The 230,686-nt window shown below is 56.3% G+C and carries 190 protein-coding genes, 4 tRNA genes and 1 pseudogene (2 of these 195 only partly in view); 137 read left to right on the top strand and 58 right to left on the bottom strand.

All coding sequences use genetic code 11. From position 1 onward, the window contains the following. The 8 genes and pseudogenes from CE168_RS01465 to CE168_RS01430 all read left to right on the top strand — a co-directional run. A protein-coding gene (locus tag CE168_RS01465; protein WP_033501370.1) for a methionine ABC transporter permease crosses the window boundary here: on the top strand, positions 1-164 show its end. It extends 496 nt beyond the left edge of the window; 164 of the gene's 660 nt are visible here — the last part of the coding sequence; the start codon falls outside the window, past its left edge; it ends in the stop codon at positions 162-164. 62 nt (positions 165-226) lie between these two features. Beyond that, positions 227-1,405 carry a pyridoxal phosphate-dependent aminotransferase gene (locus CE168_RS01460; protein WP_099570830.1) on the top strand — a complete coding sequence of 393 codons (1,179 nt, stop codon included), beginning with the start codon at positions 227-229 and terminating at the stop codon, positions 1,403-1,405. Between the two features lie 225 nt (positions 1,406-1,630). After that, positions 1,631-2,205: pseudogene (locus tag CE168_RS01455) on the top strand (PLP-dependent transferase); the annotation flags it as partial. 187 nt (positions 2,206-2,392) lie between these two features. Next, complete coding sequence (locus CE168_RS01450; protein ID WP_099570829.1) at positions 2,393-2,653, top strand: mycoredoxin; 261 nt, start codon at positions 2,393-2,395, stop codon at positions 2,651-2,653. Positions 2,654-2,908: 255 nt separating this feature from the next. After that, positions 2,909-3,808, top strand: a complete 900-nt coding sequence (locus CE168_RS01445; protein WP_099570828.1) for an SPFH domain-containing protein — start codon at positions 2,909-2,911, stop codon at positions 3,806-3,808. A 317-nt stretch (positions 3,809-4,125) separates the two neighbouring features. Next, positions 4,126-4,860 carry an ABC transporter ATP-binding protein gene (locus CE168_RS01440; RefSeq protein WP_180753651.1) on the top strand — a complete coding sequence of 245 codons (735 nt, stop codon included), beginning with the start codon at positions 4,126-4,128 and terminating at the stop codon, positions 4,858-4,860. Between the two features lie 23 nt (positions 4,861-4,883). Further along, positions 4,884-6,020 carry a COG1361 S-layer family protein gene (locus CE168_RS01435; RefSeq protein ID WP_099570827.1) on the top strand — a complete coding sequence of 379 codons (1,137 nt, stop codon included), beginning with the start codon at positions 4,884-4,886 and terminating at the stop codon, positions 6,018-6,020. 2 nt (positions 6,021-6,022) lie between these two features. Further along, positions 6,023-7,495, top strand: coding sequence for an ABC transporter permease (locus CE168_RS01430; RefSeq protein ID WP_099570826.1), 1,473 nt, complete (start codon positions 6,023-6,025; stop codon positions 7,493-7,495). A gap of 88 nt (positions 7,496-7,583) precedes the next feature. On the opposite strand, the gene CE168_RS01425 is transcribed toward CE168_RS01430, so the two are convergent. Continuing rightward, the gene (locus CE168_RS01425) at positions 7,584-9,500 is read right to left on the bottom strand and encodes a 1-deoxy-D-xylulose-5-phosphate synthase (RefSeq protein ID WP_099570825.1); all 1,917 of its coding nucleotides are present in this window, start codon (positions 9,498-9,500) and stop codon (positions 7,584-7,586) included. A 171-nt stretch (positions 9,501-9,671) separates the two neighbouring features. Between CE168_RS01425 and CE168_RS01420 the strand changes: the two genes are divergently transcribed. From CE168_RS01420 to uriT, 11 genes are all read left to right on the top strand, one after another. Then, positions 9,672-10,661 carry a zinc-binding dehydrogenase gene (locus CE168_RS01420; protein ID WP_099570824.1) on the top strand — a complete coding sequence of 330 codons (990 nt, stop codon included), beginning with the start codon at positions 9,672-9,674 and terminating at the stop codon, positions 10,659-10,661. Between the two features lie 63 nt (positions 10,662-10,724). Next, positions 10,725-11,222: a 5-(carboxyamino)imidazole ribonucleotide mutase gene (purE, locus tag CE168_RS01415; protein ID WP_003836415.1), complete on the top strand. Its 498-nt coding sequence runs from the start codon at positions 10,725-10,727 to the stop codon at positions 11,220-11,222. Beyond that, a complete protein-coding gene (gene purK, locus CE168_RS01410) occupies positions 11,206-12,375 on the top strand; it encodes a 5-(carboxyamino)imidazole ribonucleotide synthase (RefSeq protein WP_099570823.1) in 1,170 nt (389 codons plus the stop codon). Before purE ends, purK begins: the two co-directional genes overlap by 17 nt. Positions 12,376-12,455: 80 nt before the next feature. Next, the gene (locus CE168_RS01405; protein ID WP_180753649.1) at positions 12,456-12,854 is read left to right on the top strand and encodes a Fur family transcriptional regulator; all 399 of its coding nucleotides are present in this window, start codon (positions 12,456-12,458) and stop codon (positions 12,852-12,854) included. A 323-nt stretch (positions 12,855-13,177) separates the two neighbouring features. After that, complete coding sequence (locus CE168_RS01400) at positions 13,178-15,253, top strand: LTA synthase family protein (RefSeq protein WP_099571159.1); 2,076 nt, start codon at positions 13,178-13,180, stop codon at positions 15,251-15,253. A gap of 85 nt (positions 15,254-15,338) precedes the next feature. Then, positions 15,339-16,436, top strand: a complete 1,098-nt coding sequence (locus CE168_RS01395) for a PfkB family carbohydrate kinase (RefSeq protein WP_099570822.1) — start codon at positions 15,339-15,341, stop codon at positions 16,434-16,436. Positions 16,437-16,629: 193 nt separating this feature from the next. After that, entirely contained in the window at positions 16,630-17,625 is a 996-nt protein-coding gene (locus CE168_RS01390) for a carbohydrate kinase family protein (RefSeq protein ID WP_099570821.1), read from the top strand. A 53-nt stretch (positions 17,626-17,678) separates the two neighbouring features. Beyond that, on the top strand, positions 17,679-18,374 hold the full coding sequence (locus CE168_RS01385) for a phosphoribosylanthranilate isomerase (RefSeq protein WP_099570820.1): 696 nt from the start codon (positions 17,679-17,681) through the stop codon (positions 18,372-18,374). 3 nt (positions 18,375-18,377) lie between these two features. Beyond that, entirely contained in the window at positions 18,378-19,541 is a 1,164-nt protein-coding gene (locus CE168_RS01380; RefSeq protein WP_099570819.1) for an iron-containing alcohol dehydrogenase, read from the top strand. A gap of 115 nt (positions 19,542-19,656) precedes the next feature. After that, complete coding sequence (uriH, locus tag CE168_RS01375; protein WP_099570818.1) at positions 19,657-20,598, top strand: uridine-preferring nucleoside hydrolase UriH; 942 nt, start codon at positions 19,657-19,659, stop codon at positions 20,596-20,598. A gap of 32 nt (positions 20,599-20,630) precedes the next feature. Then, a complete protein-coding gene (gene uriT, locus CE168_RS01370) occupies positions 20,631-22,046 on the top strand; it encodes a uridine transporter UriT (protein WP_099570817.1) in 1,416 nt (471 codons plus the stop codon). A gap of 156 nt (positions 22,047-22,202) precedes the next feature. Here uriT and purD read toward each other — a convergent pair whose 3' ends face one another. The 3 genes from purD to purF all read right to left on the bottom strand — a co-directional run bounded on the left by purD (position 22,203) and on the right by purF (position 26,132). Continuing rightward, a complete protein-coding gene (gene purD, locus CE168_RS01365; protein ID WP_099570816.1) occupies positions 22,203-23,465 on the bottom strand; it encodes a phosphoribosylamine--glycine ligase in 1,263 nt (420 codons plus the stop codon). 99 nt (positions 23,466-23,564) lie between these two features. Continuing rightward, on the bottom strand, positions 23,565-24,599 hold the full coding sequence (purM, locus tag CE168_RS01360) for a phosphoribosylformylglycinamidine cyclo-ligase (RefSeq protein ID WP_004219545.1): 1,035 nt from the start codon (positions 24,597-24,599) through the stop codon (positions 23,565-23,567). 18 nt (positions 24,600-24,617) lie between these two features. After that, positions 24,618-26,132 carry an amidophosphoribosyltransferase gene (gene purF, locus CE168_RS01355; protein WP_099570815.1) on the bottom strand — a complete coding sequence of 505 codons (1,515 nt, stop codon included), beginning with the start codon at positions 26,130-26,132 and terminating at the stop codon, positions 24,618-24,620. Positions 26,133-26,394: 262 nt separating this feature from the next. Between purF and CE168_RS01350 the strand changes: the two genes are divergently transcribed. Both CE168_RS01350 and CE168_RS01345 read left to right on the top strand, forming a co-directional pair. Further along, the gene (locus CE168_RS01350; RefSeq protein ID WP_099570814.1) at positions 26,395-28,029 is read left to right on the top strand and encodes a Y-family DNA polymerase; all 1,635 of its coding nucleotides are present in this window, start codon (positions 26,395-26,397) and stop codon (positions 28,027-28,029) included. Further along, positions 28,026-28,253, top strand: coding sequence for a hypothetical protein (locus CE168_RS01345; protein ID WP_099570813.1), 228 nt, complete (start codon positions 28,026-28,028; stop codon positions 28,251-28,253). The genes CE168_RS01350 and CE168_RS01345 overlap by 4 nt, the downstream gene beginning before the upstream one ends. A 120-nt stretch (positions 28,254-28,373) precedes the next feature. On the opposite strand, the gene CE168_RS01340 is transcribed toward CE168_RS01345, so the two are convergent. From CE168_RS01340 to purT, 3 genes are all read right to left on the bottom strand, one after another. Further along, on the bottom strand, positions 28,374-32,108 hold the full coding sequence (locus CE168_RS01340; protein ID WP_099570812.1) for a phosphoribosylformylglycinamidine synthase: 3,735 nt from the start codon (positions 32,106-32,108) through the stop codon (positions 28,374-28,376). Between the two features lie 108 nt (positions 32,109-32,216). Further along, on the bottom strand, positions 32,217-32,969 hold the full coding sequence (purC, locus tag CE168_RS01335) for a phosphoribosylaminoimidazolesuccinocarboxamide synthase (RefSeq protein ID WP_099570811.1): 753 nt from the start codon (positions 32,967-32,969) through the stop codon (positions 32,217-32,219). 169 nt (positions 32,970-33,138) lie between these two features. Beyond that, positions 33,139-34,392, bottom strand: a complete 1,254-nt coding sequence (purT, locus tag CE168_RS01330) for a formate-dependent phosphoribosylglycinamide formyltransferase (protein WP_099570810.1) — start codon at positions 34,390-34,392, stop codon at positions 33,139-33,141. A 26-nt stretch (positions 34,393-34,418) separates the two neighbouring features. Here purT and CE168_RS01325 point away from each other — a divergent pair, with 26 nt between their 5' ends. Beyond that, positions 34,419-35,597: a glycosyltransferase gene (locus tag CE168_RS01325; RefSeq protein WP_099570809.1), complete on the top strand. Its 1,179-nt coding sequence runs from the start codon at positions 34,419-34,421 to the stop codon at positions 35,595-35,597. A gap of 155 nt (positions 35,598-35,752) precedes the next feature. Here CE168_RS01325 and CE168_RS01320 read toward each other — a convergent pair whose 3' ends face one another. Continuing rightward, positions 35,753-36,778, bottom strand: coding sequence for a threonine aldolase family protein (locus CE168_RS01320; RefSeq protein ID WP_099570808.1), 1,026 nt, complete (start codon positions 36,776-36,778; stop codon positions 35,753-35,755). Positions 36,779-36,889: 111 nt separating this feature from the next. After that, positions 36,890-36,962, bottom strand: a tRNA-His gene (locus tag CE168_RS01315). Positions 36,963-37,239: 277 nt separating this feature from the next. Between CE168_RS01315 and CE168_RS01310 the strand changes: the two genes are divergently transcribed. From CE168_RS01310 to gmk, 11 genes are all read left to right on the top strand, one after another. Continuing rightward, positions 37,240-38,280: a bile acid:sodium symporter family protein gene (locus CE168_RS01310; protein WP_099570807.1), complete on the top strand. Its 1,041-nt coding sequence runs from the start codon at positions 37,240-37,242 to the stop codon at positions 38,278-38,280. Between the two features lie 744 nt (positions 38,281-39,024). Then, positions 39,025-39,396: a 30S ribosomal protein S12 gene (gene rpsL / locus CE168_RS01305; protein ID WP_003808601.1), complete on the top strand. Its 372-nt coding sequence runs from the start codon at positions 39,025-39,027 to the stop codon at positions 39,394-39,396. Between the two features lie 5 nt (positions 39,397-39,401). Next, positions 39,402-39,872 carry a 30S ribosomal protein S7 gene (gene rpsG, locus CE168_RS01300; protein ID WP_003836460.1) on the top strand — a complete coding sequence of 157 codons (471 nt, stop codon included), beginning with the start codon at positions 39,402-39,404 and terminating at the stop codon, positions 39,870-39,872. Between the two features lie 30 nt (positions 39,873-39,902). After that, the gene (fusA, locus tag CE168_RS01295; RefSeq protein ID WP_022244930.1) at positions 39,903-42,032 is read left to right on the top strand and encodes an elongation factor G; all 2,130 of its coding nucleotides are present in this window, start codon (positions 39,903-39,905) and stop codon (positions 42,030-42,032) included. Positions 42,033-42,201: 169 nt separating this feature from the next. Further along, positions 42,202-43,401, top strand: coding sequence for an elongation factor Tu (gene tuf / locus CE168_RS01290; protein ID WP_003836467.1), 1,200 nt, complete (start codon positions 42,202-42,204; stop codon positions 43,399-43,401). A gap of 180 nt (positions 43,402-43,581) precedes the next feature. After that, on the top strand, positions 43,582-44,145 hold the full coding sequence (gene efp, locus CE168_RS01285) for an elongation factor P (RefSeq protein WP_003836469.1): 564 nt from the start codon (positions 43,582-43,584) through the stop codon (positions 44,143-44,145). Between the two features lie 22 nt (positions 44,146-44,167). Further along, positions 44,168-44,611: a transcription antitermination factor NusB gene (gene nusB / locus CE168_RS01280; protein WP_099570806.1), complete on the top strand. Its 444-nt coding sequence runs from the start codon at positions 44,168-44,170 to the stop codon at positions 44,609-44,611. A gap of 114 nt (positions 44,612-44,725) precedes the next feature. Then, the gene (gene carA, locus CE168_RS01275) at positions 44,726-45,916 is read left to right on the top strand and encodes a glutamine-hydrolyzing carbamoyl-phosphate synthase small subunit (protein WP_374110559.1); all 1,191 of its coding nucleotides are present in this window, start codon (positions 44,726-44,728) and stop codon (positions 45,914-45,916) included. Beyond that, positions 45,909-49,289 carry a carbamoyl-phosphate synthase large subunit gene (gene carB / locus CE168_RS01270; RefSeq protein WP_099570804.1) on the top strand — a complete coding sequence of 1,127 codons (3,381 nt, stop codon included), beginning with the start codon at positions 45,909-45,911 and terminating at the stop codon, positions 49,287-49,289. The genes carA and carB overlap by 8 nt, the downstream gene beginning before the upstream one ends. After that, positions 49,289-50,233, top strand: coding sequence for an orotidine-5'-phosphate decarboxylase (gene pyrF / locus CE168_RS01265; protein ID WP_099570803.1), 945 nt, complete (start codon positions 49,289-49,291; stop codon positions 50,231-50,233). Before carB ends, pyrF begins: the two co-directional genes overlap by 1 nt. A gap of 74 nt (positions 50,234-50,307) precedes the next feature. After that, entirely contained in the window at positions 50,308-50,895 is a 588-nt protein-coding gene (gmk, locus tag CE168_RS01260) for a guanylate kinase (protein WP_099570802.1), read from the top strand. A gap of 133 nt (positions 50,896-51,028) precedes the next feature. Here the strand turns inward: gmk and ilvD are convergent, their stop codons facing one another. Next, positions 51,029-52,888 (bottom strand): dihydroxy-acid dehydratase, encoded by a 1,860-nt coding sequence (gene ilvD / locus CE168_RS01255; protein WP_099570801.1) that lies wholly within the window; start codon positions 52,886-52,888, stop codon positions 51,029-51,031. A 213-nt stretch (positions 52,889-53,101) separates the two neighbouring features. Here ilvD and rpoZ point away from each other — a divergent pair, with 213 nt between their 5' ends. The 5 genes from rpoZ to fmt all read left to right on the top strand — a co-directional run bounded on the left by rpoZ (position 53,102) and on the right by fmt (position 58,889). Beyond that, positions 53,102-53,386, top strand: a complete 285-nt coding sequence (gene rpoZ / locus CE168_RS01250) for a DNA-directed RNA polymerase subunit omega (RefSeq protein ID WP_003836480.1) — start codon at positions 53,102-53,104, stop codon at positions 53,384-53,386. A 176-nt stretch (positions 53,387-53,562) separates the two neighbouring features. Continuing rightward, on the top strand, positions 53,563-54,777 hold the full coding sequence (gene metK / locus CE168_RS01245; RefSeq protein WP_099570800.1) for a methionine adenosyltransferase: 1,215 nt from the start codon (positions 53,563-53,565) through the stop codon (positions 54,775-54,777). Positions 54,778-54,791: 14 nt separating this feature from the next. Then, the gene (locus CE168_RS01240; RefSeq protein ID WP_099570799.1) at positions 54,792-57,023 is read left to right on the top strand and encodes a primosomal protein N'; all 2,232 of its coding nucleotides are present in this window, start codon (positions 54,792-54,794) and stop codon (positions 57,021-57,023) included. Positions 57,024-57,099: 76 nt separating this feature from the next. Beyond that, positions 57,100-57,810, top strand: a complete 711-nt coding sequence (locus tag CE168_RS01235; RefSeq protein ID WP_099570798.1) for an HAD family hydrolase — start codon at positions 57,100-57,102, stop codon at positions 57,808-57,810. Positions 57,811-57,926: 116 nt separating this feature from the next. Next, positions 57,927-58,889, top strand: a complete 963-nt coding sequence (gene fmt, locus CE168_RS01230) for a methionyl-tRNA formyltransferase (RefSeq protein WP_099570797.1) — start codon at positions 57,927-57,929, stop codon at positions 58,887-58,889. A gap of 124 nt (positions 58,890-59,013) precedes the next feature. On the opposite strand, the gene serB is transcribed toward fmt, so the two are convergent. After that, positions 59,014-59,688 carry a phosphoserine phosphatase SerB gene (serB, locus tag CE168_RS01225; protein WP_099570796.1) on the bottom strand — a complete coding sequence of 225 codons (675 nt, stop codon included), beginning with the start codon at positions 59,686-59,688 and terminating at the stop codon, positions 59,014-59,016. Between the two features lie 119 nt (positions 59,689-59,807). On the opposite strand from serB, the gene arc reads away from it, so the two are divergent. The 5 genes from arc (at position 59,808) to pafA (ending at position 65,685) form a co-directional block, all read left to right on the top strand. Continuing rightward, complete coding sequence (arc, locus tag CE168_RS01220; protein ID WP_099570795.1) at positions 59,808-61,352, top strand: proteasome ATPase; 1,545 nt, start codon at positions 59,808-59,810, stop codon at positions 61,350-61,352. Positions 61,353-61,395: 43 nt separating this feature from the next. Then, positions 61,396-62,979 carry a depupylase/deamidase Dop gene (gene dop, locus CE168_RS01215; RefSeq protein ID WP_180753648.1) on the top strand — a complete coding sequence of 528 codons (1,584 nt, stop codon included), beginning with the start codon at positions 61,396-61,398 and terminating at the stop codon, positions 62,977-62,979. 132 nt (positions 62,980-63,111) lie between these two features. After that, a complete protein-coding gene (locus tag CE168_RS01210; RefSeq protein WP_099570793.1) occupies positions 63,112-63,942 on the top strand; it encodes an inositol monophosphatase family protein in 831 nt (276 codons plus the stop codon). A gap of 85 nt (positions 63,943-64,027) precedes the next feature. Continuing rightward, positions 64,028-64,219, top strand: coding sequence for a ubiquitin-like protein Pup (locus CE168_RS01205; RefSeq protein ID WP_099570792.1), 192 nt, complete (start codon positions 64,028-64,030; stop codon positions 64,217-64,219). Next, complete coding sequence (gene pafA, locus CE168_RS01200) at positions 64,219-65,685, top strand: Pup--protein ligase (RefSeq protein WP_099570791.1); 1,467 nt, start codon at positions 64,219-64,221, stop codon at positions 65,683-65,685. The genes CE168_RS01205 and pafA overlap by 1 nt, the downstream gene beginning before the upstream one ends. 130 nt (positions 65,686-65,815) lie before the next feature. Here the strand turns inward: pafA and CE168_RS01195 are convergent, their stop codons facing one another. The 14 genes from CE168_RS01195 to CE168_RS01130 form a co-directional block, all read right to left on the bottom strand. Continuing rightward, on the bottom strand, positions 65,816-66,616 hold the full coding sequence (locus CE168_RS01195; RefSeq protein WP_099570790.1) for a dioxygenase: 801 nt from the start codon (positions 66,614-66,616) through the stop codon (positions 65,816-65,818). Beyond that, a complete protein-coding gene (locus CE168_RS01190; protein WP_099570789.1) occupies positions 66,613-66,972 on the bottom strand; it encodes a MarR family transcriptional regulator in 360 nt (119 codons plus the stop codon). Before CE168_RS01190 ends, CE168_RS01195 begins: the two co-directional genes overlap by 4 nt. 146 nt (positions 66,973-67,118) lie before the next feature. Then, positions 67,119-67,400 (bottom strand): HU family DNA-binding protein, encoded by a 282-nt coding sequence (locus CE168_RS01185; RefSeq protein WP_003808664.1) that lies wholly within the window; start codon positions 67,398-67,400, stop codon positions 67,119-67,121. 154 nt (positions 67,401-67,554) lie between these two features. After that, complete coding sequence (locus CE168_RS01180) at positions 67,555-70,050, bottom strand: lysylphosphatidylglycerol synthase transmembrane domain-containing protein (RefSeq protein ID WP_236824281.1); 2,496 nt, start codon at positions 70,048-70,050, stop codon at positions 67,555-67,557. Between the two features lie 85 nt (positions 70,051-70,135). Then, on the bottom strand, positions 70,136-71,578 hold the full coding sequence (purB, locus tag CE168_RS01175; RefSeq protein ID WP_099570787.1) for an adenylosuccinate lyase: 1,443 nt from the start codon (positions 71,576-71,578) through the stop codon (positions 70,136-70,138). A gap of 113 nt (positions 71,579-71,691) precedes the next feature. Then, entirely contained in the window at positions 71,692-73,173 is a 1,482-nt protein-coding gene (locus tag CE168_RS01170; RefSeq protein ID WP_180753647.1) for an esterase/lipase family protein, read from the bottom strand. After that, positions 73,170-73,493, bottom strand: a complete 324-nt coding sequence (locus tag CE168_RS01165; RefSeq protein ID WP_099570785.1) for a hypothetical protein — start codon at positions 73,491-73,493, stop codon at positions 73,170-73,172. Before CE168_RS01165 ends, CE168_RS01170 begins: the two co-directional genes overlap by 4 nt. 157 nt (positions 73,494-73,650) lie before the next feature. Then, a complete protein-coding gene (locus CE168_RS01160; RefSeq protein WP_099570784.1) occupies positions 73,651-74,244 on the bottom strand; it encodes a DUF6466 family protein in 594 nt (197 codons plus the stop codon). After that, a complete protein-coding gene (locus CE168_RS01155) occupies positions 74,214-75,233 on the bottom strand; it encodes a VWA domain-containing protein (RefSeq protein ID WP_099570783.1) in 1,020 nt (339 codons plus the stop codon). Before CE168_RS01155 ends, CE168_RS01160 begins: the two co-directional genes overlap by 31 nt. Beyond that, the gene (locus tag CE168_RS01150) at positions 75,230-76,297 is read right to left on the bottom strand and encodes a VWA domain-containing protein (RefSeq protein ID WP_099570782.1); all 1,068 of its coding nucleotides are present in this window, start codon (positions 76,295-76,297) and stop codon (positions 75,230-75,232) included. Before CE168_RS01150 ends, CE168_RS01155 begins: the two co-directional genes overlap by 4 nt. Beyond that, on the bottom strand, positions 76,298-76,822 hold the full coding sequence (locus tag CE168_RS01145; protein ID WP_099570781.1) for a hypothetical protein: 525 nt from the start codon (positions 76,820-76,822) through the stop codon (positions 76,298-76,300). Continuing rightward, entirely contained in the window at positions 76,819-77,772 is a 954-nt protein-coding gene (locus CE168_RS01140) for a DUF58 domain-containing protein (RefSeq protein WP_099570780.1), read from the bottom strand. Before CE168_RS01140 ends, CE168_RS01145 begins: the two co-directional genes overlap by 4 nt. After that, complete coding sequence (locus CE168_RS01135; RefSeq protein ID WP_099570779.1) at positions 77,769-78,836, bottom strand: AAA family ATPase; 1,068 nt, start codon at positions 78,834-78,836, stop codon at positions 77,769-77,771. The genes CE168_RS01140 and CE168_RS01135 overlap by 4 nt, the downstream gene beginning before the upstream one ends. Before the next feature lie 18 nt (positions 78,837-78,854). Continuing rightward, the gene (locus CE168_RS01130) at positions 78,855-79,565 is read right to left on the bottom strand and encodes a uracil-DNA glycosylase (protein ID WP_099570778.1); all 711 of its coding nucleotides are present in this window, start codon (positions 79,563-79,565) and stop codon (positions 78,855-78,857) included. A gap of 167 nt (positions 79,566-79,732) precedes the next feature. Here CE168_RS01130 and CE168_RS01125 point away from each other — a divergent pair, with 167 nt between their 5' ends. Both CE168_RS01125 and groL read left to right on the top strand, forming a co-directional pair. Further along, positions 79,733-80,434 carry a LytR C-terminal domain-containing protein gene (locus CE168_RS01125; protein ID WP_099570777.1) on the top strand — a complete coding sequence of 234 codons (702 nt, stop codon included), beginning with the start codon at positions 79,733-79,735 and terminating at the stop codon, positions 80,432-80,434. 272 nt (positions 80,435-80,706) lie between these two features. Further along, the gene (gene groL, locus CE168_RS01120; protein WP_099570776.1) at positions 80,707-82,323 is read left to right on the top strand and encodes a chaperonin GroEL; all 1,617 of its coding nucleotides are present in this window, start codon (positions 80,707-80,709) and stop codon (positions 82,321-82,323) included. Between the two features lie 129 nt (positions 82,324-82,452). Here the strand turns inward: groL and CE168_RS01115 are convergent, their stop codons facing one another. After that, positions 82,453-82,743, bottom strand: a complete 291-nt coding sequence (locus tag CE168_RS01115; RefSeq protein ID WP_003836531.1) for a WXG100 family type VII secretion target — start codon at positions 82,741-82,743, stop codon at positions 82,453-82,455. An 83-nt stretch (positions 82,744-82,826) separates the two neighbouring features. Between CE168_RS01115 and CE168_RS01110 the strand changes: the two genes are divergently transcribed. The 5 genes from CE168_RS01110 to CE168_RS01090 all read left to right on the top strand — a co-directional run bounded on the left by CE168_RS01110 (position 82,827) and on the right by CE168_RS01090 (position 87,971). Continuing rightward, positions 82,827-83,720, top strand: coding sequence for a TPM domain-containing protein (locus tag CE168_RS01110; RefSeq protein ID WP_099570775.1), 894 nt, complete (start codon positions 82,827-82,829; stop codon positions 83,718-83,720). Between the two features lie 3 nt (positions 83,721-83,723). Continuing rightward, positions 83,724-84,455, top strand: coding sequence for a response regulator transcription factor (locus tag CE168_RS01105; protein WP_003836535.1), 732 nt, complete (start codon positions 83,724-83,726; stop codon positions 84,453-84,455). A 12-nt stretch (positions 84,456-84,467) separates the two neighbouring features. After that, the gene (locus CE168_RS01100) at positions 84,468-86,297 is read left to right on the top strand and encodes a HAMP domain-containing sensor histidine kinase (protein WP_099570774.1); all 1,830 of its coding nucleotides are present in this window, start codon (positions 84,468-84,470) and stop codon (positions 86,295-86,297) included. Between the two features lie 156 nt (positions 86,298-86,453). Next, positions 86,454-86,843 carry a cold-shock protein gene (locus tag CE168_RS01095; RefSeq protein ID WP_003836539.1) on the top strand — a complete coding sequence of 130 codons (390 nt, stop codon included), beginning with the start codon at positions 86,454-86,456 and terminating at the stop codon, positions 86,841-86,843. Positions 86,844-86,846: 3 nt separating this feature from the next. Next, positions 86,847-87,971 carry a DUF3027 domain-containing protein gene (locus CE168_RS01090; protein ID WP_099570773.1) on the top strand — a complete coding sequence of 375 codons (1,125 nt, stop codon included), beginning with the start codon at positions 86,847-86,849 and terminating at the stop codon, positions 87,969-87,971. An 86-nt stretch (positions 87,972-88,057) separates the two neighbouring features. Here the strand turns inward: CE168_RS01090 and CE168_RS01085 are convergent, their stop codons facing one another. Then, positions 88,058-89,074 carry a universal stress protein gene (locus CE168_RS01085; RefSeq protein ID WP_099570772.1) on the bottom strand — a complete coding sequence of 339 codons (1,017 nt, stop codon included), beginning with the start codon at positions 89,072-89,074 and terminating at the stop codon, positions 88,058-88,060. A gap of 140 nt (positions 89,075-89,214) precedes the next feature. Here CE168_RS01085 and CE168_RS01080 point away from each other — a divergent pair, with 140 nt between their 5' ends. After that, entirely contained in the window at positions 89,215-91,806 is a 2,592-nt protein-coding gene (locus CE168_RS01080; protein ID WP_099570771.1) for an ATP-dependent Clp protease ATP-binding subunit, read from the top strand. Between the two features lie 113 nt (positions 91,807-91,919). Here the strand turns inward: CE168_RS01080 and CE168_RS01075 are convergent, their stop codons facing one another. After that, positions 91,920-93,245 carry an amidohydrolase family protein gene (locus CE168_RS01075; protein ID WP_099570770.1) on the bottom strand — a complete coding sequence of 442 codons (1,326 nt, stop codon included), beginning with the start codon at positions 93,243-93,245 and terminating at the stop codon, positions 91,920-91,922. Between the two features lie 183 nt (positions 93,246-93,428). Between CE168_RS01075 and CE168_RS01070 the strand changes: the two genes are divergently transcribed. The 3 genes from CE168_RS01070 (at position 93,429) to CE168_RS01060 (ending at position 97,396) form a co-directional block, all read left to right on the top strand. Continuing rightward, the gene (locus CE168_RS01070) at positions 93,429-94,967 is read left to right on the top strand and encodes a PucR family transcriptional regulator (RefSeq protein WP_099570769.1); all 1,539 of its coding nucleotides are present in this window, start codon (positions 93,429-93,431) and stop codon (positions 94,965-94,967) included. A gap of 163 nt (positions 94,968-95,130) precedes the next feature. Then, the gene (locus CE168_RS01065) at positions 95,131-96,489 is read left to right on the top strand and encodes an MFS transporter (RefSeq protein ID WP_099571158.1); all 1,359 of its coding nucleotides are present in this window, start codon (positions 95,131-95,133) and stop codon (positions 96,487-96,489) included. A gap of 148 nt (positions 96,490-96,637) precedes the next feature. Continuing rightward, the gene (locus CE168_RS01060) at positions 96,638-97,396 is read left to right on the top strand and encodes a creatininase (protein ID WP_099570768.1); all 759 of its coding nucleotides are present in this window, start codon (positions 96,638-96,640) and stop codon (positions 97,394-97,396) included. 173 nt (positions 97,397-97,569) lie between these two features. Here the strand turns inward: CE168_RS01060 and CE168_RS01055 are convergent, their stop codons facing one another. Further along, a complete protein-coding gene (locus CE168_RS01055) occupies positions 97,570-99,006 on the bottom strand; it encodes a DUF349 domain-containing protein (RefSeq protein WP_099570767.1) in 1,437 nt (478 codons plus the stop codon). Positions 99,007-99,122: 116 nt separating this feature from the next. Between CE168_RS01055 and hisS the strand changes: the two genes are divergently transcribed. The 10 genes from hisS to CE168_RS01010 all read left to right on the top strand — a co-directional run bounded on the left by hisS (position 99,123) and on the right by CE168_RS01010 (position 109,949). After that, positions 99,123-100,514, top strand: coding sequence for a histidine--tRNA ligase (gene hisS / locus CE168_RS01050; protein ID WP_099570766.1), 1,392 nt, complete (start codon positions 99,123-99,125; stop codon positions 100,512-100,514). A 42-nt stretch (positions 100,515-100,556) separates the two neighbouring features. After that, entirely contained in the window at positions 100,557-102,356 is a 1,800-nt protein-coding gene (gene aspS / locus CE168_RS01045) for an aspartate--tRNA ligase (RefSeq protein WP_033501290.1), read from the top strand. Positions 102,357-102,514: 158 nt separating this feature from the next. Then, positions 102,515-104,068: an ABC transporter substrate-binding protein/permease gene (locus tag CE168_RS01040; RefSeq protein WP_099570765.1), complete on the top strand. Its 1,554-nt coding sequence runs from the start codon at positions 102,515-102,517 to the stop codon at positions 104,066-104,068. Next, the gene (locus CE168_RS01035) at positions 104,065-104,829 is read left to right on the top strand and encodes an amino acid ABC transporter ATP-binding protein (RefSeq protein ID WP_099570764.1); all 765 of its coding nucleotides are present in this window, start codon (positions 104,065-104,067) and stop codon (positions 104,827-104,829) included. Before CE168_RS01040 ends, CE168_RS01035 begins: the two co-directional genes overlap by 4 nt. Before the next feature lie 171 nt (positions 104,830-105,000). Next, entirely contained in the window at positions 105,001-105,135 is a 135-nt protein-coding gene (locus tag CE168_RS09220; protein WP_260805305.1) for a hypothetical protein, read from the top strand. Positions 105,136-105,314: 179 nt separating this feature from the next. Then, positions 105,315-106,073 carry an amino acid ABC transporter ATP-binding protein gene (locus CE168_RS01030; RefSeq protein ID WP_180753680.1) on the top strand — a complete coding sequence of 253 codons (759 nt, stop codon included), beginning with the start codon at positions 105,315-105,317 and terminating at the stop codon, positions 106,071-106,073. A 39-nt stretch (positions 106,074-106,112) separates the two neighbouring features. Continuing rightward, positions 106,113-106,952 carry a glutamate ABC transporter substrate-binding protein gene (locus CE168_RS01025; protein WP_180753418.1) on the top strand — a complete coding sequence of 280 codons (840 nt, stop codon included), beginning with the start codon at positions 106,113-106,115 and terminating at the stop codon, positions 106,950-106,952. Next, positions 106,952-107,629 carry an amino acid ABC transporter permease gene (locus CE168_RS01020; RefSeq protein ID WP_099570762.1) on the top strand — a complete coding sequence of 226 codons (678 nt, stop codon included), beginning with the start codon at positions 106,952-106,954 and terminating at the stop codon, positions 107,627-107,629. The genes CE168_RS01025 and CE168_RS01020 overlap by 1 nt, the downstream gene beginning before the upstream one ends. 6 nt (positions 107,630-107,635) lie before the next feature. Next, the gene (locus tag CE168_RS01015) at positions 107,636-108,778 is read left to right on the top strand and encodes an amino acid ABC transporter permease (RefSeq protein WP_099570761.1); all 1,143 of its coding nucleotides are present in this window, start codon (positions 107,636-107,638) and stop codon (positions 108,776-108,778) included. Between the two features lie 220 nt (positions 108,779-108,998). Further along, the gene (locus CE168_RS01010; protein ID WP_410050783.1) at positions 108,999-109,949 is read left to right on the top strand and encodes a PPK2 family polyphosphate kinase; all 951 of its coding nucleotides are present in this window, start codon (positions 108,999-109,001) and stop codon (positions 109,947-109,949) included. Here the strand turns inward: CE168_RS01010 and CE168_RS01005 are convergent. Next, a complete protein-coding gene (locus CE168_RS01005) occupies positions 109,931-112,489 on the bottom strand; it encodes a DEAD/DEAH box helicase (RefSeq protein ID WP_099570759.1) in 2,559 nt (852 codons plus the stop codon). The genes CE168_RS01010 and CE168_RS01005 overlap by 19 nt on opposite strands. Before the next feature lie 83 nt (positions 112,490-112,572). Here CE168_RS01005 and CE168_RS01000 point away from each other — a divergent pair, with 83 nt between their 5' ends. The 9 genes from CE168_RS01000 to nhaA all read left to right on the top strand — a co-directional run bounded on the left by CE168_RS01000 (position 112,573) and on the right by nhaA (position 122,355). After that, positions 112,573-113,967: a replication-associated recombination protein A gene (locus CE168_RS01000; protein WP_099570758.1), complete on the top strand. Its 1,395-nt coding sequence runs from the start codon at positions 112,573-112,575 to the stop codon at positions 113,965-113,967. A 222-nt stretch (positions 113,968-114,189) separates the two neighbouring features. Further along, positions 114,190-115,629: an MFS transporter gene (locus tag CE168_RS00995; protein WP_099570757.1), complete on the top strand. Its 1,440-nt coding sequence runs from the start codon at positions 114,190-114,192 to the stop codon at positions 115,627-115,629. 98 nt (positions 115,630-115,727) lie between these two features. Then, positions 115,728-117,386: a peptide ABC transporter substrate-binding protein gene (locus tag CE168_RS00990; protein WP_099570756.1), complete on the top strand. Its 1,659-nt coding sequence runs from the start codon at positions 115,728-115,730 to the stop codon at positions 117,384-117,386. Between the two features lie 130 nt (positions 117,387-117,516). Beyond that, a complete protein-coding gene (locus CE168_RS00985; protein ID WP_022244890.1) occupies positions 117,517-118,137 on the top strand; it encodes an ATP-dependent Clp protease proteolytic subunit in 621 nt (206 codons plus the stop codon). 2 nt (positions 118,138-118,139) lie between these two features. After that, a complete protein-coding gene (locus CE168_RS00980; RefSeq protein WP_099570755.1) occupies positions 118,140-118,841 on the top strand; it encodes an ATP-dependent Clp protease proteolytic subunit in 702 nt (233 codons plus the stop codon). Positions 118,842-118,986: 145 nt separating this feature from the next. Next, a complete protein-coding gene (gene clpX / locus CE168_RS00975) occupies positions 118,987-120,300 on the top strand; it encodes an ATP-dependent Clp protease ATP-binding subunit ClpX (protein ID WP_099570754.1) in 1,314 nt (437 codons plus the stop codon). 135 nt (positions 120,301-120,435) lie between these two features. Continuing rightward, positions 120,436-120,509, top strand: a tRNA-Arg gene (locus CE168_RS00970). A gap of 44 nt (positions 120,510-120,553) precedes the next feature. After that, a tRNA-Arg gene (locus tag CE168_RS00965) sits at positions 120,554-120,627 on the top strand. A gap of 357 nt (positions 120,628-120,984) precedes the next feature. Then, a complete protein-coding gene (gene nhaA, locus CE168_RS00960) occupies positions 120,985-122,355 on the top strand; it encodes a Na+/H+ antiporter NhaA (RefSeq protein ID WP_099570753.1) in 1,371 nt (456 codons plus the stop codon). A gap of 120 nt (positions 122,356-122,475) precedes the next feature. On the opposite strand, the gene CE168_RS00955 is transcribed toward nhaA, so the two are convergent. From CE168_RS00955 to CE168_RS00925, 7 genes are all read right to left on the bottom strand, one after another. Then, a complete protein-coding gene (locus CE168_RS00955; RefSeq protein ID WP_099570752.1) occupies positions 122,476-123,147 on the bottom strand; it encodes an O-methyltransferase in 672 nt (223 codons plus the stop codon). A 4-nt stretch (positions 123,148-123,151) separates the two neighbouring features. Further along, positions 123,152-124,090: a succinate dehydrogenase/fumarate reductase iron-sulfur subunit gene (locus tag CE168_RS00950; protein ID WP_099570751.1), complete on the bottom strand. Its 939-nt coding sequence runs from the start codon at positions 124,088-124,090 to the stop codon at positions 123,152-123,154. 59 nt (positions 124,091-124,149) lie between these two features. Continuing rightward, positions 124,150-126,012, bottom strand: coding sequence for an FAD-binding protein (locus CE168_RS00945; protein WP_099570750.1), 1,863 nt, complete (start codon positions 126,010-126,012; stop codon positions 124,150-124,152). Positions 126,013-126,137: 125 nt separating this feature from the next. Further along, positions 126,138-127,505 carry a DNA-processing protein DprA gene (locus CE168_RS00940; protein ID WP_099570749.1) on the bottom strand — a complete coding sequence of 456 codons (1,368 nt, stop codon included), beginning with the start codon at positions 127,503-127,505 and terminating at the stop codon, positions 126,138-126,140. Next, positions 127,502-129,031 carry a YifB family Mg chelatase-like AAA ATPase gene (locus CE168_RS00935; protein ID WP_099570748.1) on the bottom strand — a complete coding sequence of 510 codons (1,530 nt, stop codon included), beginning with the start codon at positions 129,029-129,031 and terminating at the stop codon, positions 127,502-127,504. The genes CE168_RS00940 and CE168_RS00935 overlap by 4 nt, the downstream gene beginning before the upstream one ends. Continuing rightward, the gene (locus CE168_RS00930; RefSeq protein WP_099570747.1) at positions 129,031-129,483 is read right to left on the bottom strand and encodes a YraN family protein; all 453 of its coding nucleotides are present in this window, start codon (positions 129,481-129,483) and stop codon (positions 129,031-129,033) included. The genes CE168_RS00935 and CE168_RS00930 overlap by 1 nt, the downstream gene beginning before the upstream one ends. Positions 129,484-129,655: 172 nt before the next feature. Further along, entirely contained in the window at positions 129,656-130,531 is an 876-nt protein-coding gene (locus CE168_RS00925; RefSeq protein ID WP_099570746.1) for a pyridoxamine kinase, read from the bottom strand. Between the two features lie 330 nt (positions 130,532-130,861). Here CE168_RS00925 and CE168_RS00920 point away from each other — a divergent pair, with 330 nt between their 5' ends. The 7 genes from CE168_RS00920 (at position 130,862) to CE168_RS00890 (ending at position 140,168) form a co-directional block, all read left to right on the top strand. Beyond that, complete coding sequence (locus CE168_RS00920) at positions 130,862-132,175, top strand: O-acetylhomoserine aminocarboxypropyltransferase/cysteine synthase family protein (RefSeq protein WP_099570745.1); 1,314 nt, start codon at positions 130,862-130,864, stop codon at positions 132,173-132,175. Positions 132,176-132,434: 259 nt separating this feature from the next. After that, complete coding sequence (locus tag CE168_RS00915; protein WP_099570744.1) at positions 132,435-132,986, top strand: ECF transporter S component; 552 nt, start codon at positions 132,435-132,437, stop codon at positions 132,984-132,986. Positions 132,987-133,105: 119 nt separating this feature from the next. After that, positions 133,106-134,713 (top strand): ABC transporter ATP-binding protein, encoded by a 1,608-nt coding sequence (locus CE168_RS00910; RefSeq protein ID WP_099571156.1) that lies wholly within the window; start codon positions 133,106-133,108, stop codon positions 134,711-134,713. Beyond that, complete coding sequence (locus CE168_RS00905; RefSeq protein ID WP_099570743.1) at positions 134,713-135,531, top strand: energy-coupling factor transporter transmembrane component T family protein; 819 nt, start codon at positions 134,713-134,715, stop codon at positions 135,529-135,531. Before CE168_RS00910 ends, CE168_RS00905 begins: the two co-directional genes overlap by 1 nt. 9 nt (positions 135,532-135,540) lie before the next feature. Further along, positions 135,541-136,560: an Lrp/AsnC family transcriptional regulator gene (locus CE168_RS00900; protein WP_099570742.1), complete on the top strand. Its 1,020-nt coding sequence runs from the start codon at positions 135,541-135,543 to the stop codon at positions 136,558-136,560. Positions 136,561-136,692: 132 nt separating this feature from the next. Next, positions 136,693-137,484: an ABC transporter ATP-binding protein gene (locus tag CE168_RS00895; RefSeq protein ID WP_099570741.1), complete on the top strand. Its 792-nt coding sequence runs from the start codon at positions 136,693-136,695 to the stop codon at positions 137,482-137,484. 41 nt (positions 137,485-137,525) lie between these two features. Then, positions 137,526-140,168, top strand: coding sequence for an ABC transporter permease (locus CE168_RS00890; RefSeq protein ID WP_099570740.1), 2,643 nt, complete (start codon positions 137,526-137,528; stop codon positions 140,166-140,168). Positions 140,169-140,262: 94 nt separating this feature from the next. On the opposite strand, the gene CE168_RS00885 is transcribed toward CE168_RS00890, so the two are convergent. Together CE168_RS00885 and CE168_RS00880 are read right to left on the bottom strand one after the other, a co-directional pair. Further along, a complete protein-coding gene (locus tag CE168_RS00885; RefSeq protein ID WP_099570739.1) occupies positions 140,263-141,009 on the bottom strand; it encodes a response regulator in 747 nt (248 codons plus the stop codon). 76 nt (positions 141,010-141,085) lie between these two features. Continuing rightward, complete coding sequence (locus CE168_RS00880) at positions 141,086-143,695, bottom strand: sensor histidine kinase (RefSeq protein WP_180753646.1); 2,610 nt, start codon at positions 143,693-143,695, stop codon at positions 141,086-141,088. A 177-nt stretch (positions 143,696-143,872) separates the two neighbouring features. Here CE168_RS00880 and CE168_RS00875 point away from each other — a divergent pair, with 177 nt between their 5' ends. The 3 genes from CE168_RS00875 to ychF are packed head-to-tail and all read left to right on the top strand — an operon-like array spanning position 143,873 to position 147,176. Then, entirely contained in the window at positions 143,873-145,216 is a 1,344-nt protein-coding gene (locus tag CE168_RS00875) for an alpha/beta fold hydrolase (RefSeq protein WP_099570738.1), read from the top strand. Between the two features lie 44 nt (positions 145,217-145,260). Beyond that, on the top strand, positions 145,261-146,061 hold the full coding sequence (proC, locus tag CE168_RS00870; RefSeq protein ID WP_099570737.1) for a pyrroline-5-carboxylate reductase: 801 nt from the start codon (positions 145,261-145,263) through the stop codon (positions 146,059-146,061). Between the two features lie 17 nt (positions 146,062-146,078). Further along, positions 146,079-147,176 carry a redox-regulated ATPase YchF gene (gene ychF, locus CE168_RS00865; protein WP_003836618.1) on the top strand — a complete coding sequence of 366 codons (1,098 nt, stop codon included), beginning with the start codon at positions 146,079-146,081 and terminating at the stop codon, positions 147,174-147,176. 246 nt (positions 147,177-147,422) lie between these two features. Here ychF and CE168_RS00855 read toward each other — a convergent pair whose 3' ends face one another. Then, positions 147,423-147,788, bottom strand: coding sequence for a YccF domain-containing protein (locus CE168_RS00855; protein WP_099570736.1), 366 nt, complete (start codon positions 147,786-147,788; stop codon positions 147,423-147,425). A gap of 187 nt (positions 147,789-147,975) precedes the next feature. On the opposite strand from CE168_RS00855, the gene CE168_RS09285 reads away from it, so the two are divergent. From CE168_RS09285 to CE168_RS00825, 5 genes are all read left to right on the top strand, one after another. Next, entirely contained in the window at positions 147,976-148,161 is a 186-nt protein-coding gene (locus CE168_RS09285) for a hypothetical protein (RefSeq protein WP_033501981.1), read from the top strand. A gap of 230 nt (positions 148,162-148,391) precedes the next feature. After that, positions 148,392-150,443: an MDR family MFS transporter gene (locus CE168_RS00845; protein ID WP_099570735.1), complete on the top strand. Its 2,052-nt coding sequence runs from the start codon at positions 148,392-148,394 to the stop codon at positions 150,441-150,443. A gap of 142 nt (positions 150,444-150,585) precedes the next feature. Continuing rightward, positions 150,586-151,188: a hypothetical protein gene (locus CE168_RS09105; protein ID WP_236824306.1), complete on the top strand. Its 603-nt coding sequence runs from the start codon at positions 150,586-150,588 to the stop codon at positions 151,186-151,188. A gap of 63 nt (positions 151,189-151,251) precedes the next feature. After that, a complete protein-coding gene (locus tag CE168_RS00830) occupies positions 151,252-152,037 on the top strand; it encodes a hypothetical protein (protein ID WP_065439398.1) in 786 nt (261 codons plus the stop codon). 195 nt (positions 152,038-152,232) lie between these two features. Further along, positions 152,233-153,297 (top strand): YeiH family protein, encoded by a 1,065-nt coding sequence (locus tag CE168_RS00825; RefSeq protein WP_065439397.1) that lies wholly within the window; start codon positions 152,233-152,235, stop codon positions 153,295-153,297. A gap of 106 nt (positions 153,298-153,403) precedes the next feature. Here CE168_RS00825 and CE168_RS00820 read toward each other — a convergent pair whose 3' ends face one another. Then, on the bottom strand, positions 153,404-154,765 hold the full coding sequence (locus tag CE168_RS00820; RefSeq protein ID WP_099570734.1) for a Na+/H+ antiporter NhaC family protein: 1,362 nt from the start codon (positions 154,763-154,765) through the stop codon (positions 153,404-153,406). A 199-nt stretch (positions 154,766-154,964) separates the two neighbouring features. On the opposite strand from CE168_RS00820, the gene CE168_RS00815 reads away from it, so the two are divergent. The 9 genes from CE168_RS00815 (at position 154,965) to CE168_RS00775 (ending at position 164,664) form a co-directional block, all read left to right on the top strand. Beyond that, positions 154,965-155,882: a DUF362 domain-containing protein gene (locus CE168_RS00815; protein ID WP_099570733.1), complete on the top strand. Its 918-nt coding sequence runs from the start codon at positions 154,965-154,967 to the stop codon at positions 155,880-155,882. Between the two features lie 17 nt (positions 155,883-155,899). Continuing rightward, entirely contained in the window at positions 155,900-156,535 is a 636-nt protein-coding gene (locus CE168_RS00810) for a uridine kinase family protein (RefSeq protein ID WP_226556881.1), read from the top strand. 74 nt (positions 156,536-156,609) lie between these two features. After that, entirely contained in the window at positions 156,610-157,185 is a 576-nt protein-coding gene (locus CE168_RS00805) for an ECF transporter S component (RefSeq protein WP_236824277.1), read from the top strand. A 100-nt stretch (positions 157,186-157,285) separates the two neighbouring features. Continuing rightward, positions 157,286-158,122 (top strand): sulfite exporter TauE/SafE family protein, encoded by an 837-nt coding sequence (locus tag CE168_RS00800; protein ID WP_099570731.1) that lies wholly within the window; start codon positions 157,286-157,288, stop codon positions 158,120-158,122. A gap of 74 nt (positions 158,123-158,196) precedes the next feature. Then, positions 158,197-158,943, top strand: a complete 747-nt coding sequence (locus CE168_RS00795; RefSeq protein WP_099570730.1) for a helix-turn-helix domain-containing protein — start codon at positions 158,197-158,199, stop codon at positions 158,941-158,943. Between the two features lie 215 nt (positions 158,944-159,158). Continuing rightward, entirely contained in the window at positions 159,159-159,971 is an 813-nt protein-coding gene (locus CE168_RS00790; RefSeq protein ID WP_099570729.1) for a histidine phosphatase family protein, read from the top strand. A 160-nt stretch (positions 159,972-160,131) separates the two neighbouring features. Continuing rightward, complete coding sequence (locus CE168_RS00785; protein ID WP_099570728.1) at positions 160,132-161,421, top strand: uracil-xanthine permease family protein; 1,290 nt, start codon at positions 160,132-160,134, stop codon at positions 161,419-161,421. Positions 161,422-161,774: 353 nt separating this feature from the next. Then, positions 161,775-162,485: an SDR family NAD(P)-dependent oxidoreductase gene (locus CE168_RS00780; RefSeq protein WP_099570727.1), complete on the top strand. Its 711-nt coding sequence runs from the start codon at positions 161,775-161,777 to the stop codon at positions 162,483-162,485. 106 nt (positions 162,486-162,591) lie between these two features. Beyond that, on the top strand, positions 162,592-164,664 hold the full coding sequence (locus tag CE168_RS00775) for a DEAD/DEAH box helicase (protein ID WP_099570726.1): 2,073 nt from the start codon (positions 162,592-162,594) through the stop codon (positions 164,662-164,664). A 140-nt stretch (positions 164,665-164,804) separates the two neighbouring features. Here the strand turns inward: CE168_RS00775 and CE168_RS00770 are convergent, their stop codons facing one another. Both CE168_RS00770 and CE168_RS00765 read right to left on the bottom strand, forming a co-directional pair. After that, a complete protein-coding gene (locus CE168_RS00770) occupies positions 164,805-165,593 on the bottom strand; it encodes an ABC transporter permease (RefSeq protein WP_099570725.1) in 789 nt (262 codons plus the stop codon). Beyond that, a complete protein-coding gene (locus CE168_RS00765; protein ID WP_099570724.1) occupies positions 165,590-166,387 on the bottom strand; it encodes an ABC transporter ATP-binding protein in 798 nt (265 codons plus the stop codon). The genes CE168_RS00770 and CE168_RS00765 overlap by 4 nt, the downstream gene beginning before the upstream one ends. Before the next feature lie 284 nt (positions 166,388-166,671). Between CE168_RS00765 and CE168_RS00760 the strand changes: the two genes are divergently transcribed. The 3 genes from CE168_RS00760 (at position 166,672) to gndA (ending at position 172,318) form a co-directional block, all read left to right on the top strand. Then, positions 166,672-168,075: an alpha/beta hydrolase gene (locus CE168_RS00760; protein ID WP_099570723.1), complete on the top strand. Its 1,404-nt coding sequence runs from the start codon at positions 166,672-166,674 to the stop codon at positions 168,073-168,075. A gap of 109 nt (positions 168,076-168,184) precedes the next feature. Continuing rightward, the gene (locus CE168_RS00755) at positions 168,185-170,734 is read left to right on the top strand and encodes a bifunctional lysylphosphatidylglycerol flippase/synthetase MprF (RefSeq protein WP_099570722.1); all 2,550 of its coding nucleotides are present in this window, start codon (positions 168,185-168,187) and stop codon (positions 170,732-170,734) included. A 135-nt stretch (positions 170,735-170,869) separates the two neighbouring features. Further along, positions 170,870-172,318: an NADP-dependent phosphogluconate dehydrogenase gene (gene gndA / locus CE168_RS00750; protein ID WP_099570721.1), complete on the top strand. Its 1,449-nt coding sequence runs from the start codon at positions 170,870-170,872 to the stop codon at positions 172,316-172,318. Positions 172,319-172,451: 133 nt separating this feature from the next. Here gndA and CE168_RS00745 read toward each other — a convergent pair whose 3' ends face one another. After that, positions 172,452-173,246, bottom strand: a complete 795-nt coding sequence (locus CE168_RS00745) for an SDR family NAD(P)-dependent oxidoreductase (RefSeq protein ID WP_099570720.1) — start codon at positions 173,244-173,246, stop codon at positions 172,452-172,454. 102 nt (positions 173,247-173,348) lie between these two features. Here CE168_RS00745 and CE168_RS00740 point away from each other — a divergent pair, with 102 nt between their 5' ends. From CE168_RS00740 to dtd, 7 genes are all read left to right on the top strand, one after another. Then, entirely contained in the window at positions 173,349-173,549 is a 201-nt protein-coding gene (locus CE168_RS00740) for a hypothetical protein (RefSeq protein ID WP_143433376.1), read from the top strand. Positions 173,550-173,603: 54 nt separating this feature from the next. Beyond that, positions 173,604-174,791, top strand: coding sequence for a MalY/PatB family protein (locus CE168_RS00735; RefSeq protein ID WP_099570718.1), 1,188 nt, complete (start codon positions 173,604-173,606; stop codon positions 174,789-174,791). A gap of 127 nt (positions 174,792-174,918) precedes the next feature. Continuing rightward, entirely contained in the window at positions 174,919-176,490 is a 1,572-nt protein-coding gene (gene zwf / locus CE168_RS00730; RefSeq protein WP_442861938.1) for a glucose-6-phosphate dehydrogenase, read from the top strand. Next, the gene (locus tag CE168_RS00725; RefSeq protein ID WP_099571153.1) at positions 176,487-177,443 is read left to right on the top strand and encodes a glucose-6-phosphate dehydrogenase assembly protein OpcA; all 957 of its coding nucleotides are present in this window, start codon (positions 176,487-176,489) and stop codon (positions 177,441-177,443) included. The genes zwf and CE168_RS00725 overlap by 4 nt, the downstream gene beginning before the upstream one ends. Before the next feature lie 43 nt (positions 177,444-177,486). Beyond that, complete coding sequence (gene pgl, locus CE168_RS00720; RefSeq protein ID WP_099571152.1) at positions 177,487-178,278, top strand: 6-phosphogluconolactonase; 792 nt, start codon at positions 177,487-177,489, stop codon at positions 178,276-178,278. A 309-nt stretch (positions 178,279-178,587) separates the two neighbouring features. Beyond that, a complete protein-coding gene (locus tag CE168_RS00715; protein WP_236824276.1) occupies positions 178,588-178,848 on the top strand; it encodes a hypothetical protein in 261 nt (86 codons plus the stop codon). 120 nt (positions 178,849-178,968) lie between these two features. Further along, complete coding sequence (dtd, locus tag CE168_RS00710) at positions 178,969-179,439, top strand: D-aminoacyl-tRNA deacylase (protein WP_099570716.1); 471 nt, start codon at positions 178,969-178,971, stop codon at positions 179,437-179,439. A 101-nt stretch (positions 179,440-179,540) separates the two neighbouring features. On the opposite strand, the gene CE168_RS00705 is transcribed toward dtd, so the two are convergent. Further along, a complete protein-coding gene (locus CE168_RS00705; RefSeq protein ID WP_201797047.1) occupies positions 179,541-180,383 on the bottom strand; it encodes a DUF3737 family protein in 843 nt (280 codons plus the stop codon). A 259-nt stretch (positions 180,384-180,642) separates the two neighbouring features. On the opposite strand from CE168_RS00705, the gene CE168_RS00700 reads away from it, so the two are divergent. The 4 genes from CE168_RS00700 to CE168_RS00685 all read left to right on the top strand — a co-directional run bounded on the left by CE168_RS00700 (position 180,643) and on the right by CE168_RS00685 (position 184,595). After that, entirely contained in the window at positions 180,643-181,428 is a 786-nt protein-coding gene (locus tag CE168_RS00700) for an AzlC family ABC transporter permease (protein WP_099570714.1), read from the top strand. Further along, positions 181,425-181,760 carry a branched-chain amino acid transporter permease gene (locus tag CE168_RS00695; RefSeq protein WP_099570713.1) on the top strand — a complete coding sequence of 112 codons (336 nt, stop codon included), beginning with the start codon at positions 181,425-181,427 and terminating at the stop codon, positions 181,758-181,760. The genes CE168_RS00700 and CE168_RS00695 overlap by 4 nt, the downstream gene beginning before the upstream one ends. Positions 181,761-181,959: 199 nt before the next feature. Further along, complete coding sequence (locus CE168_RS00690; protein ID WP_099570712.1) at positions 181,960-184,368, top strand: carbon starvation CstA family protein; 2,409 nt, start codon at positions 181,960-181,962, stop codon at positions 184,366-184,368. A gap of 17 nt (positions 184,369-184,385) precedes the next feature. Beyond that, complete coding sequence (locus CE168_RS00685; RefSeq protein ID WP_099571151.1) at positions 184,386-184,595, top strand: YbdD/YjiX family protein; 210 nt, start codon at positions 184,386-184,388, stop codon at positions 184,593-184,595. A gap of 140 nt (positions 184,596-184,735) precedes the next feature. On the opposite strand, the gene CE168_RS00680 is transcribed toward CE168_RS00685, so the two are convergent. Continuing rightward, entirely contained in the window at positions 184,736-185,971 is a 1,236-nt protein-coding gene (locus CE168_RS00680; protein ID WP_236824274.1) for a glycoside hydrolase family 3 N-terminal domain-containing protein, read from the bottom strand. Positions 185,972-186,104: 133 nt separating this feature from the next. Between CE168_RS00680 and CE168_RS00675 the strand changes: the two genes are divergently transcribed. The 13 genes from CE168_RS00675 (at position 186,105) to CE168_RS00615 (ending at position 201,140) form a co-directional block, all read left to right on the top strand. Then, a complete protein-coding gene (locus tag CE168_RS00675; RefSeq protein WP_099570711.1) occupies positions 186,105-189,353 on the top strand; it encodes a UPF0182 family membrane protein in 3,249 nt (1,082 codons plus the stop codon). Between the two features lie 106 nt (positions 189,354-189,459). Beyond that, a complete protein-coding gene (locus CE168_RS00670) occupies positions 189,460-189,972 on the top strand; it encodes a GNAT family N-acetyltransferase (RefSeq protein ID WP_099571149.1) in 513 nt (170 codons plus the stop codon). 87 nt (positions 189,973-190,059) lie between these two features. Beyond that, the gene (gene pth, locus CE168_RS00665; RefSeq protein WP_099570710.1) at positions 190,060-190,659 is read left to right on the top strand and encodes an aminoacyl-tRNA hydrolase; all 600 of its coding nucleotides are present in this window, start codon (positions 190,060-190,062) and stop codon (positions 190,657-190,659) included. Continuing rightward, the gene (gene mfd / locus CE168_RS00660) at positions 190,649-194,197 is read left to right on the top strand and encodes a transcription-repair coupling factor (RefSeq protein WP_099570709.1); all 3,549 of its coding nucleotides are present in this window, start codon (positions 190,649-190,651) and stop codon (positions 194,195-194,197) included. The genes pth and mfd overlap by 11 nt, the downstream gene beginning before the upstream one ends. Before the next feature lie 137 nt (positions 194,198-194,334). Beyond that, positions 194,335-195,633: a phosphopyruvate hydratase gene (eno, locus tag CE168_RS00655; RefSeq protein WP_099570708.1), complete on the top strand. Its 1,299-nt coding sequence runs from the start codon at positions 194,335-194,337 to the stop codon at positions 195,631-195,633. A 78-nt stretch (positions 195,634-195,711) separates the two neighbouring features. Then, positions 195,712-196,269, top strand: a complete 558-nt coding sequence (locus tag CE168_RS00650; protein ID WP_099570707.1) for an FtsB family cell division protein — start codon at positions 195,712-195,714, stop codon at positions 196,267-196,269. Between the two features lie 8 nt (positions 196,270-196,277). Then, positions 196,278-196,844, top strand: coding sequence for a DUF501 domain-containing protein (locus CE168_RS00645; RefSeq protein WP_099570706.1), 567 nt, complete (start codon positions 196,278-196,280; stop codon positions 196,842-196,844). 27 nt (positions 196,845-196,871) lie between these two features. Further along, positions 196,872-197,867, top strand: coding sequence for a Ppx/GppA phosphatase family protein (locus CE168_RS00640; protein ID WP_065447412.1), 996 nt, complete (start codon positions 196,872-196,874; stop codon positions 197,865-197,867). A gap of 40 nt (positions 197,868-197,907) precedes the next feature. Beyond that, positions 197,908-197,987: transfer RNA gene (locus CE168_RS00635), tRNA-Leu, on the top strand. Between the two features lie 102 nt (positions 197,988-198,089). Continuing rightward, entirely contained in the window at positions 198,090-198,665 is a 576-nt protein-coding gene (locus tag CE168_RS00630; RefSeq protein WP_099570705.1) for a cadmium transporter, read from the top strand. Positions 198,666-198,698: 33 nt separating this feature from the next. After that, positions 198,699-200,159 carry an L-serine ammonia-lyase gene (locus CE168_RS00625; protein ID WP_099570704.1) on the top strand — a complete coding sequence of 487 codons (1,461 nt, stop codon included), beginning with the start codon at positions 198,699-198,701 and terminating at the stop codon, positions 200,157-200,159. A gap of 51 nt (positions 200,160-200,210) precedes the next feature. Then, positions 200,211-200,618 carry an FKBP-type peptidyl-prolyl cis-trans isomerase gene (locus CE168_RS00620; protein WP_065440040.1) on the top strand — a complete coding sequence of 136 codons (408 nt, stop codon included), beginning with the start codon at positions 200,211-200,213 and terminating at the stop codon, positions 200,616-200,618. A 42-nt stretch (positions 200,619-200,660) separates the two neighbouring features. Next, complete coding sequence (locus CE168_RS00615) at positions 200,661-201,140, top strand: GreA/GreB family elongation factor (RefSeq protein WP_003835271.1); 480 nt, start codon at positions 200,661-200,663, stop codon at positions 201,138-201,140. 133 nt (positions 201,141-201,273) lie between these two features. Here CE168_RS00615 and trhA read toward each other — a convergent pair whose 3' ends face one another. Further along, positions 201,274-202,161: a PAQR family membrane homeostasis protein TrhA gene (trhA, locus tag CE168_RS00610; RefSeq protein WP_099570703.1), complete on the bottom strand. Its 888-nt coding sequence runs from the start codon at positions 202,159-202,161 to the stop codon at positions 201,274-201,276. A gap of 143 nt (positions 202,162-202,304) precedes the next feature. Here trhA and CE168_RS00605 point away from each other — a divergent pair, with 143 nt between their 5' ends. Then, complete coding sequence (locus tag CE168_RS00605; protein WP_180753414.1) at positions 202,305-203,789, top strand: sensor histidine kinase; 1,485 nt, start codon at positions 202,305-202,307, stop codon at positions 203,787-203,789. 120 nt (positions 203,790-203,909) lie between these two features. Here the strand turns inward: CE168_RS00605 and CE168_RS00600 are convergent, their stop codons facing one another. The 4 genes from CE168_RS00600 to CE168_RS00580 form a co-directional block, all read right to left on the bottom strand. Further along, the gene (locus tag CE168_RS00600; protein WP_003835265.1) at positions 203,910-204,188 is read right to left on the bottom strand and encodes a WhiB family transcriptional regulator; all 279 of its coding nucleotides are present in this window, start codon (positions 204,186-204,188) and stop codon (positions 203,910-203,912) included. A gap of 109 nt (positions 204,189-204,297) precedes the next feature. Then, positions 204,298-206,076 (bottom strand): FtsK/SpoIIIE domain-containing protein, encoded by a 1,779-nt coding sequence (locus CE168_RS00595; RefSeq protein WP_099570701.1) that lies wholly within the window; start codon positions 206,074-206,076, stop codon positions 204,298-204,300. An 84-nt stretch (positions 206,077-206,160) separates the two neighbouring features. Then, on the bottom strand, positions 206,161-207,603 hold the full coding sequence (locus CE168_RS00590; RefSeq protein WP_180753645.1) for an LCP family protein: 1,443 nt from the start codon (positions 207,601-207,603) through the stop codon (positions 206,161-206,163). A 73-nt stretch (positions 207,604-207,676) separates the two neighbouring features. After that, the gene (locus CE168_RS00580) at positions 207,677-209,083 is read right to left on the bottom strand and encodes an LCP family protein (protein ID WP_180753644.1); all 1,407 of its coding nucleotides are present in this window, start codon (positions 209,081-209,083) and stop codon (positions 207,677-207,679) included. 263 nt (positions 209,084-209,346) lie between these two features. On the opposite strand from CE168_RS00580, the gene CE168_RS00575 reads away from it, so the two are divergent. Genes CE168_RS00575 through CE168_RS00565 form a run of 3 tightly spaced genes read left to right on the top strand, consistent with a single transcriptional unit; the run spans position 209,347 to position 214,310 of the window. Beyond that, a complete protein-coding gene (locus tag CE168_RS00575) occupies positions 209,347-209,646 on the top strand; it encodes a WhiB family transcriptional regulator (protein ID WP_099570697.1) in 300 nt (99 codons plus the stop codon). A 33-nt stretch (positions 209,647-209,679) separates the two neighbouring features. After that, a complete protein-coding gene (locus CE168_RS00570; protein ID WP_099571148.1) occupies positions 209,680-212,781 on the top strand; it encodes a glycosyltransferase family 2 protein in 3,102 nt (1,033 codons plus the stop codon). After that, positions 212,778-214,310, top strand: coding sequence for a DUF5719 family protein (locus CE168_RS00565; RefSeq protein ID WP_099570696.1), 1,533 nt, complete (start codon positions 212,778-212,780; stop codon positions 214,308-214,310). Before CE168_RS00570 ends, CE168_RS00565 begins: the two co-directional genes overlap by 4 nt. Here CE168_RS00565 and CE168_RS00560 read toward each other — a convergent pair whose 3' ends face one another. Continuing rightward, positions 214,311-214,739, bottom strand: coding sequence for a metallopeptidase family protein (locus tag CE168_RS00560; protein WP_099570695.1), 429 nt, complete (start codon positions 214,737-214,739; stop codon positions 214,311-214,313). It abuts the gene before it with no gap. Positions 214,740-214,815: 76 nt separating this feature from the next. Here CE168_RS00560 and CE168_RS00555 point away from each other — a divergent pair, with 76 nt between their 5' ends. Continuing rightward, positions 214,816-215,622 carry an HAD-IIB family hydrolase gene (locus tag CE168_RS00555; RefSeq protein WP_099570694.1) on the top strand — a complete coding sequence of 269 codons (807 nt, stop codon included), beginning with the start codon at positions 214,816-214,818 and terminating at the stop codon, positions 215,620-215,622. Positions 215,623-215,642: 20 nt separating this feature from the next. Beyond that, entirely contained in the window at positions 215,643-216,377 is a 735-nt protein-coding gene (locus CE168_RS00550; protein ID WP_099570693.1) for a ComF family protein, read from the top strand. Between the two features lie 13 nt (positions 216,378-216,390). On the opposite strand, the gene CE168_RS00545 is transcribed toward CE168_RS00550, so the two are convergent. The 3 genes from CE168_RS00545 to glgB are packed head-to-tail and all read right to left on the bottom strand — an operon-like array spanning position 216,391 to position 220,501. Further along, on the bottom strand, positions 216,391-217,467 hold the full coding sequence (locus CE168_RS00545; protein WP_099570692.1) for a sensor histidine kinase: 1,077 nt from the start codon (positions 217,465-217,467) through the stop codon (positions 216,391-216,393). A 34-nt stretch (positions 217,468-217,501) separates the two neighbouring features. Further along, positions 217,502-218,230 (bottom strand): response regulator transcription factor, encoded by a 729-nt coding sequence (locus tag CE168_RS00540; protein WP_099570691.1) that lies wholly within the window; start codon positions 218,228-218,230, stop codon positions 217,502-217,504. A 15-nt stretch (positions 218,231-218,245) separates the two neighbouring features. Continuing rightward, a complete protein-coding gene (gene glgB, locus CE168_RS00535; protein WP_099570690.1) occupies positions 218,246-220,501 on the bottom strand; it encodes a 1,4-alpha-glucan branching protein GlgB in 2,256 nt (751 codons plus the stop codon). 137 nt (positions 220,502-220,638) lie between these two features. On the opposite strand from glgB, the gene CE168_RS00530 reads away from it, so the two are divergent. Further along, positions 220,639-221,235, top strand: a complete 597-nt coding sequence (locus tag CE168_RS00530; protein WP_099570689.1) for a CarD family transcriptional regulator — start codon at positions 220,639-220,641, stop codon at positions 221,233-221,235. Between the two features lie 9 nt (positions 221,236-221,244). After that, the gene (ispF, locus tag CE168_RS00525) at positions 221,245-221,739 is read left to right on the top strand and encodes a 2-C-methyl-D-erythritol 2,4-cyclodiphosphate synthase (protein WP_099570688.1); all 495 of its coding nucleotides are present in this window, start codon (positions 221,245-221,247) and stop codon (positions 221,737-221,739) included. Between the two features lie 24 nt (positions 221,740-221,763). Here the strand turns inward: ispF and CE168_RS00520 are convergent, their stop codons facing one another. The 3 genes from CE168_RS00520 to CE168_RS00510 form a co-directional block, all read right to left on the bottom strand. Further along, positions 221,764-222,600, bottom strand: coding sequence for a metal ABC transporter permease (locus tag CE168_RS00520; RefSeq protein ID WP_099570687.1), 837 nt, complete (start codon positions 222,598-222,600; stop codon positions 221,764-221,766). 2 nt (positions 222,601-222,602) lie between these two features. Then, positions 222,603-223,496 carry an ABC transporter ATP-binding protein gene (locus tag CE168_RS00515; RefSeq protein WP_099570686.1) on the bottom strand — a complete coding sequence of 298 codons (894 nt, stop codon included), beginning with the start codon at positions 223,494-223,496 and terminating at the stop codon, positions 222,603-222,605. Between the two features lie 189 nt (positions 223,497-223,685). Next, a complete protein-coding gene (locus tag CE168_RS00510; RefSeq protein WP_099570685.1) occupies positions 223,686-224,771 on the bottom strand; it encodes a metal ABC transporter solute-binding protein, Zn/Mn family in 1,086 nt (361 codons plus the stop codon). 140 nt (positions 224,772-224,911) lie between these two features. On the opposite strand from CE168_RS00510, the gene CE168_RS00505 reads away from it, so the two are divergent. The 5 genes from CE168_RS00505 to CE168_RS00485 form a co-directional block, all read left to right on the top strand. Further along, complete coding sequence (locus CE168_RS00505) at positions 224,912-225,787, top strand: bifunctional methylenetetrahydrofolate dehydrogenase/methenyltetrahydrofolate cyclohydrolase (protein ID WP_099570684.1); 876 nt, start codon at positions 224,912-224,914, stop codon at positions 225,785-225,787. Between the two features lie 164 nt (positions 225,788-225,951). Then, positions 225,952-227,427 carry a 30S ribosomal protein S1 gene (gene rpsA, locus CE168_RS00500; RefSeq protein ID WP_003835223.1) on the top strand — a complete coding sequence of 492 codons (1,476 nt, stop codon included), beginning with the start codon at positions 225,952-225,954 and terminating at the stop codon, positions 227,425-227,427. 121 nt (positions 227,428-227,548) lie between these two features. Next, positions 227,549-228,181 carry a dephospho-CoA kinase gene (coaE, locus tag CE168_RS00495; RefSeq protein WP_236824297.1) on the top strand — a complete coding sequence of 211 codons (633 nt, stop codon included), beginning with the start codon at positions 227,549-227,551 and terminating at the stop codon, positions 228,179-228,181. 2 nt (positions 228,182-228,183) lie between these two features. After that, the gene (uvrB, locus tag CE168_RS00490; RefSeq protein WP_099571147.1) at positions 228,184-230,295 is read left to right on the top strand and encodes an excinuclease ABC subunit UvrB; all 2,112 of its coding nucleotides are present in this window, start codon (positions 228,184-228,186) and stop codon (positions 230,293-230,295) included. A 39-nt stretch (positions 230,296-230,334) separates the two neighbouring features. Further along, on the top strand, positions 230,335-230,686 hold the beginning of the coding sequence (locus CE168_RS00485) for a TerC family protein (protein ID WP_099570682.1). 632 nt of this gene lie beyond the right edge of the window; only the first 352 of its 984 coding nucleotides appear in the window; it begins with the start codon at positions 230,335-230,337; its stop codon lies off the right edge, out of view.

The following is a 230,686-nucleotide window of genomic DNA, read 5'->3' as shown; positions in this document are numbered from 1 at the left end:
TGGTCGGTACCATCGGAGCCGGCGGCATCGGCGATATGGCCATTCAATACGGCTATAACCGTTACGAAACCGGCGTGCTTGTTGTGATTGTTATTATTCTGATCGTCATTGTGCAGATCATTCAGTGGGTTGGCGATTGGTTCGCGCGCAAGGTGACGCACTGATGGTTGCGTATATGCGTGAATGCGCGCATATACAGTCGCGAGATGATAGGGAGGGTTGATTAATGACTTCGTATGTTTCTCCTGTCGCGTTCACTACGGTGGCGCAGTCGATTCCGCCGAATGTGTTCGCCGATATGGATCGCAAAGTGGCTGCCGCGGTTGCCGGTGAGGCTGATGTGATTGATTTGGCCAAAGGCAATCCAGACGCGTTTCCTGCTGATTTCATTCGAGAAGTAGCCAAAAAAGCGGTTGACGATCCGGCCAATGCCCGGTATTCGCCATTCGATGGCAAGCCTAGTTTTCTGCGGGCTGCCGAACAGTGGTATCGCAATACGTACGGTGTTGAGGTTGATTGGAAAACCCAGCTTTTTGCCGTGGAGGGCGCGGTCGATGGTTTGGCCGCGTTGTTCGCCGTGCTGGTTTCCCCAGGCGACGCTGTGGCGTATGCGGATCCATATTACCCTTCGTACCATTGCATGACGGTGATGAGCCGTGCCGAGGAGATACTGTTGCCATCGTTGCCGGAGCGTGGGTTCCTGCCGGATTTGGACGCGGTTCCTGCACAGGTGTGGGATCGTGTGAAAGTGCTGGTGCTCAACTATCCGAACAATCCGACGGGTGCGCAGGCTCCGCGCGAGTTTCTGCAGCGTGCCGTTGATTTGGCTCATGAGCATCATTTCGCGATCGTGCAGGATTTCGCATATGCGGGATTGGGCGTCGATGCGCAGCAGATCAGCATACTGTCACTGCCGGGTGCGTTCGATGTTGCGGTGGAAGTGTGTTCGCTGTCGAAAATGTATGCGATGGCCGGCTGGCGTGCCGGTTTCATCGCAGGCAACGACGACATCGTGTCTCATGTGAAGCAGTACCACTATCAGATGGGTTCCATGGTTACGTCCAGCATTCAAGACGCTGGCACTGCGGCGTTGCTGTCGGATCAGAGCTGTGTGGCCGAACTTGCGGAACGGTATGCGTCTCGTCGCGAAATCGTTGCAGGTGGATTGCGTGAAGCCGGTTTGGATGTGTTTGATTCAGACGGCGGCATCTACGCTTGGGTACACGCTCCTGAAGATCAGACGGGTGAACAGTTTGCCGACACGCTGTTGGAACGTGCGGCCGTCGCCGCGCTGCCGGGCACATGCTTCGGCAAAGTAGGCAAGGATTACGTACGATTCAGCCTGCTCAAATCTGAGGACCAGTTGCGTGAGGCTGTGCGCCGGGTGGCTGCTGTACTAGCGTAGTTTTTCCTGCGTAGCCTTATGCATGAACTGGCGATTGCGGTGCGATGCCTTGCATCTCCGCCGTTTGATAGCCGCTTACAAGAAAACGTTATGGCGATTCGCGCGTTCTATAACAAACGTTGATAAGGCGCGGCGCGCGTTGAAACGCAGGATGCGGTTTAGTGGGTACCAGTGACCGCGTGAATGGCATGCGGCAATGAGCCACAACCCGAGGGGGTGCGCACCATGACTAGATTCAACACTCAGCTTGTTCACGGACTGCCGGTCAACGACAATAACACCGGAGCTGTGAACCCGCCGACTACGAAGCGCTTGATGCCGCTGTTTCCGGGCACTCCGCCAAGGGACCCGCGCGTGGTTGTCCGGCGAAGGACGTGTATTTCGAAGTTCTTACCAATTCGTTGCTGCAGGTCAACAATGTGACGAAGATTGCCGAAATCGCTCATCGCTATGGTGCGATTTCCATTGTCGACAACACATTCGTTATCCCGTATCTGCAGCAGCCGCTTGACCAAGGTGCCGACATCGTCATCCATTCCGCTACCAAGTATCTGGCCGGCCATTCCGAAGTCAACGCCGGTCTTGTGGTGGTCAAGGGCGACGAGCTGGGCAAACGTGTCTACTTCGCACAGAATCGTTTGGGCGGCGTACTTGCGCCGAACGAATGCGATTCGGTGCGTCGTGGTATTCAGACGCTCGCTCTGCGCATGGACCGCCAGCAGGAGAATGCGTGTGCGATCTCCAGCTATCTGTTGCTGCATCCGCTGGTCAAATCCGTGCATTATCCGGGATTGCCGGGGCATGAGTATGAGATTTGGGCATTGTTCAGGAAGTTGCGGATGAGGTGACGGTAATGAAAGACGGCCATCTTGTCGAATATGGAGCTGTCGGTTCCGTGTTACGACACCCTAAAGATGCGTATACGAAGATGTTGCTTGAGGCATCGTCTAAATTTGATGTGATTAATGCATCGTAAGGAGTGATTTTATGACTGACAATGCGGCAATTGATTTCTATGGAGCCGACTGGTGCGGCGACTGCCATCGAGCCAAGGCAGCATTAGACCGTTTCGGGGTCGCCTACAGCCTTCATGATATCGAGCATGAGGATGGTGCTGCAGAGAAGGCCATTGCGATCAGCGGACAACAGCACATTCCCGTGATTCGGTTCGCTGCCGATGGCTCATGGCTGGTGGAGCCTTCGGCCACGCAGTTACAAGCCAAATGCAAGGAGCTCGGCCTGATCTGATTCAACATTGCGTATGCCATCTCACGAGCCGGACAAGGAGAATTGTCTCCTGTTCGGCTCGTAGACGTATGTGGGTCGGCTTCCGGACGGTCGATGTCCGGCTTCCGAATGGACTTTGCCCAACTCGCGGACATTGTCTGCACGTGATTGCATTCTTTGGTAAGTTTTTGCTTGGGTTTGGCAATGGTTGCAGAACCTACGGAAAGCCGTCAATCAACAGGCTTTCGAGAGAAAACCAAAGAAGGGAGTAATGTCATGCCGTTCCTTATTACACTCCTTGTCATTGCACTTATCGTCGCTTTCCTGTTCTTGTCCACGTTGTTTATCGTGCCGCAGCAGCAGGCCTACATCATCGAACGTTTCGGCAAGTTCAACAAGGTGCAGTTCGCCGGCATTCATATTCGAATCCCGTTCGTGGACCGCATCGCCATGAAAACCAACATGCGTGTCAACCAGCTCAACGTGCAGTTGGAAACCAAAACGCTCGACAACGTGTTCGTCACCGTGGTGGCCTCTACCCAGTTTCGTGTCGATCCCAGCAATGTGGCGACCGCATACTACGAGCTGCGCGACCCGGCCGGTCAGCTGCGTTCCTACATGGAGGATGCGCTTCGTTCCGCCATTCCTGCATTATCTTTGGACGATGCATTCTCCCGCAAGGACGATGTCGCTTTTGACGTGCAGAAGACCGTCGGCAATGAAATGTCCCGCTTCGGCTTCACGGTGGTCAAAACGCTGATCACGGCAATCGATCCGAGTCCACAGGTCAAGAATGCCATGGATTCCATCAACGCGGCACAGCGCGAAAAGGAAGCCACGCGTCAGCGTGCCGAAGCCCAGCGTATTCAGATCGAGACCCAGGCGGCCGCCGAGGCTGAGAAGACACGCCTCCAGGGTGAGGGTCAGGCTAATTATCGTCGTGAGATCGCCAACGGTATCGTCGACCAGATCAAGAGTCTGCAGGCTGTCGGTATGAATGTGAACGACGTGAACAATGTGGTGCTGTTCAACCAGTATCTCGATACCATGCGTAATCTTGCCTCGTCGCAGAACGCGAAGACGGTGGTGTTGCCTGCTTCGACGCCTGGTGGCTTCAATGAGATGCGCGACCAGATCACTCAGGCCATGATGTCCGCGGACGAAGCTGCGCAATAGTCGCGCAATAACCGCAACGTCATATTGAATGGCATTGGCACCAAGTGGGGGGCGTCCCGTAAAGGACGTCCCCACTTGCCGTGAGTTGTTGAGAGATGATATTCTCCATGCGTATGTCTTTGAGGACCAGAAGAACGCTTCGACGCACGTCATGACATGCTGACAAGACCTTCCTTTGTATTTGAACTTGGCTATCTCGAGGTTGAGCTTGGCTATCTCGGGGTGTTCCCCTAAGGGATGCGAAGAACGGGGAAACAGTATAAACTCGGTCACAAATCAAGCGCGTCAGACGCCGTATGGGGGAGGCAAAGAAGACTATGGCGAATATTGAAGGGCAAGAGTCGGTGATGGGAACGCGCAGACCCATCATCGAAGTGAAGAACCTGCGTAAGGAGTATCCGGTGCTCGACGAGACCGTCGTGGCATTGGAACGTATCAATCTCACCATTCCGCAAGGTCAGATCTGCTGTATCTATGGCGAATCCGGTTCCGGCAAATCCACTCTGCTCAACCAGCTTGCCGGCATGGAAAAACCAACCAAGGGCGGCGTGTGCATCAGGGGAGTGCCCATCTCCCGTCTAGACGAACGGCAGCTGGCGGAATTCAGACAGAAGCATCTCGGTTTCGTATTCCAGTCATACAATCTACTGCCCAATCTGACCGCCGTCGAAAACGTGGCAATGCCGTTGATGTTCCAAGGCATGCCAAAAAACAAACGCGAGACAATCGCCAAGAAAATGCTGAAACGAGTAGGGCTCGGCAAACGCATGAACCACTATCCGACGCAAATGTCAGGCGGTCAGCAGCAGCGCGTCGGCATTGCGCGAGCGTTCGCATCGCGGCCGCAAGTCGTATTCGCCGACGAACCGACCGGCAATCTCGATTCCAAAACCAAAAACGACGTGATGGACATGATCTGCACGTTCGCACGAGACCTGAACCAAACCATCGTGCTCGTCACGCACGATGACAATATGGCGCAATATGCCGATCGTATCGTAACGCTGCTTGACGGGCGCATCATCGATGACCGTCTGGTGAATAACGCATGACAGCAAGAAGAGAAGGGGAAACCATGAGCAATGGCAGCCATTCCGCAAAATTCATCAACATGGTCATCGCACTGGTGGCATCCGCCGTCATCGCGTTGACCTGCATCGTGCCGACGGCGCTCGCAGAAGACGGCGATGGCACGGACGCCGGCAACGGCGGTTCCACCGTGCAGCTGGCGGGTCCGGTGCCGAATATCATCATCACCAACTACACGTATGGCGACGGTTCCGTGGCGGTGGGCACGAATTTCGATCTTGGCTTCACTTTCCAGAATATGGGCAAGGTTGCGGTCAGCAATATGGTCGTGACTGTTGACGGCGGCGAGAATTTCGCCATTTCCGGCGGTACGAACACGTTCTATTACGAGTCGCTATGGGCGGGTTACTCGCTGACGCAGACCGTGCCCATGCAGGTGCTGTCGAGCGCGAAGAACGGCGCGCAGGGCATCGATATCAACTTCAAATACGAGTATGTCGATGGCGACACCCGCAACTCCAACACTTCGGATATTAAGATTTCCGTACCTGTTTCGCAGCCTGACCGCTTCGAACTGGGTGATCCCGTGCTTCCCGACACCGTCAATGCTGGTGAAGAATCCACTATTTCCATGGAATATGTGAACAAAGGCAAGGGGGATGTGTCCAACGTCGAAGCGTCCATCGAAGGTGACGGCATCACCGCCACGCAAGCCACGCAGTACATCGGCAATGTGGCATCCGGCGCTTCCGGCTCCATTGGATTCGCTTTCACCGCTGATGCGGCCGGCGAATATGATGCCAAACTGAAGGTGACATACGAGGATGCCAATGGCCAGCAGCAGAGCAAGGAATCGCCGGTGAAGATCACGGTGTCTGAGGCACCGGCCCCCGTCGATCCCGGTGCGGATGTTGACCCACAGACAAACCAGGGCATTCCGGCTTGGGTGTGGATTGTCGTTGCCGTGGCTGTCGTTGCTGTGATCGCCATTGTGGTCATAGTGGTTGTACGTCGCCGTAAGAAGGCGAAGAAGGCGGCCGAAGATGATGATTGGGATTGGGATCCCACCGATTCGCATGCCGGAACTGATACTGATGGCATTGCCGATACGGCTGGTACCACGGCAGGCGCTATTGATGCGCCGACCCAGGTGATTGATTCCGTGCCCTCCGTCAAGGAGTGAGCATGCGTTTTTCGGATATCGCACGTTCGTGCATGCAGAATCTGCTGCGTCGCAAATCGCGTACGGTTCTTACGGTGCTTGGCGTGATCGTCGGCTGCTGTTCAATCGTGCTCATGATTTCCATTGGACAAGGCATCAACGAACAGAACGAGCAGATGCTCAAAAACATGGGCAACCTGAATGACATCACCGTATACGCGGACGGCGGAAGTTCGCATTCCACGGCAACGTCATCCAGCGTGAGCGGTGCTGGCAGCGAACAGGCGAAACTCGACGATGACGCCGTGCAGAATTTTCGCAGCATTGCCGGTGTGGCTGGAGTGCTTCCGCAGAAAACGATGTCATACAGTGTGGATGCCACGCAAGGAGCTGGCTCCCGGTACGTGTCGCAATATGTCAACGTGGTGGGAGTCGATGCCACGCAATTGGAAGAATCCGGCTATAAATTGGCCAGCGGACGTCTTCCGATGCGTGCCGGCGAAGTGTTGGCGGGCAAATCCTTCGTGTATTCGTTCTACGACAAGTATGCGTCAGATCCGAGCAATCATCGTATAGAAGCGGGCGGTTATTACTGTGATGAGCATGGTTGCGCCCAATCCGAAGGCGAAGACCCGTTCTTCGATATGCTGAACTCCAAAATCACACTGATTACCGGAGCCAACTATCAAAGTCCCGACGACTACCGCAAGGTGGGCAGAGGATCCGTGGCGCCATCCGATTCCGGCAGTGGCGAGAGTCCCACCATTACCATGCCATACACTGTGGTGGGCGTCATTGATTCCTCCGCCAACAACTATGATGCGTTCACTTCCGGCATTGTGATGAGCATCGACGATATGAAAACGTTGAACGCCAAAATATCGGGGGATACCAAGACCAACATGTCAAGCAAGGTCGTTTACGATCAGGTATTGGTGCATACCCAAGACATCAAAGACGTTGCCGACGTTGAAGCGCAAATCAAGGGTGCAGGTTATCAGACTTCCTCGTTTGAGCAAACGCGTAAGGAAATCGAAAAGCAGTCGCGGGGCATCCAGCTGGCTTTGGGCGGCATCGGCGCGGTGTCGTTCTTCGTTGCCGCGATTGGCATTGCCAACACCATGATCATGTCGGTATCGGAACGTACTCGCGAAATCGGCATTATGAAGGCTCTCGGCTGTTATGTGCGCGATATTCGCATGATGTTCCTCTGCGAGGCTGGCGCGATCGGCCTAGTTGGCGGTGCGATCGCCTGCCTGATTTCCGCAATTGGCTCGATAGGCATCAATATGGCGTCTTTGGGTGGATTCAGTATTGAGAATATCGGCAAAGCGATTATGGGCGGCGACGATGTGAGCCGTATCTCAGTGATTCCATGGTGGCTTTTTGTGGTGGCCATGCTGTTTTCGATTGCCGTTGGCGTGGTCGCAGGTTTCGGCCCTGCCAATAAGGCTGTGAAGATTCCGGCTTTGGATGCCATCAAGAACGATCAGTGATTGCCGGCTGTGCAATGCTGATTGCTGATTGGCGGGAATGGTTCGTGGATGCAGCGGCCAGTCCCGCCAATTCGTTTATGCGTATCATTTATTCGTTAAGAACACCACGAATTCGAGAGACGATGGTTTCCGCAGTCAAGCCGTAACGTTCATTAAGCTCGTCCAGCGGCACTCGGTCGGTGAACTCCTTGGATGCGCCAAAATTCAGCACACGAACATGAGAAGCCTTGGCGTTGCTGGAATTCGCGTAGAATGCGGTGACCTTCTCACCCCATCCTCCTTCCAACTGGCCATCCTCCAACGTAACGACCAAACGATGCCCGTCGGCAAGCATCGTCAGCAATTCGGCATCCATCGCAGAATACTGCAATGCGTCAACCAGCGTCGCAGTGATCGCAGCATGCGTCCCATCATCTTCCGCAAGTGCCGACATGACTTCCGCAGCCAACGGCATAGTGTTGCCGAGTCCAAGAATCGCCACATCCCTGCCGGGCTGAACGATTTGATAGCGCGTGAATGGGCACTCTCCGGCGATATTGACGGCCGGATCATGCTCTTCGGCGCGTTGCAACGGATCGAACGCCATATCGGCGGCACGTTCGAGCGCAAGAATCTGCTCGCCGGGCATACGAATCGCCACCACACCATGCTCGGATGGGCCGGTAGCCCAGGCCAGCATGTCAAGCATCTGCTCGCCGCTCGCAGGAGCCAAACAGGTCACGTCGGGAACATTGGCGAACATCGTCATATCGAATGTGCCTGAATGCGTGTTATCCGCACCGGAAATTCCCGCACCGAAAATCAGCAGCGTAGCGGGAACGTGATTCAACGCCAGCTCTTGCTGCAACTGGTCGAACGTACGCTGGAAGAACGTGGCGGAAGTCGCAAGCACCGGGCGGCCGCCTGCTTTGGCGATACCCGCTGCAAATGCGGCCGCATGCTCTTCCGTAATGCCGGTATCAACGTAATGCGCGCTTGCACGCTCGCGAAAATCTCGTGTGATGCCGTTCGAACCGGGGGTTGCGGGGGAGATGACCACCAATCCCGGTTCGCTGCTGAAACGGCGTTCCAACGATGCCATGGCCATTTCGCCATAGTATTTGCGTGCGTCGAGCGGCTTGCCGAGCGAGGACTCCGGATCCTGCCAATGATTGGCTTCGCATTGGCCCGCATGAGGTTGAGGATTGGTCTGATTGCAGCCATCCGAACCATTGCCGGACTCCGTGTCATCGTCGAAGCCCAAACCTTTGGTGGTGTGAACATGCACTACGATCGGGTGGTCGATGCCTTTGACCTCGTTCAACACCTCCACCAGCGTGTCAACATCATTGCCCTGCTCCACATAGCGGTAATCCAAGCCGAATGCCTTGAACAGGTTCAGTTCCGCAGTACCATTTGACGCACGCAATTTGGCAAGCTGGCCGTACATGCCACCGAAATCCTCAGCGATCGACATTTCATTGTCGTTGACGATGATAATGAGATTGCCGCCCTGCTCAGCCGCGTTGTTCAGCCCCTCGAAAGCGATTGCTGAACTCAAGGAACCGTCTCCAATAATGGATACGACATTGCCGATAGCGCTTTCGTCTGTTGCAGCGCGTTGCATATCGCGGGTTTTGGCGAGACCGCACGCGAGTGAAATCGAAGTGCCGGTATGACCAAGCACAAACGAATCATGCTCGCTTTCCAACGGATTGGTGAAACCAGTCACCTCGCCGAATCGGGATTCGTCGAGATACGCTTCGGCACGTCCGGTAAGCATCTTGTGCACGTAGCTTTGGTGCGACACGTCGAAAATAAAACGGTCGTGAGGCGAGTTGAACACGCGGTGCAATGCCACGGTGAGTTCAACCACGCCAAGATTCGAGCCGATATGCCCACCATGCTTCCTGCCGTAATCAAGCAGCGTGGTGCGGATTTCAAAGCATAAGTCGCGTAATTGTTGGGCTGAAAGGGCATGTACGTCCGCAGGAGTGTGAATCGAACTCAAAATGCCAGCGGTCATCGTGTGCAATTACCCTTCCCTACAACCAGTGCAATCAACTGCGAAATCCTATCCCACTGTATGCCCCGATGAGGGTGTTTGCAGGCAAAGGAGTGCAAAGTCTTCTCAACTTGAGGCACAATAGAGGTGTTTGCAATCGTGAAAGGCCGTTATTCGCAAAGGAGCGCGAACATGAAAGCCGTATATGCTACCGGAACGAATTATGATGATCCGTTGTCTATGCTCGAAGTGGGCGATATGCCCAAACCCGAAACCAAGCCATTCTGGTCCACCATTCGTGTGAAATCAGCGAGCGTGAACCATCATGACGTGTGGAGTCTGCAAGGAGTGGGGCTTGCCGACGAGCAGACGCCGATGATCCTCGGCACCGATGCGGCAGGCGTGCTGCAAGAAGACATTCCCGTGCGTAAGGGGCTTAAGGCCGGCTCCGAAGTGGTGCTGTACACGTTCATCGGTACCGATGGGGCCGGAGTCATGCCGGGGGAGCGTCGTTCGATTCTTTCCGAACGGTACGCGGGAACCATGGCCGAATACACGCAGGTGCCCAGCGCCAACGTGTTTGCCAAGCCTGAGAATCTCAACTTCGATGAGACTGCAGCATTGGGCACCAGCTGGCTTACCGCATATTCTTTGCTGTTCACGTCGGCGAATGTGAAGCCGGGGGATACGGTGCTTGTTCAAGGTGCTGGCGGAGGTGTGTCAACCGCTGCGATCCAGCTTGCCCATGCGGCTGGATTGGAAGTGTTCGTTACCTCACGTAGCGAAGACAAGCGCAATCGTGCATTGGAAATCGGCGCCGACGCGGTGTTTGAATCGGGTGCACGACTGCCTCACAAGGTGGATGCCGTCATCGAATCCGTCGGAGCGTCCACTTGGAGCCATTCCGTCAAATCCGTGCGTCCGGGAGGCGCCATTGCCATCTGCGGCGCGACCACGGGCGATCAACCTGGCGCCGAACTTACGAGAATCTTCTTCCAAGATATTCGTGTGCAAGGCAACACCATGGGTTCTCGCGAGGATTTCGCACGCCTGTTGAAATTCGTGGAACATGCCGATCTGCACCCGGTTATCGACTCCGCATATGCGATCGATGATGCGCGACTTGCGTTTTCCAAGATCGTGAAAGGCGACGTTTTCGGGAAAATCATGTTGCACATCTAGCCGATTGCGTAAAGTAAGCGGTGTTCAAGAACATGTTCTTTTGGATTCTTTCGGAGGTCCTTAATGGCAGACAACAAGCCTGAAGTCGCAGTGATTATGGGGTCGGCGAGCGATTGGGAAACCATGAAGCACGCCTGCGAGATGCTTGACCAGTTCGAAGTGCCGTACATGAAACAGGTGATTTCCGCGCACCGCACCCCGGAATTGATGGGTGAGTTCGCGCATAATGCCCGTGCCAACGGTCTGAAGGTCATTATCGCCGGCGCTGGCGGCGCGGCACACCTGCCGGGCATGGTGGCGGCCCAGACCACCCTTCCGGTCATCGGCGTGCCGGTGCGTTCCCATGCGTTGTCCGGCTGGGATTCGCTGTTGTCCATCGTGCAGATGCCGGGCGGTATTCCGGTCGCCACCACTGCGGTCGGCAATTCCGGTGCCACGAACGCGGGCCTTTTGGCTGTGAGCATTCTGAGCACCACCGATGAGCGTCTGGCCAATGCCCTGCAGGAATACCGTGACTCGCTGAAGGAAAAGGTGGCTGAATCCAATGCCCAGCTTGTCTGAGGAAACCAACGGCCGTGTTGAAAGGCTGATGCCGGGCGCTACCATCGGCATTATCGGTGGTGGTCAGCTTGGTCGCATGATGGCGTTGTCTGCCCGCTATATGGGCTTCCGCATCGGAGTCCTCGACCCGACTCCGGACTGCCCGACCGCGCAGGTGGCTGATTTCCAGGTCACTGCCGAATATGACGACATCACCGCAATCCGCGAACTGGCCGAAAAATCCGATGTACTCACGTACGAGTTCGAAAACGTGAACGCCGACGCCATCGACAAAGTGCGTTCTTTGGCTGCTGCTCCGCAGGGCACGGATTTGCTGCGCGTCACGCAGGATCGCGTCAACGAGAAGCAATTCATCAACGACCATGGCACGCCGACCGCACCGTGGAAGGCCGTCAACAGTGTTGAGGAGCTTGACTCGGCACTCGATGAGATTCACTACCCGGCCGTGCTCAAAACCCGTTCCGGCGGTTATGATGGCCATGGCCAGACGGTACTGAAATCCGATGCCGATCTTGAAAAGGTGCGTGCCCGTGCCGATCGCGGCGGCGGATTCCCGCCAAGCATTCTCGAAGGCTTCGTCGACTTCGCATTCGAAGCAAGCATTCTCGTTGCGGGCAACGGCAAGGATTACGTGACCTTCCCGATCGTGCGCAACGAGCATCGCAACAATATTCTGCACATGACCATCGCTCCTGCCGAAGTCAGCGAAGCCGTGGCGAAGGAGGCGCACGAACTCGCGTTGCGACTGGCGCAGGGCTTCGAATTGGCGGGCATTCTCGCCATCGAACTGTTCGTCACCAAGGATGAGCGGGTCATCGTCAACGAGCTTGCGCCTCGCCCGCATAATTCCGGCCATTACACCATCGAGGCATGCTCGTTCGACCAGTTCGATGCGCATATTCGAGGCATCGCGGGTTGGCCGCTCGAACAGCCTGAACTGCTCAAGCCGGCCGTTATGGTCAATGTGCTCGGCCAGCATGTGGCACCGACCCGTGCGCTGATCGCCGAGCATCCGGAATGGAGCATGCACGACTATTGCAAGGCCGAAGTGCGCCATGACCGCAAGATGGGTCATATTACCGTGCTGACCAACGACACTAAGCAGACCGTGGCCGATCTTGAGCAGACCGGCTGCTGGGATGATTTGAAATAAAACCTAGACGGTAGGTTTCGCGCGCTGGCCTTTCCTTCAAGGATCGGCCGGCGCGCGAAGTCATCAAGGATGGACGTAGATTGGCAGACGGACGCGTGGAGCGCAATACCAAGCAAAAAGAACTGATTCATGATGCTCTGAAGGCGAGTGATGAATTCATTTCCGCACAGGATTTGCATCGCAAGCTGGAAGACGAAGGCGTGAAAGTGGGACTCGCCACCGTATATCGTCAGTTGAACGCGCTGGCCGAGGCTGGGGAGGCCGACACCGTGCGTTTGGAAGGTCAGCAGCTGTTCCGTCTGTGCGGCGATGATGGACATCACCATCATCTCGTATGCACGAACTGCGGCAAAACCGTGGAAATCGAATCACCATCCGAAACATGGCTACGTGGCATCAGTACAAAATATGGTTTTACCATCGAACGGCATACGCTGGAAGTATTCGGACTCTGCTCCGACTGTCAGCGGCAGGCATGAATCATAAAACATACGGTTTCAAGCGCAATGTCTATTCGAATGTCGTTTCTTTACGTTTATGGCTGAAATAGACAGGAAAAATCAAAAGAAACTGTGAATGTAATTTCGACAGTACGATTTTTGGCAGGATAGTAACGTGGCATAATCCAAGCAATATCTGAGAAAAGTTGATACTTGAGGATGATGCGGGCGGTACAGGCGTAAGTGATAGAGTCTTGGGCAGGGAAGGGCCGGCCAAAACTCTTTGACGTGCAGTCGCAAGAGAGCGTTGGTGTCGGCAAGAAGGTTAGAAGCGAACCAATGCGTTATGAGTGGAGAAACTTTTGACGAACGAATCCGTGAGCAACGAGACGATTGAGGAATTGCGTATTTCGACAGTGGATCCCAATGCTCCCAAAAAGGAGCGGAAGGAATTCCCCGGGTGGCTATACGGCGTGCTGTTCATAGTGTTTGATGCCATCGGCGTGGCCGCGCTGCAGATCGGCGTTAGCCAAGCCACCACACGCGTCAATCTATCGAACAACATGTGGCTGACCGGCTGGGGCTTCGTCACCAAAATGTTCACCAGCCTCAACTTCGTGGCAGTGCTCAACCTGATTCTGTGGGGCGTGCTCTATGTGATACTGCTCATGCTCATCAACCGTTTCTGGATTGCCACGCCGATATTTCTGGCCATGACATTCATCGTTGCGGTAATCGAACATTTCAAAGTATCCATACGATATGAGGCGATTCTGCCCAGCGACTTGAACTTCCTGAAAGCCGATACGGGTAATCTCATGAGCTTCATGCCGGCCGGAGCACATTGGACGATTTTGCTTGCGGTTGGAATTTTTGCCTGTTTTGTTGCGTTGTTCGTGTTTTTAAATCACCGCGATGGACGTCATGGCAAGCTGTTCCGTGGGGATGACAAGCAGTCGCGTTCGTTGAATGCGATTGTTCGACTGCTGCTGATCATCGTACCGGGAACGTTCTTCACACTGTATTCCATGCAGGTGAGCACCGTTGGATCTTGGGCGAAAACATTTGCGTCGGCAATGGGAGACAAGCCGTCCATGTGGGATTCCGTCTACGATGCGCAGCGCAATGGTTCGCTGGTCGCTTTCACCAGGCAGCTGAATCCGAAAGTTATGGTGAAACCGGACAACTATTCCGAAAAGGCCATGCAGGAAGTCGCGGCACGATATGAAAAAGCCGCGACGAAAATCAACGCGTCGCGTACCGAAAATATGACCGACAGCACGGTGATCTACGTGTTGTCTGAATCGTTCTCCGACCCGTCTCGTGTGCCGGGATTGAAGGTCAACAAGGATTCCATGCCTAACATCCGCTCCATCAAAGAAAACACGACTTCCGGTTTGATGCTTTCGTCCGGATACGGTGGAGGAACCGCCAATCTCGAATACATGGGATTGACGGGTTTGAGCATGTCGAACTTCGATTCGTCGCTTACCAGCCCGTATCAGCAACTCGTGCCGAACGAGCATTGGACGCCGACCATCAACCAGCTGTGGGGTGCGGCGAAGAATTCCATCGGACTTCATCCATACGAATCGTCCATGTATTCGCGCGCCACCAACTATAAGAAGTTCGGATTCTCGCATTTCTACACGTTGACCGGTCCAGACGTCATCTCGCATCAAGACAAGATCGACGATTCGCCGTATGTGTCGGATGAGGCCACGTATAAGAGCACTATTGAAGAGGTAGAGAAAACCGATGGCAACCAGTTCCTGCAGGTCATCACCATGCAGAACCACATGCCATACCATGATTGGTATAAGAATAACGATTTCAAGGCAGAATCCACTACGGGCACTCCTTTGGAGGACGATGAGAAGGAGTCCATCGAAACCTATCAGAAGGGTGCGGCTCTGACCGACGAGGCGACCGCCGACTTCCTTGACAAGCTCGACGCCATCGACAAGCCGATCACCGTGGTGTTCTACGGCGATCACCTGCCGGGCATTTATTCGTCCGCTTCCGAAGACGACAACAATTCGCTTGCCTTGCATCTGACGGATTATTTCATCTGGTCCAACAAGGCGTCCAGCTCGCAAGGCAACGAGATCGACAACGCCGACTATTCGTCGCCGAACTTCTTCGTGGCGCAGGCCGCCGAGCATATGAACGCCAAGGTGTCCCCGTATCTGGCGTTCCTCACGCAAATGCATGAGAAAATCTCCGCCATGGAGCCGCCAGTCGTCAATAATATCCAGGGATGGGACCGTATTCCTGAAGGGCAGAACATTTATCTTGATGCTGACGGCAATCCCATGGCTGAAAGCGATTTTGATACGGAAACCAAGCAGCTGCTGGCTGACTACCAGCTTATCCAATACGATATTACGACAGGAAAGAATTATCTGAAAGATACGGATTTCATGCAATTGCCGTGACCGGAACGACGCCCTTCCACATGGTCTCCTTGTGGGAGGGCGTTATGCTGGAATAAGAAATTCCGAAGCCAGGTGAGGAGACGAGATGACCGCAACTGACCGCGAGCAGCAGATTTTGGCGTGGATCAAACAGAATCCGCTGATTAGTCAGAATGAACTTGCGCAGTTGTGTGGCATCACCCGTTCAGGGGTGGCCGCACACATCTCCAACCTGATGAAAAAAGGGTACATCCAAGGCAAAGGGTATATCGTCACTCCGCCCAGCTATGTGGCTGTTGTTGGCGCCATCAATATAGACCATTACGGTGTCGCCACGCAGGATGTGGTTGGAGAAAGTTCCAACATGGGGCGCATTGTGTCATCCGTGGGTGGCATTGGTCACAATATCGCCTACAATCTGAACCGGCTTGGCGTGCCGAATTATTTGATTTCCGTCTATGGTGATGATGAGAACGGCGAACGCGTCAAGCGGGACGCGTATGCCAACGGCATTGACATCACGCATGCCAAGCAGATTTCCCATATGCCTACTTCCACCTTCTTGTCGGTTGTTTCCGCGCAGGGGCGTCAGATTGTGGGTCTTGATGATATGCAGATCAGTGCGGAAATCACCCCGGAATTTCTAGCGCAACGAGAGCAGACCATCGTCAATGCGGAAATGGTGGCGATTGATTCGAGCTTGCCGTCTGATGCCATCGCATGGGTTTGCGAAAAAACAAGTCGACCGATTTTCGTGTGCGTGGTTTCCGTTAATAAAGCGGCGCGAATCACGCCGGTGCTTGATCGCATCGACACTATGGTGCTTAATTCCACCGAAGCCAAATTCGTGTCGGGGATTGAGGTGCATGACGAGGCCAGTGCCAGAGATTGCGCCGAACATTTGCTGCGGTCCGGTGTGCGTAATGTGTTTCTTTTTGTGGATGATTCGGACATGCTGTACTGCTGCGAACATGAAAGCTTTTTCTGGTCTTTGCCGGGAAGGGCGGAGGAACGTCGATATACCAATGGTGGTGCGTCGGCGGCGTTGAGTGCGCTGGTGTGGGCGCGTCGTGAGCATAAAACACAGCAGGAATGCGCTAGATATGCGTCTGCGGCGGCTGCGATGAATATGTCTCAGGTGCAGTCGATTTGCGCTGATTTTTCTGAAGAAGCTGTGCGGCGCAAAGCTGATTTGCTGCAGTAACGCAGGTATGGCGGTCTTACATTTGTTTCTTTTGTAATCGCGAGACACGCGATTTTTCCATATGTTACATCGATGAAAAATAAGCAAAAGTTGACTGGCTTAAACTTTTGTTGTACTCTAAATTGAAGATAAAACGTTTCATCAAGGGTGTATCAAGGCAGATATATCCCCGAAAATGTAGGAGGCAATATCCATGGCGGATATGACTTCAGGAAATACTGTTCCTGACCGTTACGTTGTGGTCATCGGTGGCATGAACATGGACATCTGTGGTAGACCGACGAGCACCGTAGTGGACCGAGACTCGAATCCGGGCGTCGTCAGCATGTCCGCAGGTGGTGTCGGTCAGAACATCGCACAGAACATGGCTCATCTGGGCATGCCGACATACCTGATCACCGTCTATGGCGACGATGAAAACGGCAAGACCCTGGAACGTTCGTGCGCGGCCAATAATATCAATCTTGACTATGCCGCACAGCTGGAAGGACGCCGTTCTTCCACCTACATGTTCATCACCGACGATACCGGCGATCTGCTGGTGGCCGTCAACGACATGGAAATCTGCAAGGAAATCAATCCGGCATTCCTCGAATCTCGCCTCGACTTCATCAACGGTGCCGCCATCTGCCTGCTTGACGCCAATCTTGAACCGGAAACCATGGCATGGATTGGCGAACACGTCACCGCGCCACTGTTCGGAGATACCGTTTCCACAGTCAAGGCGCACCGTTTCGACACGATCCTCAACAAGATGACCGTGCTCAAGCCGAATGATTTGGAAGCATCCGTACTCACCGGCATCGGTATCGCCGACCAGTATTCGGCAGGCGCTGCAGCGAAGACCTTGCTTGACAGGGGCGCGAAGAACGTATTCATTTCATTGGGTGCCAACGGAATCCTGTGTGCGAGACACGAAAACGACGAATACAGCTTCAAGCATGTGCCGCCATACCGTACCGAAATCGCCACGGCAAATGGTGCCGGAGATGCCGGCATGGCAGCCATCACCTGGAGCTTCTTCGATAACCCCGATCGAGATCTTGAAGAAGTCGGCAAAATCGCGCAGGCAGCATCCAGCATTGCGCTCGAATGCACAAAAGCAGTGCCCGATATCACCGTGGAACGCATACGTAAGAAGATGTCCGGCGAGATCGAGCCGTTGCTCGACGAAGTGCGTACCGCCTGAATTTTGCTACATCACACGTCCATCAACCCATACAAACACAAGGAGAACCGACAATGGTAGTCAAGCAGATCTATTCTCTGATCGAATACGATGAGGCCGTCAAAACCATGGAGGCTGGTGCCGACAACATTGGACTGGTGCCGATGCAGAATGGTGGCGTTCCGGCACATCGCGTGCCAATCGAACGCGTGCACCGCATTTTCGACGAATGCAAGCGTCGTGGCGTCACCTCCGTGGCCATCATGCTGACCAACGATCCCGACGAGATGATCGAGCTTGCCAGAGAAGTGCAGCCTGACATTCTGCATATCGCAGGCGATGGGTACGCCGCAGATGAAGCATTTGCGGCCCGACTTAAGGAAGCCGTGCCGAACACCAAGCTCATGCAGGCCGTGCTTGTTGACGATGAATCCGCCGTCGACCGTGCCAAGAAGTACGCAAAATACTGCGATTTCATCCTCACGGACTCCGGTCTGGCCCCCGACACCGGCATTGGTGCCAGCGGTCTGACCCACGACTGGAGCATTGACGCCCGTATTGTGGCCGAATGCGGCAAGCCGGTCATCATGGCTGGCGGTCTTGGACCAGACAATGTTGCCGAAGCCATCGAACAGTGCAAGCCGTATGGCGTGGACTCCCTGACGAAGACCAGCATCAAATACGACGGCGGCTACATGGAGAAAGACATCGACAAGGTTCGTCAATTCTGCATCAATGCCGACGCTGCGGCCGCAAAGATCGGACAGTGACCGATGGTTATGGAAGTCAAACTGCTGCAACCCGTCAAAGTGGTCTGCACTGACGATTTAGGGGAGACTCTGGTCGATATCATGCAGACCGCGGGCTACTCTCGTCCGCTGATGGTCACGGATTCCTTCGTCGGAAGCATGCCACTGGTCGTTGCCGCACGTACCAAGCTTGAACAGGCCGGTGTCGATGTGGCGGTATTCGACCAGGTCAAGCCCGACCCGCTTTGCGAAACCGTGGAATCCGGCGTCGAAGCATTCGAAGCACACAAGGCTGACAGCATCATCGCCATCGGCGGTGGCAGTTCCATGGATGTTGCCCGAGGCATCAACATCGTGCGTGTCAACGGCGGATCCATCATTGAATACACCGATCCAGCCAAGCCGATCGCACCATGCAACGGTATGATCGCAGTTCCGACCACCGCCGGCACCGGCAGCGAAATGTCCAATGCGCTGGTAGTCACCGAAGGATCCACCGGTCGTAAACTCGCGGTGCTTGCCGATCCGGCAGTCAGCGAATATGCCGTGCTAAACGCGGATCTCATGCTGACGCTGCCCGCAAAAATGACCATCGCTTGCGGACTTGACGCATTCTGCCACGCCGCGGAAGGATACCTTTCCCGAATGGCAAGTCCGGTCACGGATGCCATCTGCGAAAAAGTGATGTTCCTGCTGTACAACTATCTACCGCGTGCTGTGGCAAACGGTCAGGATCGTGAAGCTAGGGAACGTGTGATGGTCGCATCGACGCTTGCAGGATGGATGCTGAACAATGCGGGAACCATTGCGGGGCATTCCATCGCACACGTGCTCGGAGCGAAATACCACATCGTGCACGGTGAAGCCGTTGGCTACGCGTTGCCGGCGGTTATGGAGTTCGTTGCTCCCGTACGTGCGCATAAGGTTCGTGAGATCGGTCAGATTCTAGGTGCGGTCTACCCGGAAAATGCGCCGGACGAGCAGGTTGCGATTATCGCAAGCAGAGCGTTCAAGGATTTCCGCGACCGCATGCTCGGTCTGCACCCTGTTGAGGATTACGGCATCAGCGTTGAAGAACTCGTTTCCAATGCGCAGGCCGTAGTTGACGAGCGTTTTGCAGGAAACACACCTCGTGACATCGATCTTCAGGCAGCCGAACAACTGCTCGAAGGTTTCGGAAGTCGCTGATATCAAAGGCCATTGCCGGCCTTGCAAAAAGTTGTGTGACCGATGAGCCGTAGTCAGTCAATCGTCGACCACCTCATTATCGGTTCAAAGTTGGAGTACATAAGGAGGAACCATAATGTCCAAGAAAATCATCCTTGATTGCGATCCGGGACATGATGACGCCGTTGCCATCCTGCTTGCCGTGGGCAATCCCAATATCGATCTGCTGGGCGTCACCACGGTAGGTGGCAATCAGAGCCTTGACAAGGTGACCTACAACGCCCGTGCAGTGTTGGAAAAGGCGCATGCCACCGACGTGTCGGTGCATGCCGGATGTGACCGTCCGTTGGTACGCAAGCAGGAAGTGGCAGCTTCCATTCACGGCGAAACCGGTCTTGACGGCGTTGAACTGCCTGAACCCAGCCGTCCGCTGGAAGCCGGCCATGCCGTCAACTGGATTATCGACACCATTATGAGCAACGAGCCAGGCACCATCACTCTGGTGCCGACCGGACCGCTGACCAACATTGCCATGGCCGCCCGCATGGAGCCGCGCATTGTTGAACGTGTCAAGGAAGTCGTGCTTATGGGCGGCGGATACCATGTGGGCAACTGGAGTGCCGTGGCTGAGTTCAACATCAAGGTCGATCCGGAAGCCGCTCACATCGTGTTCAATGAAGCCTGGCCGATCACCATGGTCGGATTGGATCTGACGCATCAGGCACTGTGCACGCCCGAAGTGCAGCAGCGTATCGAAGGCGTTGGCACTGATCTCGCCAAGTTCGTGTCTGGTCTGATGGACTTCTTCCGCAAGACCTATCAAGACAATCAAGATTTCATCGATCCTCCAGTCCATGATCCGTGCACGGTGGCATACCTCATTGATCCGAGCGTCATGACCACCCGTCGTTGCCCGGTTGATGTCGAAATCCATGGAGATCTCACACTCGGCATGACCGTCGCCGACCTGCGAGGTCCAGAGCCGAGCGCCGAAGAATGCCACACCCAGGTTGCAGTCAAGCTTGATTTCAACAAATTCTGGGATTTGGTAACCGACGCAATCAAGACCATCGGCTGAAAGAAGAGAAAGATAAGCAAAGGGGTGCTCTAATGACAGAGACCAAAAACAGCAAAATGCTCGATGAAGGCGGCAAGTCCGTCGTCGCATTGATGGCAGCACTGATGGCAGCTATCTTCGCGTTCCAGCTCAACGCGTCCATGCTTTCGCCTGCATTGACGACCATGCGTGTTGAACTCAACACCACCGATGCGCAGATTGGCTTGACCCAGACGGTGTTCTTTACCTCGTGCGCAGTGTTCTCGCTGTTCCTGCCGCGACTCGGCGATTTGATCGGTCGCAAGAAAGTGCTGCTCGGCATTCTTGTGCTTACCGCTTTGGGTTGCGTGGTTTCCGCGCTCGCGGTCAACGTGCCGATGCTGATGATCGGTCGTGTGATTCAGGGTGTTGCCGGTCCGATTGTGCCGATGACGCTGATCATGCTGCACGCCAAGGTTACTGAAGATAAGAAGTACGCCAAGCTCATGGCTATTCTGACTTCCGTTAATGGTGGCATCGGCGGTGTCGACGCTATTCTTGGCGGTTGGCTTGCTGGCACGTTCGGTTTCCGTTCCGTGTTCTGGGTCATGGTTGGCGTTGCGGTGCTTGCCATTGTGCTTGTGTTCGTGTATGCGGAAGAATCCACCGCTTCCGAGACTCCGAAGATGGATTGGGCTGGCGTGGTTTCCCTTGCCGCCGCATTCTTGGCCGCATATCTGGCCATCAACGAGATTCAGAAGCTGGGATCCGCCAATTGGGCGATGGTCGCTGTCGAAATCGTTATTGCAGCCGTGCTGTTCGTGGTGTTCTGGAATGTTGAGAAGCGTCAGAAGGCTCCGATGGTCACCACGCATTACCTCAAGCAGCGTCGTACTTGGGGTCTGCTGCTGACCACCCTGCTTACCATGACCGGCGTGTTCGCCATCATGAACGGTATCGTGCCTGCTCTCGCTCAGGATACCGAAGTCGGCGCCGGCATGAGCGCCAGCGTGGTATCGTTCGCCACCCTGACTCCGTATGCGTTGATCGGTCTCGCATTCGGTCCGGTCGCAGGCGTGCTCGCTTCGAAGTTCGGCTACCGTGCGGTGCTGCGTACTGGCTTGATCGTCTCTGTTGCGGGCGTGCTGTTCGGCATCTTCGTGTGCAACGTTCCGAGCATCTGGGCACTTGTGGTCATGTCTTTGGCTTTGGGCGTTTCCTACGCAGGTACTGCCAACATCATGCTGAACGGTCTGGGCATCGTGCTCTCTCCGGAAGACAATCCGGGCTATCTGCCTGGTCTGAACTCCGGTGCATTCAACTTGGGTGCCGGTCTGAGTTATGCAGTGCTGTACGCTGCTCAGAACGCGTTCACCGCATCCGGCGGTGCGACCAGCGGCTACATCGCAGCCATGGTTGGCGGTGTGGTTCTGCTCGGCCTCGCGTTCTGCGCATCCCTGCTCGTTCCGAAGCCGGGAGAGCAGAAGTAATCAATATAAGCTTGCTTGTGTTGTGTGATTAAAAAACGGCGGTTTTGCAGTCGGACTCCTCTCTGTCCGACCAACAAAACCGCCGTCCTTTTTATATATATGATTGCGATTGTATGGTTACAGAAATTTCTGATGGTATGCAATCGCTGGGTGCATTCAGCTGTTCAGTGCCTTGGCACCAATGTCGTGACGGTAGAACATGCCCTTGGTGTCGAGCTTGTCGATAATCGCATACACCTTGTCTTGAGCGGCCTTGATATCGGCGGCGGAAGTCTCCACCAGCAGCACACGACCGGAATTGGCGATCAGGCCTTCTTCGCTGCGAGCCACGCCAGCGTAATACACGTGGGAATCCTCATCGACTGGAATCTCAGGAATCGTAGCGCCCTTGATCACATTGACAGGATATCCGTCGGCGGCGAGCACCACACCAAGCGTGGCATTGTCGTTATCCCAAGTGAATTCCGGAGTCTCACCATTGAGCAGAGCACTGATGCCAGCGCCGAGATCAGACGTGAGCTTCGGCAGCACGACTTCCGTTTCCGGATCACCAAAACGAGCATTGAACTCGATGACCTTCGGACCGTCAGCGGTGGCAATCAAGCCAGCGTACAGAATGCCAGTAAACGGTGTTCCCTCATCAGCCATAGCCTGAACGGTCGGCTTCACAATGGTTTCAATAGCGGTATCAACCACATCCTGACCGATCTGCGGAACCGGGCTGTACGCACCCATGCCACCGGTGTTCGGACCCTTATCGCCATCATATGCGCGCTTATGATCCTGCGAAATCGGCATCGGCCAGAAATCAGTGCCGTTCACAAAGCTCATCAGAGAGAACTCCTGACCTTCCAGGAAGTCCTCGATAACGACCTTCGCGCCGGCGTTGCCGAAACGATGGTCGACGAAAATATCTTCAAGAGCGGCGATGGCGGTTTCCTCATCCATGGCAACGGTCACGCCCTTGCCGGCGGCCAAGCCGTCAGCCTTGATCACAATCGGAGCGCCATGCTCACGAACATAAGTCGTGGAACGCTCCAAATCGCTGAACGTTTGATACCTTGCGGTCGGAATGCTGTGACGTTCCATCAGCTGCTTGGCGAAATCCTTGGATCCCTCGATCTGTGCGGCGGCCTTGCTCGGACCGAACGCCTTGATGCCAGCCTGAGCGAAATCGTCAACGATGCCCTCGATAAGCGGCACTTCCGGACCGACGAACACCCAGTCATAGCCGTTGTTCTTTACGAAATCAATCAGTGCGGCATGATTGGACGGGCTGATTTGCGTGATGCGGATGCCGTCAAGCTCCATACCTGGATTGCCCGGAGCCACTGTGACCTCGCTGACGCTGCTGCCACGCATAAGCGCATGAGCGATGGCGTGCTCGCGTGCGCCGGAACCAATGACCAGAACCTTCATGTTTCCTCCTGTTATGTCCCTTTTGGGAAAATCCTATGTTCAGGAAAGTCTTTGGAAATAAAAGGGGGTGGCCGTTATGGCTCACCCCCATATATGTATTTACTGCAGTTCGACGTCGCTATTGGTCTTCTTGACGATATTGCCGAGCACATAACCGGCTTCGCCATTGGACTTGAGCAATTCCATGGTCTTATCAGCATCTTCGGCGTTGACTGCCAGCACCATGCCAATACCCATATTGAAGATGTTGAACATTTCCATATGATCGATTTCGCCGGCCTTCTCGAGCACATCGAAAATCGGCAGCACCGGCCAAGAGCCGAGATTGATGTGCGCAGCCAAGCCGTCCGGAATCATACGCGGAATGTTTTCGATGAAGCCGCCGCCGGTGATATGGGCGACGCCCTTGACCACGCCGGCCTTGAATAGCGGGGAAAGGGCCTTCACATAGATCTTCGTCGGGGTAAGGAGTACGTCGCCGAGCTTTTCGCCATCAAGTTCGTCAAGTACGGTGTCGACCGTGTAGCCGGCCTTCTCGAACAGGGCCTTGCGTACCAGAGAGAAGCCGTTGGAATGCACGCCGGTGGACGGCAGGCCAATGAGTACATCGCCTTCAGCGATGGTGGAGCCGTCCACGATTGCGGACTTCTCGGCAACGCCGACCGCGAAACCGGCCAGATCGTACTCGTCTTCGTCATACATGCCCGGCATTTCAGCGGTTTCGCCACCGATCAGACCGGAACCAGCCTGTACGCAGCCGTCGGCAACGCCAGCCACAACCTGCTCGAGCAGTGCTGGATCGTTCTTGCCACAGGCGATGTAATCCAGGAAGAACAACGGTTCCGCACCTTGAGCGGCAATATCGTTAACGCACATGGCTACACAGTCAATGCCGATGGTGTTGTGCTTGTTGGCCATTTTGGCAACGACCAGCTTGGTACCGACGCCATCGGTGCCGGAAATCAGTACCGGCTCCTTGTATCCGAGGGAAGCCAGATCGAACAGGCCGCCGAAGCCGCCAATACCGCCGACTACGCCCGGACGGTTGGTGCGAGCCACATGGGACTTGATGCGCTTGACGACTTCGTAACCGGCCTCAACGCTCACGCCGGCTTCTTCATATGCTTTTGGCATATCAAACCTTTCTAGGGTTCAGTGTTCTTCTTGGGGTGAAGTAGTGGTGTATTCGTTGCCTTCGTACTTGCTCTTGTACAGGGCGAATTCAGGCAGTCGGACGCGATCCTCCGGAGTCAACGACTTCAGGAAATCAGCTTCATAGTCATCCAAGGCGGTCGGATAATCGCCATTGAAATAGGCCACGCACAGACCGCCGTACGGTGCGTCTGCACCCAGGCCGATGGATTCGACCAATCCGTCGAGTGACAGGAACGCCAAGGAATCGGCACCGATGTATTCGCGGATTTCTTCAACGGACTTCTTCGCGGCGATGAGCTCCTTGGTGGTGGAGATGTCGATGCCATAGAAGCACGGGTACTTCAGCGGCGGCGAGCTGATACGCATGTGCACTTCGGCAGCACCGGCTTCCTTGAGTAGCTGCACAATACGCTTGGACGTGGTACCACGCACGATGGAATCGTCGATAACGATCACTCGCTTGCCCTTAACCACGCCACGCACGGCGGAAAGCTTCATACGCACACCCTGTTCGCGCAGCTCCTGCGTCGGCTGGATGAAGGTTCGAGCCACATACTGGTTCTTGATCAGGCCCATCTCGTTTGGCAGACCGGCTTCTTCCGCATAGCCGGAGGCCGCGGACAGCGAGGAATTCGGCACGCCAATGACCATATCGGCCTCAACCGGAGACTCTTGTGCTAGGCGGGCGCCCATGCGCTTACGGGCGGAATGCACGTTCACGCCGTAAATATCGGAATCAGGACGTGCGAAGTAGATGAATTCCATCGAGCAGATGGCCAACTGGGTCTGATTGGTGTACTGCACGATTTTATAGCCGTGATCGTCGATAACCACGATTTCACCCGGGCGAATATTGCGCACCAATTCAGCGCCAACAACATCGAGCGCGCAGGTTTCGGAAGCGAGTACATAAGCGCCGTTCTTCATCTTGCCGAGGGAAAGCGGGCGGAAACCATTCGGATCAAGTGCGCCGATCATGGCGTCTTCGGTCATGATCAGGTAGGCGAAACCGCCGTGCACGGTGTTGAGCGCTTCCTTGAGCTTGTCCATGAACGTGCGCTGGGTGGAGCGACGCAGCAGATGCATCAACACTTCGGTGTCGGAATTGGAGTGGAAAATCGCCCCTTCGTCTTCCAGCTTACGCCTCAAAGTCGGGCAATTCGTCAGATTGCCGTTATGGCACAGAGCCATATCGCCGTCATGGAAGCGGAAGATGAATGGCTGGATGTTGTCGGTGCCGCCTGAACCGGCAGTGGCGTAGCGCACGTGGCCGATCGCCCTGTCTCCCTTCAGGCGTTCGATTTCTCGCTCGTCGCTGAACACCTGGGTCAACAGACCCGTTCCGCGATGACCGATGAGATGACCGTTATCGTTCGAGACAATGCCGGCGCCTTCCTGACCACGATGCTGCAACGCGTGCAGACCGAAGTAGGTGAGTCGGGCGGCGTCCGAGTGACCCCAAACGCCAAAGATACCGCATTCCTCGTGGATGTCTTCGAGTTCAGCTGACAAGCCAAAGCTCCTTCCAAAACCATGGAGACAAGGGATTCGCTACCGTTCAACCCTACCAACCGGAGGCTACAATTGGCGGTTTTCGTGGAGTCCTTAGGGGCACTTGGCATGTCGGGTGTGTCGAACAATTGTTCGAACTCTCTGATATGCTGAATGCAGGAAAATACAGTGCGGTGCATCGGCGATGCTTTGTCGGTGCTTTGCGAGGCGAAGTGCTCGTTGACGTTTCAAGATGGAGCCAAATCATGGAAGGAGTCTGAAGATGGCCGAACGTACCTATATCGCTATCGATCTGAAATCCTTCTATGCGTCTTCGGAATGTGCGGAACTCGGATTCGACCCTCTATCCACGCATCTGGTAGTGGCCGACCAATCGCGCACCGACAAAACCATCTGTCTTGCCGTGTCGCCATCGCTCAAAGCATATGGACTGCCGGGGCGGGCGAGACTGTTCGAAGTCAAAGCGAAGCTTAAAGAAGTCAATGCTGCACGGCGGGCAGCGGCACCGGGCGGTGTGCTGAGAGGTGAATCGTATGATGCGAAAGCGCTCGCAGCTAATCCGAATCTGGCTGCCGGCGTGTATATAGCCAAGCCTCGAATGTCGCATTATCTCAACATCAGTGCGAAAATCTACAGCATATATTTAAGGTACGTATCCGAAGCTGACATTCATGTCTATTCGATAGATGAAGTATTCATGGATGTTACCGGGTATTTGCGGGCTTACGGCAAAAGCGCGCATGATATGGCCCGTGAAATGATCCAGCAGATTCTTCGGGAGACGGGCATCACCGCAACGGCCGGTATCGGTACGAATATGTATTTGGCGAAAGTGGCTATGGACGTGGTCGCCAAGCATATTCCCGCGGATAAGGATGGCGTGCGTATCGCGCAATTGGATGAGATGTCGTATCGTCGGCTGTTATGGGCGCACAGGCCGTTGACTGATTTCTGGCGTGTGGGACGAGGGTATGCGAAGAAGCTCGAAGCCCAAGGTCTAATGACAATGGGCGATATAGCCCGATGTTCCATAGGCCGTGCCGACGAGTATTACAACGAGGGCCTGCTGTACAAGATGTTCGGTGTGAACGCCGAGCTGCTTATCGACCATGCGTGGGGTTGGGAACCTTGCACGATCGCCGACATCAAAGCGTATAAGCCAGCTGGTCATAGTATGAGTTCGGGGCAGGTGCTTACGGGCGCGGTCGGTTTTGACTCGGCGCGGCTGATTGTGAGAGAAATGGCGGACACCTTGTCTTTGGACTTGGTTGCCAAAGGTGTGAAGGCCGGCCATATGGGGTTGGTGGTCGGTTACGATACCGCCAGTCTTGATCCAAAGCGGCTAGGGGAGTGTGGCACTCCGGAATTGAAGGCGATGGCTGAGCGAGCTATTGCCGAATATAGCGGTCCCGTAACTCTTGATAGGTATGGTCGGCGTGTGCCCAAGCCGGCTACAGGGTCGATTGGTCTGGGCGACCATACGTCATCCACCACGCGCATATGCGATGCGGTTGACGAATTGTTCTGCAGAATCGTCGATCATCGGCTGTTGGTACGTCGATTGAATGTGGTTGCTTCTGATTTGCAAACGGTCGAACAGCTGGCTGAGCGGAATGCTGCGGCGAATTACGTTCAGCCCGATCTGTTTTCGGATATGCAGGAAGTCTCAAATGGAAGCGATAACAACGATTGCAGTGATAACGTCGATAACAACGCGCGGTCTTCCTACGCTGACGATATGCGGGTTGTCGATGAGATTTCCGAACAGCATGTGCAGCAGACGATTCTTGACATCAAACGCAAGTTCGGCAAAAACGCCGTCATTAAAGGGATGGACATGTTCGCTGATGCCACAGGTCAACAGCGCAACCGGCAGATTGGAGGTCATGCAGCATGAGTTTGCAGCAAACCGACCGTTACGATGACATCATCAACTTGCCTCATCATCGCTCGTGCACGCGCCCGCACATGAGCATGCACAACCGTGCCGCGCAATTCATGCCTTTCGCCGCTCTCACCGGCTACGACGACATCATCAAACAAACCGCCACCCATTCGAACGAAGCAGTGGAACGCGCCAACACCCCCGTCAATCTCGACGAAGGCTACCTCTCCGCCTAACATGTGTCGGAGACCAGAAAAGAGGCTGTTTGGTTTGATTAGGGAGGAATCCCGATCAAACCAAACAGCCTCTGTATGTTCGAATCTACGTCAGAACGCTTTTATGGATGCGGTCGCGGATCAGGCGGTGAAGTATTCCACGCCGGCTGTGAACAGCGGCTGATCCTTTTCGCCCGGAACGTTCTTGAATGTGCCGTTGCTGTAGCGTTCCGAATGGCCCATCTTGCCGAACACGCGGCCGTCTGGGCTGGTGATGCCTTCAATGGCCAGCAGCGAACCGTTCGGGTTCACGTCCAGATCCATGCCAGGCACGCCGGCTTCGTCTACATACTGCGTGGCGATCTGGCCGTTGGTTTTGAGCTGCGCAAGCACGTCATCGGAAGCCACGAAACGGCCTTCACCATGGGAAATGGCGATGGTGTGCATGTCTCCAACGGAAGTCTTGGAAAGCCACGGAGACAGGTTCGACGCGACACGGGTGCGCACCAAGCGGCTCTGGTGGCGGCCGATGGTGTTGAACGTCAGCGTCGGGCATTCTGCAGTCATCGGCACGATATCGCCGTACGGCACCAAGCCGAGCTTGATCAGAGCCTGGAAACCATTGCAGATGCCGAGCATCAAGCCATCGCGGTTGTTCAACAGGTCACGCACCGCTTCGGTGACGGCAGGAGCGCGGAAGAACGCGGTGATGAACTTGGCGGAGCCATCAGGCTCGTCGCCGCCGGAGAAGCCGCCCGGAATCATAATGATCTGGCTCTTCTTGATCTCCTCAACCAGCGCTTGGGTGGATTCGGCAACGGCAGCCGGAGTGAGATTGTTCACGATCAACGTGCTCACATCGGCACCGGCACGCTCGAACGCGGCAGCGGAATCGTATTCGCAGTTGTTGCCAGGGAACACGGGGATGATCACATGCGGCTTGGCAATGCCGGTACCGGTGTAGACGGTCTTCTTCGGAGCGTCGAAGGAAACAGCCTCAACGGTCTTGCCCTTCTCATCGCCCTTGGAACGGTACGGGAACACTGACTCGATGCCACTCTCCCAGGCATCCTGCAATTCAGCCAAATCCAACGTCTCGCCAGCAGCAACGAAATCGTAAGCTTCGGTGGTCTTACCAATCTCACCGATCTCAACCAGATTCGACACTGACGGAAGCTTGGCGCCATCAGCCAATTCCACAATGAAGGAGCCGTAAGCAGGAGCAAACAGATCATCCACGGAAATCTTGGAATCAAGAGCCACGCCAATCTGGTTGCCGACGGTCATCTTGAACATAGCCTCGGCAGTAGCGCCATAACCCGGAGTGGACACGGCCAGAGCATCACCGAAATCAGTCAGCTCCTCAACCACAGAGAACGTCTCAAGCAGCGCATCCTTGTCAGGAGTCAAACCGTCAGCGAGATAACGCGGAGCGATACGAACCACACGATGGCCGGCACCCTTGAATTCCGGCGAAGTGGCACGCTTCATATTGCCCACGGCCACGGCGAAGGAAATCAGCGTCGGCGGCACATCAAGCTGCTCGAACGTGCCGGACATGGAATCCTTACCGCCGATCGCGCCGGCACCAAGATCAACCTGAGCCATCAGCGCGCCAAGCACGGCGGCCATCGGCTTGCCCCAACGGGTCGGCTCATCGCGAAGCTTCTCGAAATACTCCTGGAAGCTCAGGTACGCCTTCTCATGCTCGAAGCCGGCAGCAACCAGCTTCGACAGCGATTCAACCACAGACAGGTAAGCGCCGGTGAACTGGTTCTTCTCCATAATGAACGGGTTGAAGCCCCAAGCCATCGCGGACGCGGTAGTGGTTTCGCCGAACACCGGAAGCTTGGCAACCATGGCCATATTCGGGGTCAGCTGCTTCTTGCCGCCGAACGGCATGAGTACGGTACCTGCACCGATAGTGGAATCGAAACGCTCGGAAAGACCCTTATTGGAAGCCACGTTCAGATCGGTGAGCATGGCATGCATACGGTCAGACAGGGAACCGGAAACCCACGGAGTGGTGTAGGACTGCTGCGCTTCGACGTGGGCCACTTGATGCTTCGGGGCACCGTTGGAAGCGAGGAATTCACGAGACAGATCAACGATCGCGTCGCCGTTCCACACCATAGTCATGCGCGGATCTTCGGTTACGGTCGCGATGACTTCAGCCTCGAGATTCTCTTCCTTGGCGTAGCCGAGGAACTCGTCGACGTCTTCGGCTGCAACGTCCACGGCCATACGTTCCTGCGATTCGGAAATCGCAAGTTCCGTGCCGTCCAAGCCCTCGTACTTTTTCGAAACCTTGTTGAGATCGACATACAGGCCGTCAGCGAGCTCACCAACAGCAACGGAAACGCCGCCAGCACCGAAATCGTTGCAACGCTTGATCAAACGGCATGCGTCACCGCGACGGAACAGACGTTGCAACTTACGCTCGACAGGAGCGTTGCCCTTCTGCACTTCGGCACCGTCAAGCTCCAGAGACTCAACATTGTGAGCCTTGGACGAGCCGGTGGCACCACCAATGCCGTCACGTCCGGTACGGCCGCCGAGCAGAATGATCTTGTCGCCCGGAGCGGGGGTTTCGCGGCGCACATGATCTGCCGGAGTCGCGGCCACAACCGCACCGACCTCCATACGCTTGGCCACATAGCCCGGGTGATAGATCTCGTCGACCTGACCGGTGGCAAGACCAATCTGGTTGCCGTATGAAGAATAGCCGGCGGCTGCGGTAGTGACCAGCTTGCGCTGGGGGAGTTTGCCCTCGAGGGTTTCGGAAACAGGAACGGTCGGATCGGCGGCACCGGTCACACGCATGGCCTGATACACGTAGGAACGGCCGGAAAGCGGGTCGCGGATGCAGCCGCCGATGCAGGTTGCCGCACCGCCGAACGGTTCGATTTCCGTCGGATGGTTGTGGGTTTCGTTCTTGAACAGGAACAGCCAATCCTCATCATGGCCATTCACATCAACCTTTACCTTGACGGTGCAGGCGTTGATTTCTTCGGATTCATCAAGATTCTTCAGAATGCCGTTCTTCTTGAGCCACTTCGCGCCGATGGTGCCCATATCCATGAGGCATACAGGCTTTTCGTCGCGGCCAAGCTCGTGACGCATCTCAAGATACTTATTGAACGCGGCCTGCACGGTCGCGTCATCGATCTGCACATCATCAAGTTGTGTGCCGAACGTGGTGTGACGGCAATGATCGGACCAATACGTGTCGATCACCTTGATTTCCGTGATCGTCGGATCACGCTGTTCCTCGGTGAAGTAAGCACGGCAGAACTGCAGATCAGCCAAATCCATGGCCAGGCCACGATCGACGATGAACTGCTCGAGATCGGCGTCGCTCATGGTGCGGAAGCCTTCGATGACCTCCACCTTGCCCGGTACCGGCACCTGCGTTTTCAACGTGGTCTTGGTTTCCAGCGAAGCTTCGCGCGCCTCGACCGGGTTGATCACATAATGCTTGATGGCGGCGATATCGGCGTCGCTCAGCTCGCCTTCAAGCGCATACACTTTGGCGGAACGAACAGTCGGACGCTCTCCCTGGGAGATCAGCTGAATGCATTCGCTGGCGGAATCCGCACGCTGGTCGAACTGGCCGGGCAGATACTCCACAGCAAACACAATATCAGAACCGAAATCAGGCAAATCGGCGGAAACATTATCGACCTGCGGCTCACTGAACACGGTAGGGGTAGCCTGTGCGAACAGTTCCTCGCTAATGCCTTCCACGTCATAACGATTGACGAGACGCACATTCTTCAGCGATGCGATGCCAAGAATGGTCTTCAGCTCGTTGGTGAGCTGCCTGGCCTCGACATCAAAACCCTGCTTCTTTTCCACGTACACGCGAAAAACCATGGTTGACTCCTTGAAAGAGGGGCTTGGTGAGATTGATAAAAGTAAGATTTTCAAAAACGATGAAGCCCGCATCCGAGTTTGTACTGCAGATGCGGGCTATCGCAAGTATTATTCGGCTACTTCAATGCCTTCGGACTTGGCGAGTTCGGCCAAACGGCTTTCGATTTCTTCGTAGGCCGGGATGATGTCGCCCAGGTCGCGGCGGAACAGATCCTTGTCGAGATGCTCCACCTTGCCGGAATGATCACGCTGATCCCACAGACGGCAGGAATCCGGGGTAATCTCGTCGGCGAGCAGCAGAGTGCCGTCGGAAGTGCGACCCATTTCGATCTTGAAGTCCACAAGCTTGACATCGATCTTGGCAAAGATCTCGATCAGGGCCTCATTGATGCGGCGGGCGAGCGGAGCAATCTCAGCCAGATCCTCACGGGTGCACACGCCCAACGCAACCAGATCGTCATCGTTCACGAACGGATCGTGCAGATCGTCGTTCTTCAGGAAGTACTCCAGCACCGGCTCCTTGAGCTCGATGCCCTCTTCCACGCCCAAGCGAGAGCAGAAGTGTCCGGCGGCGGTGTTACGCAGCACGATCTCGAGCGGGAACATGGTGACCTTCTTGACCAGCTGGGAGGTTTCGCCCACGCGGGCCACCAGATGGCTGTCGATACCACGCTTCTTGAGCAGATCGAAGATCAGCGTGGTGATGAGGTTGTTCAGCCTGCCCTTGCCGGCGAAGTCTTCCTTCTTTTCGCCGTCACCTGCGGTAGCGGAGTTCTTGTATTCGACCCAGAGTACTTCCGGATCTTCAGTTGCGTACAGTTGCTTGGCTTTGCCCTCGTAGAGCTTTTCCAACTTCTCCATTACTCGCCTTTCCTGGTGTTTGGGAGGTAGATAGTTTGGTGAACTTGATGGTTAACAAGATACCAACGGGAGGCTACAATCGGCGCGTTCCCGGCCGAGTTGTGAAAGCCTCCCGTGCGACTTCCGTACAAAGATTCTATCGTGGAATCACATTGAGGTTGAAATAGGGTCAGATGACTGCAATATCAAGTGACCGTGCGACCTGTGCGGCTTTGTTGCGTGCGTCGCTTTCGTCGCTTCCAAGAGCCAAGGCGACTGCCATGCGGCGATGGCCGTGCACTTCCGGCTTGGCGAAGATACGCAGGTCGGTGCCCGGCTCAGCCAATGCCGCACCGACATTGCGGAATTCAGCCTCGCCGTCGCCTTCCACCACAATCGCATGGCTGGCTGCAACCGAACCTTCCGGAATCGACAGCGCGACATGATCTTGCGTGATCGGAAGTCCAAGAATCGCGCGCGCATGCAGGGCGAACTCGCTCAACCGTTGGGAAGCCATCGTCACCATGCCCGTGTCGTGCGGGCGCGGCGAAACCTCATTGAACAATACGGAACCGTCGGTCAATACAAACAATTCCACGCCGAATACACCCCAACCATGTTCGCCAGAAGCCTTGGCCTTGCCCACCAAGCCTTCCACCGCACGGCGTGCGATCTGCTGCGACTGCTCAAGCACTTGTGGAGTGGAGGAAGCAGGCTGCCAGGATTCGCGATAATCACCATTTTCCTGACGCTGTCCGATCGGAGCGCAGGTCACGATACCGGCGCTGGAGCTGACGGTCAGCACGGTCAGTTCGTAATCCAATGGAGCCAACGCTTCTACAATCACTCGGGAAACGTCACCCTCGTCGTGCGCGCGACGACCTTCCTGTGCCTCAACCCAAGCCGCGTCAATCGCATCGGCGGAACGAACCACGGACTGGCCATGACCGGAAGAACTCATAATCGGCTTGACCACGCACGGGTAGCCAACCGTTTCTGCCCCAGCGCGAAGCTCTTCCAGCGAGCCTGCGAAGCGGTACGGGGTGGTCGGCAAACCCAATTCCTCATGCGCGAGCACGCGCAAACGTTCGCGATCCATGCAAATGGATGCGATTTCGGCGCTAGGTACCACTTGGGCGCCACGTTCGGCCGCGGCGGCCAGTTCGCTGGTGGCGATCGCTTCAACTTCCGGAACAATGATGTCCGGCTTAATTTCGTCGAACAATGTTCGCAACTGTTCGGCATTGGCCATGTCGAGCACACGGTATTCGTGCGCCACCTGCTGTGCCGGAGCGCCTTCATAGGAATCGGCCGCACATACCCATGCGCCAAGTCTCATCAATTCAATGGTGACTTCCTTGCCTAGCTCGCCGGAGCCAAGAAATAGAACACGAGTCGGATGCTTACCAAGCGGAGTGCCCAAGGCATGATTCTCTTCAGTCATGTCTTCTATTGTGCCATCGGCGTAGGATGGAGTGCATGTCTGAGACGGAACAGGAAGAAACACAACGCCCCCTGACCATCGCCATGGTGGTCGACACGTCGGGAAACCGAGGCAATGGCACTTCGAATTCGGCATTGCAATGGGCGGAGGAATTGAAACGGCAAGGCCATACGGTCAGGCTCGTAGGCATTGGTGCGCCTGAATACCCGGCGCGAGTCAACCATGTGCCTCTGGTCAGTTGGGTGGCGAAGAAGCAGCAGATGCAGTTCGCCGAGCCGAGCGACACGCTGTTCAGAACCGCGTTTCAAGGAGTGGACGTGGTGCATATCTACACCCCGTTCCGTTTCGGCCAACATGCTTGCAAAGTCGCCAAACAGATGGGAATCGCGGTTACTGCGGGCTATCATGTGCAGCCGGAGAACATCACGTATTCGGCGGGCCCGCTGAAATATATTCCGGGTATCGACTCGTTTATCTACTGGCTGTTCAATCTGTGGCTGTATCGCAAAATCGACCATGTGCATGTGCCCACCGAACTTGGCGCAAGTCTGCTGCGCTCCCACGGATACAAAGCGAAACTGCATGTGATTTCCAACGGATACGAAGCGCGGTTCACTCCGAAAATGCAGCGTGATGCAGGGAAATCCGCGTCGGTTCCGTTCCGTATCGTCGCTTCTGGACGATTGACGAACGAGAAGAATCATGTTGCGTTGATTCAGGCGATCGCACGTTGCAGGCATGCGCAAGATATTGAATTGACGATTGCCGGCACTGGTCCTCTGAAAAGGAAGTTGCGGCGACTTGCGTCACGCTTGCTTTCCAGACCGGCGTCGATTGGATTCCATAAGAACACAGAAATGCCGGCTTTGCTGCGTTCCGGCGATCTGCTGGTGCATCCTTCGATCGCCGATCTTGAGTCGGTGAGCGTGATCGAGGGTATGGCTGCCGGCTTGGTCCCTGTGATCGCCTCATCGCCGTTGAGTGCGGCAGGCCAGTTTGCGTTGCGGGATGAGTCGCTGTTCCCCGTTGACGATGTGGAATCGTTGGCGAGACGTATCGATTGGTGGATCGACCACCCCGACGAATTGTCGAAATGGGGCGAAGTCTACGCCGAGCACACCAAGGAATATTATTCAGTGGAGGCGTCCGTGCATAAGTTCATTGCGATGGAACGCGAGGCGATTGCGGACAATATCAGTAAATGAAGTAATGCGTAATATGCGTAATACGCGGCGTAAATAAAACTACGTACGCGATTAATGGCTGTTGTGTAAACAAAAGAGGCGTGGGATGCAAGTCCTGCGCCTCTTATTGCTCGTTTTTTGAGAATTAGTCTATGCCTATTCTCGTCGGCGATGCTCTACAGCAGTGCGATCAGCTGCTCAACCTGCTCGTCGGTGGTGGCCCAGCTGGTGCAGATGCGCATCACCGTGTGCGTGTTGTCGGCCTTTTCCATGAAGCCGAGGTGTACGTTGCGCTGTAAACGTTCGGACGTCTCGTTGTCAAGCGTGATGAAGATCTGGTTGGTCGGCGCGTCAAAGGTGAGCGTATAGCCGCGTTCCACGAGCACTTTGCGAATGCGGTCGGCCGCGGCATTGGCATGACGTGCGATTCTGCAGTACAAGTTGTCGGTGAACAGCGTGTCGAATTGCACGCCCAGCAGCCAGCCCTTGGCGAGCAAAGCTCCATGCTGCTTGACAAGCGTCACGAAGTTCTTCGGCATGTTGCCATGCGTGAACACCACCGCTTCGCCGAACATGGCACCCACCTTGGTGCCACCGATGTAGAACACGTCCGCGATGCGTGCGATGTCTTCAAGCGTCACGTCGTTGCCGGTTGCGGTCAGCGCGTAGCCGAGTCGTGCGCCGTCGATGAACAATGGCATGTCGTACTTCGTGCAGATCTTGCGGATCGCCTCGAGTTCGGCGAGCGTGTAGAGCGTGCCATATTCGGTGGACTGTGAAATGTACACGCATCCGGGGAACACCATGTGCGTGTAGTTGCCGTCCGCGTAGAACGTGGCGCAGTACTCGTCGAGTTCGGTCGCATCGATTTTGCCGTCATGGTGGGGGAGCGTCAGCACCTTGTGTCCGGTGAATTCGATGGCGCCCGCCTCGTGCACGTTCACATGGCCGGTACTTGCCGCGACCACGCCGGCATACTGCGGTGTGATGGAGTCGATGATGGTCTGATTGGTCTGCGTGCCACCTACCAGGAAGAAGATCTGAGCGTCGGGGCAGGAACATGCCTCACGAATCTTGGTTTTCGCGCTTTCGCAGATGCTGTCATTGCCGTAACCCGGATATTGGTTCTGCGCGATCTGTTCGATGTGTTCGATGATTTCCGGTGTTGCCGTACAGGAATAGTCGTTTTCAAAAGACAGCATGATGCGCTCCTTGTATCTGACTTATGCTGATGACTTGCGATCGGCGGTTTGCTGTATTCAAGCCGTCTGGATAACAAAAAACCTCGGAATTTCTTCCGAGGTCTCTATCGGGGTGGCTAACGCGGCTCGAACGCGCGACCTTCTGAACCACAATCAGATGCTCTACCAACTGAGCTATAGCCACCATGTTCTCGCTTCATGTAGAAGCGCAACAGGTGAAAACTATACACGATTTTCCCGATATGTCTACATCGGCGTGTTGCGCGTGCCTGTCGTTGGCTTGCACTGCGGAACGTTCATTATGTGAACGGCATGCTACGCAAAGCAGAAACTCACGCGTACCTTGTAGTCGCTGCATGCGGGAGGGTGTGCGGTAACGGCGGTGCGAGCCGTCTCGGAGTATTTTCGGCGTATGTGGATCATCGGCCGAAAAGCTGTGAAGTGTGAAGGAAGAGATATTCATGCAGAAGGTCAAAGCGTTTGGTGATTGGCTTACCAAGTGGTTCACCGCGATTGTGATTGTGTGGGCCGTGTTTAACTATTTCGTGCCGCAGGCAAGCTTGTGGGGCAAGTCCTATACCGGTTATTTCCTGGGTATCGTGCTGTTCGGTATGGGTCTTACCTTGACCCTCGACGATTTCAAGCGCATTCTCACCCAGCCTCTGATGGTCATCGTCGGCACCGTGGCCCACTTCGTCATCATGCCGTTGGTGGCTGTGCTGCTGTGCTGGATTTTCCGTCTTGATGGTGCGCTCGCCGTCGGTGTGATTCTGGTCGGCTGCTGCCCGTCCGGAACCTCGTCCAACGTGATGAGCTATCTGAGCCGTGGCGATGTGGCGCTGGATGTGTCCATCGGCATTCTGTCCACGCTGTGCGCGCCGTTCATGATTCCGCTGTTGATGCAGTGGCTCGCTTCCCAGTATGTGTCGGTTCCGGTGGAATCCCTGTTCCTCAATGCGGTTAAGGTGGTGCTGTTCCCGATCGCTCTTGGCGTGATCTGCCATGCCGTTTTCGGCGAGAAGATCGAGAAGATCACGGTCGCTCTGCCGATCGTGTCCCAGGTGGCCATTCTGCTTATCATCGGCGTGGTTGTCGCGGCCAACGGTCCGAAGCTGTTCGTGGCTTCCTCGCTGCTTGCCATTCCGGTGGTCATTCTGCACAACCTGTGCGGATATGCGCTGGGCTTCGGCTTCTCCAAGCTCATGTACAAGGTGTATCCGAAGGGCTTCCGTTATGCGCAACAGAAGGCCATCACCTTCGAGGTCGGCATGCAGGATTCCGCGTTGGGGGCGACTTTGGCGCTGACGTCGTTCGCTTCCAATCCGTTGGCCGCGGTGCCGTCCACGTTCTTCAGCGTCTGGCACAACATTTCCGGCTCCGTGCTGTCCAGCTGGTGGCGTGAGCATGATGACAGACATCAGATCCATCCTGATTCCGACAATGGAGAGAAGGGCTCGGCTGCGAAGGCCCGCGAAGACGCCGTCGAAACAGCTAACAGCTGACATTCGTCAGTAGAGTTCGTCGTCATATTGCGCATTCCCTGAATCTTTCAAAACGATTCAGGGAATGTTTTGTTTTGAGTGGTGCAAACGTGTCATTGTGATGTTTTGTTGCTTTGTGCTGATGTAGGCAAAATGATTGAAATTATTGGGATTTAGGGGTGTTTTCGCCCGTGTTCTTTGTTCGTTTTGGGGTATACTGTAATTGAAGGCCGGAGTTGTGGATCAGTCGAGAATTCGTCAGGTCGCAACGAAGCGTCTATGGCCGCAAGGTTCATGCGCAACGCCTTTAAGATATAATTGAACAATAGCGATTCGAGACGGCGGTGATGAGGTAGTACGGCGTAGGCGCCGGGCCGCAAATGCAAAACAGACAACGAGACTGAAAAGTGCGCGTAAGGTAGCGCGTAGCAAAGAAGTGGGAATCTCCTTCCCGAGTGGGTGGCCCCGGATTCAAAAGGATTCGGGGCCACTCCTTTTGCGATTCGCGACACGGCATGTTGGAATGTCTTGGGAATCCGTATACTGATAATTCGTGTGTGCCAACGGCATGCCTTATGTGACAGGCGTGCGGGTTGGGATATCCCGGAACTCGATTGCATCACGCGCAGCAATGCGGCGGTGAGAGAGGGATGGGCCATCGGGCCGGTGGACTGTGGCTATCTTCATGATTCAGATGCGTGGAGTGTGGGTGCAGTGCGGCGGTCACACAAAAGCAAGAGAAACCACTGAATCGGAGAATTCAAGTTGCCTACTATTGAACAGCTCGTCCGTAAGGGACGTCAGGCAAAGCCGAAGAAGTCCAAGACTTTGGCACTGAAGGGAAGCCCGCTGCGCCGCGGCGTGTGCACCCGTGTTTACACCACCACCCCGAAGAAGCCGAACTCGGCACTGCGTAAGGTCGCTCGTGTGCGCCTGAGCTCCGGTGTGGAAGTCACCGCTTATATCCCGGGCGAAGGCCACAACCTGCAGGAGCACTCCATTGTGCTCGTGCGCGGCGGCCGTGTCAAGGATCTGCCGGGTGTTCGTTACCACATCGTTCGTGGCGCCCTCGATACCCAGGGTGTGAAGGATCGCAAGCAGGGTCGTTCCCTGTACGGAGCAAAGAAGGCGAAGTAAGAGATATGTCACGTAAAGGACCTTCCAAGAAGCATCAGCTGCTGCCGGATCCGATTTACGGTTCCACTGTTGTGGCACAGCTCATCAACAAGATTCTGCTCGACGGCAAGAAGTCGATCGCCGAAGACATCGTCTACTCCGCTCTCGATATGGTCAAGGAAAAGACCGATCAGGAGCCGGTGGCAGTGCTTAAGCGCGCTCTTGACAACATCCGTCCGTCCCTCGAGGTTCGCTCCCGCCGCGTCGGTGGCGCTACCTACCAGGTTCCGGTCGAAGTGAAGCCGGCTCGTGCGAACACCCTGTCCCTGCGCTGGCTGACCGACTTCTCCCGCGCCCGTCGTGAGAAGACCATGGCTGAGCGTCTGGCCAACGAAATCCTCGATGCCTCCAATGGCCTTGGTGCTTCTGTCAAGCGTCGCGAGGATACTCATAAGATGGCGGAGGCCAACAAGGCCTTCGCTCATTACCGCTGGTAATTAGTCGAGAACGAGAGTTAAGGAACACTCATGGCACTAGACGTGCTCAATGATCTCAACCAGATCCGTAACATCGGCATCATGGCTCACATCGATGCCGGTAAGACCACTACCACCGAACGTATCCTGTACTACACCGGCAAGAACTACAAGATCGGCGAGACCCATGACGGTGCCTCGACGATGGACTTCATGGCTCAGGAGCAGGAACGCGGCATCACTATCCAGTCCGCTGCAACCACTTGCTTCTGGAACCGTCAGACCCATGACGAGAAGCAGAAGTTCCAGATCAACATCATCGATACCCCGGGCCACGTGGACTTCACGGCCGAGGTGGAGCGCTCCCTGCGCGTGCTCGATGGTGCCGTTGCCGTGTTCGATGGCAAGGAAGGTGTGGAGCCGCAGTCCGAGACCGTTTGGCGTCAGGCTGACAAGTACGGCGTTCCGCGCATCTGCTTCATCAACAAGATGGATAAGCTCGGCGCTGACTTCTACTACTCCGTCGACACCATCAAAACCAAGCTTGGCGCGACCCCGCTTGTCGTGCAGCTGCCGATCGGCGCTGAGAACGACTTCGCCGGCGTCGTCGATCTGATTCGTATGAAGGCTTACGTCTGGAACGATGTTTCCGGCGATATGGGCGCTCACTACGACACCACCGACATCCCGGCCGACCTGCAGGACAAGGCTGAGCAGTATCGTGCAGAGCTGCTCGACCAGGTCGCAGAGTCCGACGAAGAGCTGCTTGAGAAGTACCTCGAGTCCGGCGAACTGACTGAGGACGAGATCCGTGGTGGCATCCGTAAGCTCACCATCAACCGTGAAGCCTACCCGGTGCTCTGTGGCTCCGCCTTCAAGGACAAGGGTGTTCAGCCGATGCTGGACGCCGTCGTCGACTACCTGCCGAGCCCGGAGGACGTTCCGTCCATCGTCGGTTTCGATCCGAAGGACGAATCCATCGAGATCGATCGCAAGCCGACCACCGATGATCCGTTCTCTGCTCTGGTCTTCAAGATCTCTACCCACCCGTTCTACGGCAAGCTCGTGTTCGTGCGCGTCTACTCCGGCGCCGTCGCTCCGGGCGACACCGTGCTTGACTCCACCAAGGGCAAGAAGGAACGCGTCGGCAAGATCTTCCAGATGCACGCCGACAAGGAGAACCCGGTCGATGCCGCCGAGGCCGGCAACATCTACACCTTTGTGGGCCTGAAGAACATCACCACTGGTGACACCCTGTGCGACGAAAAGGCTCCGATCTCCCTCGAATCCATGACCTTCCCGGATCCGGTGATCGAGGTGGCCGTGGAGCCGAAGACCAAGGCCGATCAGGAGAAGATGAGCATCGCTCTGGCGAAGCTGTCCGACGAAGATCCGACCTTCCAGGTGAAGACCGACGAAGAGTCCGGCCAGACCCTGATCTCCGGCATGGGCGAGCTGCAGCTCGACATCATCGTCGACCGTATGCGTCGTGAATTCAAGGTGGAGTGCAACGTGGGTAACCCGCAGGTTGCATACCGCGAGACGATCCGCAAGGCCGTCATGAACCAGGAATACACGCACAAGAAGCAGACCGGTGGTTCCGGCCAGTTCGCAAAGGTCTTGATGAACTTCGAGCCGCTCAACACCGAAGAGGGCGAGACCTACGAGTTCGTCAACGAGGTCACCGGCGGCCACATCACCAAGGAATTCATTCCTTCCATCGATGCTGGTGTGCAGGAAGCCATGGAATCCGGCGTGCTCGCCGGCTTCCCGGTGGTTGGCGTCAAGGCTACCGTCACCGACGGCCAGGTCCACGACGTCGATTCCTCCGAAATGGCCTTCAAGATCGCAGGTTCCATGTGCTTCAAGGAAGCTGCTCCGAAGGCCAAGCCGGTCATCCTCGAGCCGATCATGGCCGTGGAAGTGCGTACTCCGGAAGAGTACATGGGCGACGTGATGGGCGATATCAACGCCCGTCGTGGTTCCATCCAGTCCATGACCGACTCCACCGGTGTCAAGGTCATCGATGCCAAGGTTCCGCTGTCCGAGATGTTCGGCTACATCGGCGACCTTCGCTCCAAGACCCAGGGCCGCGCAATGTTCACCATGCAGATGGACTCCTACGCTGAGGTTCCGAAGAACGTCTCCGAGGAAATCATCAAGGCCCAGCGCGGCGAGTGACACGCGCTGCCGCTTAAGTGGAAACTGTCTCCAGTCAGCGCTAGTATTTTGTAGCGCTGACTGGGTTCGGGCTCCAAAGTGGCACAAACCCGTCAAACCCAGTAAAATGTAGCGAGTGCCTTGAAGCGAGTTCAAGGCTTACTACGAGACGTCCAGGAGGACAAAACACATGGCAAAGGAAAAGTACGAGCGTACTAAGCCGCACGTTAACATTGGTACCATTGGCCACGTCGATCACGGTAAGACTACCCTGACCGCAGCCATCTCCAAGGTCCTGCACGAAGAGTACCCGGACATCAACCCGGCTTACGACTTCAACCAGATCGACGCCGCTCCGGAAGAGCAGCAGCGTGGTATCACCATCAACATCGCCCACATCGAGTACCAGACCGCTGAGCGTCACTACGCTCACGTCGACTGCCCGGGCCACGCCGACTTCGTGAAGAACATGATCACCGGCGCTGCCCAGATGGATGGCGCTATCCTCGTTGTGGCTGCTACCGACGGCCCGATGGCTCAGACCCGCGAGCACGTGCTGCTCGCTCGTCAGGTGGGCGTGCCGCGTATCCTCGTCGCTCTGAACAAGTGCGATATGGTCGACGACGAAGAGCTCATCGAGCTCGTTGAGGAAGAGGTCCGTGACCTCCTCGACGAAAACGGCTTCGATCGCGATTGCCCGGTCATCCACACCTCCGCTTACGGCGCACTGCACGACGATGCTCCGGATCACGAGAAGTGGGTTGAGTCCGTCAAGGAACTCATGAAGGCTGTCGACGAGTACATCCCGACCCCGACTCACGATCTGGACAAGCCGTTCCTGATGCCGATCGAAGATGTGTTCACCATCTCCGGCCGTGGCACCGTGGTTACCGGCCGTGTCGAGCGTGGTAAGCTCCCGGTCAATTCCAACGTCGAGATCGTTGGTATCCGTCCGACCCAGACCACCACCGTCACCTCCATCGAGACCTTCCACAAGCAGATGGATGAGTGCGAGGCTGGCGACAACACCGGTCTGCTGCTCCGCGGCATCAACCGTGACCAGGTCGAGCGTGGCCAGGTTCTGGCTGCTCCGGGCTCCGTGACCCCGCACACCAAGTTCGAGGGCGAAGTCTACGTGCTGACCAAGGACGAAGGCGGTCGTCACTCGCCGTTCTTCTCCAACTACCGTCCGCAGTTCTACTTCCGTACCACCGACGTCACCGGCGTTATCACCCTGCCGGAAGGCGTTGAGATGGTGCAGCCGGGCGATCACGCTACCTTCGGCGTTGAGCTGATCCAGCCGATCGCTATGGAAGAGGGCCTGACCTTCGCAGTGCGCGAAGGCGGCCACACCGTCGGCTCGGGCCGTGTCACCAAGATCATCGAGTAGTTTCTGCTTGATGTCAAGACACGCTTGAACTAGCGTTTTAGGAAAACCTCCCAAGGCATTTTTGCCGAGGGAGGTTTTCCTATATATGGAAGGCTTACCGACAAAGTATGCACACCGTGGCATAATGAGCAAGGCTCTTTTTAAGCTTTCCCTGTTAGACGAAGAAATAGGTGAGTTAATTTGGCACAGACTACCAATGACATTAAGAACGGTTCCGTCCTGAACCTCGATGGCCAGCTGTGGGCCGTCATCAAGTTCCAGCACGTCAAGCCGGGCAAGGGCCCCGCTTTCGTGCGCACCACCATCAAGAACGTGCTCTCGGGCAAGATCGTCGACAAGACCTTCAATGCCGGCATGAAGATGGAATTCGAAACCGTCGACAACCGCAACCTCCAGTACTCCTACGAGGACGGCGACAATTTCGTGTTCATGGATATGACCACCTACGATCAGATCTACATTCCGAAGACCCTCGTCGGCGACCAGGCCAAGTTCCTGCTGGAAGGAACCGACTGCGTCGTGTCCTTCCACGATGGCACCCCGCTGTCCGTCGAACTGCCGGCTTCCGTGATCCTGACCGTCACCCATACCGAACCGGGTCTGCAGGGCAACCGCTCCAACGCTGGCACCAAGCCGGCCACTGTTGAGACCGGTGCCGAAATTCAGGTTCCGCTGTTCATCGGCGAAGGCGAGAAGGTCAAGGTGAACACCACCGACGGCTCCTACCTCGGCCGCGAGAACTGAGAGTAAGGACGAAAGAAGTTTCATGGCACGTTCCACCGCTCGTAAGAGGGCTCTGAATACGTTGTATGAAGCGGATGAGAAGGGACAGGACATCCTGTCCCTTCTTGCTGAGCGCATTGAGCAGCCCGGCGCCCAGACTCCGCTGCCTGAATACGCCATCGAAATCGTTCGTGGCGTTGCGGAACATATCGCAGCCATCGATTCCACGCTTGACGAGCATTCCACCGGTTGGAAGGTCAAGCGTATGGGCGTTGTCGATCGCAATATTCTGCGTATCGCGGCGTGGGAGATCATGTTCAATGATGATGTTCCCAATATGGTGGCCATCGACGAGGCGCTTGGCCTTGCCAAGACGCTGTGTGATGATGAATCACCGGCATTCATCCACGGTCTGCTCAGCGCTGTCAGCGCTGATGCGGATGCCGTTCAAGTGGATGGGCAACCGACCGAACCTTCAGCTGAGTAAAGCTGAAAGTTAAGCGATTCGGCCGGGTCGCGAGTCCTAACCGGCCGCTATCCTTGGTACGAATACCTTGACTATAAGGGGGTTTTGGTGAACCAGTATGATTCCGAAGCCGTGATGTTTGACCCTCAAGATGCCGTTCTCGTTCTCGAAGACGGACAGGTGTATGTGGGTGAGCCTTACGGCGCGATCGGCACGACCAGTGGGGAGATCGTTTTCGCAACCGGCATGACCGGTTATCAGGAGACGCTTACGGACCCCAGTTACGATCGTCAGATCGTGGTACAGACGTTCCCTCATATTGGGGACACGGGAATCAATGGGGAGGACCCGGAATCCTCGCGAATCTGGGTTGCCGGCTACGTCGTGCGCGATCCTAGCCCGAGCGTGAGCAATTGGCGCGCAACCGGCAGCCTTGATGACGATCTGGAAGCCAACAAGATTGTTGGCATCAGCCATATCGATACCCGTAAGCTGGTGCGTCACCTGCGTTCCGCCGGTGTGATGCGTGCTGCGATTTTCTCCGGTGACGCTTTGCTTGACGACAATGGCAAGCTGCGTACTATCGAATCTATGCTCGACGAGGTTAAATCCACTCCGCAGATGAAGGGGATGAGCCTCTACGACGAGGTCAGCACCAAGCAGGCCTACACCATCGAACCTTGCGGCGAATTCGAAGGCAAGGAGCCGCTGTACACCGTCGCCGCCGTCGATTTGGGCATCAAGGCCATGACTCCGCATCGCATGGCGGAGCGTGGTTGCCGTGTGCATGTGGTGCCATCCACCATCACGTTCGACGAGCTTGAAGCTCTTCATCCTGATGGTGTCTTCTTCTCCAATGGTCCGGGAGATCCGGAACAGGCCACCCCTGAAGTGGACCTGCTTCGTCAGGTGCTTGATGCAGGCCATCCGTTCTTCGGCATCTGCTTCGGCAACCAGCTGCTTGGCCGTGCGCTTGGCTTCGGTACGTACAAGCTGAAGTTCGGCCACCGTGGCATCAACCAGCCGGTCAAAGACATGACCACCGGCAAAATCGAAATCACCGCGCACAACCACGGTTTCGCCGTCGACGCGCCGATTGGTGAAACCGTTGACGCGCCGTTCGAAAACGGCAAGTACGGCAAGGTGTTCGTCAGCCACATCGATCTGAATGACAACGTGGTTGAAGGCCTGCAGTGTGTCGATATTCCGGCATTCTCCGTGCAGTACCATCCGGAAGCCGCAGCCGGCCCGCACGATGCCGCATATCTGTTCGATCGTTTCGTGGATCTCATGCGTTCCGCCAAGGAGGGAACCCGCAATGCCTAAGCGCACAGACATCAAGTCCGTGATGGTCATCGGCTCCGGTCCGATTGTGATCGGCCAGGCCGCAGAATTCGATTACTCGGGCACTCAGGCCTGCCGCGTGCTTCGTGATGAAGGCATCCGAGTCATTCTCGTCAACTCCAACCCGGCCACCATCATGACCGATCCGGAAATGGCGGATGCCACCTACATCGAGCCGATCTCCACGCCGATCCTCGAGCAAATCATCGCCAAGGAACGTCCTGACGCCCTGCTGCCGACCCTAGGTGGTCAGACTGCACTGAACGCAGCCATGGCACTGGGTGAGGCCGGTGTGCTCAAGAAGTACAACGTCGAGCTGATCGGTGCTTCCCTTGAAGCCATCGACCGTGGTGAGGACCGTGAGCTCTTCAAGAAGGTCGTTGAGGAGGCTGGCGCCGAATCCGCACGTTCCGACATCGCCCATTCCCTCGAAGAAGTCGATAAGATCGCTGAGAAGTTCGGCTATCCGCTGGTTGTGCGACCGAGCTTCACCATGGGTGGTCTTGGTTCCGGTATTGCGCACAACGAAGAGGAACTGCACCGCATCGCAGGCGCAGGCATCCATTATTCCCCGACCGACGAGGTGCTGATCGAAGAAGGCATCGAAGGCTGGAAGGAATACGAACTCGAGCTGATGCGCGACAAGAAAGACAACGTCGTGGTCGTCTGCCCGATTGAGAACGTGGATCCTGTCGGTGTGCACACCGGCGATTCCATTACCGTGGCGCCTGTGTTCACTCTGACTGATCGCGAATATCAGAAGCTTCGTGATATCGGCATCGCCATCATTCGCGGCGTGGGCGTCGATACTGGCGGTTGCAACATCCAGTTCGCCATCAACCCGAACACCGGACGCATCATCGTTATCGAAATGAACCCGCGTGTGTCCCGTTCCTCCGCTCTGGCATCCAAGGCAACCGGCTTCCCGATCGCGAAGATTGCCACCAAGCTGGCTCTTGGCTATACGCTCGACGAAATCCAGAACGATATCACGCAGTCCACTCCGGCCAGCTTCGAGCCGACTATCGACTACGTGGTCACCAAGGTCCCGCGTTTCGCCTTCGAGAAGTTCCCGGGTGCCGATCCGACACTGACCACCTCCATGAAGTCCGTGGGCGAGGCCATGGCTCTGGCAGGCAATTTCCAGGAATCCCTCGGCAAGGCCATGCGCTCCATCGACAAGCGCCACATGGGCTTTAACTGGGACGGCGACAAGCCCTCCGCACAGGAAGTCGATGAGCTGCTGGACGCCATCAAGGTGCCGACCGAACATCGTTATCTGCAAATCCAGCGCGCCCTGTGGGGAGGCGCCACCGAACAGCAGATCTTTGACGCCACCAAGATCGATCCGTGGTTCATTCGCCAGTTCGAACTCATCAATGAGACAGCTCTTGAAATCAAGGGAGCGGAGAAGCTTAGCCGCAAGCTGTTGAAGAAGGCGAAGCTGGCTGGTCTTTCCGATCTGCAGATCGCCCACCTGCGTCGCTTGGGAGACGAAGGTGAAAACGCGATCCGCGAGCTGCGCTGGTCGTATGATCTTCGCCCGGTCTTCAAGACGGTCGATACTTGTGCCGCCGAGTTTGACGCGGTGACTCCGTACTACTACTCCTGCTATGCGGACGAAAGCGAACTGCGCCCGCGTGAGCGCGAAGCCGTGATCATTCTCGGCTCCGGTCCGAACCGTATCGGTCAGGGCATCGAGTTCGACTACACCTGCGTGCATGCCGTGCAGGAACTGGGCAAGGACTATGACACCATCATGGTCAACTGCAACCCGGAAACCGTGTCGACCGATTACGACATGTCCGATCGCCTGTACTTCGAACCGCTCACCTTCGAAGACGTGCTCGAAATCTACGAGGCCGAAAAGAAGATGGGCCCAGTCAAGGGCGTTATCGTTCAGCTTGGTGGCCAGACTCCGTTGTCTCTGGCAGCTCGCCTGAAGGCTGCTGGCGTGCCGATTCTCGGCACCACGCCTGAATCCATCGATTTGGCTGAAAACCGTGAGCTCTTCGGCGAAGTGCTGAAGAAGGCCGAGATGAACGCGCCTCGCTACGGCACCGCTCTGAGCCTTGATGAAGCCCGTGAAGCGGCACACAACATCGGTTACCCGGTGCTGGTGCGCCCGAGCTACGTGCTTGGTGGTCGTGGCATGGAAATCGTATATGACGATGCCCAGTTGCGTAAGTACGTGGACCGCGCATTGAAGGAAGCCCAGGCCGATACCGTGGTTTCTGGCCGTCTGCCTTCTCCGCTGCTGATCGACAAGTTCCTGCAGGACGCCGTGGAAATCGACGTTGATGCCTTGTTCGACGGCGAGGAGCTGTATATCGGTGGCATTATGGAGCATGTCGAGGAAGCCGGTGTGCATTCCGGCGATGCCGCATGCACCTTGCCTCCGAGCACCCTTTCCGATGATCAGATTCGTCGTCTGCGCGAGGGCACCTATGCCATCGCCAAGGGCTGTGGCGTGCAAGGCCTGATCAACGTGCAGTACGCCTTCATGGCCAACACGCTGTACGTCATCGAGGCGAATCCGCGTGCCTCCCGTACCGTACCGTTCGCTTCCAAGGCGACCGGCGTGGCACTGGCCAAGGCAGCGGCCCGCATCATGGCTGGCGAAACCATTCAGCAGCAGCGTGACAACGACTTGCTGTTGCCTCACGGCGATGGTGGTGATATTCGCCGCGGTCAGCAGGTTGCCGTTAAGGAATCCGTGCTTCCGTTCAAGCGTTTCCGCACGCCGCTCGGCAAGACCGTCGACGTGTTGCTCGGACCGGAGATGCGTTCCACCGGCGAGGTCATGGGCTTTGACCGTGACTTCCCGCATGCGTTCGCCAAGAGCCAGCTGGCCGCTTATGACGGTGGCTTGCCGACAAGCGGCAACGTGTTCATTTCCGTGAACGACACCGACAAGCGTCAGCTACCGTTGTTCGCCGCACGCTTGGTGGAGCTTGGCTTCAACATTTGGGCCACCGAGGGTACCGCATCCGTGTTGCGCCGCTATGGCATCGACTCCAAGATCGTTGATAAGATCAGCGTTCGTATGGATTCCGATCCGGATGATCCAATCACCACCTACCATGCGGAAGGCAGCGTCGGCAAGAATGTCGTACAGCTGATCGAGGAAGGTGCCATCGATCTGATTCTCAACACACCGAACTCCCGTGGCTCCCGTTCCGACGGCTATGCCATCCGTTCGGCGGCCATTGCTGCGGATCTGCCTCAGTTCACCACCATGACGGAATTCTCCGCCGTGTTGATGGCCATCGAGGCTGTGCGCAATAATGATTATCAGATCATGAGCATTCAGGATCATTCCCAGCAGCTGTTCGAGTTGGAAAGCCGTGAGTAATGGTAAGTAGCCTCAGTAGTGAAGAGATGAGTGCCCAGCGTTCGGATTTCGGTCTGCGTCTGAGCAATTCCATGGCCAAATATGGTCCGCTGTGTGTGGGCATCGACCCGCATCGGCAACTCCTTACCGACTGGGGCTACAATGTGGATGCCTTAGGCGCGGAGCTCTACTCCATGCGTATGTTGCAGGCAGCCAATGGTAGAGCGGCGGCCGTCAAATTCCAGTTCTCCATGTTCGAGCGCTACGGTTCGAAAGGCATCGCGGCGCTCGAACGGGTACTGTATGCGGCCCGTCAGATGGGAATCATCACCATTGTCGACTGCCTGCACGGCGGTCTGCCGACCACAGTGTCCGCATTCGCCGACGCCTATTTCAAGCCGGGAGCTCCTCTGCTGGCCGATGCCATCACCTTGCTGCCGTACTACGGCGCACGTTCTTTGGGTGGCGTGATCAACGACGCGCTCAACAACGGTCGAGGCGTGTTCATCGCATCATTGACCTCGAATCAAGAGGGTGCCAGCCTACAGACAGCCATTCGTCAGGCGGGCGAATACAAGGGCAGAACCGTGGCCTACGGCATCGCCAGCACCGCGCAGAAATTCAACAAGGGCAATGACGGTATGGGTTCCGTTGGCTTGATCATCGGAGCCACCATCGGTCAGTGGATCAATGATTCCGGCATCGACCCAGCCAAGTTCACCGGCCCTATTCTGTCTCCGGGCTACGGATGGCAAGGTGCTGAAACCCGCGACCTTAAGACGGTATTCAAAGGTACTAAAGGCAATGTGCTTGTCACCGTATCTCGTTTTATCGCCACACATGGTCCGGATATTGCCTCTCTGAGCGCGGCCACGGAATCCGTGGCGCTCGATATTCGTCAGGCGCTTATCGAAGCGCAGAACGAAATCGATGATGAGGTTTTGGACGACGACGAAGAAGAGTGATCGCGCGTTCTCAAATCCGATGCTGAGATTCCATATTCCATGTTCTGTTGATTGTTATGAAGAATGAGGATGTAATGACTGATTCTCGTCATGGCCGTTTGATTGTACTTTGTGGCCCCGCCGGTGTTGGTAAAGGCACCGTTTTGGGACGCGTACGTGAGCAGCATCCGCAGATCTGGCTATCGGTATCTGCAACGACCCGTAAACCACGTCCAGGCGAGGTGGATGGCGTCAATTACTTCTTCATGACTGAACAGGAGTTTCTCGCCAAAGAAGATGCCGGTGAGTTTTTGGAAACCGCTGACGTCTTCGGTCTTGCTCACTACGGCACGCCCGTGAAACCAGTCGTGGAACATCTCGAACAGAATATTCCCGTCATTCTGGAAATCGACATCCAAGGTGCCCGTAGCGTCAAGCAGCGTGCGGGGGAGTTGGGTCTTGATGTGATGACCGTGTTCATTGCGCCGCCGTCGTTCGAGGAATTGAAACGCCGTCTTGTCGGGCGTGGTACTGAAACCCCGGAACAGCAGGCGAAACGTTTGGAAACCGCGAAAATCGAGCTTGCAGCTGAACCTGAATTTGACAAAGTCATCGTCAATAATGTTGTCGATGATGCTGCAAATGAACTGTGGAATCTTATTGCAACGGAATTCGATCTGTAATCGTAATAATTAAAAATTGCAACATGCGTTCGAATATATCGGGCGCATGTTTTTTTAAAAAAAAGAAAATGAGGATTGCGCAGTAAGTAAACTACGCAATCCTCATTATGTATTATTTGAGATTCACCGGAACTCAGGCGAGACCGGAAAGCTTGTCGATCAGCTCCGGATCGCGTGTGGCGCCCTTATCTGCGGAACGGGCGAAGGCCGCATAAGCCTTAAGCGCCTGGGAGACCTTGCGGTCGCGGTGCGCCACATAGCCGTCGCCAGCTTCGAGTTCGGCGCGGCGCTGGGCCAGCTCCTCATCGGTCAGCTCGACATTCACCGTACGGTTCGGGATATCGATATTGATGATGTCGCCGTTCTTGATCAGGGCAATCGGGCCCTTGTTCGCGGCCTCGGGAGCGATATGGCCGATGGCCAGACCGGAGGAACCGCCGGAGTAGCGGCCATCGGTCAGCATGGCGACCTGCTTGCCGATGCCCTTGCCCTTGACGAAGGAGGTCGGGTACAGCATCTCCTGCATGCCCGGTCCGCCCTTCGGGCCCTCGTAGCGGATGACCAGCGCCATGCCGGGCTTCAGAGTATCGTTGAGGATGACCTCGATGGCCTGCTCCTGGGATTCGACGACCAGTGCCGGTCCACGGAAGGTCCAAATCTCCTTCGGTACGCCGGCGGTCTTCACCACGCAGCCGTCAGGGGCGAGGTTGCCGCGCAGCACGGCCAGACCGCCTTCGGTGACAGCCGGATGGTCGATGTCATGGATCGCGCCGTTCACACGGTCGCGGTCGAGGGAATCGAACAGGGTGGTGTGCGTCCACGGATCCGGGGAGACAATGTGGCCCGGAGCGGCCAGATACATCTGCTTGGCTTCCTCGGTGCAGGTATCGCGCATGATGTCCCAGTCGTTGAGCTTGTCTTCCAGTGTCTTGTAATCGATGGAATGCACGTCGCGGTGCAGTTTGCCGGCGCGGTCGAGCTCGCCGAGAATGCCGGTGATGCCACCTGCGCGATGCACGTCGGAGATCTCCCACTCGCCGGACGGGGAGGCCTTGCAAATGCACGGCACGGTGTGGGAGATGCGCTCGATGTCGTCAAGCGTGAAGTCCACGTCGGCGGACTGTGCCATGGCGAGGATGTGCAGCACGGTGTTGGTGGAGCCGCCCATGGCCACATCCATGGTCATGGCGTTCTCGAACGCTTCCTTGGTAGCGATGGAACGCGGGAGCACGCTCTCGTCATCATCGTCGTAATACTGCTTGGCGATCTTGACGATCTGCTCGGCGGCGCGCTTGAACAAATCCTTGCGGTAGGAGTGCGAAGCCAGAATGGTGCCATTGCCTGGCAGGGCCAGGCCGATGGCCTCGGTCAGGCAGTTCATCGAATTCGCGGTGAACATGCCGGCGCAGGAACCACAGGTCGGGCAGACGGTCTTCTCGTAGGCGAGCAGATCCTCTTCATCCAGATTGTCGTCGGCGGAGGCATACATCACGTCGATCAGATCGGTGTTCTTCTTCACTGTGCCGTCAGGCAGCACGGTCGTACCGGCCTCCATCGGACCGCCGGAGACGAAGACGGTCGGGATGTTCAGACGCAGCGCGGCCATCAGCATGCCCGGTACGACCTTGTCGCAGTTCGGGATGCAGATCAGGGCGTCGGCGCAGTGCGCGTTGACCTGGTATTCGACGGTGTCGGCGATGATGTCACGGCTCGGCAGGGAGTACAGCATGCCGGTGTGGCCCATGGCGATGCCGTCGTCAACGGCCATCGTGTTGAACTCACGCGGGATGCCGCCGGCTTCTTTGATGGCCTCGGAGATCAATCGACCAACCTTGTTCAGGTGCACGTGGCCAGGCAGGAACTCATCGAAGGAATTGGCAATGGCGATAATCGGTTTGCCGAAATCCTTACCGTCCACGCCAGCGGCACGGTAGAGGGCGCGTGCGCCCGCGAATACTCGTCCATTCATCAGTTTTGCAGATCGCATTTCCATGTTCTCTATTGTGGTAGTTAAGTGGGACACGCGTTTTGTCAAGAGTCACTATGTGGAATTTCCAGAAGCGTTACATTCGCGAGCGTTGACGAAGATGCTTGCGTTTGCCGAAAACATGAGAGAAAGGGCTTGAATCAGGTCCAGTGGCGGCCCTATACTTGAGACTTTGAAAAAGAAGCTTTTGGCTTATCTGATGATTGGGAGATAATCAATATGGCATTCGGCACTCAGCCAACCCCGACCGGTCTTGCGGAACCGCCGATCGATGATTTGATGGAGCATGCTGACTCCAAGTACGCACTGGCTATTTTTGCAGCCAAGCGCGCCCGTCAGATCAATTCCTATTTCACCCAGCTTAACGAGGGCCTGCTGCAGAACGTCGGTCCGCTGGTGGAGTATCAGAATCAGGAGAAGCCGCTATCCATCGCCTTCCGTGAAATCAACGACGGTCTGCTTGAGGAGACCCTCGGCGAAGACGATCTGACCGAAGGCAACTGACGAGACGGCTCTTGAAACAAGAGCTAAATCTTGAATTTTCATTCGCCCCGATACCTGAGCGGTGCGCTTTGAATAGTCCACAATGAAACTATTGATTGCGTATGCGAAGGACGGGGCGTTTTTCGTAGCAATCAGAAGGGACGAACGTGTGGGGCGTTCGTGAAAGGAGCAGCCAGATGGCTGAATTGAAGTTGATTTCCGCTGAGTCGGTAACGGAGGGGCATCCGGACAAGGTCTGTGATCAGATTTCCGATGCGATTCTTGATGATATGCTTGCTCAGGATCCGCAGTCTCATGTCGCTGTGGAGACGTGCGCCACTGTCGGTCAGTTCTTCGTGTTCGGAGAGGTGACGAGTGATGGGTATTCTGACATTCAGAACATTGTGCGTTCTGTGGTGCGTAATATCGGCTATACCAGTTCCCGTGTCGGTCTTGATGCTGATTCTTGCGGTGTGACCGTGTCGTTGACCGAGCAGAGCTCCGAAATCAATCAGGGTGTGGCTCGTTTGAGTGGTGAGGCGGAATCGCAGGCATCTCGCGAGCAGCGTTACGAAGCACAAGGTGCCGGCGATCAGGGTGTGATGTTCGGCTATGCATGCGATGAGACCGATGCGTTGATGCCATTGCCGATTTACTTGGCGCATCGTTTGGCATATCGTCTTACGCAAGTGCGCAAAAATGGCGAAGTTCCTCATCTGCGTCCGGATGGCAAGACCCAGGTGACCATCGAATACGATGAGAACGATACTCCCGTTCGTCTCGACACGGTGTTGGTTTCCACTCAGCATGATCCTCAAATCGATCAGGCATGGCTTAAGGAGCAGCTGACGGAGCATGTGATTCGTCCGGTGCTCGACGATGTGCTTGCCGATCGTGTGGCGCATGATGAATATCGCGTGCTCGTTAATCCGACCGGTTCGTTTGTGCTTGGCGGTCCTGCCGCGGATGCCGGTTTGACCGGTCGCAAGATCATCGTCGACACGTATGGTGGTGCGGCGCATCATGGCGGCGGCGCGTTCTCCGGCAAGGATCCAAGCAAGGTGGATCGTTCCGCGGCCTATGCGGCACGTTGGGTGGCCAAGAACATTGTGGCCGCTGGCCTCGCGCATAAGGTTGAAGTGCAGGTGGCGTATGCCATTGGCGTGGCCGACCCGGTGTCCATCAATGTGGACACGTATGGCACTGAAATTGGTGTGACCCGCGAGCAGATTCAGCAGGCTGTGCGCAAGGTGTTTGACCTTCGACCGGCCGCCATTATCGACGAGCTCGACCTGAAGCGTCCGATCTATTCCAAGACCGCTGCTTACGGTCATTTCGGACGCAACGACGCTGATTTCACCTGGGAAGCCACCGATAAGGTCGACGAGCTGAAAGCCGCCATCAAGGGCTGAGTTACCCTTGAATCATGAGTACTGAGGATGCCGAACAGCTGGCGCTTGACGGGCTTGCCCCGCGCAAACGGCGCAAACGTGCGCCTGCGCCCAAAACGCCGGCTGCCGAGCATCCCATCGCCCAGGTGGTGCTGGACATTCAAGCCACCCATTTGGGGCAAACCTTCGACTATTACGTCGAGGAGAAATATTCCGAAGATGCACAACCTGGCGTAATGGTGCGCGTGCGTTTCGGAGGGCAACGGGTTAACGGCATTGTATGGAACAGAACTGACACCAGCGAAACCCCGGAATCGTCGTTGAGATTCATTGAACGAGTGGTCTCCGATCGTGTGCTGGTGCCTGCGTCCATGCGGAATGACGCTACGCTTATCGCGGATGCGTTCGGTGGAACACGAGCCAACATCCTACGTTTGTCGGTGCCTGCGCGCGTGGCGCGAGTCGAACAGGAGCAGCGCCTCGGCAATCGGACGAATATCGAAAAAAACAGGCGCAGGGAGTCGCTCGCCAAGGCCGAACGGGAATCATACGAACAACTGCAACGGCAATACGGCAATATCAATCTGCTTCATGAAGCATTGGAATCGCAACGTTTTCAATCGTTCGTGTTCGATCCGCTTCCAGGTGCCGATCATTGGCGGCAGTGTGCGGCATGGATGGTGGTTTCGGCGCTGTTGCAGGGTAAACCGGCAGTGCTGGTGCTGCCGACCATGCGTGAGATTGAGGATATGGCTGAGACCCTGCAGGCTATTGGTTTGCGCCTTTTCGCACCGATGCAATCCTCCAATGGAGCGTATGACGGCGATTTCGCCATTCTGAATGCGCAGATGGCGCCGGCGGAACGGTATCGTGCCTATCTGGCCATCTGCGAGGGGCAGGTTCGGTGCGTGATCGGCACGCGTGCGGCGATGTATGCTCCGGTGGACGGCAATGCGTTGTTCTTCATACTCGACGACGTGTGCTATCAGGATGCCGATGGCATGATGCCATACGCCAACGCTCGTGGAGTGCTGCGGTTGCGCGCGAAATCGCATAACGGTGTGTTCGTTGCGATGGCCAATGCGCGCAGTGTGCAAAGCCAGTGGGAGACCGATGCGGCGCACGTCAGAGCCACTCAGGTCAGCGGTTTCAGCACGCCTATTCATGCGTTTCCTGCGGTGACCAAGGAGGCAAGTCCGTGGATTCGTTGGCTCAACCGCGATGAACTGGCGAGACTTGCGGATGCAACCATTGGCGCGCGTGTGCCGCACACCGCGGTGCGAGTGTTGTCGAAGGCGTTGGAAAGCGGCCCGGTGTTGTTGAGTATTCCGCAAGACGGCATCAGCGAGGCATTGAGCTGTGCGAAATGTCACCGACAGGCGAGATGTTCGTATTGCACCGGGCCTTTGGAACGATTGTTGGACGGGTCCGTGCGATGCCGCTGGTGTGGCTCCGCCACAGTGCAATGGGCTTGCCCGGCATGCCAGGGCGAGCGCATGCGAGTGGTTCGTGTCGGGGCCGCGGGAACTGCACAGGAACTGAGCCGGCTGTTTCGTGGCGTTCCTATTGTGCTTTCAACGCCGAGCCAGCCGCGTGGCATTGTTCCCGATATTGGATTTACGCCGCAGCTGGTCATCGCCACTCCCGGTGCCGAACCCCGTGTGCGTGGGCGGAATCCTTCGGAGTGTGAATACCGTGCTGTGGCCATTCTTGACGCATGGACCAGCCTGTACGCGTTCGGTATCGACGCGGGCGTAGACACGTTAACGTCGTGGATGCGTGCGGTTTCGCTATGCGCGCCGCGAATCAGGGGAGGTCAGGCACTGCTGATCGGAGAAACCGATCCCACGCTTGCCCAATCGTTGATGCTTTGGAATTCAACGTTGTTGGCGCAAACCGAACTACAGGAACGTGAGCAGACGGCATTGCCCCCAGTGTTCGCCGCTGCCTGCGTGTGGGGCCGCCGTGACGCGGTGAAAGCCACGTTGGAGCGGATTGGTGCATTGGGCGGGGGAGATATGTCTACCATCGAAACCGCCGAAGGCGTACTGCCGTCCGTATTGGGGCCGGTGCCCATTCCGCAGCCGCGAACCATTGATTCACGTGAGTTGGAAGGTACTGCGGATCGTGTCAAGGCCGTGGTACGTGTGCCGCAAAGCCGACGTGGCGAATTGGCGTTGCGTTTGCGCTCCGCCAGTGCCCGCCATGTGGCCGCTCGTGAGCCCGGTGAGCTGCGTTTCCAGCTTGATCCGAAGGAGCGAATCTGACGCACGTCCTCTCGCCGTGAAAAACTAGATGGGTTGAAGTTCGGCATAAGGCCGTATGGCATGAATGGAGGATCATATGAAGGGCTGGCCAGGAGAGCCTGACATGGAGTACGACGTGCTCATGGCAGACGGCGAAGCCGCGGCGAATGCGGGCAAACCGATCACCGATGTGATTTTCGATTTCGGCAATGTGCTCATCTACTGGGATCCGGTTGCCGTGATGGCGCCACGGTATAGCGACGAGCTTGTTGAGCAGTTCCTTGACAACGATATTTCCGGCTTTTATGACATCAATGACGAGTTGGATTGTGGCATGTCGAACGATGATGGTGTCGCCTTGATGCGTGAACGTCACGGAGACAAGTGGGCCGACATGCTGCAGTACTATCTCGACAATTTCGTTGACTCGCTGACCGGCGTGGTGCCGGGCGCTCGCGTGCTCATCAATGATTTGAAAGCTGCCGGCGTGCGCGTATGGGGATTGAGCAACTGGCAGAAGGACCTGTTCCCGATCGCGCTTGAGAATTTCGATATTCTGCGCAGTCTTAACGATCGTGTGGTTTCGGGGTACATTTCCCTGCGCAAGCCCAACAAGGATATTTACGAGTTCGCGTTGCAGCAGTTCGGCATTGACGCTTCCGGCGCGGTATTCGTGGATGATAAGGCCATGAATATCGTAGGTGCGAACAATGCTGGCATTCGCGGCGTTCGATTCAAGGATTCGCGTGCATTGCGTGCGTTGCTCATCGATGCAGGTGTGAAGATTCCTGCAGTGCGCCAGGCATAGTGTTGGTGCGTCGCGTTCCCCTGTTGCACACGCTGCTGATATGTGTGCTGTTGATATGACGGAATGATTCCACGATGATAACGATGTGAATGAGGATTTGATAAGGAGGACTTTCTATGCTGAAAGTGCTGTTTGCCGGTACTCCGGATGTTGCTGTGCCGTCGTTGAAGATGCTGGCTGAAGACACCGAGCATTTTGAAGTGGTCGCCGTGCTCACCCGACCGGATGCGCCTACCGGTCGTGGACGCAAGTTGGTGCCGAATCCCGTGAAGCAGGCCGCTCTTGAACTTGGCCTGCCGGTGATCGAATCCGATCCGAGCGAGGAAACCTTCATTTCCGAACTGTCGGCCACCGGAGCTCAGGCTGCCGCAGTGGTGGCGTACGGCAAAATCCTGAAGCAGGATGTGCTCGACGCGTTGCCGATGGGCTGGTATAACCTGCATTTTTCGCTGCTTCCGCAGTGGCGTGGCGCGGCTCCTGTGCAGCGTTCCATTTGGGCCGGCGAAAAGGTGACTGGTGCCACGGTGTTCCGTATTGTGCGCGCCATGGATGCCGGTCCGATTCTGGCGCAATCCACCGTGGAAATTGGAGCGCACGAAACTGCCGGCGAGCTTCTGAACCGTCTTGCCGAAGATGGATCGCACCTGCTTGCCGCATCGTTGCAGGCCATGGCCGACGATCAGATCGCTCCGGTGGAGCAGTCTGCCGGCGCATATGAGGTGGCTCAGAAGATCACCGTTGAAGACGCGCATATTCGTTTCGACATTCCCGTGTTCGCGGTGGATCGTCAGATTCGGGCCTGCACACCCAATCCGGGCGCATGGTGCGAACTGCATGCCAACGCTGAAGCCGAACCGACCATACTGCACGTGCTTCGAGCGCAGAGCGCCGATATGGGCAATCCCAACACGCCCTCTTCGCTTGAGCCGGGGCGGATCGTGGCCGGAAAGAAGAACGTATGGGTGGGCACTTCCTCAGATCCTCTGGAATTGCTTGAGGTCAAAGCCCAAGGCAAAAAGGCCATGCGTGCCGCCGACTGGGCGAGAGGCGCTCATCTCGACGGCGCCTACTGCAAGTAGAGTCGGCAACAGGTAGGCCGTATAAAGTTGCCGTGTGAATCTCATGATTTCACACGGCAACTTTTGATATATCAAGCTTGTGATACTGCGGTTCGAATCATCAGAAGAGTTGAAGCTTGGCAAATCAACGAAGAAAATCAAGAATCCGCGTCAAATCGCGTTCGTTCACACGATGTGGAGCGTCCGCCTGAACCGCAGGCTTGGCGCAGAACGCCACACCGAGCCCGGCGGCATGAATCATCGGCAGATCATTGGCCCCATCACCAACCGCAACAGTCTGGTCCATACTGATGCCCATGTGTGAAGCCCAATCATACAGCGACTGCAACTTCACATCTTTCGTAACAATATCGCCAAGCACACGGCCGGTCAGACGGCCATCCGCGGCTTCCAAACGATTCGCAATCCAAAAATCAAGATGTGCGTCGGTGGCAAGACGATCCACGACTTCATGAAAACCGCCGGAAACCACGCCGACCTTCCAACCATGCGCATGCAAGGCATCAATCAAATCGAGCGCACCGTGGGTAAAATGCACACGACGATATACATCATCGAATACCGAAGTCGGCAAATCCCTCAGCAATGCGACGCGAGCCTGCAATGCCTCACGAAAATCAAGTTCGCCATTCATCGCGCGTGCGGTAATCGACGCAATCTGTTCGCCAATTCCAGCAGCGGCGCCCAACTCGTCGATGACTTCCTCGTCAATCAGTGTGGAATCCACATCCATGACCAGCAGACCCGGCTGAGAAAGGGTGGGCGTGGGTGCGATGTTCGGCGATTCTTGTTCAAGCATGGTTTTGATTGTCGGAAATCATGCGGACAATGAGTATTCTTAATGGGTGAATGTATGAGACGGTTGCATTCCGGTTTGGGTTTGTCGGAGTGTTCCCGCGTGTTGGAAGTGGGGTCTGCATGGATCGGCGTGACGATACGTTGGCATCATTGGGCGAGGCAAACGATCAGTTGATGGCCAAGAACCATGCGCTGGCCAAGGCATTGAACCGCGCCACTCAGGAGCTCACCAAAGCCAAAGCGCAACTGAACCAGTTGGCCGGTCCTCCCATGACCTTTGCCACCATGGTGCGCGTGTATTCCGCTCGAACGGACGAACAGGGTGTACAGCGTGCCAGCGCCGAAGTGATTTCCGGTACGCGACGCATGATTGTGCCGGTTGCGGCGAATGTGCAGGCGTCCAGGCTTGAGGCGGGACGTACCGTGCTGCTCAACGAAAACATGGTGGTGGTTTCGCAGGCTGACACCGACACGTTGGGTGCAGTGCGTACGGTGAAGCAGGTTATTGATGATGGACGATTACTGGTAGCCGACAATGGCGGTAATGTTGCATTGGTCCGCCGTTCGGGCACGTTGGCGAAGGCTGTGATCAATGTGGCCGATCGTGTTACGGTCGATTCGTCCATGCGATTCGCGTTTGCGCTGGTTCCCGCGCAGAATGACGCTGATCTGGTGCTTGAGGAAGTGCCGGATGTCACGTTTGCCGACATTGGCGGTTTGGACGAGCAGATCGAACGCATTCGCGATGCCGTGCAAATGCCGTTCCTGCATCGTGAACTGTTTGAACGGTATGATTTGAAGCCACCGAAAGGTGTGCTGCTGTATGGGCCTCCGGGCAATGGCAAAACCTTGATCGCCAAGGCCGTAGCCAATGCGCTTGCCGAAGGCGCGGCCGGCGGCAGGGGTGTGTTTCTGTCGGTGAAGGGGCCGGAACTGCTCAATAAGTTCGTGGGCGAGTCGGAACGGTTGATCCGCATGATTTTCAAGCGTGCGCGCGAACGTGCCGCGGAAGGCAAGCCGGTGATTGTGTTCATCGATGAGATGGATTCGTTGCTGCGCACGCGTGGATCTGGAGTGTCATCGGACGTGGAAACAACCATTGTTCCGCAATTTTTGGCCGAACTTGACGGTGTGGAAACGCTTGACAATGTTATGGTGATTGGCGCATCGAACCGTATCGACATGATTGATCCAGCCGTGCTTCGCCCTGGACGTTTGGACGTGAAGATTCGTGTGGAACGTCCGAAATTGGCACAGGCGGCGCAGATCATCCGCCATTATCTGACCGATGACCTGCCGCTGGCGCCGGGACTGGATGCGAAGGCCCTGATTGGCGTGCTGGTCAACGACATTTATGCCAACGACGAACATCGGCATCTGTGCGATGTGCGTGATGAGCATGGCCAATGGCATCCGGTATATCTGGCAGATGTGGTGTCTGGAGCGGTGTTGAAGAACATTGTGGATCGTGCCAAAACCCGCGCCGTGAAGATCTCCATTGAGGATGGCCAGCCCGCGGCGATCGGTGTCGACTTGCTGGCCAAAGCAGTCGACGAGGAATTCATGGAAACCCAAGATGCGGTGCTGGATGCCGATCCGGAGCAGTGGAGCCGCATCAACGGTTTGGATGCCGGGCATGTGACCAGCATCCGCCAGGTGGCGTAATGCCGTCGAACAATGTGAAAACAGACGAAAGGAAGTCATATCGATGAGCGTTCGTCGAATTATGGGCACGGAAACCGAATATGCGGTCTCGGCGCCGAAACTTGGGCATTACAATCCCGTGCAATTGTCGTTTGACGTGGTTGGGGCCGCGGCGAACGAACGAACTAAGCATATCCGCTGGGATTATCGGCAGGAAGACCCCATCAACGACGCGCGAGGCACCAGACTGGAACGCGCCGCGGCACATCCCGACCTGCTTACCGACGCGCCGCAACTCAACATCACCAACGTGATCGCAGCCAATGGCGGACGTGTGTATGTGGATCATGCGCATCCGGAATACTCGTCTCCCGAAACCAATGATCCTTTTGATGCCGTGCTCTATGACCATGCCGGAGACTGCATCATGCGCGTCTGCGCACGCAAAGCCAGCGAACAGACCGGCACCGCAATCGTGCTGCATCGCAATAACGTCGACGGCAAAGGCGCAAGCTGGGGCACTCACGAAAACTACATGATGCTGCGTTCGGTGCCATTCAACCAGGTTGCGAAACTCATGACGGCCCATTTTGTGGCGAGGCAGATCTTCACGGGATCAGGTCGCGTCGGCATTGGCGAGCGGAGCGAAACCACAGGCTACCAGCTCAGCCAACGTGCCGACTACTTCCATATGAAAGTCGGTTTGCAGACCACGTTCGACAGGCCGATCATCAACACGCGGGACGAATCGCATAGCACCGACGAATATCGCAGACTGCATGTGATTGTCGGCGACGCAAACCGTATGGATGTGCCGCAAGCGCTGAAGCTTGGCACCACCAGCATGCTGCTTTGGCTGCTTGAACATGCCGAAGAGGCGGGATTGAACATGGATGAGGCCTTGAAGCCGGTCACTCTTGCCGATCCGGTGCACGCCATGCATGAGGTGTCGCACGATCTTACATTGGGTGCCGCGTTGCCGCTGGAATACGGCGGCGAAACCACGGCATGGCAGATCGAAGTCACATTGCGTTCCCTGGTGTATGCCGCCTCGGCCGTGGTGTATGGGACCGATGCGTCTGGCGAACCGGCGTGGCCGGACCGCTCCACCCGCAACATCATGGTGATGTGGGGGCAGGCGCTCGCCGATGTGGCGGCCATTCGCCATGCCGACGATGATATGCGACTTGCGATGCGTGGGGAAGCTTCCCGTGTCGAATGGCTGTTGAAATGGCAGTTGTTGGAGAAGCTGCGGCGTAAGATCGGCTCTGGCTGGGATGATGCGCGCATCGCGGCCGTTGATTTGAAATGGGCTGCGATCGATCCCGTCGATTCGATTTTCGATCGGTTGCGTGACCAAACGGAACGTCTGGTCACGGACGAGCAGTTGGAACAGGCTTCGGTTGAAGCGCCATCGGCTACTCGTGCGTGGTTGCGTGCTGAGATTATTCGTCGCTTCCCCGAGCAGGTCGTGGCTGCGTCATGGTCTCATCTCACCGTGCGTCATCGAACGATTGGTGATAATACCGTGGAGAATCCGATGGTCTCATTGGATATGTCAGACCCTCTGAAATATAGCAAATCTCAATGTTCTGGCTATTGTGAACGTGTCCAAGATGCGGCATCGATTTTGGAAATGTTACGGTGAAATGCTATCTGTGCGGGTAACATTGCCATCAATTGGTCGCGAAGAACGACCATTGACAACAGGTAACATCATCCCGGTATTTTGAGGAGAGGACGTGCCGGGACTGTACAGAGGAAACGAAAAGGCATATCTATGGAACTGAGGCAAATCGCCCTCGAAGTCGCACGCATCCTGCAGGACGCAGGCAAGCATGCGTTGAGCGACCAGACGAATCCGCGCGACATGAGAAAACTGGAAGCGTCCGAAGACTGCTTCCACTTCACTTCAAACACCGACGAGCGCCTACAGCAGTTCATCAGCAACCGTCTGACCTATGTCGACGTGTTCGATGGCTTCTGGCAGCTGAGGCCGGAGCAGTGTTATCCCGGCCAACGATACTGGTGCGTGGGCGGCATCGACGGCGTGATCAATTTCGCACGCAACATGCCGGAATGGACCATCACCGTGACATTATTCGAATTCAACGACCGGTGCTCCGCACAGCCGATTCTTTCGGTCGTGCACGCTCCGGCGTTGGGATTGACGTATCTTGCGGTGCGTGGATCCGGCGCGATCCGTATTCGCAGGACCCCGCTGGGAGACAAACGCGAGAAAATCATTCCTTCAACCGCCTCATCCCTCGATGGTTCGGTGGTGAGTTTCGGCATGTCCCCGGTATCGTCCGAATCGCAGCGCGCGCTCGATGTGGTGGCGAAGATCGCCGGGCGTCCTGCCGATATTAAACGTGTCGGCCCGGCGTCCCTTGATTTGTGCAAGGTGGCCGACGGCACGTACGACGCGTATTTCGAACCGCACTTGCATGAGTGGGACGTGCCTGCCGTGTCCGCCGGTGCCATGGTGATTTGGGAGGCTCAAGGCCATCTGACCCAGTGGAACGGCGAAGGCGTTCACTGGCGTCAGGAGAACGATGTGGTGGCCACCAACGGCCTGATCACCAACGATCTGAGCCAGTATTTGGCATAGCGTTGCATGCTGCGCCACACCTGATATAAGGTGTGGCGCAGTGTTTTTTGTAGATTTGCAACCGGGGGTTACAGGGAGGAACGTCATGCCTCAGGAATTTGAACAGGCTCAATCCGCATCCGCAGGTCAAGAGGTGGGTGACATTGTCGAATCCGCCGGTGTGCAAGTCGACGAAACCACTGATGCGTTGGATGCCGTGCTTGACGATATCGAATCGGTGCTCGAGTCCAATGCCGAGGAATACGTCGGTAGTTTCGTGCAAAAAGGCGGCGAGTGATGCCACAGCTGCGAGACAGCGGCAATCATTCCTCGTCTCCGCTTGATGCGGGAACGTTGCGTGAGGTTCATTCTTTCGCTCGTATTTTCGGCATTGAAACCGAATATGGCGTCAGTGTGACTGGCGCGGATGCGCCATGCGACGCCAGCCAGACGGCAATGATGATGTTCCAGCCGATCGTTGCCTCCGCGCGATCGACCAATACGTATATTGAAAACGGTTCGCGACTGTATCTTGATGTCGGCTCGCATCCCGAATACGCCACGTCCGAGGCCTGCGATCCCATGGATGCTCTGGCTGTGGATGCGGCTGGCGAACTGGTGATGCGTGACCTTGCGCAGGATGCCCAGCAGAGGCTCCGTTCCACTCACGGGGCGCATGCCACAGTGCATGTGTTCAAAAACAACGTGGATTCCGCGGGGCATTCGTTCGGATGCCATGAAAACTACTTGGTACGACGTTTTGTACCGTTGGAAGTCATCGAACACGAATTGCTGCCGTTTCTTATCACGCGTCAGGTGTTCACTGGCGCAGGCAGGGTGACGGAATCGGGTTTCCAGATCACGCAGCGCGCCGATTTTCTGGATGAGGCCGTTTCGTCGGCCACCACAAGATCGCGTCCAATGGTCAACACCAGGGACGAACCGCACGCTGATCCCGACGCTTTCCGGAGACTACATGTGATCATCGGCGATTCAAATCGTTCCCAATGGGCCACGATGATGAAGCTTGCCACCACGCATCTGGTGTTGTGTGTCATTGAACAGGCGGGGCGTGAAGGGCATGAATCGGGATTCTCACGTTTCGCGTTCACGGATCCCGGCGCTGCCAATCGTGCAGTCAGCCATGATCTGAGCGGCGTGAATGCGTCGTTCGACATGGCCGACGGATCGACGTTGCAGGGTGGTGCCGTAGCCATGCAGGAACGTTATCTGCAGACTGTGGAACAGTTCGTGGATGAGCATCCGGAAGTGGCTTCGTCGTTGCCTCGCACCGATGTGCACGATGTGATTCGTCTGTGGCGCAATGCGTTGGAAACATTCCGTTCCGGCAATGTGGATGCCTTGAGCGGCAAGGTGGACTGGGTGTGCAAGCATCGCCTGTTCGAAGCGCTGCGTACCCGTTCCGGTGGGAAGGTTGCACAGTGTAAATTGGAGCAACTGGATTTGGATTATCATGACGTGGCCAACGGCACGTTGTATGACTCGTTGCTTCGTCGTGGGGCTTTGTGTTCATTGATTGGCGATCGGCAGGCTCAGAAGGCCCGCACCACGCCTCCGGCAGATACACGTGCCGCATTGCGTGGCAGGTTTGTCTGCGCGGCCAAGGCGTATGGCGCGCAGTATTCCTGCGATTGGACCAGGTTGTCGTTGCAGACGCCGCAGAAGATGGACATGGTCTTGCTCGATCCATTTCAATGTGAAGGGAACGAGGATTTCCAGGCCATGCTTGATGCTTTGGCATAGATGGTCTGCATGCATCTACGAGAGTGGGGCACGGTCGAGGTTTATGGACCGTGCCCCACTCTCGTATTCGTGTTCCGCTATTTCGTTACGTGATTCTAAAGCGGTTAGTGTCGTTTTAGACCGATTCAAGTCAGGCTTCACCGCGGTATTTCGCCATCATCTGCGATTGCAGCTGCTGCGCGCTTGGCGGCGTCCATGTAATGGCGTCCGCACCCGCTTCGATGGTAGCGAGAATGCGTTCTTCGGAACCGCCTCCTGATGCGAGAATCGGGATTTCCGGGTGATGCATGCGGATGCTTGCCACAACCTGAGCGGTGCGTGCGCCTGCCGCCACATTGATGATAGCCGCGCCGGCAAGGATCTTGCATTCGGTGATCTCATCGTCTTCTGTGACTGTGGCGATGACTGGAATGTCAACCATCAACATGGTGGTCTCGATGGTTTCCGCAGGAGCTGGCGCATTGATGACAACGCCTGCCGCGCCTTGCATTTCGGCTACCATAGCCAATTCGGCCACACGTGGACCTGTGGTGGTGCCACCGCCCACGCCCACGAACAACGGCATTTGGGCTACAGTGAGCAGCGCTTGTGTGATAACCGGCTCGCCGGTGAACGGGTAGACGGCGAGAATGGCGTTGGCATTGGTGTTGCGAATAATCACGGCATCGGTGGTATAGGCGAACGATTTGAGAGTATGGCCTTTGACTGTGATGCCGCCGCAATGCTGCGATATGACTTCGGGCACTCGCGCATTGGGGGAGGAGAGACGACCTTCGACGCGCGCGGTTCCATAACGGGTGCGTGACACGTGAGGCGTCACGGAATGCTGTTCCACGGCCACGGCCTCACTTGGAGCGAATAGGGATCGTTTGCCGATACGAATTGGTTTGGGGTCGTTTGCCTCGGGAGTGGCCTCCTGCTCGTCGCTCATTCCCGCACCTCCGTGTCTGTGTGATTCAGCATAAGAAATTCATGGATGGCTTTGCGTCGTTCCGCGTACTCTTCGTCGAGGAGTCTGGTGTCGGTGTTGTCGATGATACGCCGCAGAAGTTCGCTGAGAGTGGAAAGCTCCTCTTCGTTCAGACAGTCAAGCATATGCGCTGCCGTGCCTGATGATTTTGGAAGCTGCTGTAGTGGCGCCACGCCCCGACGGGCCGCTTCGACGTTGCGTACCCGTGTCGCGGCGCGAAGCACGCTCTGTGTGCGCGTCGCCTTGAGCTTAGTGTGCAGTATCAAGATGTTGAGTTCGTGCAGTTGGTTGATGACTTCTTTGCGTTGGTCGGTCATGAGATTCCCCATCTATATGGACACGATGTCTAATATGCATAGTCTAGCGCAGAATCAACCTGAGAAACGGTTGCATGCGGGAATCAGAAAAAACAGATGCCCCGACCATCGTGGTCGGGGCATCTGATCGTCCATCATCGCAATGATTACTTGGTGACAGCCTTCTTCAGCAGGGAACCGGCGGAAATGCGAACACCGTAGGTTGCCGGGATCTCGATGGTTTCGCCGGTGCGCGGGTTGCGTCCGGTGCGTGCGGCGCGCTTGACGCGCTCAGCGGAGAACAGGCCGGTCAGCTTCAGGCCTTCGCCGGACTGCATTGCCTCGACGAACACGTCCTGGAAAGCGTTCACAGCTGCCTCAGCCTGTGCCTTGGTCAGGTTAGACTTCTGAGCGATCTTCGAGACGAGATCAGACTTGTTGTATGCCATAAAGCATCCTTCTTGGATCAGGGGACATTCTGATTACGAACATCCACGTTCTTTATGATATTAGCGCACTATTATGAGGGAAACGGCATTTTATAAGGGCTTTGGGCGCTTTTTTTATAAATAGGGGGTAAACCGAAGCGTACGGGGGCGTTTGTCAGATCAAATTGTGCCTGTCGAGCCATTTCATAGCCAGCGCGCCGACCGGAATTCGCAGCCAGTAGAAGGCGATTCGGTAGACGAGAGTAGCGGACACGGCAATGGTGGAGGGAATGCCCACGGCGGTGAACGCCACCGACAGCGCGGCTTCCACGGCACCCAGACCACCAGGTGTGGGAACTGCGGACCCCAAAGTATTGGCAAGCAGGAAGATGAACGTGGTCTCTATGGGATTCGTGTGATACCCAAACGCCATCAACGCGGCCCAGAAGCCCAGTCCGGTCGCAAGGTTGAGCACCAAAGCGCCCGCTATGCCGAAAGCCAGTTCCTTCGGACGTGCGAGAACGTCGACTAGATTGCGTGCGTAGGCCTTTGCCATCGGAAGATATTTCTCGGTCACCAAATGACGTACCGGAGGAATCGCCATGGCCGCCGATACGACCAGCGCGACGAGGGCGATCACCATGATCAGCGTATTCGTCGGAATCATGCCGGACAAGGTATTGCGCCCCGTGAACAGGCCGATCATCAGCAGCAGCACGATGGTGGTGCCTCCCTGCACGGCCCAGACCGCGCTCATAACCGCCGTCGCAGCGGTGCTACGATAGCCGCTTTTACGTAGGAACTGAAGGTTGACGAACGCGGGACCGACACCGGCCGGCATGGAAACGGCGGTGAAGCCGGATGCCATTTGAGAGCAAAACAAGCCGATCGTATTGCGCTTGTCAGAATCCATGAACACACCCAAGGTGATGGCGGAACCTAGCCATGCGATAAAACCGAGAGCAACGCAAACCAAGGCCATAGCAAGATTCGCGTCTCTGACCGCTTTGATCATCTCGGCCGGCTGTATCTGTGTGAACACCACATATACGGCAACCACCAGCAAGGCGATGGCGAAGAAGGAACGGAAGCTGAATCGCGATAGCGTGACCTTTTCCATCGAATCCGCAACATCCTGCGGGGCGAGCGCGGAAATCCGTGTACGTAGATCGGAAAGCATCTTCTTATCCCAACCCGGCAGAGTGCGCGTCGCGGCGGGAACGGCGGCTTTTTGCACAAAAGGCGCCAGATTGATGAGCTGCTCATCGCCCCAGGTCCTGCGAGCGCAGGCGATCGCACGGTCGACGCCGTTCAATGTCGCAAGCAATACGAGAAGCTGTACTTTGTCAAGGGCGAAGTTTGGCGATGCGCTGCCGTAGTCGCCATTCTGCCATCCGGCAATTACCGGTTGATTGTTTTCCATGCGAGACAAGGTGTCGGGGGTGATGCGCCGATGTGTGAAACCATGGCGATGTGCTGCTGCGAGGTATTCCATGAATGTTTCCATGTCATGGTCGGACATGGTGTTTTGGTTGCATTCCAATGGCATGTGGTTGCGGTGGAATACCAGAATGGAGGATTCTCCATAGTCGGCCACGCCGTATACGCTCGGAGTTTTCAGGCCGGCGTTGGCTAGGCCGAGAATCATGGCGTAATGGTGGTGCGTGGCGTCGACGGAGGAACGGTCACGGCGCATGGAAACACCGGTCAGGCGAAGCCACTGCCACACCTGATTGAGGTAGCCGGCTGCATGTACCTGATTGTCGAGCACGGAAACGGTGTATTGCGTGCCTTCATAATCGACGACATCGTAAATACGGGAATTTTCGATTAAATCATCATCTAATGTGGCTTTCAATACTCCTGAATCGGCGTATGGGGCGACTCTGCGTGTAAGTAGTGATACGTCAATGCCGATGGAACGTAATGATTGCTCGATCTGTGTGCCCCAGGCGCCATTGTTCTGCGTGCCGATGGCGAAACGAATCAGCATGCCGATAACGCGGCCTATGGCATAGGATGTAATGGCGCCGGCCAGCGAATTCCATGAAAGCACAACCATCAGCATCGCCACGGCGTACAGTACGTTCCATCCCCATTTGGTGCATGAGCGGATACGACGTGGGCCTGAAACGGTGAGGAATGACGTCATGGCGGCGTAAAAATCGGGAAGCAGTCCGGTGCCTACGGATGTGCTGTTGGATTGTAGCGGAATGATCAGCATGGCATTGTTGGAATTGCTGATCAGTGCGGATACGCCCCATACTGCGAAGAATCCGAAGATGAGGGACATCACGGAAACCACGCTTTGCAGCCATTCTTTGGATGCGAGCAGCTGGATGAGCACGCTGACGGTGATGCATACGATGGCAAGTTGCTGCAGTAGGGAGGATGGCACATCCGTCAGCCAGCTGACCACGCGTCCTGCGGAGCGAACGTCGGATTCCACGCCGGATGCGGTGCCGTGCAGATACACGGAGAACAGTATTACGCCTATGCCGAGCACCAGTGCGAAGAACGCATGTGTTAAATCGGCGAAATCACGGCTGCGTTTCGGTGGCACATCGTCGATATGCGGTTTGGGCTTATTGGCTTCGGGGGAGTGAGACACTGTTGACTTGCTCCATACGTATGAGATTGGCTTCAGGTGGGTCATATTGCCCCACTGCATTCGATAATACGCCTTGAGGGTGGCTACGAAATACGTGGCCACCCTCAAGATGCATGGTTTTTAGTGTTTATTCGACAGTCGTGATTCAGCGGTCGAAATCCACCAGCTTGCCGGCGACACCGGTATATGTTGCCGGAGTCAGTGCCTTCAAGCGAGCCGCTGTGGCATCGTCGAACGCCTGCTGGTCGATGAACTGTTCGACGGCGTCCTTGGAGATTTCATGGCCGCGCATGAGTTCCTTGACCTTCTCGTACGGCTTGTCCATGCCTGGCAGACCTGCCAGTTCGCAGGCGCGCATGGCGGTCTGAATCGGCTCGCCAAGCACCTCCCAGTTGGAATCCAGCTCGGCTTCGATGACGATGTCGTTCGGATGAATGGAATTCAGGCCGCCCATCAGATTGTTGAGTGCCAGCACGGAATAGCCCAGTGCGGAACCGATATTGCGCTGTGTGGTGGAATCGGTCAGATCGCGCTGCCAGCGGGACTCGACGAGCGTTGCGGACAAGGTGTCAAGCAGCGAGCAGGAGATCTCCAGATTCGCCTCAGCGTTTTCGAAACGGATCGGATTGACCTTGTGCGGCATGGTAGAGGATCCGGTGGCGCCCTTGACGGGAACCTGGGCGAACACACCACGGGAGATGTACATCCATACATCCACACACAGGTTGTGCAGAATGCGGTTCGTATGGCTGATGGTACCGTACAGCTCGGCCTGCCAGTCGTGCGATTCGATCTGCGTGGTCAACGGATTCCAAGTCAGACCCATGCGGTTGGTGACGAACTCACGGGAGACGGCAACCCAATCCACGTCCGGGCATGCGGCCAAATGCGCGCCGAACGTGCCGGTAGCGCCATTGATCTTGCCGAGATATTCCTGAGCCTTGACCTTGTTCAGCTGGCGGTTCAGACGGTACACGTACACCGCAAGCTCCTTGCCCAGCGTGGTCGGGGTAGCCGGCTGGCCATGGGTCAGCGACAGCATGGCCTTGTCGCGGTATTCCTCGGCCTTCTGAGCCAGATGGTCGAGGATGGCCTGTGCACCCGGCAGCCACACGTTCTCGATGCCGTTCTTCACGCAGCGGGCAATGGACAGGTTGTTGATGTCTTCGGATGTGCAGGCGAAATGCACCAGGGTCTTGAGCCCGGTCAGCTGGGTTTCATGGCCGAGCACGTCGGCGGCCTTGTCAAGCTGATCGTCGATGTAATATTCCACGGCCTTCACGTCATGATGGGTTTTGGCCTCATGAGCAGCATGCTGAGCGATGCCTTCAGCGCCGAAATCCTCAGGAATGGAGCGCAGGAACGCCTGCTCCTCATCGGTAAGCGGCTTGACGCCCGGAACGATGGTCTGGTTTCCGTTGCCTTCAAAACCGTTGGCAAGCAAAATCATCCATTCGACTTCCACACGCATGCGCTCGCGGTTCAATGCCGGTTCGCTCAAATATTCGACAAGAGGAGCGGTCTGCCCATGGTAGCGGCCGTCAAGAGGGGTCAATGCGATTGCAGGGGAAATATCAGTAAGCTTCATAGGCAACAGCATACGTTCAGCCGTAAACGAGATTCGGATATCTGTCCGTTCGGTGGATGACGCCTATCCTGCGTTATCGGTTCCGTTCGGCTGCGGCTGACCGCTGTGTGCTTTCATTTGCTCATGCGTCCTTCGAAATACATGACCTCCTGCAGGTCGCCGTCGAGAATCTCATCGAAATGTCGTTCGTGGGTTTTCACGGCGGATGATCCCATATCGGTTGCGTTCTGGTATGCGGCTTGATGATATTTCAGCCAATGCGTGATCTCCTTGTTGTCGGGAGCATCTGTGACGGGAGTTCCCGCGAACGTTGATTCCGGATTGTTGTCGGACTTGCTTGCGGTGCCGCGTACGGTCAGCCAATGTTCGGAATTGGGGTTGGCCGCGCCGTCGAGGGCTGCCACAAGCTCGTCGTCCATTTCCACGCTGGTCACCCACGTTTTGTCTGGAATCGGATGGTTGGCGACGGGCGATCCGGCGGTGACCACATGTTTGATGTCATAATCGTCCTTCAGATCCGATGCGATGGTGGCGGCGACGATGCCGCCCTGCGAATGCCCGATCAGTGCGACCGGCTCATCGGATTTGATGCCGGCCTGCTTCAGGGCCTCCTGGACCATGCGTGCGCTGTCCGCCTCCATACGCTGCTTGCTGTGGGAGCTCATAAGCTCAACGTTCTGCGGCCATCCGAACGGGGAGTCCGGCTGGCCGTCGGTACCGGGAATGGTGACGAGCCATGAGTTGGTGCCATCGGTTCTGCGGTATTTGGAGATGGCGATGGTACCGTACTCAAGCCCGCTGTCGAGATCGGCTTTGCCGAGACGTTCCTCGCCGAGACGCCGAAGATCTTCCATCGCTTCGCTCACGCTATGCGATTCTCGAACCACTTCGGTTTTCGGCCGGACTCGGGTGACGGTGAGGTTGTTGCCCTGAATCAGGTTGTAGCCACGCGACGTTGCGTTGGAAATGGTGCCGGCCGCATGGTTGACTTCGTCGGTATGCAGCAGGCCTTTGACCTTGCCGTATCTGCTGAGCGCGGCGCCGGCCGCGCCCATAATGCCTTCCTGCGCCCAATCCAACGAATCCAACAGGTAGATGGGGTTGGATTTGCCTTCGTTGATGGAACCCATCACGTATCCCAAGGCGGACATGGCCGTGCCGATAAGTATCGACTCCTTCGGGAATGCTGTGATCGTCAATTGCAGAAGTTCGTTCAAGGCCTTTCTGCCGGCGTCATCGACATGGGAATACAGGGATTGCGCACGAATGATCAATGCCGATAATTCAGACAATCGTGCCGCCATCGCTCCCAGTGCGCTCGCGTGGCCGTCGCAACGTTCGATGAGTTGATCGTATGGCAATTCGATATGATCTGCGGCATTGCAGTAGGAGTTTGATCCGGATAGCAGGACGACGGCCGATGACGCATAGGGATAGGTGGAAAGCTGAAGCCTCAATGCCCGGAACGAGTCATGGGCGCGGTTTAGCTCGTCGGCCGCATGGCTGAGCGCTTTCGCGGCACGCAGATAGGCTTCGGTTTCCTCTGTGGAATATTTGCATCCGCCGCTGACTCTGGCGGTCACTTGCCAGCTCATACCGCACCTACCGACCATAGGATGCGTGAGGTGTCGTTGAGCGCGTCTCGCAGCGCCAAGGATTGCTTGCGTAACTCATCGAGCCGCGCGCGATATGATTCGGCGGCGATTCCCGCCCAATTGGGTAGTGAACTGGATGCGAGCGCGGCGTCGAGATCGTCGAGGCGCTGTGATGCGGAAGTGAGTTTGGCGTTGATCAGCGTTTGGGTGGCATGTATGCCGGTACGGCAATGGCAGGGCATGCCTGGCATCGAGGTCAGGGCGTTGATGGGGTCGTAGCCCAGTGAGGGGACAAACGGGTATGCGATTGAAGTGTTCATAGCTGTATTGGAACACGTCGGTCGGCTGTCGTGGTGTGGAGGGCGAGGCCTGTGGTCGGAGGATGGTCAAAAAAACAAGTTGCCGGCGTGTCGTCGTTGGAAAATCAACGAGAGCACGTCGGCATGCCTGTGGATAACTCTTTGAAAGAGACCCCCTTTACCAAGGTTTTGCAGGTGAGGACGTTCCGTCGGAATCCTGTTTGGCGGCAGAACCGGAATCATTGGAATCGGATTGGGTGGATTGCGCGTTCTGCGCCAGAAGCTCCTCGACTTTCTGACGCTGCTCGTCGGTCAATGTGCTTCCGTTGCCTTGATTGCCGTCGGTGACGGACTGTCCGCCTTCGATGGCGGTGTCGGTATCGGATTTTCCTGAATCCTGCATTGAATGGATCTTCTTGCGTATGGATTCGGTTAGTTTTGCCGAGATGGCGGCGTTATGTTCGATGGATGAACGCACATTCGGCAACAACAACACGCCTGCCGCTCCGGCTTCACGGAATTGGGCGTCGGTCTGCTGCTGTTGGGTCTGCAATTTGTCGAAATCGGCGTCCTGCTGCTGGCTGGCCTTGATATTCGCGTTCAGGCTGTTCGTGGCTTGATTGTAGTTGCTTACGGAAGCGAGATTCACTATGGCAAGCGCGCCCACGGCGATTGAAATGGCCGCGGTGACGGCGATGATGATGCGGACAGGCAAGGATGCGCGTGCTTTGACGGTCGTGTTCACAGCAGCCTCCTGGATTGCGTGATCCATGCTCCGGCTTCGAAAGCCAGGAGCAGCGCCACGGCAATGGCGAACGGCCAGACCACGGCGACGGTTCTCGTGCGTTGTTTGGCGGTTTGTGTGACGCGCCATTTGTCGGATGCCTCTTTGGAGGCTCCGTCGTTCATGGTTGTTGTCGCATTGAGTTGGATGGCGGTTCCGCTGAGTTCGTCGGCGATGGTGTTCATTTCGTCGGCGTTCATGCGCGATACGCCGGGTTCGCCGGTTTCCGGATCGGTGACCCACTGGCCGTCTCCTTCGTTCACGCCGTCGCCGGTCACGGGGATGTTACCCCCTTGTTCGCTGCCGACGGCAATGGTGAACGCGTCGGAAAGGTAGCGGCGTAACGATGAGAACGTACGACGTGTTTTCGAAGATGTCTGTTCGCCGTCCGAAATCAGGTACAGCACGATCGCATCATCCGGATGCTGCTCATGAATCGACTTGCATGTCAGCAGCAACTGGTCAATCGGCACATCCAAAGTCGAACCGGCCGAAACGGAAGTCGATTCCGGTGCGAGCGTATCCGCCCAATTGTCGATCGCTTTCGAATCGGGTGTCAATGGAACATCCAATGTCCCCGAAGCTCCAAATCGCAATGCCGCGAAACTGGAATTCGGGTACATGGCGGTGATGTCCTTCACGGCCTGCTTGGAAACATCCAGACGGCTGAGTTGCTCGGCGGAACCGTATTGCGCGTCCTTGACCGCCATGGAACCGGTCACGTCGACCGCCACCACCACATCGGTGGCGTTGATCGCGCGGCTATTCGTGGACGAGACGATGCTTGGGGTCAATGCCATAACGGCCACGAGCATGCAGGCAAGGGAACGTCTTGCGCAAGCCCAGACGGTTTCGTCGCTTTGTCCCCGTCTGCGGATATGCAGCACGATCTGCGCGACTGCGCAAGCCAGCATGGTCACGGCGATCGCCAAGCCGACGGGCCAACCCAAAGCGGGGGAGAGCGTCAGATGATTCATCGCTTCAACCTCCAAGCCAATATCAGCCAGAACACCATTACCACAGCCAGCGCCAATGTCCACCATCCGGGCGCGTCCGACATGGCGGCTCTGCTGCTTGACGCGCTTTCGTGGCTGCGGCGCGATTCGATTTGTCTGACCAGTTCGGCAACGGAAGCGCCGTTCGATTGCGTGAGAAACACACCGTCATGTGATTCGATTTCGGATCTGAACTGATTGGTGGTCTGCTCCGATTCGCTTTGCTGTGGTCCGGAGAAAAGCCCGTCAACCGTGATTTCCGCCTGTTTGGTCAGGTCGAGTGCTTCCTGAAGCGTGTATGTCGGATCTCCTGAAACGACATTATCGGTGGCGAGCACAATGGAAGCGGCACGTTGGCGGGACGAGGTGTCCGCATTGGCGCTGCCGTAGGCGAAGCCGGGCAGCATGGCCGCACAGCTCACTACGCCGTCGCCGATCAGGGAAGTGGCGTCCTTGCGATTCTGAGTGCCCTCCAGCCAGTCGGAAATCGCCTGATAGTCGCTGTCTTTCATCTTGTCGATATCATCTTGCGATTCAACGCCCTTCAGTATCGTGCTGGCCTTGTCGAGCTGCTCGGATACCAGCTCATAATCGTCGGTCAGCGGAAACACGGTACGTGACGTGGAATTGAAAATACTCAATCCGATGCGTTCGCCCTTGAAGCTATCAACCAATCTGCGGTAGGTGTCGATCACTTCTCGGTCGTAAGGCAACGTCGATCCAGACACGTCCAAGCACAGCACGATATCGCGGCTGCTTGCGCGTTCCTCTCCTTCGTCCACGGTGCTGGGGCGTGCCACCAGTGCTATCGTCAGTGCCAACGCGACCACCAGCAGAACAGCGGCCATGCGCGACAGCGTGCGCCACTGCCGGAACAGCTTCGACGCGGTTTCGGTGTTGAGATCGTCATCCAAGCTGAACGTTCGTGCGGCTCCAGTATCGGCATGTTTGCGTTTTGCGTCGACCAGCACCATGACGGCGACGACGGCCAATGCCACGATCAGTCCTGCGAAACCGGCCCACGGCCAGTGCCATGACAATTTCATTCATCGCCACCTTTCCACAAGATTGGCAACCCACTCTCCAGCTTGTTCGACAGTGGCCTCCCTGGCGGTGTGATTGCGTTCGGCGTCAGCGAATTCCGGAGGATACAACGCTTCGATGGTCTGCCTGAGCAAGGTGAGACCATGCTGATTGCCTGTCGTGCGTGGAGTCGCTTCAATGTCGGTGAGCGTTTGGCTGCGCACATCGCTGCCGGTGGCTGCGGATGCGAAATCCCTTGCGATGGCTGCAAGCAAAGCGAACGCGTTCTCCCTCGTAAGATCGCCCTTGGCGTGACGGGCAACCACATCATCGATGCGTTCGTGCCATACCGACGTGCCCGTGGCCGCATCATGACGTCCATGATTGGCTTTTTTCGTGGGCTTGCGGTTCGGACGCGACAGCCACACCACGAGAATGACGAGTGCCGCGGCAATGGCGAGGCACACTGCGATGACGATGCCCAGGCCCGTTTCGATATGAATCGGATCCATCGTGTCGAAACCGTTGTCGGACAAGGTGATGATCATGCCTTGCCTCCCAGGGTGAGTGCGGACGGGGCTTTCAGCTGATTGCGCGTGGAGCGGGCCAGGGAAACGGATACCATCCGAACGAATTCGCGGAACATGCGTTCGCTTGAATCGGCGCGGATCACGGTGGAACCGCAACGATTCAACTCATGCCGGACGGATGCGGACAGATATTCGCGGTGCGTGCGAACCTCCTGTGCTGTTTTGCCAGTGCGTAGGAACGCGGGGACGCGACGATCGCTGCCTGCGTCGAACACCGTGCGTGCGTGTGTGTCGTCGAATGGATTGATGGTGGCCACGTCAATAAGCACCATAGGGTGGGTTCTTGCGATCCTGCGGATGGATTCCATATGACGTTCCTCGAGTGCGTGCTCGTCGGTGGCGAGTATGACCAGCGCATCCCTGTCGCGAATGCGGCGGGCATACTCCAGCAGGGCGTCGATATTGCGGGGCTTGCTCCAATCACGTTGCAATGCATCGTCCAACGTATGCTCGAATTGCGCGAGTCCGCCATTAAAAGGCACGCGAGTGATCGAGCCTGCGTCGCCGAACACGATGGACACTTCGTCCCCTCGGCGCAGGCTGAGTGCGGCGAACATGCACAAGGCGTTGGCTGCGACTTGGTGCGCCTGCTCACCGGAAACGCAGGTACCGGTCATCTCCTGCCCGACATCGAGCAGAAGCCAGGCCCGCGAGGTGCATGGGCGTTCCCGCTGCACCACCATTGGGCGTCCGGCACGGGCACTGGTCTTCCAATCAATCCGTTTCGCCTCGTCTCCGGGTTCGTAGACACGGATGTCCATGACATCGTTGGCGCCGAAACGTTTGTCCGACGCATGCGCGCCCTCAAGAATGCCAAGCGCTTTACGGACGGTCGGCAGACTCAACGTGGTTCCGAGAGCCTCGATCTTGCTGCGGATCGGATCTTCGGAACGAATTGCGTCGATCATGGAACGGGAACCGCCTGAACGATGGAGTCCACCACCTGGTCGCTGGTGATGCCGTCGGCAAGAGCCTCAAACGTTAGCAGAATGCGATGGCGCAGCACCTCATGGGCGAAGGTTTTGACATCTTCCGGAATCACATAGTCGCGTCCCTGCATCAGTGCGTTGGCCTGTCCGATACGGATCAGCGCGATGGATGCGCGCGGCGAGGCTCCGAGACGTACCAGCGTGGACAGTCCTTGCACCGGCTTGGTGCCTGCCCCTCGTGATGTGGCCGCGATATCGACCGCATATTTCATGATCGCGTCGGAGACATGCACGCGGCGGGCGGCGGAGCGCAGAAATTCAACGTCGCTGATGGATACGACATCTCCGGTGAGCACTCGTGAATCGAAGGTGTCGGAACCGCGACGGGTAAGCATGGAGAGCATGCGCTGCTCTTCTTGGGCGGTCGGATAGGTCATGACCGCCTTCATCATGAAACGGTCCATCTGCGCTTCAGGAAGGTTGAACGTGCCTTCCTCCTCGATGGGGTTCTGCGTGGCGATGACCATGAAAGGCTTCGGCAGCGCAATGCGCTGGCCTCCGATGGTGGTGGCTCCTTCGGCCATGGCTTCAAGCATGGCCGACTGTGTTTTCGCGTTCGAACGGTTGATTTCGTCGAGCAGCACGAAATTGGCGTGGATGGGTCCGATCTGCGTGGAGAACTTCTGTGTGGCGAAATCGAAGACCTGGGTGCCCACCAGATCTGACGGCATCAGGTCTGGGGTGCACTGCACCCTTTTGAACGATCCGGACACAGAGGTCGCCAGCGTTTGCGCTGCCGTGGTCTTGGCCAGACCAGGAACGGATTCGATGAGAATGTGGCCGCCTGCCACCAGTGTGGTGATCAGCGATTCGCGAAGATTGTCCTGCCCCACCAAGGTCTGTGCGAAGCGTGCGCGGATTCGTGCGCCGATCTGCTTCGCGCGGTTGATGTCTTCCGCAGACAACGTGCTTGGTTTGCTGACGGCCGGCATGGGAATGGGGGCCGGGGCCGGTGCCGGATTTTTTGGAGGGAATAAAGCCATGATTGCTACTGTAACGGGTTAAGCTGACGGAAGGGACCAATTCACAGGCTTTTCACCTGCGGCGATGAGCGCTTGATTGGCGCGTGAGAACGGCTTGGATCCGAAGAATCCATATCGTGCTGACATGGGGCTTGGGTGGGGCGACTTGATGATGAACGCATTGGTGAGCAGCGGCTCCAACGTTTGCGCCTTACGTCCCCACAGAATGGCGACCAAGGGTTTGACGCTGCCGTCGGGATTGCAGCGGTTGTTGAGCGCCCTGATCGCAGCGTCAGTGACGATCTCCCATCCTTTGTCTTGGTGGCTGCCGGGCTTGCCCGCTTCGACGGTCAGACACCTGTTCAGCAGCATGACGCCCTGGTTCGTCCAAGGCGTCAGATCGCCGTTCGCTGGCATGGGGATGCCGAGATCATCCGTCAGTTCCTTGTATATGTTGGTCAGGCTGCGAGGGATCGGCTTGACTTCCGGTGCCACGCAGAAGCTCAGTCCCACCGGATGTCCGGGGGTGGGGTAGGGGTCCTGTCCTACGATAAGCACCTTGATGCTGTCGAACGGAATGGTGAACGCGCGTAGAATATTCGCGCTAGCCGGAAGGTATCGGCGTCCGGCTGCGATCTCCCCTCGGAGAAAATCGCCCATGTGGTGCACCTGTGGCTCGACTTCGGCGAGGGCGTCCGCCCATCCGGGCTCCACGAGGTCTTTCAATGGTTTGATGTGCGCTTGTGTCATGAGCCTTACTGTACGACGTGTTGCGGTCCTGACGGTTGGCATGGTCTGGTTTTCACGGGATGGTTTCACGAACGTGCGGAATAGGGTGGGAATGCGGTTTGATTGCGTTCTGACTGAGGTGGTCGGTACACTTGGCAGATAAGTGTGTGAGAAACGAGGTTTGCAATATGGCTAAGCAGGACAAGGAGACCTACGATTCCTACGAGAAGGATGTGTACGATAATCCTCCGTCGGGGCCTATGGGCGTTCACCGTGGCGCGCGTTCTGCGGCGTCCCGTGCCGTGCCGTACGTCATTGTCATCATCGTGGCGCTGCTTGCTGGTCTGCTGTTCTGGGGCGTTTACTCGGGTGAGATCAACAATCTGAAGATGCCGTGGTCGTCGCAGGAGAGTTCGACTGCTTCAAGTGCCGAAAAGGCCAAGAGCGCCAAGAGCGGCAAGAGCGGCAAGAGCAAGTCCGAGTCCCGATCCGACTCCGCTTCTGGCAATGAGGCGGACGCATCCAATACCGATTCGTCGACCGGCTCGCAGCAAAGCGAACAAAACGAGCAAAACGCCGAACAGAATGCCGAGCAGACGGATAACGCTACTGCGCAGCAGGTCGTGAACACGGGCACCGAGGTGCGCGTGGTGAATGCGACGAACATCACCGGTTATGCGCAGAGCAAGGTCGATGTGCTGACCCAAGCCGGGTACACCAGCGTTTCCGCCAGTAATCCGACGGGAAACGTTCCCTCGCAGACCGTGGTTTGGTATCAGAACGAAACCGATAAGGCCACCGCCGAGAATGTCGCCCAGACCTTGGGAATCTCGAATGTGCAGCAGAGTAATGGGCTTGTCACGCCGATCGTCGTGGTGTTGCTGGACTGAAAAACGCCGTGGCAAACATGTGAAGCCTTGTTCTCCTCGTGGGGGCAAGGCTTTTTGTTTTCTTGAAATTCCAATGATTATGGCGTTTTTTATGAGGTTTGGTTTCTTGCTTACAGCGCAACCATCGACATTGAGTTTGGCACTCTCGTCCTGAGAGTGCTAATCTGCCAATTAGCACTCGAGGAGTGAGAGTGATAACTGGCAGCTGACGGCTGGTGCGTTCTTCGCTTCGAAAGTGGGAATAATACCGTGTAGCCATATGTGGAGGAACAATGGCAAAGATCATTGCATACGACGACGAAGCTCGTCAGGGAATGCTCGCGGGTCTCGACAAGCTCGCTGACACCGTCAAGGTCACCCTCGGTCCGAAGGGCCGCAACGTGGTTCTCGACAAGACCTACGGCGCTCCGACCATCACTAACGATGGCGTTTCCATCGCCAAGGAAATCGACTTGGATGACCCGTACGAGCGCATCGGCGCCGAACTGGTCAAGGAAGTCGCCAAGAAGACCGACGACGTCGCTGGCGACGGCACCACCACCGCAACCGTGCTCGCACAGTCCCTGGTGCACGAAGGCCTGAAGAACGTCACCGCCGGTTCCAACCCGATCGCTCTGCGTCGTGGTATCGAGAAGGCTTCTGAGGCTATCGTCAAGGAGCTTATCGCAGCTGCCAAGGATGTTGAGACCAAGGACCAGATTGCTGCCACCGCAACGATTTCCGCAGCCGATCCGGAAGTCGGCGAGAAGATCGCCGAAGCGCTGGACAAGGTCGGTCAGGATGGTGTTGTGACCGTTGAAGACAACAACCGTTTCGGCTTGGATCTGGACTTCACCGAAGGCATGCGTTTCGACAAGGGCTACATCGCCCCGTACTTCGTGACCAACGCCGAAGATCAGACCGCAGTGCTTGAAGAGCCGTACATCCTGCTGACCTCCGGCAAGGTGAGCTCCCAGCAGGACGTCGTGCACATCGCCGAACTGGTCATGAAGACCGGCAAGCCGCTGCTGATCATCGCCGAGGACGTCGACGGCGAGGCTCTGCCGACCCTGATCCTGAACAACATCCGCGGCACCTTCAAGTCCTGCGCCGTCAAGGCTCCGGGCTTCGGTGACCGCCGCAAGGCCATGCTGCAGGATATGGCCATTCTGACCGGCGCACAGGTCGTGTCCGACGAACTGGGTCTCAAGCTCGACTCCGTCGACATGTCCGTGCTCGGCACCGCCAAGAAGGTCATCGTCTCCAAGGATGAGACCACCATCGTGGCCGGCGGCGGCTCCAAGGAAGACGTGGCTGCCCGCGTGGCCCAGATTCGTGCCGAAATCGCCAACACCGATTCCGATTACGATCGCGAGAAGCTGCAGGAGCGTCTGGCCAAGCTGGCTGGCGGCGTTGCCGTCATCAAGGTTGGCGCTGCTACCGAAGTCGAGGCCAAGGAACGCAAGCACCGCATCGAAGATGCCGTGCGCAACGCCAAGGCGGCCATCGAAGAAGGCCTGCTGCCGGGCGGCGGTGTCGCTCTGGTTCAGGCTGCTGCCAAGGCCGAGAACGACGTCAAGCTCGAAGGCGACGAGGCAACCGGTGCGGCGATCGTGTTCCGCGCCATCGAAGCTCCGATCAAGCAGATCGCCGAGAACGCTGGCCTGTCTGGCGATGTGGTGATCGACAAGGTCCGTTCCCTGCCTGACGGCCAGGGCCTGAACGCTGCAACCAACGAGTACGAGGACCTGCTGGCTGCCGGTGTCACCGACCCGGTCAAGGTCACCCGTTCCGCTCTGCAGAACGCAGCTTCCATCGCTGGTCTGTTCCTGACCACCGAGGCTGTTGTGGCCAACAAGCCGGAACCGCCGGCAGCCGCTCCGGCCGCTGGTGCTGACATGGGCTACTGATCCAAAGGTTCGGCAAAGCCTAACGGCATAAGCGAAAAGCTATCAGCGGAGCCCGCTTCCCAAGGTGGAGGCGGGCTCCGCTTCTCTTTGTGCCTGCTACTGCTTTGACCGTATCGGAAGCATCTGCCGCTACTGCGCGAACAGACGCGACGCCTGCATTTCGGTTTCCGAATAGAGCATGGACGCTTGCGAAAGCGCATGTTGAATCGATTCAAGCGACTGCTCCATCTGCTGCTGGGCTGCCCGCCATTGTTCCGCCACCGCATTGAATTGCGTGGCGGCTCCGCCGCGCCAAACGCTTTGCAGATTGTTGAGATTGGCGTACATGCCTTGCACCGATTGACGAATCGCTTGGATGGAGGCGTTCACTGCCGCGCTTGAGGATTGAATCTGTTCGCTGTCCACCTGATACTGTGCCATGATGATCCTTTCGTTGCTGCGTTTTGTATGATGGTTTTTGCCGTTCCTCATGCTTGACGCATCCGAACGGTAATGTGGACTGTATGGCAAGAGTGAACGCGATGAACGAAAAAACCAGGGTTGTGGTCGGAGGATGGCCGAATTCGTGCCCTACCGGCGTGTCGCAACAGGGGCAAAACTTTAAAAATCGTTGGAACGAAGCGCTTTGTGCGCTTCTTGCCATGATATTGTGCTGTACTGCGATGATGTGGATAACTCCCGTCGGCAATGCGGATGAGGGTACTGGCACCGGCATCACGGCTACTGAAAACATCACTGACACCCAGAATCTGCTCGGATCGAATGTCGCTGAAATCACGGACGCCATCAGCAAAACGAAGCAGGAAACCGGGGTTTCCGTGCGTCTGCTGTATCTGGCGAGCTTCAACAGCGACGAAAAACCTGCGAAATGGGCGAGCGCATTGTTGGAATCGCTTGATCCGAAGCCGAATACGGTGTTGTTGGCGGTCGCTTCGAATGACGGCAATCTGGTGGTTGCCGTGTCATCGAATTCCGACGAATGGCTGAAAAAGAAGTCGACCGTCGATGCGCTTTCCGATGCCGCGCAGAAACCTCTGATGGAAAGCACCCCGAATTGGTCGAAGTCCGCGACCGATATGATGGATCAGATCGTAGTGCAGAAGAAGACCTCGACGTCGTCGCAGACGGTGCTGTTGGGTGTTGGCGGCATGATCGCCGTATTGGTGTTGCTGATTGTGATTATGGTGGTGTTCCATATTCTGCGCAAACGTGGCGTCATCAAGCGTAAGGTCCGTAAGCATGCGGGGAGGCATGCCGTGGTTACCATGCGTTCCGAGCCGGTGAAGGCGTGGAGCGTTGATGACGAGCCGTTCGCTGATGCGCCTGATAAGGAACCGACGCCAAAGGAAGATTCAGAATCCGTTCAGGAAACATCCAGTGAAAAGAGTGATGCTTAAGGCATGAGCAAGCCTATTGAAGCATCCATTGTCGTTGTTGATGACGAACCGTCTATCCGCGAACTGCTGGTGGCGTCCCTGCATTTCGCCGGTTTTGAAGTGAATACCGCGGCTTCGGGATCCGAGGCCATCGAGGTTATCGAAAAAATACAGCCTGATTTGATCGTGCTTGACGTGATGCTCCCGGATATCGACGGCTTTACGGTGACTCGTCGCATTCGTCAAGAGGGCATCACCACGCCGGTGCTGTATCTGACGGCTCGTGACGATACGCAAGATAAAGTCATGGGCCTGACCGTGGGTGGCGATGATTACGTGACCAAGCCGTTCAGTCTTGAGGAGGTTGTCGCGAGAATCCGCGCCATCCTGCGCCGTACCCAGGAGCAGGTTGAAGACGATCCGATCATTCGCGTCGCCGATCTGGAAATCAACGAGGATTCGCATGACGTGTCCCGCGCCGGCCAGCCGATCGACTTAAGCCCCACCGAATACAAGCTGCTTCGTTATCTGATGGATAACGAGGGACGTGTGCTTTCGAAAGCGCAGATTCTGGATCACGTGTGGCAGTACGATTGGGGCGGAGACGCTGCGATCGTTGAATCGTATATTTCCTACCTGCGTAAGAAGGTCGACGGCCTTACGGTTGAGGATGAGAACGGCGAGAAGCGCAAAGTGGCTCCACTCATCGAAACGAAGCGTGGCATCGGCTACATGATTCGCGCGCCGAAGAACTAAACGGTTCCTACGATGAGTCAGGATATCCGTCAGCCGTCAGCTGACCCGCAGAACGCGCAGAAAAACGCCGCCCAGCCGTGTCCGCAACGTGTGCCCTTGCGTCGGCGGATCGGCAGGAAGGTGCAGGCCATTCCGCTGAGTACCAAGCTGGTCACCTGCATCATTGTGCTGCTCACCATTGGCACCATTGGTATTTCCTTTTCCATTCGTACACTTGTAAGCAATTATCTGCTGCAGAAAACCGACAATCAGTTGGTGAATCAGGCGCAGATGATCTTCAATAGCATGGATTCGCTGGACAGCACTACAAGCGAAGATGGCAGGAGCTTGGTGAACACGTACTATGTCGAGGTACGTGACAGCGAATACAGGCGTACGGGAGCGGGATCGGTGCCCATGCTTCGGGAGGGCGTGGTATCCGAGCCGAGCCTGCCCTCCGACGGCAGTATCGATGGGGTTACGCTAGGAGAGCCGTTCACCACGCAGGCGGTGGTGCATGTCACCACCAGTCGGATGCCAGATCATTCCATCATGCAGGCCGCGCAGTCGCCATGGCGTGTAGTGGCGTTGCCCTGGAGCGAGAAAAGCAAAACCGGTGAAGTCAAAAACAGTGGCGTCGTGTTCATCGGATTGTCTCTCAGCGACCAGATTGACACCGCGAACACGTTGACGCGGTTCTGCGCCATGGTCGGCATCGCAGTGGTGCTGATCGGCGTCATCCTCGGCACCATCGTCGTGCAAAGCACGCTTGCTCCGCTGAAACGTATCGAAAAGACCGCGGCGAAGATCGCGGCAGGGGATTTGAGCCAGCGCGTTCCCGACTTGCCGGAGAACACGGAAGTCGGTTCGCTGTCCATGTCGTTGAACGCCATGCTGACGCGCATTGAGGAAAGCTTCCACGCGCAGGAGGAAACGACTGAGAAGATGAAGCGGTTCGTTTCCGACGCCAGTCATGAATTGCGTACCCCGCTTGCTGCGATTCATGGTTACGCGGAACTCTACAAAATGCAGCGTGACATGCCGGGGGCGTTGGAGCGTGCCGACGAGTCCATCGCGCATATCGAGGCGTCCAGCGCGCGTATGACGGTGTTGGTGGAGGATCTGCTTTCTTTGGCGCGTCTTGACGAAGGTCGTGGCATCGATATCACCCAGCAGGTGAAGCTCACTTCCGTGGTGAAGGACGCTGCCGACGATTTGCATGCGCTTGATCCGAATCGTGGCATCACCTGCGGCCAGGTGGTGCTGCAGCCAGGGCAAGATATGAACAATCCTGCGAGGTTGACGTTCCAACCGGGGCAGATGCCGGATATTACGCTGACGGGCGATGCTTCAAGGTTGCGTCAGGTGGTGACCAATATCGTTGGCAATATCCACCGCTATACGCCGGCCGATTCGTCGGTGGAGGTTTCGATGGGCGTGTTGCCGGCTTCCATCAGCCCGGAGTCGCTGTCTCGCATGCCGTCGAACGAGCAGTCGCTGCGTCACTTGGTCGAAGCCATCGAAGTCGGGCAGTCGATGCAGGTGGGTATGAACTATGCGATCGTTCGCTTCAGCGATCATGGTCCCGGCGTTCCGGCCGAGGCGCGTTCAAAGATTTTCGAACGTTTCTATACGGCTGACCCGTCCCGAGCTCGGCAGAAGGGCGGCACCGGCCTTGGCATGGCGATCGCGCAATCCGTGGTCAAGGCGCATCACGGTTTCATCTGCGCTTCCGGCAGCGAGGGAACCGGCTTGACATTGACGGTGGTGCTTCCGGTGGCTCCGGTGGAGCCGCGTCCGTTGACGCAGGCCAGTGACGAACGCAAGGGTGACAAGTGGGGCCGCAGGTCGAAAAAGCAGTGATGCAAACGCCTGAAAAGGCCTGATTTGACGGTTATTGGCGCAAGAGATGGTATATATCCCACCTCTTGCGCTAAACTGTATCTTTGATTTGTAATCGGTGAGCGGTTTTCTTTCGCTTGCCCGAAGGTATGTGGATTACGTAAGAGTGAGGTGACAATGCCTAGCGGACGCGTTCGTTGGTTCGATGCGAACAAAGGCTATGGTTTTATTCAGAACGAGCAGGGCGCCGATGTGTTCCTGCCTGCAGCTGCCCTGCCGGAGGGCGTGAAGACGTTGCGTAAGGGCGCAAAGGTCGAGTATTCCGTGGTGGAGGGCCGCCGTGGCCCGCAGGCGATGGGCCTTACGCTCGTCGCGTCCGCTCCGTCTCTGGTCAAGGCGACGCGACCGAAGCCGGATGATATGGCCGCCATCGTGGAGGATCTCATCAAGCTTCTGGATTCCGCCGGAAACCAACTGCGCCGACATCATTACCCGTCGCCGGCCGAAAGCAAGAAACTGGCCACGCTGATGCGTGCCGTGGCCGACAACTTCGACGTACAGGAATAATTCATGTCCGATACCACAATGGATCCCAGGGCGATCGCTCAAGCGGCGGCCATTGAAGTCGCCGATGAGGATAGTCAGGTCGGCGACTTCGTCGAAGCCATCGATTTGGGAGACAACGTCACTGATTTTCGTTTCGAAACTCGCGTGCGCGGGTATGAGGGATGGCAGTGGTCGGTGACGTTGTATCACGATGTCGAGTTGGATCATTGGACGGTCAATGAGTCGTCGTTGGTGCCTACCGACAAGGCGTTGCGTCCACCGGAATGGATTCCGTGGAAGGATCGTCTCGAACCGACCGACTTGGCGGTGACCGATTCGATCGGCACCGATCCCGACGATCCCCGTATGGAGGAGGGGTTCCGTAAGACGGAACCTGCTGAGACGGGCGAAAACGTTTCTTCCGATGCGGAGTCTGCCGAAACGACGAATGCCAGCGATAATGCCGAGACGGACGCTGACGGGGCTGCCGGCTCGCAAGGCGAGAGCGCTGCAGCATCGGTGACTTCCGAAGAGGATATCGACGAGGCGGTTGAGGAATTCGACCTGTCCCGCCGACACGTGCTTACGTCTTTGGGACGTTCCCAGACCGCGAAACGTTGGTATGAGGGGCCACGTGGACCGAAGTCGTTGTCCACCAAGACGTCGGATGGCAATCCGTGCTCGACGTGCGGATTCTTCATTCCCCTGAAAGGCGAGCTGAACCTCCTGTTCGGCGTGTGCGCCAACAAGTGGAGTCCTGATGACGGTCGTGTCGTGTCCATCGACCATGGCTGTGGCGAGCATTCCGAGATCGAGCCTCCGGAACCGTCGCATCTGTGGGTGCAGTCGAAGCCGGCTTTCGATGATCTTCATATCGACATCATCGCGCAGGCTCCGCGTGACGAGCGCAGTTCCGTCGAACTGATCGAACGGTTGTCAGTGGACGAAAGCAACAATCCGAACGATGAGGAGGAAGCCTCCGAAGCCGATATCGAAGCCAATACCGTGGATGACGACGCGAATCAGGAAGAAGTGCTCGAACACACGGCCCCGCAGGACGAACCTGAAGTGGAAGCCACCGTTGAGCTAGGCGGTGACGAGGATTCGGAAGCCGAAGAGACGCCTGAAAACGATTTGGAAGCCGAATAATCCGGTTTTACTGCAGATAGGGGAGAAGCCCGCATTCCCAACTTGGGGGAGCGGGCTTCTCTCATATCTGCAAACGTTGCAAATGCTTAGTGCACGACGGTGACGGTGCAATCGGCGAAATTGACGATCTGTTTGGAAACGGAACCGAGGAAATGCGCATCCAATCCAGACAGTCCGCGGGAACCGACCACCAAATGGCGTGCGTAACGGGAAGCTGCGATCAGTCCCTTCGCCGCGGAGATATGGAAGGCGTGCGATTCGATCTGGAAATCGTCGGGAATGCCGGCCGTGGGAATCTCCACCGAATCGAGCAGCTCGTCAAGAATGCGTTCCGCACGCTCCTGACCTACGGCTATTGGCGCGATGGCGTTCTCATACCCTTCGATGACACCGAGATCTTTCAGCTGCCAGCAGAACATCACCTGCAGGGGAGCGTGATGCAGCGCAGCCAGATCGATGGCGAACCGCAGGGCGTGTCGCGATGTTTCCGATCCGTCGACGCCAACCACAATCGGACGCTGGCTTCTTGGCAGCGGGGAACCCGGCAGGTCGTATGTCACGGTGTTCTCCGAGGGCGTAAGCGCATTGGCGATGGCATCCTGCACGCTGGATTCCTCGTTGTCGAGAATGCGCACCACGGTGACCGGAACCTCCGCAGCTTCGGCGAGCGAAGCTGAAAGAGATCCGAGGAACCAGCGCGCTACGCGGCCAAGGGAACGGCGTCCTACCACAATCTGCTGCGCGTCCCTGCCTATCTCCAGCAATGCGGATGTTCCTGTGGCCTTGACCGATGTGAGTTTGACATGATCCTCATTGATGGTCATGCCTTGCGAAGCCTCGGAAACCCAGTCACGAAGCTTCTGCGCGATATCATGACGGACTTCGGCCCATTGTTCTTCGTCTTCCGGCTCTGATCCCATATCCCAGGAATGGGACCAGGCGAACACTGCATTGACCTGCTGGCCGGTAAGCGATGCCTCGTTCAGCGCCCAGCGTAATGCGGCGAAGGATTCGTCGGAACCGTCAACGCCGACGACGATATCATGGAGACGAGTGTCTGCGATCGATCCGGAACCGGCCGCATTTAGGGTGGTGTCGCTCATCTTGGTGACCTCCTTGGTCGTTGCTATATGTCAAGCATATACGTTCGGTTGCGTCGAAAGCGCAATTTACGCGCGGATGAAGCAAACGTCACCGCGAATCGGTAGAGTGTTGAAGGACTAACAAGAGTGGAAGGACAAGCATGTTCGAACGGTTTACCGACCGTGCACGGCGCGTGATCGTGCTGGCGCAGGAAGAAGCTCGTACCCTCCAGCACAACTACATCGGTACCGAGCATCTGCTGCTTGGCCTGATTCGCGAGGGTGACGGCGTTGCAGCCAAGGCGCTGGCCTCAAAGGGTGTGACCTTGGATGACACCCGCAAACAGGTCGAAGAGATGATCGGCAAGGGGAATGCCACGCCGAACGGCCACATTCCCTTCACCCCGCATGCCAGGCAGGTGTTGGAGCTGTCGCTGCGTGAGGCGTTGCAGCTGGGGCACAGCTATATCGGCACTGAGCATATCCTGCTCGGTCTGATTCATGAAGGCGAAGGCGTAGGCACTCAAGTGCTGATCAAGATGGATGTCAATCTTGGCGAACTGCGCAGCGCCACCATCGACTTGATCCGTGGCAATTCCGGTGATGGCAAGGGCGACGGCAAGGGTGATTTGGCCAACGCCGGTGGCGTACAGGATCGCCGCAACCAGACCGGTTCCGCGATTCTTGACCAGTTTGGCCGCAATCTGACCGCCGAAGCTGCTTCCGGCAAGCTTGATCCGGTGATTGGCCGCTCGAGTGAGATCGAGCGTGTGATGGTGGTGCTGAGCCGCCGCACCAAGAACAATCCGGTGCTGATCGGCGAGCCGGGTGTCGGCAAAACCGCCGTGGTCGAAGGCTTGGCGCAGAAGATCAACGCCGGCGACGTTCCGGAGACGTTGAAGGGCAAGCAGGTCTATTCGTTGGATCTGGGCTCCATGGTGGCTGGTTCGCGTTACCGTGGCGATTTCGAGGAACGCCTGAAGAAGGTGCTCAAGGAGATTAAGACCCGCGGTGATATCGTGCTGTTCATCGATGAGATCCACACCATTGTGGGCGCTGGCTCAGCAGACGGTGCTCTTGGCGCTTCCGACATGCTGAAGCCCATGCTGGCCCGTGGCGAGCTGCAGACCATTGGCGCTACCACCACTGACGAGTACCGCAAGTACATCGAGAAGGATGCGGCTCTCGAACGTCGTTTCCAGCCGATCCAGGTGCATGAGCCGAGCATTGCCGAGACCATTGAGATCCTTAAGGGCTTGCGTTCCCGTTACGAGAACCACCACCATGTGACGATCACCGACGGCGCGTTGCAGGCCGCGGCCGAGCTGTCGAGTCGTTACATTCAGGACCGTCACCTGCCCGACAAGGCCATCGATCTGATCGATGAGGCTGGCGCGCGCCTGCGCATCCGTCGACTGACCGCTCCGCCGGAACTCAAGGAACTCGACACGAAGATCGCCAAGCTTGCCGAAGAGAAGGACCAGTCCATCAAGGATCAGGACTTCGAAAAGGCCGCTGAGCTGCGTGATAAGCAGGAGAAGCTGGAATCCGAGCGCAAGCAGAAGGAATCCTCATGGCGTGAAGGCGAATCCGACGTGAAGATGGTCGTGGATGAGGATGTCATCGCCGAAGTGATTTCCCAGACCACCGGCATTCCGGTGTTCAAGCTCACCCAGGCCGAGTCCAAGAAGCTCATGACCATGGAAAGCGAGCTGCACAAGCGCATCATCGGCCAGGATGAGGCCGTGTCCGCATTGAGCCGTTCCATCCGCCGCGCACGTGTTGGCTTGAAGGATCCGAAGCGTCCGTCCGGTTCGTTCATCTTCGCCGGCCCCACCGGTGTTGGCAAGACCGAGCTGGCCAAGACGCTCGCCGAATTCCTGTTCGACGACGAGGACGCGCTGATTCGTGTCGACATGTCCGAATTCTCCGAGAAGTATGCGGCTTCGCGCCTGTTTGGTGCTCCTCCGGGATACGTCGGCTACGAAGAGGGCGGCGAACTCACCGAGAAGGTGCGTCGCAAGCCGTTCTCCGTGGTGCTGTTCGATGAGATCGAAAAGGCCCATCCGGATATCTTCAACACGCTGCTGCAGGTGTTGGATGATGGTCACCTGACCGATGGGCAGGGCCGCAAGGTGGACTTCAAGAACACCATCATTATTCTGACCACCAATCTTGGTACTCGTGACATCGCCAAGGCCGCCAACACCGGCTTCAACTTGGGCGTCAACACTGAGTCGAGCTACCAGCGCATGAAGGATCAGGTCTCCGCGGAGCTGAAGCAGCAGTTCCGTCCGGAATTCCTGAACCGTCTGGACGACATCATCGTGTTCAAGCAGCTCACCGAGCCACAGGTGCGTCAGATCGTCGATCTTGACGTCAAGCAGCTCAATGAACGCTTGTTCGATCGCCACATGTCGCTCGAGCTTACCGACGCTGCCAAGGATTTGCTCGCGCAGAAGGGCTTCGATCCGTTGCTGGGTGCGCGTCCGCTGCGTCGCGTGATTCAACGCGACGTCGAAGACGCCATTTCGGAGAAGATCCTGATGGGCGAACTCGAAGATGGTCAGCGCGTGAAGGTCGATGCGGAAGGCGAAGGCATTCTGGGCGAGTTCACCTTTACCGGTGAGACGTTCGAAGATCCGAGCGCCGCAGAGCCTGCTGAAGCTGACTCGGCTGACGTAGCCGAATCTGCGCCGGCCGAGTCCGAGGCACCTACCGAATCGACGGAATCCGCAGAATCCGCCGAATAAGCAATCGGTACGCAAATAACGCAATAAACAAGAGGCCTTGAAATCATGTGCAATGATTTCAAGGCCTCTTTGTATGTCTTTCGCATACCGGAAATAATTCAGAATCCAATGAGTTACAACGTCAGCAAATCAAGATCAGTATCGATTGACGTGTTGCGGGTAAACAGCGTACGACCCTCGCGCACCGAACGAAGCACTTCGCAACGCTCGTATACGGCGTCGAACACGCTGGAAGCATCAAGCACAATGAAGCTTGCCGGCTTGCCCACCTCAAGACCATACGAATCTCGCATGCCGAGCGTGGTTGCGCCGTTGACTGTCAGGAACTTCAACGCATCATCGATCTCCTCAAAACTCATCATCTGCGCCAAATGCAGCACATAATCGAGAATCAGCATCATATTGCCGTTACCGACCGGATACCAAGGGTCTTGCATGGAATCCTGACCAAGCGACACATTCACCCCAGCTTCGGTGAGCTCCTTGACTCGCGTGATGCCACGACGCTTCGGGAACGTGTCTTGACGCCCCTGCAGATACAGATTTTCCGTAGGCGCGCAGGCGAAATTGATATGTGCGGCCTTCAACAGCTTGGTCAGATGGAAGAAATAGGCATTGTCGGCCGATCCCAAGGAGCAAGTGTGGCTTGCCGTGGTCTTCGAACCAATACCGGCGCGATAGGCAAGTGCGGACAGCAATTCAAGATAACGTGAGTTTGGATCGTCGGTTTCGTCGCAATGCACGTCGATGTGCTTGTTGTACTTCGAAGCCAGTTCGACCACGGTGTGCATGGAACGTTCGCCGAACTCACGGCATTGCTCGAAATGCGGAATGCCACCGACGCAATCAGCACCCATTTTTAGGCCTTCCTCAACCAAATCCGCGCCGGATTCGCCATGAGGACCTTCATAGGAGTACATGCCCTCCTGCGGGAAGGAGACGATCTGCAGCGTGACAGTATCTTTCAGTTCCTCCTTAAGCTCCAGCAGAGCTTTGAGCGAGGTAAGATTCGGGTCGGTCACATCGGCGTGCGAACGAATGAACTGCACGCCATGACGCATTTCCTTGGCGATGCCGATTTTCGCGCGTTCCTTGATCTCGTCGACAGTGAGATCTGCCTTGGTTTCACTCCAACGCTGAATGCCTTCGAACAGGGTGCCTGACTCGTTCACCGCGCCGGGCTTGCGTGCGGTAAAGACGTAATCAAGATGCAGATGGGTGTCGCAGAATGGTGGACAGACCAGCTTTCCGCCCAAATCGATGACTTCCACGCTCGCCATATCTTTGCCTTGTGCTTCGAGTGTTGCTTTGAGATTGGGTGCAATGCTGATGAACTTGCCGTCTTCGACGAGAATATCTTGGATTGCCGCTGTTTCGGCTGCGGTGCTGCCTGGCATGCCGGTGGCGATGTGTGCGTTGGTGAACAGTTGCGTGCTCATAATCGCTCCTTCCAATACGAGTTTTCATGCGAGTTTTCGGGTTCCGGCAGACGTTTTGTCATATGTCCATTGGGTTACGGAAGGGAACCTTTGACGTAATCGTTGATGGTTATTGTCGGCGTATTGCTTTGCGGTCACGTTACTTGATGTGACATGTGTATTACTTCGGATTGGACGGTTTGTATGGCTGTTACGGTGAGGGAAGTGCTCGATGATGCCTTGGTTGCGACGGCGGAACCACAGGTTGAAGTTGCTGGCGATAGCTTGGATAATCCGGTGCGTTGGGTGTTCACCAACGAACGCGAGGACGTCGCCTCATTTCTGGCGGGAGGTGAGCTTCTGGTGGTGGAGGGGCGATCTTTAGTTGCGGACGGTCGTGAAAAACGTGCGGACGAATATGTGAAAAGCCTCGTGAATGCTGATATTGCGGCATTGATGGTCGAATTGGTTGAAGAAGTCACCCAACTACCGAAAATGTTGGTGAAGGCAGCCAAGCATGAAGGGCTTACGATTATTGGATTGCGCCGTCGCATTCCTTTCGTCGATATCTGCCAGAGCGTCAATACCATGATTGTGCGTGGTCAGATGCGTATGCAGATGCAAGTGGACGTTATGTCAACTTCGTTGCGTTCTGAGCTTGCTCAGGTGTCCAATCCCAAAGCCGTTGCCGATAGCATCGCGAACCTGTTCGGTGAGGATGTGGTCATATTCGACGTGGACGGTCTTGAAGTCGCCCGAGCTGGACAGAACATCAATACCGCTACAGATTGCGGCATTGTGCTTGCATTGGAGGAACAGAAACGGCCTTTGGGTGCTTTGGAGATCAGCCAGCGCAATACGGTGTTCGATGAAGCGATGTGCAGAAGGATCGAACAGATTGCCGCTCCGGTTTTGGCACTGTATCTCGATGGAGGAGCGCGCGTCGGCATGGTGGCGCATCTGATTGCGGGGCCGGAAGATGGCGTGCATGTTTCGTCGATGGAGGCGTGTGAGGGCCATGCCATGCTTGATGCGTTGGGATTCGCCGCTTCGGGCGTGTATATGCCATTTGCCATGAAACTCAAGTCGGTGTCCAACGCCATGCCGGCAATCGTGTCGATGATCGACGATTTCGAATCCAACGGCGGTTGCGAATCGATCTGTTTGTTGGAAGGCGATTTAATGATCGGTTTTCTCGCGGCGCAAGACAGCGGCGGCGATGCGTCGGTATTTTCAGATCGGTGTTTGCATGCGTTGACGCAAGTCGCTGCAAACGAATACGTATATACCGTGCATGGCCGCGCAGCGTTGGACACGATTTCATTGATGGACGCGTTCGGTGCGTTGCGCAGTGTGATCCGAACATGCATTTCGAACGATGCGGAATGCCCGTATGGAACCCTCGAATGTGTGGATTCCTCTTTGCTGGAACGCATGTTGGGAATGGAACGTACCGATGAGGCCGTGCGCATGGTGATCACGCAGACGGTGGGGTATGAGCTTATGCATAACGCCATGCTGATCGACACGTTGTGCGCTTGCTTCGACAATCTCGACAACAAGACCGGCGCATGCGAGCAATTAGGTATCCAACGGCAGACGTTGTACAACCGATTGGACAAAGTGACACAGATCGTGGGTATATCGCCTACCGATAAAATCAGCTGGTCAATGCTGCTTTTAGGCGCGAAAATAGCGAAATCGCAACATAATCACACCGTATCTTCCACTTCGACGCTGTAAGCAAGGGGAACTTGGCAAAACGTCAAAAACAAATGGTTGCGGTTTAACAATCAGTTCACTTTGGCGCAAATACTTCGGGCGATAGTCAGAGTCACAACGTTCGCCGGGTATGAAGAAAATGCGAACGTACAGACAGATTCAGCAGAAGAAAGCAGGTGACATGATGAGTGCCAGTGCAACAATCGCAACCGCCAACAGGGCTTCCGTGTCTGAACAGTCCGAAGAGCAGAAGATGGTCAAGAAAGTGGCCGTCTCGTCTTTCCTCGGCAATTTCATTGAATGGTTCGACTACGCTTCCTATTCCTACTTCGCGGCCACCATCGCTCTGGTGTTTTTCCCGTCCGGCAATCACACGGTCGCCATGCTGCAGACGTTCGGCGTGTTTGCACTGTCATTCGTACTTCGTCCGATCGGTGCACTGTTTTGGGGCAATTGCGGCGATAAGAAAGGACGCAAGGGCGCTCTTGCGATTTCCATCATGTTCATGTCGGGTGCATCGTTCCTGATTGGCTGCCTGCCGTCATATGCTGCGATCGGCATTTTCGCTCCGGCACTGTTGCTGCTGCTTCGTATGGTGCAGGGCTTCTCCGCTTCCGGTGAATATGCCGGCGCCGCAACCTTCCTTGGCGAATACGCGCCGACCAAGAAGCGTGGCATCTACTGCTCGTTGATTCCGGCATCCACCGCCATCGGTCTGCTCGTAGGCTCCACGCTCGCCACCGTGATGACCGCTTCGCTGAGCTCTGATGCACTGACCTCTTGGGGATGGCGTATTCCGTTCCTCATGGCCGGCCCGCTTGGTCTGATCGTGCATTTCATCCGTACCAAGCTCGCTGATTCGCCGGTGTATGCTTCCATGACCGAAGCTTTGGACGACAAGCAGCAGTTCGCTTCCACCACTAAGAGCATCTCCCCACTGCGCGAGCTGTTCCAGAACCATTTCAAGACTCTGGTCATCAGCTTCGGCGCCTGCGTGCTCAACGCGGTCGGCTTCTACACGGTGCTCACCTACCTGCCGACCTATCTGAGCGACACGGTTGGCATGGCTGCCGCACAGTCGTCCACCATCACCACCATCTGCCTGGTACTGTATGTGGCTTTGGTGTTTGGCATGGGTCACATCTCCGACACGTTCGGACGCAAGAAGGTGCTGATTGGTGCATGCGTGGCCTTCATCGTGCTCACTGTTCCGGCCTTCATGGCGCTGAACACCGCACAGTTCTGGCCGGTGCTGATCGTTGAGCTCGCCATGTGCGCCACCTTGACCGCCAACGACGGTACGCTTTCGAGCTACCTGACTGAGACCTTCCCGACATCGGTTCGTTTCACCGGCTTCGCATTCAGCTTCAACCTTGCCAACGCCATCTTCGGTGGAACCGCACCGTTCATCGCAACCTGGCTGATCTACACCACCGGTTCGAGCATCGCTCCGGCCTGGTACATGGTGGCGGTGTCCGCCGTGGCACTGGTCGCCATGATTCTCTCTCACGAAAACACGGATAAGGATCTGAGCCGCATCTGAGAAGAAACGGTTTTACGAGACAATTCCTCGAAACAATAAACGCCGTCCCTGAAACATCGATTGCAACATCGATTCGCGGGGACGGCATCATCGCAATCATTATCAATTGTTGAAACGCAAACCAACAACAGCACATAAAGGAGCAATCATGAGCAGCAGCCGTCGGATGGACCATATGACCTGGCCGGAAATCGAAGCATCGAAATCAAAGCCGGTTATTGTGCCAATCGGCTCCACCGAACAGCATAGCCAGCATCTTCCCCTTGGTGTGGACGCCATGATCGCCAGCCATGTGTCTGAAGACCTCGCCGAACGCATCGACGGCATCGTGGCACCGACCATGAACTACGGGTACAAGTCGAAGCCGCTTTCCGGGGGCGGCCCATTGTTCCCCGGCACCATCGACATGAACGGTGTGACGGTGATCAATCAAATGCATGATGTGCTTGGCGAGCTGATCGCGGACGGTTTCACCAAAATCGTGGTGATGAACGCGCATTTCGAAAACGAGGCGTTCATTATCGAGGCAATCGATCTGATCACCCGCGAAACCGGGGGAGTAGCCACCATCGTCGAAACCAACTGGTGGGATCCGCTGCCGGAGAACGTGGTCGAGCAGGTGTTCGACGGACTCGTGTTCCCCGGGTGGGCGTTGGAACATGCCGCAGTGACGGAAACCTCATTGATGATGCATTATGAGCCGGAACTGGTGCATATGGACCGTGTGATCGACGAAGGCAATGTTATACCGAAGGCTTACGTGCGCTATCCGGTGCGCAAGGGCGACGTTCCGGATTACGGCGGACTGGCCACTCCTGCAGGTTCCAGCGCCGAACGAGGCAAGCTCATCGTCGATGCCTGCATTGATGCGGTGGCCGATATTTGTGCTGCCGAATTCGGCGCATGATAGTTGAATATTCTGTATGGTGATTGCGCATGTGAGAGCACATGCGATCATACGAAGAAGGCTGGTATGTAACGGATTTTGTCACGTACCAGCCTTCTTGATTATGCCTGAGTGAAGTCCAACTGATATTTGACCGCATCTCTGTGGCGCAACCAAATATCAGGATTTGCGACTTACTTGATGGCGTTCAGCCACTGCTCCTTGGTGGCCTTCTCGGATTCAAGCTTGGCTTTCTTCTTCGGATCGGATTCGACCGCGATCTTCGCGTCAAGCTCGGCGAGCTGCGCGTTGAGCTGCTCCTCGAAGGAGGACTTGCGGGCGTCGGCTTCCGGATCGGACTGTTTCCACGCGGCATCCTCGACAGCCTTGATCTGCTTGTCGACGGCGTCGAGGCGGCCCTCGATGCGGCGTACTTCGTCGCGTGGCACATAGCCGATCTGATCCCACTCCTCCTGAATGGCGGCGAGGGCCTGACGAGCCTGCTTGGCGCTTTCCTCATCCTTGACGGGAACAAGCGCCTCGGCCTTGACCAGCAGTGCTTCCTTCTTGGCGAGATTCTCCTTCTCAGAGGAGCTGATCTGATCACGATCGGCCTGGCGCGCATTGAAGAATGCGTCTGCGGCAGCGCGGAAACGCTCCCACATGGCATCATCATCACGACGACCGGCACGACCGGCCTTCTTCCAACGATCCATCAGCTCGGTGAACTTGCGGGAGGTCTCAACCCAAGCGGTGGAATCCTGCAGCGCCTCGGCCTCCGCGATGATGGCTTCCTTAGCCGCCTTGGCGGAATTGCGTTCTTCGTCACGGCTCTGCACCCACTTGCGGCGGGCGAAATTAAACTTGGTGCGGGCCGCGGAGAAGCGGGCCCACAGGGCGTCTGCGTCTTCCTTGTCGATGCGGATGTTGTTGCGCTGGTGTTCCTGCCACTGCTGGAAAAGTGAACGGAACTTGTCGGCGGTGGAACGCCAGTTGGTGTTTTCGTCAAGGGAATCAGCCAATGCTTCGGCCTTCTCCACAATGACGGTGCGCTCCTCAAGAGCCTTGGCGATGGCGGCCTTGCGCGCCTCGATCAACGCAGTTTTCTTGGCTGCGCCTTCCTCCTTCAGCGCCTCGAACTGGGCCTTGAGAGCGGCCAGATCGCCCACCACTGCCGGCTGTTCGGTTTCCTCGGACAACGCCTTGATGGTTTCGTCGATTTCGCGAGACTTCACACCATTGGACTTGAGCTTGTTGGCGAACAGGTCCAGCTTGGCCTTCAGATCAAGGTAACGGCGGGCATACAGGGCCAGCGCCTCTTCCTTGGAGACGTCAGGGAACTGGCCGACCTCGCGTTCTTCTTCGCCGTCCTTGACGAACACGGTGCCATCATCGGCGACACGGCCGAACGCTTCGGCGGCCTTTACATCAGCATCGGAGAATCCGGTGGACGCTGCCGCCGGGGCGGTGTGCTGCGGAGCCTTCTTGGCGAAGGCCGCAGGGCTCGGAGCGTGCGGCTTCATTGAAGCAGGGCTCGGAACGGCCGGTTTGCTGGCCTTGACTGCGGGCGTCGTCGCCTGCTCGGTGGTTTCATTAATGTTCTCGGACGCGGTGACATTCTCGTCGGCCATGGCCAGCTCCTTTAAGTAAGCTTCATGTAGTGCAGGGGATGCGAATCATGCGAACGTGCTTCCAAAGCCTGAAAAACGCGATGCATTTTCCGCAACCTCATTTATTATAGGGAATCGTGGCAAAAGGCGCATCTATTTCAGGATTTCCAGAGTGGCTCCCCTCTGAACGTGTTGTGGAGCAGCGTGTTATCGACACGCTCCGTGAAGTATTCGAGCTCAATGGCTTCATAGGCATTGAAACTCGTGCGGTTGAGCAGGGTTCGAGCCTGCTCAAAAAAGGCGAAACCAGCAAGGAGATTTACTTGCTGAGCCGTCTTCAGGAGGTCGGTCATGAGTCCGACACTCCGATTGAAGATCGTCTTGGTCTGCATTTTGATTTGACTGTTCCGCTGAGCCGTTATGTCGTTGAGCATTCGGGTGATTTGGCGTTCCCGTTTAAGCGTTGGCAGATTCAGAAGGTCTGGCGCGGCGAACGTCCTCAGGAAGGGCGTTTCCGCGAGTTCGTGCAGGCCGATATCGATGTGATCGGCAATGGTGATCTACCGGATCATTATGAGGTTGAGTTGCCGCTGGTCATGGTATCGGCTTTGGAACGTCTGCGCGAGTTCGGTCTGCCGAAGGCCACCGTGCATGCGAACAACCGCAAGCTCTCCGAAGGTTTCTACCGTGGTTTGGGCCTGAACGACATCGAAGGCGTGCTTCGTGAGATCGACAAGCTCGACAAAATCGGTGCCGACGAAGTGGCCAAGCTGCTGGTGGAAGGTTGCGGAGCCAACGAGAATCAGGCTCGTGCGTGCCTTGAGCTCGCGGAGCTCACCGCCGCTGATGGTGCGGAGCTGTCCAGCAAGTTCGACGCGTTGTGCGAGAAGCACGACATCGCCAATGATTCCGAGGCGTATGCGCTCGCACGTCAGGGGCTTGACACGTTGGCGATGATTGTTGACGAGGCCGCTCGTATTCGCCCGGGTTCCGTGATTGCGGATCTGAAGATCGCTCGCGGCTTGGATTACTATACCGGTTCCGTGTATGAGACGTTCCTTGACGGTGCGGCCTCGCTCGGGTCCATCTGCTCCGGAGGTCGTTACGACAACCTCGCATCGCAAGGCAGCAAGAAGTACCCGGGTGTGGGCCTGTCCATCGGCCTGTCCCGCTTGGTTTCGTACATGCTGCACACCGCCGGTGCCCACGCGAATCGTGTGTCCCCGGCTTCTGTGCTCGTGGCCGTGTGGAATGAGGAGGACCGTTCCGCGTCCAATCTGATTGCCAACCAGCTGCGTGCCCGTGGCATCGCCGCTGACGTGGCTCCGACCGCAGCCAAGCTCGGCAAGCAGATCAAGTATGCCGACAAGCTCGGCATACCATACGTGTGGTTCCCCGCAGACGAGTCCGCGCAAGACGCTTCGGATGAAGTCAAGAACATTATCACAGGTGACCAGCATCCGGCCGACGCACAGTCTTGGGAGCCGGATACTGTGTATGCCCAGCAAACCGTTACTGTAGAAGCCTGAAATCGCAAGACTTCAATCAAGAGAATAAGGAATAGGGGAAGCATGAGCCAGACGGCTTATAGAACACATCATGCAACCGAAGTGACCGAGGAACTCGTCGGTCAGAAGGTGACGCTCTCCGGTTGGGTTGATCGTCGTCGCGACCACGGCGGCGTGGCCTTCATCGATCTTCGCGACAACACCGGTTTGGTGCAGGTTGTCATTTATGACGAGGACATGGCACGTCCGCTGCGTTCCGAGTTTGTGATTCAGGTTGTAGGCGAGGTCCGCCTGCGTCCGGACGGCAATGAGAACGATCATCTGGCCACCGGCAAGATCGAGGTCGTTGCCGAAAGCATCGAGGTGCTTGCTAAGTCCGATGCGCTGCCGTTCCAGGTGTCCACCGCTTTGGAGAACGAGTCCGAGAACAAGCTGCCGGGTGAGGAAGTTCGTCTCAAGTACCGTTATCTCGATCTGCGTCGTCCGTCCATGCAGCGCAATCTGAAGTTGCGTTCCCAGATGTCGAAGGCCGCACGCCACGCTCTGGAGGAGATGGGCTTCGAAGAGGTCGAAACTCCGACCATGATCAAGTCCACGCCGGAAGGCGCCCGCGATTTCGTGGTGCCGGCCCGTTTGGTGCCGGGTTCCTGGTACGCATTGCCGCAGTCCCCGCAGTTGCTCAAGCAGCTGCTCATGGTCTCTGGCGTGGAACGCTACTACCAGCTGGCGCGTTGCTACCGTGATGAGGATTTCCGTGCCGACCGACAGCCGGAGTTTACCCAGCTTGATATGGAAATGGCATTCGTGGATCAGGAAGATGTGATGGCCATGGCCGAAAAGGTCATCGCTGCCATTTGGAAGTCTGCAGGCTATGAGATCCAGCTGCCGATTCAGCGCATCACTTGGCAGGAAGCCATGGATAAGTACGGCTCCGACAAGCCGGATTTGCGTTTCGGCAATCCACTGATCGAGCTGACTGACTACTTCAAGAACACTCCGTTCCGCGTGTTCCAGGCTCCGTACGTCGGCGCGGTGCTCTTCAAGGGTGGTGCAGCCACGCCTCGCCGCCAGTTCGACGCTTGGCAGGATTGGGCCAAGCAGCGTGGCGCCAAGGGCCTTGCCTACGTGGTGTTCGCTGAGAACGGCGAGCTCAAGGGACCTGTTGCCAAAAACCTGTCTGAAGAGGAACGCGCTGGCCTGAAGGAAGCCGTTGGCGCGGAAGACGGCGATGCCGTGTTCTTCGCCGCAGGCCGCCGCACCTCCGCTCAGGAGCTGCTGGGTGCCGTGCGCGTGGAATTGGCTGATCGTGCCGGTCTGCTCAAGCCCGACGATTTCGCGTTCACCTGGGTTGTGGACTTCCCGCTGTTCAAGGCCGCCGACGATCCGGATGATGACGATGTGGCGGTCGGCCACTCCAAGTGGACTTCCATGCACCACCCGTTCACCATGCCGTCCAAGGATTGGATCGACACCTTCGACAAGGATCCGGAACACGCTATGTCCGATTCCTACGACATCGTGTGCAACGGTAACGAAATGGGCGGCGGTTCCGTGCGTATCCACCGTGATGACATTCAGGATCGTGTGCTCGATGTGCTGGGCATCACCCCTGAAGAGGCTGCCGACAAGTTCGGCTTCCTGCTTGAAGCCTTCAAGTACGGTGCTCCGCCGCACGCTGGCATCGCTCTCGGTTGGGATCGTACCGCCGCTATCCTGGCTGGTGCTGACTCCATCCGCGACGTCATCGCCTTCCCGAAGGCTGGCGGCGGTCGTGATCCGCTGACCGGCGCTCCGGCTCCGATTTCCGACGAACAGCGTGCGGAAACCGGCGTTGATTATGATCCGGAAGAAGACGAAGACTGATAGCGTTTTCGCTTTGAGATGACAGGCTGTCTTTGCATGAGAGACCGTGCAAGGACAGCCTGTTTTTATTGTTTGCGTTGTCTATTTTCTCTTGCTGCCGGTATGGTGGAGCAAAGATGAGTATCTGAAATATTATGAGAAAGAACTGAATCTGTAGTATGAATTTGAAGCAATCGTTGGAAAAACATGATTTTCATGGTGTCTGGATGCGACTTCTCGCGTTGGCGATGATACTGATTGTGGCAGTGAGTGCACTCGTCGCATCCCCAGCCAGTGCTAACGCCGCCGAAGTCGGAGATCCCTCCGCAGTCAAGGGCAAAACCTACGCGGTTGGTACTGATACCACGTTCGCACCGTTCGAATATCGGGAGAACGGCAAGATGACCGGTATCGATATGGAACTGATTCGTGCCATCGCCCAAGAAGAAGGATTCGAAGTCACCATCCAATCATTGGGTTTCAATGCGGCATTGCAGGCTTTGAGTTCCAATCAGGTGGATGTGGTGATCGCAGGCATGTCAATCACCGACGAACGCAAGGCGACTTACGATTTTTCCAATCCTTACTTCCAGTCCGGCATTCAAATGGCCATCGCTGAAAACAACGATAGTATTACCAGCTACAAGGATCTTGATGGTAAAACCGTTGTTGCGAAAACCGGTTCGGAAGGCGAATCCTACGCCAAGCAGCATGCGAACGAGTATGGCTACACCGTGACTTCCGTGGACCAGTCGTCAACCATGTACGAGATGGTCAAATCCGGTAATGCGGACGCGGTATTTGACGACTATCCGGTGCTTGCCTACGGTGTTTCCCAAAATAACGGTTTGAAGATCGTGACCCCGAAAGTGCCGCATGGCGAATATGGCATGGCCGTGAACAAGGGCAAGAACGCTGATCTTCTGGCCGCCATCGACGATGGTTTGAACAAGCTCATCGCTTCAGGCAAATACGAGACGATCGTCGCGCAATATCTGGGCGAAGCCGGCGCGAAGGAACAAGTCGAGGCGATTTCCGGCAAGGTCACCGATAATGGTGCCGATGGCACGGCTCAGAAGAAGGTCGGTTTCTTTGGTCTTGTCAAACAGTCGATGCCGGCTTTGCTGACCGGTCTGAAGAACACGTTGCTGATCACCTTGTTGTCGTTTGTGATCGCGCTGGTACTGGGTGTCGCTTTTGGCTTGATGAAGGTGTCCGAAAACAAGATTCTGGAAGGCATAGCTAAGGTTTACATTGCAGTGTTTCGCGGTACGCCGATTTTGGTATGGGCGTTCTTCTTCTATTTTGGTGTGCCGCAGCTGATCGGACACAGTGTGAACATTTGGGTTGCGGGCGCGTTGACGCTGTCGCTCAATTCCGGCGCATATCTGGCGGAAATCGTGCGTGGCGCCGTGCAGTCCGTTGACTCTGGTCAGATGGAGGGCGCACGTTCTCTTGGCCTCAACCATCATCAGGCCATGGCGCGCGTGATCATGCCTCAGGCCACTGCGATCGCCATGCCGTCGATCATCAACCAGCTGGTCATTATGATCAAGGATTCCTCGCTGCTGCTGGCCATCGGCTTCGGTGAATTGCTGTACCAGGCGCAGCAATTGTATGCGGCGAACTTCCGCGTCACCGAAACGTTGCTGATCGTCGGTGTGATGTACTTCGTGGCCATCACCATCCTCACATGGCTGGCCAATATCGTTGACAGGAAGGTGAATCGATGAGCGAGAACGGCAATCACGGCAACAATGATGGCGAAGTGATCATCGACGTCAAGAATCTGCATAAAAAATATGGTCATACAGAAGTCATCAAAGGCGTCGATCTTACGGTACGCAAGGGCGAGGTAATTTGCATCATCGGACCGTCCGGTGCCGGTAAATCCACCATATTGCGTTGCCTGAATGGACTCGAACAGGCTTCCAGCGGCCAGATTGTGGTCAACGGCCATGATTTGGGCGATCCGCACGTGAACATCGACCAGGTGCGTGAGCAGGTTGGCATGGTGTTCCAGCATTTCAACCTGTTCAACAACATGAGCGTGATCGACAACATCACTCTCGCGCCGAAACTGGTGCACAAGAAAACCGACGAGCAGGCACGAGAACATGCGATGGCATTGCTGAAAACCGTGGGATTGGCCGAAAAGGCCGATGCTATGCCGAAATCGTTGTCAGGCGGTCAAAAGCAGCGTGTGGCCATCGCTCGCTCCTTGGCCATGCGTCCGAAAGTCATGCTGTTCGACGAGGCCACATCGGCGCTCGACCCGGAAATGGTCGGAGATGTGCTCGAAGTCATTCGTGAACTAGCCGAAGAGGGAATGACCATGGTGCTGGTGACCCATGAGATGGGTTTCGCCCGCGAAGTGGCCACCCGTGTGATCTTTACGGATGCGGGCGTGATCGAAGAGGAAGGCACTCCGGATGAGATCTTCAACCATCCGAAGAGCGAGCGTTTGAAGGCATTCCTTTCCAAAGTGCTCTGACGGTTTTGACAGGGTGGCATGCGGATTACGGTGGTAACGTGATGGACGTGCCATCGTAAAAGGTTCGCATACGAATCTGCATGTAAAAGACAGGCGAATGTAGGATGAAATTCATCTTGCGTTCGCCTGTCTTGCTCATTCTCGTTGCTTGGCGTTCCTACGCTGGAATGCATGAGTATTGGTGATATGTGGCGCCGCGTTGCGGACGGTTTCAAATCCAAGGTTTCCGAACGAGTGGTGTTCGGTGCGGTGGCCGTATTGTTCGTAATAGCCGTGCTGGCTATCGAATTGCCGCGATTGTGGTAGCTGCCATCATGGTGCGTGAGATATCAGCATTGCGTCCGATAACGCGCTATGATGCATTTTTTGAGATAACGCTGTCTCATATTCTGAGCATGTCAGGGGTGGTAACAGCCGCGGAAACATGTCTTCCATATACTGCCCATATGACAGATATCAAAGAAACACAAGAGACGCGCCCAATCATGCCGGGTGCGGAAGACAGCGGCCGACCGCTGGTCGAATTGACCCACGTTGAAAAGCACTACGGTGACTTGCATGTGCTCAAGGACATCAACCTCACCGTCAAGAAGGGCGAGGTGCTGGTCATCGTCGGCCCATCCGGTTCCGGCAAGTCCACGATGTGCCGCACCATCAACCGTTTGGAAACCATTGATTCCGGTGATATTCGCATTGATGGAAAGCCATTGCCCCAGGAAGGCAAGGAGCTCGCCAGCCTGCGTGCCGAGGTCGGTATGGTGTTCCAGTCGTTCAACCTGTTCGCCAACAAGACAATTCTTGAGAATGTGACGCTTGCGCCGATCAAGGTGCGCCACATGGATAAGAAGGCGGCCGAGGGTCTTGCCATGGACCTGCTCTCCCGAGTGGGAGTGGCTTCGCAGGCTTCCAAGATGCCATCGCAGCTTTCCGGCGGTCAGCAGCAGCGTGTCGCTATCGCCCGAGCGCTTGCCATGCAGCCGAAGGTCATGTTGTTCGATGAGCCGACGTCCGCGCTTGATCCGGAAATGGTCAATGAAGTGCTTGACGTCATGGTGGAGCTGGCTCATGAAGGTATGACCATGCTGTGCGTGACCCACGAGATGGGCTTCGCGCGCAAGGTGGCCGACAAGGTTGTGTTCATGGCCGACGGCCAGATTCTTGAGCAGAGCACGCCGGAGGACTTCTTTGAAAATCCGAAGACCGATCGTGCCAAGGACTTCCTGTCGAAGATTCTCACCCACTGAAATGACTGACGGGAATAAGACAGAAGAAGGATTTTCGATATGAAACTTTCTATGAGGGCGAAGCGTATGCTGCGCAGGGCTATGGCGGCCTTCTGCGCGTTTGCGTGCGTGTTCGCAGTGTCCGCATGTGGTGCGGACGATGCCGATGGCAAGATTCGCGTCGGCATCAAATTCGACCAGCCTGGTCTGGGCTTCAAGAAGTCCGGCACCTATGTTGGCTTCGATGTGGATGTGGCCAAGTACATCGCCAAGAAGCTTGGCTATTCCGAAGACCAGATCGTGTGGAAGGAGGCGCCGTCGAAGCAGCGTGAGGCCATGCTGCAGAATGGCGATGTCGATTTCATCGTTGCAACGTATTCCATCACTGACGAGCGTAAGAAGGTTGTTTCCTTCGCGGGACCGTACTTCGTTGCGGGTCAGGATCTGCTGGTTCGCAAGGATGAAACCTCCATCAAGGGTCCGGAGGATCTTAACGGCAAGCGTCTGTGCTCCGTGACTGGTTCAACTTCCGCGGTTACCGTCAAGGAGAAGTTCGCCAACGAAGTGCAGCTCATGGAGCAGCCGGGTTACGCGGAATGCGCTACTGCACTGTTCTCGGGCATCGTTGATGCGGTGACCACCGACGATATTATTCTGGCAGGTCTTGCCTCCGCTTCGCGTGGCCGTCTGCGTGTGGTCGGCAAGCCGTTCACCCAGGAGTATTACGGCGTCGGCATCAAGAAGGGCGATACGAAGCTGGCCACCCGGATCGACAACGCCATCGCCGATATGATTCAGGATGGTTCTTGGAAGCGTGCCATCTCCGACAACACGAAGGGCACCGCATACACGCCGAACGCGAAGTACAATCCGCCGGAGCCGACTGAGGGGGAGAAGTAATGGAAGCGCTCATCTCATTGTTCAGCCAGTACAATGTGCCGGCTGCGTTCTTGGTGAACATCGAACTGACCTTGTGGTCGGCGTTGTTCTCCACGATTCTTGGCGTCATCCTCGTGATGATGCGCATTTCTCCGGTCGCATCGTTGCGTGTGGTATCGGGCGCTTATGTCGAGTTGTTCAAGAACCTGCCGTTGACCATCATCATGGTGTTCATGGTGCTGGGCGCCTATGCGCAGTTGAAGCTCAGCTTCTCCGACACATTCGCCACGAACTTCTTCTGGCTGGCCGTCACCGGCTTGAGCCTGTATACGGCGGCTTTCGTGTGCGAATCGCTCCGATCCGGCATCAACACGGTGCCTCTCGGTCAGGCTGAAGCCTGTCGCGCATTGGGATTGAACTTCATGCAGTCCGCCACCCAGATCATTCTGCCGCAGGCATTCCGCGGCTCTGTGGCGCCGTTGGGTAATACGCTCATCGCATTGCTGAAGAACTCCACGGTTGCGGCCGCGGCATCCGTCGCCACCGAAACTTCGTCGTTGATGAGCGAAATGATCGAATACCGTTCTGACGTGATTATTCCGATCTTCCTTATCTTCGCGTTCGGTTATGTGATTCTGATCATTCCGATCGGCATGCTGACCACGTATCTGTCCAACAAGCTCGCGGTGAGGAGGTGACGCACCATGGCAAGCAATGAAAGCGCGGTGCTGTTCGACCAGCCCGGTCCTAAGAGCCGTAAAACCATTCGTATCGTCAATTGGATCGCAGGCATCGCCTTCGCGATCGTAGTTGTGTTGATTCTCATGAGGCTTCACAATCCGCCGGATGGCGAGAACCAGCTGAGCTGGGAACTGTGGAAGCCGGCTCTTGATGCCGAAGCGTGGACCGACTTCTACCTTCCGGGATTGTGGGCCACGATTCGCGCCTCCGTTTTGGCCGTGATTGGCGCGGTGCTGTTCGGTTTGCTGTTCGGCATCGGCCGTCTGCTTCCGAACATCGTGATTCGTGCGATTTCCGGTGCCGTCGTTGAGTTCGCGCGCGCAGTCCCTGTGCTGTTGCTCATGATCTTCTTCTGGCGTTGGTTCGCTTTTGCCGGCATGGCAAGCCCGGCATATTGGGCTGTGGTGCTCGCGCTGGTGATCTACAACGGTTCCGTGGTGGCTGAGCTCGTTCGTTCCGGCGTCGGCAACCTGCCGAACGGTCAGCGTGAGGCGTCGCTCGCCTTGGGTCTGACTCGCACGCAGTCGCTGATGGAAGTCGAAGTGCCGCAGGCCATCTACGCCATGCTTCCTGCCGCTGTGACGCAGTTGGTGGTGGTGCTGAAGGATACCGCCCTTGGCTCGATCATCATGTATACCGATCTGTTGCAGGAATCACGCCGACTTGGTTCGATGTACTTCAATATTCTGCAGACGCTGGTTGTTGCCGCCGTCATCTACTTCATCGCATGTTGGCTGCTGAGCCGACTTGCGGAATGGCTGCCGGAACGTATGCAGAAGCACACCGCGGCACCTGCCGAACCGGAACCGGTCGCGCCGATTGCCATTATGGATCCGTCGAATGTGAATCAGATTGCCGTGGCCAAGGAAGGTGTGCCGCTTGGCGGCGCCCAGCGCCTGTATCATGTGCATCATCGTGGTTCCAACGCGTCGATTCGCCATTGGCGTCAGACCCGCTACGTTCAGGGATTCGACGAGACGCATCCGGAAAGCCAGGTCGAGTTCGACAAGAACGGCAGACCGATCAAAGAGACGTCCAAGCAGGACAAGCTAAGATTCGACAAGCCGAAGTCCGACAAGTCAAAGGGCGATAAGCCCAAGCAGTGACGTCATCTGATCTGCGAAGACCGATAGGGCGCTGATTTTTTGCAGAGAGCGAGGAATCAGCGCCCTATTGTGTGAAAGAAGTCAGGCAAAACGTAAGAAAAGCAGGATGCGGCGATTGGGCGTGGCGATGCCATGATCCAATCGCCGCATCGCTTATTATAGGGGGTAAGCAAGGAGGCTTGACGTGTCAGACAAAGACAAGGATGCGAAGATATCGTCCATTGCGAAGACGTTGAACAAGGTTGAGGACAGGCTTGAGAAGGGGGAGAACTGCAGTTCCGTTGCCGAGGGGCTCGCGAACGTCGCCAAGGCGAGCGAATTGCTCAGCTCCGTATGGACGTTGCCTCCCGGTCAGCTGCTACGATTCCACCACGATACGAGGGTCGCTGGAATCGACGGCGATTCCACGCCGGGCTTTGACGGCAACAAAGACGATGCGGAACGGTTCATTACGATCAGTTCTTCCGAAATCGCACGATATCAGCGGCTGATGTACGCCAATGGCGTGAAGGGATCCCGCCGTCGTCTGCTGATTATTCTGCAAGGCATGGATGCATCCGGCAAGGGCGGCATCGTACGTCACGTGTTCAGCCAAGGTGATCCGATGGGAATGCATTATCACGGTTTCGGTGCTCCCACAGGCGAGGAAAAAGACCATGATTATTTGTGGCGCATCAAACGGGAACTGCCGCAGAATGGTTGGATCTCCATTTTCGATAGATCGCAATATGAAGATATCGTCATGCCACGCATTTACAAAACATATCCGGAGGAGGTATGGCAGGCACGATATGACGAAATCAACCGATTTGAATCGCAATTGGTTGCGGACGGATGCTCCATCATCAAAATATTCCTTGTGGTGAGCAAAGAAGAGCAGAAGGAGCATTTCCTCGGCAGGCTGGAAGATCCGACCAAATATTGGAAGTTCGACCCCAGCGACCTTGAAGCGCGTGCCCGTTGGGACGACTACATGGCAGCATGGCAGGACGTGTTCGCACGTACGAGCACCGAGCAGGCGCCCTGGTACTTGGTGCCTGCCGACAATCGTTGGTATTCAAGGGCGGTCGTGTCCGAACTGCTCCGCAACGTATTGAAGAACATGAACATGATCTGGCCGCCCTTGGAAGTCGATGCCGACGAAATGCGACGTCAGTTGGAAACGCTGTAGTCGAAGAACACGACTTCGCCGCTCGACTGTGTGGTATCCAGATCGACGGTTCCGGTGATGGCCCAATCATGGTCGCCATCGGAATCGTCGATGATCTGACGCACTTTCCAGCTGTGTTCGCTGTTCTCCTTGGAATCGTCGAGGATGAACAGCTCGCCGCTACGGGCTTTCGCATCCGTGTTGACGTATTCGTGTTCATCGTAGAAGTCGTCGAGCGCATCCTCCCATTCGTGCACGCCATAGCCCCAGTCTTTGTCCAGCGCGCCAAGCTCATCGGGCTTGTCGAGATCCATAAGCTGTACGCGGCGGAACATGGCATTGCGTACGAGCACGGTGAGGCCTCGACGATCTTCCACCACGGCCTGCTTCGCACCGGGCGCGGCCAGGTTCGCGGCGGCTTCGGAAGCGTCGGTGCCGGCTCCTGCGTTCTCCCACTCGTCGACCAGCGAGGAGTCGATGGAACGAACCACAACGCGCAGCCAGGAGATGATGTCCCGTAACTGTTCGTTACGCTTCTCCAAAGGAACGGTACGTGCCAGCGTGCGATATGCGTCAGATAGATAGCGCAGCAGCGTGCCTTCGGAGCGGGCGATGTTGTAGCGCGAGATGTAACCAGTGAAATCGGAGGCCGTTTCGACCATGTCCCGGATCACCGATTTCGGGCTCAACCAGTAATCGTTGGCCCAAGGCACATCATGGCGGTACTCGTCGAACGCCGCTTGAAGCATGTCTTCCAGTGGTTTCGGATAGGTGATTTCCTGCAAGCGGTCCATGCGCTCGTCATAGTCGAGGCCATCTTCCTTCATGCGAATCATCGCCGCATCGCGAGCTTGACGTTCCTGCGCGCGCAACACCTGCTTCGGGTCCTCCAACGTGGCTTCCACCATGGAAATCACGTCAAGCGCGTAACTTTCCGATTCCGGATCAAGCAGTTCCAACGCGGCCAGCAGGAACGGGCTCAACGGTTGGTCAAGTGCGAAATCATCCGGCATATCGACGGTCATGAAATAGTCCTTGCCGCCATCGTCGCGGTCTTCTGTTTCGATCACATTCGTGTCGAACAGCGTTTGGAAGATCTCGTCGGCACGATCATGAAGACGCTCCTTCTGTTCCGGAGTCTGCGCCGAATCGTCGATCAGGCGGTCGATGCGGTAGCGTGCGTCGCCGCCCTGCGCCACTTCGTTCAACACCATGGAATGCGTGACCTTCATATGTGGCACCAAAGTTTCAGGGGCCGCGTCGATCAGCTTGTCGAACGTGTTCTCATTCCATGTGACAAAACCTTCTGGCGCCTTCTTGCGCTTGACTTTCTTGAGCTTCTTAGGATCATTGCCTGCCTTGGCGAGAGCCTTGGCGTTCTCGATTTCGAATTCCGGTCCTTCGGCGATGACCAACCCTTCCGTGTCGAAGCCCATACGGCCCGCACGCCCTGCGATCTGATGGAATTCTCGGGCCCGCAGTTTGCGCATTTTCGTGCCGTCGAACTTGGTCAATGCGGTCAGCACCACGGAATGGATGGGCACGTTGATGCCGACGCCCAACGTATCTGTGCCGCAGATCACCGGCAACAGACCCTGCTGGGCGAGCTGCTCGACCAGACGACGATAGCGGGGGAGCATACCCGCATGGTGAATGCCGACTCCGGTGCGCAACAGACGTTGCAAAATCTTGCCGAATGCGGTGGTGAACTTCGTGCCCTTGATCGCCTCCGCAATGGCGGCACGTTGTTCCTTGCTGGACACGCCCGTGCTTGCCAGGGCGTTCGCCGTCTCCAATGCGGCGTCTTGGGAGAAATGCACCACATAAATCGGTGTTTCGCCTCTGCCGAACGCCAGTTCGACGGTCTTCTCCAACGGGTCGAGCGTGTACTCGTACGTCAACGGCACCGGGCGCGGCGCATTGGCGATGATGTCGACGTCCGTATCCGTCATATCCTCCAGTTTGTCGGCGATCGCATCGACGTTGCCCAATGTGGCGCTCATCAGCAAAAACTGCGTGTTCGGCAACGTCAGCAGCGGAACCTGCCAAGCCCAACCGCGCTCCGCATCGCCATAGTAATGGAATTCGTCCATCGCCACACAGCCGACATCGGCATGACGGCCCTCACGCAATGCCTGGTTCGCGAGAATCTCCGCAGTGCAGCAGATGATCGGAGCATCGGCGTTGATGTGCGTGTCTCCGGTGATCATGCCGACGTTCTCACGGCCGAACACCTCCACCAGATCAAAGAACTTCTCAGACACTAACGCCTTGATCGGAGCCGTGTAATACGAGCGACGGCCCGTGCACAGCGCCGCGAAATGCATGCCCAACGCCACCAGTGATTTGCCGGAGCCGGTGGGTGTGTTCAAAATGACATGGTCGCCCGCGAGCAGGTCCATGATGGCCTCTTCCTGATGGGGCCACGGCTCAACGCCTTTGATGTCCGCCACCCACTCGAAAAAGCGCTCGTAGATCTCGTCCGTGTCGATGTTGCGCTCGCCATCGCTCCAACTCGGCGCCAACGCGCCCAAAGAACCGTAATTCATATCGTCAGCCATGATTGCCAGTCTACCGTCTGGCATGAACTCGAACGTCGAACGTGTGTTCGAATTATTGCGTATGTTGCGGTACAGTAGAAGTTATGACTGAGGATTTGTTTGGCGCGATGGACGCTCCCGAAGACATGACGCGTCCGCTGGCCGTGCGTATGCGTCCGTCGAGCGTGGACGAAGTGGTGGGTCAGTCGCGGGTGTTAGGGCAGGGCTCTCCTCTGCGCAGGCTCGCCAATCCGGCGTCCAAAGGCTCGCTGACGGCACCGAGCTCCATTATTCTGTTCGGACCTCCAGGGGTCGGCAAAACCACGCTCGCCTATATTGTGGCCAAACAATCCGGTCGAGTCTTCGAAGAGCTTTCCGCAGTCACCTCCGGCGTCAAGGACGTGCGGGACGTGCTCAGACGCGCCCATGACCGTCTTGTCTCGGAAGGCAAGGAAACGGTACTGTTCATCGACGAGGTGCACCGGTTCTCCAAATCGCAGCAGGACGCATTGCTGCCAAGCGTGGAAAACCGTGACGTCACCTTCATTGCGGCCACCACGGAAAATCCAAGCTTTTCCGTCATCAAACCGTTGTTGAGCCGATCCGTGGTTGTCAAACTCGAATCGCTGGAACCCGACGATTTGAAAACGCTCATCAATCGGGCTGTGGAAAGTGAGCACGGGCTTAAGAACGAAGTCAAAATCAACGATGAGGCCATCGACGAAATCGTGCGCATGGCCGGAGGTGACGCACGAAAAACATTGACGATCCTCGAAGCGGCCGCAGGGGCGCTTACTGGTGACAAAGCACGTAAAAAAGGCGCAAAACGACCGACTATCACCCCTGATGTGGTGTCGCAGGTCATGGATGTGGCCACCGTGCGCTATGACAAAGACGGCGACGACCATTACGACGTCATCTCCGCATTCATCAAATCCATGCGTGGATCCGACCCGGACGCCACCATGCACTACTTGGCGCGCATGCTGCGCGCGGGCGAGGATCCGCGGTTCATCGCACGGCGCATTATGATCGCAGCTTCCGAGGAAGTCGGCATGGCGGCTCCGCAAATACTGCAGGTAACCGTCGCGGCGGCACAAGCCGTGGCCATGATCGGCATGCCCGAGGCGCGCATCATTCTTGCGGAAGCCGCGCTCGCCGTTGCCACCGCTCCGAAGTCGAACGCCAGCTACAACGCCATCAACAGCGCGCTCGCCGATGTGGACGTGGGACTGATCGGCCAAGTGCCATTGCATTTGAGGAACGCGCCGACCGCCTTGATGAAAAGTTGGGGAAATCATGAGGGGTATCGCTATGCCCATGATTGGCCAGGTGCCGTAGCTCCGCAGCAATACATGCCGGACGAGCTGGTAGGGCGGGAATATTACCATCCGAACGATCGCGGTTACGAGCATGAGATCAAACCGAGATTGGAGAAAATTCGCAAAATCCTGCATGAGAAGGATGGTGGTCAAACCGGTGACTCTGATCGAGCCTAGTGTGGTGTCAGTTCTCATTCTTCGTTGCCGTTGGACTAGGGGTCCGCTAAAATTCTTCGTTGGGGTTGATGCTTGCTTGCTATGAGCAAGGCCCATGCGTCAATCGCGGCGTCGCACATGGCCGCAGGAAAAAGTGCGCGGAAAGTGATTATGCAAGAACGGAATACAACGCTCGAAACCACCAGCCATATCAGTCGAAACAGTAGCGAAAACGTCAGAAAAATGCCAGACGAACGCATCCCCGGCAAACTCATCGGAGCGATTGTGGCAGTCGGCTCCCTCGCCTTCATTGGCATTCTCACCGAAACCGTCATGACGGTACTGTTCCCGCAACTTATGCGGGAATTCAACGTCGATACCGCAACCGTGCAATGGATCACCACCATCTATCTGCTGGTGGTGGCCGCAACCATGCCGTTGTCGTCGTACCTCAACCGTCGGTTCAAGCATCGCACGCTGTTCCTTGCCGCGGTGTCGCTTGCGGTGCTCGGTTCGTTGATCATGATCGTCGGCCATGCGTTCCCGGTCATTCTCACTGCCCGCGTGATTCAAGGCATGGGTTCCGGTGTGGCCACGCCGCTGATGATCAACATCATTCTTGAGCAGTCGCCAAAGAGCAAGGTCGGACGATTGATGGGCGTTGGCTCGCTGGTCATTACTGTGGCTCCGGCAATTGGACCGACCGTGGGCGGCGCGGTGTCGAGTATTCTGCCATGGCGTGCGATTTTCGTAATCGTCATTCCGGTTATTCTGCTGATTTCGCTGCCTGTCGGTTTGAAATGCATCGAACAGCATCGTCCGACGGAAGAAGCGCGTCTCAATCCGTTGCAGTTTGTTTCGATTGTGCTTGCGCTGTGCGGATTGGTGATGTTCCTGAATCAGGCCGGTGTTGCGGTCAGCGCTGCGGTTGCCGGCAGTAGCGCCACGGTGTCGGCGGTGTTCGCCGTGGTGAGTCTGATAGTTGGGTTGGGTTCGCTGTTGTTCTTCGGCTGGTCGTCGAAGCGTTCGTTCTCGCCGCTGATTCGTTTGGGATGGCTACGTGATCCGATGGTGTTGTTGCATTTGGTCGCCTATATGCTGCTGCCGATCGTCGGCATTGGTTTTGGCTATGTGATCACCAATGTGGCGCAGCTTTCGTTGGGCACCAGCGCGTTCCTCGCCGGTGCTTTGGTGTTGCCCGGCGCTTTGATCGGTGCGTTCTTCGCACCGGTTGGCGGTATGCTGTATGACCGTTTCGGACCGGTGCGTCCGATTCTCGTCGCGTTTTTCGCCGCGATTTGCGGGCCGATTCTGTTGCTGGTATTTTCCATGCGACTGACATCCGTCATGCTTGCCGGTTTCTATTTCATTTTCGGGCTTGGCTATTCGCTTGGTTTTTCCAATATCATGACCAACGCGTTACGCAATATCGCGCCTCAGTTTATGCCGGACGGCAATGCGGTGTTCAATACCTGCCTGCAGTTTGGTGGTGCCGCTGGCACGGCGCTCTTCTCCACGATTCTGTCGGTGGCCCAGTCCGGTTCGGGCGAAGAGGGCAGTGATGCGTTCCGTCATGCCACAGCTGTCGGCGGAAGTTGGACGTTCGCCACGATGATTGCCATCGTCTCCATAGCCATCTGCTGCCTGATTGCGGCGTTCCGAATCGGTGCAAAACGTAAATAACCGGCTATAGAAAAAGCCTGTAGCGTAATGTGAGGAAAGCGTTTCGTCAGGAAATGCCGGCTTGCTATGCTGTCTCTACCATTATCGAGAGGACAGCAATGAACAACCAACGTCCGCATGGCAGCATTACCGCCGGCCTGCTCAAGCCAATCACTGCAGCGCTTTCCATCGTCGCGCTGCTTGCGGGCTGCGGATCCGTGGAAACGAAAGATACCGTAACCAAAGTCGCCAGTGCCGATAAGGTGGTTAGCGTCAACGTTACGGAACCGTCGAACGGTCTGCTGCCAAGCGATACCAGTGATATGTCCGGATGGAAGGTCGTCAGCCAACTGTACGACGGTCTGGTCACATTCGACACGGAAGGCAATGAAACACTGGTCGAAGCCGAATCGATCACGCCGAATGATGACGCTTCCGAATACACCATCGTGCTCAAGCCGAATTTGACCTTCTCTAATGGTGAGAAGATCACTGCCGACACGTATGCGAAAAGCTGGTCGTTCGCGGCCAACGCGGCCAACGGGCAGGTGGGAGCCTCCATTTTCGAAGACATTCAGGGCTACGATGAGCTGCAGGATGCTGAAGGTTCCAAAACCGCGCAGCTATCCGGCCTTACCGTGGTCGACGACACCACGCTGAAGGTCAAGCTCAAAGCGTCGAACTCGGCGTTCCTGTACAAAATCGGAGACATCGCCTTCTTGCCGATGCCGTCCGAAGTCATCAAAAATCCCAAGGCATACGGACAAAAACCGATCGGCAACGGCCCGTACAAGCTGAAGGCGTACAAAAGCGGCGAAGAAATCATTCTTGAAAAAGACGACTCCTACAAGGGGCCGCGCGAAGTCAAGAACGCAGGCATCGATTTCAAGGTGTATCACAGCCTTGACGCGGCCTATTCGGATCTGCTGGCAGGCAATCTTGACGTGCTCGATTCCATTCCTACCTCCGCGCTGAAAACCTATCAGAACGAAAGGAACATCACCGCCGTCAGCAAGCCCGGTCCGTCGTTCTCAGCATTTACGATTTCGCAGAATCTTAAGCATTTCCAAGGCGAGGAAGGCAGGTATCGCCGTCAGGCCATCGCACATGCCATTAATCGTGAAAACATCGCCGACGTGATTTTCGGCGGTACCGTGACGTCCGCAACCGATTTTCTCGCTCCCGTGATCAAAGGATACGATACCGATCTCGACGCTGGTGGCGTGCTTGCGTACGATGAGGCGAAAGCTAAGGAATTGTGGGCGAAGGCGGATGCGATTTCGCCATGGAATGGAACGTTCCGCATCGCATACAGCGCCGATGGCGCCGACAAGGAATGGGTGGAGGCCGCGGTCAATTCCATTCGCAACGCTCTTGGTATCGATGCTGAAAGTTACCCATTCTCCACGTCCAAAGAGCTGAGGAGCGCCATTCAGGAGCGCACCATCGATGCGGCGTTCAAGTCGGGCATGCAGTCAGACTACCCGCATCCGGAAGGTTATTTGGTGCAGGCATATGACTCTTCGGCCGCGGATGGCAAGGGTTTGAACAACGGTGATTACAAGAGCGACGAATTCGATGCGCTGATCGATCAGGCGGCTGCGGAAACCGATTTGGACAAGGCCGTGATCCTGTATCAGCAGAGTGAGCGTGTGTTGCTGAAGGATCTGCCGGTGATTCCTTTGTGGTATACCAACGTGACCGCGGCTTCGGCCAAAGGTGTGGAAGTGAACTACAACTATATGGGCGTTCCCGAATACAACACCATCGTCAAGTAAGTTCGTCAAGCAGTCCCTCAAAGACGCATATCGAGGTGCGCGAAGACTCCACTGTGAGCGCAATTTCATCACCCGTCGCTTCGAAGCGGTAGGCTGTGAAACTATAGAGAACATAGGAAAAGGAGACAAGGTGAGCAACCTCAGTGCACCCCTGCCCGTCATGGCCGGCGAAGATATGCCGGCCGGGCCCGCCGATCCGATTTTCAACCGTCTGCTGAAGGACCGCATCATCTGGATGGGTGAGGAAGTCAAAGATGAGATGGCCAACCGCATTTGCGCGCAGATGCTGATGCTGGCCGCCGAAGATCCTAAGAAGGATATTTGGCTGTACATCAATTCCCCGGGTGGTTCCATCACCGCAGGCATGGCCATTTACGACACCATGCAGCTCATCGAGCCTGACGTGGCGACCGTTGGTCTGGGTATGTGCGCATCCATGGGCCAGTTCCTGCTGAGCTCCGGCACCAAGGGCAAGAGATTCCTGACCTCTCACGCCCGCGTGCTCATGCACCAGCCTTCTGGCGGCATCGGCGGTACTGCAACCGACGTGCGTATCAACGCCGAGCTGATCATGGATATGAAGAAGACCATGAGCGAGCTGACGGCTGAGCAGACCGGCCACACGGTTGAGGAAATCTACCGCGACAACGAGTACGACCACTGGTTCACCGCGCAGGAAGCGTTGGAATACGGCTTTGTGGACAAGCTCGTTTCCACGCATGACACGATGAACGCCACCAAGGGAGAGTGAACATGGCAAGCGAAGAATCCCAGTTCGTAGCCCGCGCGGAACGACTTGCAGGTCCGGCCGGAGTGGTCGGATTCCAAGCCGCCGCCGCCCGTGAGGCTGCTTTCGCTCCGCAGAATCGTTATGTTCTGCCGCAGTTCGAAGAGAAGACCCCATACGGTTTCAAGAGGCAGGATCCGTACACCCGCCTGTTCGAGGATCGCATCATCTTCATGGGCGTGCAGGTCGACGACACGTCCGCCGACGATATCATGGCCCAGCTGCTGGTGCTCGAAAGCCAGGATCCGAACCGTGACGTGATGATGTACATCAATTCCCCGGGTGGTTCCATGACGGCCATGACCGCCATCTACGACACCATGCAGTACATCAAGCCGGACGTGCAGACCGTGTGCCTCGGCCAAGCCGCTTCCGCGGCCGCCATCCTGCTGGCCGCCGGTGCCAAGGGCAAGCGTCTGATGCTGCCGAACGCCCGCGTGCTCATTCACCAGCCGGCCATCGATCAGGGCTTCGGCAAGGCCACGGAAATCGAAATTCAGGCCAAGGAAATGCTTCGTATGCGCGAATGGCTGGAAAACACGCTGGCCAAGCATACCGGTCGTGATGTGGAGAAGATCCGCAAGGACATCGAAGTCGACACCTTCCTGACCGCACCTGAGGCCAAGGAATACGGCATCGTCGACGAAGTGCTGGAACACCGTAACTGAACGGCGCATATGAGAGGTTCCATCTGAAGTCGCATCTTCACAAATCAATACCCCTGCCGGGCGTCGGCAGGGGTATTGTGTTTTTCAATGACGATTGCATGGCATCGGTTGCTCAATGGCAGGTACGCAAAACAAAGGGGTGCGAATGGGACGAGTGGTCAGCTACAACGACGAAGTGTCACGGTGCACGTTCTGCGGTAAAACGGAAAATCAGGTACGCAAGCTCGTTACCGGATCGGGTGCGGCCATTTGCGACGAATGCATCGAGCTATGCGTCGACATCATTTCCGAGGAGCGTGTCAAGGACGCCCAGCTGAACACGTTGCAGTTGCCGAAACCGGCCCAGATCAGCGCCTATCTCGACAACTACGTGGTTGGGCAGGATTCAGCTAAACGCACGCTTTCCGTGGCCGTATACAACCATTACAAGCGCGTCAACATGGAAATGCGCGAATCCGCGGAATTAAGAGATCGGGCAACCCGCAAAAACGACGATCCGTTGGCCGGCGTGCAGGTGGCCAAATCGAATATTCTGCTGCTGGGGCCTACCGGCGTAGGCAAGACGTATCTTGCGCAGACGCTGGCGAAAGTCATGAACGTGCCGTTCGTGATCGCCGACGCCACTACGCTCACCGAAGCCGGTTATGTGGGCGACGACGTGGAAACTGTGCTGCAGCGCCTTATCCAGGCCGCTGACGGCGATGTGGCGCGAGCGCAGCAGGGCATTATCTACATTGACGAAATCGACAAGATAGCGCGCAAAAGCGGCGAAAACACGTCTATTACACGCGATGTGTCCGGTGAAGGCGTGCAGCAGGCCCTGCTGAAGATTTTGGAAGGCACTGTAGCTTCCGTGCCTGTGGAAGGTTCACGCAAACATCGAGAAATGGAAACGGTGCAGATCGACACCCGCGACATTCTGTTCATTTGCGGTGGTGCTTTCGTTGGACTTGCCGATATTGTGGCACAGCGCCTGGGTGCTCGCGAAAGCGGATTTGGTGCGACTTGGCATGATCACGAGGTGCCGAAGCGTGAGTTGCTTGCCCAGGCATCGGCCGACGATCTTGCCGATTTCGGCTTATTGCCTGAATTCATCGGCAGATTGCCGGTGGTGAGCGTGCTGGAGGAGTTGACGGAAAACAATTTGGCGCGCATTCTGGTCGAACCGGAAAACGCTTTGGTCAAGCAGTATCAGAAGCTGTTTGCGATTGATGGGGTGACGTTGACGTTTACCGAAGGCGCAGTGAGGCAGATTGCGGCCACGTCGATTCGCAGGGGCACGGGTGCCCGAGGCCTTCGATCGATTATTGAGAAGACCTTGGAAGATACGATGTTCCAGTTGCCAAGTATGACCGGCGTGTCGGAAGTGGTGGTGGATGAGGCTTCCGTCAATGGCTCCGGCACTCCGAAACTGCTGAAGGTTTCGACGGAGGAGATTCCCCGCAGACGCGCCGCGTGAGAATTCGGATTTTGTGGGGCTGAAGCAAACGTGAATCTCTCTATGAAATCCATGAAAATAAGCGCGACACGCCGAGATTTTGTTTCGTGGTCATTTGGGTGTATCTTATTCGAGTTGCCGAAAACAAGCAACGTTGCGCGAGTAGCCCAGCGGATTAGAGCAGCTGACTACGGATCAGCAGGTCGCAGGTTCGAATCCTGTCTCGCGCACTGGCCACCGGTCATCAGGTGGCATAAAGAAATGAGATGACGTTGCGCGAGTAGCCCAGCGGATTAGAGCAGCTGACTACGGATCAGCAGGTCGCAGGTTCGAATCCTGTCTCGCGCACATGAACCTCCCTCGCGAAATGCGGGGGAGGCTTTCTTTTTTGAGAGTAACGGCGGCACTGCCGTGAATAGTGTTCGAATCCATGCGATTGACGCAAACCCACCGGTACGTCTATGCAAAGCGGCTGTTGCAGAGATACGTTCGGTTTCTCTCCGGGCGAACGGCGCGGTACAAGAAAAGCCGCCATGCCGAATAAAACCGTGAATCCCAGTGAAAAAGACGGTTTGGAAACATAAACGCCGACACCTCTCGGTACACTGGAACCGCTATTGAAGCGTCTGCGCATGCCAATACCGCAGACGCTTTTCTTAAGTGAATGGCGGTCCGCGGATACTCGCGGCAACAGACGGGAGAGCAATGACCGAACGTAAGCAGGGACTCTGGGCGAAAATACGATATATCGCCGCTTCCGATCGCATATCGGGTTTGATCATGCTCGGTTTCGCACTCGCCGGTCTGCTGCTTGCGAACCTGCCGTTCACGTCACATGCGTTCGAAGAACTGGAGAACTTCCACGTCGCCATTCCTTACACCAATATCGACATGGGATTGGGCCACTGGGTGCAAGACGGCCTTCTGACGGTGTTCTTCCTGACCGTCGGACTGGAATTGAAGCAGGAACTTACTACCGGCTCGCTGTCGAATCCCAAGGCGGCTGCGGTGCCGATGCTGTGCGCGGTCGGTGGCATGATGGCTCCGCCGGTGCTATTCCTGTTGACGCTGTTCCTGTTCTCCGGTTTCGGTTCCGATCCGCTGGTCATCGCTTCCGGAACGAATTTCACATTTGGTGAGATGTCCCACGGTTGGGCGGTTCCTACAGCCACGGATATCGCGTTCTCGCTGGCCGTGCTTGCCTTGTTCGCCAAGGCGTTGCCAGGCTCCATTCGTGCGTTCCTGATGACATTGGCCACGGTGGACGATCTGCTTGCCATCATTCTGATCGCGGTGTTCTTCTCCTCGGTGAACGCATGGTACTGGTTCGTCGGCATCGCCGTATGCGCGGTCGTATGGTATTTCCTCGTGCGCATGCGCAAAGTGCCGTGGTTCGCCGTGGCCATCGTCGGTATTCTGGCTTGGGTGATGATGTTTGAAGCTGGTGTGCATCCCACCTTGGCTGGTGTGCTGGTAGGTCTGCTTACTCCCGCGCATGAACGCTACGGCGAAAAGACTCCACGCGCCGAACGTTATGCGGACAAGCTGCAACCGTTTTCCGCATTGCTGGCCTTGCCGATTTTCGCATTGTTCGCCACTGGTGTGCATTTTGAATCGTTGACTTTGGCGCTGTTCGTTTCGCCGGTCGTTGTTGCCGTCATGGTGGCGTTGGTGGTCGGCAAGCCTTTGGGCATCATGATCACGGCCTGGCTTTCCACGCATGTGGCTGGATTGAAGATGGCCAAGGGGCTGCGTGTGCGCGACATGTTCCCCGCAGCCTGCGCTTGCGGCATTGGCTTCACCGTGTCGTTCCTGATCTCCTCGCTCGCATATAAGGATGCCGAATTGTCTGCGGAGGCACGCTTCGGCGTGCTTGTCGGCTCCATGGTCGCGGCGGTGATCTCCGGCATTCTGCTGAGCCGTCAATCCAAGAAGTTCGAACTGGCCGCTGCCGCATCGTTGAAACATAAGCATCACACTGCCGACGAGGACGCTGCCGGGGAAGTGGAATCCGTGCTTGAAGACGGCACCGTTGTGATCAGCCAGATGATCAGCGCACATCCAAAGACCAAATAACGACGTTCCGACGTATGGCATTCCGCGCCATATGTCAGACACAACAAAAAGCCGACGCTCATCACATATCGTGAGCGTCGGCTTTATGTATCAAACGGTAGTCCGCTGGGAACGGCCGTGCTAGCGCTTGACCGCTACGAGCAGACCCGTACCGGTCGGAGTGAGCGCGGTGATGAAACGTTCATCGGACTCCACGGTTTCCAACAGGGTACGCATGGCAATGGATTTGGCGTCACGATTGGCGGGATTCAATACGCCGCCTGCGGAAGTTGCCGCATCGAAAGCGAGCACATCCGTGAATACGATCACACCATGCTTCTTCAGCAGGCGGGGAGCCTGTTCAAAAGAGGCAGCATAATTTTCGGCATCGCCGGCAACAACGATCAAATCGTATGTTTCGGCGTTCAAACGCGGCAGAAACACGTTGACAGGAGCATTTACCGCACGAAGCGTGGTCTGCGTCTCGTCGGAAAGACGATTGAACAGCGTACGAATCAGCGCAATGCCTTGTGAAGAGGAGTCAACCGCGGTAAGCTGTCCCCTGTTATCCAAACCATTGACGAGCTGCAACGTTTCCACTACGGAACCAGTGCCGACGGCAATCACCGACGACGCATTCACCATATGCACCAGCATGCGCAACAACTCCGCCTGTGCTGCGGAACCTTGCGGAATGCCCGCTTCTTCGGCGTGGGTACGAATGGCGTTCAGGCTGGTCGACTGGCGTGAGAACGCATGATCCTCAACGTATTCCCAAGATTTGGCGAGATTGGTATACGACGTTCTATCCATGGGTTCAGCGTTCCTTGACTTGGGCGATCAGTTGCCAGATTTCCTCGCCGACATCGATGCCGCGCGGGCATTCGCGGGTGCAGGCGCGAACCGACTGACATGCTGCGATACCGTCCGCGGAATCAATGGCATCCATACGAGCATTCGCCTGTCCGTCTCGCGAATCGTTGATGAAGCGAGACGCGGCAATCAACGCCGCTGGACCGATGAACGCCTCGCCTCCGGCGTACACTGGGCAGCTTCCTTCGCAAGTGCCGCAGGCGATGCAATTGGTGAGCAGCTCATATTTGGCGAGCTGCTGAGGATTCTGCAGATATTCGAAAGCATTGATCTTGCCGTCTTTGGTGGTGGCTAATTCGTTATTGGCCTGCAAATACGGCTTAAGCTTCCTGATCTGATCGAGCATCTGATCGATATCGGCAACCAGATCACGCTGTACGGGGAAACCCGGCAGGGGCGCGAGCTCGATCACGCCAAGATCGCCTGAAGAAACGGAAGCGGCGTCATCTGCAAGCGACGCATCTGCATCTCCGGTATGGCGGAATCCTTCATCGTCCACTAATACGGCATTCGGCTGCTTGGCCCAATCCCTGACGGAAGCGGTGCACAGCAACGTCGGTGTGCCATTGATGGACACCGCGTCGGAACCGCACATGCCATGGCCGCAGGAATAGCGGAACGCCAAAGTTGGATCGACGGTTCGCTTGATCTTCAACAGGCAATCAAGCACCGTGTCTTCCGGACGCACGTTCAACGTGTAATCCTGCACCCACTGCTTGCCGCGGGGACGGCGACGCGTCGACGCGCCGGAATCTCCGAACGGAGAGCTTTTCCTGGCGAACGGGGAGCCCCCGCGTTCGCGGTCGCGGGCACGTTCGGGGCGCGGGGTGAACCTATTGACCCGCAACGTCACCGTGTTCATGCCGTTTTCCATACCGCTCATCTACTCGCCTTTCCAATAAAAACCGACAACAAGTTTGCCATACACCGTGCCCAGAGGGCTCAGTACTCACGGGCCTTTGGCGGCATGTTCACAATATGCACCGGCTGCCAGGAGATCTGACCGGAATCATCCACCATGGAATGGGCGAGGAAGTGTTCGTCATCGCGTTCGGGGAAGTCAAGCCGCTTCAGCGAGCCACGGGATTCATGACGTGCGTCGGAAGCCGCAAGCACGGCCGAACCAAGCTCAAGCAGATGACGCACCTCCCAAATGGCGGTGATCTCCTGATTGAACGTGGAGGAATCGGAATGCGCATGCAAGGCCTGAGCGCGTACCTCCAGCTCGTCGTGCAATACGGCCTGCGCCTGCTTGATGCTGTTCGCATCGCAACGCACGGCGACAGCCCGCTCCATGACGGATCCCAAATCGGCCATAAGCTGGTATGGATTATCAGAAGCGTGCTCGTTGTCTTCAGGAAGCTGCGTCAGAAGTTCCTTCAATTCAGAGGAACGCGCATCGGCGGCCTGCTGTACATCGTCTGTTCCATCTTCGGCATCTTCGACGGTTTCGGCCATCGGATCATTCACCGGAGTGGCGGCGATACGTTCCGCAAGAGCCTTGCCGGAACGAGTACCGAACAGGCAGGCGTCCAGCAGGGAGTTGCCGCCAAGACGGTTCGCGCCGTGCACGGATACACACGAGCATTCGCCGGCCGCGAACAGGCCGTCAACAATGGAGCGTTCGCCGTCAACCCAACGATATACTTCACCGTTGGTGGTGATTGGAATGCCGCCCATGGTGTAGTGTGCGGTCGGTTTGACTGGCACATAATCCTTGGTCGGGTCAAGGTCGGCGTACTTTTCGATGGTTTCCACCACCTGAGGCAGCACTTCATGCATATGGTCGGCATCAATGCCGGTCATATCGAGCCACACGCAATCCTTTGGGCCATCTGGATCCTTCGGATCCGCCACGCCACGTCCGGCGTCGATTTCAGCGGTGATGGAACGGCTGACTACGTCTCGCGCGGCCAGATCGGCATGGCCCGGAGCGTACTTTTCCATGAAGGCCTCGCCATCGGCATTACGGAGCACGCCTCCCTCCGCGCGGGCCGCTTCCGACAGCAGAATGCCGGTATGTGCCAAACCGGTCGGGTGGAATTGCACGAATTCGCTGTCTTCCAGCTGCAATCCAGAGTGCAGGGCAAGCGCCATGCCGTCGCCGGTCAGATCCCACGAATTGGATGTGGTGTGGAACAGACGTCCTGCGCCTCCGGTGGCCAGAAGCACGTTGCGCGCATGAATGGCGTGCACTTGCCCCTTATGCGTGTCGAACGCCACCACGCCCTCGGCCTTGGCGCCATCCTCGGAGACCACCAGATCGGTCACATACCATTCCTCTGCGAATTCGACGCCTTCCGCCACGCACTGCTGCCACAGCGAGAAGAGGATCTGATGGCCGATGCGGTCTGCGGCGTATGCGGCTCGTCGAACTGGTTCCTTGCCGAAATCCTTGGTGTGCCCGCCGAAACGACGCTGGGCGATGTGCCCGTCTTCGGTGCGGGAGAACGCCACGCCGGCATGTTCCAGTTCGATGACCGTTGCCGGAGCCTCTTGCGCGAACAGTTCGGCCGCATCCTGATCGACCAGCCAATCGCCGCCTTTGACGGTGTCGTAGTAATGCCAATGCCAATCGTCGTGTTCGACATTGCCGAGGCTGGCCGCGATGCCGCCCTCTGCGGAACCGGTGTGCGAGCGCAACGGCTGGAGCTTGGAAATCACCAGAATATTCGGTTCGATGCCGGCTTCCCTCAGCTCCTGCATCTTTTCGCTTCGTAACATTCCTAACGCTGCGGAAAGACCTGCCGCTCCTGCGCCGACGATTACTGCATCATACATATCTTCAACATGCTTCGGACTCATACCAACGATTTTCGCACAGGGTGTGACCTCGCTGTGGTTCGTTGGATGGCGGGCATGTTGTCGTATGCGTGTTTCGCATGCTCCTGTGTGTGTTTGTTTGTCGATGGCTGTGACGATTGGTGGTGTCAGTTGTGCTGTTGCGTGGTGTTTGCGTTGACGATGGTGATGTTGCCGTGTTGTGTGCTGATGAGCCCGTTGAGTTCCAGTACGCCGAGTTCCAGGACGATTCGTGGGATCGGATATTCTCCGGGATTGGTCTCTGCCAGCATGGCGAGCAGTCCGTCAGTGGAGACATGGCCATATTTCGCGTCGCATTTTCGTATGGCTTTCAGTATGGTTCTGGTGGTGTCGTCTGATTCCGGCAGGACGTCGTCGGTTGGCTGTTCCGTCTGTTCGTCGTCTATGGCGACTGGTTGAGGGCGGTGCGAGGCATGGCAGAATTCATCGATGTCGGTCAGCGAGCAGATGATGGTTGCTCGTCCTTCTTGAATGAGCCGGTTGCATCCCGTGTTGTGTGGCATGGTCACGTCTCCTGGCACTGCGAATATGCGGCGGTTGAGTTCGTCGGCCCATCCCGCGGTGTTGAGCGCGCCTGAACGTGCGCGCGCCTGGGCGACGATGAGGCTGGACGACAAGGCCGCTATCAGACGGTTTCTAATGAGGAACCGTCTGGCTTCCGGAGCGGTTCCTGGGCACAGTTCCGAGATCAGTGCGCCGGAGTGGTTGATGATGGTTTCAAAAAGGCGTTCGTTGCTTTTCGGCCCGATATGGTTGAGGCCTCCGGCGAATACCGCGACGGTGCGGCCGGCGAGGGGTGCCCCGATTTCGTCCATGGCTTGGATGGCACCCCAGTGGGCTGCCGCATCGGTGCCTAAGGCGCCCCCGGATACTATGAGGTGCCCTGCACGGGCTGCCTGTTTGGCGAGCTCGTGTGCACTTTGCCTTCCGTATTCGCTCACTCCGCGTGATCCGACGACGCCGATCGGTTCCGGACATGACACCAATGCTTGCGGGCTGCCTTGCCCCCAAAGGCATAATGGGGCGGCCCAATCCGTATGCATGGTGAGGTCGGCGAGCTGCGAAGGCCAGCAGGGATGGTGTGGTGCGACGATCCACTGTGTACCCCCTGCTGTGAACCAATCCTTGAGCTCGTCGGAATCGGTGCTGGGCAGTGTGGTCAAACGATGCTGCCAGGAAACCATCGCGCCATGGAATGAGGCCATGCCGCGGGAGTTGATGCTGCGCCCCCAACGCGTGATGCCGTTGATGAACGCCGCATCCAGGGTTTTGCAAGCGGCCGTGGCCACGTTTTCATGATTGCCTGGACCGCTGTCGGCGAGTAGTTGCAAGGTGTGCGTGGCTGATCCGATGCCTTTGATCAGCGCGTACATCATCGCGTCGGCGCTGTCCAGACAGTAGGTGAGCACCGCACGTGCCAGGGTCTCGTCGTCGATAGCGGTTGCGTTGCCGTTCGCATTCGTATTTTCGTTCATGTCAGCTTCGTCCTCATGGAGATTCCCTGCATCATCTCTTCCGGTCCCGGAGAGGTTTTGCCTGATAGGTCGGCCAGAGTCCATGCGAGCCGCATGGCACGGTCTGCACCTCTGAGACTGAGCCGTTCACTGGCCAACGCATGGTTCACCAGTTCGATGGCTTTCGTGGACGTGTTGGCGCGAAGCCATGTTCCGGTGGCCTGCGCATTGCAGACCCACCCGAATTCATGAAAACGCTCCTGCGCGGTTTGCCTTGCCACGATGACCCGCAGGCGAATGGCGTGGCTGGATTCGCCGGAAGGAGCCATCCCTGGATTGATTCGTTCCACGGGAGGCACTTCGATTTGAATGTCGATGCGGTCGAGGATCGGACCGGACAGTCGGCTGAAGTATTTGATACGGTCTTTTTCCTTGCATGTGCAGCGTTCGCCGTTGCCGTAGGCGTAACCGCAGGGGCAGGGATTGGCCGCCATGATCAGTTGGAATCTCGCTGGATAGTAGGTGGTGCCTTTCGCACGCGATATTGCCACGTACCCGGATTCCAAGGGTTCGCGCAATGTTTGCAGGGTGCGTGCCGAGAATTCGGGCGCCTCGTCCATGAACAGAATGCCCCGGTGCGCCCGTGTGATCGCGCCTGGCTGCGCCAACCCTGCGCCACCGCCGACCAGGGACGCGGTGGATGCGGTATGGTGCGGCGCTTCGAATGGTGGAATGTCGCTGATGCCATAGCTGGGCAATGTGCCGCATAGGGAGCGGATTGATGCGACTTCCAGCTGTTCCGATTCGCTTAACGGGCTCATAATGCCGGGAATGCGCGAAGCAAGCATGGTTTTTCCGGTACCGGGAGGGCCGGTCATCATCAGATGGTGTCCACCTGCGGCCGCCACCTCCAACGCCCATTTGGCCGTTTCCTGCCCCATGACCTCATTCATGTCTCCTGGGGAAGGGTATATCGACATGGCGGCGTCGTTGGGGTTCACGTCCCTGATCAGGTCGGGAATCTCGTACTTCGCGGTGCCTCCCATCAGTTCGATCAATTCGCCCACGTGGCGCACGCCGATGGCGTTGACGTCGGGCACGAGGGCGGCTTCGTCCAGATTGGCATGCGGCACGATCACCTTGCAGGCGCCTTGATCGCGTGCGTGCAGCAGAATCGGCAGTAGGCCGTTGATGGGAAGCACCGTGCCGTCGAGATTCACTTCCCCGAGCACGACGGTGTCGTTCAGGCAATCGTGGGGTATCGTTCCGGATGCGCTGAGCACGCTCGCTGCGATCGCCAGATCATGAGAGGAGCCGCGTTTGGGCATGGATGCCGGCGAAAGATTGACCGTGACCCGTGTTTCCGGCCATTTTGCGCCGCTGGCCTGGCATGCAGATTTGACACGTTCCCTCGCTTCGGAAAGCGAGGTGTCGGGAAGTCCAATGATGGAGAAGTAAGGAAGTCCGGGGGAGACGAACGCCTGGATTTGGATGATGAAGGCTTTCAGTCCGATCAGCCCTACGGAAAGTGCGCTGCCGATGGCCATCAGAACGCTCCTTCGATATGGTGCATAAGCGGCTTGCCGTCACGTACGATGACGGTGATGACGTCGAATCGTACGCCGTTGTGTGGTGTGCGATGGTCGCTGTCCGACAGCCATTGCACGGCCGCGTGGCGCAGGTTGATCTGCTTGGATGGCGTCACGGCTTCCTGCGGAGTGCCGTAGCGGAGCGTCCGCCTGGTTTTGACTTCGACGAAGACGATGATTCCCGCTTCGTCGCGTGAGACGATGTCGAGTTCGCCATACCGGCAGTGCCAATTGCGGTCGAGCGTCTGCCAGCCTTGGCTTTCCAGCCATGCGGCCGCATACTGTTCGCCAAGTTCGCCGAGCTGCCGTGCGCACAGCGTACCGTCATGCAATTGCTGCGTGATGGAATCAAGAAGCTGTTCCGAACGCCGCGTTGCGATCGGAACGTCATATGTTGTGTTGCCGTTCATGGTTCAAGTCCAGCAGAAAGAACCGGTGTGAAGCAAGCGTGAACGGCAAATGTGGATAAAGGATGCGATTTCGGGCGTGTTTGGGATAGTCGGTGGATAACTTGCCGTTATCCACATTGCTCCACGGGACCAATGGCTATGGAACGCCCGAAACCGTATGCGATCGGAATGCTCAGCGATGGACCAGCTGCGTCAGCTCGTCAAGATTCAGTTCGAAGCTCACGCCACGTTCATCATGATGCGGCTGATACTGCGTGTTTTCCATGGCATGACGCACGAACTCGCCTGCGATATGCGCCGATTCGGCTAACGGCCTGCCCGCCATCAGCGCACCGCAGAGTGCGGAAGCGAACGCGTCGCCGGTACCATGCGTCATGAACGGCAGCTTGCTGTGAGCAAGCTCCTGCTTGCCGGAAGCCCCCGAAGCAGCTGAGGCAACATAATTGCGAATCATGCCATCGTTATGGTCGATGCCTTTCAAAACCACGTTTTTCGCACCCAAATCAAGCAATGCGTCAATCATGTCATTTACTTCGGCATCGCTCAGATCACGCCCCGGATATGCGCGCTTCGTCAGTATGGACGCTTCCGTCAAATTCGGCATCAGCACGTCGGCGCCATCCACCAGCGTGCCCATAGCTTCGCAGAGTTCCGGCGTGTATGTGGCGTAGATTTCGCCGCCGTCTCCCATTACCGGATCCACCAAACGTAGGGCATGCGGATATTGCGAATACAGTCGTTTGATGATCTCAACCTGTTCGGCGGAGCCAAGAAAACCGGAATACACGCCGTCCAAATCGACGTTTTCCTTACGCCATGCGTCCAGATAGCCGTCCAAAATCTCAGTCGTATCGTGGAACGTGAATACGCTGTAGCGCGTGTGTGCCGAAAATAGCGCGGTCGGCACCGGGCATACGTCGCATCCGGCCGCCGACAGGATCGGAATGGCCGCCGTCAGCGAGCAATTGCCGTAGCCGCACATGTCATGCACCGCCGCAACGCGCGGAACATAATGCGGGTCGCGATCATACAGAATCACGTCATCCATGTTGAAACCCTCTCTTGCGATTGTCTGACCACGACTTTAGCCGCCCGTCTGACTTCGGAGTCCTGACGCTTCGCACGGTGTATCACCGCAGCACCGTTTGCCGGCGTGTCGCAGATTTTCAAACGGTTGTCAGAACGGTTTTGCAGGGCTCGAATGGCAATGATTGCAACGGTTTATAAAGGGGTATAGGCAAGTGCGATAACGTTCGGCTTGCATTGCAGAGAGCGGCCGGATTATTGTCACTACCAACACCTGACCAACCGCCACACACGGCAAGGCGGGTGGTCAGCAAGACAAGCAACGAACCATTCCACACAAGGAGCAGAAACCATGGCAGATTCCAAAAACTACCGCTTCGAAACCCTGCAGCTTCACGTCGGCCAGGAGCAGGCCGACCCGGCAACCGATTCCCGTGCGGTGCCGATCTACCAGACCACCAGCTACGTGTTCCATAATTTCGACCACGCCGAGGCCCGTTTCGGACTGGCTGATCCAGGTAACATCTACGGCCGCCTGACCAACTCCACCCAAGGTGTGTTCGAAGACCGCATCGCAGCCCTCGAAGGCGGCACCGCAGGCCTGGCCGTCGCATCCGGCGCAGCCGCGGTCGAATACGCGGTGCGCAACATCACCCAGTCCGGCGATCACATCGTCGCCGCCAAGAACATCTACGGTGGCACCTTCAACCTGCTGCGTCACACCCTGCCGCGTGACGGCATCACCACCACCTTCGTCTCCGCCGAGAATCCGCAGGAGTTCGAGGACGCCATCCAGGAGAACACCAAGCTCGTCTACTTCGAGACCTTCGGCAATCCGAACGCCGACCTGCCGGACTTCGAAGCCATCACCGCCATCGCCCACAAGCATCATCTGCCGGTGATCGTCGACAACACCTTCGCCACCCCGTACCTGTTCCGCCCGCTGGAGCACGGCGCTGACGTCGTAGTCGAATCCGCAACCAAGTTCATCGGCGGCCACGGCACCACCCTCGGCGGTGTGATCGTGGAAGGTGGCAACTTCAACTGGGCCGAAGTGCCCGGCAAGTTCCCGACCCTGACCGAGCCGGATCCGTCCTATCACGGATTGAACTTCTACGAGGCCCTGGGCGGTTCCGCGTTCGTGACCCGCATCCGCGCCATCCTGCTGCGCGACACCGGCGCCACCCTGTCTCCGTTCGCGGCCTTCCTGCTGCTGCAGGGAACCGAAACCCTGTCGCTGCGTGTCGAACGCCACGTTGAGAACGCGCTGAAGGTCATCGACTACCTGAAGACCGTTCCGGAAGTCGAGTCCATCTCCCACCCGTCCATCGAAGGCCGCAAGGACAACGATCTGTACAAGAAGTACTTCCCGAATGGCGGCGGCTCCATCTTCACCTTCGACATCAAGGGCGGCAAGGACGCGGCACGCGTGTTCATCGACAACCTGCACCTGTTCAGCCTGTTGGCCAACGTGGCCGACGCCAAGAGCCTCGTGATCCACCCGGCCTCCACCACGCACTCCCAGGAGACGCTGGAGGAGCTCGAGGACCAGGGCATCCACCAGGGCACCATCCGCCTGTCCATCGGCACCGAGAACATCGAAGACATCCTCGACGATCTCAAGGGTGGTTTCGCGGCTCTGCGTGAATCCGGCCTCGCCAAGTGAAATGCATCGGATCGGCGGAATAGCGCCATCCTAAACAAATGAAACGGTCTGCGACACCGAAAAGAAGGGGCGGTGTCGCAGACCGTTTTGTCGTATCTGCAAACGATGTCATCTCAATGTATTACAGCTGGTATAGAATCTGCGATTGTTACGAAAAGCAATATCTCAATTCTTTTCTTTGAAAGAAAAAACATTAGATTCTTTCAAAAATACAAGCATTACCGATGATATTGAGGATAACGTAAAGAGAGAAGAGATCATGGCCCAAGAAGTCAAGAACGATATCAAAAAGGCGTTGCAGGTCAACACCATTCCGCTGATCGCCATTATGACCGCGGTCACCACGGTGCTGACCATGCTTGTGAAGATCCCGACCCCGATTCGTGGCTACCTCAACCTGTCCGACACCATGATCTATTTCAGCGCGTATGCGTTCGGACCATGGGTGGGCGGCATTATCGGCGGTCTCGGCCCGGCGTTGAGTGATCTGATCTCCGGTTATCCGCAGTGGGCCATCTTCACGTTCGTCATCGATGGCCTGCAGGCCGTGCTCGTGGGCCTGCTCGTCAAGAAGTTCAATCCGGCGAACATCATCATCGGCTCGGTGGTCGCAGGCGTGTGGAAGGTGTTCGGCTATTTCATCGCAGGCGGAATCCTTTCCGGATTCGGCCCGGCTCTGGGCGAGATCGCGGGCAACTCCTTCCAGATGGCGGTGGGCCTGATTGTGGGCTTCGCGCTGTTCACCGCCGTTCGCCAGGCTTATCCGCCGCTGGTGCGTTTGGGCAATCTCGGTATCAAGGCGGGGGAGTGATACATTAATATCATGTGAAGGCAGGCCCGTGGATTTGCCGATGAATGGCGATTCCACGGGTTTTATTGTGAAACGCGGCTGCCGGCTGCGAAAAAATGTGGAAGCACGGGGTGGACGTCATGATTACGGTTCGCGACTTAGGGTGGAAGTACGCGCCACTGGCCGACGGGGGTAAGCCGGTGGAAAGCCTCAAGCATGTCAGCTTCGACATCCGGTCCGGATCCTTCGTCGGCATCATCGGACCGACCGGAGCCGGCAAATCCACGCTATGCATGGCATTGGCCGGCATCATTCCGAACCTGGCCGACGGCACCATGAGTGGCGTTGTGGAAATCAACGGCATGAATACGAGCAGGCACTCCGTCTCGGCGCTGTCGGAGCGCGTCGGCTACGTGCAACAGGATCCTGAGGCACAACTGTTTTGTTCGAGTGTCGAGGATGAGATTGCTTTCCCTTTGGAAAACCGTGGAGTCGCACCGAGCCTCATCGATAAGCAGATCGACATCATGCTTGACTTGGTCGGCATGACCGGATACCGCAAACGCATGCCGACCAGCCTGTCGGGAGGTCAGATGCAGCGTGTGGCCATCGCGGCCGCGCTCGCGGCGGAACCCGATGTGCTCATTCTTGACGAACCGACTGCGGCACTCGACCCCGAAGGCAAGCAGGAAGTGTTCGATGTGCTCGAACGCATTCGCCAGACCCGTTCCATGACGGTGATCATAGCCGAACAAGATACCGAACACATCGCCTATTGGGCCGATCAGGTGCTGTTCATGGTCAACGGCGAAGTGATACGCAATGGAGACACAAGCCTATTCACCCGGGAACGCGGACTGTTGGAGTCCTCCGGAGTGCAGGTGAGCGACGGACCGTCCCCCATCATCAAGGCGCTGCCGGTAAGGAACGACGGCAAGCCGAAGCATGCGGTCATCAGTCTGGACCATGTGACGCACCGTTATGGACAGGGTGGCAATGCGTCTCCCGCACTGGATGATATCAGTCTGGATATCGAACAGGGCGCCTTCGTGGGGCTTATCGGGCGCAACGGGTCAGGCAAGACTACGCTCGCCAAGCATTTGAACGGGCTGATCCAACCCACACAGGGAATCGTGAAGGTGGATGGGCTCGACGTATCGAAGCATAGCGTGGGCGAAATGGCCGCGCACGTCGGATTCGTATTCCAAAATCCCGACCATCAGATCTTCTGCTCCAGCACCAAAGAGGAGATCGCGTTCGGTCCGACCGCGCTCGGACTTGACGCGGCCACCGTGTTCAAATGTGTCGACGAAATGATGACATTGTTCGACCTGCACCGGTATGAGGACGTTTCGCCGGCCACGCTCGGTTACGGCGAACGACGTGCGGTGGCATTGTCTTCGGTGATCGCCATGCGCACGCCAATACTCGTGCTTGACGAACCTACGGCGGGTCTTGACCATCGTCTCGCATCACGATTCCTTGGAACCGTGGAAAAACTCAACCAGCGTGGCGTCACCGTCATCATGATCAGCCATGACATGCGTGCCGTATATCGGTATTGCACGCACGTGCTCGAATTGGAAGACGGTCATATCGTGCAATATGGACCGATCGACAAATCGCAGGAAGCACAACAATCGCCCGTGCGACAGGCGCGGCAACCGCACAAGTCGCGCGGTCCGGTATCAGCGACCCACGTATTGTTGAAAATCGCCAAGGATGAATGCGACAAGGAGGAACGCTGATGGATGCCGACCTGTATGTACCAGTCGACGGATGGTTGCATCGCACCGATCCGCGCGTCAAATTCCTCATCTCCATCGTCATGCTGGTCCTTTGCCTCGTATGGCGTAACTGGGCGTTCATCCTCGGCATCCTCATTCTCGAACATGTGATGCTCGCCACCGACCATGTGCCCGCCGAGCGCATTGGATGGGTGTGGAAGATCCTCGCCGTGCTTATCGTGTTTATCGTGGTGCTTTGGCCGGTCTTCGACCAGAGTGGAACGCACGTGCTCTGGCAGTGGGGATGGCTGCGTCTCACGCAGGAGAATCTGCTCATGGCGGCGGTGATGGGTCTGCGCATTCCAGCGCTCGGCTTTGCATGCTTCATCACGCTGTTCACCACCAGCCAGACCAAACTGGTTCGTGGCTTTACCTCGCTCGGCATGCCCTACAAGGCCGGGCTCACCTTGGCAACCGCATTACGGTATATTCCCGTGTTCTTCTCCATCTTCCAATCCGTGTCCGACGCGCAGCGTGCGCGAGGGCTTGATCTGAGCGGCAAAGTCAATGCGGCAGGTAAAAAACGCAACGTATTCGTACGTCTCGTCGACCGGTTCAAATCGTATTTGCCGATCATCATCGCCGTATTGATCCGCGCCTACAAAATGAGCCAAAGCGTGGGATGGGCCATGGAATCACGCGGACTCAACCTGAATCGGAACGGCGCAAAACGCACATATCGGATCAACCTTACGATGAGGATTGCCGATTGGATTATTCTTGCGATTACCGTCGCCGCCACCGCAGTCAGCGTATGGTTGATGACATGGCTGTCATAGGGGGGTATGATGACGCAGGATGAGGGGCGTACCTCGATCACCGCACGCGATTTGAAAGTCGTGTCGGCACTGCAATGCAACGGACGCATGACCATGCAGGCGCTTGCCGATAAAATCGGCATTTCCGTATATGCGGCGACGGAAAGCTACAAACGGCTCACCGATGCGGGCATCATGACCATTGTGCCCGTATGCAATCCGTTGAGTCTCGGAAATTACAGTCAGGTGCTCGTGGGACTTCGCATCAACGGCAATCGCAACGAGGCGCTCGCCATGCTCAAAGCCATGCCTCAGGTCACCTATGTGGTCTGCACGCTGGGCGATGCCGACATCATCGCCGAAGCCGTGGTGTATTCAGCCGACGGCATGGACCATTTCCTCAAACATGATCTGCGCGCGCTACCGGGACTGACCCGCCTGCAAGTGTTCTCCTGCGGACGTCTGGTGCTTGACGACCATAATGTCAGCGTGGTCAACCGTCTGCTTGCCGAACACGGCGAAACTGGATTCATGACCAAACGTGAGGCCAGCGTCGGCACCGATATTCCCGTGCATCGGTTGGACGCGCGATTCGTGCACACGTTCAACGAATTGCAGAAAGACGGCAGAGCGAGCTACGCCATGCTGGGGGAGCATCTTGGTGTGACACACACCGCGATTCGTGGGCGCGTCAAAAAACTGGAGGATTCCGGTGTGATGCGCATTATGGCCACGGTCAGCCCCATGCGTTTGGGTGGATTCCGTCAAGCGTTTCTCGGCATCGGCGTCAAGCCGCCATATCGGCTCGACGTCGAACAGTTGCTAGCGATCGACGAGGTGACATATGCGATGAGCGGAGTCGGTTTGAATGGCGCCGACTACCTCATCGAAATCATCGCCGGAGATGACGAGGACTTATGGCGTGTGGTGGATGAGTCCATCCGTTCGCTGCCAGGTGTGGACCAGACATGGTGGGCTTCCACCGTCAGCGTGGAAAAAGAGTCGTACTGGCTCGAACCTCCGCAGGATGGTGTACTCCTCGACGATTGATAAATCAATGGTATGAGACGTTTCATTTTTGCTCATTCTCAAGGATGAGATGATAATTCAGACCAACGCATGATATTTGAATCAGCTGTTTTTCCGTAATTTTGGAGGTAATCCAAAGAAAGGAATGACAGCATGGATATCAGGGACACCATCAAAGCTACCAATACGGCCATTGCAACCGTGGATCTTGTGAAGGACTACGGTTCCGGAAATAACACGGTGCATGCGTTGCGTGGCGTCAACGTCGCTTTTGAAAAAGGAAAATTCACGGCGATTATGGGACCTTCCGGTTCCGGCAAATCCACGTTGATGCATACATTGGCAGGACTGGATTCCGCGACCGGCGGGCACGTCATATTCAACGGCGACGATCTGACGCGCATGAACGACAACCAGCTCACGTTGCTGCGCCGCCGTGACATCGGATTCATCTTCCAGAGCTTCAACCTGCTGCCGATGTTCACCGCCGAACAGAACATTCTCATGCCATTGACCCTGGCTGGAGCGAAACCCGACCGACAGTGGCTGCGTCTGCTGGTGGAAACGCTTGGCCTTAAGGAACGACTCAACCATCGTCCGAACGAACTATCGGGAGGCCAGCAGCAGCGTGTGGCCATTGCGCGAGCATTGATCACCAAACCGAAACTGGTGTTCGCAGACGAGCCCACCGGCAATCTTGATTCCGTATCAAGCGCCGAAGTGCTGAGCTTCCTGAAACGTTCCGTCAACGAACTTGGCCAAACCATCATCATGGTCACGCATGATGCGGTCGCCGCGTCTTACGCCGACCGTGCGCTCGTGTTCGCCGACGGCCAGATCGTGGCGGACGTAAACAAGCCGACAGCAGACCAGATGAGTGAACTGCTGATGAAGGAACGTGAGGCCGCCACAATGAATGTGGCTTCCGCGAGACATTCCCGCTAAACGCACTATAGAAGCATTCGAAGAAGGGAACAGAATCCACCATGTGGTCCATCACTTTGAAACTCATGCGAAAAACCAAGCGCATGCTCATACCCGCAGGCATCGCCATCATGATCGGCACGGCGTTCATCGCCAGCACCTTCCTGTTCGGCAATGCCATGAACGACTCCCTGACACGGCAGCTGACCGCCATGTTCGGAAACGCCAACTATGCGGTGAGCATCAACAGCTCCGACCTGAGCGATAAGGAACTCAACGAGGCGTATTCCAGCACTGTCGGCGACTTTCATCTCGACCAGATCGCCGGCATCGAAGGGGTTGACGGCGTCCGTGCCTCGGTGGAAACCGGCGTCAGCGTTTCCAAGGGAGACAGCACCGTCAGCGGCGAGATCATTTCCACCGCGGCACAGAAGAACATGCTCCCCGTGAATATCACGGAAGGGGACCAGCCGAAGGATTCCAACGAAGTCGCGCTGCCGGAAGACATGGCGAAACAGTTGAACGTCGGCGTTGGAGACACTGTAAGCCTGACCTCCCGATATGCGGTAGGCGACGATGGCAAAGCCAAGGCGGACAACGTGCGCGTGGTAGGACTTACGTCCGATCCGAACGGCGCCTACTCATACTATGGTGGTGCGATCGTAGGATCCAACAATCTGCTTGCCGCAATGCAGGGAGTGGACGATTTCAACGCCACCGGAACAACAATGGTGTATCTCGACCTTGCCTTGGATGGAAACAGCGTATCCGCAAAAACCATCAACGGTGTGAAAGCGTTGCTGCCAAAGCATTTCGATCTGATGTCACGACAGCAAATCAGTGACGAAAGCATCAAATCCTTAAGCGGCAACCAAACCAACATCGTCACCACATTCCTTATGTGCTTCGGCGTGCTTGCCATGTTCGTGGCGGCTCTGGTGATCGCCAACACGTTCCAAGTGCTCGTGGCGCAACGCCGCCGCACACTCGCCTTGCTACGCACCATCGGCGCAAAGAAAGGCCAACTGTATGGTTCCGTGCTGTTCGAAGCGGTGGTGCTCGGCTTCGTCGCATCCGTGCTTGGCGTGGTGCTTGGAAGCCTGCTTATGTGGGGCATGTGCGTCAGCGACATCATGCAGGCGGGTATGCGGTTCAACTTCTCCTGGCAAGCCGCCGTCGTACCGATTCTCTTCGGCATTGTGGTGACGGTGCTTGCATCCATGGGATCCGCACGTTCCGCCACCGCGGTAACGCCATTGGAGGCATTGCGTCCGATTGAACTGACCGACAACCGTCGTTCCGGCCTTACGCGAGCCATAATCGGTATTCTGATGGTGGTGGTCGGTATCGCCATGGCCATATTCTCCATCTGGCAGGTGCAGGCCACCAACGGCGGCGAGGATGCGAGCGGCGATCAATTCACGATGATTCTGCTCATAGCCATCGCCGGTGCCGCACTGGTGTTCCTCGGCATGGTGGTCACCGCGGTATTCTGGATGCCGACCCTCATGAAGGGCGTTGGAGCGTTGGCCTCGCTGACAGGTCCTTCCGCAACAATTGCACACGCCAACATTCAGAAGAATCCGCGACGCATCGCAGCAACCGGTGCCGCTCTGCTCATCGGTGTCACCTTGGTCTCCACCATCGCAACCGGTGCCGCTAGCGCCAAAGAGACTATGAATGGTGCGCTCGCCACCCGTTATAGCGTCGACATCGTGGCCATGGGCGATGACATCAGCCAGCAAATGGTCAAGGATGTATCTGACATCAACGGCGTGTCCGACACGTTGTATGCACCGGCGGTTTCCGTGACCTTGGAGAAAGCGGATGGAACCCAGCCTACGTCCGCATTGCTGGTCGGCGTGAAAAACATCGATCAGGTCAAGCAGGTCATGCGTGCCAACTTGGGTAACGCCTCCATCGACAGTGATAGCGTGCTCATGCCAACATACAATGCGCAAACCGGCAAGGAGCTGCAGTTCGCCAATGGCACGGCTGATTTCTCCACTGAATGGAACCAGAACGGCGACGCTACGCGTTCGCTGACATTGCAAGCCAACCAAGCCGACTACCGTCGTGTATCCGCGCAATATGGAGCTGTCGGATTCGTGGATGAAAGCCATTTCACCAATGGTGACCTTGATGCCGCCACCCATGTGTTGCTGGTCAAGGCAGACACTGACAAGTCGGGAGTTTCCGTTGACGACATCTACAACGACATGCAGGCCGCATTGGAGAAGAGCACTGATGCGACAGTGACCGGACCGATCGCCGAACGCATCGTATGGGCGAACATGATTGACTCCATGATGATGCTTCTGGTGGGGTTGATCGCCGTGGCCGTGCTCATCGCACTTGTCGGCGTAGCCAACACGCTGTCGCTGTCAGTGATCGAACGCACCCGAGAATCCGCCACACTGCGTGCCATCGGCATGACTCGAGGCCAGTTGCGACGCTCCCTCGCGGTGGAAGCCCTGCTCATCTCGCTGGTATCCGGCATCTCGGGCGTACTACTTGGCACACTGTTCGGCTGGCTGGGCGCATACGTGGTGTTCAGCATGTACGGCAAAGTGGTGTTCCCGTTCGAATGGGGCATTAATGGCATCGTACTCGCCGTGGCAGCCATGGCAGCACTGCTCGCCAGCGTATTCCCCGCACGCAGGGCAGTGAGCACGCCTCCTGTTGAGGCGCTCGCCGAAGCCTAAGCTTCATAGCAAACACAACGAAAAGGACTCCTACCACAAACATGGTAGGAGTCCTTTTTGCGTATCATGCATACGCAAAACAACAACAAACCAATCAGACCAAATGGTTTTCATAAGCGAACACCACCGCCTGCACGCGGTCACGCGCATTGATTTTCGACAGAATGTGCGCCACATGCGTTTTCACCGTCGGCAGACTGATGAAAAGCTTGTCGGCAATCTCCTGATTCGACAATCCATGCGCGATCTCAATAAGCACTTCGCGCTCGCGATCGGTCAGTTCATCTAATTCCGGATCGGTGTACGTCGAATCAAAAGTGGAAGCAGCAGCGGAATTTCCATGTGCGCCAACATTCGCAGCCATGAAATCGCCTTCCATCATTTTCTCGATAAGACGTTTCGTGGCGGACGGTGCGATAATCGCATTACCTTGAAAAACCGTGCGAATCGAATTCAGCAACGTTTCCGGTTCCGTATCCTTCAACAGAAAACCGGAAGCTCCGGCAGTGATCGCAGCCATAACATATTCATCCAAATCGAATGTCGTCAGAATGATCACTTTGGTATGAGTGACTTCTGATTGCGTTCCATCGGCAGCAAAGCGATGCTGCAACGCACTGATCTGCCGAGTCGCCTCAATACCATCCATGCCGGGCATACGCACATCCATCAACACCACGTCAGGATGCAGCGTTTCCGCCAACGCCACAGCCTCCGCGCCATCACGAGCCTGCGCCGCAACCGCCATATCAGGTTGGGAGCCGATCACCATGGCAAAACCGGCACGTACCAATTCCTGATCATCGGCAATGACCACACGAATCTTCTGTTCTTCACTCATACTCTCCACCTTATCGGCATTGTTCCGCTCACAGCGCGAAACAAACCCTTAAATCTCCCTGAAAAACTTGAATCGGCTATCGAGACACGCGCTGCAGCTGCTCCTCCAATGGTGCTGCGGGCCTCAACTGCAGTTCGCTCGCACTACCGGCATGAGCGTCATCGCTGAAACCAGTCTCACGAAGCACGCCAAGCAATTCGCGCATACGCTTAAGCGCGGCGCGCCCCTGCTCGCCAATGGCTTTGAACGCTGCGGAAATCTCGCCGGCGGTAGTCTCTTTGCCTTGTGCTTCGGCGCTATCCAGCATGCGGATACCATCGACGGCTTGACTAATCACGCTGTTCAACGTGGCGGTGACTTCAGCCTGAATGCTGGCACTGATACGGTCACGTTCCATATTCGCCGCGAGAATACGCTGCTTCTCCTGCTCGGCCACCAGTGCCTCTTCTCGAGCCTGCAACACCAGTGCGTTTGAATCACTGGAACGCGCCCAACGTGCCCACGCCATGATGCCGGCGCACAGCATCAGCACTGCAACCGTATACATGACGCCGGTAAAGAATGCTGCACTACTACTTGACGTGGCTGAAACCGGTTTTGTTAAGCCCACGGAAGCGGCGATGGCGCCGAACAAGGTAGTGTATCCGTGTTGATCAGCTGCGATTTTCAAGCCCATCAGAGCTGAACAGGTGACAGCGGCAAGACCGGTCCAACGCCATGCGTGTTCACGCCCATACAATACGGCTGAATACAGCGCACACAGCGACGCTACGATATGTCCAACCTCAATCAATCCCAAAAATACCAATTGCACAACCGACAATACGAACACAATAAGCGCGCAAGTCTCGGGGAACCTGCGTCGAAGAGCCAGTGCCAGCAAGCAGCATGCGGCGATCGCATGAGAGAGCTGCGCATCGCGTGAACTATCAAAAAAGAATGTAATCGACATGCGATTCAGCAGCATGACCAATACCACGGCACCAACGGAATCCATGAGCACATAATGGTGCTGCGTCCACGCGGAAACACGTTCCACCCAATTCAGCCCTCGCGAATTGGATGTATTTGCAAGTTCTACGGATTTCAGTTTCAACGATGTGAGCAAATCATGCAGATTGGGTGCGGTGATGCGCAAGTGTTGCAGGGCGTTCGAACGATGGTCGCGACCGGTTGGTTGGTTGGTTTCCTGCGTCTGTTCCGATGGTTGATCGGGGATTCGCGCCGATATGTTGACGGCTGTGTGAGATGCGATTGCTTCGTCGGATAATTTCGCTTTGCTGGATATGGCAGTTGTGTTGCAAGATTCGGACTGTTCCGAGGCATACTGTTCGCCGGTTTCGTCTGTCGCTGGCTCTTTACCGCCGTAAGGCAGGGTGGCCATAACTTCGAAGCCTCCGCCGAGTTGAGGGCCAGCCTGCAATGAGCCTCCGGCCGATTCGATGCGTTCCTTCATGCCCAACAGGCCGTAACCTGGCGTATGCCCGTCGATATTGGCCGCCGCGCCACGACCATTGTCGGTGACGGTCAAAGTGAGTAAACCGTTGTTCCATGACTCTTTAATATGCACATCGACGTGCGGCCCCGCATACTTGCGGATATTCGTCAGCGCCTCCTGCACTACATGGTAGGAAGCTATCGAGGCTTGTTCACCGAGTTGTTCTGGGCTGGCGGTGCCGGTGATATTCCATCGGATTCGAATGTCGGGGGAGACGTTTCGCGCTTGTTCCACAAGATTGCCTATATCGTTATAATCGGCGTGCGGTGAACCCCCGAATACTCCCAGAAGACGTTGCATGTCATGCAGTGCGCGTTCCGATTCGTGTCGAATCGTCTCCATGGTGTTTCTAGCCACCGCGGGATCATGCGTGCCTGCATAGCGGCCGCCATCAGACTGCACGATGATGATTGATAGGGTGTGCGCCACCACATCATGCATGTCGCGTGCGATGCGTGCTCGTTCCGCCAACGCGGCGATATCGCGTTCGTCCTGGTCTCGTGCGGCGATCGCCTCATTGCGTTCCCGCATCATGCGAACGGTTGCCAGACGGGCACGCTGCCAGAACGCTACAATGACGGTGGAAATGATACATACTTCGAAAATCGGCGTCAGCACCAACATGTATTGCGCCACCATGTCGGCGACTTCCGACATGGATGTTCCTGTGTAGATGGAGCCGAGAGTGACTTCCGTGACCATTGCGCCATTTGGATTTGAGCCATTCCAACTGCTCCACGTATGCACTTTGCCACCGGTGAGCAGCGGCCCATTGGTCATGGTCCATGCCATCAACGCCGAAGCCAGAAGACCGATGGCCAACGCTAGAATAATGAAGGCTTTCGTGTTTTTGGGATTGCCGTAGACGATCACCGAATACAGCATGACCAATGCCAGAATATCGGCGCCCAATATGCAAGGGCCGAATATGAGATGCGTCAAGGCCAATGCCACACAGAGCAACGCTCCGGTCTGTGGCCGCCATCGACGGATCAGCAGCGGGATCAGCATTGCCGCTTCCCACGCCATCTGTATGGAAGGATTAAGGTCAAACAGCAATCCCGGATTATAGGTGATGCTGCCGGTCACGCCGAACAGCAGAACACCTATAACAAGCGTGAGGATGAGATCGCCTGCGAAGACATGACCATGCATCCACGACAGGAAACGCTGCTTGAAATTCGACATACGCTCCACCCTAGCGCCAGATATGCTGTGACGCCATCGTGCGCAGGAATGAAATAACGGTAAGATAAAGCCGCTTTTGTGAGGTAAGGTTGTCTCCGCATGTGGGTGAGATGGAATCCATCAAGAAGTCACTACCCGCATTGAATATGCCGATGACGCCAAAGGAAAGGTGAATGCATGACGTTGCTGAGCGAATACTACGTGCCCGGATTGCATATTGAGGATCGTTCCATCAAGGTGCCGTTGGATTGGGCGGGTCACGAGCCCGGTCATGGGTTCGATGGCGAATCGATCAGCCTGTTCTACCGTGTGGTCACCGCTCCCGAACATGTGCATGACGACCTGCCGTTGCTCGTGTTCCTGCAGGGTGGTCCCGGTGGTTCCGGTCCGCGTCCGCTCGGCCCAAGTTCCGATGGTTGGATCGAGGAAGCGATCAAGCATTTCCGCGTGGTGTTGCCGGATCAACGTGGTACGGGGCGTTCGTCTCGTGTCGACACGCATGTGATTGAGGGCATGGACGGCGACGGCAAGGCCGGTGCCGCGTTTTTGAAGCGTTTCCTCGCTGATTCGATCGTTCGTGATTTCGAGCATCTGCGTCGCACCGAATTCGGGGGCGCACGTTGGGTCACGCTTGGTCAAAGCTATGGCGGATTCCTGACATTGACGTATCTTTCGCTGTTCCCGCAAGGGGTTATCGCCAGCTTCACTACGGGCGGTATTCCGCACGTTCCCGCCGATGCGACCGACGTGTACCGTCATACGTTCCCGCGCATGACGGCAAAGACGAAGCAGTTCTACGAGCGCTACCCGATCGATATCGAACGTGCCGCTACGGTTGCCGACATACTGCGATCTCGCAAGGTCACATTGCCGAACGGCGATCCGCTTACGGTGGAACGTTTCCAATGCTTGGGATCCGATTTCGGTATGAAGCCAAGTTTCGAACGCGTGCATTGGATTCTTGATCAGGCATTCCTTGACGGAGACGGTTCGGCCTCGACATCGACGGAACTGTCTGACGAATTCCTGTCTTCCGTGATGGATGCGACCTCGTCTCGCCCACTGTATTGGCCGTTGCAGGAGTTCATCTACGCCAACGGCGAGCTGAAAACGCCGATTCGCTGGGCCGCCCAGCGCGTGCGCTGCGAGCATCCGGAATTCGCGGGTGACATTCGTCCGCTTAATTTCACCGGCGAGGCCATGTTCCCGTGGATGTTCGAGCAGGAACGTGCGTTGCGTCCGTTCAAACCTGCCATGGACGTGCTTATGGAAGACACGCACTTCGGCACGATCTACGATGCCGACCAGTTGGCTCGCAACGAGGTTCCGCTGCAGGCCGCCGTCTATTTTGATGACATGTACGTCGATTCGGGATTGCAGCTCGACACGCTGTCTCGCGTTGGTCGTTCACATTATTGGACTACCAATGAGTTTGAACATGATGGCGTGCATGGTTCCACCGTGTTCAGACATCTGTTTACCGAGGCGTTGAACCGCGGAGATTTGGCGGAGTTGTTCTGACGATTGTTCGGCAACGACGAGTATCGATAGCAAAGGAAAGAAACATGGCCAATCCAACCATCGGATTCATCGGATACGGCAATATGGCACAGGCGATCGCCGAAGGCCTAGTCAACGCTGGCGTCGTCAATGGCGGCGACATCGTGGCCTGTGCCGCGCATTACGACAAGCTGGAACGCAACGCCGCCAAACTCGGCGCAAAAGCGGTGCGTACCGCCGCGCAAGTCGCCGAAGCAGCTGACATGGTCGTCATCGCCATCAAACCGTATCAGATCGAAACCGTGATCGCACCGATCATTGATCAGCTGGCGCAAGAGAACACCATCGTCGTGTCCATTGCGGCAGGCTGGGATCTGAACAAATTCCGCGACCTGTTCGGAACGTCTTTCGAACAGGCACACATCCAATGCACCATTCCGAACACGCCGATGGCTGTCGGCAAAGGCGTGCTGGTCACGGAAATCGACAACACGCTCACGCAGGAACAGACGGAAACCTTCGAAAGCCTGTTTTCGTCAATCAGCCTGATTGAACGCGTGGACACCGCACACATGGGCATCGGCATGTGCATCGCCGGCTGCGCGCCGGCCTTCACCGACATGTACATCGAAGCATTGGGCGATGCCGGTGTGAAATATGGATTGCAGCGTGCCACCGCATATCGTCTGGCCGCCAAAATGGTGGAAGGCGTGGGCGCGCTCTATTTGGCCAACGAAACGCATCCGGGTGCCATGAAAGACGCTGTCTGCTCTCCAGGAGGCACCACCATCAAGGGTGTCGCATCGTTGGAGGAAAGCGCGTTCCGCGGTGCCGTGATCAAAGCGGTCGACGCCATCGAAGCCTAATACTAAGCTAGGGAACCATGTCTCTTACTATCGGAATCGTCGGACTGCCGAACGTCGGCAAGTCCACCATGTTCAACGCATTGACCCGTAACAACGTGCTGGCGGAAAACTATCCGTTCGCCACTATCGAGCCGAATACCGGCATTGTGCCGTTGCCGGATGACCGCCTGCCGGTGCTCGCCAAGCTCGTGCACACGGAGAAGATCGTGCCGGCCACCGTCACGTTCGTCGACATCGCAGGCATCGTCAAAGGTGCTTCGGAAGGCGAAGGCCTGGGCAACAAGTTCCTCGCCAACATTCGCGAAGCCGATGCGATCTGCGAGGTCGTGCGTGCCTTCGAAGACGATGATATCGTGCACGTCAACGGCAAGGTCGATCCGTCCGACGACATTGAAACCATCAACACCGAGCTGATCCTCGCCGATCTGCAGACCATCGAGAACGCGCTGCCGAAGCTGGAGAAGGATCTGCGCGGCAAGAAAATCGAACCGGCCTACATGGAAGCCGTCAAGCAGGCGAAGACCATTCTCGAAGCCGGCGAAACCATTGATAAGGCGGCTCGCGAAGGTCGTTTCGATAAGGATTCCGTCTACGATCTGCACTTGATGAGCGCCAAGCCGTTCATCTACGTGTTCAACGTGGACGATGCCGAACTGCAGAACAAAGACATGCAGGCCAAGCTCGCCGCATCCGTGGCTCCGGCTCCGGCCATCTTCCTCAACGCGCAGTTCGAAGCCGATCTGACCGAACTTGATGAGGCGGACGCGCGCGAAATGCTCGCCGACGCCGGTCTTGAGGAGTCCGGCCTGGATCAGTTGGCGAGAGTTGGCTACGATACGCTTGGCCTTTCCACCTTCCTCACCGCAGGCGAGAAAGAAGTGCGCGCATGGCAGATTCACAAGGGCTATACCGCCCCTCAGGCTGCCGGCGTGATTCACACGGACTTCGAAAAGGGCTTCATCAAGGCCGATATCGTCTCCTACGACGATTTCGTGGCTGCCGAAGGCTCCATGGTCAAGATCAAGGAGGAAGGCAAGCTACGTCAGGAAGGCCGCGACTACGTGATGCAGGACGGCGATATCGTCGAATTCAAATTCAACGTCTCCAAAAAGTAAGTGTTTCTCTGGCTCCCCTCTTTGAGGGGAGCTGTCGCTACAAGCGACTGAGGAGCGGCACGGATAAGGCCTGAGAAGTTGTCTTCTCAGGCCTTTGTCATGACATTGTTCTGCAAGGACTGGCTGCTGCGGCAGCATAATGTGTGTTTTATTATTCGGCCTTGGCGGCTTGCTGGTCAATCCAATTGTTAACGTCGGTGACCGCCTCGTCAAGGGTTGCTTTGGCGGCTTTGTAGTATTTGGAATCTACAGGTTGACGATTTCCGCGCCGAACGGCCAGAGTGCGAGCTTGGCCATCTTGAACGATTGCAGTCCGAACGGAATACCGATAATGGTGATGCAGTTGAGTACGCCGGCTCCCAGATAGCCGAGCGCCATCCACCAGCCGACCAGCACCACCCACAGGATGTTGGCCAAGGCAGAGCCGACTCCGCCGCCGTATTGCACGGTTTTGCCAAACGGCGTCAGGGTGAGTCCCGCCATCTTGAACGCTTGAATGCCGAGCGGGATGCCGATGATGGAGATGCACAGAATCAGTCCCACCGATGCCCATCCGATTGCGATGGCCAATCCACCAAGAATGATCCACAGGATATTGCCGAGAACTCGCATGATTAGTCCCTTTCCGATTCCGGTCGATGCCTCGCATGTTCAGCTTCACTATTTTGCCAGACATCATGGCGGAAACACGAGACGCAACCCTTAGCTCGCCCCTGATTCATCCCCGGACCGTTATTCAGGCGTAGCGTATGCGTAAGCCCAATCCTCTTGTGAAGATTTTGTGTATTGTTGAGCATGCGTGGGTTTCACCGTCTATTTGAATGATGATAGGCTTCTCGATACCTGCCGTACGAAAACCCATCAAGGAGATGCCATGAACCTGTATCGCTACGCGATGTTCATCGCACGCGCCTGCCGTGGGTCGTTCATCGGCAATGTTCTGTTTGCCAATCCACAAATGGCCCTATTCTCGATGCTGGTGTAGCGGGGACACGCCTTATGCCGGGATGTACCGATGGCCCATCCGCAGTCGACGTCGCATGAATCGCTCACCATAGCCATCAACTTACGCAAAGCCGCGAATCGTTTGCCGTATATGAATGCGGAACGGATGGCGGCTTTTCCTTTACCCCGGACTCATCGGTGTCCTCGCGTCTTGACACAAGCATGGGGCCGGATCGCCCACACATGCCGTTACCAACAGAAGGAAATGCTGTGACCTCACAGAAAAACGCGGAACTCGGGTCCGCCACCAGTTCCGTAAAGTCTATTGATCCGCACACCCGATTCATCGTTGTGGGTGTGATCGTCGTCGGCTCGTTCATCGCGCTGCTCAACCAGACCGTCATGTCACCGGCCTTGCCGGCACTGATGCGTGATTTCAATATCACCACCGGCACCGTGCAGTGGGTGACCAGCGTCTACATGCTGGTCTCGGGCATCATGGTGCCGATTTCAGGCTATCTGATTGATAAATTCTCCACCCGAAAGCTCTTCGCCGGAGCTCTTGCCACTTTCATGGTCGGCACACTGCTGTGTGCCGTCGCGCCGAATTTCATGCTGTTGCTCGTCGGGCGCATACTGCAATCCGCCGGCTCCGGCGTGCTGTTGCCATTGGTCGCCGTAGTGCCGATGCTCGTCTATCCGCCGGATAAGCGCGGCACCGCCATGGGCATGGCCGGTATCGTCATGGCCGCCGGCCCGGCTATCGGCCCGGTTGTCGGTGGTCTGGTGATTGACAGTTTCGGATGGCGCCCGATGTTCATTGGCATCGCAGTCGTGGCACTGGTCATCCTTGTCGGAGGCACGATGATGCTCAAGAACGTCAGCGAGTTGAAGAACCCAAAGCTCAACATCCTGTCCGTGATCCTTTCGACCATCGCGTTCGGTGGCCTGCTCTATGGCTTCTCGTCCGCTTCCACGATGGGATGGACCAGTCCGGTCGTCATTACCTCAATCGTCGTTGGTCTTGTGGCCTTCGTCGCATTCGTATACAAGCAAGTCAAGCTCGATGAGCCATTGTTGCGCGTTGACACCCTTGCCACCCGCAACTTCCGCAACTCCGCGATTCTGGTCACTCTGATCAACGCCGCAGTCGCCGCAACCAACGTGACGTTGCCTATCTTCATCCAGAATGTGCTCGGCCAATCCGCCACCGTCACCGGCATGGTCATGCTGCCCGCCGCGGCGATCGGCATCATCCTGAGTCCGGTCGCCGGTGCCGCATTCGACAAATTCGGCCCGCGAGGCGTGGGTATCGGCGGCCTTGCGCTCATGACCATCTCTCTTGGTCTTCTCGGCACCATCAGCACCAGGACATCAGTGCTGTTTGTCGCCGTGTTCTGCGCATTGCAGGCATCCGGTCAGGCTATCGCCAACATGCCGATAAACACTTGGGGCGTCAACGCTTTGCCGAACGACATGATCGCCCATGGAAACGCCATCGCCAACACCGGCCGCCAGATCGCGGCAGCCATTGCGACCTCGCTTCTGGTCACCGCAGAAACATCCGTGACCGCCTCGCACATGTCCCAGGGTGTGAAGTCCGCCACGGCCAGCGGCATCGCGTTCTCCTACCTGCTGTGCGCCGCCATCTCGCTGGTCGCCCTGATCATCTGCATCTTCACCGTCACCAGCCGTGCCAAGGAGAAGGCCGCACGCAACGCCAAGGCCTCCGAGGCGCAAGCCTCCGCCGAAGTCGCGGCCGAAACCACTGAAGGCCAGCCCGCCGAGCATCACTACGCCGGCGCATACGTGGCCCCCGCCGCCTCCCTGTTCAAGCAGGCCCAGGAACAGTCCATCGGCGGAATCATGGACGATCAGCCCTACAGCTGCCTGGACAGCGATGACATCACGCATGTGGTGCGCGAGTTCATCCGCCTCAACGTCTCCAGCCTTCCCGTGGTGAACGGCGATGGCAGGCTCGTCGGCTTCGTCAGCGACGGCGATGTCATGAAATCGATTGCCACCTATGAATCCCGTACGGTTTCCACCGGCACCGGTTCGACGATGGTGGTGTTCGACGACGAAACCGTGGCCTCCAAGGTGCAGGCGCTCTCCGGCAAGAAGGTGATGGACATCGCCACGCGCAAGGTCGTTGCCGCCACGCCCGACCAGCATGTCGGAGAGGTGGCCCGAATCCTCGCCAAGAAGCAGTTCAAGAAACTGCCGGTGGTGGATGGCGATGGCAGACTCGTCGGTGTGATCCGCCGTAAGTCCGTGATGGAACATGCCTTCGATGCGCTGTTCCCAAAGGATGATCGGTGATTAGGCGCCATCATCGCTGAATAGAATGAATGGAATATGAGGCTTCCCTTCTCGCGGGGGAAGCCTCATTGCTTTGTCCGCGGAGTCTTACGACACCTGCGCAAGGGCAACGTCACGTCTTCATGATACACTATTGAATAGTGTGTTCCTCTCGTTGCATGGTGACGCTAACGCATGGCGTCACGATACTGAAGCCTGCCATCTAACGGCGGGTACGGCTCGTTGCTGGAGTCGTGCACGCATACGCGCGTCGGCGTGCGTATGCCGTCTGACCACCGCCGCCGATAAGCTCGCCGCCAACGAGTTGGGGTGGAGTGTCGGTATGCTGCTCAGCGGCGCGTTCCGTTCTGCTGAGTCTGGCCGTGGCCTACGTCATCGCCGTAATCGCCTTCCAATCATTGCGATTGATATGGTGAACGGTAGAGGACGGTTCGGCATTCCTGCACGTGGTTGGCGACGCACGTCACGTACGGCCGACCCGCAGGACAATGGTCAGGGCGATATCGTCACACGTATCGTCGGCGATGTTGCGGCAGGATTGACGGTGCGACAGATCGCCGCTGAACGACATCTGCCGGTCGATTTCGTCGACATGGCCAGCGAACGCGCGCGAGAACAAGGATCGCTTGACGTGGTGGATATGCGGTCGCGGCACGCCTGCGGAGAGACGGTATGCCGACCCGACCCCGCTTCGTTGGTGTGCGTGGGATGTCCATTCAGGTTTTTCCCATCTTCGGACTCGTAAAATAGGCGAGGTTAACAAGACGAAGAACGATGACATCCGTCGATTCGCAAGGGGTGGACGCATATGGATTATCAGTATCAGGCCGTTGAACAGCCTTCCAATCCCCGCAAAACCTGGCCGATTGTCCTTTCCGTGGTCGTGGCGCTCACTGTGGCATGCGGCGCAGGAGTGTACGTTTACCACAACAAACGGCAGGAGGCGTTGGACACATGCCGGCAATCGCTTGCGGAATTCAGCTCGGCCCGTAAGGCCGTGCTCGACACATCCGAAAACGGTAGCGAACTGCAGAAATTGATCCGTGGTGCGCTCGGCGTGAACGACATCATCGACGCGTTCGCGGACGCGGCCACCAGCGCAGAGAACACGGTCGATACGGAAGGCTGTAAGGCGGACGCCACCATCACGCAGCTCAATCTCGTCTCCAAAACATTGGACAGCGCAACTGACTCCCTGAACGGCAGTCTGAAGACAATCGAAAAGAACCAGCAGTCGCAAAGCGGCGGCGATACCTCCGATGGCACGTCGAATTCAACGCAATCCAATGATGGGACGAGTCAAAACAAGTCAGACGACAATGCCGAATCGTTGGAAGACTCCAAACTTGCTTTGCAGGAATCGCTTGACAAGGCAAACGCGCTTATCGACAAACTCGGCAATGACGGCGATCTCACCCTTATTGGACGCAAACTGTTGAGCGCGCTATCCAAAGCCGTTGATGCGGGCCAGCAGCTGATCGACAATAGCGGCGTCAAAGAATCCAAGTATTACAAGGCCGCCAAAACCACGCTTGATGAAGCCATCGAAATGGCCGACAACTGGGTGAATCAACAAGCAGCCAAAGCGCAGTAAAACATTTTACAAAGTACCGCGTGGCATTCGAAATCTCGTTTGCGCTTACCGTGCCGTCAGTATGCGGATTCGCGCTGATTTTCGCCGCAATCATCTTCTCCGAAGTGCAACTCCCACATCGCAGCAAATCGTAATGCCGAATATGTGAACTTGACTGTTGATTCCACGCTGTATCTGCTTTATTCTTGAATGCTTGTGAAAGAGTTTTGTGAGAAGTGGTGGAAACGTATCGCCACCAAAGAGATGGTATTCATCGGCATTGTGACGCTGGCCGCGTCCATTATCGCCTCATGGCTGAAGCAATTCCCTGGATTCAGCCTGTTCGGTGCGCTGATTATCGCACTGCTGATCGGCATGGTGCTGCAGTTTCCGATTCGCAAATGGTATTCCAGCCGTTCACCGGAGCATAAGGCCGGTGTGAAAGACGCAGCAGGACTGATTTCCAACAAGCTGCTCCGCTTGGGTATTATTCTGCTTGGATTCAAGCTCAACCTGCAGGTGCTGTTCACGCAAGGCATCAAATGCTTGCCGATTGCCGCTGTTGTGGTGACGCTCACCATCGTCGTGTGCTACAACATCGCCCGTAAGCTCGGCGTTGACCCGCAACTGGCCATTCTGGTGGCTGGCGGTACCGGCATTTGTGGTGCCGCAGCCGTCATGGGACTTTCCGGATCCATCAAGGTTCCACCGGAACAGGAAGACGAGAAAGCCAACAATGAAGTGATGGCCGTGGCCATCATCGCCATCATGGGCACGATCTTCGCCCTCGTGGAAATCGCATTTGGACCGCTTACCGGACTGACCAACACCCAGCTGGGCATCACAGCCGGCGCATCCCTGCACGAAATCGCACACGCGGTAGCGGCTGGTGACGCGTTCGGCGCGGTCGACATCGCCACCATCATGAAGCTGTCGCGAGTGCTTATGCTCGTTTTCGCAGCCATCATCATCGCCATCTGGTGGGATAAGAACCATTCGCAGATGCCTTCGGACGGCAAGCGCAAGATCTCATTCCCGTGGTTCATGCTCGGCTTCATCGGAGCGTCGATCATCGGCACGTTCGTGCCGTTCATCGCCACCATCACCCCGCAGCTGGTCGATTTCGCCTACATCGTGCTTGGCATGGCCATGGCCGCATTGGGCATCACCGTGAACTTCTCGGCACTCGCCAAGAAGGGGCAGAAGGCGTTCCTTGCCAGCCTCATCACTTCGATCCTGCTCATGTGCTTCGCGGCGGGAGTGGCAGCGCTGTTCTTCTAAAAATCTTCTACATATCTTTTAGATATCTTCCAAATACCGTTGTGCCGTGCGCTGGGATAATCAGTGCACGGCACATTTTTCTATTTGCATTAAAAGTAATCTGGTATTAATCCGAAACTTTGCGACGATCCGCAATCAAGGTACGAACCAGCGAACAAATCGGCAGCAAATACAGAAAACAGCTCAACAACAGACTTTCCGTAGGAGCCCCAACCGAAGCAAGCGGCACCGCGCCGGCAATCGACCATGGAATCAATGGAGCCACCACAACGGCGGTATCCTCCAAATTAATAACCTTGCGCTGCTCGTCGTTTTCCAAATTGCCGCACAACTGATCAGTCAACATAATCGACAATGTCTGATTACAGGCAACCGCGCTCGCAACCACAGACGTGACCAAAGTCGCACCAAACACGCTGATGTGCTTCGCCATCGAAGCGATAAGCCGATGCGTGCCATCCAACAACCCCGTTTCCTGGAAAATACCGGAATACGACGAGGAAATGCAGACGATCAGTATCACCTTGATCATCGAAACGATGCCGCCACCGTCAATCAACGACGCCACTTGGGCGTTCGAACAATGAAAACCGAACACCAAAGCACGGCCAATCTCCAGCCAATCCATATGCTGCACCAGCACGCAAACCGGCAATGCGGTGAGAATACTTGCGCCCATCGTAATGCGCACGTCCATTCGGACGATCGCAAGCACCACAAGCACCAACGCGGGAATAACGGTAACCCAATGAAGATCGAACGCGCTTGAGAACAATCCCGTGATATCAATGGAACCTGCGGAAGGATGCGTGCACAAAGCCAACACAGCATAAATCGCACACGTGATGATGAACGGAACAATAGATGTTTTCAACATCAGTACGATATTGTCGAAAATATTCGTATGTGTGAGTGTTTTGACTAATTGCGCGCTGGTGGAAACAGGGGAGCAGCGGTCGCCGAAATAGACGCCCGACAGAATCGCACCGCCGAGGAATACGGGCGAAACCTGCATGGACGTGCCGAGCGTCATGGTGATGATGCCCATGGTGGCGGCCGTAGCGAACGATGATCCGGTCAGCAGTGACATGAGGCAGTTGAGCAGGAAGGCGAGCAGAATCACCACATGCGGGCGCACCAGGCTGGAAGTGTTCGCCACAATGAACGGCACGGTGCCGGCGGCGCGCCATAGCGTGGTCAGCAGGCCAATCAGCACGAACGTCACCACCACAATGCTTGCGGCACGCATGGTGGCGAACCCTTTGGAAAGCATGGTCGCGAATTTGTGACCGGTGATTTTGCCATGGATGAGGAACATGACCACGCCGGCCAGCAGTGCGGGAACGATGGATATGTTGGTTATGATGCAGGCGATCAAAGCCGCACAGAACAGTGCCATCGTAACAAGTTCCGCCATGATGTTCCTTTCTTTGATGATTATCGCGCGGTACGTCAACGCCTTCGACATTCTTTTGACGAATCGTAAGAACTCGGTAAGCGTAGCAGTCATTATGTAAACGCGATGAGTTCGGGCTAAGACGTGGACATGGTCTTGTGCTGGTGCGGTGGAATGGCTGGGACGGTGGGAGTGTCGGTTTGGTTCAACCGGACTTGAGATTGATAGTCTGTAATCGGTTATGCTGAAGCGAGCAGAATCGAGGAAGATTATGACTGATTTCGATATTGCGAAAGCGCAGGAATTGGAACATCGTACGGAAGATGCGTCAGCTCCCGAAGTGTTTTTCACTCCTGTGATCACGCCGGAAAGCTTGATTGCCGCATATCATGCGTTGGGAGCTAGGCCGGAAGGTAAGGTCGCCATCAAAATCCATTCCGGAGAATCGGAGAAATCCAATAACCTCAATCCGGAGCTTGTCAAGAATCTCGTGCAGGAGATCGGCGGCACGCTCGTGGAATGCGCGACCGCATACGACGGCAATCGCGAGACGCCTGAGAAAAGCCTTGCCGTGTTCAAGGAACGCGGATATGGTGATATCGCGCCGATTCAGATCATGGATATGGGTGGTGAGATCGAGATTCCGGTAGCCAAGCACCGCCATATCGCCTATGACATCGTCGGCAGGCATATCGACGACTATGATTCCATCTTCGTGCTTTCGCATTTCAAAGGGCATCCAATGGGCGGTTTCGGAGGCGCGTTGAAGAACGTGTCCATCGGCATCGCATCGTCGAACGGCAAACGTTGGATTCATTCCGCAGGCGTGGCTAAAGACAAGTGGGTCGAAGCTGAGCAGGATGACTTTCTCGAGTCGATGGCCGAAGCGGATGAGGCTGTGATCAGCCACATGAACGGCAAGATGATGTATTTGAACGTCATGAACCGTTTGTCGGTGGATTGCGACTGCTTCGCCACGCCGTCCGAGCCGGACATGCATGACATTGGCGTGCTTTCGTCGTTCGACCCGGTGGCACTTGACCAAGCGTGTGTCGATCTGATTCATGTGGCGCCGGACGGCGCGTCCGTGACCGAGCGTATCGCCACCAGGCATGGCGAACACACGCTCGAATACGCCGAAGAGCTTGGGCTTGGTTCGCGTGCATACCGTTTGACCGTGCTCGAGTAGTGTGCACGGAGTCGGCGATGATGGAATCCAAGGAATCTAAGGAATCCATGGAAAACGTGGAGGAGGCGCAGGCGGTTCAAGACGCGCGGGCCGTGATCGAACGCATCGAACGTGTGTTTACGGAACGCGAGCATGTGTTTGTGGCGATCGACGGGCCATGCGCGTCGGGCAAAACCACGTTGGCGGCTTTGCTGCAGCGTCGTTTCGACGGCAATGTGCTGCATATGGACGATTTTTTCCTGCGCCCGGAACAACGCACTCCAGAACGGTTCGCCGAACCGGGAGGCAATGTCGATCGGGAACGATTCGAAGAAGAGGTGCTGGCTCCGCTCGTTGCCGGAAATATCGTGCAGTATCGTCCTTGGGATTGCCATACCGGCGATTTTGCAGCTTCGCATAGTGTCGAACCTGCTCGTTTGACGATTGTCGAAGGCAGTTATAGCATGCATCCCGCATTGCGTGAATACTACGATTTGATGATCTGCCTGATGATTGATTCCAATGAGCAGTTACGCAGACTCGAGGCACGTAATCCGCGTATGCTGCAGCGATTCATCGACGAGTGGATTCCTTTGGAGAATCGGTATTTCGAGCAAACTGGAACACGCGCAATTGCCAACATGGTTGTAGATACTGCCAAATCAAACGAATAACGAATCATACATAACGAATTTTTCATAATGAACGAAAGCTTGTGAAAAGAAAGCTTTTAAAAAGGAGAATGAACATGACTTCCACTACAGCAGTTTCCTTGCGTCGCACTGATCTGCCACGCTTGAGCGTGAGCGTCAAAGCCGCCGCAACCGTGCTTGCCATTGTCGCCGCAGTGGCGTTGCCGCAGTTGTTCCATGTGATCGGAGCGGTTTCCGGACGAGGAACTGCGTTGGGCGTTGCCTTTCTGCCTATGCACTTGCCGATTATTTTCGTCGGTTTGATCGCAGGTCCAGCGGTTGGTGCGATTGCAGGCGCAGCTGCTCCACTGGCGAGCTTCCTGCTTTCCGGCATGCCGATGCTGGCTGTTCTGCCGTTCATGATGATTGAATTGTGCGCGTACGGTTTGGTTGCAGGTCTGCTGCGTGAGATCAAGCTGCCAAGCCTAGTAAAGGTGGTTATCGCCCAACTTGCCGGCCGTGTCGTACTGACCGTAGCCACTGCAGTGGCGGTGTTCGCATTCGGTTCCGGCAACAGCATCGCCGCCACTTGGACGAGTGACTTGGCCGCTGGACTGCCCGGTCTTGCTTTGCAGTGGGCGCTGATCCCTCTTGCCGTATACTGGATCGAATCGTTGATCACCAAGCGATGAACCACGTTCTGAACACTTTCTGAACCACAAGAGCCAAGCCGATAGACTTGGCTCTTGTTGCATATGAGCCGAGTGTGAGCCGAGATACGAAAGGAACGCCATGATTGCCGGAGTGTCCATCACCACGCTGCTACTGGTTCTCGTTGCCGGTATCGGCGCAGGATTCGTAGGGTATGCCGTTGGCGCTTCGTCATTGATCTCATACCCGGCACTGTTGGCGTTCGGCATTCCGCCAGTGCTCTCGAACACCACGAACACGGTGGGTGTATGCGGAACCGGCATTGGAGGATTGCTTTCCGCGCGCAAGGAGCTAAAAGGGCAGCGCGCCCATGTGATCATCTATGCGCTTATCGGATTGGTTGGCGGCATTGTCGGCGGGTTGCTGCTGCTGGAACTGCCGGCAGAGGTGTTCGAATGCGCGGTGCCGCCGCTGATCCTGTTCAGCGCGTTGATCATCGCTATCAATCCTCGGAAAAAGGCTGCTGCGCGAGATGCCGTCGCACAAGCGCTTCCTCAATCGCAGCAAGGCGAACGAGCTGCGAAAATCGCCAATAAAACCGATGATGGCAAACTGCATGATCCGTGGTGGCTGTGGGTCGGCGTGAGTTTCGTCGGCGTCTATTCCGGCTATTTCGGCGCGGCCGCGGGCACGCTTGCCTTGGCGATCCTAGATTTGGGTAAGATCGGCCCGTTCCATCAGATCAACGCGCTGAAAACGGTGGTTGGCTTCGGTGCGAACATTTCCGCAGCGATCATGTTCATCATTCGTGGATCCGTGTATTGGCCGTTCGCCATCATGATGTGCATCGGATGTACCATCGGCAGTGCCATCGCACCTCCCGTAACCCGGCATATTCCCGAAAACATCATGCGTGCCGCCGCCGTGCTGACCGGCATCATCCTTGCCGTCAAACTCGGCTGGTCCACCTACTTCTAAGCAAAACAGATCGGTTTTTGTGTGCAATGGCGATATCCTTGAAAGAAAGATAGGTACAAAACGGCAGGGGAATAATGGCGATTGTCGATGAGGCGAAACTGGGGTACCTGGACTTTCTTTCGCGTGAGGATCGGGTACGCCACCATCGCTACGTTGAGGAAATGAAACAGTATGACATGATGCGCGCCGGCGACGTCAATGCCATTTCGGAAAGCTCGAAATTGTGGGATTCCGGACTATACGGCCATCTGTCGGACGATCCACTCAAAAACGCGAAATACCGTTTCGTTACCACCATTACCTTGGCCACGCGTTTCGCCATCGAAGGTGGCATGGACGAGGAAGACGCCTACAACGCTTCCGATCTGTACATTCAGGATCTTGACAATTGCAAGACTCCGGAAGACGTGCGCCGACTGCACGCCGACATGATGACCTTCTTTACTTGGGCCATGGCCGACATGCAGAAAACCGACACCCATTCCAAAGCCGTCAACGAATGCATGGACTATATCCACTACCATCTGCATGAGAAAATCACTGTCGCAATCCTGGCGCAGCACGTGCATTTGAATCCCACATACCTATCGGAACTATTCGCACGCGAAACGGGAACGTCATTGTCGCAATACATTACCGACAAACGTATGGAAGCCGCCGAAAACATGCTGAAATATTCGGAATACAGCTTCAATGAAATCTCGCAGATCCTCGCATACCGGTCGCAAAGCCATTTCACGAAAGTCTTCAAAAAACATAGCGGCATGACGCCGGGGGAGTATCGCAAGAAATACTCGCAAACCGGCATTTGGCCGGAATAAACTTGCGGACGGTCGCGTTTTTGCATCGTTGCAAGTGGTCCAAGTGAATCGCAAGTAACCTGTACGCGAATTTCCGTGCACAAATCGCATAAATCAGCGTACTTTGATGTGTGAAATCCCTGCAAATCAGCTACGGTGGAAACAATTCGATGACGATACGCGCGGATAACGAGTAGCGAAGCGCGTGAAGTAAGTAGGAAAAGGAAAGAAATACTATGGGAATGCCCCTTGATCTGTATGTGATTCGACACGGCGAATCCGAAGCGAACGTGATTATCAGCGCCGGCGAACAGGGCGACAATTCGTTGTACACGCAAGACAATGTGACCGTGCCGGATCGTTCGTGGAGACTCACCGCGATCGGCCGCAAGCAGGCGGACTGCATTGGACGTTGGCTGGTTTCGCAGCAGCAGCTGTTCGACCGTTATCTGGTTTCGCCGTACGTGCGAACGCGCGAGACTGCCGCCACCATGGCGTTGCCGAAAGCGAAATGGGAGGAAACTCGCGTGCTTCGTGAACGCTCTTGGGGTGAGATCAGTACCGTCACCAAAGACGATTTCAAAAACAATTATGAACGCAATTGGCTGTTCAAAAACACGGATCCGCTGTATTGGCGTCCGCCGGCAGGCGAGTCGATTGCGGATGTTGCGGAAAACCGCGTGCATAATCTGCTCACCTCGCTCAACCGCAAGTCGGATGCGGAATCCGTGGTGATGGTCAGCCATGGCGATCTCATGCTGGCATTGATGCTGACGTTGGAAGACCTTTCCGACGAGGAATTCATGCACCGTGCGGCGTCCGACGAATGGAAGATCACTAATTGTACGTGCTTCCATTATTCGCGTCGCGATCCGGCCACCGGGCGCACGCATAAGCGTTTCCGCTGGGAACAGACCGCCCGTCCGGTGTTCGACGATGCGGAAGGCCGTTGGGTGGTGAAGGTTGAGGATTGGCGTGAATTCAAGCGTCCAGTGCTGTCGAATGGCGATTTGGTGGACGTTGTTCATGCGGTCGACCGTCACCTGTGATGTGCGTTGGTCTGTTGATTGCATGATCGGATTGGCTGATATCGACGATTAATGCCCCCATCTTGCGTGCGAAACGCGTCCGTGTCCACACCCCGCTACAATGGCTGTGACACGCGGCGCGTTTTTGCTTGCCGCGCAAGAGAGTTAAGGAGACAATCGCATGTCCAATCTGTTCACGTGGCAGGTCCACGGTGACGGCAAGACGCTGAAGCCGGGCGAAGTCGTTGAGCCTGACGAGCGCCTGACGTGGCCGCGCACCGCCGAAATCGGCGCACAGCATGTCATCGCCATGTTCGGAGCCACGTTCCTCGTGCCGATTCTGACCGGTTTCGACCCGTCCACCACCTTGTTCTTCACGGCCATGTCGACCGCACTGTTCCTGCTGATCAACAAGAACGTGCTGCCGAGCTACTTGGGTTCGTCCTTCGGCTTCATCGCCCCGATCACCGCCGTCACCACGGCGAACAAGGGCATTGCCGTCGCATCCTTCGGCATTCTCGTCACCGGTTTGCTGCTGGCTCTGATCGGTGTGCTCGTGCACTTCGCGGGCGCCAAGTGGATCGACATCATCATGCCGCCGGTGGTCAACGGTGCAATCGTGGCCATCATCGGTTTCAATCTGGCTCCGAGCGTGTGGAACAACTTCCAGGTCGCTCCCGATACCGCTATCGTGACTTTGGCTGCCGTGCTGCTGGTAGCAGTGCTGTTCAAGGGTCTGCTTGGCCGACTCAACATTCTGATCGGTGTGATCATCGGTTACGCATACGCTTGCATTCGTGGCCAGGTTGACTTCTCCGCCATCGGCAAGGCTGCTTGGGTTGGTCTGCCGACTTTCCACCTGCCGCAGGTTGATTTCACGATTCTGCCGATGTTCGTTCCGGTGGTGCTCGTGCTCGTTGCCGAAAACGTCGGCCACGTCAAGTCCGTTTCCCAGATGACCGGCCGCGATTATGACGACCAGATCGGCACCGCCCTGTTCGCCGACGGTCTTGGCACCACCATCGCCGGTTTCGGCGGCGGTTCCGGCACCACCACGTACGGTGAGAACATTGGTGTGATGGCAGCCACCAAGGTGTATTCCACCGCAGCCTACTGGTGCGCGGCTGGTTTCGCACTGCTGCTGAGCCTGTGTCCGAAGTTCGGTGCCATCATCAACACGATTCCGGCTGGCGTGCTCGGTGGCGTGACCACTCTGCTGTACGGCATGATCGGCATGGTCGGTATCCGTATTTGGGTTGAGAACAAGGTCAACTTCGACAAGCCGCTGAACATCATGGTGGCCGCAATCACCATGATCATCGCCATCGGCCAGTTCGCGTTCGCCTTCAATGGCATTTCCTTCAACGGCATCGCCATCGGCACCATCGTGATCCTCGTCTCCTACCACGGCTTGAAGGCCATCGGCAAGGCCACCGGCACGATCGACAAGAACGACCCTGACATCCTGTGATGCAATAATCATTTGCATCGTTCTGAAGGCCCTTCCCAAACGTTCCCTGTTCCGGAAGGGCCTTTTGCGTACGCCTGTGTAGCTTTCGCGTGTGCAAGGCATTAGAGATGCGATGAGGATATGACGATTATTGAGAAGTTTCAAGATGAAAGCATACGTCGGAGTCTTCGTTGATATGGCATCTCTGAAATTTGGTTGTACGGGTCTATGGCTCATGGGGATACGAAATATGTGGGCTCGCTGAAAACGGTGTTGAATGTGTTACGTCAATCGTTTGACTTCATGTGGGGTTGAACGGTTATGATGGTGCAAAAAAGGGGCTATGTTCTTTTTTGAATGAAGGAGTTCGTCGTATGAGTACCGCAGCAGGAAAGAAAATCGCCATCGTCACCGGTTCCGCACTTGGATTGGGATATGAGCTGACTCGACAGCTGATTGCCAAAGGATGGTTCGTTGCTGGTATTGATTTCAATGGCGTACGTCAGGCGGAGTTGTCGAAGACTTTTGCTGCCGACGAATACAGAGCTTTTGTGGGCGATATTTCCGACGAATCGTTCGTGAAGAACTCCGTTGCCGCAATCGCGAAAATCGGTCATATCGATTTGCTGATCAACAATGCCGGGCAGCCTTCGTTCAAAGTGCCGACCGCATACGAGGCGGCCGATGTGGACAAGTGCCTGAAAGGTCTGAAAGGCATGGTGCTGTGGAGCGTGGAAACCCTGAAGGCGGACGGCGAGCGGGATCTCAAAATCGCCAACGTCATGTCTACCGCGGCGACGCGAGGCAACCCCAATGAATCCGTGTACTGCGCCACCAAGTGGGGCGAGAAGGGCTACACCAAGAGTTTGCAGGCCGCATACAAGGGAACAAGTGTGAAAATCGTGGGTGTCTATCCAGGTGGCATCGACACCTCATTCTACCGTGACAGCCATGACTACGTTTCGGAAGAAAAGCAGCATACCTTCATGCGTGCCGACCAACTGGCCGAAGTGATTCTGTTCAATCTGGTCAACGAAGCGAATTTGACCGTCACCGACATCGAAATCAACCGCAATCCGGCGTGAATATAACGGATATGAAGGATTGAAGGAACGTAAGCAAAAGTATTGGGCATAGGCTACAGTTATCAGGTTTGCGCAACGTGCGTAATATTTGACATGAAAGGCCATTGTGCCCGATACCGTTTTTGATGAAGATACCCTCGCAGCCGCTTCCGAAGCGATGGGCGAGGAAGAGGAACGTCCGCTGACGTTCGCCGAACTCGGCGTTCCTGGTCCGCTGGTCCGCGTGCTTGCGGCTGATGACAAGAAAACCGCTTTCCCGATTCAGGCCGACACGCTTCCCGATTCGTTGGCTGGGCGAGACATTCTTGGCCGCGGTCGTACTGGATCCGGCAAGACGCTGGCATTTTCGATTCCGCTGGTCGCTCGCTTGGGTGAAGTGGATGCCAGCGAATATGAGAACATGAGCCAGTTCCGCCATGAGGTTGATCGTGTGAAGCGGGCTCATGCCGAGGAGCGTCGCGCCGACGATTTCGTGCCTCATCCGCGTGGTTTGGTGCTTGCTCCGACCCGTGAGCTTGCCAACCAGATCAACGACGTGCTGATGCCACTTGCTCAGATATACGGCATCAACACCACTACCGTGTACGGCGGCGTACGTTATGCCCGCCAGATCCGTGACCTTCAGGCCGGTGCCGATATTGTGGTGGCATGCCCAGGTCGTCTTGAGGATTTGATTGAACAGGGCGCGCTCACCTTGGACAAGGTTGAGGTCGCGGTTATTGATGAGGCCGACGAAATGGCCGATATGGGCTTCCTTCCGCCAGTCAAGCGACTGCTCGGCCAGATTTCGTTCGACGCGCAGATCATGCTGTTCTCCGCCACGCTCGACCATGGCGTGGACGAAGTGGTGGAAACCTTCCTGTCCGATCCGAAGGTGCATAGCGTCGATTCCGCGACGGCGACCGTTGACGAGATGACCCACCATGTGTTCAAAACCACGCAGGGCAACCGTCACGAGCTGGTGCGCACCCTCGCTTCCGGCAAGGGCCGTCGCATTCTGTTCACCCGTACCAAATTCCAGACGCAGAAGCTTGCCAAGGATTTAACGCAGAACGGCATTCCTGCGGCCGAATTGCACGGCAATCTGAGCCAGAACCAGCGTGACCGCAATCTGGCCGCCTTCAACTCCGGCGATGTGAACGTTATGGTGGCCACCGATGTGGCCGCGCGAGGCATCGACGTTTCCGGTGTGGAACTCGTGGTGCAGGTCGAACCGCCGGAAGATCCGAAATCCTTCCTGCATCGTTCCGGACGAACCGCGCGAGCCGGTCATTCCGGTGACGTGGTGACCATCATTCTGCCGAACCAGCGCCGCAGGACCCGTCGCATGATGCGAGAGGCCGGACTGGAGGTCGAGCCGATCGACGTAACCCCTGATTCGCCGGAAGTGTTGGAACTCGTAGGTGAAGTGGCCGAGCCGGTATTCGGCTGGACGCTTGAGCAGTCGCAGCCGGCAGGCAATCCGCGCCGTAGGAAGAACGGCAATGGCGGTGCCGACGGCGAACGTTCCGGCAAACCGAACCGTTCCGGTGGACGCAACAAGGATCGTGGCAAAGACAAGGGTGGCAAGCCGTTCAAGTCCGAACGTAAGGATCGTCGCAATCGCGACCAGCGTGAGGAGCGTAACGACAACGCCAAGAAGTTCGAGCCGAAGCAGAATCGCGCTGAACGTCGTGCCGCCAAGTTCGAAGGCCGTGACAATCGCGAATTCGAGGCGCGCGAACATCGTTGGGAACATCCTGAAATTCAGGAGGAACGTCGTGACCAGCGTGAGGAAAAGCGCAATAACAAGCGTCGTGAAAAGTACGCGCGCCTGCATGAGCAGCAGCGCAGTGACAACGAACAGCACGAAACGGCGAACAAGCGTAGGCACGACGGCGATTACGGCAATACCGACAATCGCAGGGGGCCGGGAAAGAAGAAGTCCGCGCAGCTTGCGAAAAAGCAGGGTGTGCCAAGCAAGAAGCAGCGCAAGTCTGAAGCCCGTGCCGAACGTCGATATGACGACGATCGTCGTTCCAAGGGCAAGAAGCATGACGAGCGTTCCTCGGATGCGAAACGCTATGACCGTCATACGGAGGTCAAGCGTGGTGGCCGTGGCGAACGTCACGACAAGCATGCCGGGCAGTCCCGCCATCGCCATGCGAACATCAGGAAAGCGCCGTTCCGCACGCGTTGATCGCTGAAATGCAAAATCAAAGCTTGCATAGCTGGTAAACAATAGAAAACGGTGTCCGCCAAGGTTCATGAGCACTTGGCGGACACCGTTTTCTATTAAAACTGATCGTCTATTAATTTGATTGGCTATATGAAAGTCGTTCAGTCTGCAATCGGATTATATTGGTCGTCTGCAGTGAAGCACTTGCGGTACGCCATCACCATAATGAGACTGTCAGCCAGAAGTGTCAACGCTGCAATGGCGGCGAGAACCAGGAACTGGTATTTCGCCGCATCGATAGGATTGCCGCCGGCGATGATCTGACCGGCCATCATGCCAGGCACCGTCACAATGCCGCTGGACGCCAGCGAGGCGGTAGTTGGCAGCAAACCCAAACGAATCGACGAGACGATGGACGGGCGCGCGGCCTCCCAAGCGGTCGCACCCAACGCCAGCAGCGTATCCACTTCGTCACGGCGTTCCTTCATGCTTTCGAAAAACCGGCTCAATCCAACCGCCAAAGCGGACACGGTATTGCCGAGCAGCATGCCAGTCAACGGTACCACCAATTGCGGCGCATACCAAGGTTGCGGGCGAATGATTAATTCGGTGACCAACGAAATCATAATGAGCATGGTGATGACCAAGCTCAAAAACACGGGACCGGCCAAGCCCTTCGGCACACCTTTGGCGCGAGACAGGGTGATCTGCACGGCCGCGATCAGCATGAACATCACCAGCAGCAGCACCAGCCATGGATTGTTCGACTTGATGACGAACTCCATAATGAAACCCATGGCGCACAATTGCAGCAACGCGCGGCACGCCGACCATAGCAGTGTCTTGCCAATGCCCATGCGCATCGCTTCGGAAATGCCTGCGGCCACGCCGACCATAACCAATGCGATGAGCAGACCCCAAATATCAATGGAATAGTAATTGCCGCTCATGCCTGCACTCCTTGCACCGAATCGGACTGTGCCGCGAAATCATTGGAATCATTGGTTGCTGCGGTGTGCGGAGCATTCGCACTCTGCAATACGCCATTGGCCAGTGTGAGAATGCGTGTGGCACGCCCATCCGGCGGGCGATGGCGAATACGAATCACCGCCATGCCCCGCTCTGCGGCCTGAGCCATGATGGATGCCACCTTATCGGCGTTCTCATCATCCAAACCGGCATCAACCTCATCGGCAAGCAGCACTTTCGGCGAAGTAAGCAAGGTGCGCGCCAAACTCACACGGGCGGCCTGGCCTCCAGACAAGTCATGCGGAGCACGCCCCAAATCAATATCCGCGCAGCCAATGGCGTCAAGCGTGGCTCGAATGCGAGCATCCGGCAGTAGATCTGTGGGTTTGAGAGACTTACCGGCCGACCATTTTCTGTCGAATCCTTGCTTGCCTTCGCCCGCACGGATAGCCAATGTGAACGGTAAACGAATCGCCTCGGCCACACTCGAACCGATCAATACCGGCTTCTGCGGCAAATACGCCACCTGACTACGCCACTGCTGCGGTGTGAATTCGCTGGCAGGGCGCCCTTCAAGCTGAAAATCGCCGTTCGCATTCGGATTCAATCGTGCAAAAGCGGTAAGCAGACTACTCTTGCCCGATCCGGAAGGACCGACCAAATCCACAATCTCACCATGCTTCACATCAACGGATAATCCGCTGAAAATCGTGCGTTGCTCACCATCGACAGGCACGACACAGGAAACATTCGACGCCGAAAAAACATACTGCATAGTCCAACACCATACCGCTTGACTGCCGGTCGGGAGCATTGGATGTGTTTCTTAGAGTATTCTAAGCTGGAATCATATTATTTGACCAAACCATTGGAACGTGCGTTCGAGGCATGATCGGCAAAGGCAAGAACGCTGCCTAAGAGCATCATCCATTCAGCTTGCTCACAGTATTTTTCGTCGGTATTCCAAGGAAAATCAGTCTCAAGGATGAGGTCGTGCCAACGTTTCATGGACTACAACTGGCACATTGGAAATGAAGAATATGAAAGCAAGAAGTGCGCATGCGTACATGGTTGATGAACATAAGCTTGGTGGATGGCTGGTTTCCGGCAACGTTGTTTTCGATAACTGCGGTACTGGCGGCGACACTGTTGGGTATTGCAATATGGGAGACGGTTGGCGAAAGCCGTGGCGACGGTAAACGTGCAATTGCCGTAGTTGCGTGTCCGATGGTGATTGCGGTTATTGCCGGCATTGTTGGATGGGTGATTGCCTGGTTGCTGTCGGACGTGTTTGTGGTGTTCGGTGTTGGGCTGGGCCCGCGTGTGATCGCATGGGCTGGTTGCGGTTGTGCGATCATCGGATTCGCGGTCAGTCATGCGATGCTGCATAGGGGAGTGTTGCGTGCCGTCGCCGTAATATTGGTGGCATGCGCAGTGCTTTCCGCCGCCACCGGCATCGATCAGGCGTATGGAGAATATGCCACCATCGGATCACTGTTCGGCCAAGACACCTATCACGAAGCCGACCTGACGGGAATGGCGAAACGCAGCGATTTGATTAGCGTCACGCAATGGAAGCAGGAAGCGGCAGACGGTAGCATCAGCGATATTCCCGCACATGGCGAAGTCAGTAAGGTAAATATTCCAGCCACAACATCGCATTTCGAGGCGCGACAGGCGCTGGTATATCTGCCGCCGGCAGCGATTGCCACAGCCAAGCACAAGCCGGCGTTGCCGGTCATACTGATGATGAGCGGCCAGCCGGGTTCTCCGGGGCGCGCGTTTGCCGCGGGCGGCATCCAAACCATGATGGACGATTATGCTCAGCATCATGGCGGACTCGCACCCATTGTTATTGCGGCCGACCAGTTGGGAGACGATTCGCATAACACCCTATGCGTGGATTCGCCGGTGTACGGCAATGTGCTGACCTACTTGACGAAAGACGTGGTCGACTGGGTGAGAACCAATCTTCCTGCGGCATGGCAAGCACAAGATTGGGCAATCGCAGGTTTTTCGCAAGGAGCCACATGTTCGTTGCAAATCGGTGCGAACCATCCGGATTTGTTCGGCACCATCATCCCCACCGGCAGCGAGCTCAAACCGACCAATGGCAGTGAAAGCAGTATGATCAGCCGGTTCTTCCGCGGCGATCGCACCGCATACGAGAAGCAGATTCCCATCAACGCCATTCGCAACCATGCGCCTTCGAACCAGACGCTTGTTATCGGTGCGGGGGAACGTGATCACGAGTCCGTGCGCAATGCCGAACGCATCGCACCGGTTGCCCAACAGGCGGGCATGCATGTTACGGCGGTCGAATCGCTTGGCAATGCGCATGACTGGCATGCCGTGCAAGACACGTTGCGGTACGGACTTGCCGTATTCGGCTGTAACACGGGACTGAGCGACGCCAAGCCGAAATTGGCGGACTATCCGAATCTCAAACGCATCGCGATCTGACATGTCGTTTTGACGCGTCGGCAACTTGCGATCACAAGTATCAATCTGAATCGTCAATCTGAATCATTTATAGAATCATTAATCCGAATTATCGAACGGAAGCATTGTCATGACAACGCAATCGCAGGAATCAGCAGTAAAACCATTGTTCGGCTTTCGCGCGCTCATATCCGATCTTGCCGACTGGATGCGTCGGCACCGTATGACCTTGGGCTTCGTGCTGTTCATCACGCTGTTCAATGTCGGCATGAAGCTCGTATGCGGCATCAGACATATGCAATTTCCGCCGCAATTGTCGCGCGTGAGTTTTGACGCGCTCGCGCATGGGCGCTGGTATACCGCGCCGATCTCGCTGCTGTCAGTACCTCATTTGGGTCGTCTGCTGATCGACATTCCACTGATACTCATCGCATTCGGCTTATGCGAAACGGTGATTGGAAAAGTGAAGACGGCATGGGTGTCGCTGATCACCACGCTTGGCGGCATAGCGCTGGGCATGGGATTATGTTCGCTGCTCGCAGGCAAAAGTCCGCAATGGCATGCGATTTCGCATGATGGCGCGATTTTGGGGCCGCTGGTTGTTGTGGTGGGCACGCTGATGTGTGCCAGCGCATTCACCGTCATGCTGTGGCGTCGGCGTATTCGTGTGATCGGCTATAGCGTGGTGCTGATCATGTTCCTCTACCGTGGCGAGGCCAGCGATTATTGTTTGCTGGCTGCCGCGCTGATCGGTCATGTGCTTGGTTATTTGATGGCGTCCGAAAGTCAAGGCGATGTGTATAGGCATGGTGCCTTGTACGAGATGCGCAGGCTGATTGGTATTGCTGCCGGCGTGCAGGCGGTCGGTTCGCTGGTTGCCGTTTCCTCAAGGCAATCATTTGGATTGCTTTCCATGTTCGGATTGCTGACCGGTTCCACGGAATTCGATACGGAACAAGTGTTGGATTGCCTCAACGGTTCCTCGCATGCCAACTGTTTCGCGCAATATCGTATGATGCGATTCACCATGCCCGGAAACTGGCTGGTGTCGTTGATGCCGACGCTGATGCTGCTGTTGATCGCATGGGGTCTGTACCGCGGACGCCGCATTGCCGCCGTGTTAAGCGTGCTGTTCAACGCGTGCACGGTGGTATTTGCGATGCTGTTCTATGTGATGCTTCCGCTGCGAAATGTTGGCGATTCGCAGGCTGATGCGTTGCCTGCGTTGGTTCGTCACGGTGCGTTTCACGCAATGTTTTCCACTATGGCATTGCCATTGATTTTTATCGTTATCGTCATTGCGTTCCGTCAGTGTTTTATGATTCGCACCAGAAGTGAGATTATGTTGCGCGCTGCGGCAGGTGCATTGTCGGCTTTTCTGTTGTTGGGATTGATGTATGTCGGGTATGGGCTTGCCTCTCCCGAGGATTTCAACGAAAGTCCGCAATTGATTGCATTGCTTGCCGATTATGTGCAACGATTGTTGCCGATCGGACTGCTGAGTGCGATCGAACCTGAGTTTGTACCCGTCGGGCAAATCTCCGTGCTGGTATATCAGTGCGTCGGTCCGGTGTTTTGGGTTATCGCCCTGCTGTGTGTTTGGGATTGTTTGCGGGATCGTTCCATGGTGAATGACGCTTCGCGCCATCATGTTGACGCGATTATTCCGCTTGGCGGCGAATCCATGTCATTCATGGCAACTTGGGAAGGCAATGATTATTGGTTTTCTGCAACCGGACGTTCCGCAATCGCCTATCGAGTGTCGTATGGCATCGCATTGACGGTGACAGGACCATTCGGAGATCCACACGAATATGCGGAAGATCTCACTGATTTCGCAACATTCTGCGCGCAGCATTCCTGGACGCCCGTATTTTACAGCGTACACGAGTCGCAGCGAGCCGAACTCGCCAAAGCCGGATGGGATTCACTTGACGTCGGCACGGAAATGATCGTCAATCCCAACGAATGGCAGACCCGAGGCAAGAAATGGCAGGACGTGCGCACCGCCATCAACAAAGCCAAACGAGACGGCATCACCGACGTGCTCACCACTTTCAAGGAAGCACCCTTCTCAGTGCAAACGCAAATTCGTGAGATTTCCGCACAGTGGGCCGGCAAAAAGGCTCTGCCGGAAATGGGATTCACCCTGGGCGGCGTCGACGAACTGATCGACTCCCGGGTGCGCCTGCTCTACGCGGTCGACGGCAACGGCAAAGTCCTTGGCGTAACCAGCTGGCTGCCCACCTATCGTGACGGCACAATCATCGGTTGGACGCTTGACTTCATGAGGCACCGTACCGACAGCGTCAACGGCATCATGGAATTCCTGATTGCACGCATGGCTGAACGACTACGTGACGAAGACAACGTGGAATTCATGAGCCTATCGGCGGCGCCACTAGCCGGCATGGGATCCAGCGAAAGCGAACACGAGGAAAGCGAAGTGTTGCGTCATGCACTGCAAATGGTCGCAGACATCATGGAACCAGCATACGGATTCCACTCACTGTTCCGTTTCAAACTGAAATTCCACCCCGACGAAGAGAAAGTGTATATCTGCTATCCCGATGCGGCCAAACTGCCGCAAATATCGCTTGCTGTGGCGCAGGCCTACGTGCCATCACTCACACCTGCCGAAGCTATGCGTTTTGTGCGCACCATCACGCCACATGATTGACGATACGTCAGATTTGGCATGGTATCAGCTTTGACAGGATGTCAGACTTGAGACGGTCCATGGTTCTGGGGTAGCTCGGGTCTACACTAAAGAACGGTTCATAAAGTACTACTTTTCCTGATGGAAGGGGTCAGCATGTCAGCTGAAGCAAACGTCGGCGTAGTCGGTCTTGCCGCAATGGGCGGTAGCCTCGCGCGTAACCTCGCACACCACGGCAACAAAGTGGCCGTGTTCAACCGCTCCTACGGTCGTACCGAAAAGCTCATGAACGAACACGGCAGCGAAGGCGAATTCTTCCCGGCAAAAACCCTCGAAGAGTTCGTGGACAGCCTCGTCAAGCCGCGTACCGCCATCATCATGGTCAAGGCCGGAGAGCCGACCGACGCCATGATCAACGCGCTCGCCGACCTGATGGAACCGGGCGACATCATCGTCGACGCAGGCAACGCCTACTTCCCGGACACCATTCGTCGCGAGAAGGAAATCAGCGCTCGCGGCTTGCATTTCGTCGGATGCGGCGTGTCCGGTGGTGAGGAAGGCGCTCTGCTTGGACCTTCCATGATGCCGGGCGGCTCCGAAGAATCTTGGAAGACGCTGAAGCCGATTTTCGAATCCATCGCAGCAAAGGCCGAAGGTGATCCGTGCGTCACACATATCGGACTTAACGGTGCCGGCCACTTCGTCAAGATGGTGCACAATGGCATCGAATACTCCGATATGCAGCTCATCGCCGAAAGCTACGATCTGATGCGTCGCGGCCTTGGCATGACCCCGGCTGAGATCGGTGACGTGTTCGAAGAGTGGAACAAGACCGAACTTGACTCCTACCTGATCGAAATCACCGCCGAAGTGCTGCATCAGGTCGACAAGAAGACCGGCAAGCCGCTGGTTGATCTGATCGTCGATCATGCTGGCATGAAGGGCACTGGCACGTGGACCGTGCAGACCGCACTGTCTCTGGCCGTTCCGGTCACCGGCATTGCCGAGGCCGTGTTCGCCCGTGGTCTTTCCTCCGAAGCTGATCTGCGTGAGGAAGCCGCCAAGCAGGGCTTCAATGGCCCTGACGGCAAGCTGAACCTCACCGACGATGAGAAGAAGGCCTTCATCGAAGACATCCGTCAGGCACTCTACGCTTCCAAGATTGTCGCCTACGCCCAGGGCTTCAACGAGATCACTACTGCCGCCGAAGAATATGGATGGGATATCGATCTGGCTGCCGTGTCACGCATCTGGCGTGGCGGCTGCATCATCCGTGCGAAGTTCCTCAACCGTATTTCCGAAGCGTTCGAATCCGGTGAGGCTAACGTGTCGCTGCTGTTTGCCCCGTACTTCAAGAACGCCATCGAAACCGCCGAAAACTCGTGGCGCAACGTGGTGGCCGAAGCCGCGCGCAATGGCTTGCCGACTCCGGCTTTCGCATCGTCCCTGTCGTACTTCGACGGCTTGCGTTCCCCGCGCCTGCCTGCCGCTCTGATTCAGGGTCAGCGCGACTATTTCGGCGCTCACACCTACCAGCGTGTGGATCAGCCGGGCGCATTCCACACCCTGTGGGCTGAGCCGGGTCGCGAAGAAATCGAAGCCTGATAGCGATTTCGTAACGAAACCAATACGCTGATGAACGTAACGAGCCGCACGCTTTATGAAAAAGTGTGCGGCTCGTTACATGAAGGCGGGTCTGTCCAGGCGTGAAGGCTCCATTGAGTTGCCTGGCGAATCATCAGCGATGTTGGTTGTGCGGATCGCCCCCGTTCATGACTGCGGCGACCCGTCGAGTCAGGGCGCGGGGGAGCAGCCGTTCCGCGGTCGCTCCGGCTTTGGTGAGATAGCCATGGTAGGCAAGCGTGCGCTCCTGCTTCATCTTTCGATAAGCATAGACGGCAAGCTGGTAGGCGGTGGCCGGTTTGGTCAGTGTAAAGAAATTCATGCCACGCATGTTCGCAGCCTTGGCGAACCCCGTGGATGTTGGCCCCGGGCATACGCAGGTCACACTCACTCCGGTATCGTGCAGCTCATACGCCACCGCTTCGGAAAGAGAGCGCACGAACGCCTTCGACGCGAAATACATCGCCATATACGGGCCTGCCATCATCGAAGCTACAGAGGAAATATTCAAGATTCTGCCGTGTCCGTGTGCCCGCATGTCACGACCATAACGGTACGTAAGCTCAGCCAACGCGGCCATATTGAGCTGCATCATCTCATGCTGACGAAGCCAGTCGGCGTCAAGAAAACCCGTCCAATCCGCAAAACCGGCGTTATTGACGAGATGATCCACCTCAAAATCCTGCGAAACCGTGTAATCGTGCAACTTTTGCGGTGCGTCAGACTCGCTTAAATCAAGTGCGACCGTTTCCACATGCACGCCATAGCGATGTTCCAGCGTGCGTCTCACTTCATCGAGCTTGCTTTGCCTGCGTGCCGTGATGATGAGATCATGCCCGTCGGCCGCAAACAATGCCGCCATTTCGCGTCCAATACCACTCGAAGCCCCCGTTATCAACGCATATGCCATAAGACCACCTTCCTTAAGTATTGATGTTCATGGTAGTCAATGCGCATGCAGTAACGCCATTTGCAACGCAACGGTCCGGAACTTTTCGACTGGGCTGACTGATTGCCAGTTTTCATGCACTTCTCGCATAGAAAGCAATACATCATTTACATTGGTTATTTTGGTTTGGTTCGTTCACAATGGGTGCGTCAGCATGAACGCGAAAGAACCGGCATGGAATATCCGAAAGGCCATGTTTTTGAACTTATGCAACAGGGCGGCCTGACCGACAAAGTCATTAAAATGCATGTTGTGAAACCATGATCATTCACAGCTTGCATTTGACTTCGTCCACTTGAAGTCCTTAAGTTTGATGGCATGACTTACGATTTCGACACTCCCATAGACCGCTCCGGAACATATTCGCTCAAGTGGGAAGAGGCGGGGGACGCGCTGCCCATGTGGGTGGCGGATATGGAATTTCAAACCGCTCCACAGATCCGAGCCGCATTGCAACAGCGTCTTGACCACGGTATTTTCGGATATTCGATTGTTCCTCCTGAATGGAATCAGGCATATGTTAACTGGTGGCGTCGTAGGCACAATCTTGATATCGACCCGGAATCGTTGGTATTTTGCACCGGCGTGGTGCCGGCAATCTCCAGCATGGTACGAAAACTCACCACTGCCAACGAGAATGTGCTTATCCAAACTCCGGTCTACAACATTTTCTTCAATTCGATTATCAATAATGGATGCCGAGTGCTTGAATCGCCATTGGAATATGACGGTTCCGGACATTACTCCATCAACTGGGCCGATCTGGAATCCAAGTTGGCTGATCCGCAAACCACGCTGATGATTCTGTGCAATCCGCACAATCCCGTAGGCCGAATCTGGGATCGCGACACCCTCGCACGCATAGGCGAGCTCTGCTGGAACAATCATGTGACCGTAATCAGCGACGAAATTCATTGTGATCTTACCGATCCGGGATATGATTACGTGCCCTTTGCCTCGGTGAATGAGCGGTGCGCAATGAACTCCGTGACCTGCATGGCACCGACCAAAACGTTCAATATCGCCGGTCTTAACACGGCTGCCGTAATGATCCCGAATCCCGTGCTGAAGCATAAAGTATGGCGCGCGCTCAATACCGATGAAGTGGCCGAGCCGAACGCTTTCGCCATGACCGCCACGCTCGCCGCCTTCAACGAAAGCGAGCCATGGCTTGAGGAATTGCGCGCATATCTGGCCGATAACAAAGCCGAAGCGCGAGCCATGATCGACGAATACAACGCTTCCGCAGCACCGGAACGACGCATCACCTTGATCGAAAGCCATGCCACCTACCTGCTGTGGGTCGATTGTTCGAAACTGACGCATGATACCGCTCTGTTGTGCGAACATCTCAAACGCAATCACCGGGTGATGTTCTCCGAAGGTGCCGAATATGGCGGCAATGGGCGTGATTTCATCCGCATCAATGTGGCTTGCCCGCGAAGCACCATGCGAGAAGGATTCAACCGTCTGTTCGCCGGATTATGTGTTTTTTCTGCGGATTAATACAGCGGCTATCGATTGTGACATTACTCACAGCGGCCAAGGAACGGCTGGTTTTGTGGGTTTTCACAAAATATGGAAAGGACGTTTTTCGGATGGCCACTGCCGTCCGTGACGTGTTGGCGATACTATGAGGCACATGACTGAAACTGTTTCATCCGTACTTGGCACGCCTGAAGAGTGGACGAATCCGCTGCGCGATCCGCGCGATCTTCGACTTCCGCGCATTGCAGGCCCGTGCAGTATTGTGATTTTCGGCGTGACCGGCGATTTGTCACGCAAGAAGCTGCTTCCTGCCATTTATGATCTGGCTAATCGTGGCCTGTTGCCGCCGAGCTTTGGTTTGACGGGTTTTGCACGTCGTGATTGGACCGAGGATCATTTCAAGGATTTCGTGAAGGAAAACGTGCAAGCGCACTGCCGTACTCCATTCAAGGAGGCGACATGGAAACAGCTCGCCGACGGCATTCGTTTCGTGCAAGGCACGTTCGACGATCCGAAGGCGTTCGAACGACTGTCGAACACCGTCGCCGAGCTCGACCGCGATCGTGGCACGCGAGGCAACCATGCGTTCTACATGTCGGTGCCGCCGCGCGCGTTCCCGCAGGTATCGCGCCAGTTGGCGGATTGCGGTTTGGCGAAGTCCGACAAGGGTGCTTGGCGTCGTGTGATCATCGAAAAGCCGTTCGGTCACGATTTGGCAAGCGCGAAAGAGCTTGACCGTGTGGTTTCCGAGGTGTTCGACCCGTCCAGCGTGTTCCGTATCGATCATTATCTCGGTAAGGAGACGGTGCAGAATATTCTGGCGCTTCGTTTCGCGAACGCGATGTATGAGCCGATCTGGAACAACAATTACGTCGACCACGTGCAGATCACGCATGCCGAGGATATCGGCGTGGCGGGTCGTGCCGGCTATTACGACGGTATCGGCGCGGCGCGTGACATCATCCAGAACCATTTGCTGCAGCTTATGGCGTTGACGGCGATGGAGGAGCCTGTTTCGTTCTCCGCTTCCGATCTGACGGCGGAGAAGACGAAGGTGCTGTCCGCAGTGCGCTTGCCGAAGGATCTGGCGGCGCATACGGCGCGTGGCCAGTATGCGGCCGGTTGGCAGGGTTCGCATGAGGTCGTGGGGTATTTGGATGAGAAGGGCATCGATCCGGAGTCGACGACCGAGACGTATGCGGCGATCCGTTTGGATGTCGATACGCGCCGTTGGGCCGGCGTGCCGTTCTATCTGCGTACGGGCAAACGTCTAGGTAAGCGTGTCACGGAGATTGCCGTGGTGTTCAAGCGCGCCCCGCATCTGCCGTTCGAGTCGACCGCGACGAAGGAGCTCGGCAAGAATGCGATCGTGATCCGCGTGCAGCCCGATGAAGGTGTGACCATGCGGTTCGGCGCGAAGGTGCCGGGTGGCACGTCGATGGAGGTCCGTGACGTGTCGATGGACTTCGGTTACGGCCGTTCGTTCACCGAATCGTCTCCGGAAGCCTATGAACGTCTGATTCTTGACGTATTGCTGGGCGACCCGCCACTGTTCCCAACCACGCGTGAAGTGGAATTGAGCTGGCAGATCCTCGATCCGATCGAAGAGTTCTGGTCTACGCTTGGCCAGCCGCAACCGTACCGTTCCGGAACGTGGGGCCCTCAGGAAGCCGTTGAAATGCTGGCCCGCGATGGACACCGTTGGAGGATGCCGTGATCATTACCATGAAGAACACCGAAACCCGTGAGATTTCGGCGAAAATCGATGAATTACACGAGGAACGTGGCGAAGCGGCTTTGGGGCGCGTGCTCACACTGCTGATCTCCACGAATGAGACGTCGCTGGAGCATGATCTCGCCGTGGCGAACAACGCCAGCCGTGAGCATCCCTGCCGTGTGATCGCCATTGCACCGAACTCGCGCAAGGCTGACATGAATGCGGAAGATGGTAAGAAGCGCACCTTCCTCGATGCTGAAGTGCGTTTCGGATCCGATGCCGGTGCGGGCGAAATCATCGTGTTGCGTCCGCTTGGCGGGCTGGTGCACCACCCTGACACGTTGGTGATTCCGCTGTTGGTGCCGGACGCTCCGGTGGTGGCCTGGTGGCCGAATGAGGCTCCGGCGAACCTGTCCACCGACCTGTTGGGATCAATGGCTCGCAGCCGCATCACCGATGCCATGCATTCCTCGAATCCGATGCGCACGATGGATGATTTGCGTCGTAACTGGTCGTCGAAGAACGTGGATATGTCGTGGACCAGGCTCACCGTATGGCGTGCCATGCTGGCTTCGATGCTCGACCAGCCTCCGCATCTGCCGGTAAGCGGTGTACGCGTGACCGGCAAGAAGGATTATCTGCCGATGGATCTGCTGGCCGCATGGCTTCGTCTTCGTTTGAACGTGCCTGTTGTGGTGGAAGACGATCCGAACGCAACTGCGGTGACCGGCGTGTATCTGACCCGTTCCGATGGCGTGCTGAGCCTGGAACGTCCTTCCACCGATGATGGCATTGCAGTGCAGAACGTGCCCGGTCAATCGCCTCAGACCATCAGCGTACCCGCGCGTACGCTTGAGGAATGTCTGAGCGAGGAGCTGGGGCGTCTCTATCCGGACGAGATCTATGCCGAAGTGGTGACTCAAGGCTGGGATCTTATCAATCCGAAGCACTGAATCGATTCCTCCAAACAATAAAGGAACAATGCAGGAAGAGCATATGGCAGAACGTACCACCGTTGTATATCCTAATCCTCAGATTCTGGCTGAAGCCGTGGCCGCACGCACGCTGCTGACCATCACCGATTATCTGTCGGAACCGAATCGCACGCGCGTTGACATTGCCGTGACCGGTGGAACCGACGGCAACCGAGTGTTCGACGCCATGAACGCGAGCCCATTGAACGATGCTGTGGACTGGAGCCGCGTGCACGTATGGTGGGGCGACGAACGATTCGTGGCAGCCGACAGTGACGACCGCAACGCCAAGCAGGCGCGTGAGGCATGGTATGGCAAACTGGTTGACGACGGCCGTATGCCGGCAGGCAACATTCATGCGATGCCGTCCGATGAGCGTAACTTGGAAAGCGTCGCGGCAGCATCACCCGAACAGACTGATGCGGTACTGGCTGAAGCCGCCGCGCAATACCAGCGTGAACTCATTGAACAGTTGGGTGAGAATCCAGCTTTGGACATCGCCATGTTCGGTATGGGACCGGACGCGCATTTCGCATCCCTGTTCCCCGATCACGGCGAGTCGGAGATCGACGATCCGCATGTGCTTGTTGCCGGTGTACAAGATTCACCTAAGCCGCCGCCACTGCGCCTGACGCTGACCGTGCCGATGATCGCACGATCGAAGCACACGTGGGTGTTCACATCCGAAGCGCGCAAGGCGGACGCGGTTGCTGCAGCATTCGCGCAACGCAACAACCCGCATGCGCCAAGCTCCTACGCCGATGGTGAGGAACTGCTCTGGCTCATCGACGAGGGTGCCGCCTCCAGATTGTGATGCAGGAACCGGGACCATGGAATCCCGATAGCCGGGTTCCGTTGGCTCCGTGACGGGCACGTCACCTAAATCTATGTCTGACATGGATTACTTCCATGGCTAAACATCAAGGCTGAATCGTCTGGATGAGTGAGCGCGCAACGCCATGCGTAGTAGTATGGCGGCAGTCAAACATGCCAGACCCTGCATTATGACTAGGAGAGGAAACGTCATCATGGAACAGCCATCTAAGTTCCAACATCAGCTTCAGCCCGATATGCCATCGTCTTCCACGATATCTCCGTCACCTCATCCGGAACAAACTCCGCCATGGGGCGCGCTATGGGTGTTGGCTTGGGACTGGCCAAGGCGGTCAGCAGCTCGGCTGGCGGTGTAATTGGCTCGTTCCGCAGCGGCGATGGACCGGCAGCCCAATTCGGTGACGAAGCGCCGAAAATCGCCGATGCGATGACTTCCGGGTTCATTGAGGGCAACCGTTGGACACTCTTGGTGGCAGGATGCATGCTGCTCATCGGTTTGCTGGCTTCGGTCGCTGTGCGACGCGCGGCATCGACGCACAGCACACACTGACAAACATGAGGCAGGGCGATCTGCTGAATGGTTTTGGTGGGCCAGCAGCTCAACGGCGAAAAGCTCTACTGAAGCCGGCTGATACCAAGACGAAACTGATCGCGCGGTAAGGTGGGGTTTATGAAAGTAGTAGTGCAACGAGTGAGCCAAGCCAGTGTTGACGTTGTTAACGAACTGGGCGCCGTAGACCCCACCTTTGAACCGCAGCAGATTGGACCGGGATTCATGCTGCTGGTCGGTGTAACCGATGAGGATGGTGAGGAGCAGATTTCTTGGCTTGCCCACAAAATCCTCAACCTGCGTGTTTTCGAAGACGAGCAAGGCAAAATGAACCGTTCCATCAAAGACATCGGCGGTGAAATCCTATCCATTTCACAGTTCACGTTGTTTGCCGAAGTGAAGAAAGGCAACCGCCCAAGCTTCGTCAAAGCGGGCAAGCCGGAACATGCCAACATTACTTGGATCAAATTCAACGAAGCGCTGCGATCCGGTGGCGTGCCAGTACGCGAAGGCCGCTTCGGAGCGCATATGCGCGTTGGACTGATCAACGACGGTCCGGTCACCATCGCCATTGACACCGACAATCTGTGATCAATAGTAAAGCGCCGATTGCTTGGTGATATAAAAATATTTGAGGAGCTACAGTATAATTTGCAGCTCCTCAAATATTGTTTTTTGATCGACAGTGATGTTTACCTGTTGTCGGTAATTATCGTCACCTTGTTCGGATCAATCTTCGTTGGGTCAAGCGTCAATTCCTTGATGGCATCCGCACGAATCGTGCCAGACGAAGGATTGAACACACTGTCGACGGTGCTGTGAATATCGGCGTCCACATTCGAATATTCAAAAGCAAGCGTCGTATTGATCAAACGACAATTACGCAACAAGAGATTGTCCACATAGCACAAGCCCTGCAGGCTTTCGATCGTACAATTCTCAAACGTGACATTACGAGAGTTCCAAGCCAAATACTCGCCAGCAATAAACGAATCGCGCACAGTCACATTCTCGCAATTCCAGAAGCAATCTTTGGAAATCAATCGAGAATTCGAAATCTCAATATTGCGTGCGCCATCAAACGGATAATTACCAACCAAACGCAGATTATCAGCCTTGAAATCAGAACAATTCATTGCTAAATAATCACCGCGCGCACTCACATTATTCAGTGAAACATTTGAACAATCCCACAATGTTTCCTCGGCATTGACGAAATCAACGTTCCTCAACAAAACATCATGGCAACGGCGGAAATTCTTCGGCGCTTCAAATGTGCAATCCTCGACGCGAATGTTGTCTGTGTACCACACGCCTGCGCGTGCCATCTCGAACCACGTGCAATCCTTCGCCGAAATATCCGAGCAATACCACAGCGGATACTTCCATTTGAATGAACTCGACTCAAGCTCAATAGCATGTGCATGCTTCAATGGCGACTCGCCATCGTCGAAAATCGTGTCAATATACCGTTTGTCCGATGCTTGAAATTCGGCGCGTTCGCCGGTCAGCAATGCCTGACGGACCTCTTGCATGTCGCTCATTGATAACTCTCCTTGGAAAAACGCTCTGTTGCCAAGATAGAAACCTCGAGTACTTGAAGTCAAACGTATGGCCATGTTTCGCAGGAGGCGGAATAGGTCGAGAGGATTAAGCGCGTTATAAGCAATGCCGATATGCAAGCGGGTGTTTGCGGAACATGAATGTCGGTACCATAAATTGGGCGATTGAACAATTAAGCAATCGCAAGGTATTGCAGTCATATATGAAACTTGCCGTGTAAGGCAGAGAGGAATGCGGATGAGCCAGCAGCGTGGGGGAGTGAGGACGCATGCGCTCAAAGCCACGTTCCCCAAAGTGCTGCCGATTTGCGTCAGCTTCTTCTTTCTGGCCATGTCGTACGGCGTGCTTATGGGCGCGCGTGGTTTTTCGTTCCTATGGTCGCTGTGCATGAGCGCGTTCATCTATACCGGTTCCATGGAATTCGTTACAGTGAATCTGCTGGTTTCCGCATTCAATCCGTTCGCCACGCTTATGCTGGCGATGATGATGGGAACGAGGCACCTGTTTTACGGTCTGTCCATGTTGGAGCGTTTCAAAAACATGGGGGCGAAAAAACCGTACTTGATCTACGCCATGTGCGACGAGACATTCGCAGTCAACAATAGCGCGCAGATACCGGCAGGCGTCGACCGCGGCTGGTTTTATTTCTTCGTGTCGCTGCTGAATCAGGTTTCATGGGTGGCTGGGGCGACGTTCGGCGGCATTGTCGGCGGGCGATTGACGTTCGACATGACCGGTTTGGACTTTGTGATGACCGCGCTGTTCGTGGTCATTTTCGTAGATCAATGGCTGACTACGAAACTCAAAAGCCATATGGCGGCATTGACGGGCATTATGGTGCCGGTGATCTGCCTGGCACTGTTTGGCGCTGATAATTTCATGATTCCGTCGTTGATCGCCATGCTGGTGATGTTCATTGTGTTGCGTCCGTATTTGGATGATCTGAAACATGATGATGCCGATGGTGAGGTCGGATTTGCTGCGGACCGAAACGAAGTGGGGGAGGCACGTTCATGATCATGACCACATGGCAGGGCATTGTTACCGTACTGATGGCGGTACTTGGCACCATCATCACCCGTTTTCTGCCGTTCATGCTTTTCCCGGAATCAAAGAAGCCGCCGCGTATCGTCGACTATCTCGGCAACGTGCTTCCGTACGCCATGACCGGACTGCTGGTGGTGTATTCGCTTAAAAACGTCAATCCTTTTGCCGGAAGCCATGGCATTCCCGAAGCGATCGCCATCGCCGTAATCGTCATACTGCACATATGGAAACGCAGCATGCTGCTCTCCATCGCCGGCGGCACCGCCATATATATGGCATTGCTTCAGCTTGTTTTTGTTTGATTATCCATTTTGCAGGATTCCTCAAAATTGAAGTGCGTTTTATAGGGATTTTCCACAGTTGTTATTGCTGATATCCCATATCGTGAGAAGAAATGCGTTGATGCGATTGACGAGCCTACTCTTTTTCTTTAGCCGATAAGGAGCTGTGTTGAGCGGCTCTGGCTGTATCGAAGAGTTATATCTAACGAGAGAGAACAATATGACTAGTGCAGCAAGCACTGCCAATGCCGCGGTTCCAGCGCCCGGCAAACTGGAGTTCAAGGATGATTACACGCCTGAGGAGGCGGAACGCGTCATCCGCAATTCGAAGGGGCTCCCTGTCGGTGTGAAGCCGAAGATGGTGTGGACGTGGCCGAAGGCCCTGCTGTGGGCCGCCATCGCCATTGTGTGCGCTATTGGTTGGGCTATTCTGGCGGTTTCCCGTGGCGAGCAGATCAGCGCCATCTGGTTCGTGGTTGTGGCATTGTGCTCCTACGCGATCGCTTACCGTTTCTACGCGTATTATATTCAGATCAAGATCATGCGTACCGACGATGCGAACGCGACGCCGGCCGAGCGCGTGCATGACGGCGCCAACTTCGAACGTGCCGACCGTCGCGTGCTGTTCGGCCAGCATTTCGCCGGCATTTCCGGTGCGGGCCCGCTTGTTGGTCCTATTCTGGCCGCCCAAATGGGTTATCTGCCGTCCGTGATGTGGATCATTCTCGGTGTGATTTTCGCCGGCGCCGTGCAGGATATGCTCATGCTGTGGATCTCCGCCAAGCGTCGCGGCCGTTCCTTCGGCCAGATGGCAACCGACGAAATGGGCAAGTTCGGCGGCACTATCCTATCGATCTTCCTGATCGTGATGACCGCCATCGCCATGGCATTCCTTGCGCTCGTGGCCATCAAGGCCATGGCTTCCTCGCCGTGGGCCGTGTTCTCTATTGGTATGACCATTCCGATCGCCTTGATCATGGGCTGCTTCCAGCGTTTCCTGCATCGTAGCGTTATCGAAACCACGGTGCTCGGCTTCGTGCTGCTCGTGATCGACATCATCGCTGGCGGTTGGATCTCCAGCGTTCCGGCAATCGCCGACGTGTTCACGTTGAACGCCAAGGAACTGGTTATCGCACTGGTGATCTACTCCTTCGCCGCCGCCGCGTTGCCGCACTGGCTGCTCGTCACCCCGCGTGACTACCTGTCCACGCTGATGAAGATCGGCACGCTTGTGCTGCTCGTGCTCGGCATTCTCATCGCCAATCCGTCCGTGCAGATGCCGGCTCTGACTGAATTCGCGTCCACCTCCACGGGACCGACCTTTGCAGGCGACCTGTTCCCGTTCCTGTTCATCACCATCGCGTGCGGCGCTCTTTCCGGCTTCCACGGCGCAGTGAGCTCCGGCCTGACCCCGAAGGCTGTGGAGAAGGAAAACCAGATCCGCATGATCGGCTACGGCTCCATGCTGGTTGAATCCTTCACCGCCGTGATCGCACTGATTGCAGCCATCACCATTTCCCAGGGCGTCTACTTCTCCACGAACATGTCCGCCTCGCAGATCTCCACCGCTTCCGGCGTGACCCTGACCGCCACTTCCACTCCTGACGAGCAGGCTGAGGCCGCGGTCAAGGCCGTGGATTCGATGAAGGTTTCCGACATTGAAGGCAGCCAGATGAAGGTCACTTGGGATTCTGTCGACGAGAACGGCAATGCCAAGACCTATGAAGGTGCCGACGCTTTGAAGCAGGCCGCTTCCGACATTGGCGAGAACACCATCGTTTCCCGCACCGGCGGCGCCACCACGTTCGCTATGGGTATGGCCAACTTCCTCAAGTCCTACCTCGGCGGTCATGACTCCATGGCCTTCTGGTACCACTTCGCCATCATGTTCGAAGCGTTGTTCATCCTCACCACCGTTGACAACGGCACCCGCGTGGCCCGTTATCAGATTGGTGAGTTGCTGGGCAACGTGCGCAAGCTGAAGAAGTTCGCTGATCCGACATGGAAACCGGGCAACATCATCACCACGCTGATCGCAACCGCCCTGTGGGGTGGCCTGCTGTGGGTCGGCGTGTGCGATACGAATGGTGGTATCAACGCCATGATGCCTATTTTCGGTATTTCCAACCAGCTGCTTGCCGCCGCATGCTTCATGCTGGTCACCGTTTGCGTGGCCAAGCTTGGCTATAAGAAGTACCTGTGGATTCCTGTTGTTCCTCTCGTTTGGGATGTGGCCGTGACCTTCACCGCCGACTTCCAGAAGATCGTCGGACCGATCAGTTACTTCGCCACCGCTTCCAAGTACCAGGCGCTGATCGATGGCGGCACTTTGGAAGGCGAAGCGTTGGTCAACGCCAAGGCCGCACTCTCCAATGCGTACCTTGACGGCGTGCTCTCCGTGTTCTTCATGGTCATGATGGGAGTCTTCCTGGTCATCGGTATCTACCAGACCGTGAAGATTCTTGCCAAGGGCAAGTTCGGTGTGGAAACCACGTCCGAGGAGCCGTTCGTGGAATCCGAATGGTTCGCACCGTCCAGCCTGATCGCCACCAAGCTCGAAAAGAAGGTGCAGCGCGAATACGCCGCCAAGAGCTACGAGCTGGCGCAGAAGGAACAGGCCGCAGCCTGATGCAGGGACTCACCACCATGGTCAGACGAATCTGGTCCGCCTTATTGAAAGCCAAGGCCGGATTCGTCTGGTATGTGCGCGAATTCAGTGGAGAAGCGAAATACGACCACTATCTGGAGCATTTCGCAAGCGAACATCCCGGCGAAACCCCGCTGACCGAACGTGAATATTGGCGCATGCGAGAGGAATACGATCGCAAGCATCCCAACACCAGTTGCTGTTGCTGAAATTAACGGCCATACATAAACAATCCCCGTCTTTCATTTCGGAAGACGGGGATTGTTTTTCTTATATTTATGTTGCTTGCTTGCGATTATTCCTATACTGAAGATATTCGATTGCATGTTCCGCAATCAATATTTCGCAATCAAGAAGCGAGTCCCATGCTGTATTTCAATGTCATCACACGAATCGCGGACTGCGTTACTTTGTCTGCAAAAGCGGAATCGGCCGCGGCTTTTGCATTCAGCCCATCCAAAATCGGTTGAACATAATCGGAAGCGCCAATGCAGGCAAGATCACCTCCGGCATCGACCAATCGCACCCCCAAATCACTTGGCTGAATGCCGCCCAACGCAGTGGCGGACAAAGAATCCGAAGTGATGACACCTTGGAATCCGACCGTATTGCGCAAATAATCCGTTACCAAAGCGCTGGAGAACACGGCAGGATTATTCGGATCAATGGACTGATAGGTGGCAAGCGACATCATCACCATGGAAGGATTCGCTTCCAGCGTACTATTGAACGCGCCGATTTCCGCACCATCCAAGGTGGTGGTGGTATCAAGAATGCCGTCGGCGGTGAAATCGGTGTTGCCCGTCACCGAACCCAAACCAGGATAGTGTTTGATGGCGCTGCCTACACCCGAATCCGCCATGCCCTGAATGAACGCCTTGGCATGGTCGGCATTGCCGTCCGCATCAAGACCAAAATCACGATACAGTGCGCCGATCGGGTCATTGGAAGCCCTATCTACCGTTACCGTGCCCACCACCGGCGCCAAATCGACATTGATGCCAGCCGACTTAAGCTGGGAACCCCATACGGCCGCCGACTGACGAAGCTGATCGGTCGACATCGTTCCCTGATAAGTGGCGGAAGGAATCTGGTCGAAACCAGAACCCTGAAGATGCTGCACCAAACCACCTTCCTGATCGGTGGTCATCAACAGCTGATTATTGTCCGGCGCATACGATTGCAATGCGGATGTGGCTGCGGCGACACCGGCCGTCCCCGAATTCCAGTTGCCGATGATCAGCACCGAACCGACATGCTGGTTCACGATGAGATCCTGCAATGAGGAAGGATCAGATCCCGCGTAGAGGGGTGCCAGGACAAGCTGACCGACGCGCTCTGCAAGACTCATGGCCTTGACTGCAGCTACGGCTTTGCCATGCGGAGAGTCGTCCACCACGCTCGGCACACTGGATTTGTCAAGCGAATCATGCGATGCGTCGGATCGCTGCGAATTCGATTGCTCGGATTGACTGGAACCAACACTCGAATCCGTGTTGGATGAACATCCGGCGAACGATAGCGGCAGTGCTATGGCGCACAGTGCGACAGCAAAACGAGCGAAATGAACGTGGACCCTTTTCATGGTGTCATTATCACATGCCGGTGATGACGAATCCTCTCGCATGGGGAAATGCAGGCGGATTCGTGTTCGTGGATTGCGTAAACGTTAGGCTGGCGGCGTAAAGCCGTTCCGTGCCTATCGATAGGCTATTAGCATGTCTTTCTTTGATATGTTTGGTCCCATGTTTGACCCGGGAAGCGGCCCGAACCGTCCTCAAGGGCAGCGTGCCAATAAATCCGGTAACGATGATCCCATCATTCTCAATGTCGAAACCGATGGCGACAACACCGCCCGGTCTTCGGCGAACATGCCTCCAAGAGGCCCGTCCGGTCCGCGCATCACACGCAAGCCGAACCGCCCACGAAAACCGTCGAATGGCAGCAAAATTCTGATCGGAGTGGTGCTGGCGCTCGCCATTATCGTCGGACTGTTCTTCGGTCTGGCGCAGTTCATCACCGACGTTATGTGGTATGCGCAGCTTGGCTTCCAAAGCGTCATTTGGACGCAGCTGGGCACTAGGGTAGGCCTGTGGGTGGCATATGCGCTGTTGATCGCCGCGGTCGGATTCCTTTCTGCGTCGCTTGCGATCTGGGCCCGCCCTGACGCTGCAGACGGCTCCACCATTCGCATTAACGGCGACACCATCGAAGTAGGCAAAGGCGTAAGTTCGAAGAGCGCACGTCGTGTGGCAGTGGTGATTTCACTGATCGTCGGTCTGATGTTCGGATCGCAGTTCAATGCGAACTGGTCTGAGATCCTGCTGATGTTCAATGCCCAGAGCTTCGGCACCACCGATCCGCAATTCGGCATCGACAACGGTTTCTACGTATTCGTATTGCCTGGCTTGAAGTTGATTATGTCGGCGGTGTCGTTGCTGCTGCTGGCAGGTATCATCTTCTCCATCGTCACGCATGTGATGATGGGCGGCATCCGTATCACCATGCCAGTGCATGGCCGTGGACTGTTCCACATCACCAAGCGCGCCCGTAGGCAGATCGGCATCTGGCTGATGCTCAACATGTTCGCTTGGGCCGCGAATCAGGTGCTCGGCGTGTTCTCCCACCTCACGCAGGAGGGTAGCCGCATTACCGGCGCCACCTACACCACGGTCAACGCCACGATTCCCGTTACCTTCATCATGGCCGCCATCACCGCCATATTGGGTGTGATTCTCGGCGTGTGGATCATGAAATCGCATGCTCTGGAAGGTCAGGCCCCGATTGCGGCACGCGCTTCCGAAGCGTTCAAGGCGTGGAAAGTGCCGACCGTGGCCATCGCATCCGCCATTGTAGTGAGCTTGGTGCTTACCGTGGCATGGCCGATGCTACTGCAGCGTTTCCGAGTGAACCCGAATGCGCAGGAGATGGAATCAACCTATATCCAACGCAATATCGACGCCACGCGTGAAGCTTACGGTTTGAACAATGTGAAGACGGAACAATACCAAGCCACCACCGAAGGCGAGGAAGGCGCGCTGGCCGATTCCGCGGAATCGACTGCGCAGATCCGACTGCTCGATCCGCAGATAGTTTCCCCAACGTTCAAGCAGTTGCAGCAATCCAAGCAGTACTACACGTTTGCCGACACTCTTGCCGTCGACAAATATGAGGTCGATGGCGTGAGCCAAGACACGGTGATCGCGGCACGCGAACTTGACCTTGCCGGTCTTGACAATCGCAACTGGGTCAACGACCATACCGTGTATACGCACGGCTATGGTGTGGTGGCCGCCTACGGCAACAAGGTGACCGCTGACGGCCAGCCGAAGTTCTTTGAGGCGGGCATCCCAACCCAAGGCAAGCTCACCGAATCCGAACAGTATGAGCCACGCATCTACTTCTCGCCGAACGCTTCCGAATATTCGATTGTGGGCGCTCCGGAAGGCACGCAGTCGTGGGAGTTCGATTACCCGACCGGTTCCGAAGGAGCCACGAACACCTTCGACGGCGACGGCGGTCCAAAGATCGGCAATGTCTTCTCCCGACTGCTGTATGCCATCCGTTTCGGCTCCGACCAGATTCTGTTCTCCAACCGTGTGAACTCCGAATCGCAAATCCTCTACGATCGTTCCCCGAAGGAGCGTGTGGCCAAGGTCGCACCATACCTGACGCTTGACGGTCGTGTGTACCCGGCGGTTGTGGATGGCCGCGTCAAGTGGATCGTCGACGGCTACACCACTTCCGACGCCTACCCGTATTCGCAGATGACCGATCTGGGCGAAGCCTCTAAGGATTCCACCACGGAATCTTCTGCCACCGTGAGCGAGTTGGCTTCGAAGAACGCCAACTATATTCGCAACTCCGTGAAAGCCACCGTCGATGCATATGACGGTTCCGTGGACCTGTATGTGTGGGACGAATCCGATCCGGTGATTAAGGCATGGCAGAAGATCTTCCCCGGCCAGTACCACCAGCTGTCGGAGATTTCCGGCGATCTGATGAGCCACCTGCGTTACCCGGAAAGCCTGTTCAAGGTGCAGCGCGAACTGTTGACCAAATATCATGTGTCGAGCGCCAACCAGTTCTTCTCTGGTGAGGATTTCTGGCAGACCCCGGTCGATCCGACCGAATCCCAGCAGGCGCAGGAACGTGACATTTTGCAACCGCCCTACTATTTGACGCTGCAGACCGGCGGCTCCAACGAGCCGGTGTTCTCATTGACGTCGTCGTATATTCCCGCAGGTACGTCAACCCGAGAGATTTTGACGGGATTCCTGTCTGTCGATTCCGATGCGGGCAACGAAAAAGGCAAGATCGGCGCGAACTATGGCACTCTTCGATTGCAGGAGTTGCCGAAGGATTCCAATGTGCCAGGCCCCGGTCAGGCACAGAACAACTTCAATGCGTCGGCCGACGTATCGAAGGAACTTAACCTGCTCGAATCCGGCTCCACCAATGTGCAGCGAGGCAATCTGCTCACACTGCCGCTCGGTGGTGGACTGGTGTACGTGCAGCCGGTGTATGTCAAGTCCTCCGGTTCCACCAGCTTCCCGCTGCTGAAGAAGGTATTGGTGGCCTTCGGCGACCAGGTCGGATTCGCCAACACGCTGGACGAAGCGCTTGATCAGGTGTTCGGCGGCAACTCCGGCGCGTCCGCGGGCGACGCCGAAAACGTCAACGGTTCCACCAGCAGCAAGACCGACACGAGCGATACCAGTGACGGTTCTTCCGGAACGGACGGCACTGACTCGTCATCTGGATCGAATTCCGGCGATGGCGGCAGTTCCGACAGCACTGGCGGTTCCAGCACGATGAGCAACGATCTGAAGAGTGCCCTCAACGACGCTTCCCAGGCTATGAAGGATTCCGACGCGGCCATGAAGAAGGGCGATTGGTCCGCTTATGGCGAAGCGCAGAAGAAACTTCAGGAAGCGTTGAACAAGGCGCTCGAACTCGAACAGTAGTTTTCGTACGATTTCCGAACGAGCGCTGTTTGCATAAGGCGGAAGGACTGTTCCTCATATGGAACCGTCCTTCCGCCTTATGCGCATGCCCGGTATGCTCAAATGCATGACCGAGTATTCCTATCGCGTCGCAACGCAAGACGACATTCAAGCAATCACCGACATTTACAATGCGGCAGTCATACGAGGGGGATCATCAGCCGATACAACCCCACGCACATACGAACAGCGCAAAGCATGGGTTGAATCGCATCATGATCCGTACGCGGTGTTCGTCACGGAAACGGTAGATGATGACGGAAAGAAGCAGATCATTGGATTCAGCGCGCTTTCCGTTTTCTATGATCGCGCGGGATATGACGGCGTTACCGATCTTGCCTACTACATCGACCCGCAATGGCAGGGCAGGGGAGTCGGTACGTATACGCTCACCAAACTGCTCGAAGAATGCCGGAAACGTAATATGCGTAAGGCATGCGGCATTATTTTCGCAGACAATGCCGGTTCGATCGCGCTCATGAAACGGTTCGGTTTTACACAGTTTGGACTCATGCCAACCGCCGCCACCGATTCCACCGGCACCATGCGTGACATGAGTTACTGGTATCTCGACCTGTAAGTACAATCTTTGCGGTTATCAAGACGAGACAACGTGGCGCAATATGAATGCGCGCAATCGTATGTATGAATGAATGGAACGATTTCAATGGCATCTGATTTCTGGCTGATTGCAGGACTCGGCAATCCGGGCTCCAAATATGAAGGCACCCGTCACAATATGGGATTTATGGCAGCTGATCTGCTTGCCGAACGTTGGTCGGTCAACTTTTCCGACCATAAAGGGCTTGCCATGCTCGGCAAGGGTGTGATGAACCTGTCTGGTCGTAACGTCAAATTCTTCCTGGCCAAGCCGCTCACCTACATGAACGAGTCAGGCAATGCATTGGCTTCCATCAGCGCCTACTACCAGATTGAACCGGACCATATCGTGGTGATTCACGATGACATGGATCTTGATTTCGGACGTATCAAAGTCAAGGCAGGCGGCTCCGCAGGCGGCCATAATGGCATCAAGTCGATTGATCGCGCCTTGGGAACTCCGAAGTATGCCCGTGTGCGCATGGGCGTTGGCCACGCGCAGCGAGGTGCCCACGCCCACGACAACACCGTGAACTGGGTGCTGGGCGGATTCGGGCCGGATCAGCGCAAGCAGCTTCCGGAATTCCTCGCCGATGGCGCTGATGCCGCTGAAACCATCATCTTCAGTGGCCTCACCAAGGCTCAGGAGCAGTTCAATGGCCGCTGAACCGGTGCAGTTGCCGACTTCAGGTTCTCTGGCTGGCATTCTTGACGTACTCGAAACCGACGAGGATTTTCGTGCACTGATTTCCGGTGAGATCGAGGTGCCGGAATCCGACATAGACCCCAGCATTACCGTTGGCATTCCCGAAGGATTGCGCCCGGCACTGGCCGCTGGAGCATCGGGAACGCGGCCGGTTGTGCTTGTGGTGGCCTCTGGCCGCGAAGCCGAGGAAACGGTCGAGGCGATTCGTTCGTGGTATTCCGGCGATCCAAACGACGTGGCACAGCTTGAAGCATGGGAAACTTTGCCGCATGAACGCCTTTCGCCACGTGCCGATACCGTGGCAAGCCGCATGGCGGTGTTCCGCAGGCTAAAGCACCCTCAAGAGGGAAGCAAGCTGTTCGGACCCATCCGCATTCTCGTCATGCCGGTGCGATCCCTGATCCAGCCAGTGGTTGCAGGTTTGGCCGACGTGGAGCCTTTGGTGTTCTCTCAAGGCGAGGAATTGGCGCTCGAAGAGGCGTCGAGTCGACTGGTGGAAAACGCCTATACTCGAGTCGACTTGGTGATGGATCGTGGTGAATTCGCGGTGCGAGGCGGCATTATCGACGTGTTTCCGCCGACATTGCCGCATCCGGTGCGTATTGAGTTCTTCGGTGATGAGATCGATACCATCAGGGAGTTCCACGCTTCGGATCAGCGCACATATGGTGAGGACGTTCCTGTGGTTTGGGCCACGCCATGCCGTGAACTGCAATTGACCGACAAGGTGCGCAAGCGTGCGAAATCCCTGATTGGATCCATTCCCAATGCCGAAGACATGCTAGAGTCCATTGCCAACGCCATTCCGGTCGAAGGTATGGAATCGTTGCTTCCCGCATTGGTCGATGACATGGAGCCGGTGCAGGGCATGTTGCCCAAGCATGCGCTGGTCATGCTATCCGATCCGGAAAAATTGCGTCGTTCGGCTGACGATCTCGCAAAAACCGCCAATGAGTTTCTTGCTGCCAGCTGGCATGTCGCAGCATCCGGTCATGGTGCCGGCGCTCCGATTACGTTCGATCAGGCGAATTTCTACGATTTTGAAGAAACGATTTCATCGCTGGTTTTCTCAAGACACGACGTATGGAAGCTTACGAGTTTCGGCGTGGACCCAAGCAGGGAAGGGCACATTCAGCTCGACGCTTCCAATCCCGGCGAATATCGCGGGGATGAAGCCAAAGCCGCATCCGGTATCGAAGGTCTTCTCGATGCCGGCTATGCCGTCACCGTCACTGCAGGAGCGAAAGGCACTCTTGTTCGACTCAAGCGTGCCATCAACGAAACGGGAATCGCCAACTTCGACTGCATCAGATCGCGTGCCATCGACGGATTCGTTGACAACGCGGCGAAAGTCGCGTTGCTTACCGAGCGCGACCTGACCGGACGCACATCGGCTGCGGGGCAGACAAAAACACCGAAACGCCGCCGTAAGGCCATCGACCTAATGGAGCTCAAGGCCGGCGATTACGTGGTGCACGAGCAGCATGGCATCGGCCGGTTCCTCGAAATGCGCCAGCGTACCATCGGAGCGGGTGCCAACCAGACCACACGCGAATATCTGGTCATCGAATACGCATCCAGCAAACGCGGCGCCCCTGCCGACAAACTGTTCATCCCCACCGATCAGCTTGACCAAGTCAGCAAATACATCGGTGCCGACGCTCCGAAACTCAACAAACTGGGCGGATCCGACTGGGCTGCTACCAAGGCGAAAGCGCGTAAGCATGTGCACGAAATCGCCGAAGATCTGGTCAAACTGTATTCGGCACGTCAACGCATGCAGGGGCATGCCTTCAGCAAAGACACCCCTTGGCAGAAAGAATTGGAAGACGCTTTCCCATACCAAGAAACCGCCGATCAGCTGACTACCATCGACGAAGTCAAATCCGATATGGAAAAGTCCGTGCCGATGGATCGCCTGATTTGCGGCGACGTGGGATTCGGCAAAACCGAAATCGCCGTACGTGCCGCATTCAAGGCGGTGCAGGATTCCAAACAGGTGGCTGTACTGGTGCCGACCACATTGCTGGTGCAACAGCATTTCGAGACGTTCACCGAACGTTTTGAAGGATTCCCGGTGAAGGTAAGGGCGATGAGCCGTTTCCAAACCACCAAGGAGATCAGCGACACCATCAAGGGACTTGAAGACGGTTCCGTCGATGTGGTGATCGGCACGCACAAACTGCTTGGGCCGAAGGTCAAATTCAAGGATCTGGGACTGGTCATCATCGATGAGGAGCAGCGTTTCGGTGTCGAACACAAAGAGACGTTGAAGGCGCTGCGTACCAATGTGGATGTGCTGAGTCTGTCGGCAACGCCGATTCCGCGTACGCTGGAGATGGCCGTTACGGGCATTCGTGAAATGTCCACGTTGGCCACGCCTCCGGAAGACCGCTTGCCGGTGCTTACTTACGTTGGCGCGTATGAGGATGCTCAGGTCACTGCTGCGGTCAGGCGTGAGCTGTTGCGCGGTGGCCAGGTGTTCTACGTGCATAACCGAGTGCAAGACATCGCTTCGGTTGCCGCGAAGATTCACGAGCTGGTGCCGGAATCGCATGTCGGCATCGCCCATGGCAAGATGGGGGAGAAGCAGCTCGACGGTGTGATCCGAGACTTCTGGCATCGCGACATTGACGTGCTCGTGTGTACCACCATCATCGAAACCGGTCTTGATATTTCCAATGCGAATACGTTGATCGTCGATCATGCCGACCGTTTCGGCCTAAGCCAGCTGCACCAGCTGCGTGGCCGTGTCGGGCGAGGCCGTGAACGTGCCTACGCGTACTTCCTGTACGATCCGACCAAGCCGATGACCCAGCAATCGCATGACCGACTGGCCACCATCGCGCAGAACACTGCGCTTGGTTCAGGTTTTGACGTGGCGATGAAGGATCTCGAGCTGCGTGGCACCGGCAATCTGCTGGGCGACGAGCAGAGCGGGCATATCGAGGGCGTTGGCTTCGATCTGTATGTGCGCATGGTTTCCGAAGCTGTCGAACAGTACAAGGAGCCGGAACGTACGGAATCGGTTGCTGTCACAATCGATCTGCCGATCGAAGCGTCCATTCCCGTCAGCTACATCGATTCCGACAAGTTGCGATTGGAAGCCTACCGCAAGCTGGCAGGGGCACGTACGGAAGCCGATCTCGACGAGTTGCGCGATGAGCTTACGGATCGTTACGGCAAGCCCCCGGTCGATTTCGAAGCATTGTTCGATGTGGCGAGATTGCGATTCAAAGCAAGAAAGCTTGGCATTACGGAGATCATCGGTCAAGGGCGTAACATTCGCGTGTCCAAATTCCAGCCACGTGAATCCGTGCAGATGCGCATGGCACGAATCTACAAAGGCATCCAGTACAGGCCAGTCACCCAAACGTATGTGATCCCCACCCCGTTTGCGGGTTCGCTTGGATCCGGGCCAATGAGTTCCGATGAGGTCGTTGGATGGACGAACCAGCTTCTCGACGATCTTGACTGGAAGCCGACGCCAGGGAGATAACAGGTGAAGTTCCGGACGCATCCGACACGATTTACGTGAGCGTTCACATAAATCGTGTCGGATAAGTTTGCCATACGTCCACAAAACGCACTATTCTAGGCAATGTCATCACAACCTAACGTTTATAAGGAGTAGTTGTGGCAGTAATTGAAAGCGTTTACGCGCGTCAGATTCTCGATTCCCGCGGCAACCCGACCGTTGAGGTCGTCCTCGACACCGAAGACGGTGCCCAGGGTCTGGGTCTCGTTCCGTCCGGTGCTTCCACCGGCGAAGCTGAGGCTTGGGAGCGTCGCGATGGCGACAAGTCCGTGTACCAGGGCAAGGGTGTTCTCAACGCCGTTAAGGCCGTGAATGAAGAGATCGCTCCGAAGGTCATCGGCATGGACGCTTCCGACCAGCGCGCTCTCGATGAGGTCATGATCGAGCTCGACGGCACCCCGAACAAGGGTCGTCTGGGCGCCAACGCCATCCTCGGCGTGTCCCTGGCTGCTCTGTACGCCTCCGCTGAGTCCGCAGGCCAGCCGCTGTACCGCTACATCGGCGGCACCAACGGCCACATCCTGCCGGTTCCGAACATGAACATCATGAACGGTGGCGCTCACGCTGACTTCGCCACCGACATTCAGGAGTACATGATCTCCCCGTACGGCTTCGACACCTACAGCGAGGCTCTGCGTGCAGGCGTTGAGGTCTACCACACCCTGAAGAACGTCCTGAAGAAGGAAGGCCTGGCCACCGGCCTCGGCGACGAGGGCGGCTTCGCTCCGAAGATGAAGTCCAACAAGGACTCCCTGAACTACATCATGGACGCCATCTCCGCCGCCGGCTACGAGCCGGGCAAGCAGATCGGCATCTCCCTTGACGTGGCTTCCTCCGAGTTCTACAACAAGGAGACCGGCAAGTACCACTTCGAAGGTGATGATCGTGAAGCCGGCTACATGCTCGACTTCTACGAGAACCTCATCAACGAGTACCCGATCGTTTCCATCGAGGATCCGTTCCAGGAAGAAGGCTGGGAAGACTGGGCTGCCATCACCTCCAAGCTCGGCGATCGCCTGCAGTTCGTCGGCGACGACCTGCTGGTCACCAACCCGGCACGTCTGGCTAAGGGCATCGAGCTCGGCGCCGCCAACTCCCTGCTGGTCAAGCTGAACCAGATCGGTACCGTTACCGAGACCCTCGACGCCATCGAGCTGGCCACCAAGAACGGCTTCACCTCCATGGTTTCCCACCGTTCCGGCGAGACCCCGGACACCACCATCTCCGACCTGGCTGTGGCAAAGAACACCGGCCAGATCAAGACCGGTGCTCCGGCTCGTGGCGAGCGTATCGCCAAGTACAACCGCCTGCTCGAGATCGAGGAGGAGCTCGGCTCCACCGCTCAGTATGCTGGCTACAGCGCTTTCAAGGCTTGCAAGAAGTACATCGCCAAGTGAGCGTAAGCGCATTGAATATGCGCTGATATAGAATGCCCGTCGTGTTCCTCGTCGAATGCGACGGGTATTTTCGTTGCTATGAGTTCAAAGTCACGCAAGAAAGCATCCAAAAAAGGCAGCGCTGGTCCCATCGCGTTCTTTGTGGCGTTATTTATCGTGGCTTTAGGGATCATCCAGTTGGCGTCGACCTTCCATGTCTATGCGTTGAATATGGCTGAATTGAATGGCTTGAAGAAGCAGGAAGCCTCATTGATAGCGCAAAAGCAGGAATTGGAAAACGACATCGCGCGTTGGGATGATAAAGCCTACGTCACGGCGCAGGCGAGGGATCGTCTGGGATTCGTATTTCCGGGAGAACAGGCTATTCGTGTGGAACATCCCGAAGCGGTAACCGGCGAAACCACAGAAGATAAGAAGACGACGGACGAATCGCAGAAAACCGTACTGCCTTGGTACAAGGAGATGGCGTATTCGTTCAAACAAGCCGACCAGTCGGATGAAGCGAAGTCGATGGAAACGTCCGGAAGTACGTCAGCCGGCGAATCGGATGCGAATGGAACAGGCCAGGAATCTGGTGACCAGCAGCAAACTTCACAAGACAATAACCAACAGCAATCAGGAGATCAGCAGGAGTGACACAGGGTATGACAATCAGCGAACGGGCCAAAATCTTGGCGAAGAAGGTTCTCGACCAGCCTGCTACCGAGCATGATATTGCTGTGGTCGAGCGTCAGTTGGGTCGTTACCCGCGTGGCATGGTGGCTGTCGGAGCACGTTGCGTGTGCGGCAGGCCTTTGGCTGTGGTCACGCGTCCGCTGCTGCCGGGAGACGTGCCTTTCCCGACCACTTGCTATTTGACTGGTCCGGAAGCGGTGAAAGCCATCTCCCACATCGAAGCCGAAGGCAAGATGAAGGAGTACAACGATCTTTTGGCTGAAGATGACGATCTGAAAGCCGCCTACGAGCGTGCGCACGAACTGTATTTGGCCTTTCGGCATGAAATCGCCGTTGCCATGGGAGACAGTGAGGAGCATATCGAAGGCACCAGCGCTGGCGGCATGCCTGTGCGCGTCAAGTGTCTGCATGCCCTGTTGGCGCAAACTCTGGTGATGGGCGAGGGCGCCAATCCGATCGGAGACATGGCATTGGAAGCGATTCGTCATGAATTCGACCCCAGTGTATGTCGTTGCACGGTGGAAAACGAAGACTGAACCATATTCAGACAGAAAGAAGAAGCAATGAAATCCGTTACTGTTGCCGGCATTGATTGTGGTACGAACTCGATTCGTCTGAAGGTCTCCCGTGTCAGTGAAGACGGCGTTGAAGATATTGTTCCGCGTATTCTTCGTGTGATTCGTCTTGGTCAGGATGTTGATAAGACGCATCGTTTCGCCGATGAGGCATTGGAACGTGCTTACGCCGCTGCCCGCGAATTCGCCGAGGTGCTGAAAGAGCATCCGGTGGACGGCATTCGTTTCGTTGCCACTTCGGCCACTCGTGATGCTGAGAACCGTGAGGAATTCGAAGACAATATCGAGCAGATCCTCGGCGTGCGTCCGGAAGTCATCCCCGGTACGGAAGAGGCTGATCTAAGCTTCCTTGGTGCCACGAGCGTGGTTCGTCGCGACGTCGAGGCCCCGTATCTGGTGGTTGATCTGGGTGGTGGCTCTACGGAACTGGTGCTTGGCGGCGACGGTGTAAGCCATCCGAACACGCAGGTGCAGGCCGCGTTCTCCATGAACATTGGCTCTGTGCGCATGACCGAACGTCACTTGAAGAACGATCCGCCTACCGAAGCGCAGATCCAAGAGGCTATTGCCGACATCGACGAGCATATCGATGAAGCGTTCAAAACGGTTCCTGCAGGCAAAACCCGCACTATCATCGGCGTGTCCGGCACAGTGACCACCATGACCGCTCTGGCCATGGGATTGACCGAATATGACCATTCCGCGGTAGATGGTGCCAGCTGCTCGCTGGAAGACGCTTATGCGGTCGATAACAAGTTCCTTAAGATGCCGCGCGAAGAGCGCCTGACCTATAAAACCATTCACCCGGGTCGTGTTGACGTGGTCGGCGGTGGTGCCTTGGTGTGGAATCGTGTGCTCGCCAAAGTCAGTGAGGCGGCCTATGCCGACCATGGTCAGCGTATCGACTCCTTCATGGCCAGCGAACACGGTTTGCTTGATGGCATTGTGTTGGATTACGGCACGCGATTGCTTGCCGAACGTTAACGTGGCATAATAACTTGGGCGTCGGCTTGTTCGACGCCTTGCCGCCATGGCGAAACTGGTATACGCAACCGACTTAAAATCGGTCTCTTCGGATTGCGGGTTCGATTCCCGCTGGCGGCACCGAATAACGCTGTGAATACGTTGCTGGATAGCATGTACGAAACAATCCGTTATTACACTGGCGGCATTGATAACCCGAGTAGCCGACCGGAACGGAAAAGTATGACGTCGAAAGATATCAAGCCAGTAATCGAACAGCCCGATACGGAAATTCCGCTGATGCTCTCTCAAGCGATTATCGTCGCAGGAGTTTTGGCTGTGGGCGAACTGGCTTGCTCCCCGCTGTATTTCTCGTTGTTGAAGGCGTCTTTGGCATTGATTCCATGGGCTATGGAAGCGGTGTTCATGGCAGTGGCGTTCACGTTCGTTGTGGGCTTTGCGTTGCTGTGGTGCGCCGAATCGTTCACGCTCAAGATGCGTGAGCGGTTCCGCCCGTTCGCGTATGCGATTGTTGGACTTATCGGTTACGGTGTATGGAGCCTGCTGGTGTTCTCCGCCACCATCAATTCCGTGCTTGCCATGGTGGGGGAAAGTGTGCTCACCAATGGCCAGATTGGTGCGATTGCGCTGAATGGCGCAGCTCTTGGCTTCGTCGCCTTCCTGTTCGCCAAGTTGCTTGACGTTAAACTCGGCAATCGTAAAACCACGGCCATCATCATGCTGGTGGTGGAAGTTGCGGCTGCCATCATTGGTTTGATTATTATGATTCTCATGTTCCGTGCATTGTATGCAGCCTGAGCAAGGCACCTGAGAAGCAAGGCGGCGATTGGCGTGTTCAGTATTCTCGAAATGTTCAAGATAGGCGTTGGGCCAAGTTCCTCACATACTGTTGGTCCGATGGTGGCGGCATGCAAATTTGTCGAATCACTTGACCATGCGGGAACGCTTGGCCGTGTGAGCCGCGTGCGTACGGTACTGTATGGATCTCTGGCGTTGACGGGCTTGGGGCACGGTACCGATCGCGCGACTGTGGTAGGTCTGGAAGGCAACATGCCGCAAACCGTCGATACGGACCATGTGAACATCATTCGTCATGAATGCGAGACGAGTGGGGAACTGCTGCTGGCGGGTAAGCATCGCATCGATTTCGACTATGAGCATGATGTGGTGATGGACGTGTGGCATCGCATGGCCGCACACCCTAATGGCATGCGTTTCCAAGCATTTGACCAGCAGAACAATCTTGTTGATGAACAGGTCTGGTATTCTATCGGTGGAGGCTTCGTACGGCAAGGCAATGCCGAGGATCTGATGATCGGCATTCATGAGCGTCCGCCGGTCGGAACGTCTTTCGCCGATCAGCAGAGTGATTCCTCACTTGATGACGGTTCGGATGTGCCATATCCATTCACGTCATGCGACGAACTCATTGCGCTATGCGAGAAGCACCATATGAGTATTGCCGACATTGTGTGGGCCAACGAAACGTCCATGCAGTCGGCGGTGCAGGTTCGCAGCGAACTGGATAACGTGTGGCGGGTGATGCGTCGTTGCGTACAGCGCGGATGTCATACGTCGCAGACCGTGCTGCCCGGCGGTTTGGATGTGCCCCGCAGGGCACCGAAAATGTATGCAAGGCTTGCCTCCAACAGTGATGTGCTTGCGCGAGACAAGAAACGCGTGGATGCGGTGCTCGAATCGTCGGATGCGGCATGGGTGGATTTGTTCGCTTTGGCGGTGTCGGAGGAAAACGCCGGCGGTGGGCGAATCGTCACCGCGCCGACCAACGGTGCTGCAGGAATCATTCCGGCAGTGCTTCACTATTACTGGCATTTCGTTGACCATGCGAACGAAGAGGGCGTTATTACCTTTCTGCTCACTGCAGGTGCGGTAGGGTACCTGTTTAAACGCAATGCCTCCATTTCCGGTGCGGAAGTCGGATGCCAGGGGGAGGTCGGTACGGCATGTTCGATGGCTGCGGCCGGGTTGTGCGCGGTGATGGGTGGCTCTCCGCAGCAAGTGGAGAACGCTGCGGAAATCAGCATCGAACATAATCTGGGACTGACCTGTGATCCCGTGGGAGGTTTAGTGCAGATTCCTTGCATCGAACGCAACGCCATGGCGGCGAACACTGCCATCAATGCGGTTCGTATGGCCATGCTGGGAGATGGAACGCATATCGTGACCCTCGATCAGGCCATCAAAACCATGAAAGACACGGGCGAAGACATGATGGCCAAGTATAAAGAAACTTCAAAAGGTGGTTTGGCGGTCAATGTCGTTGAATGCTAGCGGTGGTTGGTGCTAGTCTAGGTGGCATTGTGCTTTTCAAGGAGGTTCACCATGGCATCTCAAATGCCCGTTGTCAATGTTGAGTTCGGCGATCGCCCGACCATCGAATTCCCGTCCGAGACCGCTCCGGCAGGTCTGAAGGTTGTGGAACTGTTCGAGGGCAATGGCCCGATGGTTCGCCGCGGCGACACCGTCACCGTTAATTATCACGGTGTGGTCTGGGGCAAAGACACTCCGTTCGATTCCAGCTTCGACCGTCACCAGCCGGCCAGCTTCGGCATCGGTGTTGGCCAGGTCATCAAGGGTTGGGATCAGACCGTTCCAGGTCACAACGTCGGTTCCCGCTTGGTGGTGTCCATTCCGCCGGAGTATGGCTATGGTTCCCGTGGCGTTCCGCAGGCCGGCATCGGCGGCGAAGACACCCTGGTGTTCGTGATCGACATCATCTCCACTCGCTGAAACTAAGCGGTATAGAGTAATTTCCAAGGTCAAGGAGGCAACATGGCCGAAGAAAAAACGCTTCTGCTGACGCAGGAAGCTTATGACAAGATGAAGGAAGAGCTCGCTTGGCGCGAAGGCGAGTATCGCGACGAGATCCTTTCCAAGGTTTCCGCGGCTCGCGCCGAGGGCGATTTGAGCGAAAACGGCGGCTATCAGGCCGCGCGTGAGGCTCAGCGAGTAAATCAGGGCCGCATCGAGGAACTGACCGTCAAGCTGCGCAATGCAAAGATTCTGACCGCGCCCAAGGCCGGCGAAGTCGGCGATGGTTCTTTGGTGACGTTGGATGTCAACGGCCGTGAAATGGTCTATGTGCTTGGCACGCGTGACCTGTCCATCGCCACGGATTACAGCATCATCAGCCCGGAATCTCCGATCGGCGCAGCCATCAACGGCGCTCACGAGGGAGACACGGTGTCGTACACGGCTCCGAACGGACGTGAGATTTCCGTGACCATCAAGGAAGCCAAGCCGCTCGCCTGAGTGATGTTCGTCATAAGCTGAATCTGGTATTCCAGCGACATAAAGCGACATAACAAGGCTGGTTCATCGAATACAACTGATGAACCAGCCTTTTCGTATATTTCGTCAAACTGCAGTCAGATATGACCTGAACTTACGGCCATAGCTGCACGATCACCATGTAGATCGCCACCATATGGCATGCGTAACCAGCGACAGTGCCGCAATGGAAAATCTCATGGAAGCCGAACACCTTCGGCCATGGATCAGGCTTGCGTAGCGCGTATACGATGGCTCCGGCGATGTAGCAGGCGCCGCCTGCGGCCAACAGCACCACAACAGCCGGACCGGCGTACGGTGAAATCCAGAACAATCCCATGAATGCCACGCCAGAAACACCGAAAATAATATACACAATCACGTAAAGCCAGCGTGGGGCGCTGATCCAGATGACGTGAATGATGAGCGCCACGGTAGTGCAGATCCACATGCCTGCGATGATTGAATTGCGCCAGAACGGTTCGAGCGCAAAGGAGACCGGCGTATAAGTTCCTGCGATCAGCAGGAAGATATTCATGTGGTCGATGCGTCGTAGCACATCGGTAACGCGAGGCGACCAATCGCCCAAATGGTAGCAGGCGGAATTGCCGAACAACACCAGCGAACACGTCATGAACACGGCACACGCCCACTTCAAACCGGTACCGTGAGCCAGGCAGATCAGTACGATGCCGGCCGCCAATGCCAGGGGGGCGGCCACGGCATGAATCCAGCCGCGCATCGCCGGTTTGGGCCGACCGTGCACGTCAAGGCGAATCTTCCGTTCGATTTCCGTCGGAGTGATGCCTTCTATTTTTGCGGCACGAGCTTCACCCTTGGCAATGGCCATTTTCGCCTTGCCATCGGCCTTCTTGCGAATGTTCTCGGCCTTGTTGCGTGCCTTCACGCGAATTATATCGGCCTTGGCTTGAAGCGCCTGTTCGCGCGCTTCTGCGATGATCGCGCGTTTTTCCTCGATCTGAGCGTCTGTGGGTTTCGCCATCTGCGTGCCTCCACTGTAAGTTACGGAACCGTAACCTACGTTACCGTAACTCATGGATATGTCAATTTCTCTTCCCAATGATATTCGGCTAATATGTGCACGTGTCGTGCAAAACCTCTGGCGTAATGCGTATGATGGACTGCATGGCTGATTTCTCACATATCTTGACGACCCGTCCCGATTTCGATGACGAAGATCGTGAATGGCTGCATCATTTGGTCGCCGACTGGCAGGTGATTGCCGACCTGAGTTTTGCCGACCTGCTGCTCATTTTGCAAAATGGCGAGGGCAAATACATCATCGCCGAGCAGTGTCGTCCATCCACGGTGATGAGCCTTATAACCGATGACGTCGTTGGCGACGTTGTTGAGGAGGGGATGCGCGCTGAATTGGATGCTGCGATGGCCTCCGAGTCGGTGTTCCGTTCCACGGTGCTTCGCACGGTGGGTGGGTCCACGGTATGCAACGTATATGCGCCGGTACGCCACAACGGCAAGACTCTGGGTTTGGTGGTACGTGAAACCAACTTGGCCACCCGAGAGTCGAATGGACGTTACGAATCCGAAAGTATCAGCGCGGGCAAGCAGCTGTATGAGATGATTCCGCGCGACCAGTTCCCGTACCGCAACCCGATCATGAACCAGCGTCATAATGCGCGTGTGGCGGACGGCTTCATCGTACTCACCGTCGACGGCATCGTGCGATATGCTTCGCCGAACGCCATCAGCTGCTTCCGACGTTTGGGGTCGGTCAGCACCATACAGGGGGAGTACCTGAGCGAAATCGGCACTAAACTGCTACGTGAGAACGATCCCGTGCTGGAAACCCTCCCTCTGGTGCTCAGTGGCAAGGCTGCCGTCGACTCTGAACTTGACGCCAACAAGTCTGCAGTGTCCATGCGTTCGCTGCCGTTGATGGAGGCCAATGGCCGTGTTGGCGCTGTCGTGCTATGCCGAGATGTGACCGAGCTTCGTCGCCGTGAAAAGGAATTGCAGACTAAGAATGCGACGATTTCCGAAATCCACCATCGCGTCAAGAACAATCTGCAGGCGGTTTCCGCATTGCTGCGACTGCAGGCACGTAAAACCAAGTCCGAAGAAGTCAAGAAAGAGCTGAAAGAGGCGCAGCGCCGTGTGCAGACCATCGCCATGGTTCATGAAGGCTTGAGTCAGACCGCCGATGAGATCGTCGACTACGACAAGGTCATTTCCAGTCTGTTGAAGATGGCTGTGGATTTGGCTACCATGCGCGATCAGCACATCGACATTGATTTCATCGGACGATTCGGCATGATGCCGGCGCAGGATGCCACGCCGCTGTCTCTGGTGCTGACCGAGCTGATCACCAATTCCGTGGAACATGGTTTTGAAGGCCGAAAAGACGGGCACATCACGATTTGCGTGGGTCGTGGCGGCAACAACCTCAATGTCATGGTTGAAGATGATGGCATCGGTTTGGCCAATGAGGAGCATGACGGCATGGCGCGTTCCTCCGGGTCCGGTCTGGGCACGCAGATCATCAGCACGTTCGTCAAGAACGATTTCGGCGGTACGGTCCGTTGGGAACCTCGCCGTGGCGGCGGCACCCGAGTGGTGCTTGACATGAAGCTGCGTGCGGCGCAGGACTGATGAACGCGAAAGCGATTCGGAAGGCATAAAAAAGTCCGGTTGGCTGTTAGGAGTCAACCGGACCTTTTTGTAAGTTGCTATTCGCAGAGCGTATGCGAATGACGGATCTTCGAAAAACCTTTAGATTTGCATCTGCATAGCCTGGGAACGACGGGCGCGCATGGCACGACGCTTAAGCGCGCGACGCTCGTCTTCGCTCAGACCGCCCCAAACACCGTAATCCTGATTGGTGTCGAGAGCGCATTTCAGACACGCGTCAATCACCTTGCAGGTGCGGCAAACGGCCTTGGCCTCTTCGATCTGCTGGTAGGCGGCGCCTGTGTTGCCGACCGGGAAAAACAGCTCCGGATCCTTGTCTCGACATGCGGCCTTGGCGCGCCAGTCAAAAGCACTGCTCATATAATTAATCGCCTTCCTCTTGCCATGTAAGGCATGTAAGTCCGTTACTCAGATAACCACGAATCGTGCGACTTTTCAAGAGTTTCCACGAAAAGAATCCCACGAATCGTCAAAAACCTTGAAATTCTACACACTGAATAGGGCAGGCTTTGGCCTGCTGAATAAGCACGCCACGACCGTGGAGGGTATAGTCATCCGCTGAGAATCCGTCCAGAATCGCGCCGGGAATGCCCAACATCAGATCGTTGGAACGTTCTCCGCTGGGAAAAGCCACACGGGTGGGGCATCGGTCCAACAGTGCGGAAGTGGGTTTTTCCGTAGCTGCGATCACGGTGATATTGGGATTTGCCAATGCCTCCCGCAGTTCGTTCGCTTCAGGCGAAGTGGAAAAAGGATTGAGCGGATCGTCCGCATCATCCACAATCCAGATGGTGCGTTCATACAAAGACGAGGGCCTTCCGTCATCCGTCACCATGCCATGTTCGCTTTTGCGTGTGAAACGAATATTGGCACGACCTGTGTCGTACAGCCAACGTGCGCAGTGCAGCAGCAGATTGGTTTTACCGCTGCCATAAGCGCCGATAATGGCGATGTTTTGTTGGCTCACGTCAAGAACGGCGGTATGTACAAGCACGCCATCGTCAGCAAGAGCGAAAGGAATTTCGTGCCATGGCCGGGTCGTTGTGGTCGACAGATCGGATTGCGTCGCATGCCGGGCGAGCGGATCGGAAAACAAGAGATCGGGGTGTTTGCAAGCATGGAATCGTGCGGCTGTGTCGATGTTGCGGATAAGTCGGTTGACATCTCGAACCGCGCTGCACAGGAAGGGCGTGGTGCGCTGTCCGTCATTGCAATAGGCGGCGCCAGGCATATGGGGAGGAATCAACGCCGCGTCTCGTATGCCGATCAATTCGTTCGACTGCATCTGGTCCGTAACCCTTAAGCATATGCTTAGCGACATGTTGGCCTTCATATCGGCATGAACCTGGCCCATGGGATTTTGCGTGCAGACAATCAAATGCATGCCGAGGGAACGGCCGAGCGATGCAAGACGGTTCAACCGTTGCATATAGTCGGGCAGACGGTCGCGAAGTGCGTGGAACTCGTCGATGACCACGACCAGTCTTGCCGGAGGATTGGCCAGCTGGTCGAAACGGGAGACACGTTCGGCGCTCACCAAAGTCTCACGCCGAATCAGTTCCTGTTCGATGGCGTTCAGTGCACGGACCGCATGGGACAGGTCAAGATCGCAAACATTTCCAACCGTGTGCGGAAGCTGTTCCAAGGCATTGAACGTCGATCCGCCCTTGAAATCCAGAAACACGAAATGCAGATCGTCCGGGCTGTGCTGCATGGCGAGCGATAGACACCAACTGATGAGCAGTTCCGATTTTCCCGATCCTGTGGTGCCTGCAACCATCGCGTGCGGGCCTGATCGTTGCAAATCCGTATGGAACAAGCCACGTTGCGTGATTCCTAAGGGGCAGGAGGATGTGGGGGAGAGCCACGTTCGGGCGATGGTACGCCACGGCAGCATGTCGTCATCCAAACCGTAGAGGCGTTCGAAACATACACGGGGCATCGCGGCGAATGGTGATCGGTCAATGGCCCGCTCTAGCGTTTCCGCAACCTTCGACGGCGCCGGGTCCGTAGGTTCGTCATGCTGCTGTTTCTGACGAAACCGCAATGCCATGGATATCAACGACATTGCGCTGCCGACAAGCCCCGGAGCAAGCATAGCCACGTACAGCCATTGTCGTTGCGCGACCATCGCGACAAGCATGGCGAACTGCGCCAGCACAGGCGCGGCCCAGCTGATGAGCATCAGTCGGTTTTCATTGAATCCATCGGTATGCTTGCGTTTGTTCTTGCCATTCATACCCGCCATAGTGGGCAATGCGGATAAGTGGGTGCAAGCTGAAACCAGGGTTGTGGTCGGAGGATGAGTTATCCACATCCTCCGACTGGAATGTCAGCCCTGCTGTTCGGCAAGCGTGCCTACAGTGCCTGCCTCGTGGGTGCCTTTGGCCAGCTCGGAGAACAATTCGAGATTCTTCTGCTCATCCAACAACACGCTGGAGCCAACGCCATCAACGTAATAGTCGGGGTCGGTCCAGTAGACGCTTCCCGAAATGCCTTGGTCTCCGGAAGCGCTTTTGAAGGCCAAGGCCATGTGCAGCAGCGATGAGGTCGAAGCCTTCTCATCCACGGTCACGGAGCTTAACGCCGCTTCCGCTACTTTCTTGACCTTACCGAAGTTCAGAAGCGTATTCTTGGATGCGCCCTTTTTCACTATGGCGTTGATGACCTGGCGCTGACGGGCCGCACGTCCGAAATCACCTTGCGCGTCGGCATAACGCATACGAGAGAACGCAAGCGCGGTGTTGCCGTCGGCAGTATGGCAACCGGCAGTCCAGTGCAGTTGGGAGTACGGGTCATCCACGTCTTGGTCGTAGCACAATTCAACACCGCCAAGGGCGTCGACCACTTTGACAAGGCCGCCGAACTGCACCATGGTAACATGGTCGATTTTCTGCCCTGTGATGTCTTCAACCTCGTTGACCAGCTGTTTTCCGCTATACAGTTGCGCGACCGCATTGATTTTCATATAGTTTTGGTCGATTTCCACCAAGGAATCACGCGGAATGGAAATCAGTGAGGACGAGCCGGATTTCGGCTTGGTGAGTACGAGAATGGTATCCGTTCTGAAACCGGTCACGTCTCCCGCGTCGCCAATGGTGCCTTCGCGCTCGTCAGAACCGAGAATCAGCCAGCTTTCGCCGGCGGTATCGGCTTTGCCGGTCAGCCAGGACTGTTTGTTGAGCTGCCCGTCCACCCAATTCCATGCGGAGAATGTCGACAATCCCAAAGAGAGGATTATGGCAAGGAAGATGATCAGAATGGTTCTTCCCACATGGCGCTTTCCGTGCGGTCGAACGGATTTTTTTGCGACGGATTGCAATGCCGATGCGCCGGAGCCGGCCATGTTTTGTCTTGAGGTGCCTTGGCTGGTCATTCGTGGTGTGCTTGCTGGTCTGGAGGAGGAGCCTCGTACCTGTTGTACCGTACGTTTCGGATTATGCGATGCTGAAACAGGTGCGAATGAGGCGGGAGAGGACGTGGCCGGTTTGCGTGTTCCGCTGGCGGAACGTGCGGCAGGGCGGAAGCTTTGCGGTGTGCCCGACGCAGCTGCGGATGGCGCTGCGGAAGCCGATTGCGTGGATCGTCTGGCCGAATGCGAAGCGCTAGAACGGGCCTGTTGCGAGGCAGGAGAAAAGCTCGGAATCGATTGGGAGCCGGATTTCGGAGGAACCGGGGATTTATGAGGTTGTGGTTCCGTCTTCTTCCGCCCTGCGGACGGGATGAAGCTCGGTGGTACGGACATGGGATCCTTGCCGCCGTTCTCTTCACTCATACAAATATCCTCCAAAAAGAAATCCGTTCCTACACCATTTACACCGTGTAGGAACGGATTCGGTGAAAGCGGTCTAGTTCTTTGTGGGAACGGCACAAACCGTCGCATTGAGGTAACGGTCGGCAAGTCCGATGTACTGTCCGGTAAGAGCGTCATGGATGGAACCATCTTCAGGGTCGACCGTGCCGCCGGTGTTCGGATCGATCAGCGTGCCATCGGCTTGCGTGATCAGACCAGTAACTGGATCGGGCGTGGGTGCTGCTTCCTGGGAACCCGCATTGTCGGTGCCTTCAGCCGAAGTATCGGTGGAATCGCCGGAATTGTCTGCGCTGCCGTCATTAGTGTTCGCCTCGGACTCATCGGAACCATAAATCGGCTTGTCCGCGCGCATCTTTTCCCAAAGCGTCTCCGCCTCATCGGCCCAGACCGAACGGTTCGGATCCGACGGCGCGGACACTACCGGAACGGTCTGCGAATACAGGTTGGACAGATTGAAGTCCTTGAGACTCATGGCGAGACCTGCAAGTGCGGCGGTGTCGGCCATGCCTTGCGAAATATACAGTGATTGCAACGCCGATTTCGCCAGCTGATATAGCTGTGCGGTATCGGTGAGAAGATTCTTGCTGAGTGCCTCGTTCATCAACTGTTTGATGAGGTACTGTTGCCTGGTCGTGCGCGACGTGTCGGAACCATCTCCCAAACCATGGCGGGTTCGCGCGTACTGCGTCGCCTGATATCCATTCAGATGGTGCAGTCCCTTGGTGAGCTGCAGGCTGGTGTAGGGATCGTCGACATCCTGCGGGATGCACAGGTCGACGCCTCCCACGGCGTCGACCATCTTGACCAAACCTGCGAAATCCACGACGATGAAGTTCTGAATGTTCAATCCGGTGAGACTGTTCACTGCATTCAACGTGCAGCTTGCGGCCGAGGCGAGATCGCCGCCGGTCTGATATGCGTTCGCGAAAATTGAATTGAACATCACGTTGTATTGCGCGGGAATCGTGCCATTGGTCGTCTCGCACTGAGGCACATCCACCAAGGAATCGCGCGGAATGGAAACCAGGTTGATTTTGGTGCGGTCCGCGGAAATCTGCGCCACCATCGTGGTGTCAGCCTGATGGTTGCCTACCACATCGTCGAAATCGCCTCCGACGGACTGGTTTTCCTTGCCATCGCGGGAATCCTGCCCGATGAGTACGAATTCGATAGGCTTGCCGGAATTTGGGTCGATGATCGCCGTGTTGGCATCAAGTGAACCTTGACCGATAATTTCCACTGAATGGTTTTTGATGATGCCATTCACATCCAACCATGTCGCGGCTGCCGCGGTTCCCGAGAACACTAGCATCGCCGCGATGACCGAAGCGACTATCGTCCTCGTGCGATGCTGCACTCGATATCCAAGGCTGTGTCGCGGCTGTGCATCTCGCAGTCCATTGACGTTAGGAAGCTTATCGCCGGCTGGTGATGTGGTCACGGTATCGCCTTCCTGTTTATACAAAAGATCACGCCATATCTCAACGCGTTCTAGAACATACCACTACTCTGTTATGGGATTATAGAGATGTTCCCCGATTTTCACTGATTTTGCTTCAGACCCCCATCGTCCCGGTCGTTCCATATACCACATTTTTCTTGAATCAAGGTTATTGACACGGCGGAAAACTTGACAAAAAGAAATTGCATGTGTGTAATTTAACACGACTGAAGTGTGCATATGTATAGATATGGGGAGGACGCATGTGGGGCGTGATCGATGAGTCCTCCGACAATCCGCTTGCGGAGTTGTGGGGTTTGTTCAAGCGCGATGACGATGTTTCTTGGCAGCATAGGGCCTTATGTTCCCAAACCGACCCGGAGGCGTTCTTTCCTGAAAAGGGCGGTTCCACTAGGGATGCCAAACGCGTGTGCGCCCAGTGTGAGGTCCGCGAACAGTGCCTGAAATGGGCCATCGAACACGATGAGCGATTCGGCATTTGGGGTGGTTTGAGCGAACGCGAGCGTCGTCGTTACAAGAAGGAACACAAGGAACAAGCATGACGTACGGCATGCCCCGTGCGTACACTGGAAATTATGAATTCTAATGCCAGCAGCGATATTCAGGGAATCGTGACCGATATGCTTAACAGCAGGCCGTACTCCCACCGGCAGGATGCCGATCCGTCCGTGGCTGCGGTGATTACCGCGCAAAGCGATTTACGCTTTTTCCCTTCCACCTTTGCGGCGGTGCTCGCACAGCGTGTGCTTCCGGGTACCATCATCGTTGCAGATTGCACTAATCAGGTAGAACAGCCCATGCAGATGACGTTTGACGTCATTCCGTCGCCGGCTGGCGTGCTTACGGAAGTTCCTGAAAGCAAAACCGTACGTGTTGTTCTGGTAGGGGTGAAAGGCGCGACGTCATTCACGAACGCCGTGTCTCGCGCGATACGGCAGATCGATCTTGACGCCCAGGTCAGCGCACTGTGGACTTTGCACGACGATTCCAGGCCGGCCGACGAGCTATGCCTCGAAGCATTGCTTGATGCTTGGAGAAACACGCCGACGGCGTCTTTGCTCGGCGCGAAACAGTTGGATTGGCAAGCGAAAAACCTGCATAACGTCGGTCTGTATGCGGGACACCACAATCTTGTGTCTTTGGTGGTGGATGGGGAACCCGATCAGGAACAGTATGATGGCCGGCAGGATGTGCTGGCAGTTTCGCTTTCCGGCGCGTTGGTTCCATTGGCTGCCTTGCGAACGTGGAAGGGCGCTGATTCCTGGTTTGGCACCTTCGCCGAATCCATGGATCTATGCCGGCGCATCTGCCTGGGTGGAGGTCGTGTGGTGGTGGTGCCACAGGCTCGGATTGCCCATAGAAGAGCACGGTTCGACGGCGTACGCTCCAAAAGTGGCCAGCCGGTCGAAGACGAGGATGGCCGCGTCGATCCATATCTTGCGAAGCGTGAGGCGAACACGAAATATGCGTACACGGATGTGCATCGTTCCTGGTGGCCTTTGCTGTGGATCTGGTCGATTATCAAGGCGCTGGGCTTGGCCGTGCTCTGCCTCACCCGTAAGCAGCCGTACCATGCCTGTTGCGAGCTGGCTTTGCCGTGGCGTTCACTGCTCTACCTGCCGGGCGCATGGCGCGCTCGCGCCAGGCTGCGCGAGCAAAGCAAGGTTTCTCTGAAATCACTGTCAGCATTGCAGGCGAGCCGTCAGCAAATCAAACAATGGAACGATCGCAGGCGGGCTTTCCTCGACCAGCATGGCACGGTGATTCTTAGCCCCCTCGCCAAAGCGCATCTGCGCAAAAGGCTGATGCGCAGGTGGGGATTTGCCCTCACTTCTGCGTTGATCGCGTTCGCTTGGATCGTCTTCCTGTATTGGAATGTGTTCCGTAGCGTGTGCTCCGGTGCATCGATGTATTCGCATACATTGCTGCCGACCGACGCAAGCTTTGTCCAGCTGGTCCGCGCCGCCACCACGTCGTGGGCGTATACCGCGGGAACCGGCGTCAGCGCGCCGAGTGCGCCATGGCTGTTGACGCTCATGGTGGTTTCCGTGTTCACTGCGGGGCATGTGGCGACCGCCGTCGCTGTGGTGTTTTTCCTGTCAGCGCCGTTGATGGTGCTGTCGTTCTGGGCTTTGGCTGGAATCTTCACCCGCTCTGACACGGTACGCTGCGTGACCGCATTGGCATGGTTCGCCATATCGTTGTCAATGAGCGTATATAACGATGCCGATGTGGCGATGATGACGGTTATGGTGTTCCTCCCCGGGGCTTTCGCGTTCTCTTTCCGAGCTGTGGGCATGTATCGAACGGAGGATTTGCTCAAGCCTCAGGCTTCCGTGCAGGCCGCCGCTCTTGCCGCGTTATGCTTCATTCCCGTTGTAGCCGCCGAACCGCAATTGTTGCTGCCGTTGATGTTGTCGTTCCTTGTGTTCCTTATGCTTGTGCGCTCCCATAGAACGACCCTGCTGTTGATTCCGCTGCCGGCTGCGTTCGTATGTGCGCCGACGTTGGTCAATGCGGTACGTTACGCGGGAGCTGGCACCTGGCGTCAGATTTTCGGTAGCGTGATGTTGCCGTCGTCGGCGCATGATGGGCGTCCGATGATCGCCAATCTTTCGGATATTGTTTCCCGCGCGTTCGGCGTTACCCTATCAGGCGAGGCATGGCAGTATGCGACTGTGGCGATATTGGCCTTGATTGTGCTTCTCGCCGCGGTGTCGCTGTTCCTGCCGTTTGTACTTCGTGCGTCGCGCATGATGTGGGTTGTGTCGATAGCAGGCTTGGCTACTTCGCTGCTTTCCGCTGCGGTTGTGGTTGCGGTCGACTCCGACGGAGCCGTGGCCGGTTCCGTGCTTCCAGGTGTTTCGTTCACGATGATGGGGTTGCTGTCTTGCGTGTGCATGGTCGCCGGCAGTGCGGTGCAAAGATTCGTCATGCTGTGGCAGCGGCCCGCCGGTAATGTTGAGATTGAAGGGCATGAATCCTCTGAGGGCATTATTGCCGGTCGTACCGTGCGAATCGTACTGGTTGTCTTGATCGCCGCATCTGTTGTGGCGAGTGCCGGTTTCGATTTCATCATGCGAGATCATGACACGGTCGCTGCCAGCGATTCGGGACTGCCTATCGTCGCTTCCGACTACCTTGCGCAGGATGAGGCGAGACGTGTGCTTGCCGTACGTGCGGATAGCACAGGTTCCATCAGCTACAGTGTGATGCGCACCCGTCGAGGTGATTTGATTGACGGTTCTCCGGCGCAGCGCGTCGAAGTGGCTTTCGGACGTTCCGATGATGCGAGCAAGGCGATTGCGAAGGATTGTGCTCAGCTATTGTCGAATGCTGATTCCGATGCCGTTGCCGATTTGAGTGAATTGGGATTCGGCGGCATATATGTGGTGCGTTCCGGTGATGACAAGGCGCAAAAGCAGATATTCGACCAGTTGAATTCTAATATCAGCGCTTCGGATGGTACGCAGAACGTTGTGAGCACCGATGCGGGGACGTACTATCGTCTTACCCTTCAAGACACAGCCAAGCAACATATCGACCGCAAGGGGTATCGCCAGGCGGAGTCGAGCGTTTGGCGCCAGGCATGGCTGTGGTGCATGGGGGTTGTTATTGCTGCGTACTGCTTGGTTGCGCTTCCGCGCATGAGGCGTCAGGGTCAGGAGGAAGCATGAGTAAGCATTCCCGTTCCAAAACGGTTTGGCGTGTGGTGCTGGCGGTTGCGTCGGTGCTGGTCATCGTCGCATTGGTGGCTGTGGCTGCGGTATATCGTCCGACATGGATTCATGCCGATTCGCCGGCGACGCAACGCTCGTCCGTGTCTCGTACGGTCAGCCCCCGCCAGCTGGAAACGTATTGCCCTGCACGAATGACGATTGCCGATACCGGTGCGTATGGTGACAGTGAATATCAGGCGTCCAACGGCAATATCGCATCGTCGGCGCGTTACACGGCATTCGGTGCGGTGTTCCGTTCCTCCGTAGGACTTTTTGGCGCTGATGAGACCACTTCGGCGTTGGTACTGAACAAGGATGATGAGGGATCGGACGATGATGTTTTTATTGCGTCCGGTACCGTCGATGACGGTTCCCAGTTGCAGGACACCCGTTTGTTGTCGGCTTCCGATGGAACGGGAGCGGCTTCCTCGATGATGTCTTGGGCCACTGATGGAGATTTGAAAGGCGTTTCCGCGGCTTCCTGCGTCACACCGGCTTTGAACCAGTCGTTGATGGTGCCGGGCACCAAAACAGGCATGACCCAGCAGCTGGTTGTGGCCAATCCTTCAGCCAAAGCCACGTCGGTGAACATCAAGGTCTGGGGATCCGACAAAGCCGGTGCCTTGGCGTTGTCTACAGGTTCGACGTTGATGGTGGGAGCGGGCAAGGAATCCATATTGAACCTTGCCGCGGCGGCTTCCGAACAGGACGCCCTGTATGTCACCGTGTCCAGTGCGGATACTCCGGTCGCTGCCGTGGTCCGCACGATCGCAATGGACGGTCTGACTTCGAAAGGTTCGGATTATGCGGTCCCCAACAATGCTTCAGCGAAGGCGCTGGCGATTAACGGATTGTCGGAAGGCGACGCCGTCAATCTGTATGTGTATCCGTCCCGGCAGTCCGACGTCACGGTATCTTGGACGGACGGAAAAGGAATGAAGAACACCAATCGGCAGACGCTTGAGGCGAATCGCGTTTCGGTCATCGACTTGGGTTCCGTTCCCAAATCGGCGACCGGTCTCACCATCAGCGCCACTGAGCCGGTAATGGCTGCTGCAAAAGTCACTAATGATGGAGATAGCGATCAGGCTGATTTCGCTTTGGTCAATGCTTCGGTGCCAATGAATGTCTCCGCCATGGCCGTCCCCGACCATGCCACGGCGCAAGTGAGCGTCACCAACACATCGGACGACGATCGCACGGCTACATTGACGTCATATAACGAGGCCGGCGGTATCGTGGATCAGAGTGACATCACCATCCAAGCCGGCGCCTCAACCACGGTCGAATTGGCGGATGTCAATGATGGAGACGTGGCCGCGGTCCGTCTCACCGATCCGAATCAATCCATGGTGTGGAACATCCGCGTAAGCCAGAAGGACGTTTCGGATGCAAAGCTGGCCGGAGTATCCATTATCGGTGCAACTGATCTGAAGGAAGCCCGCGAACAGGTGTGGTCCAATCAGAACATGACCATCGTGCGCTGATCACATACCCCAATCCGGGTCGATCTCCTCAGGACGGCGCCCATACAGTTCCGCAAGACGCAGCACCACTTCGTCTCGAATCGCGAGCTGAAGATCCATGCGGCTGCGCGCATGCGACTGCAAAGGCATACGGTACAGCACTATGCGCGGCGGTATGCCATGCTCGGCAGGAAACGACTGCGACCCCAAATGTGGGGTGGCCTCCCAAGGCGCCGGGTCGGATGGTGGCACATCCTCGACAGCAAACTGCACCGGTGCCACCAGTTCCGGCCACGCATTGTTGAGCCTGCGAATCTGCGCAACCAGCATATCGTCGAACATGCCGCTTCGTGTGCGGTACCGTGGAAGTCTCGTACCGAACATCGGCGTTCTCGTTCCACGACCATGACGATTCCTATACACGGTTGATTCCCAAGGCAATTGATACATGACCTCTACCATATCAGGGCTTTGCGTGAATATGCGATACCATATTGTTCATTGCACCGACATAGGAGGAACGATCATGACGGATATTTCCGTGCCCTGTTGGAATGACGTGAATATCGATGATCTGTGCGCTGGGGTACGACTTATCGCCTTCGATCTTGACAATACACTGGCAAGGTCAAAAAAACCGATGAAGGACGATATGGCCGAATGCTTCTCCGCATTGACGTCACTGATCGATGTCGCGGTGATCACCGGAGGCAAGTATGCGTTGCTGAAAAGCCAGGTGGTGGAACGGCTGACAGGGCAGGCAAACCGGGCGAATCTGCATCTTATGCCGACCAGCGGCACGCGATACTATCGTTGGGATGGTGCGAATTGGATGCAGGTCTTCGCCCACGACCTCAATGAAGAGGATCGTGCGAAAGCCTACGAATCGTTGGAACGTAATGCACGCGAGCAGAACATATGGCTCACCCATGTTTGGGGAGAGCGCATCGAAAACCGCGGCAGTCAGATCACGTTCTCCGCATTGGGGCAGCTTGCACCCATCGAGGCTAAGGAGGCATGGGATCCGACCAATGAGAAGAAAAATCGTTTGGCGCGGGCCGTTGCTGCCGATTTGCCGTATCTTGAGGTGCGTCCGGGTGGAGCCAGCAGTGTTGATATTTCCGCAAAAAACGTCGACAAGTCGTTTGCGGTCCGGGAATTGGCCGATATTCTTGGCATTGAAGTGGACCAGATCGTATTCGTAGGGGATCGTATGGATCCCGATGGCAATGATTACCCTGCGGTGCGGGCCGGCGCCAGGGCGGTGAAGGTCACCTGCCCAAACGATACCGTGAAGCTGTGCGGTGGAATCATCGCCAGTCTGTCACGGTAGAACCGGATGGAAGTCCGCGCATGGACTCAATGACGAGGGCATGTTCGCAGGTTATCGATCTGCTGTTTCCCAGAGGTTGTGCCGGCTGTGATAAGCCGGACGACGTGTTGTGCGAAGACTGCATGGCGTTGTTCTCTCATTCTTCCGCTCAGATCTTCGATGGCGTTGCGATGGGAAGCTGGTTTGCATGCGGATGGTACCGCGGCACCGTCAGAAAAGCGGTTCTCGCATGGAAGGACCATGGGGATGAGGAATGCGACCGGCCGTTTTCTGAAGCCATATGCAGACTTGCTGAAATATCTGGCGTCATTGATTTCATTCGTGGCAGGCAAAACTCCTACCGTGCCGTTTTCGTGGTTCCGGCACCGTCGTCGCGCGCTTCGATGCGGCGTCGAGGACGAAGGCACATGATGCCGATCGTCAAACGGCTGGCAAGTTTTCTTCAACGGCAAACAGGTTGCAAGGTGACGGTATGCGACGCCTTGGAAAACAAGGGCATCAAAGGAAAATCAGTGCAGACCAAGGGTGCGGCGCAGCGTTCGCAGCGCTTGAAAGGGCATGTTTCGGTGCGTTCTTCGGTTTCATTGCAGAATACGATGGTGATTTTGGTGGATGATATCGTTACGACCGGCGCGACCATGCGCAGTTGTGTCGAGACGATGCGGAAGAACGGTGCCACGGTTATTACCGTGCTCGCACTGGCGCACACTCCGGCGGGAAAGCGAGTGGACGAGTCAATGCAAGCACAGTATTGATCGCGGAAAATATTTATTCGTCATCCGAAGTATGATATTTCGGAAGAATGATTTCGAAATCGGCGCCGCGCGGATCGTCGACGACCATCACCGAGCCGCCATGCAATTGGGCGGCCCAACGTGCGATTGACAGTCCAAGGCCGGTTCCTCCCGATTCGGTGCCCGGTCCTGTTTTTCCCTTGACGAAACGACGGAAGATATCGGAACGGTCCTCTTGCGGAATCTGGGAGCCGAAATTGACGACATTCGTGACGATGGTGCCGAAATCCTTGTTTTCATGCGCTTCGATAAGCACTTTGGTGTTGTCTGCGGAATGTTTGAGCGCATTTGCGATGATATTGGTGAACAGTTGGCGCAAGCGGTCTTTGTCGCCTTCCATTTCGATATCGTCGGGCACATGCATTTCAATGTCGTGCGCATGCCCTGCGTCGGCGATTTCCAAAGGTTCCACGGTTTCATCGAGAAAATCCGCGAAATTGAACATTTCGATCCGCAGGCTTGCCGCACCGGCTTCCATGCGCGAAAGATCAAGCAGAAACGCGATCAGGTCGGATAGACGATGCGTTTGGTTGAGGATGCTTTCCAGATTCGAGGGAGTGGGCTCGACCACGCCATCCGCCATGTTCTCGACCATGGCCTGCAGTGCCGATACCGGCGTGCGTAATTCGTGGCTTACATTGGCCACCATATCTCGGCGCATCTGATCGGCATGCTGGAGTTCTTCCGCCATTTCGTTGAAGGTGAGGGCAAGCTGCCCGACTTCGTCGCGACTATTGGAATCGACATGCACGCGCACGGTGTAGTCGCCGTCGGCCATCGCTTCGGCCGCGTCGCGCATTTGGCGCAGGGGAGAAGTGAGACCTCTGGAGAAGAAGTAGGTGATGCCCAAAGCTACGGCAAGGGTAATTGGCATGGCAATCCATACGCTCAGGCCGACTTTGAGCAGAAACCACGCCATGATGAATGCGATGGCGGTGGAGATGGTGATAAGAACGCTCAATTCGACTTTGAGCGATGAAAACAAACCAATAGGACGTTCGGTTTCCAATGGATTGACCGAACGCCCTGATTTCGTATCGGTAGCACGCATACTACCGAATCTTAGCGCAATAGTTCCTCAAGCATTAGTCCTGGGGTTCCGGCGGTTCGAATGCGTAGCCGACGCCATGCACGGTGCGAATGGTCTTCGAGCCGAGCTTGTGGCGGAGCGCCTTGACATGCGAGTCGACCGTGCGGGTGCCGGAGGCATCCACCCAATCCCACACCTCTTCGAGTAGTTTCTCGCGGGTGAGCACGGACTTTGGCTTGCGAGCCAGCGTGGCCAGCAGATCGAATTCCGTAGGAGTCAGATGCACCTGCTTGCCGTCGACGGTGACGATGCGTTGCGCCGGATCGATGACCAAGGAACCGAAATCGAGGAGCTTCTCGTTTTCGGAATTCTTGGCGATGACCTTGGCGCGATCCACACGGCGCAGCAGCGCCTTGCAGCGGGCGATGAGCTCGCGCATGGAGAACGGCTTGGTCATGTAATCATCGGCTCCGGCACCGAGGCCGATGACCTTATCGGCCTCGTCGTCTCGTGCCGTCAGGATCAGCACTGGCACAGGACGTTCCGCCACAATGCGTTTCGTGGCCTCAAGCCCGTCCATCACAGGCAACATGATGTCCATGATGACCAGATCAGGACGCAGGGTCGTGGCGGCCTGAACCGCGCTGGCACCGTCAGATGCCACACGTGCCGTCCAGCCTTCCGCTGTGATGCGTTGCGCAATGGCAGTGGCCAGTGTCGGCTCGTCTTCGACCACCAGAACGGTGCGTGGAGTCGCTGTGGGTTGTGCTGATGAGTTGAGCATAGCTTTCCGCCTTTCTCAGAGTTCCGGCTTCAAGAATACTGCGCCCAGTGCCGGAACGGTGATCTTTGCGGACCAATCTCGTGAATGATACTCGCCTTCGACTGCTTCGACCGTGCCATTATGAATGCCGGAGCCGCCGTAGATCTCGTCGTCTGTGGTCAGCACTTCCGTCCACTTTCCGCCCTTGGTGAGCGGCACCTGATAGTCGGACCAGGCTTCGCCGGAGAAGTTCACGACTGCGACCATCTGCTCGCCATCCTTGCCGATACGCACGAAGCTGAGCGTGTTGTGGTCGGCGTCATCGCTGGTGAGCCACTGGAAGCCTGCAGGATCGAAATCCTGGCTCCACAATGCCGGCGATGTCTTGTACAGCTCGTTCAGATCGGCGACAAGCTTCTGTACTCCCCGATGATCAGGCCATTCAAGGGCATCCCAGTCGATGGAGCCGTCGTGGTCCCACTCGCCATATTGGGCGATTTCATTGCCCATGAAGGTGAGGTTCTTGCCCGGATGCGCCCACTGGTAGGCGAACAGCGCACGGACGCCGGCATACTTCTGCCAATCGTTGCCTGGCATCTTGCCAAACACGGAACCCTTGCCGTACACAACCTCATCATGGCTGATCGGCAACACATAGTGTTCCGAATAGGCATACACCATGGAGAAGGTGATCTCGTTGTGGTGCCATTTGCGGTTGATCGGCTCCTCATGCAGGTACTGCAGGGTGTCGTGCATCCAGCCCATGTTCCACTTGAGGCCGAATCCCAAGCCGCCTGCGTCGGTCGGTGCGGTGATGCCCGGGTATGCCGTGGATTCCTCGGCGATCATCATGATGCCCGGATTGTTCTTGTATGCCGTGGCGTTGGCTTCTTTGAGGAAGTCGATGGCCTCGAGATTCTCGCGGCCTCCGTAGATGTTCGGATGCCACTGGCCGGCCTCGCGGCTGTAATCCAAGTACAGCATGGAGGAGACCGCGTCCACGCGGAGAGCGTCGATATGGAATTCATCCAGCCAGAAGCAGGCGTTGGCCACTAGGAAGTTGCGCACCTCGCGGCGCCCGAAATTGAACACGTACGTACCCCAATCCGGGTGCTCGCCACGCGTCGGATCCGGATCCTCGTACAGCGGCGTGCCATCGAAGCGACCCAGTGCGAACGCATCCTTCGGGAAGTGGGCCGGAACCCAGTCCATAATCACACCGATGCCGGCTTCGTGCAGTTTCTCAACGAGATACTTGAAGTCGTCCGGACCTCCCAAACGTGAATCAATCGCGTAGTAGCCGGTCACCTGATAGCCCCAGGAGCCAGAGAACGGATGCTCCGCCAACGGCATGAACTCCACGTGCGTGAAGCCTTCCTTCTGCACGTAGGGGACCAGCTTGTCGGCGAGCTCGCGGTAGTCGTTCACGTCCTTGCGCCAGCTGGAAGCATTTACCTCGTAGATGCTGACGGGGCCGTTATGCGGGTCTTTGGCCGCGCGCTCGGCCAGCCAATCGGCGTCATTCCACTCATGGGTGGACTCGACCACGATGGATCCGGTACGTGGCGGAATCTCATGGGAGCGTTCCATCGGATCGGCCTTCATGGTCCACTCATTGTTGGCGTTGAGGATCTCATACTTATAGATCTCGCCAGCGCTGATGCCCGGGATGAACAGTTCCCAGATACCAGAGGATCCGAGTTCACGCATGGCGTGGGCACGGCCATTCCAGCCGTTGAAGTCGCCGACCACACGCACTGCGTGGGCGTTCGGTGCCCACACGGTGAACGCGGTGCCGACCACCTGCTCGTTCTTTACGCCCTCGGAGGAACCCATCGGGTCATCGTAGCGGAGCACGTGCGCGCCAAGCGCATCCCACAGGCGCTCGTGGCGTCCTTCGCCAAACAGATACATGTCCATCTCGCCGATAGTCGGCAGATAACGATAGGGATCGTCGGAAACAACAACGGAACCGTCTTCATATTCAGTGCGGATGCGGTAATCCGGTACGCCGTAGCCATCATCGGTGGCGACAGCGGGAACGAGTGCCATGAAGACGCCGTTGTATTCATGGATTGCGAGTGTTTGACCTTGTTCAGTGAGGATCGTCACGGATTTTGCCAACGGACGCAAGGCGCGGATCGTGACGACATCCGTGTGCTTGCCGGAGCCGAGGTGCCCACCGAGCACCTCGTGGGGATTGTAGAACGTACCGTTGCTTACTGCATCCAGTGTGCCCTGGGAAACAGGAACAGCAACGACATCTTCATTGATCTTGGATTCTGTAGCCATGGCAAAAGTGTAAGCATGAAATGCAAGAAAAGTGGCCCGTGTCGCGCCTATTTTTTGTTTTTTCAAGCGTTTTTGGTCAAGTCCACCCCTGATGGCACAATAATTTGGGTTTTGTGTAAGCTTTTCACGGAGGATTCATGGGTTACAAGGTCGGCGACATGGTCGTCTATCCGCGTCACGGCGCTGCGAAGGTGGAGGCCATCACCGAACGGACAGTCAAGGGAGTCACCCGCGAATATCTGCAGCTGTCGGTGCTTTCGTCTGACGGTCTGGTCATCAACGTTCCGGTCGACAATGCTAGGAAAGTTGGCGTGCGAGACATCGTTGACGCCAACGAAGTGGCCAAGGTATTCGAGATTCTGCGTACTCCGATCATTGAGAAGGAGATGAACTGGTCTCGTCGCTACAAGCTGAACGTCGAGAAGATCGCCACTGGCGACGTCAATAAGATCGCCGAAGTGGTGCGCGATCTTGCCCAACGTGATGTCGACGAGCATGGTCTGTCCGCAGGTGAGAAGCGCATGCTTACCAAGGCCCGCAACATTCTGACCTCGGAGATTTCCCTGTCTGAAAAGCTTGATGAAGCCGAAGCCCAGCGTCTGCTGGATGTGAACCTCGGATATGAGCCCGCTCAGCCTGGCGATGAGAAGCATCATACCGAGGCTCCTGAGGAAGCTGCTATGGATACGTTGGCTCGAGTTGAAGCCGAAGGCAAGAAGTCCAAGAAGAAGTAAGGCGTTTTCATGCGTATCGGTCAGGGTTTTGACACGCATCGATTCGCATCCCGTGATGCAGGCAAGCCGTTGTGGCTTGCCTGTTTGCGTTGGGATGGCGATGGCATCGAGGGTGATTCGGATGGCGACGTTGCGGCACATGCGTTGATTGACGCATTGCTTTCCGCAGCACGCCTTGGCGATATCGGCACTTTGTTCGGTGTCGGCTCGCAGTCCGACGGCGCAGGCAAACATGGTGCCGAGATGCTGCGAACCACGGTCGACTATCTGAACGAACATGGCATGAGGCCGTCGAGCGCCAGTGTGGTCGTGATCGCCAATCGGCCGAAAATCGGCAAACGTAGGGAAGAGGCCGAGAGGGCGTTGTCCGAGGCTGTGGGCTGCGACGTGTCGTTAACCGCCACCACTACGGATGGTATGGGATTCACTGGTTCCGGCGAAGGCATCGCCGCGATCGCCAATGCTTTGGTGGAACCGGTCGAGCCGGTAAGGCAGGAAGCCTGATGCCTTTTCCTTACGGCTGTTTCGTTATTTCCTTCTGAAGGATTCAACCGCTTTCGCAATCGCCCAGAACAGCGTTGAAATCGTTACGATAATGAAGCTTGGGGGAGCCGGGAACATGGCGGAAAGCACCAGTCCTCCCCAAATCGAAATCAGGCAGATTACCGTGGCGACGACCATCGCCTTGAATGGCGAGCGGGCAATGATGTTGGCGGTGGCGGCGGGAGTGATCACCAACGCGAAAATCAGCAATGTGCCAACTGCTGGAACTGCAATCGTGATGACGCCGGCCATAATCGCCATAAAACAGATATTCATAAAACCGACGGGCACGCCTTTCGCCTGCGCCACTTGCTCATCAAGCGAACTGAATAACAGTGGACGATAGATAACGGCCAGAACCGCCAACAGCAACACATCGAAAATCGCAAAGCCAATGATCTGACCGTCGGTAATCGTCAGAATCGATCCGAACAAAATCGACTGCATCTGCTGCGAGGCCGAACTTGACATGCGTGCGAAAAACAAGCCAAGGCCGGTGGCGAAGGCGAGCACGGTTCCAGTGGCGATCTCACGCTGCGATGCTTTCTTGCCAAGCGCGCCGATCACCAGCGCTCCGCCGAGGGCGAACACGCCAAGACCTGCGGAGACAGGCAGACCGAGCAATACGGCTCCGGTGGCACCTGGCAGTCCGATATGCGCCAAGGCGTGGGCTGCGAATGTGGAATGTCTGGCGATGGTGAAATAACCCATCATGCCGGCCGCCAATGCGATGCACAGGCCGGCGATAAACGCGTTCGTCATGAATGGGGCGCTGAGCGTGGAAACCCAATCCGGGTCGAAAGCGAATACGGTGCCGTCCATGTTCAGTCCTCCTGCGTGGTGTGGCTGTGATGGTGGAATTGCGCGATTTCTTCTGGAGCATGCATATCGATGTTCGTGTTTTCAGGCTCGTCCTCGCTTGGTGTCACGAACATATCTCCTTGCGGAGTGGTGACCACCTGTACGGTCGTGCCGTACAAATGCGTGAGCAGATGGGAATCCAGCACCTCGTTCATGCCTGCATAGTGCGGATGCCCGTCAAGCAGATAGACGGCTCCGGTAAGGATCGGCAGCAACATGTTGAGATCGTGCGCCACCACCTGAATGGTCATGCCGAGCTCGCGGTTGAGTTTGGCGAGCACGTGCACGGTGGCGCGTTGGCTTGCCAGATCGAGATTGGCGAGGGGCTCGTCGAGCATCAGCAGTTTTGGATCGTCCACGAGCGCCTGCGCGATGGCGACCCTTTGGCGCAGTCCGCCCGAAAGCTCGGACAGGCGGTAGTTTGCTTTGTCTTGCAGGCCGACGAAGTCCATGGCCTTGCGGGCCTTGTCTCGGAGTGCTTTGGTGACGGGATGGATGCCGAATTTGGTTCCCGTCAGGCCAAGGAGCACCGACTGTTCCGCGGTGATATTCGATTCGATGTCGGAAGCGTAGCTCTGCGGCACATAGCCGATGCGGCGGTTTGCGGAACCTGCAGGCTGACCGAGCACCCTGATGCTGCCGTGCGCGGTCGGAATCAGCCCCAGTTCGGCCTTCATCATCGTGGTCTTGCCGGCCCCGTTGGTGCCGACGATTGCGGTTACCGAGCCTTGCGGAATGCTGAACGTGCCATGTTGCCAGATGATGCGACCGCCTCGTTTGACGCAGGCGTCGTTGAATTCGATGCAGGCAGGTGTCTCGTCGTGCATGGCTTCTCCTTGGTTTGAACGCACGTACATACTCGCAAATGGTGTTGACAATCATTCTCAATAAGGGAGACGTGGGCCGGCATTCAAAGTGACTCGTTGAAGGAATCCCAAGACGGCGCCAGAAGCCTTCGTAAGCAAGAAAAAAAGACCGTCTCACGTTCGATCGAACGGTGAAACGGTCTTTGAAGACGATATTGAAAGGAAGACGATATTAAAAGGTTATTTGCTTGGATTCGGCTGCGGGGCGTCGCTTGATTCACCATCCGATTCATTCGCCATTTGTGGATCGTCGGCAGCGGAGGAATCCGCAGGATCCTTCGAATCCGTGTTTTCCGAATCGTCGTTGGAACTGGTGTCGGAGTCGGATTGCTCGTCGAACATGTCGTTCAGTGAGAGGATGAGTGAGCTGATCCATGATGTCAGGCTTTTGCAGTCGGAAGGCATTTGTTCGCTGATGTCAAGTACGGGAACATCCGATTTATAAGCGGTGCCGGTCAGCGTGTTCGTGGCGTCGCTTGTGGATTGCGTGTTGTTGATAAGTACGTCGACCTTATGTTTTTCCAGCAATTCCTGGAATTCCCGAAGATCGTCAGGGGCTGGTTCAGAGCCTGTGCTTGCCGATTGCAGGTATCCTTCCGGCGTGTTGTCGGTGAACCCCATGTCGCTGAGTAGATAGTAGGCGACGGGTTCGGTGGCGGCATAGGAGGCGTCCTTATGCGTGTCGCTGAACGCCTTCATGTCCTTCTCTATTTTCTTTTCTCGTCTGTTCCACGCGGCGAGCTTGTTATTGAAATACTTCTTTTGCGTGGGCATGATACGGCTGTACGTGTCGGCCAATTCCTTGGCCATGGCGTTGCGGGCGTCGCTGGAGAACCACAGATGCGGATTGTCGCCCTCGATGGCGCCGACCATCTGTGCCGCGGAAACGGAAACGGTGTCTTTGCTGAGATTCTTGGTGGCCCAAGCGTCGTAGCCCGCGCCATTGGCCACCGCGACCTGCGCCTGTTGAAGCTTGCCGATGTCGTCGGTCTTCGGCTCGAAATCATGCGCGTCAACATCGGTCGAAGACAGGATCGACGTGACTTTCACGTGAACGCCGCCTATCTGCTCGGCGAGAGATCCCCACTGGTTGACCGAGGCAACCACCTCGATCGGCGTGATCTGTTCGGTCTGCGCATCGGAATCGACGGAAGCATCATCCTTCTGCGAAGAGGATCTTCCAAAGCATGCTGTCGTGCCGAACGTCATGCAAAGCGCGAGTCCCGCGGCAAAAGCGCGTAACAAAGAACGTCTGTGCAAGCGCATATCGGTTGCCCTCTTCCTGAACCGCCTTAATCGTGTTCATCTCATAAATACGTGTGCGACTTACGACTGAAACCAAGATAGCCTACGATACATGCAAATGCCAATACAACAGCAATCCAATAAAAAGGGGAGTGGCCAGCATGGCAGTGAAAATCGATGGAAAGATGGTGTCCGCACGGATTAAAGCGAATCTCGCCGAACGCGTCGCGTCGTTGAAAGAGCGGGGGGTTGACCCCGGTCTTGGCACCATTCTGGTTGGTTCCGATCCCGGCTCCGTCAAATATGTTGCTGGAAAACATGCCGATTGCGCTGAAATCGGTGTGAACTCCATTAAGAAGGAGTTGCCCGCCGACGCAACGTTCGAACAGATCGCTGAAGCCGTGCAGGAACTTAACGCTGATCCTGCCTGCACGGGCTATATCGTGCAGCTGCCTTTGCCGAAAGGTATTGACGAAAACGCCATCATTGATCTGATCGACCCCAAGAAGGATGCGGATGGCATGCATCCGTACAATCTTGGCGAACTTGTGCTGCACGCGCGAGGAGACATTACCACGCCGCTGCCGTGTACTCCGCGAGGCGTGATCGAACTGCTGAATGCCTATGACATCGATTTGGACGGCAAAGAGGTCTGCGTGCTCGGTCGAGGCATCACCATCGGGCGTACGGTTGGTCTGATGCTGACACGCAAGGCGGTGAACTCCACGGTTACGCTGTGCCACACAGGCACCAAGGATGTGCGCAAGCATATGCTCGAGGCCGACGTCATTATTGCGGCCATGGGTTCCGCAGGCTTTGTTAAGCCGGAAGACATCAAGGAAGGTGCGGTGCTGGTCGATGTCGGCGTTTCCCGTGTGTTTGACGAGGAAGCCGGCCGCTATCGCGTGAAGGGCGATGTTGACAAAGCCTGCTACGAGAAGGTTTCAGCATATACGCCGAACCCGGGTGGTGTCGGACCTATGACCCGTGCCATGTTGTTGGAGAATGTGGTAGAGATGGCCGAGCGTCAGCTGTAATTGCGCTTTATGCACGATGCAAGCTGATTTCGGGCGTGTCGCGTGTTGTAGCACGTCTTTTTTGTGCATGGTCCCATGTAAACTTGCGCCTTGCATGTGTTATATCGCATGCATATAACTGAAGACCGATTTTATCCACCCACTATTTGTAAGAAACCAAATTAATGGCAGAGAACAATAACGAAGTCGCCAAGGTCGCCATCAACGACATCGGCACCGAAGAGGACTTCATCAAGGCAGTCGATTCCACCATCAAGAACTTCGGTGATGGTGATCTGGTCGAAGGTACCGTCGTCAAGGTCGATCACGACGAGGTCCTGCTCGACATCGGCTACAAGACTGAGGGCGTCATTCCCTCCCGTGAGCTTTCCATCAAGAAGGACGTTGATCCGGACGAAGTCGTCGAGGTCGGCGACACCATTGAGGCTCTTGTCGTCACCAAGGAAGACAAGGAAGGCCGTCTGATTCTGTCCAAGAAGCGTGCACAGTACGAGCGCGCTTGGGGCGACATCGAGAAAATCAAAGAAGCCGATGGCGTTGTCGAAGGCACCGTTATCGAAGCTGTCAAGGGTGGTCTCATCGTCGACATCGGTCTGCGTGGCTTCCTGCCGGCATCCCTGGTCGAAATGCGTCGCGTCCGCGACCTGTCCCCGTACATTGGCCAGACCATCAAGGCCAAGATCCTCGAGCTCGACAAGAACCGCAACAATGTGGTGCTCTCCCGTCGCCAGTACCTCGAGGAGACCCAGTCCGAAGTGCGTGAGACCTTCCTGTCCCAGCTTAAGAAGGGCCAGATTCGCGAAGGTGTCGTGTCCTCCATCGTCAACTTCGGTGCATTCGTTGATCTGGGCGGTGTTGACGGCCTGATCCACGTTTCCGAGTTGTCTTGGAAGCACATTGACCATCCGTCCGAGGTCGTCAAGGTCGGCGACAAGGTCACCGTCGAGGTGCTCGACGTTGATCTCGATCGTGAACGCATCTCCCTGTCCCTCAAGGCCACCCAGGAAGATCCGTGGCAGCGCTTCGCTCGCACCCACGTTCCTGGTCAGATTGTCAAGGGCAAGGTCACCAAGATCGTTCAGTTCGGTGTCTTCATCTCCGTCGAAGACGGCATCGAAGGCCTCGTGCACATCTCCGAGCTGGCCAACCGCCACGTGGAGAACCCGGAGACCGTCGTCAAGCCGGGCGAAGAAGTGTTCGTCAAGGTGATTGACGTTGATCTCGATCGTCGCCGCATCTCCCTGTCCCTCAAGCAGGCCAACGACTCCGTCGATCCGGCTTCCGAGGACTTCGATCCGGCTCTGTACGGCATGCCGGCAGAGTACGACGAGCAGGGCAACTACAAGTATCCGGAAGGCTTCGACCCGGCAACCAACGAGTGGATCGCTGGTTACGAGAAGCAGCGTGAGGAGTGGGAGTCCCAGTACGCCGCCGCTCACGATCTGTGGGAGCAGCACAAGGAATTTGTGGCCAAGGAGCTCGAGAACGCTGAAGCTTCCGCCGCTGAAGATGGCCAGGCTCCGAAGGAAGAGAAGGTCGAAGAGGTGTCTTCCAACTACTCCTCCGAGAACACTTCCGCCGGCACCCTCGCCGACTCCGACCAGCTCGCCGCTCTGCGCGACCAGCTGCTCGGCAAGTGATTGTATGCTGAGCTAGAATCCAATCCAGCTCAGGCTAGATCCTAGAAAAGACCCCGTTCCTGATTCAGGTTCGGGGTCTTTTCGTATGTGCATGTCAAGCGTGCATGTGAAGCGCATTAGAATGGCGGTTGTGGTGATTCGAATAGGATTGACCGGCGGCATAGCGGCTGGCAAAAGCACGGTGTCCGCAAGACTGCGTGAGCTTGGTGCGGTACTTGTCGATTATGATCTGCTTGCGCGTCGAGTGGTGGAACCCGGCAGCGTTGGCCTTCAGCGCATAGCGAAATGTTTCGGCTCCGATGCTTTGACCGATCGAGGTGAGCTCAATCGAGCGTGGATGTCGGAGCATGTGTTTTCCGGCTCCGATGCGGAACGGAAGCGCAAGATGCTGGACGGAATCGAGCATCCACTGATTTATGAGCTTGCAGTACAGCTCGAACATGAGGCTGTTGAAGCTGATTGTCAAGCCGTGGTGGTGCATGACATACCGTTACTCGCCGAAGTAATCGACAGCATCCCTTTTGAATTCGACCATATCGTAACTGTTGAAGCGCCCGAACAGGTAAGGGTAAGCAGAATGATGGCAACGCGAGGCATGAGCGAAAGCCAGGCATGGAATCGTGTGAACCATCAATCCAGCGCGGAACAGCGTCTTGCCATTGCCGATGAGATCATCGATTCCACACAGCCATTGGAACAAATGTTCGAGCATGTTGATATGCTGATGAAACAATGGCGCACGGAAGCGAGGTAGGCATGGGATTCAATATTGAACGCACGAACAAGCCGTTTGTGGTCAAATCGCCGTATAAGCCGAGCGGCGACCAGCCTAAGGCGATTGAAGAGCTTGCGGAACGCATTGAAAACGGTGAAAGCGATGTGGTGCTCATGGGTGCCACTGGAACTGGCAAAACCGCCACCACAGCATGGCTTATTGAACGTCTGCAACGCCCGACGTTGATTATCGAACCGAATAAAACGTTGGCAGCGCAGCTGTGCGCCGAGTTCCGTGAGCTCATGCCAGACAATGCGGTGAGCTATTTCGTTTCGTATTACGACTACTACCAGCCGGAAGCCTATATTCCGCAAACCGATACGTATATCGAAAAGGATTCCAACATCAATGACGATGTGGAACGACTTCGCCATGCGGCCACGGCGAACCTGCTGACGCGTCGTGATTGCGTGGTCGTGGCAACGGTTTCCTGCATTTACGGACTCGGTACGCCGGAAGAATATGCCGGTCGCATGCTTTTCTTGGAAGAAGGGCAGGAGCTTGACCGAGACGAGCTGCTGCGTACTTTCGTTGCAATGCAGTACAAGCGCAACGATATCGCCTTCACCAGAGGTACTTTCCGTGTGCGTGGCGATACTGTCGAAATCATTCCCGTATATGAGGAACTGGCCATCCGCATCGAGTTCTTCGGTGATGAAATCGACCGTATTTCAACCCTGCATCCACTTACCGGAGATGTGATTGGGCATCAATCGCAAGTCCATATTTTCCCTGCATCGCACTATGTGGCAGGGCCGCAACGTATGGAGCGAGCATTGTCTACCATTCAGCAGGAACTTGACCAACGTACCGCCGAACTGCGCAAACAAGGCAAGGAACTTGAGGCGCAGCGTCTTTCCATGCGTACCACATACGATTTGGAGATGCTCTCTCAAGTTGGCGTCTGCTCTGGAGTGGAGAATTATTCGAGGCATTTCGACGGTCGAGAGCCGGGAAGTCCTCCGCACACGCTGCTTGACTTTTTCCCCGACGATTTTCTGCTGGTCATCGATGAATCGCATGTTACCGTGCCTCAGATTGGCGCCATGTATGAGGGTGACGCCAGCCGTAAGCGCACGCTGGTGGAACACGGGTTCCGTTTGCCTTCGGCAATGGACAATCGTCCACTCAAATGGCCGGAATTCCTTGAACGCGTCGGCCAGACGGTTTATCTTTCCGCCACACCGGGCGATTATGAACTTGGTCTGAGTGATGGTGTGGTCGAACAGATCATCCGACCGACGGGATTGGTTGATCCGCAGATCGATGTGCGTCCGGTTGACGGGCAGATCGATGATTTGCTTGCTGAAATCAAGGATCGTGTGGCTCGTAATGAACGTGCGTTGGTGACTACGTTGACCAAGAAGATGGCCGAAGATCTTACCGATTATCTGCTGGAACGTGGCATCAAAGTCGAATACCTGCACTCCGATGTGGACACTTTGCGGCGTGTCGAATTGTTGCGCGAACTGCGAGAAGGCAAGATCGACGTCATTGTCGGCATCAACCTGTTGCGTGAGGGTCTTGATTTGCCGGAAGTGTCGTTGGTCGCGATTCTTGACGCCGATAAGGAAGGTTTCCTGCGTTCCTACCGTTCCCTCATCCAGACGATTGGTCGCGCCGCGAGAAATGTGTCCGGAACCGTCATCATGTATGCCGACGACATCACCGACGCCATGCACAAGGCCATCGACGAGACCAATCGCCGCCGTGACATCCAGATCGCCTACAACAAGGAACATGGCATCGATCCGAAGCCGCTCATCAAGAAGATCTCCGATGTCAACGACATGCTTGCCAAGGAGGACGTTGACACCCAGACATTGCTTGGTACCGGATACCGCAACGCGGACAAAGCCGGCAATTCGCATCTTGGCGTGCCTGCTACCAGCAAGGAGGAATCCGATAGACGGCACGAGGAGATTCTCAAGGCTGGATTGCCCGCGCAGGATCTGGCAGATCTGATTCGCCAGCTTTCCGAGCAGATGCATACCGCTGCCGAACAACTGCAATTCGAGCTTGCGGCTCGTCTGCGTGACGAGATACGTGACCTGAAAAAGGAACTTCGGCAGATGACGGAGGCGAGCAAATAGTTCTCGACCGGTCATACGGCATCCGTACCATAGTGGATTATGGCTGAAACACCACTTGTTTTTGAAATCGCCACGTTCGCGGTTCTTGCCGTCTTTTTCGTGGTCGACTTGTTTATCATCGGACGTAAGCCCCATGTGCCCTCCACCAAGGAATGCGTGCAACATATCGCGTTCTTTGTGGTCATGGCGTTGATCTTCGGCGGACTTATGTGGTTCTTCGCGGGATCGAAGCCGGCCATCGAATTTTATTCGGGCTGGCTTACGGAATATTCGCTGAGTATTGATAATCTATTCGTCTTCGTCATCATCATGTCGAATTTTGCGGTGCCAAAACAGCTGCAGAAATTCGTGCTGTCCATCGGCATCACCATCGCATTGGTGTTGCGCGGCG

The sequence above is a fragment of the Bifidobacterium sp. N5G01 genome (assembly GCF_002742425.1).
Taxonomy (GTDB): domain Bacteria; phylum Actinomycetota; class Actinomycetes; order Actinomycetales; family Bifidobacteriaceae; genus Bifidobacterium; species Bifidobacterium hominis.
The sequence above is the reverse complement of the archived record's forward strand: the minus strand, read 5'-3'. Positions and strand labels throughout refer to the sequence as shown.

Excerpts from the sequence above, each read along its gene's own strand:
- CE168_RS01460 (WP_099570830.1), top strand. The coding sequence starts at position 227 with ATGACTTCGTATGTTTCTCCTGTCGCGTTCACTACGGTGGCGCAGTCG.
- CE168_RS01450 (WP_099570829.1), top strand. The coding sequence starts at position 2,393 with ATGACTGACAATGCGGCAATTGATTTCTATGGAGCCGACTGGTGCGGC.
- CE168_RS01445 (WP_099570828.1), top strand. The coding sequence starts at position 2,909 with ATGCCGTTCCTTATTACACTCCTTGTCATTGCACTTATCGTCGCTTTC.
- CE168_RS01440 (WP_180753651.1), top strand. The coding sequence starts at position 4,126 with ATGGCGAATATTGAAGGGCAAGAGTCGGTGATGGGAACGCGCAGACCC.
- CE168_RS01435 (WP_099570827.1), top strand. The coding sequence starts at position 4,884 with ATGAGCAATGGCAGCCATTCCGCAAAATTCATCAACATGGTCATCGCA.
- CE168_RS01430 (WP_099570826.1), top strand. The coding sequence starts at position 6,023 with ATGCGTTTTTCGGATATCGCACGTTCGTGCATGCAGAATCTGCTGCGT.
- CE168_RS01425 (WP_099570825.1), bottom strand. The coding sequence starts at position 9,500 with ATGACCGCTGGCATTTTGAGTTCGATTCACACTCCTGCGGACGTACAT.
- CE168_RS01420 (WP_099570824.1), top strand. The coding sequence starts at position 9,672 with ATGAAAGCCGTATATGCTACCGGAACGAATTATGATGATCCGTTGTCT.
- purE (WP_003836415.1), top strand. The coding sequence starts at position 10,725 with ATGGCAGACAACAAGCCTGAAGTCGCAGTGATTATGGGGTCGGCGAGC.
- purK (WP_099570823.1), top strand. The coding sequence starts at position 11,206 with ATGCCCAGCTTGTCTGAGGAAACCAACGGCCGTGTTGAAAGGCTGATG.
- CE168_RS01395 (WP_099570822.1), top strand. The coding sequence starts at position 15,339 with ATGACCGCAACTGACCGCGAGCAGCAGATTTTGGCGTGGATCAAACAG.
- CE168_RS01390 (WP_099570821.1), top strand. The coding sequence starts at position 16,630 with ATGGCGGATATGACTTCAGGAAATACTGTTCCTGACCGTTACGTTGTG.
- CE168_RS01385 (WP_099570820.1), top strand. The coding sequence starts at position 17,679 with ATGGTAGTCAAGCAGATCTATTCTCTGATCGAATACGATGAGGCCGTC.
- CE168_RS01380 (WP_099570819.1), top strand. The coding sequence starts at position 18,378 with ATGGTTATGGAAGTCAAACTGCTGCAACCCGTCAAAGTGGTCTGCACT.
- uriH (WP_099570818.1), top strand. The coding sequence starts at position 19,657 with ATGTCCAAGAAAATCATCCTTGATTGCGATCCGGGACATGATGACGCC.
- uriT (WP_099570817.1), top strand. The coding sequence starts at position 20,631 with ATGACAGAGACCAAAAACAGCAAAATGCTCGATGAAGGCGGCAAGTCC.
- purD (WP_099570816.1), bottom strand. The coding sequence starts at position 23,465 with ATGAAGGTTCTGGTCATTGGTTCCGGCGCACGCGAGCACGCCATCGCT.
- purM (WP_004219545.1), bottom strand. The coding sequence starts at position 24,599 with ATGCCAAAAGCATATGAAGAAGCCGGCGTGAGCGTTGAGGCCGGTTAC.
- CE168_RS01350 (WP_099570814.1), top strand. The coding sequence starts at position 26,395 with ATGGCCGAACGTACCTATATCGCTATCGATCTGAAATCCTTCTATGCG.
- CE168_RS01345 (WP_099570813.1), top strand. The coding sequence starts at position 28,026 with ATGAGTTTGCAGCAAACCGACCGTTACGATGACATCATCAACTTGCCT.
- CE168_RS01340 (WP_099570812.1), bottom strand. The coding sequence starts at position 32,108 with ATGGTTTTTCGCGTGTACGTGGAAAAGAAGCAGGGTTTTGATGTCGAG.
- purC (WP_099570811.1), bottom strand. The coding sequence starts at position 32,969 with ATGGAGAAGTTGGAAAAGCTCTACGAGGGCAAAGCCAAGCAACTGTAC.
- purT (WP_099570810.1), bottom strand. The coding sequence starts at position 34,392 with ATGACTGAAGAGAATCATGCCTTGGGCACTCCGCTTGGTAAGCATCCG.
- CE168_RS01325 (WP_099570809.1), top strand. The coding sequence starts at position 34,419 with ATGGAGTGCATGTCTGAGACGGAACAGGAAGAAACACAACGCCCCCTG.
- CE168_RS01320 (WP_099570808.1), bottom strand. The coding sequence starts at position 36,778 with ATGCTGTCTTTTGAAAACGACTATTCCTGTACGGCAACACCGGAAATC.
- CE168_RS01310 (WP_099570807.1), top strand. The coding sequence starts at position 37,240 with ATGCAGAAGGTCAAAGCGTTTGGTGATTGGCTTACCAAGTGGTTCACC.
- rpsG (WP_003836460.1), top strand. The coding sequence starts at position 39,402 with ATGTCACGTAAAGGACCTTCCAAGAAGCATCAGCTGCTGCCGGATCCG.
- fusA (WP_022244930.1), top strand. The coding sequence starts at position 39,903 with ATGGCACTAGACGTGCTCAATGATCTCAACCAGATCCGTAACATCGGC.
- tuf (WP_003836467.1), top strand. The coding sequence starts at position 42,202 with ATGGCAAAGGAAAAGTACGAGCGTACTAAGCCGCACGTTAACATTGGT.
- nusB (WP_099570806.1), top strand. The coding sequence starts at position 44,168 with ATGGCACGTTCCACCGCTCGTAAGAGGGCTCTGAATACGTTGTATGAA.
- carA (WP_374110559.1), top strand. The coding sequence starts at position 44,726 with ATGTTTGACCCTCAAGATGCCGTTCTCGTTCTCGAAGACGGACAGGTG.
- carB (WP_099570804.1), top strand. The coding sequence starts at position 45,909 with ATGCCTAAGCGCACAGACATCAAGTCCGTGATGGTCATCGGCTCCGGT.
- pyrF (WP_099570803.1), top strand. The coding sequence starts at position 49,289 with ATGGTAAGTAGCCTCAGTAGTGAAGAGATGAGTGCCCAGCGTTCGGAT.
- gmk (WP_099570802.1), top strand. The coding sequence starts at position 50,308 with ATGACTGATTCTCGTCATGGCCGTTTGATTGTACTTTGTGGCCCCGCC.
- ilvD (WP_099570801.1), bottom strand. The coding sequence starts at position 52,888 with ATGGAAATGCGATCTGCAAAACTGATGAATGGACGAGTATTCGCGGGC.
- rpoZ (WP_003836480.1), top strand. The coding sequence starts at position 53,102 with ATGGCATTCGGCACTCAGCCAACCCCGACCGGTCTTGCGGAACCGCCG.
- metK (WP_099570800.1), top strand. The coding sequence starts at position 53,563 with ATGGCTGAATTGAAGTTGATTTCCGCTGAGTCGGTAACGGAGGGGCAT.
- CE168_RS01240 (WP_099570799.1), top strand. The coding sequence starts at position 54,792 with ATGAGTACTGAGGATGCCGAACAGCTGGCGCTTGACGGGCTTGCCCCG.
- CE168_RS01235 (WP_099570798.1), top strand. The coding sequence starts at position 57,100 with ATGAAGGGCTGGCCAGGAGAGCCTGACATGGAGTACGACGTGCTCATG.
- fmt (WP_099570797.1), top strand. The coding sequence starts at position 57,927 with ATGCTGAAAGTGCTGTTTGCCGGTACTCCGGATGTTGCTGTGCCGTCG.
- serB (WP_099570796.1), bottom strand. The coding sequence starts at position 59,688 with ATGCTTGAACAAGAATCGCCGAACATCGCACCCACGCCCACCCTTTCT.
- arc (WP_099570795.1), top strand. The coding sequence starts at position 59,808 with ATGGATCGGCGTGACGATACGTTGGCATCATTGGGCGAGGCAAACGAT.
- dop (WP_180753648.1), top strand. The coding sequence starts at position 61,396 with ATGAGCGTTCGTCGAATTATGGGCACGGAAACCGAATATGCGGTCTCG.
- CE168_RS01210 (WP_099570793.1), top strand. The coding sequence starts at position 63,112 with ATGGAACTGAGGCAAATCGCCCTCGAAGTCGCACGCATCCTGCAGGAC.
- CE168_RS01205 (WP_099570792.1), top strand. The coding sequence starts at position 64,028 with ATGCCTCAGGAATTTGAACAGGCTCAATCCGCATCCGCAGGTCAAGAG.
- pafA (WP_099570791.1), top strand. The coding sequence starts at position 64,219 with ATGCCACAGCTGCGAGACAGCGGCAATCATTCCTCGTCTCCGCTTGAT.
- CE168_RS01195 (WP_099570790.1), bottom strand. The coding sequence starts at position 66,616 with ATGAGCGACGAGCAGGAGGCCACTCCCGAGGCAAACGACCCCAAACCA.
- CE168_RS01190 (WP_099570789.1), bottom strand. The coding sequence starts at position 66,972 with ATGACCGACCAACGCAAAGAAGTCATCAACCAACTGCACGAACTCAAC.
- CE168_RS01185 (WP_003808664.1), bottom strand. The coding sequence starts at position 67,400 with ATGGCATACAACAAGTCTGATCTCGTCTCGAAGATCGCTCAGAAGTCT.
- CE168_RS01180 (WP_236824281.1), bottom strand. The coding sequence starts at position 70,050 with ATGCAGTGGGGCAATATGACCCACCTGAAGCCAATCTCATACGTATGG.
- purB (WP_099570787.1), bottom strand. The coding sequence starts at position 71,578 with ATGAAGCTTACTGATATTTCCCCTGCAATCGCATTGACCCCTCTTGAC.
- CE168_RS01170 (WP_180753647.1), bottom strand. The coding sequence starts at position 73,173 with ATGAGCTGGCAAGTGACCGCCAGAGTCAGCGGCGGATGCAAATATTCC.
- CE168_RS01165 (WP_099570785.1), bottom strand. The coding sequence starts at position 73,493 with ATGAACACTTCAATCGCATACCCGTTTGTCCCCTCACTGGGCTACGAC.
- CE168_RS01160 (WP_099570784.1), bottom strand. The coding sequence starts at position 74,244 with ATGGATCACGCAATCCAGGAGGCTGCTGTGAACACGACCGTCAAAGCA.
- CE168_RS01155 (WP_099570783.1), bottom strand. The coding sequence starts at position 75,233 with ATGAATCATCTGACGCTCTCCCCCGCTTTGGGTTGGCCCGTCGGCTTG.
- CE168_RS01150 (WP_099570782.1), bottom strand. The coding sequence starts at position 76,297 with ATGAAATTGTCATGGCACTGGCCGTGGGCCGGTTTCGCAGGACTGATC.
- CE168_RS01145 (WP_099570781.1), bottom strand. The coding sequence starts at position 76,822 with ATGATCATCACCTTGTCCGACAACGGTTTCGACACGATGGATCCGATT.
- CE168_RS01140 (WP_099570780.1), bottom strand. The coding sequence starts at position 77,772 with ATGATCGACGCAATTCGTTCCGAAGATCCGATCCGCAGCAAGATCGAG.
- CE168_RS01135 (WP_099570779.1), bottom strand. The coding sequence starts at position 78,836 with ATGGCTTTATTCCCTCCAAAAAATCCGGCACCGGCCCCGGCCCCCATT.
- CE168_RS01130 (WP_099570778.1), bottom strand. The coding sequence starts at position 79,565 with ATGACACAAGCGCACATCAAACCATTGAAAGACCTCGTGGAGCCCGGA.
- CE168_RS01125 (WP_099570777.1), top strand. The coding sequence starts at position 79,733 with ATGGCTAAGCAGGACAAGGAGACCTACGATTCCTACGAGAAGGATGTG.
- groL (WP_099570776.1), top strand. The coding sequence starts at position 80,707 with ATGGCAAAGATCATTGCATACGACGACGAAGCTCGTCAGGGAATGCTC.
- CE168_RS01115 (WP_003836531.1), bottom strand. The coding sequence starts at position 82,743 with ATGGCACAGTATCAGGTGGACAGCGAACAGATTCAATCCTCAAGCGCG.
- CE168_RS01110 (WP_099570775.1), top strand. The coding sequence starts at position 82,827 with ATGGCAAGAGTGAACGCGATGAACGAAAAAACCAGGGTTGTGGTCGGA.
- CE168_RS01105 (WP_003836535.1), top strand. The coding sequence starts at position 83,724 with ATGAGCAAGCCTATTGAAGCATCCATTGTCGTTGTTGATGACGAACCG.
- CE168_RS01100 (WP_099570774.1), top strand. The coding sequence starts at position 84,468 with ATGAGTCAGGATATCCGTCAGCCGTCAGCTGACCCGCAGAACGCGCAG.
- CE168_RS01095 (WP_003836539.1), top strand. The coding sequence starts at position 86,454 with ATGCCTAGCGGACGCGTTCGTTGGTTCGATGCGAACAAAGGCTATGGT.
- CE168_RS01090 (WP_099570773.1), top strand. The coding sequence starts at position 86,847 with ATGTCCGATACCACAATGGATCCCAGGGCGATCGCTCAAGCGGCGGCC.
- CE168_RS01085 (WP_099570772.1), bottom strand. The coding sequence starts at position 89,074 with ATGAGCGACACCACCCTAAATGCGGCCGGTTCCGGATCGATCGCAGAC.
- CE168_RS01080 (WP_099570771.1), top strand. The coding sequence starts at position 89,215 with ATGTTCGAACGGTTTACCGACCGTGCACGGCGCGTGATCGTGCTGGCG.
- CE168_RS01075 (WP_099570770.1), bottom strand. The coding sequence starts at position 93,245 with ATGAGCACGCAACTGTTCACCAACGCACACATCGCCACCGGCATGCCA.
- CE168_RS01070 (WP_099570769.1), top strand. The coding sequence starts at position 93,429 with ATGGCTGTTACGGTGAGGGAAGTGCTCGATGATGCCTTGGTTGCGACG.
- CE168_RS01065 (WP_099571158.1), top strand. The coding sequence starts at position 95,131 with ATGAGTGCCAGTGCAACAATCGCAACCGCCAACAGGGCTTCCGTGTCT.
- CE168_RS01060 (WP_099570768.1), top strand. The coding sequence starts at position 96,638 with ATGAGCAGCAGCCGTCGGATGGACCATATGACCTGGCCGGAAATCGAA.
- CE168_RS01055 (WP_099570767.1), bottom strand. The coding sequence starts at position 99,006 with ATGGCCGACGAGAATGTCACCGCGTCCGAGAACATTAATGAAACCACC.
- aspS (WP_033501290.1), top strand. The coding sequence starts at position 100,557 with ATGAGCCAGACGGCTTATAGAACACATCATGCAACCGAAGTGACCGAG.
- CE168_RS01040 (WP_099570765.1), top strand. The coding sequence starts at position 102,515 with ATGAATTTGAAGCAATCGTTGGAAAAACATGATTTTCATGGTGTCTGG.
- CE168_RS01035 (WP_099570764.1), top strand. The coding sequence starts at position 104,065 with ATGAGCGAGAACGGCAATCACGGCAACAATGATGGCGAAGTGATCATC.
- CE168_RS09220 (WP_260805305.1), top strand. The coding sequence starts at position 105,001 with ATGAGTATTGGTGATATGTGGCGCCGCGTTGCGGACGGTTTCAAATCC.
- CE168_RS01030 (WP_180753680.1), top strand. The coding sequence starts at position 105,315 with ATGCCGGGTGCGGAAGACAGCGGCCGACCGCTGGTCGAATTGACCCAC.
- CE168_RS01025 (WP_180753418.1), top strand. The coding sequence starts at position 106,113 with ATGAAACTTTCTATGAGGGCGAAGCGTATGCTGCGCAGGGCTATGGCG.
- CE168_RS01020 (WP_099570762.1), top strand. The coding sequence starts at position 106,952 with ATGGAAGCGCTCATCTCATTGTTCAGCCAGTACAATGTGCCGGCTGCG.
- CE168_RS01015 (WP_099570761.1), top strand. The coding sequence starts at position 107,636 with ATGGCAAGCAATGAAAGCGCGGTGCTGTTCGACCAGCCCGGTCCTAAG.
- CE168_RS01005 (WP_099570759.1), bottom strand. The coding sequence starts at position 112,489 with ATGGCTGACGATATGAATTACGGTTCTTTGGGCGCGTTGGCGCCGAGT.
- CE168_RS01000 (WP_099570758.1), top strand. The coding sequence starts at position 112,573 with ATGACTGAGGATTTGTTTGGCGCGATGGACGCTCCCGAAGACATGACG.
- CE168_RS00995 (WP_099570757.1), top strand. The coding sequence starts at position 114,190 with ATGCCAGACGAACGCATCCCCGGCAAACTCATCGGAGCGATTGTGGCA.
- CE168_RS00990 (WP_099570756.1), top strand. The coding sequence starts at position 115,728 with ATGAACAACCAACGTCCGCATGGCAGCATTACCGCCGGCCTGCTCAAG.
- CE168_RS00980 (WP_099570755.1), top strand. The coding sequence starts at position 118,140 with ATGGCAAGCGAAGAATCCCAGTTCGTAGCCCGCGCGGAACGACTTGCA.
- clpX (WP_099570754.1), top strand. The coding sequence starts at position 118,987 with ATGGGACGAGTGGTCAGCTACAACGACGAAGTGTCACGGTGCACGTTC.
- nhaA (WP_099570753.1), top strand. The coding sequence starts at position 120,985 with ATGACCGAACGTAAGCAGGGACTCTGGGCGAAAATACGATATATCGCC.
- CE168_RS00955 (WP_099570752.1), bottom strand. The coding sequence starts at position 123,147 with ATGGATAGAACGTCGTATACCAATCTCGCCAAATCTTGGGAATACGTT.
- CE168_RS00950 (WP_099570751.1), bottom strand. The coding sequence starts at position 124,090 with ATGAGCGGTATGGAAAACGGCATGAACACGGTGACGTTGCGGGTCAAT.
- CE168_RS00945 (WP_099570750.1), bottom strand. The coding sequence starts at position 126,012 with ATGAGTCCGAAGCATGTTGAAGATATGTATGATGCAGTAATCGTCGGC.
- CE168_RS00940 (WP_099570749.1), bottom strand. The coding sequence starts at position 127,505 with ATGAACGAAAATACGAATGCGAACGGCAACGCAACCGCTATCGACGAC.
- CE168_RS00935 (WP_099570748.1), bottom strand. The coding sequence starts at position 129,031 with ATGGCCATCGGCAGCGCACTTTCCGTAGGGCTGATCGGACTGAAAGCC.
- CE168_RS00930 (WP_099570747.1), bottom strand. The coding sequence starts at position 129,483 with ATGAACGGCAACACAACATATGACGTTCCGATCGCAACGCGGCGTTCG.
- CE168_RS00925 (WP_099570746.1), bottom strand. The coding sequence starts at position 130,531 with ATGGATGACGTGATTCTGTATGATCGCGACCCGCATTATGTTCCGCGC.
- CE168_RS00920 (WP_099570745.1), top strand. The coding sequence starts at position 130,862 with ATGGCAGATTCCAAAAACTACCGCTTCGAAACCCTGCAGCTTCACGTC.
- CE168_RS00915 (WP_099570744.1), top strand. The coding sequence starts at position 132,435 with ATGGCCCAAGAAGTCAAGAACGATATCAAAAAGGCGTTGCAGGTCAAC.
- CE168_RS00910 (WP_099571156.1), top strand. The coding sequence starts at position 133,106 with ATGATTACGGTTCGCGACTTAGGGTGGAAGTACGCGCCACTGGCCGAC.
- CE168_RS00905 (WP_099570743.1), top strand. The coding sequence starts at position 134,713 with ATGGATGCCGACCTGTATGTACCAGTCGACGGATGGTTGCATCGCACC.
- CE168_RS00900 (WP_099570742.1), top strand. The coding sequence starts at position 135,541 with ATGACGCAGGATGAGGGGCGTACCTCGATCACCGCACGCGATTTGAAA.
- CE168_RS00895 (WP_099570741.1), top strand. The coding sequence starts at position 136,693 with ATGGATATCAGGGACACCATCAAAGCTACCAATACGGCCATTGCAACC.
- CE168_RS00890 (WP_099570740.1), top strand. The coding sequence starts at position 137,526 with ATGTGGTCCATCACTTTGAAACTCATGCGAAAAACCAAGCGCATGCTC.
- CE168_RS00885 (WP_099570739.1), bottom strand. The coding sequence starts at position 141,009 with ATGAGTGAAGAACAGAAGATTCGTGTGGTCATTGCCGATGATCAGGAA.
- CE168_RS00880 (WP_180753646.1), bottom strand. The coding sequence starts at position 143,695 with ATGTCGAATTTCAAGCAGCGTTTCCTGTCGTGGATGCATGGTCATGTC.
- CE168_RS00875 (WP_099570738.1), top strand. The coding sequence starts at position 143,873 with ATGACGTTGCTGAGCGAATACTACGTGCCCGGATTGCATATTGAGGAT.
- proC (WP_099570737.1), top strand. The coding sequence starts at position 145,261 with ATGGCCAATCCAACCATCGGATTCATCGGATACGGCAATATGGCACAG.
- ychF (WP_003836618.1), top strand. The coding sequence starts at position 146,079 with ATGTCTCTTACTATCGGAATCGTCGGACTGCCGAACGTCGGCAAGTCC.
- CE168_RS00855 (WP_099570736.1), bottom strand. The coding sequence starts at position 147,788 with ATGCGAGTTCTCGGCAATATCCTGTGGATCATTCTTGGTGGATTGGCC.
- CE168_RS00830 (WP_065439398.1), top strand. The coding sequence starts at position 151,252 with ATGGATTATCAGTATCAGGCCGTTGAACAGCCTTCCAATCCCCGCAAA.
- CE168_RS00820 (WP_099570734.1), bottom strand. The coding sequence starts at position 154,765 with ATGTCGAAGGCGTTGACGTACCGCGCGATAATCATCAAAGAAAGGAAC.
- CE168_RS00815 (WP_099570733.1), top strand. The coding sequence starts at position 154,965 with ATGACTGATTTCGATATTGCGAAAGCGCAGGAATTGGAACATCGTACG.
- CE168_RS00810 (WP_226556881.1), top strand. The coding sequence starts at position 155,900 with ATGATGGAATCCAAGGAATCTAAGGAATCCATGGAAAACGTGGAGGAG.
- CE168_RS00805 (WP_236824277.1), top strand. The coding sequence starts at position 156,610 with ATGACTTCCACTACAGCAGTTTCCTTGCGTCGCACTGATCTGCCACGC.
- CE168_RS00800 (WP_099570731.1), top strand. The coding sequence starts at position 157,286 with ATGATTGCCGGAGTGTCCATCACCACGCTGCTACTGGTTCTCGTTGCC.
- CE168_RS00795 (WP_099570730.1), top strand. The coding sequence starts at position 158,197 with ATGGCGATTGTCGATGAGGCGAAACTGGGGTACCTGGACTTTCTTTCG.
- CE168_RS00790 (WP_099570729.1), top strand. The coding sequence starts at position 159,159 with ATGGGAATGCCCCTTGATCTGTATGTGATTCGACACGGCGAATCCGAA.
- CE168_RS00785 (WP_099570728.1), top strand. The coding sequence starts at position 160,132 with ATGTCCAATCTGTTCACGTGGCAGGTCCACGGTGACGGCAAGACGCTG.
- CE168_RS00780 (WP_099570727.1), top strand. The coding sequence starts at position 161,775 with ATGAGTACCGCAGCAGGAAAGAAAATCGCCATCGTCACCGGTTCCGCA.
- CE168_RS00770 (WP_099570725.1), bottom strand. The coding sequence starts at position 165,593 with ATGAGCGGCAATTACTATTCCATTGATATTTGGGGTCTGCTCATCGCA.
- CE168_RS00765 (WP_099570724.1), bottom strand. The coding sequence starts at position 166,387 with ATGCAGTATGTTTTTTCGGCGTCGAATGTTTCCTGTGTCGTGCCTGTC.
- CE168_RS00760 (WP_099570723.1), top strand. The coding sequence starts at position 166,672 with ATGCGTACATGGTTGATGAACATAAGCTTGGTGGATGGCTGGTTTCCG.
- CE168_RS00755 (WP_099570722.1), top strand. The coding sequence starts at position 168,185 with ATGACAACGCAATCGCAGGAATCAGCAGTAAAACCATTGTTCGGCTTT.
- gndA (WP_099570721.1), top strand. The coding sequence starts at position 170,870 with ATGTCAGCTGAAGCAAACGTCGGCGTAGTCGGTCTTGCCGCAATGGGC.
- CE168_RS00745 (WP_099570720.1), bottom strand. The coding sequence starts at position 173,246 with ATGGCATATGCGTTGATAACGGGGGCTTCGAGTGGTATTGGACGCGAA.
- CE168_RS00735 (WP_099570718.1), top strand. The coding sequence starts at position 173,604 with ATGACTTACGATTTCGACACTCCCATAGACCGCTCCGGAACATATTCG.
- zwf (WP_442861938.1), top strand. The coding sequence starts at position 174,919 with ATGAGGCACATGACTGAAACTGTTTCATCCGTACTTGGCACGCCTGAA.
- pgl (WP_099571152.1), top strand. The coding sequence starts at position 177,487 with ATGGCAGAACGTACCACCGTTGTATATCCTAATCCTCAGATTCTGGCT.
- CE168_RS00715 (WP_236824276.1), top strand. The coding sequence starts at position 178,588 with ATGGGGCGCGCTATGGGTGTTGGCTTGGGACTGGCCAAGGCGGTCAGC.
- dtd (WP_099570716.1), top strand. The coding sequence starts at position 178,969 with ATGAAAGTAGTAGTGCAACGAGTGAGCCAAGCCAGTGTTGACGTTGTT.
- CE168_RS00705 (WP_201797047.1), bottom strand. The coding sequence starts at position 180,383 with ATGCAAGAGGTCCGTCAGGCATTGCTGACCGGCGAACGCGCCGAATTT.
- CE168_RS00700 (WP_099570714.1), top strand. The coding sequence starts at position 180,643 with ATGCGGATGAGCCAGCAGCGTGGGGGAGTGAGGACGCATGCGCTCAAA.
- CE168_RS00695 (WP_099570713.1), top strand. The coding sequence starts at position 181,425 with ATGATCATGACCACATGGCAGGGCATTGTTACCGTACTGATGGCGGTA.
- CE168_RS00690 (WP_099570712.1), top strand. The coding sequence starts at position 181,960 with ATGACTAGTGCAGCAAGCACTGCCAATGCCGCGGTTCCAGCGCCCGGC.
- CE168_RS00685 (WP_099571151.1), top strand. The coding sequence starts at position 184,386 with ATGGTCAGACGAATCTGGTCCGCCTTATTGAAAGCCAAGGCCGGATTC.
- CE168_RS00680 (WP_236824274.1), bottom strand. The coding sequence starts at position 185,971 with ATGAAAAGGGTCCACGTTCATTTCGCTCGTTTTGCTGTCGCACTGTGC.
- CE168_RS00675 (WP_099570711.1), top strand. The coding sequence starts at position 186,105 with ATGTCTTTCTTTGATATGTTTGGTCCCATGTTTGACCCGGGAAGCGGC.
- CE168_RS00670 (WP_099571149.1), top strand. The coding sequence starts at position 189,460 with ATGACCGAGTATTCCTATCGCGTCGCAACGCAAGACGACATTCAAGCA.
- pth (WP_099570710.1), top strand. The coding sequence starts at position 190,060 with ATGGCATCTGATTTCTGGCTGATTGCAGGACTCGGCAATCCGGGCTCC.
- mfd (WP_099570709.1), top strand. The coding sequence starts at position 190,649 with ATGGCCGCTGAACCGGTGCAGTTGCCGACTTCAGGTTCTCTGGCTGGC.
- CE168_RS00650 (WP_099570707.1), top strand. The coding sequence starts at position 195,712 with ATGAGTTCAAAGTCACGCAAGAAAGCATCCAAAAAAGGCAGCGCTGGT.
- CE168_RS00645 (WP_099570706.1), top strand. The coding sequence starts at position 196,278 with ATGACAATCAGCGAACGGGCCAAAATCTTGGCGAAGAAGGTTCTCGAC.
- CE168_RS00640 (WP_065447412.1), top strand. The coding sequence starts at position 196,872 with ATGAAATCCGTTACTGTTGCCGGCATTGATTGTGGTACGAACTCGATT.
- CE168_RS00630 (WP_099570705.1), top strand. The coding sequence starts at position 198,090 with ATGACGTCGAAAGATATCAAGCCAGTAATCGAACAGCCCGATACGGAA.
- CE168_RS00620 (WP_065440040.1), top strand. The coding sequence starts at position 200,211 with ATGGCATCTCAAATGCCCGTTGTCAATGTTGAGTTCGGCGATCGCCCG.
- CE168_RS00615 (WP_003835271.1), top strand. The coding sequence starts at position 200,661 with ATGGCCGAAGAAAAAACGCTTCTGCTGACGCAGGAAGCTTATGACAAG.
- trhA (WP_099570703.1), bottom strand. The coding sequence starts at position 202,161 with ATGGCGAAACCCACAGACGCTCAGATCGAGGAAAAACGCGCGATCATC.
- CE168_RS00605 (WP_180753414.1), top strand. The coding sequence starts at position 202,305 with ATGGCTGATTTCTCACATATCTTGACGACCCGTCCCGATTTCGATGAC.
- CE168_RS00600 (WP_003835265.1), bottom strand. The coding sequence starts at position 204,188 with ATGAGCAGTGCTTTTGACTGGCGCGCCAAGGCCGCATGTCGAGACAAG.
- CE168_RS00595 (WP_099570701.1), bottom strand. The coding sequence starts at position 206,076 with ATGGCGGGTATGAATGGCAAGAACAAACGCAAGCATACCGATGGATTC.
- CE168_RS00590 (WP_180753645.1), bottom strand. The coding sequence starts at position 207,603 with ATGAGTGAAGAGAACGGCGGCAAGGATCCCATGTCCGTACCACCGAGC.
- CE168_RS00575 (WP_099570697.1), top strand. The coding sequence starts at position 209,347 with ATGTGGGGCGTGATCGATGAGTCCTCCGACAATCCGCTTGCGGAGTTG.
- CE168_RS00570 (WP_099571148.1), top strand. The coding sequence starts at position 209,680 with ATGAATTCTAATGCCAGCAGCGATATTCAGGGAATCGTGACCGATATG.
- CE168_RS00565 (WP_099570696.1), top strand. The coding sequence starts at position 212,778 with ATGAGTAAGCATTCCCGTTCCAAAACGGTTTGGCGTGTGGTGCTGGCG.
- CE168_RS00560 (WP_099570695.1), bottom strand. The coding sequence starts at position 214,739 with ATGTATCAATTGCCTTGGGAATCAACCGTGTATAGGAATCGTCATGGT.
- CE168_RS00555 (WP_099570694.1), top strand. The coding sequence starts at position 214,816 with ATGACGGATATTTCCGTGCCCTGTTGGAATGACGTGAATATCGATGAT.
- CE168_RS00550 (WP_099570693.1), top strand. The coding sequence starts at position 215,643 with ATGGACTCAATGACGAGGGCATGTTCGCAGGTTATCGATCTGCTGTTT.
- CE168_RS00545 (WP_099570692.1), bottom strand. The coding sequence starts at position 217,467 with ATGCGTGCTACCGATACGAAATCAGGGCGTTCGGTCAATCCATTGGAA.
- CE168_RS00540 (WP_099570691.1), bottom strand. The coding sequence starts at position 218,230 with ATGCTCAACTCATCAGCACAACCCACAGCGACTCCACGCACCGTTCTG.
- glgB (WP_099570690.1), bottom strand. The coding sequence starts at position 220,501 with ATGGCTACAGAATCCAAGATCAATGAAGATGTCGTTGCTGTTCCTGTT.
- CE168_RS00530 (WP_099570689.1), top strand. The coding sequence starts at position 220,639 with ATGGGTTACAAGGTCGGCGACATGGTCGTCTATCCGCGTCACGGCGCT.
- ispF (WP_099570688.1), top strand. The coding sequence starts at position 221,245 with ATGCGTATCGGTCAGGGTTTTGACACGCATCGATTCGCATCCCGTGAT.
- CE168_RS00520 (WP_099570687.1), bottom strand. The coding sequence starts at position 222,600 with ATGGACGGCACCGTATTCGCTTTCGACCCGGATTGGGTTTCCACGCTC.
- CE168_RS00515 (WP_099570686.1), bottom strand. The coding sequence starts at position 223,496 with ATGTACGTGCGTTCAAACCAAGGAGAAGCCATGCACGACGAGACACCT.
- CE168_RS00510 (WP_099570685.1), bottom strand. The coding sequence starts at position 224,771 with ATGCGCTTGCACAGACGTTCTTTGTTACGCGCTTTTGCCGCGGGACTC.
- CE168_RS00505 (WP_099570684.1), top strand. The coding sequence starts at position 224,912 with ATGGCAGTGAAAATCGATGGAAAGATGGTGTCCGCACGGATTAAAGCG.
- rpsA (WP_003835223.1), top strand. The coding sequence starts at position 225,952 with ATGGCAGAGAACAATAACGAAGTCGCCAAGGTCGCCATCAACGACATC.
- coaE (WP_236824297.1), top strand. The coding sequence starts at position 227,549 with ATGGCGGTTGTGGTGATTCGAATAGGATTGACCGGCGGCATAGCGGCT.
- uvrB (WP_099571147.1), top strand. The coding sequence starts at position 228,184 with ATGGGATTCAATATTGAACGCACGAACAAGCCGTTTGTGGTCAAATCG.